The sequence below is a fragment of the Brevibacillus agri genome, from assembly GCF_004117055.1.
Classification (GTDB): Bacteria; Bacillota; Bacilli; order Brevibacillales; family Brevibacillaceae; genus Brevibacillus; species Brevibacillus agri.
Genome location: NZ_CP026363.1, coordinates 4,378,390 through 4,609,075, shown reverse-complemented (window position 1 = coordinate 4,609,075; position 230,686 = coordinate 4,378,390). Strand labels below are relative to the sequence as shown.

Genomic DNA, 230,686 nt, shown 5'->3' with positions numbered 1-230,686 from the left:
GAAGCGGGCTTCGTCTATCCTGTCCACCATCCGCGCTTTGACCTCGATGAGCGTAGCCTGGTGATCGGCACAGCGATGCAGACGTACAACGCGATCACCTTTTTGCAGGAGCGGGCGGCCAGCTTGCAGGAAAAATAACGCAGGCTTCTCACACGCCGTTTTTCAAGGCAGGGTCCGGGTATAGGATGAGGCGAGCGGCGGAACACTACAGACGCTGTATCTTTTTCATCAGAGAAAGGAGCGTCTTTTTCATGAGCATGACGATAAGTCGGCCCGTCACCGATGTCTTAAATAAACAGGTTGCCAACTGGTCTGTGATGTATGTGAAACTGCACCATTTCCACTGGTATGTAAAAGGTCCGCACTTCTTTACGCTCCACGCCAAGTTCGAGGAACTGTACAACGAGGCGGCGACATATGTGGACGATCTGGCGGAGCGGCTGCTTGCCGTCGGCGGCCAGCCTGTCTCGACCATGAAGGCCTGTATCGAGCAGGCTTCGATCAAGGAAGCGGCTTCTGGCGAGACAGCCGAGCAGATGGTGCAGGCGGTCGTGAACGACTTTACGACGTTGATCGGCGAGCTGAAGGAAGGGATCGTCGCCGCAGAGGCAGCCGATGACGAAGCGACGGGCGACATGTTTTTGGGAATGAGCGAAAGCCTGCAAAAGCATGTGTGGATGCTGCAGGCGTATTTGGGAAAATAAGCGCAAGCAGGAGAGCAAGCTGATGCCGTCGGTGTCAGCTTGCTTTTTTATCCAGATAAGAATTTGTGGATTCGCCAAAAAACGTGTAAGAAAATGCGGGCTGCGGTATCTAAATGCTGAAAGGGAGGGGAGGACGCTGAGAGACAAAGAACTGCTGCCGTCGCTCTCGATTCTTCGCACGACAGTCGACGTCTCGCTGGAAGCGATCATGGACGCTCATCTGTACCGGATTTACCGTCTCTGCTGCTGGCTTGTCCAGGACAGGCAGGTCGCAGAAGATATTGCCCAGGAAGTGTTTTTGCGCGCGTACCAGCACCTGCCGCGCTTTCGCGGAGAGAGCAAAATCGAGACGTGGCTGTATCGGATTGCGGTAAATGAGTGCAAACGCTACATGCGCTCGTGGTCGTTTCGGCATTTGCTGTATCAGGCGGAACCGGCTGTGCCTGGCTTTTCCGGGCTGGAAGAGGAAGTGCTGCAAAAAGAAGAGTGGCGCCAACTGGCAGGCTGTATGGCGAAGCTTTCGTATCGTCATCGGCAAATGCTGGTTCTCCACTACTACGAAGAACTAAGCGCGGAAGAGATCGCGGCGGTTCTCGGCATATCGCCCGGCGCTGTCTACACCCGTTTGCACCGCGCGCGCGAAAAGCTGAAAAAGCTGTTGCTAAAGGAGGGAGAACCGTGGACGTAGAAAAAGGATTGCGCCAATTGGCAACAGTCGAACGGCAAGCGTGGAAGCTCGACGACGAGCGGAAGGCACGCATGGAGCAGAACATTCTCGCACAGGCAAAAAGACGGAAAAGCGCGCTCCCGCGAATCGGAGGGGCGGTTGCTACCGGAATCGTGCTGGCGGTCACGGTCGGCGTCGGCCTTCAGGTTGGTGTGAGCAATCAAGGGGGCAAACATCCATTGGAAGCGCCCTATGGCGAAGCGGTACTCAGTCAGCGCGCGGCTCAGCTAATCGAGATCATGGCCTTGTACGGCGGAGTACACGCAGCGAAAATTTCCGCTTCTCCGTTGGCGGGAGTTTTTGCCGAGGCGCAGGAAGGCGTTCTGTTGGAGGAACCGTACAGGAAGGTGCACATCCTCTTTTTTCCGGAAGGGTACAGGGCCGATCAAATCAAGATCGTGGAGGACTTCACTCGCCCGAAGGAGGTCACTTATACGTTTCAGGGGGCGAAGCTGCGGGAGGATCTCCTGCCGCTTTCGGCGAGCGGCCCGACGTATTTGTATGCGGTCAAAAACGTCCTGTTTCTGACCAACAGCTTGTCGCTGCATGCGGACGTGAAATTTGCGCTGGACCGCGAGCAGCGGCATGAACAGTTTTTGCAAAGCTTCGGGCTGTCGCTGTCGGCGTATGCGTACCTCCACGATTACAAGCAAAACGCGATCTATACAGACATGGGTTGGAAGCAAGACGCGCTGAAACAGATCGGGCTGCTTTCCCGCCAGCCGATGGTGGAGCGCGGAACGGCCTACAAGGGCAGTATTCCTGCCGTCTTTTTGAAAAAAGACGAGCCAGTGGCTGTCGTCATATACAATGACGGGCTGGGAAGCAACCACCTTGCCAAATATCGCTGGGACGAGCAGGCGCAAAAGTGGGAGCTGGAAGAAAAAAAGCGCATGCCCGCAACAGGTCCGGCAGCGACGGCGACGTAACAGCGAGGCGGGATTTTCCGTGGGTGCGCATCTGTTTTCCATAAACAAAGAAGGTGCTGTGGCTCTATTTGGGACATCCCTCTTGTTCCCAAGAGAGGCATGCTAGTGTAAACTTACCTTGTGATGAAACAAAGAAAGCACTTTCATGATGGAAAGGATGTACATTCCCATGGCATCACCCTACGTTACGTTTAATCGCGAGCAGTGGAGAGCGCTGCGGGCCTCCACACCGCTTACCATATCAGACGAAGAGCTCGCCTGTTTGCAGGGGTTGAACGAAAATATATCCATGACTGAAGTGACCGATATTTACTTGCCGCTGTCCCGGCTGCTGAATTTGTACGTCGGCGGCATGCAGGAGCTGTATCAGGCGACGCATACGTTTTTGGGCAACCAGGACGGCAAGGTGCCGTTTATCATCGGGATCGCCGGAAGCGTGGCGGTCGGAAAAAGCACGACAGCGCGTATTTTGCAGACGCTTTTGTCGCGCTGGCCGAATCATCCCAAGGTCGATCTGGTGACGACGGACGGCTTTTTGTATCCGAACCGCGTCTTGGAAGAACGGGGGATCATGAAGCGCAAAGGCTTCCCGGAAAGCTACGACCTGCGCCGCTTTATCAACTTTTTGGCCGATGTGAAGTCCGGTCTTCCCGAGGTCAAGGCCCCGGTCTACTCCCACCTCGTCTATGACATCGTGCCAGGGGAATGGCAGACTGTCCGCCAGCCCGACATCCTGATCGTGGAAGGCTTGAACGTGCTCCAGCCGCCAAAAGGCGACGAGCCGCATATTTCCGAGGTGATCGTCTCCGACTTTTTCGATTTTTCGATTTACGTGCACGCCGAGGAAAAAGATATTTTGCAATGGTACGTGGAGCGGTTCAAGCTGCTGCGCCAGACGGCATTTTCCGATCCGAACTCGTATTTCCGGCGCTACGCGAGCCTGTCTGACGAGGAAGCGACAGAGGTGGCGACAGGCATCTGGACGGAGATCAACGGAGCCAACTTGGTGCAAAACATTTTGCCGACGCGCGTCCGTGCCCAGTTGATTTTGAACAAGGGACAGGACCACATGGTGCAAAGCGTCAAGCTGCGCAAGCTGTAAACACATGGGAGGGGGATCGCTTGTGAAAATGATTAGCGCTTGCCTGATCGGCTGCGAATGCCGCTACGACCAAAAATCGTGTCTGGACAAGGAACTGGAGCAGTTGCTACGGGACGGCAAAGTAATCCCTGTCTGTCCGGAGCAGTTGGGCGGCTTGCCTACTCCGCGTCCGCCAGCGGAGATTGTCGGGGGAGACGGAAACGACGTGCTGGATGGGCGGGCAAAAATTATCGACCAGACAGGCTGTGACGTGACGGCTGAATTTGTGGCGGGCGCTTATCAGGCGCTGAGGCTGGCGCAAACGGTCGGGGCGACGTCTGCCATCCTGAAAGAAAACAGCCCGTCCTGTGGCAGCTCGTTCGTGTACGACGGCCAGTTTTCCGGGAAAAAGGTGCCGGGAGCTGGCGTGACGGCGGCGCTGTTTCGCAGACACGGCATAGAGGTGAAGTCGGAGCGGAACTAGCTTTAGCGCATTGGAAAACTTGGCTGCGCCAAGCCATCGGCGCAGCCTTGGTTGCCCTTGTACTCACCCACGCATCCCCAGCCGAAAAGCAGAGGAAAAGAAAGAACCCGCCGCAAAGCAATAGCGCCGTTTTTCGGAAGCGAAGCTGCGAATAGTAGGGGCGGAAAATAAGGGCAGAGAGCAGGAAATAGACGATATTGGCGAGGAAAAAGACTAGCTCTTGTTCCCCGTGAAGCAAGCGGTGCACTTCGTTTTGCAGCTTTATCCATGTGGACTCGGTGCTCTCGGCAGGAATCAGCCGCTCCCGAACGTAGTCAGGGCCGGAAACCGTATGGTACGCGACGGCATTTCCTGTCAGATCCCGTTCGTATTCGATTTTGTACATGACGTCGGAAAAAATCGACTTCGTGTAAACCAGCTCATCGGTGGCAAAGTGGTGGCGCTCCTTTGCGTTTTCCCAGACGATGAACCAACTGAAAAAGAGCGCGATCACTACCGCCAATTGCCAGTATGATTTTGGTTGTACGCGTACTTTTGGTGTGCTTTGCAAATTCGATCATGCCTTTTTTGTGTTTTTTACAAATTATACCACAAAAACCCGGACGCGTAGCAGATGGCTGTGCGCACGGGTTTTTGTTTCGGTTTCTACTCGTTTACGAAAACGTTTCGATAAACCGCTTGGCAGCCTTGGACAAGTGTCGGCCCGACTGCCAGACGACAGCGGCAGACGAGTAAATGGACGTCCCGGCAAGCCTGATTCCGCGGATTTGTTCGCTCTTGTGCGTCTCCCAGGCGGAAATCGGGACGATGGACGAGCCGACGGAAGCGGCGACCATGCTGACGATCAGCGAGATGTCCGGGCATTCGCAGATGACGTGCGGCGCAACGCCAAGGCGCGAAAACTCTTTGACGATCAGGTCGTAAATGCCAAGGCCGGGCAGGCTGGGCATGATGAGCGGAAGCTTGGCGATTTCCCGCATGTGAATCTCGGTGCGGTCCGCATACGGCGAGCTTGCGGGGACGATCAGGACGAACGCCTCTTCCTCCAGCGGAATCATCGTGCAGTTGTTGAGCGAGTGGGGCAGGCGCACGATCGCGACCTCGATGGTGCGTCGCTCCAGCCACTGGTTGAGCAGTTGGGTATCGCCCTTCCAGACTTTGTAGGTAATGAGCGGATATTTTTGCTGAAACAGGCGAATCTGCTCCGGCAGACGGTAGGCGGACAAGGCGCTCACCCCGATGGACAGCGTCCCGCGAATGCCTTCGCCCGTTTCTTTTACTTCGGAGAGCGCTTCCTCCATCTGGTGGACGATGTTGAGCGCCTGGCGGTACAAGGTAAGCCCGGCTTCGGTCAGCTCCATCCGCTTCCCGGAGCGCTCCACGAGCGTGACGCCCAGCTCGTCCTCCATTTGCTTGAGCTGCTGGCTCAAAGGAGGCTGGGCCATGTTCAGCCGTTTCGCCGCCCCTGTAATTTGGCCTTCCTCCGCGATGGCGATAAAGTAGCGCAATTGCCGTATATCCACGTGTCATCCTTCTTTCGTTTTGCTCAACTATATGATTTCGATATGAAAATCAGATTTACTCGATATTTTTCATATTGTTGTTGCTATGATAGCATATGTTTCAGCAAAACATCGAGAGACGACGAAAGAAGGAAGGGAAATAGACGTGCGTACGTGGCTGGATAAGCTGTTTCACTTGCGCGCTTGCGACACGACGTTTCAACGGGAGCTGATCGCCGGATTTATCGGCTTTGTCACCATTGTCTACATTGTTGCCGTAAACGCTTCGATTTTGCAGGATGCCGGAATCCCGATGGAGGCAGGGATTTTGGCAACTGTTCTGACCGCTTTTATCGGATCGCTGTTAATGGCCTTCTGGGCGAATGCCCCGATCATCCTCGTCCCCGGCATGGGGATTAATGCGCTGTTCACCTATACGCTCTGCCAGTCGATGGGCCTCTCCTGGCAGGAAGCGCTGGCGGCTGTATTCGTTTCCGGCCTGATCTTTACCGTCATCGCCTTTACCCGCGCGGCGGCGATTTTGTCCAATGCGATTCCCGCTTCGCTGAAGGAAGCGATTACGGTAGGCATCGGCTTGTTTTTGACCTTTATCGGGCTGCAAAAAGGCGGCCTGATCGTCACCAATCCGTCCACATTCGTCGCGCTGGGCGATTTGTCCAGCCCGCATGTGCTCGTGACGTTGGTAACGCTCCTCCTCACGCTGATCCTGTTTGTGCGCAATGTCCCCGGCAACTTCCTGATCGGGATTGCGGCTGGTACGGGACTTGGCTTTTTGTTCGGGATCGTCGAGCCGGGGACAGGAGAGACGTTTTCGTTTGCGCAGTACGGACAAGTATTGGGCGGCATGTCGTTTTCCGCCATCTGGACCTTGCCGTTCTGGATCGCGACCTTTTCGCTTGCGATGGTGATCGTGTTTGAAAACATCGGCTTGCTGCACGGGCATACGGCGATGATCGGCCAGCCGCAAAAGTTCCGCCGCTCGCTGCAAGCAAATGCTTTGTCGGCGGCTATCTCTGGCATCCTGGGAACGAGTCCGACCGTCGCAACGGTAGAGACGGCAGCCGGAATCGCGGCAGGTGGGCGGACCGGGCTGACCACGCTCGTCACCGGGACGCTTCTGTTGTTCTCGCTCGGCCTGATTCCGGTGGTGAAAATGATTCCGGACGGCGCGGTTGCGCCTGTGCTCATCATCATCGGGGCACTGATGCTGCAAAATGTGCAAAACATCAATCTGAAAGACTTTTCGGAGGGCTTCCCCGCCTTTTTGATTATCGCGATCATTCCGCTGTCCTACAGCATCGTGGACGGCATCGCTTTCGGCTTCGTGGCGTACCCGCTGATGAAGCTCGCGCTGGGCAAGCGCCGGGAAGTGCCTGCCTTGCTGTACGTCATCGCCGGGTTGTTTTTGCTCAATCTGATGCTGCCTGTATTCACGTAAGGAAGAGATACCCCGACTTTCCGTTGGGGTATTTTTTTGTCCTTCTGCCTTCTGGTACGGTATGGCCGAGGGGGAATGGACAGTGAGACAGTGTGTGCACGGAGAGGGCTTTTCGGTTGATCCGCAGACGCATTCGCCGGAGTTGCTGCGGACATGGTCCGGCAAGCAGTTGTTTTGTCAACAGTGTGGGGCGAAAGTGATCTTTCGGCACGGACAGCTCGTGACCCCGCACTTTGCCCATGTAGCGAGCAGTTGCTGTGACGCTGGCGAGCCGGAGACAGCCGAGCACAAGGCGGGAAAACAACTGCTGGTGGAGTGGGTCCGGGAGCTGTATCCCGCGAATCACACGCGTCAGGAAGCGTATTTGGAAGAGATCGGGCAGCGCGCAGATGTTTTGACGATTTTCCCGAACGGACAGCGGCTTTGTATCGAATACCAATGCTCACGGATCGAGGACAAGGCATTGCGCAAACGAATCGAGGGATATGACCAGGCGCAGATCGCGCAAATCTGGATCATCGGGAAAAGCGTCTTTGCGAGCAGGTCTGTCAATCGCTTTCGGCTGCAAGCCTGGGAGAAAACGATTTGGGAGCGGCAGCGCCTGCTGTGCCTGCTCGATCCGCTCGGGAGGAAGCGCCTGGACGTGCTCCTGGATTTGGCAGCAGTGGCGGGAGCGAAGACGCTGTTTTCCTGCAAGCGCAGGGCGGAGTGGGAGCTTTCGCGGTTGAAGCTCACGCCGGAAGCGCAGCTTTTGCAGGCAGACGATGCCCCGCTGGCGGCGGAAAAGAAGCGACAAAGCCCGCAGGCCCAAAAAACATCCCGGCGCAGGGCAACAAGGGAAAAGGCGGCGCTGGCACATAAAAAAACGGAACGCGAGCGAGAGCGCGAGTTTTTGGCCCACCCGTTGCGAAAGTTCGCGCTGGCGAGAGTGGGCGACTATCTTTCGCATCCGCTGTTCAACCAGAAGCTGGAGGGCGACCAACTGTTTGTCATCGACCATCGCCTGTGGCAAAGCTATCTGTTTTTGACGGAAATTCACAAGGTCTATCAAAGGAAGGCTGTATTTGCCACCGGAACGGAAATTCCCCGGCTCTTTATCAAGCACATTTTGACGAAGGATGACCGCTTTTTCGAGCGGCCGTTTCGCAGCGTAGTGACCAGGTACGTCGACCAGCGGCTGGCGCAAACGATCCGTCGCCCGAACGAGCGAGAGTCGCCTGGCAAAGCGGTTCACGAGCTGGTGTACGAGTACTTTTGCCGCCTGGAGGCGCTTGGCTTTTTGCGAAATACAACGCCAAACAAAGAGCGCATTTCGGCGAGCGGTATGCTGTACGGAAGGTTTGACGTGCTGTTTGACCGTTTTTGTCCCGACTTGTTCGGCCATACGGAGCGGGAGCTGGTCGCCTTTTTTCGGCAGCACGACCTTTGCTATCTGAAGGGCAGGTGGTTTGACAAAAAGCAAACGCGGAAAACGCCGCTGGATGTATAGGGAGAAAGAATGGAAAATCAATTAGATTGAAAATAAAGAAAATTTTAAAAATTTAAGAAGGGCTTTGCGGTACAAGCAACGAATGTAATGTTTACATCCAGCATATACATTGCGAAAAAGAAGGGGGGATTTCAGATGGCGTTGCTTGAGGTAGACCGGCTGTCGCTGCAGTTTGGCGGGGTAGCAGCGTTGTCGGAGGTGAGTTTTCACGTGGAAAAGGGCGAGATTTTTGCCCTCATCGGGCCGAACGGAGCAGGCAAGACGAGCATGCTCAACTGCATCAGCGGCCTGTACAAACCGACCTCTGGCACCATCCGCTTCCAGGGCGAGCCGATTCTTGCGCTTCCTCCCTACAAGCGGGCGGAAAAAGGCATTGCGCGCGCCTTTCAAAACATCGAGTTGTTCAAACATATGACTGTTTTGGACAACATCATGCTGGGCAGGCACGTGCGGATGCGGGCCGGGCTTTTGTCGTGCGGATTTTACTGGGGGAAGGCACAGCAGGAAGAGATCGAACATCGGCGGGCTGTGGAGGAGATCATCTCGTTTCTCGAGATTGAGTCCATTCGGCACAAGCCAGTGGGCACTTTGTCGTACGGCCTGCAAAAACGCGTGGAAGTCGGGCGAGCGCTCGCTCTGTCTCCGGAGATGCTGTTGCTCGACGAGCCGATGGCGGGGATGAACAGCGAAGAAAAAGAAGATATGGCGCGGTTTATTCTCGATATTCACGAGGAGCGGGGCACGACGATGATCTTGATCGAGCACGACATGGGCGTAGTCATGGAGCTGTCCCAGCACATTGCCGTACTGGACTTCGGCAAATGCATCGCTTTTGGCACGCCGGAACAGATTCAGACCGACCCGCAAGTGATCGAGGCGTATTTGGGACAGGAAGGGACAAAAGAGGGGAGGAGCGCATGAAGCTGAAGACCATTCCGCAATATTTGCTGGCAAGGGGAGTGCAGTGGCCGAACAAGACAGCCATGCGCCAAAAAAAGCTGGGCATCTGGCAGGAGCTGACCTGGAGGCAACTGTCGGAAGAAGTGAAAGCGCTGTCAAGTGGGCTTAGAGAGCTGGGCTTTTCGCGCGGCGACAAGCTGGCGATCATCGGGGACAACCGTCCGGAGTGGGTGATGGCCGAGGCAGCCGCGCAAGCGCTCGGGGGCGTATCCGTCGGCTTGTACCAGGATTCGCTGCCAAAAGAGATCGCCTACATTTTGAACCACTCCGATGCAAAAATCGTCGTAGTCGAGGATCAGGAGCAGGTCGACAAGCTGCTGGAAATTGCCGACGAGCTGCCGTTTGTGCAAAAAATCGTGTTTTACAAGGACAAAGGGATGCGCGGCTACGATCACCCGCTGCTCTCCCCGTTTCGCGACGTCCAGCAGCTTGGGAGGCAATGCGCTTATTACGCATCAGGCGAGTGGGAGCGGGAGGTTGAGCAGGGAAGCGTGGAGGACATCGCGATATTGTGCTATACCGCCGGAACGACCGGACCGCCAAAAGGGGCGATGCTGTCGCACCGCAATCTGCTGCACATGACGGAGAGCCTGTTTTCCATCGACCCTGTGGACGTGTCCGACGAGTACGTCTCGTTTTTGCCGCTGGCCTGGATCGGGGAGCAGATGATGAGCGTCTCCGGCGCGTTTCTCGCAGGCTACACGGTCAACTTCCCGGAGGATACGTCTACGGTACAGGCGGATTTGCGCGAGATTGGCCCGCACCTGATTTTTTCCCCGCCGAGAATATGGGAGGACATGGTGTCGCGCGTGCAGGTCAAGCTGCAGGACGCTGGCTGGCTGAAGCGCTCGTTGTACGAATGGTTCCGTCCGTACGGCGAAGCGAAGGCGCAGACTGCGATTGCGGGAGGGCGGCTGACGGTCTGGCAGCGCTTGATGTACACGCTCGGAGACTATCTCGTCTTTTCCGCGATCAAGGATCATCTGGGGCTTTTGCGCATCAAGCGCGCCTATACGGGAGGCGCCGCGCTGGGAGCAGACGTCTCCCGGTTTTTTCAGAGCCTTGGGGTCAATCTGAAGCAAATATACGGGCAGACGGAAGTGTCCGGGATCGCCGCCGTTCACCGCGACGGTAAAATCAAGCCGGATACGGTCGGCGAACCGCTCCCGGGGACGGAAATCAACGTCTCGGACAAAAGGGAAATCTGGATCAAAAGCCCGAGCGTCTTTTCCGGCTACTACAAAAACGAGCGGGCGACGGAAGACGCTTTGGTGGATGGCTGGCTGCGGACGGGAGACGTCGGCTATATGGACGAGAGCGGACAGTTGGTCGTGCTCGACCGTTTGCAGGATGTGATCCGCTTGGACAACGACGAGCTGGTGTCTCCGCAGTTGATCGAAAACAAGCTGAAATTCAGCCCCTATATCAAGGAGGTGATGGCGATTGGCACGGATCGCCCGTATGTGACGGCGATTCTCAATATCGACATGGCGAATGTCGGCCGCTATGCCGAGCTGAATCAGGTCGCCTACACGACGTACAGCGACCTGGCGCAAAAGCAGGAGGTGCTGCTGCTCATTCGCCGCGAAGTCGAGCGGATGAACAGCGAGCTTGCGGAAAAGGAAAAAGTGAAGCGGTTTGTGCTGCTCCACAAGGAACTGGATGCGGATGACGAAGAGCTGACGCGGACGAAAAAAGTGCGGCGGAGCTACGTCGCAGACAAGTACGAAGCGGTAATTGACGGCATGTACAGCGATTTGAACGCGGTCTGGGTAGAGGGCGCGGTCCGCTACCGAGATGGTCGGGAAACAGCCGTCCGCACGCAACTGAAAATCGTCGATGTGGACGCGCCGCTGGCGTCGGATGGGGAGGTGGCGTAATGGATATGTTTTGGCAACTGCTGGTCATGGGGCTGGCGGTAGGTAGCATTTACGGCTTGATCGCGCTCGGATTTGTCCTCATTTACAAATCGAGTGACGCGATCAACTTCGCGCAGGGCGAGTTCGTGCTGGTCGGCTCGTACGTCTGCCTGACGCTGATTACTTCCTACCAAATACCGTTTTTGCCCGCCTTGCTGCTGACGCTCGTCTTCAGCGCGGTGCTCGGCTGGGCGGTGGAGCGCGTCGTCTTGCGGCCGTTCATCGGCGTGCCCGTCATCTCCATGATTATGGCGACGATCGGTCTGTCCAGTGTCATGGCGGGGATCGTCCACCTGTTCTGGGGGACGGATACACGGGTGTTTCCGGCGATTTTTCCTGTGCAGCCGCTTGCGCTCGGTGGCGTAGTCGTCCCACAAGTGTACGTCTGGTCGCTGGTTACCGTACTCATTTTGCTCGGGTTGTTTACGTTGTTTTTCAAGTTTTCCAAGCTCGGAATCGCCATGCGCGCAACGGCGGACGATCAGCAGGCAGCTCTCTCCATGGGGATCAGCGTAAAAGTGATTTTTGCCGTCACCTGGGCGATTTCCGCGATTGTCTCGTCAGTCGGCGGCGTACTGCTCGGCAATATTAATGGGGTCAACTCCTCGCTGGCGCTGATCGGGCTGAAGGTGCTGCCAGTAGCTTTGCTCGGCGGACTGGACAGCATTCCCGGCGCGATTGTCGGCGGCTTTATCATCGGCGTGCTGGAGACGCTGGCGGGCGGGTACCTCGATCCGATTTTGGGCGGCGGGGTCAAGGAAGTGTTGCCGTTTGTCGTACTCGTGCTGATTCTCATGTTCAAGCCGTACGGGTTGTTTGGCAAACGTGAGATTGAAAGGGTGTGAGCGGATGAGAAGTCCATTTGTCAGTGAATGCGGAGAGTTTCGCACGACGTATCGGGAAGACATGGCGCTGTACAAAATTCCGCGCATCCGCTACCGGGTGTACGCGCTGCTCGGTTGTTTTCTCCTGCTGCCCTGGGTGGTCAGCGAGTATGTGACCAGTCTGGCTGTCTTGTGTGCCATCGCCTCGATCGGCGCTATCGGTCTGAATATTTTGACAGGTTTTACCGGGCAAATTTCCATCGGGGTCGGCGCTTTTCTCGGAGTGGGCGGGTACGCATCGGCGCTGCTCACGACGTCGCTTGGCCTGAGCTTCTGGATTTCGCTGCCGCTGGCCGGAATTGCGACAGCATTGGTCGGGGCGCTGTTCGGAATCCCTTCCTTGCGGCTAAAAGGGCTGTACCTCGCGATGGCGACTTTGGCCGCGCAAGTGATTATTTTGTATGCGATGAATCATTGGGATGGGCTTACGGGCGGTACAGCCGGGATGATTTTGTCCCGCCCGACGCTGGGCAGCTTTTCGTTCGATTCGGAGATGAGCTATTACTATTTGACGCTGGCTGTGCTCGTGGTTACGTTCGTCTTTTCGGCAAACCTGTTTCGCTCCCGCACCGGACGCGCGTTTGTCGCCGTGCGCGACCGCGATCTCGCCGCAGAGGTCATGGGGATCAACCTGTTTCGCTACAAAGTGCTGGCTTTTGCCACCAGCTCGTTTTTCATCGGGATCGCAGGCGCGCTGATGGGCCATTACACGCTGGTGATTTCCCCGGAGCACTTCGACATCGGGGTGTCGATCGAGTATTTGGCGATGATTTTGATCGGCGGGCTGGGGAGTGTCGTCGGCTCGATTTTCGGCGCGGTGTTTCTCACCTTGCTGCCCGTGCTGTTGCGCGAGCTGATGGATTTGCTCGCTGTGCTGTTGCCGCAGGTGACCGAGCATTACGGCGCCATTCGCCAAATCATTTTTGGCGGCATCGTCATCGGCTTTCTCATCTACGAGCCGGAGGGACTGGCGAAGATGTGGCGCAATTTCAAGGAGAAGTGCAAGCTGTGGCCGTTTTCCTACTAACGCTCTTTGGGCAGCGCCTGTAAAAAATAAAAAGGGGGATTTTCAGGATGAAAAAACGGATGCAAGCGATTTCGGTTGCGATTCTCTCTGCGGTATTGATCGCAGGCTGCGGGGGAGGCGGACAGTCAAGCGCTCCGGCCGCGACAGGCGGCTCGTCGGGCAATTCGTCGGGCGGCACAAGCGCTCCGGCTGCAACTGCGCCTGCGGCCACGATCAAAATCGGCGGGCTGTTTGACGAAACGGGCGGAACCGGAGACGTCGGCAAGCCGTACGCAGAGGGCGAAAAGGCGTACATTGACTACCTCAACTCCAAAGGCGGCATCGAGGGGGCGAAGGTCGAGCTGATCGGCGTGGACTACGCCTACAAAGTCCCGGAGGCGGTGAAAATTTATCAAAAGTTCATCAAGCAGGATAAAGTCTCGGCGATTTTGGGCTGGGGAACCGGAGACACGGAAGCGATGAAGGAGCTGATCGCCAAAGACAAAGTGCCGTTCATCTCCGCCTCCTACTCCGAAGCGCTGACGCAGGTCAACCAGCATCCGTACAACTTCATGACGGCTGCCACCTACTCCGATCAGGCCAAAGTCGCGATCAAATGGTTCCGCGACAACTGGAAAGGCAGCGGCAATCCGAAGCTGGCCTTGCTCTACAACGACACCCCGTTCGGCAAGTCGCCGATTGAGGACGCCAAAGCGTACGCCGCTTCCGTAGGCGTGGACGTCGTGGATGAGCAGATTGTCGATCTCAAGGCGCTCGACGCGACACCGCAGCTTCTTAACATGCAAAAGAAAAATCCCGACTTCGCCATCATCCAGCAGACGTGGGGAGCGACGGCTACCATTTTGAAGGATGCGAAAAAGCTCGGGCTGACGACCAAATTCATCGGCTTGAACTGGGCGGCGGGCGAAGGCGTCATCACGCTGGCGGGCGACGCGGCGGAAGGCTACATCGGCGTCATCACGCACGCCTTCCCGTACGAAAATTTGCCGGGACTGAAAGAAATCGAAGACTACCTCGCCACCAAAGGAGAGAAGCTGGCGGACAAAAACCAGAAGTTCGTCCAAGGCTGGGTCGCAGCGAAAATCATGGTGGAAGGAATTAAAAATGCGGGCGACAATTTGACAGGCGAAGGAATCAAGGCGGGCATCGAAAAAATTTCCAACCTGGAGTTTGGCGGCCTGGCTGCTCCTGTCTCCTTCTCGGCTGATAATCACCGCGGAACGACGCAGGTGCGGCTCGGCGAAGTGAAAAACGGCAAGTTCGAGATCATTACGGACTACATCGGCTACTAAAGGCTGGATCGGGGGAAGCCATGCTAACACTGAACAACGTGGAAGTGATGTACGGCAAGGTGATTCTCGTCCTGAAGGGGATGTCGATGCACGTGCCGGAGGGGAAAATTGTCGCGCTGCTCGGCAGCAACGGCGCGGGCAAGACGACGACGCTGCGGGCGATATCCGGCCTGCTGAAAAGCGAGAACGGCGAAGTGACGGACGGCAGCCTGGAGTACGCGGGAAGCGTCATCACCGGGAGAGAGCCGGAGGAAATCGTCAAAAGCGGAATTTTTCAGGTGATGGAAGGCAGGCGCGTGTTCGAGCATCTCAGCGTGGAGGAAAATCTCATCGCCGGAGCCCATACGCGGCGGGAGCGCGGCTCGCTCAAGGACGAGATGGAGCAGGTCTACCATTACTTTCCCAAGCTGAAAATGCTGCGCACAAGAACGGCTGGCTACTTGAGCGGCGGCGAACAGCAGATGCTGGCGATCGGCCGGGCGCTGATGGCCCGTCCACGGTTGCTCTTGCTCGATGAGCCATCGCTCGGTTTGGCCCCGCTGCTCGTGAAGGAAATTTTTTCGATCATCAAAAAGATCAACGAGGAGCAAGGCACAACGATACTCGTCGTCGAGCAAAACGCGAATGTCGCCCTGTCCATTGCCGATTACGGCTACATCATGGAAAACGGCAGGATCGTGCTGGAAGGGGACGTGGAGTCGTTGCAGTCCAACGAGGACGTTCGCGAGTTTTACTTGGGTATGAGTGACGGGAAGCGAAAAAGCTTTCGCCAGGTGAAGCACTACAAACGGCGGAAGCGCTGGTTGTGACGGCAGAAAGCGGCAAAGGCAGCCATCCTCTTTGGGGGGTGGCTGTTTGCTTATTGATCTTTTCATCCAGCCAGTGGTAAATTTAGGGGTGCTGTAGCGGGTGCGCACCATGGCGTGCCTCGCTGCCACACGTCCATTCACGGGCTTTAACGCAAGGCTGGCCGCTTTGCGAAAAGACTGCACGGCCCGATCAAGGAGGGAAAGCATGCTTCCGTTAACGTTACAACAGGTCGATGAGCTGACCGCCGATGTCGCGGCCGTAATCGCGCCGTGCCTGTACAACCCGACACCGGAAAAGCTGAACGTGCTCATGAGATTGTACAAGACCGATCCGAATCGGAGCTTGTACGCCTGCGTCGATGGCGACAGCGTCTTCGCGATTATCGGGCTGAAAAGGAATCCGACTGAGAATACGGCGGTCATTTTGCATATTGCGGTCACAGAAGAGCGGCGGGGACAAGGCGTCGGACGCCAATTGATCGACGACGTCTTGGCCCTGCACTCGTTGGCTGCCATTCAGGCGGAAACCGATCGGGAGGCGGTTGCTTTTTATCGGTCGTGCGGGTTTGCGGTGGAGAGTCTGGGGGAAGTCTACCCCGGCGTTGAGCGTTTTTTATGTATGAAAAAGAATGAGGCTGGACTTGCGGGGAAGAGGGAAAGCGCCAGGTAAGCCAGTTTTTGCAAAAAAGGACACCTTTTGCTTCGTCATGAGCAGAAGGTGTCCTTGCTTGTTGAGCGAGTTGCTTGTTGAGCGAGTTGCTTGTTGAGCGAGTTGCTTGTTGAGCGAGTTGCTTGTTGAGCGAGTTGCTTGTTGAGCGAGTTGCTTGTTGAGCGAGTTGCTTTGTTGAGTGAGCTGCTCTGCTTGGTGAGTTACTTGTTTGCTGAGCTACTTGTCTGCTAAGCTGCTTGTTTGGTCCGTCGCCCATCTCCCTCAGTTGCCCGAAGCGCCTGTTGCCAAGCTTAGCGCTTCACCAGCACGAACGCCTTTTTCACTTCATCCAGCGTCATGACGAGCGATTGAAACTTTTTGCCTTTGTCAGTCGCCGGGTCAAACACGCTGTCTTGTGGCAGAGCCGCGACGTAGACGGTGTTGGTTGCGGGATTTTGCGCGATTTCGTAGCCGACTGGCGGTTCATTTGGCGTGTTCAGCTTTTTCCAGTCGCTTTTGTCAAAAGCGTAAATCACGACGACCGCTGCCTGGTCTTCCGCCTTGCTGCTGTTGAACAGGAAGGAGGTCACGCTCTTGGCCTCTGGCAAGTATGGATCGGCATGCGGGCCTGTTTTCTCGTCGATCAGGATGTTCCCGTTCCACGATTGTGGCGCGAGAAAATCATAAGCGGAGTCGTAGCTGCGAAAAGAGCCTTGATACACTGTTTTCTCCGCTTTGGTCGGCTCAAAATGGGCGCTCATCAGTTCCCACTTGCTTTGGCTCCATTTCCATTTCGATTTGAGGTAGCCGCGCACGTCTGCGTTGTAGTCTCCGGTCAGGCGCTCTGTGCCTTCCAGCACGTAAAGACCGTTTTTGTTGTTGTCGATTGGCTTCAACTCGACAAATCCGTCTCCAACGATGCCTTGTTTGTCTTTATCAAGGCCAGGCAGGCTGAGCTTTTCGGCTTTGCCGTTTTGGACGGTGTAGATGTGCTGGATGGTGTAGCCGCCGCTGCCGCCCGTATTTGCGGTAACCATGATCTCGCCTTTTTTGTCGTAGGTGAAGTCTTGCACGGACAGCTTGGGCTCATAGCCGCCGTCTTTGACGTCAATCGGAAACGACTTCTTGGTCTGGCCATCTGTTACTTTGACAGTGAGGGCGGAAATGTACGGGCTGTTTTTGTCCTTTTTCCCGTAGAGCGTGATCGTGTCGGCCTTTTTGTCGCCTGTCACGTCAGCCGTTTTTTCCGCGAGCGCCTGCAGGTCTTTTGTGGCAGAGCCTGTGCTTGCGGCGTCGGCGGTCAGGGCTTGTCCGGTGAAAAGCACCGAGGTGAGCAATGTCCCTGTGACGATTTTGTTCCAGTTGTTCATGTTGAATGTTCTCTCCCATCTTGGTGTTTGTTCATGGTGTCAGGTGAGTGTGTGGTGAGTGAGTTCATGTGTCTTGCTACACGTTCATTATGTACGATAGAGTGGATCCGATGGTTACAGACAAGTGACAGCCCGCCTACAAAACAGTAACAGGGAAAAAGCGGGCGGGGCAGCTTCCTGCGAGCATTGCGCAAACAGCCGATTCCAAGTAGAATGATGAAATGCCCAAAAGGGCCGCGGTTCGAAAAACTCCCGCGTTATCAAAACTAGGAGGCTATCATATGTTTAATCTTGCACTCGGAGTATGTTTTGCTCTGGTGAATTTCGGGCTGTTTCTGCTCTGCTACCGCCTGTTCGGCAGAATGGGGCTGTACGCCTGGATCGGAATGGCTACGGTGCTGGCGAACATTCAGGTGGTCAAAACCATCGAGATGTTCGGGCTGGTCATGACGCTCGGCAATACGATTTATGCATCCATCTACCTGGTGTCAGACCTGCTGAATGAAAAGTACGGCGAGCGGGCGGCGAAAAAGGCGGTCTGGTTCGGCTTTTTCACCTTGATCGCGACGACGATCATCATGCAGCTCGTGCTGTTGTTTGATCCGCAGCCGGAAGACATTGCCCAGGAATCGCTGGAAAAGCTGTTCGGCCTGATGCCAAGGCTCGCTTTGGGCAGCCTGTGCGCGTACTTGCTGAGCCAGTTCGTGGACGTGAAAATTTACTCCTGGCTGAAGATAAAGTGCCCGGGACGCAACCAGTTGTGGATTCGCAACAACGGGAGTACGCTGTTCAGCCAGTTGCTCGATTCCTTGACGTTTTGCACGATCGCTTTTTGGGGCGTCTACCCGCTGGAAGTGTGGTGGCAAATTTTATTGACCACGTATTTAATCAAGTTCGTCGTCTCGGCTGCTTCGACGCCGTTTCTCTATATCGCACGCAATATGAAGGTGCCGGAAGAGTAAGCGACAAAAAGACAGAAAAACCGCCAAAGCGTCAGACCTTTGGCGGTTTTTGTTTATTTAAATCTGGAAGGAATATACATTCTTTACATCCAATTTACATAAAATTCGGATTGTATGTTTACGATGTGTATAGTTTATGGTTTCGCATGTTTGAGAGGAGGAAGAAAAAGAGAATGCAAAGCAAAAAGGGAAGATTGCGCTGTCTCTCGAAGCTGGCGCTGATCGCGGCGGTTGTCGCGAGCGCGGTTTTGCCGAGCGGATGGGAGCCGCAGGCAAAAGCGCAGCAAGCCGGACATGTCGTCATCAGCGAGGTGTACGGAGGCGGAGGAAACAGCGGGGCCGATTACAAAAACGACTTTATTGAGCTGTACAATCCGACGGGCACGACCGTCTCGCTTGCAGGCTGGTCTGTGCAGTACGCTTCAGCAAGCGGGACGACATGGAACAAGACAGACTTGACGGGCAGTATCGCTCCATACGGATATTACTTGATTAAGCAGGCGGCAGGAACAGGGGGAACGACCGGGCTGCCCGCCGCAGATGACGAGGGCGCGATTGCCATGGGAAGCACGGCTGGAAAAGTGGCCCTCGTCAGCAGCGGAACTATCTTGACGGGAGCCGATGTGTCCGCCCGGCCCGATGTAGTCGATCTGGTCGGCTTCGGAGCGGCCAATGGCTATGAGGGGGCTGGTCCTGCTCCCGCTACGTCGAACTCCGCCAGCGCTTCCCGCAAAAGCCGAGCGGATGGCATCGTACCAAACGGCGGAAACGGCTGGGACACGGACAACAACAGCGCCGACTTCGTGGTGGGAGAGCCTACTCCGAAAAATACGCAGAGTCCGGCAGAGCCGCCGCCGACAGAGAGCGATGTCAGCGAGAAGCCGAGCGGCCGGGAGCTGCTGTTTGACAATACGAATCCGGCGGAAGCCGTCATTCGCGGCCAAGTCCGTCCGCACGTCACCATCAAGGTGTACGCAAGCCCGCCTGCTGGCAGCGAAACGCCTTTGGCTGAGCAGGTGTCGAACGATTCCGGCCAGGTCGAACTGACTTTTGCCCATCCGACTTCGGCAGCGGTCTATCTCACAGCGACGGAGAGCGGCAAACAGGAGAGCGAGAGCATCGAGCTGCTGCCAGCCGAGGCAAGCCCGGCCTTGACGGCTGAAAAAATCAGCCTGCAGCAAGCCGGAAGTGCAGCGGAGCTAAAAGGCCAAACGGGGGCAGCCGCAGGCAAGGCGATTTTGCGCGCCTATGATGCGCCAGATGGCAACAGCCTGCTGCTCAGCGGCAATTCGACAGGCAACGCAGGGGAGAACGGCGCGTTTTCTTATTTGCTGCAAGGCATAGAGCAGTTGGAAACCGTCTACGTGACGCAGCAGCTCGCAAGCGAGCACGGCAAGATGTTCGAGAGCGAGCCTGTGCCGATTCCCAAGTCTGTGCTTTCGACCAGCACGATTGCCGAGGCGAGGGCGCTGGCAAAAGGAACAACCGCGAGCGTTGCCGGAACCGTGACGGCCATCTTTGAGGCGGGGGGCCAAAATAACGTCTACATGCAGGACGAAACGGCCGGGCTGGTCGTGCGCGGTCCAGGGCTTGCCGCCAAAATCGCGGTCGGAGACAAAATCCGGGCGACCGGAAAAATGAATGACTACTACGGGCTGGCCCAGCTCGAAGCCGCAACCGACGACGTGACGGTCGTAGAGAAGCAGGCAGGTGTGCCAACGCCGCAGTCGGTTACATCGGTGAATTTTGCGTCCCATGCGGGGGAAGCGATCGAAGGCCAACTGGTGACGGTCCGCAATGTGACGGTCCAGTCTGTACAAAACGGCAATTATACGTTGCAAGACGATCAGGGCAACTTCCTCTCCCGCCCGCCCGTCACTCTCCTGCTGGAACCGGGCACGACTTACGCCAGCATCACCGGAGTGGTCAACTACGATTTTAACGAATACAAACTGGTGCCGCGGACGCAGGCAGATTTGGTCGAGGATGAGACGCGGGTGCCGACGGTGACGGCGTATCCGCAAGGCCCGCTGGTCGCGGCAGGCACCAAAGTGAGCTTGTCCACGTCCATGGCAGACGCGAAAATTTACTACACGACAGACGGCACGGAGCCGACCAGAGACAGTGCCGTCTATACGGAGCCGATCCAGCTCGACGCGGATACGACGATTCAGGCGTTTGCCGTCAAGGAAGGTTTCACGGACAGCAAAGTCGCCAGCTTCCGCTACACGATCCAAAAAGAGAGCGTGCGCATTCGCGATATTCAGGGAGCCTCCCACCAGTCCCCGCTGGAAAACGGCACGGTAAAAGCCGTCACGGGAATCGTCACGGCAGTCGTGAAAAGCGGCGGAACAATACAAGGCTTCTACATGCAAGACCTGCTTCCGGACGACGATCCGCGCACGTCCGAAGGCATCTACGTGTACGAGCCGAAAGCGGCGGTCAACGCGGGTGATGAAGTGAAGGTAGACGGCACGGTGAAGGAGTACGTGTCGCAAAACCGAGCGGCGACCGATCTCACCCAGACGCAGATTGACGCGGCGAAAGTCACCGTTGTCAAAAAGGCGCAGCCGCTCCCGGACCCGGTTGTTTTAGGGAAAGGAAGCTACCGCTATCCGAAGGGGATCATTGACAACGACAGCCTGGGCACATTCGATCCGGAGGAGGACGGCATTGACTTCTGGGAGAGCCTCGAAGGGATGCTGGTGCAGGTCGACAATCCGGTCGTGGTCGGGGAAACAAAAGTTTTCACGAACCCGGCAAGCGTAGAGTTCGTCGTCATTGACGACGAGGCGCATCGCGGACAACCGCGTACGCCGGCAGGCGGCGTGGTGCTTGCAGCCGACGATTTTCACCCTGAGCGCATCACTGTAGCAGACAAACTCGTGCCGATTTTGGAGCGTCCAATGGTTGGCGACAAAATCTCCGAGCCGCTGGTAGGGATCATTGATTACAGCTTTGCCAATTACAAGCTGTATCCCACCGAAACGGTTTCCGTCCAGTCGGGCGGCAACAAACCGACTGTGACGACACTCGCCCCGAAAGACGATGAGCTGACGATTGCTTCCTACAACATTGAAAATTTTTCGGCCAAAACCGAGTCCCAAAAAATAACGCGAATCGCGGAAACGATCGTCGAGAACATGAAAGCGCCGGATATTATCGGCGTAGTGGAAATGCAGGACAACAACGGACCGACGGACGACGGCGAAACAAATGCCGCGAAATCCGCAGATGCCTTGCGCAAGGCAATCCAGCAAAAGAACGGCCCTGCCTATCGCTACATCGACATCGCGCCAGAGAACAACCAGGACGGGGGCCAGCCAGGCGGCAACATCCGCGTCGGGTTTTTCTACAACCCGGCTCGCGTGCAACTGGCAGAGGGCGTAGCGGGAACGGCAACAGGGGCAGTACAGGTCGAGACACGCGACGGAGCGGCGTACCTCTCGCGCAATCCAGGCCGGGTCGACCCGAACAACGAGGCATTCGCGTCCAGCCGCAAGCCGTTGGCGGCGCAGTTCGTCTTCCAGGGCAAGCCTGTGTTTGTCATCGCCAACCATTTCAATTCCAAGGGCGGGGATGGGGCGCTGTTCGGCAAACAGCAGCCGCCGGAGCTGGTTAGCGAGAAGCAGCGAATGAAAATCGCCCGCGTGCTGAACGGCTTTGTGAAACAAATCCACGCAGCAGATCCCAAGGCCAATGTGGTCGTGTTGGGCGACCTGAACGACTTTCCGTTCTCCAATCCAGTGAAAGCGCTGGCGGATGGCGCTCTGACCAATATGGTCGAGAAGCTGCCGCCGGGCAGACAGTACACCTACGTGTACCAGGGCAATTCCCAGGTGCTCGATCAAATTTTGGTCAGCCCCCATCTGGAAAAAAGCACAAAGGTGGACATCGTGCATATCAATGCCGGATTCACCGAGGGCGAGGGCCGGGTGAGCGACCACGATCCGGTGCTTGTGCAAATCCATTTGCAAGATCAGGGCGAGCACGAGACGACGGCGCAGGAAGTGGCGGACGGCATCACGGGTCTTGCGCAGCCGGCAGCGGGGGCGACAAGGCTGCGTTTGCCTGAAGTGCCCGCAGGATTTACGGTCGCAATCAAGCAATCGAGCGACACAGGCGTCATCGCGCTGGATGGCACGATCACGCCGCCGAGTCGCCAGACGGACATCGAGCTGATTTTGCTAGTAACCCGGGGGTCGGACGGTACGAGCGCCAGCACCGAAAAGCTGACCGTCCAGGTGCCAGCCAAACCGACAACCCCGCCGCCTCCTGTCACTCCGCCAGATCCGACACCGACGCCAGACAGGCAAAAAGAAACAAACAAGCAGGCAGAACAGGCCATTTTGTCTGCAAAAGATGAACAGAGCATCGAGGAACAGGTGCAGCGGGTGCTTGCCAGTCTGGAAAAGCTGCTCGCCGCCAAACAGGTCAACCAGGCCGAGAAGTGGGACGCGGTCACGCATTCCGTTTCGACCGTGCTGGCCGCTGTAGCGGAGCAGGCGGAGCGCGGAGTCGTTCGGGAAAAGACGCTGCTTGCGCTTGGCGAAAGCTTTTTGGACGAAGCATTTGCGCCCCTCGCAAGCGACGAGGAAGCGGATGCGGAGCTGGCAAGGTTGGGGCTCGCCGCCTTGGCGAATTTTGCAAACACAGTGCTGGAACCGCTCGCGCCAAAGGCGGTTCCTAAGGACGTAGCCAAGCGTGTTCGCCTGCTGGCAGAAACGCTGCTGAAACAGGCAAGCACATTGGCCGTCGAGCCTGGGGCCGAGATCAAAGCCCAAGACGAGCAAGTGGGCGACGCGCTCGACACGCTGGACGATTTTTTGGAAGCCATCGAAGACGTGCAGGAAAAAATCGGCTTTTCCCCGGTGCTGTTCATTCGCATGGAAGGCGAGGGGGCAGAGGAAGACGGTGCGGATGCCGATACGGCCGACCGTCCCCGCAGCAAAAAAGCAGGGCAGGCAGATCAGCGGATTACATTGGAGCAGAAGCTGGTCGAGCTGCTGAAGAAAAAAGAGGTCGGCATCAGGCTGACCGTTCCGGCAGGAGCATGGGTAGAAGTACCGGGAGCTTATTTTGCCAAGGAAAGCGGAAGAAAATTTGCCCTCTCCCTGACAGCGGCAGAAGCAAGCGGCTGGAAGGGCGTTTCCCATCCGGGTGAAGCCTATTTGCTCGAAGCGTGGAGCAACGGAAAAGCGCTGGGCAGCCTTGGCGAGCCAGGGTTTACGCTCGCGCTGCCGCTGGCGTCCGATGCAGGTGAAAAGCTGCAAGCTTACACGTACCGCAACAAGCAGTGGCGGGCAGTAACAGGGGCGAAGGGCAAGCCGCTCCAGGTGGCGCAAGAAGCTGACCTGGCCGTCTTCACAGTCAAGTCGGCGGCGACCTACGTCGCGGGGAACGCTGCCTTGGAGGCGCTCGAAGCCAAACTGAAGTCGTTGAAGCTCGCTCCCGGAGAGGAAGCGCAGCTTGAGGTGCTGGCGATATTCGGCGACGGCACTTCGGAAGACGTGACAAAGGCAGAAGGAATCGAGTTCGAGTCCAGCCGTCCCGCGCAGATCGAGGTGGACGAGGAAGGCCGGGTGTCAGTTCTGGCCGATGCGGAAGCGGGCACGCGCGCGACGATTTCGATTCGCTATGCCGGAAAAACGGCGAAGGTACATCTTTTTGTCAGAAGCGCAGAAAAGTAAGGGCCGCGGGGGAGAGCTTCACGCAGGAGCGGGCGGCACAACTGCTTGCCGTCGCGAGCCGCGCGTCTCGTCTGCCTCGCAAATGAAAAAACGGGTCGGGAGAAGCTTCCCGGCCCGTTTTGCGTCTCGATTTTCCTAGCGCGCCATTCCCATTGCTCTTTCTACTTTGTGCAGCATTTCATTCGCCACGGCATTTGCCTTTTCTGCGCCCGCCGAGAGGATGTCGTCCAGCTCGGAGGAATGGAACAGTTGCTCGTAGCGCTCCTGGATCGGACGCAGCGTCTCCACCACGACTTCCGCCAGGTCGGTTTTGAATGCGCCATAGCCTTTGCCCTCGTACATCGCTTCGATCTCTTCCAGCGACTTGCCGGAGCAGAGCGAGTAGATCGTCATGAGGTTCGATACGGCAGGCTTTTCTGCCTTGTCATAGCGCACGCTGCTGTCCGAGTCGGTCTGCGCGCGCTTGATTTTTTTCGTAATCGTCGCCGGGTCGTCGAGCATGGAGATGAAAGCGCCCTGGTTCGGATCGGACTTGCTCATTTTTTTCGTGCCGTCGGCAAGCGACATGATGCGTGCGCCCGTTTCCGGCAGGCGTACTTCCGGAATGGTGAAAATGTCGCCGTAACGGTTGTTGAAGCGGGTCGCCAGGTCGCGGGTCAGCTCCAGGTGCTGTTTCTGGTCCTCGCCGACCGGAACGTAGTCTGTGCCGTACAGCAAAATGTCTGCGGCCATCAGTGGCGGATACGCCAGCAAGCCGGCCGGAATTGATTCGCCCCGTCCGTCGGATTTGTCCTTGAACTGGGTCATGCGCTCAAGCTCGCCGAGGTACGAGGTGCACAGCATGATCCAGCCGAGTTTGGCATGGGCTGGCACTTCCGATTGGACGAACAAAGTCATTTTGTTCGGGTCGAGGCCGACTGCCAGGTAGAGCGCTGCCAGACGGCGGATGTTTTCGCGCAAGACGGCTGGCTCCTGCGGAACTGTGATCGCGTGCTGATCGACGATGCAGTAAAAGCAGTTGAACTGGTCCTGCAGCGGAACGAAATGCTTCATCGCGCCGAGGTAGTTGCCAAGGGTCAAAATACCGCTCGGCTGAATACCGGAAAAAATGGTTTTCATGAGAGTGCTGCTCCTTTCCATAGAGGGAAATCTGTTTGGGAGAAAAACAAAAAGGTCCATCCGCCCTGGACAGGGACGAATGAACCGTGGTGCCACCCTTGTTATTTTGCACACGGGAAAAGCCATGCGCAAAATCGCTTTGTTCCGTACCGTTTTGATACGGTGTCCTTTGTAACGTACGGACGTCACGCCAAAGCCTACTGCCGCTTTTGAAAAACGGGTTCGGTTTGGAGCTCGGGAGCCCATTCACCATTTCCTTGACACTGATTCGCACCAACCATCAGCTCTCTGCCGTCTCGAAAAATGACTACTCTTCTCCCTCATTGCCATCGAAAGATACCCTTTGAGCAATCATTTTACGCAGTCCAAACCAAAAAAGCAAGAGGGGATTGACAATATCATCCAAAAGTTGTAAAAGTAACTCAAGAGTTATATAACTGAAAAGTTACTTTTTAGGAGTGAACAACACGGATGGACAGCAAATTTTCCAAAGGGGAGCAAAGCCGCGGACGGTTGCTGGCAGCAGCGGCTTCCGAATTTGCGGCCAAAGGCTTTCACCGTGCCAGGGTGAGTGACATCGTGAAGGCGGCCGGGCTGACGCAAGCGTCTTTTTACCAGTATTTCGAGAGCAAGGAAGGGCTGTACCAGCAGCTCATGGACGAGTTTTTCGCGAAGCTGTGGGAGCTGGCCGACGGAGGGAGCAAGGTGACGGCGCTGGACGAAGCGGATGTGTACGGGCAGGTGCGGGAAAATCTCTTGGCGCTGTTCCGCTTCTTTCAGGGGCGGCCGGAGCTGACGCAGATGGTGCTCTATCAGGCGGAGGCGGGAGAGGAGCTGCACCGCAAGCTGGCAGCCACGGTCAGCGCCAATCTGCGGCAAAACCAGGCGGCGGGCCATGTCCGCGCCGACCTGTCGCCGGAGGTGGCGGCAGAAGCAATGGTCGCCGTCTGCTACCGCCTGACGTCCCGCTTTTTGCTGGCGGGGGAAAAGACGGCCGAGCAGCTCGCCGACGAGGCGGTGTCGTTTTTGGCGCACGGAATCTTGCAGGAAAAGACGAGGGAGGGGGCACGGCATGAGTGAGCTTGTGAATCTGATCTGGCTGTTGCTGGTCGTGTTTGTGTTTCACGATCTGGAGGAAATCATCACGGTCGAGGGCTGGCTTGCGCAGAAGCGGGAGCAGGTTTTGCGCGCGCTGCCGAGTTGGCTGCAAAAGTTCGTGGAGCCGTCGCTTGCGATGAACACCGCGCAGTTTGCCGTAGCCGTCACGTGCGTCTTCGCCGTCCTCGCCGCTGCCGTCGTGCTTGCGGCTGCCACGCTGCCGCTCGGGACGTACTTGCCGTTTTTTCTCGTCTGCCTGCACGTTATGTTTTTGCACGTTTTCACGCACATCGGACACACGATTGCGCTGCGCACGTACACACCGGGCGTCGTGACGGCAGTCGTGCTCGTTTTGCCGTACAGCGTCTACACCTATGTCCGCCTGTTTGAAGCAGGGGTGCTTACGTGGCCGCTCGTCTGGAGTACGCTGCCGTTCTGCTTGCTGGCCGTGCCGATTTTGTACGCTGCGCACTGGCTCGGGCAGGCGGCAGGAGGGCTGGTCAGCCGCGGATGAGGCGGGGGTGGCTGTAAGTGCGGGCATATTTTTGCTATTCTAGGAAAAAACGCTGTGAAAGAGGGACGTGTATTGAAGCTGCGACTAGGCGTGATCGGCGCGGATGATTCGCTTGTGATTATCCAATCGGTCATGCAGGAGTTTCCCGAGATCGAATGCTTGCCGATTGTGTATTGGAGAGAAGAGGAAATCGTCGAGCTGCTCATGGCGCATCTGGATGAGGTGGACATGTGGCTTTTCTCGGGTCAGGTTCCTTATGCGATGGCGAGCCAGACCGGAAAAATCCAGGTGCCGATGGCGTATGTGCCGCATATTGGCGCGAGCCTGTACCGGACCTTGCTGCATCTGTCCCATCAGCTCGGGATTCGCGTGGATGAGGTGAGCTTCGATACGTTTTCGGGCGAGGAGCTGGGGCATTTTCTCATGGAAGCGGGAATCGCGGAAGGCTACAAATGGCTGAAGCATTACGAAGGTGCGATCTCTGCCAATGAGCTGGCGGATTTTCATGAGGCATTGTGGAAGGAAGGCAAGACGAAGGCGGCGGTGACCTGCCTGCGGACGGCAGAGCTGGAGCTTGTGCGCAGAGGCGTTCCCGTGCATCGCGTCGTGCCGACGCGAGCGGGCGTGCTGTCGGTCGTCCACATGCTTTTGCGCACGCATGAGATGCTGCATTTCAAAGACACGCAAATCGCTGTGCAGATGATGGAGATTGATCCGTTTCGGGAGCTGGCAGGCGGGAGTTTTTCCACGGACGAATGGCAAAACGCCGAGATCAAGACGATGGAAAAGCTGTTGCGCTACGCCAGGTATTTGCAAGGCTCGCTGAAGACGGCGGGGCCGGGGCGCTACGTCATTTTCACGACGCGCGGAAAAGTGCAGGAAGTCACCGGCGACTATGCGACGATCCCCGACCTGGAGGAGCTGTTCGGGATTCGCGCCGATCTGGTGACGTGCGGAATCGGGATCGGCAAGACGGCGTACGAAGCGGAAATCCACGGCGGCACTGCGCTTTTGCACGCCAAGGAGCGGGGCGCGGGCAACTGGATGGTTTTCCTGGACGACAAAAGCGTCGTGGGGCCGCTCGGACGCGACGAGCAGATCGCCTATCGGTACGACTCGAAGAAGCTGCAGGAGTTGAGCCAGCTTACTTCGCTGAGCGTCATGACGCTGTCGAAGCTGGAGTCGATCTTGAAAAAGCGGGGCAAGCAGGAGATCAACGCGCACGAGCTGGCTTCGCACATGCAGATTCAGCCGCGCAGCGCCCGCCGCATTTTGATCGAGCTGGAATCGAAGGGCATCGCGCAGGTGGTCGGGGAGGAAAACCCGCATCCGCGGGGGCGTCCGCGCAAGGTGTACCGGATCCATTTTTGAGAAGCTAGGGGGCCTGCCTCTCTACTCAACCAATTGCAATCGTGAACATAGAAAAGGCGTGCAACGAGCAAGCGCATTTGCACGCCTTTTTCCGTGAAAACCAACTGGAAAAATCAGCATGACGCAGGCTTTTCTCCTTTTCAAAATAGACAGACTATTATACAATTAGGGACATAGCCGTAAATCAACCGTTAATAGACGGTTTTACGAAGGAGGAGTCTCTTGTCATGATTAATGCGGACCGATTGTGGGACCGACTAGGGCAGGTAGGCAAGATTGGCGCCCAGGAGGCCGGAGGGGTAACGAGGCTGTCATTTACACCTGAGGAACGGGCAGCAAAAGACATCGTCGCCGGCTTCATGAAGGAAGCGGGACTGGCAGTTCGCGAAGATGCGGTAGGCAATCTGATTGGGCGAAAAGAGGGGAAAAACCCTGCGGCACCTGTTGTTCTCGTAGGCTCGCACATCGACTCCGTACCGAATGGCGGAGATTTCGACGGGCCGCTTGGCGTTTTGGCAGGCGTAGAAATTTTGCAGACGATGCAGGAACAAGGCATAGAGACCGAGCATCCGATTGAAGTGATCGCTTTCACGGATGAAGAGGGCACGCGCTTCGGCTACGGCATGATCGGCAGCCGCGGGATCGCCGGGCTGATTAAGCGCAGCGAGCTGGAGCAGGCGGACAAGGACGGCATCACGATTGCCGAAGCCATGCGCCAGGTCGGATTGGACCCGGATCAGACAGGTCAGGCGGCGCGCACGCCCGGCAGCGTCAAAGCGTACGTGGAGCTGCACATCGAGCAGGGCAAGGTGCTGGAAAGCCGCGATTTGTCCGTCGGGATCGTGACGGGTGTCGCAGGACCGCTCTGGATGAAATTCGTGCTGGAGGGCGAAGCGGGCCACGCTGGAGCTACGCCGATGAACTTGCGCCGCGATCCGCTGGCTGCGGCAGCGCTCGTGATGCTTGCTATCGAGGAAGAGGCGGCGCGGACGGGCACAAGCGTAGGGACGGTTGGACAGGTGCAGGCGTTCCCTGGCGGAGTCAACGTCATTCCGGGCCGGGTAGAGTTTTCGCTCGACTTGCGCGATGTGGACGAAGCGGTTCGCGATCAGGTCGAGCAGCGCATAATCGAGCGGGCGAAAACGATCTGTGCCGAGCGGAACGTGACGCTGAAAGTGGAATTGTTGCAGCGGATCGCTCCTGCCGTATGCTCCGAGAGCATCCAGCAGGCGGCGGCAGAGGCGTGTGCCCAGGAAGGTTTGGAGGTGTTCCGGTTGCCGAGCGGCGCAGGCCACGACTGCATGCAACTGGTTGACCTGTGTCCGGTCGGCATGATTTTCATTCGCTCCAAAGACGGTATCAGCCACAATCCGGCCGAGTATTCGACAATTGAGGATTGCGCGGACGGAGCCAACGTGCTGTACCGCACCGTGCTGGCTTTGGCGAAGCAAATATAGAGAGACTGACGGAAAAGCAACAGGCGTACAAACAAAAGAGACGAGGGTTCGGCAGCTTGGCGACGACGGGCAAAAAGCGCACCGAACGAGGAGGAGAACCGGATGACAGCGACAGCAACAACATTGAATCAGGCGGCAGAGGCGGTCAAAGAGCAAGTAATCGCGTGGAGACGCTATTTGCACGAGCATCCCGAACTGTCTTTTCACGAAGAGAAAACAGCGCAGTTCGTGTACGAGACGCTTCTGTCTTTTGGCAATCTGGAAGTGAGTCGGCCGACGAAAAACAGCGTAATGGCCCGCCTGATCGGTTCGCAGCCGGGAAAAGTGCTGGCGATGCGCGCCGACATGGACGCTTTGCCGATTACGGAAGAAAACACGTTTGAGTTCGTCTCGAAAAATCCGGGCGTGATGCATGCGTGCGGACATGACGGCCATACGTCGATGCTGCTCGGAACCGCGAAAATTTTGTCCGGGATGAAGGACCAGATCAAAGGCGAGGTGCGCTTTTTGTTCCAGCACGCGGAAGAAGTATTTCCGGGCGGCGCGGAGGAAATGGTGCAGGCGGGAGTCATGGATGGCGTGGACATCGTGATCGGTACGCATCTGTGGGCGACGATGGAGTACGGCACCGTAGGCATTTGCCCTGGGCCGATGATGGCAGCTCCTGATACGTTCTGGATTACCGTGCTCGGAAAAGGCGGGCACGCGGCTCTTCCGCACGAGACGATCGACAGCATCGCGGTTGCGGCGCAAGTGGTGACCAACCTGCAGCACATCGTCTCGCGCAACGCCGACCCGCTCGACAACCTCGTCTTGTCCGTGACGCAATTTGTGGGCGGCACGACACACAACGTCATTCCGGGCACAGTGGAAATTTGCGGGACAGTGCGCAGCTTTGACCAGACGCTGCGCGAATCCGTTCCCGGCCTGATGGAGCGCGTCATCAAAGGGATTACGGAAGCGCACGGCGCAAGCTACAAGTTCAAGTACGAGTTCGGCTACCGTCCGGTCATCAACGACGAGGAAGTGACCCGCTTGATGGAAGAAGTAGTCGTGGAATCGCTGGGAGCGGAGTGGGTGGAGCATATGCGCCCGACCATGGGCGGCGAGGATTTCTCGGCGTTCCAGCAAAAAGCGCCAGGCTGCTTTTTCTACGTCGCTGCCGGCAACAAGGAAAAAGGCATTACGTATCCGCACCATCACCCGCGCTTTACCATCGACGAGGATGCGCTGGAAGTCGGCGTGAAAATGTTCGTCAACGCGGCGAGAAAAATCGTCATGTAAAAATGTTAAACCCAAGCATGAAAAAAGCGCCTCCTTTCCAGGTCGGATGGGGGCGCTTTTTGCGTGAATAGGGCGCTTTAGTGCGTGCGCTCTTTTTCTCTTGTATGAAACGCTTTTTGGATTTGCGAAATCTGTCCGGCGTGGATGCCTGTATGGTACATCAGACGCCCCAGCGCTTCGAGCGGAGTCGAGCTGCCGAGCGGCGTATTGACAGGCGTATGCCACGCTTCCTCGGACAAGCTTTTCATGCCTTCGAGCAAATGCTCGTTGGAAGCCGTCATAAAATCGGCAAGCTCCTGCAAGTTCGTAAACTGCCGCCCCTCGACAGGGCCGTTTTTCGTCAGTAGCTCCACGTCCGCCGGGATGCTGCGGCCGAAAAACCACTCGGCAAACATGTATTCCACTTCGGCGTTATGTCTGAGCATATACCCGATGGAGGCAGGGCCGAGCCCGAGCGTCAAGTCTTGTTCCGGCATACTTTTGGCTGTCTTGTGGAATCTTTCCTGGATCGTGAGCCAGAGTGTCAGTGCAGTTGAATACGTTGAATTGGTCATGAATTTGCCCTCCTGTTGGCGCGAATGATTATTTGGCGGTTTGGGTGTGGCCGTCGCGATTGACGTGTTCGAACTTGTCGGCGGAAAGATCAATGTCGTACGCCTGGCCAAATCCGGCGACGTAGCGGCCTTCGGATGGCGTCAGCTCAAACAGGGAGAAGTCGAGGCCGCGCAGCATATCCATCATGCTTTTGCCAAAGCGCTGTTCGAACAGCGCGAAAATCTCGTCGCAGTCCGCGTTGCCGATATTTCTCGCTGTGCAGACGAAGCGGACGCGCTGGCGGGCGAACAGATTGGCCGTCTTCGCTTCATCTTCAATCAGCATGGCATCGACTGCCGGCGTTTCTTCCAGATAGCGATAATGGTTGGCGATTTTGCTGATGTAGATATAAAACTTTCCGTTGGTTTTGACAAAAGGGGCATAGGAGGTAAACGGCTTTCCATGCTCGTCGACCGTGCTGAGCATGAGCGTCTTCATTCCGGCAGCAAACGTTTGGTACTGGACCTTCATCGCTTCCTTCGCCATTGCTTTCATACGAGCATCCCTCGCTTTTCCTGTAGTTTTATTGCGCTTTTTTCAGGACGTGAATACGCGGGCTGGTGCTGTCTGGCGCGTACCGGATTTCTGTGTCGACCCCGTAGACGCTGCGGATCAGCTCCAGCGTAAACACATCCTGAGGCTTGCCGAAAACACGAATGTCCCCGTCTTTGATGACGCAAATTTTATCGCTGTAGGTGCTGGCGTGATTCAAGTCATGCAGCACCATGACAACCGTGAGCTTCAATTCCCGATTCAGCTTGGCGATCAGCTCAAGCACATCGAGCTGGTGGGCAATATCCAGATACGTCGTCGGCTCATCGAGCAGCAGCAGCTTCGGCTTCTGGGCCAAGGCCATGGCGATCCAGGCGCGCTGGGCTTCCCCGCCCGACAGAGAAGCGAGATAGCGGCCCCGGTAGCTTTCCAGTCCTGTTTGCTGCAACGCCCAGTCGACGATTTCGTAGTCGGCTGCATCCAGCCGTTCATACCATTTTTTGTGGGGGACGCGACCGTAGCCGACCAGCTCCTCGACAGTCACATCCGAAGGACAGGAGTTGGACTGGCACAGCATGCACATGATGCGGGAAAGCTGCTTCATGCTCATGTTGTCGGCTGGCTCCCCTGCGATGCGCACCGAGCCGCTCTCGCAAGGAATCAGCCGGGAGATGGCTTTGAGGACCGTCGATTTGCCGGAGCCGTTTGGCCCGATGAGCGAGACAATCTCTCCTTCATGTATATCCAGCGAAAAGTCATTTACGATTCGTTTTTTGCCGTAACAGACGTTCATTGACTGCACGTTCAGCACATCACGTTCCTCCTTTGCGCATCAGATAAAGGAAGTAAGGCCCGCCGACGATGGCCATGACGATCCCCGCCGGAATTTCGAGTGGAGCAAAAAGCGTCCGGCCCAGCGTGTCTGCCACAAGCAGGACGAGCGAGCCGAGCACGAGTCCAAACGGCAAGTTCATCCGGTAATCGGAGCCCATCAGCATGCGCGACATGTGCGGGACGATCAGCCCGACGAAACCGACCAGGCCCACGGTCGAAACGGAGATGGCCGCGAGGTAGACCGCGATCAGGGACAGGGTGAAGCGAAGCCGGTTCAGGTTTTGCCCGAGATTGTGCGCGACCTGCTCGCCGAGACGCAAGATGTTGGCCTGGCGGATACACATCAGCGCAGCGATCCACCCGACGACCGAGTAGGGGAGAATCGTCAGCACGTCGCTTGTGCTTTTCCCGGACAGGCTTCCGTTCATCCATTGCAGAGCCGCTGGCAGCTTGTCGCTGTAGAGGATGGACAACAGGCCGATGACGCCGCCAAATACAGCATTGACGGCGACACCGGACAAAATAATGCGGATCGGGGTGAAGCCCCCTTGCTTTTTCCAGGCCCACAAGTAGACCATCACGGCTGCGATGCCCCCGCCGACAATGGCAAAGAGCGGAATCAGCGCGGAATAACCGGGGACGACCAGCATGATGAACAACACCGTGACCGCTGCCCCGCTGGATACCCCGGTCAGCCCCGGATCAGCCAGCGGATTTTGCATGACAGCTTGCAGCAGCGCCCCGGACGCAGCGAGGTTGGCCCCGATCAGCAGCGCGAGAAACACGCGGGGAATCCGAATGTCCCAGAGAATCGTATGGTTGGCTTCATTGCCTTGGCCGAGTACGGTCGTCATCGTTTCCCACAGCGAGAGCTGCACGCTCCCAAGCCCGACAGACAGGACGATTGCCGCTACGAGCAGCAGGCAAGCGACGCTGAGAAGGACTGGTTTCCTGGTTGAATGGTTCTGGCTCACTGCAAAAACTCCTTATCACTTGTACAGAATTTCCGCGAGCTGCTGGTAGGCGGCAGGGGCGTTGACGATCGAGGCAGTGCCGAACGTGCTGAAATCAAGCGACTGCATTTTGCCGTTTTTGAAGGCGTTCATTTTTTCCCAGGCGCCGTTCTTTTTCACGTCTTCTTCGAATTTTTTCGCTACGGCATTCGGATCGCCGTGCGCCACGAGCAAAATCACGTCCGGGTTGGCCGCGACGATGCTCTCCATGTTCAGCGGCGCGTACGTTTGCGTTTGCTTCAACGTGTCGGTAGCGACGTTGACGGCTCCTAGGTTGTGCGCGATGCTTCCGGCGAAAGTCTGGTCGCTCATGACCATGAGCGCTTCCGCCGAGCCGAACAGGAACAGCACCTTTGGCGTCGGTTTGCCCTTCGTCGTTTCGATGATGCTTTTTTCCTGCTCCGCAATTTTGCTCAGGAGCTGCTCTGCTTTTGCCTCTTGCTTGAACAGCCGTCCGAGTACGACAGTGGACAATTTCAGCTCATCCAAGGAATCGACAGGCAAGTAAGCGGTAGGTGTGCCGGCAGGCTTTAATTTTTTGTCGACGCTGTCCTTGATCGAGGACGGACCGAGCACGAACTCCGGCTGCAGCTTCGCGATTTGCTCCAGGTCCGGCTGGTGCGACGTCCCGATGCGCGGAACGCTGTCCAGAGCCGCTGGCAGCTTGCTGCTCGTCGTCGGTACGCCTACGGGGGCGATCCCGAGTTCATGCAAAATTTCCGTAATTGCGACAGAGATGGTCACGACTTTTGTGGGAGTTTGGTTTTGAAACTGGGCGAGCAGTTCTTCCGCCTTTTTCTCATCAATGCTGACAGAGGGAGCAGCCTGCTCGCTGGATGCCGCTTGCGTGGAGGTGTTTTGGCTCGGTTGTTCGCTGGTTTGGTTCTGCTGAGTGGTTGCCTGTTCGGGAGACTGTGCACTGCTGCACCCGACAGCGCTTGTCAAAAGTAGGGCAATCATGCCCATTTTCCATCCTGATTGCTTCACTATGTATAGCCTCCTGATTTTGATAATGAGAATCAATACCGTTTGGCTTGATTATATAGAGAATGATTACTATTATCAATAAGGATTTTGTAATGAAAAAGGGCCACGAGTGCAGGGGAACCGCCGGAAACCGCAGATTTGTCGAAGGGTGGAGATGGTAGTGAGTTAGAGGAGGTTGTTATTTTGTATATTAATTTGTTCCATTTTTATACAGCAGGACTAGGGGGCGTTATTGTTATGCATACTCGTTTTGTTTGGAGATATTACAAGGGGAGTTTTGAGGGGGGATTGTCAAGATAAGCGGTGTTGAATGGGCGCGGTTTAGTGAGGGCGTGGCGACTTGCGGATACGGAAGCGAGCGGGGGAGTGATGCGGAGGCAATCGTGACGGGGTATTTTGGATCATCGACAAATTCGTTTGTCTATGAATCATCTTGCACGCAGAGTATTTAAGAGTATAACCAAGTCTGCATATCAATTAATTGGAAATAGAGGAAGGGATGTGTAAGATTTGATTCACTTAAAACGACTTTTGTGCTGCTTTGTTATGTTTTGCCTATTGCTGGAACCCATCCATTTTTTTAGCCAGCCACTCATGTTTAACAACACGGCATTAGCTCAGGAAGCTGTTTCATCCGTCGACGAAAGCAATACGAATCCGGGTCCCGAGCTAGTATCTATTGATTCATCTATAAAAGAAATGACGCTAAAAATCGGAGACTCTCAAAAAGTCGAAATCAACGCCATTTACAGCGATGGCAGTAAGACGGATGTTTCCAAACAAACAGAATGGCAAGTAGAAGATCCCAAAGTTGTTTCCGTTTCAAGGGGAACGATTTATGCCAAAAGCGTGGGAAACACAACTCTGGTGGCAAACTACGAGAAGGAAGTTCTTCCCATCAATGTAACCGTAACTGCCCCTTCGGAAGAACCTGTCCAGACTGATACAGAAGAAAAGATTGCTGATGGCACGTCATCAGCAAAAACAAACGAAGCAGAGCCTGCCAATTTCGAAGAAGAGGCCCCGGCAAAAGGCAAGTTTGCGTTAACAGCAGCTTACGATGGATCTATCACCTTATCAAAGGGCGAATCTTATAAATTCACGAACATCCATAGGGAATGTAAATTTTTTTGTGTAAATGGGTTTTTAACAGGCGGATGGTTACGTGGGCGGCTTTACATGGAGGGGCGGGCATGATAGGCTCGTTTGCCATGCGATGCATGGTTGACTGGCATCGCCCCATCGCAAGAAATCATGCCCGCAGAGGCTCCATGTCAAGCCGACTCAACAGTTGGGTTATGCGGACAGTTCGCCTTGCAATCGATCTCCAAAATGGATGGCCAGTTGTGAGATACATTCTTTCCAACTTCGAAGCGGCATCGTCCACTTCTTCGATGCATTTACGGTAGCGAGGTAGATGATTTTCCGCAGAGCATCGTCGGATGGATAGGCCGTTTTGGTCTTTGTGACCTTACGGAGTTGCCGATGATACCCCTCGATTATGTTCGTTGTATAAATGCCCAAAATGTCCTTATGACCCGACATCGAAATGCCAAGAACGCTGTAGGCCGCTTTGTTGATGATCCGATTTTCTTGCCGAACTTTAAAGTGAATGGCATCCAGGAACACGATGGGATAGACACGATCAAGCGGTCTGCATTGCCATTCCGCTACCAAAGGCATAATCTTGTCGGTCACCTTACTAACCATGGCAGGAGATACGTCAATCCCATACAACTCCTTCATGTGTTCCTCAATGTCTCGTGTGGACATTCCTTTGGCGTAGAGTGCGATGATTTGCTCCTCTAAGCCATTTACCGTAGTCTCATGCTTCTTCACAACGTGAGGTTCAAATTCTCCATTACGGTCACGAGGTACCCGAATTTCTGTATGGCCAAACTTTGTTTTCAACGTCTTTTTGCTATACCCATTCCGACTATTTCCCGTGTGATCGCCGTCAGAACTATGTTTGGCATAGCCCAAATGAGCATCCATTTCTGCTTCAAACAACTGCTGAATGGTGTCGCGGAACAAATCTTTAACATGGCGTGCACGTCCTCGATGGTACGGCAATCCTTCGCTAACTCCTTGATCGTCATGTCTCTTTTGTCTTGCATAAATGATCATCTCCTTACTGGGAAGTTTAACCATTTACACAAAACTTTTTACGCTCTCTCTTGACCACTTCACCGATAGATTGTTTTTTTCTCAAAGAGAAGGCTTTTAATTATAGGGAATGCTTTTCAGTTGTTTTTAGGTGCTACTGATTACTGTTCGTAAATAATCTTTCCGTTCTGATCTAGAGCAACGAATTTTGCTTTGACCTCCTCACGAGGAGACGCATAAAGAAACTGTTTTTGATTATCACCTATCTTGATTACATACATACGATCATCTGTGGTAGTAATTCTAATTTCTTTAACCTGCTTCTCATTTATATAGCCTGAGTAAATTCTATACGACTGTTTTATAGTTTCATTTTCTTCTACCAGTTCTTTCCCAACACTCATTTGTAATACTACAGCTAAATCTGGAATTTCAGGGGTTTCATTGATAGATTGAATGACCCACCTTTTATCTTTAGGATAAGCCTGAACAAGCCCATAATGTAGTTTGTTATCAACTTTGAAGTTAATCGTACAAAAAATGGTCTTGCTAATTTTTGCATAGTTAGTAACCTCAAATTCACTTATAGAATTACTATTGTAGTACTTAATCAATCTCTGATAGATAGGCTCTTCTATGCTTTTTTCATTCCCAGCCTCACCAACTACAGGCGGATTATCGGCTGGATAGGTGACATTGTTTATCGATTGAGTCGGTTGTTCTTTGTTAAGCACCTCTGAATTACTACAACCACTAATAAGAATAAGTGTGATTATAAAAATCAGTCTTCGTTTCATATTATCACTCCACGAAATTAATTGCCTTCAATAATGATCCATTAATATCTGCCATTTGAATATTTACTCTACTTTGCTTCCAATTTACTAAGTGGCGGCGAGCTGTTTCTTGAATTATGCTTTCAATATTCTTTGGTGTCAAATTGGGGTTTGTTGCTAATAACATGGCTACCCAAGTCGTTACCAATGGGGCAGCCAGCGATGTTCCATTAAAAATTTCAACGCTATCCCCACTTAATTTATGATTTATTGAGTAAATTTTTGTTCCAGGCACGAAAATATCAACAGTATCATTAAAGTTACTTAGCGACCAAACATCCAAGTTTTCATCTAAAGCACCAACGGAGATTACACCAGGTATTTTATAAGATGCTGGGTAGCTGTATTGTTTAGAAGAATCGTTTCCTACGGATGCAACGATCGTGATTCCGCTATTTACGGCTTTTTCAACACTGTTTTTTAAGGAAGGGGTGTCTTTATAAGTAGATAAGCTAATATTAATCACATCAACTCCTATGTGTGAAACCTCATCTATAGCTTTAGACAATGTCTCAGTATTTAAAGTATCTGAATGAATATCATAGGTATACAGCGTTATTCCTGGGAGTATTCCATTAAAATTCAGATTTTCGCATTCCCTAGCCCCAATCACGCTAGCAATAATTGTACCGTGTGATTTATCACCGAATCTTTGTGAGGAAGCAATCTCATTTAGTGTTAGATTCTTTTGATTCCCGTCTATACCACTATCAATTATCGCTATTTTCACACCATACAATTTTTCTTGTGAAATTCTAACTTTTAAAGGATACCCATTCATATTTTGAATTGCTTCGAGATTTGGTGTATTGGGGTATCTGAAATCAGTTTCAATTTTAATATTTAAAGCAATAAGAATTAATGTAATTCCTATCGCAAAGATATAAATTATTTTTTTTCTCGACATAATCACACAAATTAAAAGGAGGGGATAAAAAACTATCCCCTTCTAGCGCCCCTTTACAGTTTATATCCACCATAATAAATTGGGAGTCCATGATACATGACTTCAATGATGCTGAACTCATGCCAAATCGTCGAGTGCGTTAAGGTAACACTAATACCTCCTGCGACAAAATTATAAGAACCGCTTACTTGGGCAGAAAGCTTCATAGTAGCATCCGAAAAAGTTTGTGTGTACAGATTTGAAGATTTGGAAGCTTTATCATAGGGACGCCCGACATTTGGATTGGGAGTAACTACCTCCATGATACCTGAAGAAGAGGCAGTGGAGTAGGTATAGTAGACCGAAACAGTGTCATCATCAGCAGTGCTTGTGTTTTTTTTATCTAGTGTATATTTGATTTGAAGATAGTTTGATGCGTATCCCGCTGCATTATAGAACTTTATATCGGTGCTTGTTCCCCAATTTCCACTTGAGCTTGGTAAAGTTCCTTGACCTATAGTTGTCACATTTGACCCCCATGGACCAGCATAAGGCTGGGATGATGCGTTCGTTTCTACTTGATCGCTGTCAGAATCTACTTCTTTTACGCTTTCAAAAGTTGCTTGCATGCGATCTCCGCTAGGAAAAGTTATCTCGTAGAAGCTTTTGGGTTTTCCATTTTTCTCAATATCTTCTTTAACTAATTTGGCTAATAAATCGTTTCCTTCAAAGTGAGACTGTAGTGCATTTTCAGTAGCCTTTTTAATTGCAACGGGATCCTGCTGCAAAATCTTCTCCCTAAACTCTTTTTTATTTTTCCGAATATAATCATCTGTATACTCAACTGCCGACAAGCTACGTACAGAATCAACATCAATCGTCTTATTTTCCTTTTTTAGTTGATCAAGCGAGGCTTGTAATTCGGAATAGTATAAAGCATCTTCAACTGATAATCCTTCATTAATTAACTTTTTGTAATTACTTTGTTTTTCAGTGGCATATATTGGTGAAGATACATCCATTTGTTTTAAATGTCAATTTTTATAAAAAACCTCATAAGATAATTTAGCTATCTACTAAATAGTTTTTCTTAACTAATGCGGATAGCATTCACTCACTACTGAATCGCTTTTCCTAGGTAGTCACCATCGCACGAATATGCGAATTTCGACAGTGATCGTATCAAATTACACACCCAAAACAAAAAACACTCTACCGCCCTCGCGCACCGAGGCGAGTCAGAGTGTTTTTGCATCGGCCTCACGAACGAACATACGAAACCGCAGAAACCGCCTCCGCCAGCTTGCCAAACCACTTCCTGCCATTACACTTAGCTCAGCCGAAACAGCTTATGCCAAATAGACGTTTTCCGCTCTTCGTCCTTGAGCTTGGCCAACTGGACTTTGGCGTCCATGATGTCGCTCATCGCTTTGGTCAGGCGGCGGTCGCGCTCCTTGAGGCTGCTGCGGATATACGCCTCCTGCTTTTCCAGGCGCGCGAGCAGCGCCTGCTGGTTCTCATCCTGCTGCTTCACGTGCAGCGCCAGGGCGTGCAGCTTTTCGTCGATGGCGTCCAATGCTTCGAGAGTGTCTTCTGTTGCGACGGGATGAGCAACAGGGGCGAGAGCAACAGCCGTCTCTCTGTGAGCCGCTCCCGCTCCCGTGTAGTTTTGGCTGACGATCATTTGCGCGGCTTCTTCCTGGGGAATGAGCTGGTCCTTGGTCAGCTCGTAAAAGCGGGTCAGGCAGGACACATCCATCTGGCGGTATTCGCGCCGGTTTTGATTGTCCCGCAGGAACCAATAGCCGTGCTGCTCGAGCAGCATGCTCCACTTGCGCAATGTGCTCGCCCCGATCCCGAGCATTTCGGCGACTTCCCTGCCGCTGTAGGTCCGTTCCCTGGCGACAAGCTCAATGACGTCTCCCATGCTTATCCCTCCTGCCGTACGTGCTTTTCATCCGTTTTTTACCCATTCTGTGCGGCAAAAGAATTTCCTTTTGCAATCGTGCGACAATTTCCTGCACCGTTCGAATTTTGCGCCGGTGATTGTCCGCGCTCTGTCATCTGCCGACAAAACTCGCCGTTGTGGCGCTGCACGCCGCAAACTAGACGAATGACGGACGGGTACAAGTACATTTTCTGTTTGTCTGTGCATTTGCTCAGTAGGGCTATGCCAAACGTACATAGGATGCTTACAGAAGGAGGGATTGACCATGGCATTCAGAGACCAGGTGAGACGATTCGAAGGGAAAAACGTAAAGGTTGAGACTGTGAATTGCAACTTTTTCGGCAAGCTGATCGAGGTAAAATCCAGCACTATCATCCTGCGCGAACACGACAACCATCGCCGCACCATCATTCGTGATTCTAAAATTATTGCCGTTACGGAACACGACCACGACTGCTAAGCTGCCATACCGTCTTGTTAACAGAAATGAGTTGTTCCTCAGGCTGTCGAGCGATCGGCAGCCTCTTCCTTTCTTTTTGCCGGAGTGTGCAGATGGATTTTATTCCCGCCCCTGCGCATGGTAACATGGTAGAGGAACAAACCAATGATGAGAGAGGGCAGGGGATACCATGTTGGAAATCCGGTTTCACGGACATTCTTCCGTGCAGTTGACCAGTGAAGGGCATTCGATCATGATTGACCCGTTTATTTCGGGAAATCCGCTGGCAAAAACGACGCTTGCGGACATCCAAGTCCAGTACATCCTGCTGACGCACGGACACCAGGACCATATTCTCGACGCAGTCGAGCTGGCAAAGGCAAATGACGCGACCATCGTCGCGACGCATGAGCTGGCTACATACCTTGACTGGCAAGGCGTCAAAACCGTTTCGATGAACCTGGGCGGCTCTGTGACACTGCCTTTTGGAAAAGTGAAAATGACACAGGCGTTCCACAGCTCCGGCGTCGTGCTGGATGACAAGCAGCAGATCGTCTACATGGGGATGCCAGGCGGCTTTGTGATCGAGCTGGGCGGCAAAACGATCTACCACGCGGGAGATACAGGGCTGTTCGGCGACATGAAGCTGATTGGAGATCGCCATGATATCGACTTGGCGTTTTTGCCGATTGGGGATGTATTCACGATGGGGCCGGAGGATGCGGTGATCGCCGCCGAGTGGATCGCCGCCGACTACGTCGTGCCGATTCACTACGATACGTTCCCGCCGATCAAACAGGACGGAGACGCGTTTGTCGCGACTTTGGCCGAAAAAGATATCAGAGGCAAGGCACTGAAACCAGGCGAGGTTTTGCGCCTGCCGTAGTCTGCAAGACTGCGAGCCTGTAAGACTGCAAGCTACAAGCCCGCAAGTCTACCAGCCCGCAGCCGAGAGCAAACCGCCTTTTGCCAAAAAACCGCTTGTCCGAAAAAACGGGACAGGCGGTTTTTCTTTTCCTGTCTTCTATAAAAAGAGACAGGCCAATCTCTGAAAAAGCGGCATGAAAATGGTAGCGACGCTCATAGATATAGAAACATAGGGAAGAGAGCCTGGCAAAAAGGAGAGGAAAGTCTCGATGAGCACTTTGCACCATACGCTGCTGTTTTTCTCGGTGATCGTCCTTTATTCATTGGCGAGCCTCGCCTTTCCGGGGGGCGGGGCCTGGTACGAGTCGCTGACCAAGCCTGAAGGCACGCCGCCCGACCATGTGCTCAAGATCGTCTGGTTTATTTTGCATGTGCTCATTGCCGCATCTGTCGTCATTGCTGTTCGCCGCAAGCAAATGAATCGGGAGCTTTTGCTTCTGTACGGAATAAACTGGTTTTTTCATCAGTTGTTCACGCTGTTGTTTTACAGGCTGCAATTGCCGTTTTTGGCCGCCGTCGACACGATCCTCATCCTGTACTCGACCTGGGTGCTGATCCGGGCGATTCGGCCGCTGGACAAGATCGCCTCCTCCTTGTTGATCCCGTATTTGCAATGGAGCGTGTTCGCCATCTATCTTGCGGTTTCGTTCTGTGTGCTGAACCTGTGAGCGTTGGGATCGTGCCGGACTACAGCCCTGCGACGAGCCGCTTTGCCCGCTCTGTGGCTTGGCGATACACGTCCTCCCAGGAGATGGTTTGCAGCTTGCGGTCGCGCATCAAAACTTCGCCGTTGACGATCGTGGTATCGACATCCGCGCCGGTCGCGCTGTAGGCGACGAGCGAATGCAGGTCGTGCAGCGGGGCGAGGTGCGGCTTTTTCAGATCGAGCAGGATGAGATCGGCGCGTTTGCCTGTCGCAAGTGTGCCCACCTCGTGGTCGATCCCGAGCAGTCTGGCGCTCTCGATCGTCGCCATGCGCAAAACTTGCTCGGCTGGCAGCACGGTCGGATCGCCATAGTGCAGCTTTTGCATCCAGGACGCCGCCTTGATTTCCGCAAACATGTCGAGCGTCGTGGCGCTGCCTGCTCCGTCGGTGCCCAGGCCGACCGTGACGCCTTGGGCGAGCAGCTCCGCGACAGGAGCGATTCCGCAGCCGAGCTTCAGATTGCTCACAGGGTTGTGCGCGACGCCGCCTCGCATGCCGCGCAAACGGCCGATGTCCTCTAGGCTCAAGTGGACAGCGTGGGCGAGCAGGACGTGATTTTCGTGAAAAGTCCCCAGCTCCTGCAAATACTCGGTCGGCGTCTGGTCGTATTTCTCGCGGATTTTTTCCACTTCCTCGCGGGTTTCGGCCAGGTGGATGTGCAGCGGAATCCGGCGGCTTCTGGCGAGATCGACGACCTCTTTCAGCGGCTGCGGCGGGCACGTATAAGGCGCGTGCGGCCCGAGCATGGTGGTGATTCTGCCGTCTGCCGCACCGGACCATTTGTCGATCAGATCGAGCGCTTCGGTCATGCGCCGTCCGCCGTCATCCTGTAAAAAGATCAGGCCGCGCGTCAGCGAAGCTCTGATTCCGCTGTCCCGCACGGCTTCGGCTACAGCGTCCATGTGCACGTACATGTCGGCAAAAGCCGTCGTGCCAGAGGCGATCATTTCCGCAATCCCGAGCATCGTTCCCCAGTAAACGTCCTCTGGCGTCATCCGCGCTTCCGCTGGCAGCATCTTTTTGTCCAGCCAATCCATCAGCTTCAGGTCGTCGGAAAAAGCTCGCAGCAGCGACATGCTCGCATGATTGTGGGCGTTGACAAGGCCAGGCATGGCGACCATGTCTTTGGCCGGAAGCACGGTGCTGGCAGACGCTTCAATCACGGGTGCGAGCTTCGCAATCCGCCCGTCCGCAATCAAAATGTCCCCGACCCACGGCCGTTCTTTTTCCACCATCGTCAAGATATGGCACCCTTTAATCAGTAACGTGTTCATGCAACCATCCTCCTTGGATTTCTGTTCGGTTGCAAGCGTAAAGCTTCACGCGGCGGCAGAGTCAAGAGGGAAATTTGTCTCGAAAAAGAGAAGCAAAGCAGTGCTGATTCGCCGGATTCTGTAATATTGTTTATTAGATAACAATTGACTCAAGAAATAATACTACATAAAATGGTGATAAGATACGAAGGAAGAGAGCGGTGGCGTATATGTTAAACGGAGGACTTGTCAGCCTGCAGGCGATTTTGGACGAATTGAAGCCATCCGAACGCAAGGTGGCCGAGTATATACTGGCTCACCCGGAAGATGTGGTGAAGCTGTCGGTGCAAAAGCTGTCCGAGCTGAGCGGAGTATCGGAGGCGACGATTATTCGCCTGGCTCGTTCGCTGAATATGAAGGGCTATCAGGAGCTGAAGCTGCGGATTGCGGGCGACTTGAACAAACAGACGGCGCCCACGAGCTATCAGGAAATCATGATGGAGGGCACGACCGAGTCGATCATGCAGGCGGTGAGCTGGAACAACATTCAGTCGATTCAGGACACACTCTCGGTCCTGTCCAGCGAAGAAGTGAACAGAGCCGTCGATGCGCTGTCCACAGCGAGAAAAATAGATGTGTACGGAGTAGGAGCCTCCGCGGTCATTGCCGACGACATCAGGCAAAAGTTTTCCCGCATCAACCTGTGGTGCGAGGCTTACTCCGATTTTCACGCGCAACTGACCTCGGCTGTCAACCTGTCGGAAAAAGACGTCGTCATCGGCATTTCCTATTCGGGGCAAACCGAGGATATCATCCAGTCGCTGACAGAGGCGAGACAGCAGGGCGCCACGGTCATTTCGCTGACCAAATTCGGGCCTTCGCCTGTCGCGGATTTGGCTCATATCCGGCTGTTTACCAGCTCCGTGGAAAAAAGCATCCGCAGCGGGGCGATGGCTTCCCGGATTGCGCAGCTCAATGTGATTGATATTTTGTTCATCACGATGGTCAGCAGAAAGCAGGATGATGTGATTCCGTTGCTGGAAAAAACGCGGCTGGCTGTCAGCCGGACAAAACGCTCATCCAATTGACGAAAAGGCGGAGGGGGAAATATGGAGGCGCTCGAAAAACTGTTGCAAGGCTGGATCGGCGAGCGACTGCTGCCGGGAGCTGCCCTGCGCGTCGTCCGCGAGGGGCGTGTCTGCTACTCGCTCGATGCGGGAGCTACGAGTATCGCCGACGGCCAGCCGATCACGAAAGACACTTTGTTTGACTTGGCCTCGCTGACAAAGGTGACAGCGACATTGCCCGCGCTCCTGCTCTTGATGCAGGAGGGGCTGCTCGCCCCCGATGACCGGATCGGCGCATTTTTTCCGGATTGTCCGCCCGATAAAGCCGCGATCACGATCGGGCAGTTGCTCGCGCACACGTCCGGACTGCCGGCAGATTTAGAGACGCGCAGGCGGGATAGCGAGATCGTGCTGCCTGAGCTGTTGTATCGGCAGCAGTTGCTGCAAAAGCCGGGCGAGCGAGTCGTCTACAGCGATCTGGGCATGATCTGGCTCGGCCTGCTCATCGAGCGAGTGGCAGGACAGCCGCTGGATGCGTTTGTCGCACAGCGGGTTTTTGCCCCATTGGGGATGGCGCACACTTGCTACTGTCCTGACGGGAAATGTTTTCTGAATATTGCAAAAACAGAATATTGCTCGCTCACAAGCGCGTACATCTGTGGGGAAGTCCATGACGAAAAAGCGTTTGCCATGGGCGGAGTCGCGGGGCACGCCGGGCTGTTTGCGACTGCGGACGACTTGTGCCTGTACGCGCAAAGCTGGCTGTACAACGAACCGCCCTTGCTTGCGGAGCATTGGCGCGAGCTGGCGGTGCGCAACCACGCCGGGCAAGCGGGCGAAAGCCGCGGTTTCGGCTGGGAGCTGAACCAGGCAGGAACTACGCTCAGTTGCGGCGATCATTTTCATCCCGCGAGCTACGGACATACGGGGTTCACCGGGACCAGCATCTGGATCGACCCGGTCCGGGAGCTTGCCGTCATTTTTCTCACCAATGCCGTTCACCTCGGGCGCAATCATCAGCTTCGGCAATTGCGGCCCATCCTGCACAACGCTGTCACGACCGCGCTGCAAACGGTCTGACTGATAAAGCGAGAGCACGTGTATGATCGCTTCGAAGAAAAAGGGGGAGGGTTCTGGATGAAGCATTTCCGTTTTCGAAGGGCGGCGTCTGTCTTTTTGGTAACAGCCATGGCACTGGTCGGCTGCAGTTCAGGTGGAGGGGAGCAAACCGCGCCGGGCACCCAGCCTGGTGGCAATGAGGGTGGCGGACAGCAGGTGACGCTGTCCATGCACAGTTGGCGGGTCGAGGACACAGAGGGCTACAAGGCGATTATCCAAGCGTTTGAGGCCGAGAACCCGAACATCAAGATCGAGTTCAAGCCGTTCAAGGCAACCGAGTACAATACCATCCTCAACACCGCGCTGCAAAGCGACAGCGGACCGGACATCCTGCAACTGCGTCCGTATGCCCCGGGTATTTCCCTGGCGGAAGCAGGCTATCTGGAGTCGCTGGACAATGTGCCAGGCATCTCCTCCTTCCCCAAAGACGTCCTCGCAGCGGCGACAGGCAAAGACGGCAAAGTCTACGGCGTTCCGCTCTCCTTAAATTCCACGCAGTTTTACTACAACAAGAAAATTTTCGAGCAAAACGGCCTGACAGAGCCAAAGAGCTGGGACGAATTGATAGCGACAGCCAAGGCGTTGAAGGAAAAAGGCATCACGCCGATTTCGTTTGGCGCGAAGGAAGGCTGGCTGCTTTCGTTGAGCCACGGCGTGATCGCTCCGGCGAGCTACAGCGGCGGCGACTATCTCGACAAGCTGCTCAAAGGCGAAAGCAATCTGCAAAGTTCCGAGTTTCTCCAATCGGTTACACGCATGCAGGAACTGATTCCTTATTTCCCGGAAAATTATGTGGGGCTCGAATTGAACGACATGCGCACCTTGTTCGCGACGGAAAAGGCGGCGATGTTCATCAACGGCAGCTTTGAGCTGGAAGGGCTGAAAAAGCTGAACCCCGATTTGCAGCTAGATTTTTTCCCGATGCCGACCAACAACGGGCAGTCTGTCCTGACGACATGGGTGGATGGTTCGTATGCCGTCAACGCCAAGTCGAAACATAAGCAGGAAGCGTTGAAATTCATGGAGTTTATGGCGACCAAAAAGTTCGGCGAGCTGTTCGCCAACCAGTTCAAGCGTATCAGCGCAGTGCCGGGAGTGTCGACAGACGATCCGCTCGTAAACAAAATGGCGGAGCTGTCGCAAACAAGCTCGACGCCTTACCTGATGGTCGTGCACTTCGCCGAAGGACAGCCGACAACGAAGCAAACGCTGGAAAACGCCCTGCAAGGCATGTACTTGGGCAAGCTCACGCCCGAACAGGTCGCGGGGGAAGTACAGAAGTCCGCCGCCACCTGGTTCCCTCCGTTTAAAAAGTAGGCAGTGATGATCGTTGGCGGGAGCGGATGAACCGTAGCCCTCCCGTCCGCGAAAGCCAAAAGGGGGTGGAGATCATCGGCACGAGGAACAGGCATACGATTCGACCGAAGGGGCGGGCGCGCTGGCTGATCCACCTGTTTCCCTTGCCCGCCTTGATTGTGTACACGCTGTTTGTCCTGTACCCGATTCTTAGCGCTTTTTTGTACAGCTTGTACGACTGGCAGGGCATCAAGCGGGGAGTGTTTGTCGGGCTGAAAAATTTTGTCACGCTGTTTACGGTGGAGCCGTTCAACGAGATGTTCTGGAACGCCTTCGGGCACAACGTCTCCTACTTTGTCATCGAAATGATCGTGCAAAACGGGATTGCGTTCGGCCTCGCTTTTCTCATCTACCGCAAAATTCGCGGCTCGGCCTTTTTGAAAATCGCTTACTTCATGCCGCGGCTGCTGTCTGTGATTGTGATTGGTTTTTTATGGAAATTAATCCTCAATCCGAATTACGGAGCGCTGAACACGCTGTTGGCCGAGGTAGGACTGCAGGAGTGGGCCAGACCGTGGCTGGGCGATCCGGATACGGCGCTGATTGCGATTATTTTGATTAACTGCTGGTTTGGCATCGGCTTTGCCATGCTGATCTTTTTGGCCGGATTGCAGGCGATTCCGGAAGAGCTGATCGAGGCAGCCAGGCTGGACGGGGCGCGGGGCTTGCGGTTGTTGTGGAAAATCATCCTGCCGCTGTGCATGCCGGCGATTACGATCATGACGATCTTCACCTTTATCCAGGCGTTCGAAGCGTTTGAGCTGGTGTACGCGATGCAAGGCTCGATGGGCGAGCCGTTTCGCTCGACGGATACGCTCGCGGTCTACTTTTATCGCATGGCGTTTTCCAGTGCGGGCGGCGCGGGAGACTTGGCTGTCGGGCTCGGCTCCGCATTGGCTGTCGTGCTGTTTTTCATCGTCGCATCCGTGTCGGCTGTCTCGCTGTACTTGATGCGCAAGCGCGAAGTCCAGCATTGAGCGATGAAGCGGACCCGCGAGCAGGCTGGGGCTGAACCGGAACGGGAAGGGGGGATGCAGGTGAAAACGAGCGTAGCGGGCAGGGCGGTTTCGTATGTGGCCGCGTATATGTTTGCATTGGTGTCGCTCTATCCAATCGTGTTAATGATTCTTTCCTCGTTTAAAACGAACAGGGAGATTTTCGCCAGTCCGTTGTCGCTGCCGCAGTCGTTTGGCTTTGCGACGTACCGGAAGCTGTGGGAAGCGGTGCCGTTTGCCGACTTTTTGCTGAACAGCGTATTGGTCAGCGGGATGTCGGTGTTGATGATTACGGTCTTTTCCGCGATGGCTGCCTTTTACTTGTCGCGCTTTTCGTATCGCTGGACAGGGGCGCTGTACTTCTTTTTCATCATCGGGCTGATGATTCCGATCAAGCTGGGGATTGTGCCTTTGTTTTTGCTGATGAAAAATTTCGGGCTGCTCAATTCGCTCTGGTCGCTGATCCTGATCTACACGGCGAGCGGGATTCCGATCTCGGTGTTTATTTTGACGGGGTTTTTCCGCACGCTTCCTGTAGAGCTGGAGGAGGCGGCGCGGATTGATGGCTGCAGCCACTTTCAGGTGTTTTGGCGCGTGCTCTTGCCGCTGATCCGGCCCGCGCTCGCGACGGTTGTCATCATCAACTTCATTCACGCCTGGAACGACTTCTTTTTCCCGCTGATCTTCATTCAGGAAGACGCGCTGAAGACGATTCCGGTGGGGATGATGGTGTTGTTCGGGGAGTACGAAACAGATTGGAGCCTGCTTTTTGCCGGGCTGACGTTGTCTGCGCTGCCAATGATCGTCGTGTTTTTGCTGGCGTCCAGACAGTTCATGGAGGGGTTGACCGCAGGTGCAGTTAAATGACGGGAAAAAATGGTTTATCGGGATAGATGGAGGGGGGACGAAGACAAAAGCCGCCATCTGCGACGAGCAAGGGCAAGTGTGGGCGATCGTGGCAGGGGAGTCATCCAATCCGCTGTCGCGGCCGTGGACACAGGTGGAGGCGACGCTGCAACAGCTCGTTGCGACTGCGTGCGAGCAGGCGGGAGCGAGAGCGGAAGAGGTGGCGGGGCTGTTCATCGGTCTGGGCGGCGCTGATCGCCCGGCGATTCGGGAAAAGCTGCACGCTTCGTTTGCAGAGGTGTGGCAGGAGCGGCTGCGCGTGGACAACGATGCGGTTCCTGCGCTCTACTCCGGGACGTGGGGGCAGCCGGGGATTGTGCTCATCTCCGGTACAGGCTCGATTGCGTGTGCGCTGACAAGCGGAGGGGCGAGGCACCGCGTAGGCGGTTGGGGCTATTTGCTTGGCGATGAAGGCAGCGGCTACGATCTCGGAAAAAAGGCGGCCATGGCGGTTTTGCGCGCATATGACGGTCGCGGCGAGCCGACTGCCTTGACCGGGCTGTTTCTTGCCCATTACCAGGTGGCAAGCCCGGAAGAGCTGATCGGCGTGATCTACGGGGCCAGCAATCCGCGCATGCGCCTGGCCGGGGCGAGTGAGCTGGTGGAGCAGGCGGCACGGCAGCAAGACAGCCTCGCGTGCAGACTGATTGCAGAAGCGGCGGACGATCTGCTCGAGTTGGCGCAGGCATGCCTGGAAAAGACGCAGGAAGCACTGCCTGTCGTGCTCGCGGGAGGGCTGTTTGCCACCGACACGCTGGTCAGACAGCGAGTGATGGATAAAGCTTCGTTTTCGACGGTCATCCCGGACGTGCCGCCTGTGATCGGTTCTCTGGCAGCGGCGATCACGGGCACAGGCCACCGCCTGGACGAAAAAGCGGCAGAGAAGTTGCGAAAAAGCGGTACAGCCTTGGAAAAGAGGTGAAGCCCAGCATGGACGAAAACCTGCACCAGCTTCAGACGGAAATGCGCAATCCGGCCAGCGAGCGGCTGGATCAGATGACGGCGCTGGAAATCGTCACGCTGATGAACGAGGAAGATCACAAGGTAGCGGTCGCCATCAAGCGGGTGCTGCCGCAAGTCGCCGAAGCTGTCGAGCAGATCGTGCAGGCGCTGTCGGGCGGCGGACGGCTGTTTTACTTCGGAGCCGGTACGAGCGGGCGGCTTGGGGTGCTGGACGCCGCTGAATGCCCGCCGACTTTTGGCACGGATGCTTCCGTCGTGCGCGGAATCATTGCCGGCGGAGCGCAAGCGATGACAGAAGCCATCGAAGGGGCCGAAGACTCGCACGAGCTGGGGCGGCAGGATGTGCGTGAGGCGGGAGTCGGGCAGGGCGATGTCGTCGTGGGGATCGCGGCCAGCGGGCGGACGCCTTATGTGCTGGGAGCGCTGGAAGAGGCGAGGGCGCGGCAGGCTGCAACGATAGCGCTTTCCTGCAATCCCGACCCGGACAGCAGCAAAAGCGCCGACATCGCGATCAACATCGAAGTCGGTCCGGAGGTCGTCACCGGCTCTACCCGGCTCAAGGCAGGCAGCGCGACGAAGATGGTGCTGAACATGCTGACGACTGCGAGCATGGTGCAGCTTGGCAAAGTGTACGGGAATTTGATGGTGAACGTGCAGGCGACGAACCAGAAGTTGCGGGAGCGCGCGAAGCATATTGTCATGCAAGTGACGGGAGCGTCGTACGAGGAAGCGGCCCGATTGCTCGGGGAAGCGGCAGGCGATGTGCGAGTGGCGATCGTCATGCAAAAGACAGGCTTGGCGGCAAAGGAGGCGGCAGAGCGGCTGGCGCGTGCAGGCAATAAGGTCAGGGCCGCGATTGAGCACGGGTAAGAATGCTCCCCTCTATCCTATAAAAGAAGATTTATATACATTTCACAAACCCAGGGGATGGAAACGGCAAAAAGAATAGGGTAAAATTGGGTATGAATAGCATTTGAGAACGGTTAAGGCTATTTCCGCTAGGCGGATTAGCCGTTTTCTCGTCCCAGGAGGGGAAGGGCACAATGAAAGGCCTGTTGGATAATGAGTGCAGGAGCAGTCTTCTCTATCGCTCCTTCTTCGAGCAAATGGTGCAAGCGGCTTTTTGGCTGGATCAATCAGGAGGCGTTTGCAGAGGCAATCCCGCCTGCGAAGCGCTGACAGGCTACGCAGCAGAAGAGTGGGAGGGCTACCCGTTTTGGAAGCTTGCCATCGCGGAGGAGCAGGAGACAGTGCGCCGTCAGACGCAATGCGCAGTAAACGGGGAGCCGATGCCATTTTGCACGGTTTTCGCTCACAAGGCTGGTCCGCCGGTACCTGTCCATATTACGTATGGCGCATTTTTGGCAGAAGGTGCCACGATTGGCTATTACGCGATGGTGCAAAAGCTGTCGCAAGCCGTGGCCGACAGCAGGGAGGCCCAATCGTGCAAGGTGCTGGATCTCTCGCTGGAGGCGGCCTTTATCTACGAAAAAGGAGAGCTGAAGTACGTCAACCAATCCGGAATCAGGCTCATGGGAGCACGAGGGTACGAGGAGCTTTTGCCCTATCCGTTCACTTCCTTTTTCCACCCGCGCGACATGCCTTTGATTCACGAGCTGCAAAAGCGGCTGGAGCGGGGAGAGACGACCTCGCCGATTGAGGTGGAGCTGATTCGCCTGGACGGCACGCGAACGGATGTGGAGGTTTGCGGCACATCTGTGGTCATTCAGGACAAGCTACGCCATTACATATTGATACGCGATATGACAGAGCGCAAAAGGGTGCATGAATTTTTGCAAAACTCGGAAAAACTGGCGCTGGTGGGACAGTTGGCGGCGGGGATTGCCCATGAGATACGCAATCCGCTGACTTCGTTGAAAGGCTTTATCCAACTGATGCAAAAGGACGGCATGCGCAAGCCGGAGTACTTTTCCATCATGAGCTCGGAGCTGGCGCGGATCGAGATGATCGTCAGCGAGCTGTTGGTGCTGGCGAAGCCGCACGCGTCTGCCTTTGAGGTGCACGACTTGACCAATCTCATCACCCATGTGGTAACGTTATTGGAAACAGAGGCGATTTTGCAAAAAGTGACGATCCAGGTCGCGTTTGAATCGCCGTTGCCTATGGTTCACTGCGATGAAAACCAGTTGAAGCAAGCGTTCATCAACTTTTTGAAAAACGGTATCGAGGCTACATCAGGCAGTGGGGAAATCGTCATCCGGCTATGGTGCGAGGGCGACAAGGTGGTCATCCGCTTTGAGGACAATGGGGTAGGCATCCCGGCGGAGCAGCTTGCCCGGCTGGGAGAGGCTTTCTTCACCACGAAGGAGACGGGAACCGGCCTCGGCCTGATGGTCAGCCGCAGAATCATCGAAAACCATCGAGGAACATTACGGCTGATGAGCACTCCAGGAATCGGAACGACAGTGGAGGTATGTTTGCCCGTCATCAGCTAGAGCGGGGCGAATGGCGAAGGGGAGGACATGCAGATGGCTGAGTGGAAAAACAAAAACACAGTGCTGACAGCGGGATTTGCCCAAATCCCCAAAGGGACGACGCTGTACGAGGTGTCGACGATGGTGGGCTGTGTGCTCATCATTGATGCCGATGACGGCGTCATATGCGATGCCAGTTTTACCTTTGTGATGGACAAGACGAGCGAGTTTCTGGTCAGTCTGCTCGTGGGCAAGTCAGTGGCAGGGGGGATGCAGGAGATTGCGCAGACGATCCAGGAGCGTTTTCTCGCCCCCGGACAGGGAGCTGTTTTGCAGGCCATTCGTGCGGCTGTCGATCGTTATCACGAGAAAAAAGCGTAAGCCTACCCAATAGCCGGAGGGTTGTACATGCATGAAAACAACGCCGTAAGAGAAGCGTACGCAAGACATCTGCTGGAGCGTTATAGCGGCTGGCTCAGCCGTGTTGACGCCGTGGATCAGGAAGAGATCGAGGCGGTAGCCCGCGAGATTGACGAGGTGTTGGCAACAGAAGACGGGATGCGGCACAAGGAGCTGCTGAAAAAAATCAGCGAGTTGCGGGACAAGGTATCCGAAATGATGTGGATGTCGGAGCACATGAAAATTTTGCACGACTTGAGCCATATTTTTGCGAAGACGTTTGAGGAAGACAAGATTTTGTGGAAGGCTTTTGAGCTGGTCTCCCGCGTGATGCGCGCCGACGCCTTTTTCATCGCGTTTTTTGACGAGGGCGACAGCGAGATCAGAATCCCGATCAGCATCGACAACGGCATCAACTACGGGCCGATTACGGTTCCGTACGGCCAGGCGATGATCTCCAAGGTGATTGAGACCCGGCAAACGATCCACATTCGGACGATGAAGGACGAGCCGAGCGAGCCGGAAATGATTCGCTGGGGCAGCCCGGAGATCGACACGAACACCTGTATTTTTGTGCCGCTGATGCTGGGGAATCAGATCAAAGGCGTCATTTCGGCACAGTCCTATCGCGAGTTTGCCTACAAAAAGGAGCACGAGGAGCTTTTGAAGATCATCGGCTTCCAGGTGGCGAGCGCGATCGAGACGGCGCGTCTGTACGAGCGGATGTACCAGATGTCTTTTCAGGATGAACTGACGGGACTTGCCAACTACCGGGCGTTCCACCGCGATCTGGAAAAGCTGCTGGGAGAAGAAAGCTCCCCGGTGGCGTTGATTATGCTCGATTCGGACAGTTTGAAACTGGTGAACGACCATTTCGGACATCACGCGGGAGATGAGCTGATTAGAAGAATCGCCGAGGCGATGAAAGCCGTGGCAGGGCGAGAAAATACGGCCTACCGCTATGCGGGGGACGAGTTCATGCTGCTCTGCCCGAAGGCGACGATGAAGGAAGCGGAGGAAAAGGTGCGGGCGATCCGCGACTTTTTGCGCATGCACCCATTATTGCAGGACAATTGCTGCATCCCGATCGCGGTCAGCGTCGGCATCGCGCGTTTTCCCGACGACAGCGACACGGCAGACGGCTTGAAGCGGGCAGCAGACGAGGCGCTGTACCGCTCCAAGCGCAGAGGGAAAAATTGTACGACCGTGTATGCGACAGGCTAGTGTCTAGTTTCGACTGTGACTTTTGGCTGCCGCAGAGCAAACAGGAAAGTCAACAGCGGCGAAATCCACAGGTAGATTACATACGGCAAGTAGTCGATTGTCGCCACGTGCAACGTTGAGGTGAAAAAGGCCCCGCTGACGCCCCAAGGAATGAGCGGGTTGACGAGCGTCCCGCAGTCTTCGAGCGTACGGGAAAGCCGTCTGCCTTCGATCCCTTGTTTGACAAAGGCGTCGTGGAACATTTGCCCCGGAAGCAGGATCGACAAGTACTGTTCGCCTGTCAAAAGGTTGACGAGGATGGACGACGAGCCGGCCAGTCCGACCATGCCTGCCGCTTTTTGGATGCGCTGGATCAAGCCTGCAAACAAGGCTTCGAACACACCGCTGTACTGCAAAATACCACCGAGAGACAGGGCGATGAGAATGAGGGCAAGTGACCAGGTCATGGACAACAGCCCGCCCCTGTTCACGATAGAAGCAACGGCTTCGTTGGCGATTTCGCTGGCGAAGCCGTTTTGCATGACGTTCATCCATTCGACCGGGGAGTGAACGCCTTGCACGAGAGCAGCAGTCGCGACTCCGCTCAAGATCCCGAAGACGAGGGTCGGCAAAATCGGCTTGCGCAAGGCAGAACAGACGAGCACGACGGCAGCAGGCAAAAGCGTCGTGATTCCCAGGGAAAAATGCTGCGCAAGCACCGTCTGGATTTCCTGGATCGCCTCCAGGCTTACGTCAGCGGACTGTCCCTGAACGGCGAAGAAAATCGCCGTAATCAGCAGGCCGGGAATCGCGGTGTGCGACATGAATTTGATGTGATTCATCAAAGAGACGTTGGCAATCGCAGCCGCAAAGTTGGTCGTGTCTGACAGCGGGGACATTTTATCCCCGAAGCAGGCGCCGCAAATAATCGCCCCGGCTGTCATTAGCGGGTCGAGCCCGAGTGCGGTCGAGACGCCCATCATCGCTACGCCGATCGTGCTGATCGTCGTAAACGTGCTGCCGGTGACGCTCGAGACGATCACGGTCAAAAAGAGGGCGCTGATCGTAAAGTACTCCGGCGAGATCAGCGAGATGCCAAGGTGCAAGATCATCGGAACCGTTCCGCTCATCATCCAGACCCCGATCAACACCCCGATCAGACAGAGGATCAGCATCGGGGCGATGGCGGTCTGGATGCCTTTGACCAGCCCTTCTTCCATCCGCTTCCACGGCACCCCGAACAGCCGCAGGAGCGGGGCCGCCGCAATCGTGGCGGCAAAAAGCGGCATGTGTGGCTCTACTTTGCCCCAGAACAAGGCAGGAAACAGGATGCCGAAGATCGCCAAAAGCACCCAAATACTTTGCGAAAATGAAATAGATTTGTTCATGATGGCAACTCCTTGCAAAATCAGGCTAACGCGAGCGAGCAGCAAGCAAAGAGACGTGGGCTTTCATGCTTTCGCGCTTTTTGGCTTTGTTGCTTTTTCGCTTTTGTGCGTTCCAGTGATAGGCGTACTTTATCCTGAATGGTTTGATTCGTCAACGTGTTCGCTTGTATTCGGAATCGCAAAATAATACGGAGTAGTAGCACATTTTCGTCCGCTATACGTTTGACTGGCATATCAGCCGATAAAAATTACTTATTTAAAATTATTATAAAAAGATATTGACTTTTACTTGATATCTAGTAAAATGAGAACTGTTCCTAGTTAATAATAATTATAAATTGAGAGAAAGAAAGGGGGAGCCATTCATGTACGATGTAATCATAATCGGCGGCGGCCCGGCTGGTACATCCGCTGCGATATATACAGCCAGGGGGAATCTGAAAACGCTGGTGATCGATAAGGCGCCAGGCTCAGGTGCGCTTGCCCTGACACATAAAATCGCCAACTACCCTGGCGTGGAAGGCGAACTGACGGGAAAAGAACTGCTCGACAAAATGCGCAGGCAGGCGGAGAGCTTCGGTGCCGAGTTTATCCAGACGACGATTTCAGCCGTCGATGTCGAGGACGAAGTCAAAAGCATTTTTACCGCGCACGGCACGTTTGAAGCAAAAGCGGTCATCGTGGCGACTGGCTCAAAAGGGCGCAACCGCATGCTGCCAGGAGAGGAAGCTCTGCTCGGACGCGGCGTCAGCACATGTGCGACGTGCGACGGAGCGTTTTATGAAGGCAAGCATGTCGCCGTGATTGGCGATACGGAGGAAGCGCTGGAGGAAGCCCATGCGCTGACCAAGTTTGCGGGCAAAATTACGTTTTTGGTGCCGCGCGCCGATCTGCAAGGCGTGGAGGAGGTGCCGGAGCTGCCGAAAACAGACATCCTGTACCGCACCCGCCCACTGGAGATCGTCGGCACGAATACAGTAGAAGGTTTGCGCATCCGCAATGCGGCAGGCGACGAGGAAGTGCTTTCCGTAGACGGCGTGTTCGTCTTCCTGTCCGGCAGCAAGCCGGGGACGGATTTTCTCGACGGCCAGGTTCCGCTCGATGACGAGGGCTTCATGATCCTCGACGAATACATGCAGTCTTCTGTTCCAGGCGTGTTCGGAGCCGGAGAGGTGCGCAAAACCCCGGTCAAGCAAGCCGTCGTGGCAGCGGCAGACGGTGCGATTGCGGCGATGGCCGTGGACAAGTACATTCACAAACGTTCCAAAGTGGTTCCCCAATACAAATAATTCCCCCAACATAAAAGGAGAGATGGATACATGGTACAAGCAATCGTTTATTCCAGCACAAACTGCGGCTTCTGCAAGCAACTGAAAACGTATTTGACGGAACAAAACATTTCTTTTGAAGAGCGCAACATCGACGAAAAGGAAGAATTTGCGCAAGAGCTGAGCCGCCTCGGCGTGATGTCGGTACCATTGACCGTCATCGGCGAAAAGAAAATTTTGGGCTTCAACCCGAACCGCATCAAAAAAGTACTGGCTTCCCTGGAAGAAACGGCACAGTAACCTGTCGCCTCGGCAGCAGCCCGTTTTGTCACTGACCAAATCCAAGACACCGCAAAAGGAGCGATTACGTATGACCACCCAACAACAAACTGTACAGCTTCAAGTAGGAAAACCGGCACCGGACTTCAACATGCTCACAACCAAAAACATGGAGACGTTGAACGAGCGCGTGACGCTCGCTGACTACAAAGGCAAATGGCTGATCCTGTTCTTCTGGCCGTTCGACTTCACCTTCGTGTGCCCGACGGAAGTGACTTCCTTCAGCGACAACATGGACGAATTTGAAGATCTCGATTGCGAAGTGCTGGGCGTGTCCACCGACAGCGTGCACACACACCGCGCCTGGATCAAAACGCCGCGCGACCAGAACGGCATTGGCGAAGTCAACTTCCCGCTGGCAAGCGACTTCACAAAAGAAACCGCCCGCGCTTACGGCGTCCTCGACGAAGTAACCGGCGCAGCCCATCGCGGCCTGTTCATCATCGACCCGGACGGCATCCTGCGCTACCAGGTCGTAACAGACATGAACGTGGGCCGCAGCGTAGACGAAACACTCCGCGTCCTGCAAGCTCTCCAGGCAGGCGGCCTGTGCCCTGCAAACTGGAAGCCAGGAATGAAAACTTTGTAATCTCATTGAACACAATTTCATCAACGAGCAAGAGGGGAAAAGGCAATCCCGCCGTCTCATGGAGGCGGGGGATTGTCTTTTTTGTTTATGGTAAAAAAATCGGAGCCCCGCGCCTTGAGTCCGACCGAGGCGCTTTTCCTTTTAAAAAACCCGGACACTCGTGATAGAGCCACAGTCCCGCTTCACGCAGCATCCGGGCCATTCTCCGTCCCGAAACCGCTTTTCCATCCAATTTCCTGTATTTTTTGTGTAAAGAAAAAACGATATTGGCAAATTTGTGCGATTTCCAAATAGTAGCAACCTACCATTTTTCAGGGCATTCGCAAAATGAAAGCTTCAAGCACATGTACCTAATTGTCAAAAAATGATGGGCCGGGTGGAGGGGCGGGTTGCAGGACTTCGCACCAAAATATGTAGGACGATGGGGGCGAATCTGCCTCTCCATTACAGTTTCATGACAAAACCGTAAAACAGACATTAGTGAATTTCGTCTATGGGAACGGTTTGCCCCCTATGTTTACAATGACAGTGACGTTTGGGCGAGAGAAAGCCGGTAACCGCCCGCTGACGTAGAAGCCGCGCGTCGGCATCGTTTTTCTGAATCTGTGAGAAACGTCTCGACGTGCGAAAACACCTCGGCGCTTTTCATAAAAGGAGCATAAAAGGAGATGTGACCGCCTGCGGTCGACAAAACGGCCTTGGCCGTTTCCGTTGAAAAGAAAGCTCGCGGTAACATATCGGAGGTTGACGGGAATTGGAACCAAAAAAGAATAGACACTGGCGTTGGGCGAGCCTCACTGCCTTGATGCTGGCAGGGGCAAGCGCCATCTGGTGGTTTTGGGACGCGGACCGGGTCGAGAGCATGGAGACGACGGCTGGCGTTCAGATGAAATTTCGGACGTCAGGCGAGCAGATCGAAGTGTTCCGCGATGAGAAATGGCAGCCGTTCTTTGTCAAAGGCGTCAATCTGGGCGCGTCGCTGCCGGGTCATTTTCCTGGCGAGCTGCCTATTACCAAAGACGATTACTTGCGCTGGTTCGCCATGATCGACGAGATGGGAGCGAACGTCATCCGCGTATATACCATTCATCCTCCTGTCTTTTACGAGGCGCTTGTGGAATACAACCGCCATAAAGAAGGAGATCCGCTCTACTTGATGCAAGGCATCTGGAGCCCGGAGGAACTTTTGATCGAAAAGAAAGATGCGTACTTGCCCGAGATTCGCGAACAGTTTCGGGCAGAGATCAAAGACGCAGTCGGCGCTGTGTACGGGGAAGTCACTTTGCCTGAAAAATCAGGAAAAGCGAGCGGTACATACCGCGCCAATGCGGGCAAGTACTTGATCGGCTGGCATACAGGCACCGAGTGGGACCCTGTGATGGTGCAAAACACCAACCGCCTGCACCAAAAGCTGCCGCCGTATCAGGGCAAGCATTTCCAGGCGACGGCAGAGGCGACCGCCTTTGAGACGTGGCTCGCGGAAATGGTCGACACCGTCGCAACGGAAGAGAGCAAGTACGGCTGGCAGCACCCGATGACGTTTACCAATTGGGTGACTACCGATCCGCTGTCCCATCCGGGCGAACCGCTGTATCACGAGGATCTCGTCAGTGTCGATCCGACCCATATCCAGCCGAAAAACTGGGAGGCAGGCTACTTCGCTTCCTATCACGTGTATCCGTACTACCCGGATTTGTTCCGCTACGATCCGGCCTTGCAGCAGGTGAAAAATGACGACGGGCAGGTCGATTCGTACAAAGCGTACTTGCGGCTTTTGAAGGAGCATCACAAAAACATGCCGATCATGGTGACGGAGTTTGGCGTTCCGGCATCCATCGGAGTCGCCCACTTCGGCAATCTCGGACGCAATCAGGGCGGGCATTCCGAGCGGCAGCAGGGAGAGATCGACGCAGCGCTGTTGCGCGAGATTCACCAGGAGGGCTACGCGGGCGGCATCCTGTTCGTCTGGCAGGACGAATGGTTCAAAAAAACGTGGAACACGATGCGCTTCGAGCTTCCCGAAGACCGCCGCTCCTTCTGGATCAACGTGCTGACGAACGAGTCGCTGTTTGGCGTACTGGGGATGTACCCGAACAAAGAAGGCGTGCTCGCGATCGACGGCGACCGCGCCGACTGGGATCAGCTCAAGCCGGAGGAAAAACAGCGCCTCGACATCCGCGTCCCCGGCATCGACGAAATCTGGATGACGCACGACGAAGGTTACGTGTACGTGCTCGCCAAGCTTGCGCATGCGTTTGACCCGGAAAAAGAAAAGCTCTACCTGGGCGTGGACACGACTCCGGGCGGCAACAAACACGCGGCACAGTTGCCCGGCCTTACGCTCGACGAAGGGCTGGAGACGCTGATCGAGCTGGGAAAACCGGAGGAAAGCCAAATCCAGATTGCGGCCAACTACGATTTTCACACGCGCCTCTACGGCAAACGGTACGGGATGCTTGAAGTGAAAGCAGAGGAGCAGCAGGACGACTCCGGCATTTTCAAGCCGTGGAAGCTTGCGGTTGGATTGGAAATGGAGCCGCCGGACAGCAAAAAATACTACCCGCTGGAAGAGGTCGTGGTTGGCAGGCTGCCAAGAGGAACGACGGATGCTGCAGACCCGCAGTACGACTCGCGCACAGCCTGGCAGGCAAAAGGCGATGTGGTCGAGCTGAGAGTGCCGTGGATGCTGCTTGGCTTTACCGACCCGAGCTCGCTTACGGTGATGAGCTACCAGGATGAAGGCAAGAACTTTGCGACGAACACGACAAAAGGGATTCGCCTGCTGCCGGTTCTCGCAGACCGCGCGACGAAAAGCATCGTCGGCAAAACTGAATGGCCTTCTCCTTATCCGGTGACACAGCTTCCGCTCTATTCGTGGCCAGCCTGGGAGCAGGTCGGCTATCACGAGCGGAAGAAACAGAGCTATGCCATCATCCAGCAAGCATTCAAAGAGATAGTTGCCCCTGTGGCAGACAAAGACAAAGCGCAACCGTAAAAGGTTGGATAGGAGAGTGGCAAACGTGCAAACACCATTGGCGATGGCAATTGTCTTCGTGTACGCACTATGCGGGTTGACCGTACTGGGCTTGCTTGCGTTGTTCGCACTGAAGCTGCGGAACATATCGGCAGAAAAACAGGCGCGGCGCTGCCAGGAAAAATACCGCGACTACTTCGTCTACTTGCAGGCCTATAGCGAAGAGGAAGAACGCCTGAAAGTGCCTTATGGCGACCCGACGCAAAAAGAAAAGCAACTGATCCAGAAAAAGCTGTTTGAGCTGTTGGAGCGCTTTACTGGCGTCCACCGGGAAAAGCTGATCCGGCTGTGCGAAGATATGGGGCTGGTCGCCCTCGATCTCGAACGGCTGAAAAGCGGCTGGAAATGGACGCGAGTCGACGCCGCCTACAACCTGGGAGTCATGCGCTCCCGGCAGGCCGCACCGGATTTGCTCGCTCTTTTGCAAAAGAGTAGCGCCAATGATCCGAGCCTGTTCATCGTTGCCCGGGCGATTGCCAAATGCGCCCGAGACAACGGTGATCTGCGGCAGATGGCAGAGTTCGTCGTCCGGGCGAAGAAAAACGTCCACCAGCTCATCGTCGACATGATTAGCGACTCCCAACTGGATACCGATTCGCTGTTTACCGAGTTTATCCGCGACAAAGACCCGGAGCTGGTCAAAATCGGACTGATCGGCTTCTCAGTGCACGCGCAGACTGGCCTGGAGCCGGCTTTGCCCAAGCTGGTCATGTCGCCGGACAAAGAAGTGCGCATCAAGGCCGTGAAGCTCATGTGCCGCGACGTCAGGTATTTAAGCGAACAGACGGTCAAAGATTTCCTGAACCACAAAGACTGGGAAATACGCGCACTGATCGCCAAAGCAATCGGGGCCTTGCAACTGGCCGCCTACATTCCCGCGCTGAAAAAAGCGGTCGGGGACAGCAACTGGTGGGTGCGCCATCACAGTGCGCGCAGTCTGGCACAGATGCACACAGAAGGCTTTGCGGCGCTGTGCGAGATTTTGCGGGAAGAGCGCTTCGGCCACAAAGTCGACATGGCGCACCAAATTATTTTGGAGGAGCTGGAAAAAGAAAAGCTTCGTCTGGAGCAAGAAAGCAGCACAGAACAGCAACTGGCGTACAACGAAAAGCTGCATCTGTACCGCAAGTCGTACAAAAAAACGATCTCTACGGTTCAGGTGATGGAAGGCTAGAAGAAAGGAGGCCAGCATGAGAGAGTTTCTGCTCTATTACGGAATGTTTGCGATGTACTACGTCATCGCGATCAATTCCTTGTACTTCATCATCATGATGTTTTCGTTCAAGAGCATCATGGGGATTCTGAAAAACTCCATTTACTCGCGGTTCCAGGCATTGTCCGGCTCGGAGCATGTACCGCCGATCTCGATTCTGGTCCCGGCGTACAACGAAGAGCTGACGATCATCGAAAACGTCCGGTCACTGCTCGCCTTAAACTACCCGCGCTACGAAGTGATCGTCGTCAATGACGGATCGAAGGACGATACGTTGCAGGTGCTCATCGAGGAGTTTTCGCTGAAAATCTCCCAGCACATGCCTGTCCAGCCGCTGCTGCAAACCTCGCGTGTACGGGGAATCTATCACAATCCGGCGTTCCCCAATCTGTATTTGATCGACAAAGAAAACGGAGGAAAAGCCGATTCGCTGAACGCGGGCATCAACCTGTCGCACTACCCGCTGATCGCTTCCATTGACGCCGATTCCTTGCTGGAAAAAGACGCACTCATCCGCATCGCCAAGGTGTACATGGAAAATCCCGAGGAAACCGTGGCGATCGGGGGCGACATCCGGATCGCCAATGGCTGCAAGATCGAAAACGGCGTCGTCAAAGACATTCGTTTGCCAGACAAGTTTTTGCCGATGATGCAATCGGTCGAATACTTGAAGGCGTTTCTCGGAGGGCGGATCGGCTGGAGCGCGATCAACGGCTTGATTATCGTCTCGGGTGCGTTCGGCGTGTTCCGCAAAGACTACGTCGTCAAGGTCGGCGGCTATCGCGAGGGGTATCCCGGCGAGGACATGAACATCATTATCAAACTGCACAAATACATGCTGGAAAACAACTTGCCGTACCGGGTGGCGTTTTGCCCGGATGCCGTTTGCTGGACGCAAGCGCCGGACTCGCTGAAGATTCTCGGCAGCCAGCGCCGCAGATGGGGACGCGGCAACCTGAAAAACATGATCGAATACGGCAAGCACATGGTCTTTCGCCCGAAATACAAGCTGTTCGGGATGCTGACTTTGCCCTTCAACATTTTGTTTGAAACGTTGAATCCGTATTTCCGCATCACGGGTCTGCTCGCGCTCATCGGTTATACGATGCTGGACATGACGAACAGCCACGTTCTTTTGATCTACGGTCTGCTCAACGTGCTGTATGGCGTACTGTTGGGGATCGGCTCGATCTTGCTGGAGGAAATCGCGTTTCGGCGATACCCGCGCTTCCGGGACATCGTCAAAATGCTTTTCTATACAATCCTGATGTTTTTTGGCTATCGGCAAATCGGCGTCATCTGGAGATTCCTCGGACATATTGAATATTTGCGCAACAACAACTCGTGGGGAACGATGACCCGGACGAGCTGGCAGTCCAAAAACAACAAAAATATTTCCAGTTTGGAGGCTTGATGATGAGTAATCTCGTACCTGCTTTCTATGAATTGTTAAGCAAGATGGAAGAGAACCGCATGGCGTGCGGGGTTATCCTGGCATCTTGCAAAAACTTTTCCGCAGAGTCGCTGGAATTGGTCAAAAGGGATATGGAAGCGCAACTGGCAGACACCATGACCATGCATTTTGCGCATGACAAAAGCAAAAATATACTCGGCATTTTGCTGGAACAAAAAAAGCTCGCAGACACCCATTTTTACGCGCTGCAAGTCAAAGACTATTTGCTCGGCCGCAAGCTTTTGACAGGCGGGTTGTTGATCGCCAGCTTTCCGGAAAGCTCTCGTTCCTCGGCGCAAATGCTGATGCGAATGATTCAGGAGATGAAGGACGCAAGCGAGCTGGGAAGCATCAAGGTTTACGAACAGCACGCGGCGAACCGCGAGCAGGAGCCGGCAAGCATTTTGCTCGTCAATCAGGATGAGACGGTCAACGAGTTTTTGCGCATCTATCTACAGCGCAAAGGCTACCAGGTAACCGTCGCTCACGATGGGATGGACGGTATGGAAAAATTCCGCGAAGCCGCCTACGACCTGGTGATTACAGACCTGAACCTGCCTGTCGTCAGCGGCTATCAACTGATGGAGAAAATCAGGCATCTCGGCCAGGAAGCGATGAGCAAAATCATGGTGCTGACAGACAAACGCCTGGAGGAAGATGTGCAAAAATCGTTTGCCCTGGGCGCCTCCGATTACATCACGAAGCCATTTTCGCCAGTCGAGCTGGAAGCCAGAGTCAAACGCTTGATTTCATAGAAATTCATAAAGAGAAAGGGAGAGAAACGAGGATGACAAGATACGAGGAACTCCAGCAACTGCTTGGGCAAAAGACAGCGAAAATCGGGGTGATTGGGCTTGGGTATGTCGGGCTGCCGCTCGCGGTAGAGACGGTGAAGAGCGGGTACACCGTCGTCGGGATCGACCTGCACGCGGGAAAGATTGAGAGCTTGAAAAAAGGAGAGTCGTACGTGCAGGACGTCTCCAACGAAACCTTGCAGGAATGCCTGGCGACGGGGCGCTTTTTCCCGACGACGGACTATCGCGCGATCGAGGAACTGGATGCGATCAGCATTTGCGTTCCGACACCGCTCAGCCCGAACCAGGACCCGGACACGTCCTACATCACGAATGTGGTAGAGCAAATCAAGCAATATATGCGCAAAGGACTGCTCATCACACTGGAGAGCACGACCTATCCGGGAACGACCGAAGAGCTGATCGGGCGCGAGCTGGAAAAGCTCGGCTACGTCACAGGCGTCGACTTTTTCCTCTGCTACTCGCCTGAGCGGGTCGATCCGGGCAACCGCAAGTTCAACACGTACAATACGCCGAAAATCATCGGCGGCACGACGGAGCGTTGCATCGAGCTTGGGACACTTCTCTATGGCAACCTGGTCAAAACAGTCGTTCCGGTTTCCTCGCCAAAAGTGGCGGAGATGTCCAAGCTTTTGGAAAATACGTTCCGCAGCGTCAACATCGCGTTCATGAACGAAATGGCGATGATGTGCGACAGAATGGGCATCAACGTTTGGGAGGTAATCAAGGCCGCATCGACCAAGCCGTTCGGGTTCATGCCGTTTTATCCGGGACCCGGGATCGGTGGGCATTGCATACCGCTCGATCCGATGTATTTGTCGTGGAAAGCGAAAGGCTACCGTTTCCATAGCCAGTTCATCGAGATTGCCCAATCTATCAATGACAACATGCCAGATTACGTGCTGAACAAGACAGCACAGGTGCTCAATATTTACGCGAAAGCGATCAACAGCTCGCGCATTCTCATTTTGGGCATGGCCTACAAGCCGGACGTCGACGACTTGCGCGAATCTCCCGGACTGGAAATTTACGAGCTGTTCAAAAAGAGCGGGGCGCAGGTCGACTACTACGACCCGTATGCGCAAAGCTTCGTGAATAAAAAGGGACAGGTCGTGTCCTCGATTGAAAACGACTACGAGTTGTTCAAGACGTACGATTGCATGGTGCTCATCACCAACCACAAGTGCTTCCACTACCAGGAGCTGGCTGACTTGGGCGTCGCGATTATTGATACGCGCAACGCTTTCGACGGCATCACCAACCCGAACGTCTACCGCATCGGCACATCCGTTGCGATCCAGGAAGAAAAGGAAGTCGTGAGCTTGCTCGCCTAACAGGCGGGCGAGCGCCACACACAAACAAGCACGACCGAAGGAGGAAGGACAAACATGTGCGGAATTATGGGATACATCGGGTACAGACAAGCACAACCCATTTTGATTAACGGACTTCGCAAGCTGGAATACAGAGGCTACGACTCGGCTGGCATCGCGGTCTGCGACGGCAAGTCGATCGCCGTACGCAAGGCAAAAGGCAGAATCGACGCCCTCGTGGAGAAGACGGAAAAGTCCGGGCTTTCCGGCTCCATCGGCATCGGCCACACGCGCTGGGCGACGCACGGGCGGCCATCGGATGAGAACTCTCACCCTCACGTGGACCAGACGCAAAAATTTTCCATCGTGCACAACGGCATTATCGAAAACTACCTGGAAATCAAGCAGGAGCTGATCGAGCAAGGCGTCGCGTTTAGCTCGGAGACCGATACGGAGGTGATCGTCCACCTTTTGTCCCGCGAATACGACGGCGACCTGCTCGCTGCGGTGCGCAAGGTGGCAGGCAAAATCCGCGGGGCGTTTGCCCTTGGCGTCATGTCGGAGTATGAGCCGGACAAGCTGATCGCAGTCCGTATGGCAAGTCCGCTGATTATCGGGGTAGGCGAAAACGAGAACTTCATCGGCTCCGATATTCCCGCCATCCTGGAGCATACGCGCGACGTGTACGTTTTGGAAGACGGCGATCTGGCCGTCTTGACCAGAGATTCGGTGCAGGTCATGAGCCTGGCGACAGACGAGCCGATAGAGCGCGATCTCGTCCGGATTGACTGGAACAAGGAGCAAGCGGAAAAAGACGGCTACGCGCATTATATGGAAAAAGAAATCTACGAGCAGCCGCGCGCATTGCGCAACACGATGACAGGCCGTATCGACGAAGCCGGACAGAAGGTTGTTTTCCCTGATCTGCAACTGCCAGCCGAAACGATTCGCAGCATCGAGAAAATTTACATTGTCGCATGCGGCACAGCTTACCATGCAGGTCTGATCGGCAAGCATGTGATCGAGAGTCTTGCGCGCATCCCGGTCGAGGTCGACGTGGCCTCCGAGTTTCGTTACCGCCGCCCGCTGTTCGGGCCAAACACGTTGACGATTGCTGTCAGCCAGTCCGGTGAGACAGCAGATACGCTGGCGGCGATGCGGGAAGCGAAGCGCAACGGCTCTGTCGTGCTCGCTATTACCAACGTAGTCGGCAGCTCGATTGCCCGCGAGGCAGATGAAGTCATCACGACCAATGCCGGACCGGAGATCGCCGTCGCTTCTACGAAAGCGTACACCTCCCAGCTCATCGCCTTCTATTTGTGGGGAATGTACTTGGCGCAGGAAAAAGCGGCGCTTGCGCCAGCCGAGATCGCTTCGCTGATTCAGAGCTTGCAACAATTGCCTGGACAGGTAGAGGACATTCTCGCGCATGCCCAGCAGCTTCGCCAGTTTGCTGAAGCGATCAAGGACGAGCGCCATCTGTTTTTCATCGGCCGGGGGATTGACCATGCCGTATCCATGGAAGGCTCGCTCAAGCTCAAGGAAATCTCCTATATCCATTCGGAGGCGTATGCCGCAGGGGAGCTGAAGCACGGCACGCTGGCGTTGATCGAGGAAGGCACGCGGGTCGTTGCCCTGTCCACGCAGGACGCTTTGCACGAGAAAATGATTAGCAATATTACCGAAGTGAAGGCGCGCGGTGCCAACGTACTCGGCATCACGCACGAGGATCATGTCGATCTGCATCGCTCGGTGGATGACGTCTGCCTGATTCCGAAGACAGATGCGCTGTTTACCCCGGTGCTCGCCGTCATTCCGCTGCAGCTCATCGCCTACTACACTTCTGTCGTGCTGGGCAACGACGTAGATCGTCCACGCAATTTGGCAAAAAGTGTAACAGTTGAGTAAGCGAATCCGTCTATCGTTATGAACCACCATATGGACTTGCGAGGAGGAACGGGTAAATGAGCACCTCGAAGCGGGAGTTGAACCAGGAGATTTTGCTGGAGATCATGCTCCAGGCCTATCAGCTAGGCGTGCAGAGGAAAGACGTAGATTTGAACATGATGATCCACACGTTGACTGATGAATTGAAGCCGTACTTCGAACAGCAAATCCAGCAAGGCCAGCATGCATCTAACCGGCTGGCCAGAGTGGAGGCGACAGGATGAACATACACGCAGTAGTGCTCGCAGCAGGAAAAGGAACCAGAATGAACTCTGCCTTGTACAAAGTCATGCATCCGCTGTGCGGAAAGCCGATGATCGAGCATGTCGTCGGGGCACTGGAGCCTTTGTCACTACATACCTTGGTTGTCGTTGTCGGTCACGGGGCCGAAGCCGTGAAAAAGCAGCTCGGAAGCCGCGTGCAATACGCGCAGCAGAAGGAGCAGCTCGGCACGGCGCACGCCGTATGGATGAGCAAAGACATCCTCGCAGAGCAAAACGGCGTGACGATCGTGCTCAATGGCGATACGCCGCTCGTGCAAAGCGAAACGCTGCGGCGTCTGCTCGACTACCATCAGTCGAAGCAGGCGGCAGCGACGGTTTTGACTTCCATCGTGGAAGACCCGACCGGCTACGGAAGAATCATTCGCGACGAGAACGGCGATGTCCGCAAAATCGTCGAGGAAAAGGACGCGACCCTCGGGCAAAAAAAGGTGAACGAAATCAGCACGGGCATCTTTTGCTTCGATAATCGAAAGCTTTTTGCGACCCTCCCGAACGTCTCCAATCAGAACGCGCAGGGCGAGTATTACTTGCCAGACGTCCTGGCGCTTTTGCAGGAGCAGGGAGAACTGGTGGCCGCACACGTTACCGAAGATCCGGAGGAAGGCTCAGGCGTAAACGACCGCGTGCAGCTCGCCCACCTGGAGCGGCTCATGCGCAAGCGGATCAACGAGCGCCACATGAAGAGCGGCGTGACCATGATCGACCCGGCCGCTACGTACATCGACTCGGCGGTGACGATCGGGCGCGATACGGTGCTGTATCCCGGGACGTTTTTGCTTGGCGCGACGCAGATCGGGGAAGGCTGCCAGGTTGGGCCGCACGCCCACGTCAAGGATATGGTCGTCGAAGATTACACGCGAGTTCCGCCGTTTTCCTCATTTGACGGGAGCGCGTACACAGACAGGGCGGCAGTTGAGGTGGCAGCGACGACAAACGGGCAGGATCACGGCCTGAATTGATGCGGGCGCTGCGAAAATACGGGCCGCTATGGGCCGGGATGGCGATTTTTGCGGCCGCTTCCATCCTCATGCTCGTGCTCTCCAACCACTCTCGCGCTGCCCTGACGACAGCCACCTGGATTTGGGACGCCAAACAAATCGAGACGCAGACGGACGAAATGATCGCGTTTGCCGAGGAAAACGACATCAACCTGATCTATCTCCATGTAGAGCCGACCGCCGTTTCGCCTGAGGCATACCGGACGTTCATCCGCAAAGCGGGGCAGGCCAGCATTCAGGTGGAGGCGCTGGGCGGCGATCCCAACTGGGCGCTGACCAAAAACCGCCAAAGCATCGACGAACTGATCTCCTGGGTGAAAGCGTACAACAGGAGCGCCAGGGCGGACGAGCGCTTTAGTGGCATCCACGTCGATATCGAGCCGTACTTGCTGCCCGCCTGGAAGGAGTCGCAGCAGGATGTCGTGCGCCAATGGCTGAAAAATGTCGCGTACCTCGTGGCCGAGACGAAGAAGGACACCGATCTGGCGGTGGGCGCAGACCTGCCGTTCTGGATCGACTCCGTTTCCGTCCCGGGAAGCTCGGAAAAAGTCAGCAACTGGATGGTGCAGCGCCTCGACAGCATCACGCTGATGGCGTACCGCAACCGCGCCCAGGGAGACAACGGCATTGTCGAGATTGTGAAAAAGATCGTAGCCGACGCCAACTCGCGGAAAAAAGGCTCGGTGATCGTCGGGGTCAACATTATGGAATCGGCGGAAGGCTCGCATGTGAGCTTCTACGACGACGGTCCGGCGGAGATGAAAAGCCAACTGGCGATTTTGCAGCAGGAGCTGTCCGGCAACCCGGCGTTCGCAGGCAGCGCCATTCACGACTACGAAAGCTGGAAACGAAGCATAGAAGCCAATGAGAGGAGTAGCTAGCACAGATGAAAGCCGCGCCTATCTACCTTAGTGTTCTCTGCCTGACGCTCGGCTTTCTGTTCGGCTTTTCCCCGGCGGAAAAAAAGAGTAAAGCCACGTGGATTTGGCAATCCGAAATCATCGGAGACGAAAAACAGGAAATTCTGGAATTTTGCAAAAGCAACGAGATCAACCTGATTTACTTGCGGATCGAAATGAACAAGCCGTTTGACTACTACCGCGCCTTTATCCGCGAAGCGAATGCGATGGGCGTGGAGGTGCACGCCGTGGCCGGACACCCTGCCTGGGCGCTTAAAAGCAACGAAAAGCGGATGATGAATATCGTCAAATGGGTGAAAAACTACAACCTCGAAGCGGCGGAAGACGAGCGCATCCGCGGCATTCAACTGGACATCGAGCCGTACTTGCTGCCGTTCTGGGAGACGGATCGCGAGCGGATCATCCGGGAGTGGCAAGCCAATGTGCAGGCGTTTACGAGCGAAGTGAAAAAACAGCCCGAGCTTGTGGCAAGCGTGGCGCTCGCCTTTTGGCTCGACGATATTCCCGTTCCGGGCGAGCAGTCTGTATCGGTGTCGCAATGGATGATCGAGCAGTTTGACACGGTGTGCATCATGGCCTACCGCGATACGCTGTCCGGGAAAAACGGCATTCTGGCACTGGTGGAGGATGAACTGAAAGAAGCGGACAAGCTGGGCACGCGGGTGATGATTGCCGTCAACATGAAAAAGCTCGGCGACGACCACGCTTCTTTTGCCGAGGAAGGCGTAGAGGAGATGAATCGACAGCTCGCGCTTTTGCCCGAAAAATTGGGCGACCATCCGTCCTACTCCGGTATCGCGATCCACGACTACCGCTATTGGAAGGAGGCTCTCCCGGTGGCTCCGGTCACAAAAGAGCGCTACAAAGGCACCTATATTTGGCGCGCTGAGCTGATCGGCACTGAAAAAGAGGAAATCCTCGCCTTTGCCGAACAAAACGGCGTCAATCTGCTCTACGTTCGCCTGGATTTGGAGCAACCCCACTCCTACTACCGCGATTTCGTGCGGGAGGCCCGAGCGGCGGGCATCGAGGTGCACGCCATGGGCGGCCATCCGGTCTGGGCACTGGCAGAGAGCAGAGGGAAAATCATGAAGCTCGTCAACTGGGTGAAAGCGTACAACCAGTCGGTACAGTCAGGCGAGCAATTTCAAGGCATCCATCTCGATATCGAGCCGTATGTGATGCCTGTCTGGCGAGAGGATAAAGACAACGTATTGCGCCAGTGGATGGCAAACATTCAGGCGTTTGTCGCGGAGACGAAGCAGGACGGCCAACTGGAAGCGAGCGTCGATCTTGCCGCCTGGCTGGACAATACGTCTGTGCCGGGACAGCCGGACACGCCGTTTTCCCATTGGATGATCGAGCAGTTGGACCATACGACTTTAATGGCTTTTCGCGATCGGGCGGATCGCATCGTCGGCTTGGTAGAAAATCAGGTGAAATACGCGCAGAGCATCGGAAAAAAGATCGTCGTCGCAGTCGAGACAAAGGAGAGTCACGAAGGGAACGGCATTTCGTTCTACGAGGAAGGAATGAGCGAGATGCATCGGCAGTTGGAACAGGTGACAAAAGCGCTGGATCCGTACTCTTCGTTCATGGGGCATGCCATTCACGCCTACGATTACTGGAAAAACGGCAAGGAATAAGGGACGGCAGCCTGAAAGCAAGGAAGCACACCGCCGGAACGCGAATGTTGTACAATAGGAAGACGAAGGTCGTTTGAAAAGAGGGAACGATACATGCGTGATGTGCCCAACAGACACAGAGGTCTTCCGTCTCGGACACCCGAGATGCTGTACAATGTGGTCCGCAAGTTTTACCGCGGTGCTGTCAGTCACTACGACTTAATCCAGGAAAAAAAGCGGGAGGCGCACGCCTGCTGGGAGCAGATGCAGACGAGCGGGGATGACCGTCCGCTGCGAGCGGCGCTGACTACGTTGTTTTTGGAGTTTCATTTTTACGTGACGTGCTGGCTGCAGATCGAGCTGGCTCTCTATCGGCTGGCCCGGCAGGATGAGCGGCTGGCGCTCGTGATGGACACGTTTCGGGCCGCGCTGGAACGGCATGTAGCCGTGCGCGAACAGTTAGAGCAGACCGAGGCGTGTGTAGCTGCCCAGTTCACCGCTCTTGGCTCCGGCTGGTCTTGCCCGGGGATCGAACAGGATGCCTACCTATTCGACGGTTTCACGTTTACCGTGGACGAGTCGAGCTTGGTCGAGTTGCATGCCTTGTACGCCGCGATAGAGGAACAGCGCAGGCTGTCCCCAAATGAAAAAGCGTGACCGTCCGCAGATGGTCACGCTTTTTTTGGTGCTGAAGCCAAGCCAGAAGGCATGGCAAAGCCTTTGCCCGGCGACTTTTTAGAAGCTGCCTGGGAAGATGGAGCCAGTGTGTGGAGCTGCCTGGCCTGGCGTGTTCAGTTGGCGTACTTCCTGAACGTTAGTGCCAGCAAAGCCGGGAGAAAAGATCGAGTGCGCTCCCGAGCCGAGCGGTTGCTGGTATTGCTGAGCTTGCTGTTGTTGCTGCTGGCCGTACTGAGCTTGCATGCCGAAGCCGCCTTGCGGAAGCGAAGCAGCATAGCCGCCGCCATGGTTTTGCTGGCGCACTTCCTGGACGTTTGTATGGGCAAAGCCAGGGGAGAAGATGCTGCCAGTCAGCGCTGGAGGATAAGCGACTTGAGCGGTGTACGGCTGCTGTTGGCCTGCAAACCCTTGATAGCCTGTGTAGCCTTGTTGGTTTTGCTGACGCACTTCCTGAGCGTTCGTGCCAGCGAAGCCAGGCGAGAAGATCGAGCCTGCTCCGGATCCGTAGCCTTGGTTGTAGGAAGGCTGCGTCTGCGCGTAGTTGCCGGATTGATGCATGATGGCGTTGAATGCCTGGTTTGGCACATACGCTTGCTGTTGTTGCTGTTGGCCATACGCTTGTTGCTGGCCATAGCCTTGCTGCTGCGGAGCCTGGTAGCTGTGGTTTTGCTGACGTACTTCCTGAGCGTTCGTACCCGCAAATCCTGGCGAGAAGATCGATTGAGCACCGCTCGCTCCGCCACCAGAAGCCATGCCGTATGTAGGAGTCCCGATAGATTGGGCATGTCCGCCATGGTTCCAGTGTTGAACTTCCTGGACGTTTGTTCCGGCGAAGCCTGGCTGGAACATAGCTCCGGCTGGGCTCATCGCTCCGAGGAACTGTTGTTGCTGTTGAGATTGCATTTGGTTGTTATTGTTGTTGTTTGTGTAGGTCATGGGAAAGACCACCTCCTGCAGAGTATTTTTACCAAGGAAGGTTTCCTCATGCACGAACGGATGAAGCAAAAGAATTCGCATTAGTGAAGAAATCGACGAGCGCATGGCAAAAAACATGCCGGACATCATCCGGCATGTTCCTGCAAATCGGTGGGATTCCAGTGGCCAAAAGCGAACCAGAGCGTAGGCTTTCCCGTTGGCCCGATGCTCGCTTTGACAGGCTCGAAGCCCATGGTGCGAAAAAGGGTAAGACTTGCCTCATTATCGAGAGCTACGCGCACGTACAGTTTGGGCAAGCGCTGACAGATGAGCGTCGTCAGCGCTTTGCCGATTCCCCGATTGCGGTAGCGCTTATCTACAACCAGGAAGGATTGACCCAGTCCACAGCGGGAAACGGCGAACAAGCCAACGACGCGTTTCCCGTTCATGGCAAGAGCGACACTGGAATCCTTTTTGGAAAGCAGCTTGGGGGTCAGGCGCGAGAGCCAGTCGATTGCGTGCTTGGTGATGCGCCGATCCCCTTCCTGACGGGCAAATCTCACCAGAGTCGCCTGAGATTCAGCCAGTGCTTGCGGAGGTAAGATCACGTATTTCAACGATTTTTTCATGGCGATTACCCTGCTGCGGCTTCACGCCCGCTTTGCAGTCTGGATACGTACTGGGCGTAGTGGATGAGATTGGACAGCGACAAGCGCCTGATCGAAGGCTCATCGAACTTCTCCGGCTTGGCGTTCGCTTCAAAAAACCAGAGGCTGCCGTCTTCTGTCAGGCCGAGGTCCATCGACATTTCAGCCAGGTCTTTGATCTCCTCGTTCAGCGTGCTTGCGATCGTAAGCGCTGTCTGGTGAATCTTTTCTTCCATCTTTTCCGGATCAGCCTTGAACAAAGTCTGGAGGACGGAAGACAAGGAGTGGATGGAGCCGCCGCGCGGGACGTGCGTAGTGATGCTTTGCGAGCCGGAGCGTCTGATTCCGACGCCGGTTACGCCCCATTCGCCATGGCCGTTTTTTTGCACGAGTACCCGCACGTCAAAAGGCTTGCCGTTGAAGCGTGCCCTGCGGATGCCTTGCTGCATGATGTACCGCTGCTGCCGGACGTGGCTATTTACGTGCTTCCACAAATCTTCCAGATTGGAAAAGCGGCGCGTGACGGCCCGTTGTTCCTTGAGCCGCTGAAGCCGCCAGCCGTCGTTTTTGTATTCGACCCGCATGATCCCTTCCCCGGCCTTGCCGCGCACCGGCTTGAGGTAGACGAAGCGATGCTCGGTGCAAAAGCCTTTGAAGCGGGCGAGCGTATCGAGCTTTTTCGTCTCCGGGAGAAACGCATGCACCTCGGGGTACTTTTTTAGCATGGAGAAAAGCTCTTGCTTGTCGAAAAAACAGCGATTGAACAAGGTGACGTTCGGCATCTCGTGGATGCGGGCCAAAGCTTTTTTGACTTCGGGACGCTGCTCTGCCTTTCGGGTAGGGATGCGGTTATAGACGACGTGCGGGAAGGGGAGAACGACTTCCTGCCACAGATTTTGCTTGTGATTGTACAAATAGCCGCGTACCTTCTTTTTCTCCCAGTTGATGCCTTGCGGAGTGAAGACGTACACGAGCGCCCCCCAACGCTTGCCAGATTGCGAGATGTCCTTGAAGTTTTCGCGATTACCCAAAAACGCTGCGCCCTCGCCAACAGTCAGAATGCCAATCAGAGGGCCAAGCTTTAGCGAGTCGTTCATCATTTTCCAGTTGATCCGCGTTCGAAACCGCCCTGGCTGCATCGCGGGCAAGCCCGTGTACACCCTTTTGTTGTGCGAAAACGGACCGAGGCTTGCGAACAGTTTCTTTTGCGACCGCTTGCCTAGAGCTTGCCGTGGTAGCTGGATGAACCATTTGCCGCTGGGGAGGATGGTCAGCCACCCGGAGCGCTGCTGAAGCATGGGTGTTCCTCCTTCCTGAAAAACGGTGCTGTTTGTCTATCGCCTAGAAATTGGCCAAATAACAACTGTAGTCGACGAGCAGCTTGCGGGACTCCTGATCGGCTTGCTTGAGCCGGGCGTGCTTGAAGATGGAGCGGCCGGGCTTGGAGTTTGCCTCGAACATCCAGACATGGCCGTGGATGTCGATGCCCATATCCAGTCCCAATTCGCCAAGGTCGATGCCTTTTGCCTGCTCGATCGCCGTGGCAAGGCGGATGGAAGCCTCGCTGATTCGCTCGGACATCAGCGCTTTTTGCTTTCCGTACAGATGGTGGAGCAGTTCGTCTCCGGGAATGACGGTACCGCCCGTGCGCACGTGCGTCGTCACGCTGCCGGAGCCGGCTACCTTGGCAGCCGTGCAGGAAACTACCCATTCGTTTTGCTGGTTTTTGTGCAGATGAACGCGGAAGTCAAACGGGCGTCCGTGGAAGGTTTTGAGCGGGATGCCTTGCTGCGCCAGGTAGCTGCCGACTCTCCGGCTGCGGAACACGTGCTGGTACAGGCTGGACAGCTTGGAAAACTGCCGCTTTACATTGCCGCTGCCGTTGTGATACGAGGCTGTGTAGCCGCCGCCCGACTGTCTGACGACTTTCACGATGCCGTAGCCGAGGCTGCCGTTTTTCGGCTTCAAATACACGATCGTGTATTTTTTCAGCAAATTCCGCACAGTCGCAAGCGAGGGGGACGTGTACGTTTCCGGGATGTGCTCGTTGACTTCCGGATTCGGGTAGAGAATCTGGTGGACTCCCCACTTGTTGAAAAAGCCTTGGTTGAACATCGGCATGTTCGGATAGCTGGCGAGCTTGTATTTGAACTCCCGCACAGCTTCGTGCTTTTCCGCCGAGCGGGAAGGAATCCGGTCGTAGACGACGTCCGGCATGGCGGTGACGATTTTTTTCCAGTAGTACCCGCCGGTCTTGCCCTTGCGCAAAAACCAGGCGTTGACCGTATTGGTACTCCAGTCCACGTCGTGCGGGGAGAAAATATAGTAAAAGACGCCTTTGCCTTCCTGGGCCTGCAGCAGCTTGTAGAAAAAAGAAGTGCGCTGGCCAATCGGCTGCCGCGGGTCCCTGCGAATGCCTGTCGTGACGATGCCGATCGCCGGACCGATTCGAAGCGTCGAATCCTCCAGCTTGAGCTGGATCAAACCGCCGTGCGGGATGCCCAGCTCGGACTGGAGCAGCGTGGTCACTTTGATGACATTGGAATCAGGATTTCGCTTGTCTTGCAGTACGGTTGCGACGACTTCCTTTTTGCCCAGCATGACCGTAATTTTTTGGCGATGGCGTAGCTGTAGCTTGGAGAAGAGATTAGTCGGCAGGATGATCCCGCTGACACGGGGATTGGAAAGGAAGCGAAGCCGCATTCTGAACGTTTCCATGCTTAGTAACCTCCTACGCGCTCTTTCATGAGATAGTGGGCGTATCGAACGGGCTGGGTAATGGAGTGGCGTTTGGCGACCGGGTCGTCAATCAAGCGAAACACAGTCCGTCCTGGCCTGCTGTTGACCTCGATGACCCAGACATTTCCGGCCGTGTCGATGCCGACATCAATCCCCAACTCGACAAGCCTGCCGTGGCAATCCTCCAAAAAGCGCGGCAATTCCTGTGCGAGCTGGTTGATCGTCTGATCGATCCGCGAGTGGACGGCAGGCTTGAAATGCCGGGCTAGAAACGCGGAGAGCGGCTCTGCCTTGCCTCCTCCATGCAGGTTGGAGGTAATGCTTCGCTTGTCGCCAAGGCGAACAGCTTTTCCTGTCGTCTCCCATTCACCCTGCCCGTTTTTTTGTACGAGCACCCTGACGTCAAAAGGGGTGCCATCCGGGGTATGCAGCTTGAGATAGGGCTGTACAAGGAATTTGCGCCCGGAGGTAAACGAGGCGACAAAAGTCTTCAGCCCGGCGGTGTCCCGGATCTGCCTGCGAAACGGCCGATTTTCCCGGTTCCGTCCGGTCGCCTCGTAGCCGCTCTTTGTCTCCTTGATGCGCACGACCCCGATTCCATGCGTTCCCGCCATGGGCTTGATGACGACAGCTCCGTGCTTTTGCAGCATGTCTTGCACGGTAGCAAACGACAAAATTTCGGTCGGCGGCAAATACGAAGACAGCAGCGGCGACTTGGACAGCATTTGGTGAACCTGCCACTTCCCGGACAGACCACGCCCCAAAAATGTAATGTTGCGATCGTTTTGCAACTTTTCCACAAATGGTTTATAGTGGCGGTAAGCTGGGCCTACGAAACACCGATCGTAGATCAAGGCCGGGAGCGGGAAAACATTTGCTTGCCACGATCCGTTGCGGTATTCGAAGCCTTTTACCGTTCGCGAGGAAAAGTTAACCTGACGCGGCGAGAACACAAAGACGCGAATGCCGTGCTTGCGTCCGTACAGCGTCAGCTTTTTGTAATACCCTTTGTCTACAAAGTGGGAGCCTTGGCAGCGGGTCATGATGCCAAGACTTCTCGCGTCTGCTCTCATGTGGGTCACCTTCGCCTGTTTTTCTTGCCTTTGGATTTGCCTGTTGTCGCCCTTGGTTTCGGTTTGGCTGTCCGGGGAAAACCACTGATGTAGGATGAGTATTCCAGCATGCGTACGACGGAAGGACGGGCGCGTCGGGGCGGCTCCTCCACGCCTTCAGGCAAAGGAATGGTATTGGCGGTTTTGGAAGGCTTGCTGTTCACCTCCAAAAGCCACACCTGTCCACGGACATCCACGCCGAGATCGACGCCGAATTCTGCGTAATGGCCGGGCAGTGCTTCTTCAAGCAGGACGGACAGCTTCAAGGCCACTTCTTTTAGCGTGGCTGGAGACGGGCGAACGGAGCTGGCCCATGGTCCACATACACGCAGTGCCTGAAGGGGCGTCATCATCTGGCCGCCTCTGGATATATTGGAAACGATGCGATTCAATCCCAAACGGGCAACCATAGATGTGACGGCCCATTCGCCTGCGCGATTTTTTTGCACCAGCACGCGAAAATCAGTCGGCCGACCGTGCATGCCGATCAACGGTAAACCTTGCTGCAGCAAATAAGGTTTGCCTTTTGTCTGTTTGTGCAAGTACTGGTGCAAGCCGGTTATGCTGGAGAACGTTTTGCCAAACCCGCCTGGGCGGGCGAGCTGATACCCCTCCTGCGTTCGGCGCAGCCGGATAATCCCTCGTCCCATGCTTCCATTTGCCGGTTTTGCATAAACAGTGCGATACGTAGACAGCATCATCCGCAAATCTCCCAGGCTCTGAAAGCGAACCATGGCAGGAAGATGCTCGGCGGCGCTTTCCTGATTTTGCAGAGCGGAGTGCACGTGCCACTTGTTCAAGAAACGCTCGTTGAAGAAGGGGATGTTGGCTTCCTTGCAGCGCTGCAGCCAATTCGCCATCTGCTCGCTGCGCTCCCTTTGGCGGGAGACGAGGCGGTTATAGATACATTGGGGCAGCGGCAGCACTTTTTGGCGCCATACTCCTCCTCTCCGAACAAGGCCGCGCACGATGCCGGCATCCCAATTGACATCCTGAAGTCGGAATGCGCAGATGATTCCTCCACGCTTGCGGCAAATATCGGCTAGCTCGTTGAAAAAAGTTGACAACGGTCCAAACGGGGATTGCGTAAATTGGGCATTGTAAGAGGATACGAGAATCCCTACATACGGCCCGAAAACAAGCGTTTGTTGGTCCGCGTCGTAGCGCAGCAGCAGAGGAACGCCTGTAGGGAGGCGAAGCGACCCAGCCACGGCGGGCCGGATGAGTGTTTGGCCGCTGCGATCTATGCCGCTGATGCGGGCGCGAACCGTTTTGCTTCCGAATTGGACAGTAGCGGTGGGCGAAGAAAGATTCCATTTGCGCATTTGCGCCTGGGGTAGGTAAAGGTCTACTTCCGTCTTTGGCTCGTATCCGACGACGATGGTTGGAACGTAAGACATGGCTATCCCCTTCCCATCAGGCATAAAGTTAGTCTATGGTATGAGTAGCTAAATCGTTTGGTGCCATGCAGAGAAGAAAGGTTGTTAGGATTTATGAACTTATGGATAGTATTAGTGAATATTGGCGTCGGTTCTGTCATTGGCGGCGTCACGAACGAACTGGCCATCCGCATGCTTTTCCGGCCGCTCAAGCCTTGGTATATCGGCAATTGGAAGGTGCCGTTTACCCCGGGACTGATCCCGAGAAGGCGGGATGACATCGCAATACAAATGGGCAGGTTGGTGGAAGAGCATTTGCTCACGACAGAAGGCGTCAGGCGGGCGCTTGCCCAGGGCGGTCTGGAAAACACGCTGGCAAGCTGGATGAACAATCTGGCGATGCACTGGATGGCGGACGAGCGTACGTTGCGTCAGGCTTTGCTTGCCGCTGTTCCCGATTTGTTCACAGAGGATGGAGGCTGGAAGGAAGGCGTGCGCGCTCCTGTGCAGGAGAAGTGGGACGCTTTTGTCCAACATCTGCTCAGTCAATATGAAGAAACAAAGCTGCGCGAGCTGATCCCGCACGCGGGGCAAGAGCGCCTGGACGCCACGTTCGCGACGGTCAGCCAACTGCTGATGGACCGTTTGCGCGGCTATCTGCACTCACCGGAAGGACAGCAAACGTTGCAGAGCATGGTCAAAAGCATGCTCGGTGGCGGCGGAGGGATGTTTGGCGGGCTGGTCGGCATGTTTCTTACCGACGACAAAATCATCGGCAAAATTCTCCCGGCTCTCGACGACCTTTTGCAAAGCCCGGAGCTGGCCGGACGCCTGCAGCAGTTTTTGCGCAAGGAAGCGGACAAGCTGCTGGACAAAAATGTCGGCGAGCTGGTGGAGTGGCTTGGTCGCGAGCAGATCGACGACTGGTCGCGGGCGCTTTTCGCCAAAATCGAGGAACAGAGCCTGCGGCTGGTCGATGAGCCGCTGTCGCGCCTGACCGCGCCCATTCAGGAGACAGTCCAGACGAACCTCGTCCCGCGGCTGGCAAAATGGATGGTAGAGTCGCTGCAGCAAAACGTGGAACGCATTTTTTCGCGGCTGGCGATTCGCGATATTGTGACAAGGCAGGTAGAGGGCTTCCCGACTGAAAGAATCGAAGAGATGGTCGTCGGCATCTCGGGAAAAGAGTTTCGCATGATTACGGTGCTCGGCTTTATTCTCGGCGGGATCATTGGTCTGGTCCAGGGGCTTTTGGCAAGCTGGTTAGGGTAGGAAAACTGAAAAGAAACTGTAACCGCCTTGTAATAATCCTGTAATATTCCTTGGGTAAGATAAAAGCACGATGAAAACCCCCTTAATGATATACTTTCTGATCGGTAGCTTGAAAAAGCTACCCTTTTTTTTTGCCGCGCCTTCGGGTATATTGTTCGAAGGAGCGCGCGTACATTGGAACGGGTGGGAGACCAGGAAGGGGGAGTAGCAATATGGCAACGAAGCATGAACAAATCTTGCAGCATATTGATCGCCTTCCGATCGGTTCGAAGATTTCCGTGCGGCAGATCGCCAAAGACCTGGATGTGAGTGAGGGTACGGCCTACCGCGCTATCAAGGAAGCGGAAACACAAGGATACGTAAGCACCATTGAACGTGTCGGCACAGTGAGAATCGAGAAGAAGCAAAAGGAAAACATAGAGCGATTGACTTTTGCCGAGGTGGTCAATATCGTCGACGGCCATGTGCTGGGCGGACGGGAAGGGCTGCATAAGACATTGAACAAATTCGTGATCGGCGCGATGCAGTTGGAAGCGATGATGCGCTACATCGACGCGGGCAGCCTGCTGATTGTCGGGAACCGCTATCAGGCGCACAAGATCGCTTTGCAGCAAGGCGCAGCCGTACTGATAACAGGCGGCTTCGATACGAGCGAGGAAATCAAGCAACTGGCGGATCGGCTGGCTCTGCCGATCATTTCGTCCAGCTATGATTCGTTTACGGTCGCGTCGATGATTAACCGGGCGATTTACGACCGTTTGATTAAAAAGGAAATCGTGATGGTGGAGGACGTGCTGAAGCCGCTTGCGGAGACGCCGGTACTGCTGCCGAGCGATACGGTCGCCAAATGGCATCAGTATACGGAGTTGTATCAGGATACGCGCTTTCCGGTTGTCGACGAGCAGATGCGTCTGATCGGGATCGTGACTTCGAAGGATATTATCGGCCACGAAGAGACGGCGACGATCGACAAGGTGATGACGAAAAATCCGATCACGACTTCGCCGCGCGTGTCTGTGGCGTCTTCGGCGCACATGATGGTGTGGGAAGGGATCGAGCTGTTGCCGGTCGTGGACAATTATCGCAAGCTGGTGGGCGTGCTGAGCCGCAACGATGTGTTGAAAGCGCTCCAGTTCACGGCGAAGCAGCCACAGATGAGCGAAACGTTTCCGAACCTGATTATGTCTCATTTCCGCGAGGAGCGTCAGGCTGACGAGCTGGTCTATCTGGGCGACGTCACTCCGCAGATGACGAATCATCTGGGGACGATTGCGAGCGGAATCATGACGACGGTGATGGTGGAAGCGGCTTGTAATCTCTTGCGTCAGCATCGCCGGGGCGACATGGTGCCGGAAAACATCACGGTGTACTTTTTGAAGCCCGTACAGATGGAGAGCCACATCCAGGTGCAGCCGCGGCTTTTGGATATCAGTCGGCGCTTCGGGAAGGTGGAGGTTTCGGTCTACCACGGCGAGCAGCTCGTCGGGCAGGCGATGATTACGGCGCAGATTATTGATCGGTGAGGTGTGTAGTGTTTTTGGGCAGTCTCTTTTTAGAGGGGCTGTCCTTTTTTGATGTTTTTTAAGCGGGGCTGTTGCGGAGAGAAGAATATTTCCGGACTAAGCTCCGGTCTTCACCCACTGAACACAAGTTATCGCTCGCGTTCAGCGGGGCCCGGTCTACGTCCTGCAGGGAAGCGGGGACTGTCCGCTCCGCAGGGATTCGCGGGGAAACGCAAAAGTGGTAGCCGCTTCGTAGTCTAGTCAGGGTTGCGTTTCTGTTGCCCGCGAATCCCAGACTTCATCTGAAACAGAGCCTCTAACGTGATTAGCAATCTCGTAAGGATACGTTACAAGTAAAAATTAGACTTTCCAGCAGATACATTTAGTTTTAGATACTACTTTACATTTTCCATCAGCCATACGGCCAGGTAGAGAGCTTTTGGCCGTTAAAAGCCCTGTCCCAGCCAACAGCTTCTTTTTTCCCCGACCATTGCTGCCGAACTGAACCGACGCTTTTCCCCTTAAAAAAGCTCCGCCCAATCAAACAGCCCCTGGGAGGAAAACGAAGAAAAAGCGAAGCTCTTTGAAACCCCAACCGATCCTGAGGATAACCCAAAGAAACCACCACACATTGACAAAAACCACCAAGTTACACTATCATCTAATTAGAATTTCATCTAATCTCATGCACAACACACGCCGCCCCAAAAAGAAAGGAGCATCCCTGTGCAACTGGATAAACTCGTCACCTTTTACAAAGCCTTGGGCGATCCGACGCGGGTGCGTATCCTCGCGATTTTGGCAAACGGCCCCTTGCACGGGCAGGCGCTGGCTGGGAAGCTCGGCGTGACGCCGCCGACGATTACGCACCATATGGCGAAGCTGCGGGAGGCGGGGATCGTCTACGAGCGGCGAGATAAAAATACGATCTACTTTTACTTGCACGAAGCCAACATGAAGCGGCAGACCCAAGCTATATTGAACGTGCTCGAACGGGCGAAGGACTTTAGCGAAGAAGGGCTGTTTGCGCAAGCGGAGGAAAACCACGATCAGAGGAGGGCCCAGATGGCAGCGGAACACATGCACGTAATCAAAAGCTTCCTGACTCCAGACGGCAAGCTGAAGCAAATCCCGTCCCAGCGCAAGAAAAAGCTGATCGTGTTCGAACACATGGTCCGGGGGCTGGAGCACGGCCGGAAATACAAGGAGCAGGAGATCAACGACTACATCCGCCAGTTCCACGAAGATTACGCGACGATTCGCCGGGAATTTGTCATGAACCACTACATGTATCGGGAAGACGGCATCTACGAGCTGAACCCCGAGGAAATGTGGGCCAAAGCAGAGGATTTGCGTTAACTGGAAACAATCGCCATGCAAAAAGGGCATAAAAAAGGACAACCGTCGGCACTTCGCTCAGGTTGTCTGAAACAATAGAATGTCACACAAACTGATTATAACGAGAACAGATTGTGCTTAGCCATGGCAAACCATTGGCAATTCAGGAAAACTATTTCCAGCAGGCTAAAAGAGAAGCATCGCAATAACCGCTACGCCTCTCTTTTAGCCTGTTTTTTCTTTTCCCGCAAAAGAAAAAACTCCCGGGCAAAAGCCCCGAGCGCCATCGACAACGCGACGACGACTACGAGATGCAGGGCGCGGACAAACGTGTGTGGCGTGAGCAGCAGCACGACGATGCTGGAAATAAGCATCAGCCCGAGCAATGTAGAGCAGATGGCGAGCTGCTTGCCCGTTGTCCATGTCTTCACAAATCCACCTCCTGTCAAAGAAAAAAGCATGCCGAACAATCTGTTTGTTCCCATGCTTTTTAGCTCTCAGATGCCTTTTTTCAATTCTGCCCGCCAGGCGCTGCGATAGTGCAAAAAGTTGCGGGTTCCCAAATACAGGTTCATCACGCCGACGAGCAGCATGACGATCGCGACCACGATGCGGATCGTATCGAGCGTATCAAACGTAAACTGGTTGAGGCCGAACAAAGAGACGAGAATGCCAAGTGCAATATTCATTTTGCCAAGCGTCATCCGGGACTCCAGCGGATGGATGCCGCGTCTGCGCGCGTGGATGCTGAAATAGACGCTGGCTACGAGCGAAGCGAGAACGCCGGTCAAATAAAAGGCCGACCACATAGATGGCTTCATCCTTTCGAACAAATCTGGTATTATCCTACCAAATCAAAGCAAGAAAGGTCAAATTCAAACAGGAACATTCGTTCTTATTCCCCCACATTCCTCTTACTTTCGGTATAATGATAGAGAAAGCTACGAAAACGAATCGACTCGTAAAACAGGAGAGGAAGGAAGCAGATGACCTCCTTTGTCCATTTGCACGTTCATACAGAGTACAGCTTGCTAGACGGAGCGGCGAGGATCGAGGCGCTGGTAGCGCGTGCACAGGAGTTGGGCATGAGCGCGCTGGCGATTACCGACCACGCCAACCTGTACGGGGCTGTCCCTTTTTATAAAGCTTGCCAGGCAGCGCAGATCAAGCCGATCATCGGGATGGAGCTGTACGTGATCGAAGGAAACTTGCAGGATCGCGTGCGCAATGCGCCTGCCCCGCACCATTTGGTCGTACTGGCGGAAAACGAAACGGGCTACCGCAACCTGCTCAAGCTGGCGACAGTCGCCAATACGGAAGGAAACTACATCATCCCGCGCGTGAACAAGGAAGCGCTCGTCCGGCATGCCGAAGGGCTGATTGCGCTCAGCGGCTGCCAGCACGGCGAAGTCGCGCAGCTTTTGCTCGCAGGCGAAGCGCAGGCGGCGCTGGAAGCGGCCTTGTGGCATCGGCGCGTGTTCGGCGAAGCGAATTACTTTTTGGAGCTGGCGGACCACGGCCTGGAGAGCGAGCGCAGGCTCAATGCTCGCCTGGTCAAGCTGAGTCAGGAGACGGGCATTCCGCTGGTCGCCACGAACAACGTACACTACGTCATGCAAAACGAGCATCGCCTGCACGATATCCTGCTCGCGATCAAGGAAGGCAAAACGATCGAGGAGGAAAACCGTTTTCGCTACGAAACGGACCAATACTACTTGAAAAGCGGAGAGGAGATGGCAGCGGCCTTTTCCTACGCGCCCGAGGCGCTGGCGAATACGGCCATGATCGCAGACAGATGCAGCGTAGAGCTGTCGTTTGGCGCGCACATTTTGCCGGAATTTCCCTTGCCTGCGGGACAAGATTCGGCACAATATTTGCGTTCGCTCTGCGAGCAAGGCTGCCGGGAACGCTACGGGGAAATGACGCCGCAAATCCGGGAGCGGCTCGATCACGAACTGTCGATTATTACCGGAACGGGCTTTACCGACTACTTCCTGATCGTGTGGGACTTCATGCGCTACGCCCACCAGCACGGCATTCCGACCGGGCCGGGCCGGGGCTCTGCTGCGGGCAGCCTTGTCGCCTATGCGCTGAAAATTACAAACGTCGATCCGCTCCGCTTCAACCTGCTCTTTGAGCGGTTTCTCAATCCCGAGCGGGTGACGATGCCGGATATTGATATCGACTTTTCCGTGGAGCGGCGCGACGAAGTGATCCACTACGTGGCGAAAAAGTACGGTCACGACCGCGTCGCCCAGATCATTACGTTCGGGACGATGGCGGCTCGCGCTGCGGTGCGCGACGTCGGCCGGGCGCTCGGGCTGTCGCTTGGGCTTATCGACCGCGTGGCCAAAATGATTCCGCAATCGCCGGGGATGACGATTGACCGCGCGATAGAGCTCAACCCGGATATCGGCAAGCTGTGTGCCGAAAACAAGCAGGCCGCCTTGCTGATCGCGACAGCAAAAGGCGTGGAAGGGCTGCCGCGCCACGCTTCCACCCATGCGGCGGGCGTCGTCATTTCGCGCGAGCCGCTGACCAGCTACGTGCCGCTGCAAACAGGCAACGAAGGGCTGGCGCTCACCCAGTATCCGATGGAGATTTTGGAGGAAGTGGGCCTGTTGAAAATGGATTTTCTCGGGCTGCGCAACCTGACGATCATTCAGGAGACACTCCGCCACCTCGCCGAGCAAGGGATTGAGCTTGACCTGGAAAAAATTCCGACAGACGATCCGAAAACGTTCCGCATGCTGTCGCGCGGCGAGACGACAGGCGTGTTTCAGTTGGAGTCGGGCGGGATGCGCCATGTGCTTCGCGACCTGAAGCCGACCAGCTTGGGTGACATCATCGCTGTACTCGCCCTGTACCGTCCGGGACCGATGGAGATTATTCCCCAGTACATTGCCGCCAAGCACGGCCAGAGCAAAGTCCAGTACGCCCATCCGATTCTCGAGCCGATTTTGCGCGAAACGCACGGCTTTATGATCTACCAGGAGCAGATCATGCAGATTTCGTCTACGCTCGCTGGCTTCAGCTTGGGCGAGGCCGATATTTTGCGCCGGGCAGTCGGCAAGAAAAAACGCGAGCTGCTGGCCGAGCAGCGGGAAAAATTCGTGGAAGGCTGCGTCCGCCATGGCTACGGGGAAGAGTTGGGCAACCAGGTGTACGACCTGATTGTGCGCTTCGCCGATTACGGCTTCAACAAGGCCCACTCCGTCGCCTACGCGATCATCGCCTACCAGATGGCGTATTTGAAAGCGACCTATCCGCTCGCTTTCATGGCGGCGCTTTTGTCGCTGTCCATCGGCTCGCAGACGCGGATCGCCGAGTACACGGAAGAGGCGCGCCGTCTTGGCCTGCGCGTGCTTGGCCCGGACGTCAACAAGAGCGCCGCGTACTTTACGGTAGAGGAGGAGGCGATCCGCTTCGGGCTTGCTGCCGTAAAAAACGTCGGCTACGGCGCGATTGAGTCCATCGTGAAGGAGCGCGCTGGCCGGCCGTATCGGGACGTGTTCGATTTTTGCGCCAGAGTGGATGCGCGGCTCGTGAACAGGCGGGTGGTCGAGTCGTTGACACTGTGCGGCGCGCTCGATTCGCTGCCTGGTCACCGCAGCCAACTGCTGCTGTTGCTCGATGAAGCGGTAGGCAAGGCAAACGCCAAACGTGTGGAGCGGGACGCAAACCAGCTCGACCTGTTTGCCGGAGAGGAGCAGTCTGCTCCGCCGCGGGACCCTGCCGAATACCCGGACGTGCCGCCGCTTTCGCGCACGCAGCAGTTGAAAGAAGAAAGAGAGCTGATCGGCGTCTACCTCTCCGGCCATCCGCTCGACCAGTATGCCCATGTGGCTGCCCGCCCGGAAGTGACCGCCATCTCCGCTCTCAGTGAAGTCGCTCGCGACAAGACGGTCAAGGTGTTCGGAATGATTACGGAAGAAAAGCGCATCCAGACGAAAAAAGGCGACCCGATGGCGTTCCTTACGCTGGAAGACAAGACGATGCCCGTCGAGCTGGTCGTTTTTCCGCAAGTGTTTGCCAAGTACGGGCAGCTTCTGGGCAAGGAGCGCATCGTCGTGGCCGAAGCGCGGGTAGACCATCAGGATGATACGGTGAAGCTGCTCGCTTCGCGCTTCTGGGATGCCGAGGCGCTGCCTGCGCCGACGACGGAAACGGTTCTGTTTGTCAAAATATCGGCCCAGCAGGAGCACGATTCGACACTGCAACGTCTGCAACGGCTGTTTGTCGAAAAAAAAGGAACGATTCCTGTGATTTTGTTTTACGAAGGAAAAAGACAGACAATTCGCCTTCCGGAAGACATTCGGGTAGAGGTGGACGAGTCATTTTTGGAGCAAGCGCGAGATATTGTGGGACGTGACAGCGTAATTCAGAAAGAATTGCCCATAAATTGGGGAGGATGAGGAATGTCCTCCCTTTTTCGCCGTTTTCGGCAGGTTTACAGGAGAACAGGTTTTGCTATATAGTGAATTCATAACTCATAAAGTGGTCAGACCACTTAGGGCTTTCAAGCATTAAAGAGGCTGTTCAAGCAATCATAGAAAGATTATCGCGAAATGGAGTGGTAAAAGATGTCTAATCTGAGAGAGGAAGCGCTGGAACTTCATCGAAAAAATAAAGGGAAGCTGGAGGCGGTGACAAAGGTTCCTGTTCGCAATGCGCACGACCTGAGCTTGGCTTATTCTCCTGGCGTAGCTGAACCTTGCAAAGACATTTTCGACGACAAGTCCAAAGTTTACGAATACACCATGAAAGGCAACCTCGTTGCTGTCGTGAGCGACGGTACAGCCGTTCTCGGCCTCGGCAACATCGGTCCGGAAGCAGCGATGCCCGTGATGGAAGGAAAAGCGGTACTGTTCAAATCCTTCGCAGGCGTGGATGCTTTCCCGATCTGCCTCAACACAACCGACGTGGACAAAATCGTCGAGACGGTGAAGCTGCTTGAGCCGACCTTTGGCGGCGTGAACCTCGAAGATATCGCAGCTCCTGCGTGCTTCGAAGTGGAAGAGCGCCTGAAGCGCGAGACGAACATCCCGATCTTCCACGACGACCAGCACGGTACGGCGATCGTGACGGCAGCCGGTCTGATTAACGCCCTGCGCGTAGTGGACAAAAAGCTGGAGGACATCCGCGTAGTGGCGAACGGTGCGGGCGCCGCTGGTATCGCGATCATGAAACTTTTGATTTCCATGGGCGTAAAAGAAGTCATCATGGTCGATACAAAAGGAATCGTGTACGAAGGCCGCGACTACGGAATGAACCCGGTAAAAGAAGAAATGGCGAAAATCACGAACCGCAGCAAGCTGCAAGGCGATCTGGCAGAAGCGATGAAAGGGGCAGACGTATTTATCGGCGTATCCGTAGCAGGTGCTGTCACTCCTGAAATGGTGCGCTCCATGAACCGCGATCCGATCATCTTCGCCATGGCGAACCCGACTCCGGAAATCATGCCGAACGAGGCAAAAGCAGCGGGCGCAGCGGTTGTCGGTACAGGCCGTTCCGACTTCCCGAACCAGGTGAACAACGTCCTCGCTTTCCCGGGCATTTTCCGCGGGGCGCTGGATACGCGCGCGACCGAGATCAACGAAGAGATGAAGCTGGCAGCCGTCTATGCCATTGCCGACCTGATCTCGCCAGAAGAGCTCTCTGCTGAAAAAGTAATTCCTGCTCCATTCGATCCGCGTGTTGCTCCAAACGTTGCAGCAGCCGTAGCCAAAGCGGCGATGGAAAGCGGCGTAGCCCGCATCACCGTCGATCCGGAAGCAGTAAAAGAGAAAACAGCCAGTCTGGCAGCCATTTCCTACCAGCAAGTGTAAGGGAAGTGCAGTCAAACACCCTCCACGAGCACCTGTATCGGACGTGAATATGTGGAGGGTGCTTCACTTCACCAGTAGTAGCAATAAGGAGGGTCATTGTGCTCGACTCCACTCAAGATCGAAAGGTTTACGAAGGCATTCTCCTGCAACTTCACGAAATCATTCAGGAGCAAAACTTAAGGCCTGGCGACAAGCTTCCGTCGGAGCGAGAGTTGTCTGAGCAGTTGGGAGCAGGGCGATCCTCTGTACGCGAAGCTCTCCGTGCTCTGGAACTGCTCGGGCTCATCGAGACTCGCCGCGGAGAAGGCACCTTCCTCAAGCATTATCGGCACAACCGTCTGATCGATATTCTTGGCTTTTTTATCCTACGGGATACGAAAACCAAGAAGGACTTGATCGAAATGCGCAAAATGCTGGAGATCGACGCTGTTCGTCTCGCCTGTAGGCGGGCGACCGCGAAGCATTTTGAAGAAATGGAACGGATTCTCGCCATTGCGCACGAACGGGTAGAGAGAGGCGAGGTTCCTACGGAAGAAGACTATCAGTTTCATCGCGTGATTTGCCGATCCAGCCGCAATTCCATTTTGCACCGCATCTGGACGCCGTTGGTAGAGTATAGCAACAGCGTGCGGACGGAATCGCTGTCGCGGGAAGGCAGGGCGCGCATGGCGCTGGAAGAGCATCGCGAGATCATGGAGGCAATCCGCGCAGGCGATGTCAATGTCGCGGTTGAGAGAATGAGGCACCATCTGGAGAACAGCAAGCTCTAGATTTTTCTCCTATTTGCGAGGGGCGCTGGCGCTGTGATATGATGATGCAGACCTGTATTGGACGATGAAGGAGGAAGCCAGCATGTGGACGGTCATCTACATCGCTCCTAGCGCTAAAATAGCTGAACGGATACAGCAACGTTTGACAGATGAAGGGTTTTTGGTCAAGGTTCGCGAGGCGAAGGTCTCGAAGCAATACGAGATTCTCGTGCCCGAGGGCGAACTGAATGAAGTCCGGGATGTACTCGGCTCGATCCTTCACTGATGAGAAAGGTGGGGTGTACCTGTGCTAAAAGATCTTTTCGGGAAAAAGCGCAAATTTGCCACTGTCCCTTCTGAGACACTGGCACGTGTCCCTGCTTCCACCGACGCTAGCAAGGAAGCGGGTACGAAGGAGAAGGAAGTCCCTGAGGGATTGATGAATAAATGCCCACATTGTGGGACGATCCACTACTCGAAGGATTTGGAAAAAAATCTGCGCGTATGCAAAGGCTGCCAGTTCCACTATTCCATGTCCGCGCCGGAGCGGTTGCAATCCATTTTGGATGATGGGGTTCTGACAGAGGAGTTTGACGCGAATTTGATTACCGCCAATCCGCTCGGGTTTCCAGGCTATCTGGAAAAGCTGGAGCAGGACATGGCCAACACCAATCTGAACGAAGCGATCATCACCGGCGAGGGGCTGCTCGGTGGTAACCGCATCGTGATTGGCGTCATGGATTCCCGCTTCCGCATGGCCAGCATGGGCTCGGTTGTCGGGGAAAAAATTACGCGTGCGATTGAGCAAGCGATCGAACGGCGACTGCCTTTCATCCTGTTCTCCGCATCCGGCGGGGCGCGCATGCAGGAAGGCGTTCTCAGCCTGATGCAAATGGCGAAAACAAGCGCGGCTTTGTCCAGACTTGACCGCGAGCGCTTGCTGTTTATTTCGGTCATGACGAATCCTACATACGGCGGCGTGTCGGCGAGCTTTTCTTCGCTCGGTGACTACAACATCGCGGAACCGGGCGCCATGATCGGCTTTGCGGGACGTCGCGTCATCGAGCAAACCATTCGCCAGGAGCTGCCAAAAGACTTCCAGACAGCAGAATTTTTGCTGAAAAACGGTCAGCTCGACATGGTCGTGCACCGTAAAGACATGCGCCAAACGCTGTCCAATCTGGTAGAGATGCACACGTCACGGGAAGGAGTGGAAATATGGCAGGCGAACTCCCCTTTGAAAAGCCATTAGTAGAGTTGCAAGACAAAATCAAGGAATTGCGTCGCTTTACCGAAGAAAAAGGCATTGATTTTTCCGACGAAGTAAAGCGTCTGGAACAAAAGGCAAAAGAGCTTGCCGAACAAATTTACGGCAACCTGACGCCGTGGCAGCGCGTCCAACTGGCCCGTCACCCGGAAAGACCAACGACTTTGGACTACATTCAACTTCTTTTTACTGATTTTCTGGAAGTACATGGGGACAGGCTGTACGGGGACGACCATTCGATCGTGGGCGGGATTGCCAAGTTTGACGGGCGCCCGGTGACGGTTATCGGCCATCAAAAAGGCAAAGACACGAAAGATAACATCAAGCGCAACTTCGGGATGGCTCATCCGGAAGGCTACCGCAAAGCTTTGCGCATCATGCAGCAGGCCGACAAATTCGGACGGCCGATCATCTGCTTTATCAATACATCAGGAGCTTATCCAGGCAAAGCGGCAGAGGAACGCGGCCAAAGCGAAGCGATTGCCCGCAACTTGCGGGAGATGGCTACCTTTCGCGTGCCGATTATTTGCATTGTCATCGGCGAAGGCGGTAGTGGCGGCGCGCTGGCGATCAGCGTAGGCAACCGCATCTATATGCTGGAGAACTCCTATTACTCCGTGATTGCGCCGGAGAGTGCGGCTGCGATTCTATGGAGAGATTCCAGCCTGGGCATGCGCGCAGCGGAGACGATGAAAATTACCGCTCCCGATCTGCTCGCTCTCGGCGTGATTGACGGCATCATCGACGAGCCGTTTGGAGGAGCGCACCGCGACCTGATTGCACAGGCGACCTCGGTCAAGGCGGTCATCTCCGAGCAACTGGAACAGTTGGGCCGTTTAAGCCCGGATGAACTGGTACAGGACAGATACGAGAAGTTCAAACGAATCGGCGAGTACGCCTCCCTGTAAGCTGCAGGGGGCGTTTTTTGTCTTTTTTCTGCACGGAAAATCTGCTACAATCGAGTTCGAATAAGCGAGTTATCAGAGCTTTCAAAAAGTATGGCACATTTCTGTTGTGTGTATAACAGATATACGAAACGGAGTAATACAGCATGTTTCATACACGTTATGGTACATACTGTTTCTGTTTCATGACATGCTAAAGACGATATGGATTGGAGAGGTGGATTCCATGCAAAAGCTTGCGGTTCTGACCAGCGGCGGAGATTCGCCAGGCATGAATGCGGCGGTACGTGCGGCCGTTCGCCGTGCCGCTTACCACGGAGTGCAAATGTACGGGGTATATCACGGATACGAAGGTCTGATGAAAGGCGATATCCAGGAAATGACACTGGGCTCCGTTGGGGACATTATCCAGCGAGGAGGAACCATCCTCTATTCTGCCCGGAGCGAGGCTTTCAAGACTGACGCCGGACAGCAAAAAGCGGTCGAGCAGTTGCGCAAATTCGGGATCGAAGGGCTGATCGTCATTGGCGGGGACGGCTCTTTCCGCGGAGCGCAAAAGCTGACGGAAAAAGGCTTCCCGACGATTGGCGTTCCGGGCACGATCGACAACGACATCCCGTGCACCGACTTTACGATCGGGTTCGATACCGCGCTCAATACGATTGTAGAAGCGATCGATAAAATTCGCGATACGGCAACCTCCCATGAGCGCACCTACATCATTGAGGTAATGGGACGCGACGCAGGCGACCTGGCTTTGTGGGCAGGGCTTGCCGCAGGGGCCGAGTCGATTATCATTCCGGAAGAATCCCAGGACATGAATGATATTATCGAGCGTCTGCACGCCGGACAGCGCCGCGGCAAAAAGCATTCCATCATCATCGTGGCAGAAGGCGTGGGCAGCGCGGCTTCTTACGCCGAAGCGATCACCAAGGAAACAGGCTGGGAGACGCGCGTGACCGTGCTCGGACACATTCAGCGCGGAGGCTCGCCGACCGCGATGGACCGGATGCTGGCGAGCCGGATGGGTGCAGCCGCAGTCGACTTGCTGTTGGAAGGCAAAAAAGATCGGATGGTCGGCATTCAAAACAACCAGATCGTCGACGTTGATTTCAACGAAGCATTGTCACAGAAGCATCAATTGGATTTATCCGTATATCAACTGGCGCGAACACTGTCTATCTAGTCAAGCAAGCGCTTGAGAGCAGCAGTGTATAGAGGAGGCATAATTCCTATGTTAAGGAAAGCAAAAATCGTGTGTACAATCGGACCGGCGAGCGAGTCTGTCGAGACGCTGAAAAAGCTGATACACGCGGGAATGAACGTAGCTCGTCTGAATTTCTCCCACGGAAGCCACGAAGAGCACGCGGCGCGCATCGCAAACATTCGCCGCGCATCCGAGGAGACTGGCAAGCCGGTGGCGATCCTGCTGGATACGAAAGGGCCGGAAATCCGCACGGGCACGCTTGCCGTTGAGGCAGTCGAGCTGGAGGAAGGAAAAACACTGATCCTGACGACAGAGGAAATCGCTGGCACAGCCGAGCGCGTCTCCATTACGTACTCGGAGTTGCCGCAAGACGTCAAACCGGGCGATACGATTTTGATCGACGACGGCTTGATCGGGCTGACGGTTCAGGAGGTCCGGGGGAACGAGATCGTCTGCCTCATCAAAAACGGCGGTACGCTGAAAAGCAAAAAAGGCGTCAACGTACCGGGCGTCAAAATCAACCTGCCCGGGATTACGGAAAAGGATGCGCAGGACATCGAGTTCGGCATCCAGCAGCAGGTTGATTTCATCGCGGCTTCTTTCGTCCGCAAAGCCTCCGACATTTTGGAAATCCGCCAGATTTTGGAGCGCCACAACGTGCGCATCGACATCATCGCCAAAATCGAAAACCAGGAAGGCGTCGACAACGTCGATGAAATTCTCGTCGTAACAGACGGCCTGATGGTGGCGCGCGGCGACCTGGGTGTGGAAATTCCAGCCGAGGAAGTGCCGCTCGTCCAGAAAAAGCTGATTAAAAAATGTAACGAGCTGGCCAAGCCTGTCATTACGGCTACGCAAATGCTCGATTCGATGCAGCGCAATCCGCGTCCGACCCGCGCCGAGGCAAGCGACGTCGCCAACGCGATTTTTGACGGCACGGATGCGATCATGCTGTCCGGCGAGACGGCTGCGGGCAAATACCCGGTGGAATCTGTGGAAACGATGGACCGCATTGCCGTAAGAGCGGAGCAAGAGCTGAACTACCGCGAGATTTTGTACGCACAAGCCCAGCTTAAGCAAGTGACGATTACCGATGCGATCAGCCAGGCTGTCTCCAATGCAGCGCTGGATTTGGACGCGGCAGCGATCATTACCGCAACCGAGAGCGGACATACGGCGCGCATGGTGTCCAAATTCCGTCCTAAGGCGCCAATCGTCGCAGTCACTCCGCATGCGGCTGTCATTCGCCGTCTGGCGCTCGTAAACGGCGTCTATCCGGTGAAAGGCGAGCTGGCGAATACAACCGATGAAATGCTGGAGATGTCGGTGCAGGAAGCGCTCGACGCCGGCTTTGTGCGCCATGGCGATCTCGTGGTGATTACCGCGGGCGTGCCTGTGCGCGAAGTAGGGACAACCAACCTGATGAAAATCCACGTAATTGGCGATGTGGTGGCAAAAGGACAAGGCATCGGCCGCAAAGTCGTGACGAGCCGGGTCGTGATTGCCCGTTCCGCAGAGGAAGCGTTGCAAAAAGTCGAGGAAGGCGTCATTCTGGTGACGATCGGAACGGATTCCGACATGATCGAAGCCTTCAGCAAGGCTGGCGCCGTCATTTGCGAAGAGGGCGGGCTGACGTCTCACGCTGCCATCGTAGGCTTGAACCTGGGCGTGCCTGTGATCGTAGGCGTGCCGTTTGCTACAGACTTGTTGAAGGAAGGACAGGTCGTGACAGTCGATTCGGAGCGCGGGCATATTTATTCAGGTCATGCGCGCGTTTTGTAAATATCATAGTCTTGTATGATATGGCTTTTCAGCCGAACCCCGTGATGAAAATCAACGGGGTTTTCTTTGTGTGCCACGCATGGCGACTAACTAAGCGGTGAAAGTCCGCTTGTGGGGGCTGGTAGTGGACAACCCCTAGCCAAGAGCAAGGGTGTTCATCGTGAGGTGGAATCTTAAGGAAGCTGGAGGCAAAATCCCGGCCCGAGGACAAACGAACATCATCAGGTAGAGGGGATGGGACGACCTTGCTGAACAAAGCAAAGCTACACGGACATCCCAGTGTAAATGATGCGGGGAGATGGGAGGAAAGGGAGTCGTCAGGAGCGAAGGGCAGCCAACTTCCAGCGGAAGGCTCACCGCAGAAGAACAGGGCGGAACACGAAGGAGATGGACGAATGAACTTCTACCCTCTCTCAAAGAAAGCGGGGAAACCATCAAGGAGCAAATCCGGGCAGGTAAATACCGCCCCAATCCCGTTCGTAGGGTAGAAATCCCAAAAGAGAACAGCGGCAGCCGGTTAATTAGGCGCTAGTTGCCGAAAACAGCGAGAAACGCCCGAAAATGAGGATTCGGGCGTTCCCCCCACTGGTTGGTAGTTTTGGTTTCGAGCTTCATCGGACGTTTTTCGATGTTTGTATAATTGCAAAGATATAGGCAGCTATTAAAACAAGAAGACTAAGCCACCAGAGTTGGTCTGTAATTGTATAAAGGAAAAATGCTAAAACGGCTCCATTCATGTCTCTTAATACGCTTACTTTTTTGAGCCTTTTGCAAAATTAGGTTTTCGTTTAAAAAATGAAGTTTAATGGTACGTAAAGTGGGAAATGCCACTTTTATAAGGTAAAGCCTAAAAGCAAGATGGGCATTCGGACAGAATTTTGCGATGCTGCTTTTTTCAAAAGAGTGCTTAGGCCGTTTTTTTGGATGGCTTGGCTTTCTTTCCTGCCAGAGCAGACACCAATAATACGATAGCATTCAAATACACATACGTTTTCACTTTTTGAATGCCACCGACATGTAGATCATTCGCTGTCAGGTTTTCCTTTAAACGGGCATTGCATCGCTCTACACTCGTCCGTTTGTGATACATCTTCTTCCAATTCTTTGTGTCCCGATGTGGCAAAGAAAATCTGCGGAGATCATCGTGGACGTTCACTTTTACGACCATTCCGTAGTTGGAGGAAGAGCACCAAGCTGAGCCGTGTGGGCACTCTACTTTTCCCATCACATGCGGGCAACGAAATTTGAGATGGGTTCCGTCAGCACCTGCGTACACCATTTCAAATCCCATGCTGCATCGAGGCGTTCCGTTTGACGTATAACCAGCAGGTGGCTCTTTCTCGTTTCGGAGGTTTAGAGGAATGATAGCCTGTGCCTTGTATTGATGAGCGATTTCGTAGTTCTTGAGATGATCGTATCCACCATCCATCACGTAATTCTTACACACTTCCTTGGCTTGGTTGTTCACTTGTGCCAGGAGAGGAGGAGCCATGTCTCCATCGTTGACGTGAGCAGGAGTGACTTCTAAAGCAACAGGCAATTCGCTGTCCGCGTCTACTGCCAGATGAATTTTGTAACCGAACCACGTGATTTTATTGCCAAAGGAGTCGAACTTGGCTCCCCAGGTGGCGTTTCCTGTTCCTTGGCAGCGAGATTTCGGTTGCTTTTTTTCATACGCATCAATCGCCGTGCTGTCGATGGCAATGGTCGTTCCTGTAATGATTCCCTCTTCACGGCATTGCATGACGAGGTCGTAAAACAGCTTCTCGGCAACGCTTTTCTGGACAATTTGAGCAAATACGCGACTAAACGTTGCAATGGATGGAACGGGTCGATCAATGGGAAACCCACACTGGTAACGAAAGCGTAAATCACTTGTGAGTCTCAGATGAAGAGCAGTAAATTGCGAAATTCCTTCGAAAGGAGCCGCCAACAAAGACCGTAAAATCGCTTCGCGGCTGTGTCCCGTTGCCCCTTGGGGCGTAATGCTTCTCAATTCTTTGGCGTACGGGCGTAAGTCCAGAACCGAAAAAAATAAGGGCAGACGTTCTTTCGATTCAAGTTTTTGCAGTTCCTCAAAGGAAAAAAGTGATGGCTGGAGAATATACAAGTGACTTCACCTTCCTCGAAAAGTTTTCGTGTGTGGTTGCTTGAAAACTTCTCCTTCTTGGGGTGAAGTCCTTTTTTATGCTTTTCAAGTGCTTGATACGAAAGGGCTCAGAAATCTGCAAAAGGCTCAAGATCACGAAGGATCGCGATTTCCAAGTCCTTTTCTCCCAGTAATTTCTTCAGTTTATCATTCTCCGTTTCCAGTTCCCGAAACTCTCCTGGACTTGGTGTATAGCTTGTTACAGCTTTAGCTTCGGAAGACGTATTCTGCCAATCTGCGTGTTTGGAGTCACGTATCCATCGATACAGCATTTTAGGGTCTATCCCATGCCGTCTGGCTACTTGGCTAGCGTTTCCTACTTCGTGGGCTTCCTGGATCAGTTGTTGTTTGAACTCGATTGAATAGCGTCTCCGTTGCATAAAAATATCCCCCTCTGTTCTTCTGATATCAGCTTAACAAGATAAGGGGGTATGACTCAAATCCAATTTCGGGGCTTAAAAGAAATGATGACGTGTGTTCAAACTGTCAGGTGGGTAACTTTATGATGAGCAAAGTGGTCAACATTTTGGTGAGCGTTCACAGTCATTTTCTTTCCGGCGAACCTGGGTCAATTAGGGCTTGCTGAACAATGCATAAACGCGAGGAATCGTGAAATAATCAAAGAAAACTGCGGAAAATCTGGATTTATAATTTGACCAAGTGCAAGGTTTTTGCAGGAATTCTTTGAATGCCATTCAGACTCTGACTTTGCTGTTTTGGAACCAAATCTGCATATTATTCATGATTTCTTGTATATTTCTCATTCGTTCAGCAAGCCCCAATTATATCCCGGCGGTGCATAAGTGGATTTTCACAGAAAAAACCCCCTCTGTTTGCTGGCACCAGCTAAACAAGTAAGGGGGTTCGCGACGATGGATGTCCTTCCGTGTACATAAAAATCTTGACAGACAGACTCTCTTTTGGGGCTATTCCATTTTGTACTTAATGGAAACTTCTTCATTCAACTTGTCAAACTGAGGAAAGTTATAATGTTTAAATTCGTCCTTGTACGCGTAATTCAGACTTTTACTTGCTTCATCGAGAGGAAACTTGCCCTGGATCACGCCCAAGGGGGCCAGGTTGTTAAAATAGGTGTTTTTCTTCAGGAATAAAACATACTTCTTTTCATTTTGCATCAGGCGATAACCTTCAATCGTCCGCTGCTGTTTTCCGATGACACCGTCTTTTATGATGATACTAGGCTCCCAGACCTCGACTTCATCGCCGACAGCGAGCTTTTCATCCAAATTATTTTTAAATATTTTTTGAACCTTCACCATTCTTTTTGTGGAATAATCATCAATTTCGCCATTTTCATGATACCTGATATAGTTTTCAGTCTTATTCGTTGCTTCTCCAATAATAATCAGGTCGGCATCTTTCTCCAAATCCTTTACGCTCTCATACACAGTAACGGAAGCGTGAGAGTTTCTCACTTCTACCTGATTGTCCAGGTAAACGTATCCAGCTACAAGCGAAGTTGTTAAAGCCATTACAATTTTTCCAAGCATGTTTGTTTCCCTCCAAGTTATTTCCATCTATTTTTCAAGTGGGTTTTGTCTGCCTTTTGAGGCTCATTAAAAGAAAGTTCTCCTGGTTTCATGACTGATACATCATCCATGTTATGCGCCAAACTTAAAGAATGACCAAATTCATGCACAGCCACTTTCTTTTTAAAGCTGGAGGAACGATTTTTTATTTGCTGCAGATTAAGTCTAATGTTCCCTAAACTCCAATCCTCGAAATTGTTGCCATCAAAATTTAAATTTCCTTTTGAATCAGTATAATAAGGCTCCCATTGTCCGTCCCAAAACTGAGAGTAGTAAGAAACATAAACTCTGACCTGTGAATCATTTTTTTTTGAAACTTGAGAAAGTGAAACACTGGTTGATATATTATTCCAGGACGAGGCTCCAAAATTTATGATAGAAGTATAGCCAGCATCGGAAACGGAGGAATCCAACCAATATTTCAAATCACTGACCTTGTCCCCAGTATTAAATCCACCTCTCCACACATGGCAACTGGAATCGTTGCAACGATCATCATGGGCAGCAGCACTTGTAGATAAAAAAGAGATACTTGCCAGAAGTGATAATGATAGCAGTTTCATTTTTTTCACTGATTTTCTACCTCCAAAACTAAGCTTACCAATTTGAAATCCTAAATTCTCCAATAATCATTGTAATGGGGGCTCTGTTAGCTGGACCACGCATCACATCGCTTGGCTTGGGGCAACAAAACGCCTAGATGTGCGGAAAAGCTTTAGCAAACCAAACAACATATTGAACGTATTAAGTAAGAATCTCACCTTCTTTTGATTGTGTACAATTTATTATCAAAACTAAGCTTTTTTTCTTTAAATGTCAATTATTTGAAACAAAGTGATTAAAAATAAAAATATTTGAAATATTAGCTCTCCACCATAAAACGTGCTTGATCTCCCTCTATCGCAGTTTTTCGTAGTTATGTAGCCGGTTTATACTCCAGTCTAATGCGAATCTTGAATCTCTCTAGATTGCGGTAGCCGTAGGCTCTTCGTTTGATCACCTTCACTTTGTTGTGTGTCCCTTCAATCTTGGCATTCGTTACCCGAAAGGAGAAATCATTCTAAATGGGCTCTCGCCACTGGACAATCGTTTTGGCAATGGAACGAACCGCAGGAGTCGGAGAATAGAGATGGTCGTCAATCCATTTCTGAAGTGCTTCCTCGCCTGTCTCTTGGGTTTTGAACGGCATACACGGTTCTTATGTCTTGAAGCGCAAAGTAGAGTCGTTCCAGATGTGGATCTTCTGCTAACCAAATCTTCAGTTCCTGAAGCTCTTCGGGCTTCAGCTTGTCAGGGATCGTATGGAGCAGGCGTTGCTCATGTCTGCCCCGACGATGTGTTCCACGAGCATGAGTGCGTTTTCGGGTAGCTTCCAACGCTTTCTAGAAAAGCTGGATCACGTGAAATTTATCTGCTACCACAAGGGTATGCTTCCAGACCTGGCGTACGGTTTCAGCCATTCCTGGAGCCAAATCCGTGACAACTACATGGGGAGCCTTACGAAAGGGCCATTGCTGCAGGGCGTTTCGTACCTGTTCACGTGAACGTCCTTCTGTGACTTGCCAGATATGACCGGGTTGAGCATCCATGAGGTTCACGCCATACTTATGTCCTTTTTGCAGAGCAAACTCATCCAGACAGACCACTTCAGGAGCTTCATGTTCTTTTGGTTGAGCAAGGCGTTGGGGGGCCAGTTGGTAGTACCAGCGTTCGAGTGTCGAGTAGGCCACACTCAATTGCTTGGCAACCGAGAGCAAATCCCGACTGCGGCACATATCCACCGCCATCTCTTGAAAAGCAGAGGTGACGGATCCTCGAGGCGGGATACCGTTCCATTCCACTGTCCATGTAAGCACACAACTAGCACAGCGCTGGCGATACACGGGAACGGATACCCAGACGGTCCCCCAAGAAGGAACGAAACGATGACGAAGAATACGCCGTCCAGGACGTGCATGGTTGGTACTGGCTCCGAGGCAGATCGGACAAAGATGACAGGCAGAATGCGGTTCCAGAACAGCGATCCAATCCGTTTCCTTTGTTTTTTCCCAATGTGTGAGATGGAATGATGGAAGTCTGATAAAGTCTGTGCTAAAATCAAGGCACAACGCAGATTTCCTCCTTTTCAGTGGTTGTCTCGACAACTCCCACGATAAAGGAACATCTGCGTTTTTTCAATGTCTAGCACGGGTTATGGTGATGAATCTATATTGAGCCTTTTGCAAAATTAGGTTTTCGTTTAAAAAATGAAGTTTAATGGTACGTAAAGTGGGAAATGCCACTTTTATAAGGTAAAGCCTAAAAGCAAGATGGGCATTCGGACAGAATTTTGCGATGCTGCTTTTTTCAAAAGAGTGCTTAGGCCGTTTTTTTGGATGGCTTGGCTTTCTTTCCTGCCAGAGCAGACACCAATAATACGATAGCATTCAAATACACATACGTTTTCACTTTTTGAATGCCACCGACATGTAGATCATTCGCTGTCAGGTTTTCCTTTAAACGGGCATTGCATCGCTCTACACTCGTCCGTTTGTGATACATCTTCTTCCAATTCTTTGTGTCCCGATGTGGCAAAGAAAATCTGCGGAGATCATCGTGGACGTTCACTTTTACGACCATTCCGTAGTTGGAGGAAGAGCACCAAGCTGAGCCGTGTGGGCACTCTACTTTTCCCATCACATGCGGGCAACGAAATTTGAGATGGGTTCCGTCAGCACCTGCGTACACCATTTCAAATCCCATGCTGCATCGAGGCGTTCCGTTTGACGTATAACCAGCAGGTGGCTCTTTCTCGTTTCGGAGGTTTAGAGGAATGATAGCCTGTGCCTTGTATTGATGAGCGATTTCGTAGTTCTTGAGATGATCGTATCCACCATCCATCACGTAATTCTTACACACTTCCTTGGCTTGGTTGTTCACTTGTGCCAGGAGAGGAGGAGCCATGTCTCCATCGTTGACGTGAGCAGGAGTGACTTCTAAAGCAACAGGCAATTCGCTGTCCGCGTCTACTGCCAGATGAATTTTGTAACCGAACCACGTGATTTTATTGCCAAAGGAGTCGAACTTGGCTCCCCAGGTGGCGTTTCCTGTTCCTTGGCAGCGAGATTTCGGTTGCTTTTTTTCATACGCATCAATCGCCGTGCTGTCGATGGCAATGGTCGTTCCTGTAATGATTCCCTCTTCACGGCATTGCATGACGAGGTCGTAAAACAGCTTCTCGGCAACGCTTTTCTGGACAATTTGAGCAAATACGCGACTAAACGTTGCAATGGATGGAACGGGTCGATCAATGGGAAACCCACACTGGTAACGAAAGCGTAAATCACTTGTGAGTCTCAGATGAAGAGCAGTAAATTGCGAAATTCCTTCGAAAGGAGCCGCCAACAAAGACCGTAAAATCGCTTCGCGGCTGTGTCCCGTTGCCCCTTGGGGCGTAATGCTTCTCAATTCTTTGGCGTACGGGCGTAAGTCCAGAACCGAAAAAAATAAGGGCAGACGTTCTTTCGATTCAAGTTTTTGCAGTTCCTCAAAGGAAAAAAGTGATGGCTGGAGAATATACAAGTGACTTCACCTTCCTCGAAAAGTTTTCGTGTGTGGTTGCTTGAAAACCTCTCCTTCTTGGGGTGAAGTCCTTTTTTATGCTTTTCAAGTGCTTGATACGAAAGGGCTCAGAAATCTGCAAAAGGCTCATATTATAAATATGATGGTATCAATTACCGAATCATAGTAAAATTGGGACAAGTACATAGGCACGGCTTTCAAGGGGGGGCGGCTCATCCTCACGTCTAACAGCGAGGGGGTGAGAGCATGACAGTATTCGAGGCGCTAATGGGGAATGTAACTTTTTTTGTGTAAATGGGTTTTTAACGGGTGGACAGTTAGATATGACGTGGGCATATGTGTTTTATATTGAGCCACAGTAAACCATACATTCTTTTTCAAAAGTTTCCCCTGCTAAACAAAGGGGAAACTTTTGAAATTTTTTGTACCAAGGAGGCTAATATATGCAACAGTTGGCAAATATCATTTTGATCTTTTCTTCTGTTATCACGCTTATATTTGCTGGGAGGGCGATCATTCAATATAAGGGTGCAGATGATAATCGGAAAAAAAATTAATAAATACTTTTCTGATTTCCCTTGTGATTACAGGGATTTTGATAGCGTTGGTAACAATGTTTATTATTGGATCAGCTTAGCTCTGAAAATCAGCTTTTGACATGATCGGGCAGCAGTAAAACACAATGGTAACTCAACGCAAATGATCCAGCAGAAAGGTCTTTGCACAAATACTTTTTTGGGGTGGCATAGCGTCACCCTTTTTTGTGTTGTCCCAACTGTCTGCCAAGTTTTTTTGCTAACGCTTTCCAAATAACGGCGCTTTTTAGGTGATGCAAACCAAGGGAGAATCTGATAAAATCGATCAGGTGTTCGTCTTGGTGGCTCTCGGCTTTTTACAGTTTGCGCGTGTTTTTTCCAGGAGAAAACGATGTCATCCGGCTCGCGAAAAGGGGAAAAACGGCTCCCTTCGCGGGTTGTCGATGTCAAGCACTTTTTTCAGTGAAACACAACATATAGTGTTGTCGAATTTTATTTCGCACAATATATAGGTGAAACTATTGAGTTTTTTTGACAAAGATAGTTAACTAGAGAGGAAAGAATCGAAGGAGGAACGTTCATGTTGGCAACCGAAACCGTATCCCGAACCGTTTTTTTGAGGGATGAATTTTTAGCACAATATCCAGATTTTCCTGTTCATATGAATCCTCTGGGACAATTTGTTTACTACCGGACTTATTCTCGCTTCCTCCCGGAGAAAGGCAGACGGGAAACGTGGAAAGAAACATGCCGCCGCTCGGTGGATTACAATATGAAGCTTGCGTACCAACATATGAAAAAGATCGGCTTGCAGCCGGATGAGCGGGCGATGGAGGCAGAAGCGGAAGGGCTGTTTGACAACATGTTCAACCTTCGCCAGTTTTTGTCCGGACGGACGCTGTGGGTAGGCGGCGCGGAGAACGGCGTTGCCGATTTGTACCCACTGGCTAACTTCAACTGCTCGTTTTTGAACATCAGGTCATGGGACGACCTGGGCGATTTGTTCTACCTGTTGCTCGTAGGAACGGGCGTAGGCTTTAAATGCACGAAGGAAATGGCAGCCGGACTTGGGCCGATCCGCACCAACGTCACCCTGCTTTCCTCCGAGTACAGACCGCTTCCGAAGCACCAGCGTCTGGAACGCTCCGAGCTGAATGTGCTGGACAACGGCTTTGCGAAAATTTACGTAGGGGACAGCAAGGAAGGCTGGGTCGAGTCGCTGCGCCTGTACTTGCAAATTCTCACGGATTCCGCCTACGAGCATATCCATACGGTCAAAATCTCCTACAACAGCGTGCGGCCAAAAGGGGAGCGGCTGAAGCGCTTTGGCGGAACAGCAAGCGGACACGAGCCGCTGCGCGAAATGTTTGAAGGAATCGACAAAGTGCTGAAAAACCAGATCGACCAGCATCTGGCCCCGATCGAAAGCGACGAAAAAGGGTACGGCAAAATTCGCCCCGTACATATTCTCGACATCGGCAACCTCATCGGAGCAAACGTTGTGGTCGGGGGCGTGCGCCGCACCGCGGAAATTTTCCTGTTTGACCACGATGACTACGAGTGCATGCTGGCGAAATACGGCATCAACGGCTTCTGGACAGAGGAGCAGCTCGCCCACCATCGTCGTGTCGGAGAGCTTTTGGGAGAGCACAAGCCTGTCTGGTTTGACAGCATTCAAAAAGTGGGAGACGGGCGCTTCGGCCTGGATCACCGCCGCATGTCCAACAACTCGATTGCGTTCACCAAGCAGCCGACCAAAGAGTTTTTGCATCTTGTGTTCACGCTGATGCAACTGGAGGGCGAGCCAGGCTTTATCAACCTGGAAGAAGCGAATCGCCGCCGCCCGAATGCGGAAGGACTCAATCCTTGTGCGGAAATTTTGCTCGATTCGTACGGGGTCTGCAACTTGACGACAGTGAACCTGGTTCAGTTTGTCCGCGAGCGTGAGGACGGCTCGAAATATTTGGACCTGGACGGACTGTTGGACGCGCAGCGCAAATCTGCCCGCGCAGGATTGCGGATGACGCTCGTAACACTGGAGCTGCCGCACTGGGATACGGTCCAGCAGCGCGACCGCCTGCTCGGAACGTCGTTGACAGGCGTGAAGGATGCGCTCGCTTCTCTCGGCTATACCGAAGAGCAGGAGTTGGAGTTGCTGCGTCAACTGGGCGATGCTGCCCGCAGTGAAGCAGACCGCTACGCGTATGAGCTGCGCGTGAACTCGCCGCTGCTCGTGACGACCGTCAAGCCGGAAGGGACGTTGTCGCAGGTGGCCGGGGGCGTTTCCAGCGGCTTGCACTGGTCGCACTCGCCGTACTACATCCGCCGTATTCGCATCAACGCCCAGGACCCGCTGGCAAAGGCTGTACAAGCTCTCGGCTGGACCGTCCATCCCGAGGTGGGGACCCCTGGCGAAACGCACGAAGAGCGCATGGCAAATGCGCGTACGCTCGTGATCGACTTCCCGGTAGCATCCGGTGCGCAAGAGACGAAAAACGAAGTGAGCGCGAAACGCCAGTTCGACACGTACTTCCGTTTTCAAAAGGAATACACCGAGCACAACTCTTCCAATACGATTACCGTTCGCAAGGAAGAGTGGAGCGAAGTGGAAGAAATCGTCTACGCCAACTGGGACAATTTTGTCGGCGTGTCCTTCCTGCAACTGGATGGCGGAAACTATCAGCTTGCGCCGTATGAAGAGTGCACGAAAGAGCAATACGAGGCGCTGAAGCAATCGATGAAGCCGTTTGACCCGGCGATTTTGCAGCAATTCGAAACAGGCGGCGAGGCTGATCTGTCTACCGCAGAAGCGTGCGAAGGCGGCGCTTGCCCGATTCGTTAACACGCTGCTTTACATGAGGAACCAACATAGAGAAGAGGGAGAGACGGTCACGACGAGTCTCTCCCTCTTTTTTTGCGGATCAGGCCGACGATCAGGAGCAGCAGCGGGTAAAACAGCCCGAAAATCAGGCTGTAAGGCAACCAGGCGTCGACATCCCACTGGTTCATATACGCTGTATTCGGATAGACGATCAGGGAAAAGACGACGACGAGAAAAGCTTGGGGAAGGATGAGCGGCTTGTAGGTGCGGAGCCGAAATACTTGCACCATGCTGACAAACGACATGGTGCCTCTCATGATGCCGTTCCCGCTCGCTTCGAGAATCGGCTGTACGTTTTCAAACTCCATGTTCGAACAAAGAAAAAAGATCAGGGAGCAAAACAGCAACAGCAGCAACGGGGTAAACAGCTCGATGCATCGGGCGAAAGCCTCCAGTCCAAGCCGCATGGCGAGCATGACGACGAGCAAAAACAAAATGTGCAGCGCGATGATCGGAGTCTCTGGGAACATGTGCGTGATTAAAAAGTTTCCGATGTAAAACAGCACCTGCGAAGAGGCGAGCAGCATGGTGAAGAGGAAAAGCAGCGAGACTGCCCAGCCGAGCCATTTGCCGAGAACGCGTTCGTTGATTTCCAGCAAGTTTTGATTGGGATAGAGCAACCCGACAGCGATGTAGAGCCAGGCCAACCCATAGCCGACTACATTTCCCAGGATGGCGCAAATCCACGCGTCCTGCTTTGCATCCGCAGCCAATGTAGAAGGGGCGACCAAAATCGTGGTCCCGATGCAGAACAGGGCTGTAATTATCATCATTTGCCGATTCGAGATAGTGACGTTGGACAGCACCTGATGTCCTCCTAGTGGAACAATCTCTGCAAAAATTCCCCAAAGGGGCCAAGGACGGCGAGCACCCAATCGCCCGGATTGGGCATGGCGACCCCCAACACTTTGAGCACGCCTGCTGCTGCGGCAAGCAAAAGCAAAAGGGAAAACACAACAAGCTCCCGATAATAGCCCAGGTGAACCAGATGAGGGATTTCCCACCAGGCAATGATGATCGCTGTGACCAAGACAACGGTTGCTCCCCACATTCCTTTTCCTACTTTCCTGTTTGCGCCAGTTTATTTTTTTCGAGTATTGACGTAATGAAAAATTGACATACCAGCCAGACCGCAAGACCAGTTTGTCTATGGTACAATATACGTATAGAGAAAGGGGCGATGATGAGTGAGTCCGATTATTCATGCCCATCGGCTGCGAGTGCGCTACGGCGAGACCGATCAGATGGGCGTGGTCTACCATACGAATTACTTGAACTGGTTTGAGGTAGGACGAACCGAATTGATCCGCAATGCGGGGCTTACCTACCGCGAGCTGGAGGAAAGAGGCGTGCTGCTGCCGGTCACGGACGCGTCGCTCTCCTACAAAAAGCCGGCCCGCTACGACGATGTGGTGGAAATCCAGACGCGGGTCAAGGAGCTGAGTGCCGTTCGACTAGCGTTTGCTTACGATATTATCCGCGTGTCGGACCAGGAGCTGCTCGCGTCGGGCGAGACGATGCACGTTTTTACGAACGCAGAGCTGAAGCCGATTCGCTTGTCCAGAACAGAGCCGGAGGTTTACGCCTGGCTGGATGCCCAGTATAAAGGAGGGGAGTAGCATGCTGCGCTTTCTCATCATCCTGTTTGTCGTCGGATTCGGTTTGGAGCTGTGGGGGCTGATTACGGTCGGCTCGCTCATCGGCGGCTGGAACACGGTTTTGCTGGTGATCCTGACCGGGCTGCTCGGGGCTTGGCTGGCGAAGCAGCAAGGCGTCCAGGTGTTTCGCACGCTGCAGTTCCAGTTGGCACGGGGGCAGATGCCGACAGAGACGATTATTGACGGCGCGCTGATTCTGATCGGCGGCATTTTGCTGCTGTTGCCAGGCTTTGTCTCCGACGTGATCGGCCTGATTTTTCTCATTCCGTACACCCGCATGATTTTGCGCCACCTGCTGAAACAATGGCTGTGGTATTTGATCTCGTCGGGGCGCATCCAATTCTTTTTCCGCAGATAAAAGAGCAGTTGTCAAAAAGAACCGCTTCGAGCGACGGCCTCACGGCTAGCCCGAAAGCGGTTCTTTTGTTAGGTGCGTTTTCCCCGAATGTAGGTCCAGATGTCCACGAACACGTTGGCTTTGACCAGCGCGTTAATCAATACGAGTGAGACAGGGCCGATAATCAGCCCCAAAAAGCCGAACAGTTGCAGGCCGACGAACAGGGCGACCAGCGTGAGCAGCGGATCGAGACCGACGCTTTCCGCGACGACCTTTGGCTCGATGATCTGGCGGAAGATGAGAACGACCGCGTACAGGATGGACAGTCCGATGACCATCGTGTAGTTGCCTTTGAAAAACAGGTAGATGATCCACGGAACGAAGACGGTTCCCGTTCCGAGATACGGCAGCAGATCGACCAGGCCGGTAATCAGCCCGATCGTAATCGCGTATTCGACGCGCATGATGAGAAGGCCGACGATCACGATGGCGGCCGTCAGCGAGATGAGCGTCAACTGCGCCTTGAGAAAGCCGAGCAAAGCGCCGCGAAGGTCGCGGAAAATCTGGTCCAGCCGGTTGTTGACGCCGCTTGGCAACAGGCGGCGGAAGCGCGCTTCCCAGAGGAAGAAGTCTTTGGAAATAAAGAACGCGCCCATGATGGAAATAACCGATACGGTAGCCATGTTCGGCAGGGAGACGAGCACGTTTTTCAGGCCGTCCAGGAAGCTGACAATCAGGTTTTGCCCGGCGTGGGTGATGGAAGTAATGCCGCTTCCGACCGTATTGCTAATTTTGTCCTTGTAGTTCGGGTCAAGCTGGTCGTAAATCCATTGCACCTGGTTGTAGATGCCGAGCAAAAAGTCTTGCGAGATCGTCCGCTGCAAATACTCGGACAGCTCCTGGGCGAATCCCGGCAGGCGCTTGGCCAGCTCGCCGATCTCCACGACGGTTTCCGAGACGACCAATGTCGCCAGCCCGATGGCGAGCAGCATCAAGACGAGCAGGGCGAGAGTGACCGACAGCCAGCGCGGAATCTTGAACTTTTGCGTGACGAACGTGACCGGCTTGTGGATCAAAAGCGCGATGACTAAAGCAATTATAAATGGGTAAAGTAAGGGTGTTGCAAACTGAAACAGCCAAATTCCTACATAAACAAGCAGGCAAACCCAGAAAAAGCGAATGATCTGAAAGAGGCGCTCCACCCAGTTTTCCTGATTCAACAAAGGTCTCCTTTCTGCCATCGAACAGCACACAAATCCTTATGGAACTATTATGCAGCAAGCCGGACAAATGGAGCAAGTTCGCGCAAAAAACAAAACCGGGTTTCATCCTTTGAAACATTTTTTCGCCAATCTTATTCACAAAATCGCAATAATCTTTTATAATTGGGTCGACTTATAGTGGATTCTTTTCACTCGCCTCTCCCCCTTGGCATGTTCTAAGGATTTGCGTGGATCTATTCCCTGACAAGAGTGGTGGATGAAAGAAACCGCTGCCATCAACTTCATATTTGCTGTGGATAAAGTCGTTTATCAGTCACAAGGACAAGCGAGGACTGGATAAGCGCTACTACTTGAGTGGAAAAGGAGAGGGAGTTCTATGACAACAACACGTGGACTAGAAGGCGTCGTTGCCGCTCAATCATCGATCTGTTCGATCGTCGATGGGGTTCTTTGCTATGGCGGGATCAACATCGATGAGTTAGCAGAACATGCAACTTTTGAAGAGGTTGTATATTTGCTCTGGCATGGAGCGTTACCGAAGCGTGATCAGCTAGACGCTTTGAAAAAACAATTGGGTGAAAATGCAACAGTGGCAAAAGAAGTGCTGGAGAGCATCCGCCACTACCCAAAAGGCGTACACCCAATGGCGGCGTTGCGCACAGCTGTCTCTTCGTTAGCGCTCTACGACCCAGAAGCGCAAGACATGTCTCCTGAAGCCAACTATCGCAAATCCATCCGTCTGATGGCTCAAACTCCTACCTTGATTGCCGCTTACGAGCGCATGCGCAAAGGTCTGGAGCCAGTTGCTCCTCGTGCAGATTTCACCATCGCCCAAAACTTCCTCTACATGCTGACTGGCGAAGAGCCGACAGAAACAGCAGTGAAAGCGTTTGACGTTGCGCTGGTTCTGCATGCTGACCATGAGTTCAATGCATCTACCTTCGCTGCTCGCGTAACCGTTGCGACCTTGACTGATATCTACTCCGGTATCGTCTCTGCCATCGGCACGCTCAAAGGCCCTCTGCACGGCGGCGCCAATGAAGCGGTTGCGAAAATGCTGGTGGAAATCGGCAGCCTCGACAACGTAGAATCGTACATCCGCGCCAAGCTGGACAACAAAGAGAAAATCATGGGCTTCGGACATCGCGTCTACAAAGATGGTGACCCGCGCGCGAAATGGCTGAAGCAAATGTCCCAAAAGCTGACCGCGCAAATCGGTCGTCCAGAGCTGTATGAAATGTCCGTGAAAATCGACGACATGATTTCCAAGGAAAAAGGACTGAAGCCAAACGTTGACTTCTACTCCGCTTCCGTGTACATCTCTCTCGGCCTGGAAACTGACCTGTTCACACCGATCTTCGCTATCAGCCGCATGTCCGGCTGGACGGCTCACATCATGGAACAGTATGAAAACAATCGCCTGATCCGTCCGCGCGCGGATTACACCGGTCCGGTCAACCAACACTACGTTCCGATTGACCGCCGCTAAACACTCGCTATTTTCGAGCGTGGAGGGCACCTGTTCCCTAAGCGCAAGCTTGAGAACTACCACAAGCAGTGGTAGTTCTCCTACGTCTGGAAATATTCATAATCACCTATTATCTTCACCACTGGAGGGATTCTTGTGTTCAAAAACCTTGCACAACCAACTGCCGGCGAAAAAATTACGGTTGATAACGGCAAACTGGTAGTTCCAAACAACCCGATCATTCCTTTCATCGAGGGCGACGGTACTGGCCCTGACATCTGGAAAGCTTCCGTTCGCGTACTGGATGCAGCGGTAGAAAAAGCATACAACGGCGAGAAAAAAATCGCTTGGTTCGAAGTATTCGCAGGAGAAAAATCGTTCAATCAATACAACGAGTGGCTGCCAGAAGATACATTGACAGCGATCCGCGAATACTTGATCGCCATCAAAGGTCCTCTGACTACACCAGTAGGCGGCGGTATCCGTTCCATCAACGTGGCGCTGCGCCAAGAGCTGGATCTGTACGCTTGCGTGCGTCCTGTTCAATACTTCGATGGCGTTCCATCCCCTGTGAAACATCCTGAATTGACAGATATGGTTATTTTCCGCGAGAACACAGAAGATATCTACGCTGGTGTTGAGTGGGCAGAAGGCACTCCGGAAGTGAAAAAAGTAATCGAATTCCTGCAAAAAGAAATGGGCGTGAAGAAAATCCGCTTCCCGGAAACTTCCGGTATCGGGATCAAGCCTGTTTCCAAAGACGGTACAGAGCGTCTGGTTCGCGCAGCGATCAACTACGCGATCGACAACAACCGCAAATCCGTTACCCTCGTACACAAAGGCAACATCATGAAGTTCACCGAAGGCGCGTTCAAAAGCTGGGGTTATGCAGTGGCTGAAGCGGAATTCGGCGACAAAGTGTTCACTTGGGCACAATACGACCGCATCAAGGCTGAAGGCGGCGACGCTGACAAAGCGCAAAAAGAAGCAGAAGCGGCTGGCAAAATCATCGTAAAAGACGTGATTGCGGACGCGTTCCTGCAACAAATCCTGACTCGTCCTGCCGAGTACGATGTAGTAGCAACCCTCAACCTGAACGGTGACTACATCTCCGACGCGCTGGCTGCACAAGTTGGCGGTATCGGTATCGCTCCAGGCGCAAACATCAACTACCTGACTGGCCATGCGATCTTCGAGGCAACTCACGGTACAGCGCCTAAATACGCTGGTCTGGACAAAGTGAACCCATCCTCCGTGATCCTGTCCGGAGAAATGATGCTGCGTCACCTGGGCTGGAACGAAGCGGCTGACCTGATTATCAACTCCATGGAAAAAACCATCTCCGCGAAAACCGTAACGTACGATTTCGCTCGCCTGATGGAAGGTGCAACCGAGCTGAAATGCTCCGAGTTTGCTGACGCGCTGATTCAAAACATGTAAGATAAAGATAGTTTGGCAACGATTACCTTACATTTTGGAGGGGAGTTAAGTCATGGCATTCAACCGTAAAAAAATCGCTGTTATCGGTAGTGGCTTCACTGGTGCAACCACAGCATTTATTTTGGGGCAAAAAGAACTGGGCGACGTCGTATTGGTTGATATTCCGCAACTGGAAAACCCAACAAAAGGGAAAGCGTTGGATATGATGGAGTCTTCTCCTGTACTGGGGTTTGACGCCAACATTACAGGCACAGCCAGCTACGAGGACATCAAAGGTGCCGATCTGGTCATCATCACCGCAGGGATTGCCCGCAAGCCTGGCATGTCCCGCGACGACCTGGTGAACACAAACGCAGCCATCATGAAGTCGGTGGCGGAGCAAGTGAAAACGTATGCGCCAAACTCGATCGTGCTCGTTCTTTCCAACCCTGTTGATGCGATGACTTATACCTTCTACAAAACGTCCGGCTTCCCGAAAGAGCGCGTAATCGGGCAATCCGGCGTGCTGGATACGGCGCGTTTCCGTACCTTCGTGGCAATGGAGCTGAACGTCTCTGTTGAAGACGTGACAGGCTTCGTGCTCGGCGGACACGGCGACGACATGGTTCCATTGGTGCGCTACTCGTACGCGGGCGGCATTCCGCTGGAAACATTGATCCCGAAAGATCGCCTCGATGCGATCGTCGAACGCACCCGCAAAGGCGGCGGCGAAATCGTCAACCTGCTCGGTAACGGTTCCGCCTATTACGCCCCGGCTGCCTCGCTGGTGCAGATGGCTGAAGCGATCATCAAGGACAAAAAACGTATCCTGCCATCCATTGCGCTTCTGCAAGGCGAGTACGGCTACCACGATCTCTACCTCGGTGTTCCGACCCTCCTGGGGGCAAACGGGATCGAGAAAGTGATCGAGCTGGAACTCACCGCAGAGGAAAAAGCAGCCCTCGACAAATCGGCTGATTCCGTGCGCAATGTCCTGGCTGTTTTGAAATAGCCGGGTCGAGATGAATAACCAAGACGCCTTTCTTCGCGAAAGGCGTCTTTTTTTGCGGGAACGTCCAGTGGAGGTGAAGCAAATGACGTCTTTGTCCGGTGGCGGGCGGGGCGAACTGCTCGGCCGAAGTAGTTGCGAGACGAATGAAGTGCAAGGCGCCTTTGGCTTGGGGGAGTTTTTTGCGTGTTTTCCTTTTGCTCCTCTGGCTCGGTAGGAATTCTTCTAAAACCTTGTGTTTTTTTTCGCTTCCTCTACGAGCTGTGAGGTTCGGTCAGGCGTTCTTTGGGAAAAGCCGAGTAGGTCGAAGCTGCAGTGGAGGGAGGAAACAGGAGAAAGCGCAGCAGGTGCTTGGGGGCCTCTAGCGAGGGAGCGCAGACTGCCCGCCTGCGGGGAAAAAGGAAAACCGCGTCCAAAGTGGAGGATTCAGGGAAGCGGGTTCAAGGTGGACGCTTAAAAGCGTGTTTTCCCTTTTCCCCTCCGTCTCGGAAGGAGTCCCAAAGACCTTTGCGACTTTCTCCTGTTTTCTCTACGATCTGAGGGGGGCGGTCAGGCGTTCATTCGGAAATGACAAGGTGCTCATAGCGTAGTGAGGAGGGGAGCTGGAGTTTATATTGAATTATATTGCTTATTATCAGGCCCAAAAGGAGTTGCACCTATACGACTCTTTTGAGGGGGGTATTTTCAAAGAGGTAACAAACTTATATAGGGAAAATGTTGAATTTTTTTTGAACAAGTCGATTTAATGATAATTTTATTACAAAAATGGAAGGATTTTATAATAATGAGCACTTTGCATAATTCCATTTTCGAGAAAAAGACAACAGATTTATATGGCCTGTGGTTGGTTTCAATGTCGTGATGTGATGGCTTTGGAAAAATGGGCAGACCTGCAGAATTTTCGTCTATGCTGAAAAATTTAAGCTGCGGCTTTGCTTGAATGCTTAACCATGGCTAGTGCAGAAGCCAGCAATACAATGGCGTTAAGGTACTGGTGCGTTGTGACTTTCTGAATTCCCCAAACGTGCATCGCATCGGCAGTTAGATAGGTTTTCAAGCGGGAATTGCATCGTTCCACGCTAGTTCTTTCGTTGTACAGTTCTTTCCAACGCTTGCTCTCCCGATGCGGTGTGGAGTAGCGGCGCAGATCACTGGTTGTATCCACCTTAACGACCATCCCATAATTGGAAGACGAACAAGCGGCCATTCCGAGCGGGCAGTCTACCTTGCCTGTAGCATGGGGACAGCGGAATTTCAGAACATCGCCATCCGCTCCCCAATAGGTCATCGGAAAACCCATGGAGCAGCAAGGCGTTCCGTTTGATGTCATGCCGGCAGGCGGCTCTTTCTCATTGCGAAGATTCATCGGGATGATCGCCTGTGCTTTCAAATTCCGGGCAGCCTCATAGTTTTTTAGTTGGTCGTACCCAGCATCGAGGACAAAGAAGCTGACTTTGGTTTTTGCCGCGACTTGTTCCATCAGATCTGGCGCCATATCGCCGTCATGGACATGAGCCGGTGTCACGGCGAGCGCCATCGGCAGTTCGCTTTTGGTATCGACGGCGAGATGAAGCTTGTAGCCAAACCACTTCACCTTATTGCCGAAGGAGTCGAACTTGGCACCCCAGTTTGCATTGCCTGTGAGCTCGCTTTTACGTTTCGGCTGTTTCTTCTCGTAGGCATGGATCGCGGCACTATCGATGGCCACATGACTTCCATCGACGATGCCTTCTTGCTTGCAGCGTGTGACCAGATCCTCAAAAAGTCGCTTGACCAGGTCTTTGCTCGTAAGCTCGGCAAAGACGCGGCTCAACGTTGCCACGGAAGGAGCTTTCCGATCAAGCCGAAGTCCGCATCGATAGCGAAAACGAAGATCCATATCCAGCCGGCGATGTAGGCCAGTGAACGTACTGATATTCTCAAGCGGAGCTGCAAGCAAAGCCCGAAGGATTCCTTGTCTGCAGTGACCGTCAGCGCCTCGGGGGGAACGGCTTCTCAGTTCTTTGGCGTAAGGACGTAGGTCAAGAGCGCTGAAAAAGATAGGCAATCGTTCTTTGGATTCAAGTTTTTGCAGTTCCTCGAAGGAAAACAGACTTTCTTGAAGAATATACAAGGTGACTTCCTCCTTTTGGGCGTTTTTGGTTTGGTCACCGAAAAACTTCTCCAAATTGGGGTGAAGTCCCTTTTTTATCCCTAGAAATCCTTGTGTCTCAAGGGCTCAGATTTCTGCAAAATGCTCAATTTGTAGAATAATGTACTTGATGAAATTAAATAAATTAAGGAGGAAACATGAAAAAGCCATTTCTTGTTGTATTAACGATGTTTTTAGTCGTATTGAGCCTTGGTAATCTTGTTGCTTCTGCCAAAGGCAACAATGCAACAGTAGAAACAGGGGAGGTTGTTGTTGAAGACCTTACCTACGAGGAAGCAATGCAACGTATTGCAAAATATAGCGGTAGGTCGTTAGAGGAAGTAAAAAAAGAACAACCTAAAACACAAAAGAGCTTAAAAGCTTTAAGTGCAACATGCTCATACAGTGAAGTGTCTCAGCGATTATCAGTTTCAGGAACATATAAACCAAGATTTATTGCTATTGTAAATAAGTGCAGAGACGGTAGTTTCGGTTGGGTTTCTGACATTAGATATGCCGGATTAGATAGGTATCACGGGGTGAGCAAGCAATTTTCAGGTGATGTACAAGCGTGGGTAAAAAATAATCAACAAGGTATTGAGTATCTTGTAAACGGTGATTTTTATGATAATGGATCAACTACTCTAAATTTTCAAACCGGCATAGACACCCCGGTATTTAAAGCTACTTTTAGTGTTGCAAATGCATCAAATCATTACCGATACTTCTATAGCGGATATCAGTATCTCTCTGTTACTGGGAATTAAATAACTGCATACATTCAAAGGGGCAATCTTCAAGTCAAGAGAATGACCAGAGAGCCCCTTTTTGCTGTTCGGAGAAATTGTTTAGTTCGTTTTCTTTGAGATGAATTCGTTTGAAATTGTCTTAAAAATATTGGTGTACATTAGTTTGAGATTTTTTTCTGTCTTTTCATCATTTTCCAGGCCATATTCAAATATTTTATATTGCCCGTCTTCATTGATAAATCCAGTTGCAAACATACCGGAGCTCGTTGAGGGAGCAGTAGAATATGTTAGACTTTCTTCTATGAACGGGTAATATGATTTGGTTGATCCGATAAAGAAAACAGGGTATTTCAGACTTTTATAAAGCCTGGCAAATTGAGGTTTGGAAGCTTCCTCTAGGCACTCTGGCATGATAAATAATGCGTGAAACTCTGTATCCGATGCATTAATTAGTGATTCAAGGGTTGTTTCGATGAAATCAATATTTTCGTTGACCACAGGAGGCTGCCCGATCACTCCAATTTTTAGATTCTGCTCGTTATTGCCTGCAAAGGAGTTATCATTTACACATCCGGCAGTAAGCAACAGGCAGGCTAAAATGATATGTAAAAATATACTTCTCAATTAATCAACTCCCCGGCCTTTGAATTTTACATATAATACCATAATTTTCTTATATGGTCAAATCTTCATTATTAGGGGTGTACAAACATTTGGCTGTTATAATCTTTTAAGCCCGGGCTCTGCAACTACCTCTATGGGTTGCCCCGAAAGGCTTGTAAGATTTTTAAAACTCCCATCAACATCATTAGCCCCTGACGAGGAAAGAGGAGGTATACGCGAAAGCTCTTTGGGATCCCGACCGAGGTGGAAGGGAAAAAACGAAACACGCTTTTAAGCGTCCACTCTGAGACACATCCTGAATAAACCACTTTGGACGCGGTTTCATTTTTCCCTGGAACCGGGCAGTAGTGCTTCCAGCGGGGATCCCAAGAAGCTCCAGCGATTTCTCCTCTTTCCTCGCCGCCACGAAAGCTACGATCAAGGGGCTTTCAAAAAACACACCGGGACGAACCGAAGCTAAAGCTGCGATCAAGGGCTTTCAAAATTACCGGGACGAGCCGAAGCCAAAGCTACGAGCAAAAGGCCCTACGACCAAGGGACCTTTCAAAACACCCCCCGAAGCCTAACATCCCCTCCCTGATGCCCACCCCTCATTCGAGGCATACTACTCCAAAGAACCAACGGAACGCCCAAGCCACACCCACCACAGCCAGCCTCCAAACACTTTTACAAAAAAATTACTTGTCTTCCGGTTTCAGCATTGGCAGACTGAGAGGTGTAGAGAGAAGAAACAAACCAGAGGACGAAGGTCTGAAAACAATTAATCTGCAGCATCGCATTGGTAGGGGGAAACGGATAAAATGATTAAGGTTTTGGTAGTGGATGACGAAGCTTCCATCGTGAAGCTGCTGCAATTCAATCTGGAAAAATCGGGTTTCCAGGTAGTGACCGCCTTTGACGGCAGACAGGCGCTCGACATGGTGAAAAGCGAGCAGCCCGATTTCATCATTCTCGACTTGATGCTGCCCAAAATGGACGGCATGGACGTCTGTAAAACATTGCGCCAGGAGCGCATTAACACGCCAATCCTCATGTTGACCGCAAAAGACGATGAGCTGGATAAAATATTAGGTCTGGAGCTGGGCGCTGACGACTATTTGACCAAGCCGTTCAGCCCGCGCGAAGTAATCGCCCGCGTAAAAGCCATTCTCCGCCGCATTCAGGCAACCCCGGAAGCGGCGGTTGCGCCGGAAGATGTCGTGCTCCAGTTTGGCGACATCCGCATCTACCCGGAAAAATACGAAGTCTTTTGCAAAGATACAAAGGTAGAGCTGACTCCAAAAGAATTCGAACTGCTCAACTACCTCGCCAGCCACCAGGGGCGCGTGCTCACCCGCGACCAACTGCTGAACGCCGTCTGGAACTACGACTTTATCGGGGACTCCCGGATCGTGGACGTGCATGTCAGCCACCTGCGGGAAAAGCTGGAGGAAGACACGAAAAACCCGCGCTACATCAAAACTGTTCGCGGCTTGGGATACAAACTGGAAGGATAACAAACGGGAGGCACGACCTTGACTCGCTTTCGTATCAAACTCACCTTCACCATTCTGGGATTAATCTCATTGGTCCTCCTGTTGATGGGGATGTACTTTGCGAAGGTATTGGAAAATTCCTACCTGCAATCGCTGCATGAGCTTTTGTCCCGCGAGTCCAAGCTGGTTGCCCAGGCTGTCCGCTTCCCGACCGTTTTTGACAATCAGGAGATGCTCGCGGATCGCGTCCTCCAGGTGGCGCCATCCGACGAAGTCCGCCTGACCATCATCAACCTGGAAGGCGAGGTGCTGTACGACAACTCCTCCCATGCCGATGAGATGGAGAACCACCACGACAGGCCGGAAATGCTCGCGGCGCTCAATGGAGAGACCGGCATTTCCCGCCGCTTTAGCGAGACGCTGGGCTATGACATGATGTACGTAGCCGTGCCCGTCGAGCAGGGGACGAACATCGTCGGTGCCGTCCGCTCGGCCATGTCGATGAAAGACATTACGGACACGATCCACAACATGTGGTACAGCCTGCTGACAGGCTTGCTGGTGACGCTTGTCGTCGGCTCGATTGTGGTGTCGCGCATCTCCTTTTCGATTATTCGTCCCATCGAGGAAATTACGCGAGTCGCCCGCAACATTACCCAGCGCCAGTACGAGAGCCGGGTACGGATCAAGGCCAAGGACGAGATCGGCCAGCTCGCCGGCGCCATCAATTTCATGGCGTCCAGCCTGGAACAGCAAATGTACGAAATCTCCGAGAACCAGCAGCGGCTCGCCGGGGTGCTGACCAACATGACGAGCGGGGTCATTTTCATCTCGGAGCAGCGCAGAATCATGCTCGTCAACCCCGCCGTGGAAAAGCTGCTCGGAACAGCCGGACACGAGCTGGTAGGCAAGCTGCACATCGAGGCAGGCAAAAGCTTTGGCCTGTCCCAATACATTGACAGATGCCTGGACAAAAGCGAGAAGTTCCGGCAGGAGATCCACATTTACTATCCGCAGGAGCGCGTGCTCGACGTCAATTTTGCCCCGTACATCAATTTTAAAGGGGAATCGCGAGGCGTCGTCGTCGTGCTGCACGACATCACCGACATTCGCCGCCTGGAAAAGATGCGCAGCGACTTTGTCGCCAACGTCTCGCACGAGCTGCGGACGCCGATTACTTCCATCAAAGGGTTTACAGAGACGCTTTTGGAAGGGGCGATGCAGGACGAGGAAACGTGCCGCAATTTCCTGCAAATTATTTCGGATGAGAGCGAACGGCTGTACCGGATGATCCGCGACATTTTGGACTTGTCCAAAATCGAACAGAAGCGGATTCCCCTGCACCTCAGCCGCGTGCATGTGCAGGAGCTGATCCGCTCGGCAGCGGCGATCATGCACGACCAGGCGCAGAGAAAGCAGTTGAAGGTGACGCTGCCGGACAGCCAGCCGGACATTTGGTTGATGACAGACAAAGATTGTCTCCAGCAAATCGTCCTGAACCTTTTGACCAACGCGATCGCCTACACTCCGGAAGGCGGAGAGATCACGATCAGGACAGAAGCAGACGACGAACACGTGACGATTCAGGTTTCCGATACGGGCATAGGTATCCCGGAAAAAGACCTCACGCGCATTTTCGAGCGCTTTTACCGTGTCGACAAGGCGCGCAGCCGCGACTCCGGCGGAACGGGGCTGGGCCTTGCGATTGTCAAACACCTCGTCGACAACTTGCACGGCCAGATCGGGGTAGAGAGTGTGGAAGGAAAAGGCACCACCTTTACCGTCACTTTGCCGCTCGGCTGAAATATTTACACAAACAAAATAGTAGCTTTACCCGTGCAATACAATCCCCTTGTACTATTTGTCGTGTCAGACAAATGAAGGGGGACGAGGAACATGTCGCGGCACGCTTTCGAAGAGCAGTTGGACGTATTGCATCGCAAGCTCATGTCCATGGGCACATTGGTGGAAGAAGCCATTCATAAATCGATTAAAAGTTTGGTGGAGCGGGATGTTCAGCTTGCAGAGCAGGTCATTGCCGCCGATCCGGTCATCAACGAGCTGGAGCAGGAGATACAGAGCGAATGCTTCCGCCTGATCGCTTTGCAGCAGCCGGTAGGGAGTGACCTGCGCCGTCTGGGAACGATGCTGAAGCTGGTGACGGACCTGGAGCGGATGGGCGATCATGCGGTCTCCATCGCCAAAACGACACGCCGCCTGATGGCTGAACCGTATATCAAGCCGCTGATTGACATCCCGTTGATGGCCGATCATGTAAAAGCGATGGTGCGAGATTGCCTGAATGCCTATATCGCCCGCAACAAGGAAGCGGCAGAAGAGATCGCCGCTCGCGACGATATCGTCGACAAGCTGTTTGCAACGATTTTCCGTGACTTGATCGAAGTCATGACCAAAAACGGCAGCGCGATTTCCCAAGGGACGCATCTTTTGCTGGTGGCGCAATATTTGGAGCGGATTGCCGATCACGTCACGAATATTTGCGAATGGATCATCTACATGTCCACAGGCAAAATGACCGACCTGAACAAATAAGCCCGGGCGAGAACGTCTTGCCGGAGCAAAAAGCCACAAACGCCAAAAAGCCGCTGCGAGCCGTCTCAAGCTTGCAGCGGCTTTTTCCGCTCATGACAGACGCCTATTTCCTTCTGGCTGCATACAATACAACGATTCAACCCCATTATCAGCAAAAGAAGTACGGGAGGGAATGGCATGGCAAAACAAGTACGCCACATATACGCCGCAGGCAACACGGCGCGAGGATACAAAACGTTTTACGATTCGGTCCTGCAAGGGCTGGAGCGCGTCTACATCCTGTCAGGAGTCGTGGAGGGAGTCACGTCCCCGCTCATCGAAGCCATCGGCAAGGAGATGTCGCGCAAGACGAATCAGGTGGAGTGGATTCACTCTCCGTTTGTGAACGGGCAATACGACGGCGTTGTTTTTCACGAGTGGAGGGTCGCCATTATGGACGGCAGCTATCCTCGCATCTGGCGACCTGCTGCGCCCGGTGTGACGGAAATCCAGGTCAATTTGCAAACGGCGGTCGGCATCGAACAACTGGCCCCTTACAAAAAACAAATCGCGGCGTGGTACGAGGAGATTTTTGCCAAGAGCGAAGCCGCTTATCAGTCGTTCGGGGAAGCGCTGCGCATTCACGATGAATGGGAAGCGCCGTACATTGAAAACTTGAACCGCGAGGAAGCCAACCGCGTTACGGAAGAAGTAATCGCGCTGTTTTTTGGCGAGGAAAAGCTTGGCAAAAAGGCACGGGTGCGCAGAATGTACCTGGGGGCCGCCACGCCGCATGGGCCTGTCGATCACATCATGAAGCTGACAGACTCGTTGCAGAAGCGCTACTTCATCAAAGGAAGACCGGGATCAGGCAAGTCGACCATGCTGAAAAAGCTGGTAGTCGAAGCGGAAAACCGCGGCTACGACGTGGAGGTGTACCATTGCGGGCTGGACCCGCACAGCCTGGATATGGTGATCGTGCCGGAAAAAGGGCTGGCTATTTTCGACAGCACCGCCCCGCACGAATACTTCCCCAGCAAGGAGACAGACGAAGTCATCGACATGTACACGCGGGCCATCGCTCCTGGCACCGACGAGAAGTACCAGGAGGAGCTTGCCGACATCAAGGCTCGCTACACGCAAAAAATCAAGGAAGCTACGGCGTCCTTGCTCGCTGCCAAAGAACTGCGCGATCAATTGAACAATCTGTACAGCGAGGCTGCGGACCAGTCCAGGCTCAAAGCGGTCGCCCAGGCGATCATGAGCAGACTGGCGCGGATGGGATAAAGACACAGCGCATGACCGCATGAAACCCGTTCGGCTGCTCATACTACAGGAAGGAGGTGAGTGGCCGGATGGGTTTTGCTTTGACTCTGGCTTTGCTTTTGCTAGCCAATCCCCTCGATCCGACCAACTTTTTGCACGTCGAGGTGGGAGACAAAACGGTAGCCATCCTGGACCGAGCGGATTATACCTTGCCTGTTGACGGTGTCCCTGTCGCGGATGACTACCGTTTGCAAAAATTGATAGACGCAGTAGCCAAAGAAGCGTATGTAGCGCCGATCAATGCGACGATTAATGCGCACGGCGCCATCGTTCCCGAGAAAAAAGGCCGCAAGCTGGACGAGGCTGCTTTTTTGGAGCGGTTTTACCAGTATTACTACGGGCAGGGCGCTGCGACCATGCAAGTCTCCTACCAGGAAGTGTATCCAAAGGTGGACAAGGCTCTCCTCAGCCAAGTTCGGAAAAAAGTGATCGGGCAGTATGCCACCTATTTCAATTCGCGGAACAAAAACCGCTCTCACAACATCAGGCTCGCTTCACAGGCGCTCAACAACTACGTCGTGTTGCCGGGAGAAATTTTTTCCTTCAATAAATTAGTTGGCCAAAGGACGAAGGAAAAAGGCTACCTGCAAGCGCCCATCATCGTCAGGGGAGAGCTTTCCGAAGGGATCGGAGGCGGGATTTGCCAAGTGTCCTCGACCTTGTTCAATGCGGTCGACAAGGCGGGCTTGCATATTATGCAGCGCTATTCCCACAGCAGGAACGTCGCCTATGTGCCCCCTGGCCGGGATGCGACCGTGAGCTGGCACGGCCCGGATTTTGTCTTTCAGAACAAGTATGCATACCCGGTCATGATCCGCGCCATCGCTGGAAACGGGACGATGTACGTGACTGTGAACTCTTTTCCCGAGATCGAATACGAGCCGCGCCACGTGCCGAGCGTGCGCCAAAATACGCCGGAGGAAGGGCCTGCAAGCCCCGAGACCATCACAGAACCAACATTGCCTTGAGCTGCATGGGCATGTTGGTTTTTTTGTATGGAGAGCGAAAAACGGAAGGTTTCGCCAGCGCGGTTGGCAAGGTAGCGTTTACAATTACCTAGTTAAAATTTAACCTAAAGAAATAGTTGCCACGGAATCAAAAAAGTCGTATAGTGTTTCCTGTGATAAAAATTTCGTGTCCGAAATATTAGGTAGGAAAGGAGTGCATCATGAACAAGCCTTTGCATATACGGGAATTGCTGAAGCGTCTGAACAAGACGTTTGCGACGATGGCTACGAAGGAGCTGAGCAAGTACGGCTTGACCGTTCCTCAGTTGATGGTCATCCGGCAAATTCATTGCGATCCCAAGACGATCGGCCAGCTAAGCAAAGCTGTCGATCTGTCGTACAGTACCGTTTCCGGCATCATTGACCGGCTGGAGAGAGAGCAGTTGGTCGAGCGTGTCCGCGACGACAAAGACCGCCGTGTCGTCTGGATTCGGAAAACGGAGAAGATTACAGAACTGTTTGCCAAGGTGGACCTTTTTTCAGAGGAATTTTACAAGCGGATTTTCCACGGTTTTTCGGATGAAGACCTGGACGGCATTATTTACTCGATGGAAACGTTGATTGCGAAACTAGAAGAGAGAGAAAGCTGAGGAGAAACCATGAAGCGAAAACTGGTATTGTATGTCATTTTGCTCCTGTTCGTTGTTGGGGGCGGGGGCATCGGTTACTACTACTGGTATCAGGGTGAACATTACGTAACGACGCAGGATGCCAGAGTGGCAGGGGACATTTATCGGGTCATGCCCAAAATGACAGGCAAGCTGACTGCCCTCACTGTCAAAGAAGGCGACACAGTCGTAGCCGACCAGATCGTCGGGCAGCAAGACACGACCAACATCGCGACAAACCTTTTGGAAAACAGCGTGCTGCGTTCCCCGATCACTGGCACGGTCATCAAAACGCAGGCGAAGGAAGGCGAGATTGTTTCCACAGGACAATCCGTTGCGCTGGTGATTGACGAGAGCAAGCTGTACATCTCCGCCAACCTGGAAGAAACCGAGATCGAGCGACTGAAACTGGGACAAAAGGTAGAATTTACGCTGGATGCCTACCCGGGCAAAAAGCTGACTGGCCATCTGATGGAGATCGGCAAAGCAACCAACTCCACGTTTTCCTTGATGCCAGCCGTAAACACTAGCGGGAACTTCACAAAGGTCACCCAGCGGATTCCGATTAAAATTGCCATTGACGACACAGCAGGTCTACATTTGGCTGCCGGTTTGAACGCCGAGATCAAAGTGCAAGTGAAGGAGATGTAATCTGGCATGAAAAAGACAGCTCAATGGAAATCGATCGCGGCTGTGCTGATGGCAATTTCGCTCATTACCGCAGGCTGTAGTGATACGTCTTCTGCTTCGACAGGAGAGGAAAGCATCCCGGTTGTAAAGACGTGGAAGGTGACGTCCTCGCAATCCGGCCTGATTGCGAGCGGGAAAATTGCCGCTTCGGACGAGATTCAGGTCGTCTCCAAAGTATCGGGCAAAGTGGCGAGCGTCAACGCGAAGGAAGGCTCTGTCGTCAAGGCAGGAGATGTCCTGGTGACGCTGGAAGCAGCCGATTACCAGCAGCAAATCAACCAGGCACAGGCCGCGATTGCCGGAGCAAACGCAAAGCTGCGCGACACAAAAGCAGGCGCGCGCAACGAGCAGCTCACACAGTTGGCAAGCGTCGTGACGCAAGCGCAGGCAGGTTTGAAAGTAGCAGAGAGCAACTACAACCGGATGAAAGCTTTGTTTGACGCAGGAGCGCTGTCCCAGGCGGAATTGGAAAAAGTTTCGCTCGATTTGGAAAAGGCGCGTACTGGTCTGGAGCAGGCACAGGCGCAGTACGATCTGGCGAAAGCGGGTCCGACTGCGGATACGGTCGCAGCCCTGCAAGCGGAAGTAAGCCGTCTCAATTCCGGCCTGGAGCTGGCGAAAAGCAGCTATGACAACACGATCATTCGCGCGCCAATCAGCGGAATCGTCGCGAAGCGCTCGATTGATCCGGGCGAGATGGCGGCAGCAGGCTCGCCGCTTCTGGTGCTGGTGAACATGTCTGACGTGAAGGTGGAGGCGAGCGTCTCCCAGGATCAGATCAACAATGTCAAAGTAGGCTCTACGGTTGACGTCAAAGTAGGCAGTCTGGGCGGCAAGGTTCTGAAAGGAACTGTCGAGTTCGTCTCCCCGGTTTCTGACGCCAACAGCAGCTCGTTCCCGATCAAGGTCAAAGTGAGCAACCAGGAAGGACTGCTGCGCGCAGGGATGGTAGCGGAGGTCGTGCTGCAAGGTCAGGCGAGCCAGGGAATGAAAGTGCCAAGCTCGGCTGTTCTGGAAAAAGATAACAAGCATTACATTTACACCGTGGACAACGACGTCGTCCATCAGGTGGAAGTGTCTGTAGACAGCGCCAGCGGTGAGTGGACAACAGTAACCCAAGGTGTGAAAGACAACGATCAGATCGTGCTGAATCCGACAGACAAATTGTCCGAGGGCACCAAGGTAATCGCAAACTAACGGGGGTGATGGCATGGCGGAAGCGGTGGCACAGCGGGAGGACAAAAGCGGCAGTGGCGGCATGTGGCTGTCACTGGTCGCGATCCTCTCGGGAACCTTCGTTGCGATTTTGAATAACAGTTTGATTAACGTTGCCCTGCCCACCATGGTCAGTATTTTCGGCTCCACGACGGAGACCATGCAATGGGTTTTGACGGGCTACATGCTGGCAAACGCCGTCATGATTCCGATGAGCGGTTCGCTGTCGGCCAAGTTCGGGGCGAAAAAAATATTCGTCCTGTCGCTTGCGGCCTTTACGATCTCCTCCGTCCTCTGCGCGCTCGCCTGGAGCGATTCTTCGCTGATCGCCTTTCGCGTCGTGCAGGGCGTGAGTGGCGGGATGATTATGCCGATCGGAATGTCGATGATTTACATGATCGTCCCGCGCGAAAAGATCGGGATGGCGCTGGGGATTTTCGGGATTGCCTCGATGACGGCGCCCGCGCTCGGTCCGACATTGGGCGGGTACCTCATCGAATTTTTAAGCTGGCAGTTTTTGTTTTTGATCGGTGTTCCGTTCGGGATTTTCGCCGTTATCATGAGTATGGTGCTGCTCAAGGAAACGCCGAAAAAGCCGGAGCTGAAGTTCGACTACCTCGGGGCTTTCCTGGCGATTGTCGGCTTTGGCGCACTTCTGCTCGCCTTCAGCAAAGGGCAGGCAGAGGGATGGACGTCCTTTTTCATCGTCAGCCTGTTCTTCGTGGCGATCATGAGCCTGGCGCTGTTCGTCTGGGTGGAGCTGGGAAAAGAACAGCCGCTCTTGGATCTGCGGCTGCTGAAAATCCCGGTATTTTCGATCAGTATCTTGACTTCGGGCTTCGTCATGATGGGGATGATGGGCGGGATCTTCCTGATGCCGATCTTCCTGCAAAACATCCAGGGGATGACGGCCATGGAGTCGGGAATTTTGCTGATGCCGCAATCTATCGCGATGGCGGTCATGATGCCGATCAGCGGCAAGCTGATGGACAAATACGGCATCGGCCCGATCGGGCTGGTCGGGCTGACGATCATGACGGTTACGACTTATGAGCTGCACAATCTCGCGGCAGACAGCATGCACTCCTGGATGGACATGATTTTGACCATCCGTGGCGTCGGCATCGGGCTGTGCATGATGACGCTGTCCACAGTCGGGATGAACGCCGTGCCGCGCACGAGCGTAGGGGACGCTTCGCCGCTCTCCAACGTGCTGCGTCAGGTGATGAGCTCGTTTGCAATTGCGATTTTGACGGTTATCATGCAGGCGCGCCAAAATTTCCACATGGCGTCGATCGCAGACAATCTCAATACGGATATGGCGACGCAGTTTATCAGCGGCATCTCCGGCTTGTACGCGCAGGCAGGGGTAGATGCAGCGAGCGCCGCAGGCGGGGCCAGCACGATCCTGTACGGGATGATGGCGAAGGAAGCGCTGGTGCAAGGAATCGGGGACACCTTCCTCGTCTCCGTAATCCCGATTGCGCTGTCGATTCCACTCTTGTACTTTTTGCATAAAAAACCTAAGAAAAATCCACAGGCGCCCGAGCAGCAAAAGGCGGCTGCCTAAACGAAAAAGCGAAAGGGTCACTTCTGCAAGCCTCATGTCAGGATGCGGGAGTGACCCTACTTTTATATTGTTGCGTGCTTGTTCCGGCTTTTGTGCTGGGGCTTACTGCTTGGAAGAATGGCGTGGATCGTGGCTGTAGCGGAGGGAGGAAACAGGAGAAACCGCTGCAGGTGCTTGGGGCCTCTGGCGGGGAAGCTGGGCAGGAGTCCCAAAGACCTTCGCTTGTTTCTCCTGTTTCCTCTGCGAGCTGTTTCTGTTGTTCGATCTTCCTTGAATGGACCACTTTGGACGCGGTTTCGCTTTTTCCACGGAGCCATGCAGTGAAGCTTCCCAGCAGGGATTCCAAGAAGCTACAGCGATTTCGCCTCTTTCCTCGCCTCACCAAAAGTACCGATCAAGGCAATCCCCTAAGACGAAACTTTCCACAACCAGTACACAATCCTCCCCACAATATAACCAAGCAAAACCGTCCAGCCAATCTTGGCCCAGACATTCAGGCCTTTCACAAATTCACGCAAGCTTTTTCGGGGTTGGGGGTGCTTGTTCACCTTGAGACACTCCTTTTGCTGGTTGGTTATAGCGAATAAACAAATAAATACCGGCGATGATAATCAGTCCGCCGACCCATTGCGGCACGGTGACGACTTCACCCAGAATGAAGTAAGCCAGGATGGCGGTTCCGATCGGTTCCCCCAAAATGCCCATGGAAATCGTGGTCGTGTTCAACCATTTGATGACCCAGTTGAAAATCGAGTGGCCGAGCAAGGTCGGGAACAGCGCGAGGCAGAAAAACCAGCCCCAGTCCTGTGCAGGGTAGCCGACCAGCGGATAGCCGAGAACGAGATCGTAGGCGACCAGAATCACGCTCGTCGCCGTGTAGACGACCAGTGTGTAGGTAAACGAAGACATGTGCTGGCGGACGTACTGGCCGACCAGCCAGTAGCCGGTGACGGTCACCGCGCCGAGCAAGGCGAGCGCGTCGCCGAAAAGAGCCATGCCGCCGACCTGAAAATCTCCCCAGCCAATGACGAAGCTGCCTGCGATGGCGAGCAATCCGCCCGAGAGTGCGAGCAGCCGCACGCGCTCCCCGAAAAAGAAGTAACCGCCGATAAAGGCGAATAAGGGCTGCAACGTTACCAGCACGGTTGAGCTGGCTACAGACGTGTAGTTCAACGATTCGAACCACAACAGAAAATGGCTGGCCAAAAATGCGCCGGACAATAGACAGAGTAGCCACACTTTTCTGCTCATGTTTCCGATCTCCGCGAGAGCGCCGCGATTCCAGAGCAAAAACGGAAGCGTCAGGACGACGGAAAAAATCAGCCGATACGTGGCGATAATCGGCGCAGGCGCGCTGGACAGCTTGACGAAAATCGCGGACGAGGAGATGGCGATCACCCCGATGAGCAGTGCCAAGTACGGGGGAAACAGCGGCTTTTCCAATGGTTGATTCATGTGTACACCTTCTTATGTCAGCTACAAGTCACGATGTTTTCTATTGTACCGTTCGCCTGAAAAATTCACAATGTTATGCTTACCCAGTTACCTGAAAGGTTTTTTTTCAATCAGGCAATCCTACAGGCATGAGATACCTACATTCCTTTTTCCGCATCGTTGTGTTGTTGCTTTTGCTCGTGTGCATGCCTGCGCGAACAGAAGCGATCCCGCTGACCCCCATCCACATCCTGATCGACGTCGGCCACGGAGGGGTGGACTCCGGCACCTCTTACGGCAATCTGCATGAAAAAGACATCAATCTGCAAATTGCCAAGCGCCTGTACGAGCAACTGACCAAGGCAGGGTACAGCGTAGCGCTGAATCGCTATGAGGATATCGCGCTGAGCGACGACAACCGCTGGCTGGGCAATCGCTCCCGGCATATTCGCGACCTCGCCCAGCGCAAAAATTTGGCGAAGGAAATCGTGCCGCAAATGATGCTGAGCCTGCACGTGAACTGGTCGAGCGATTCGCGCCGCCGCGGGCCAGTCGTGCTCTACCAGAGCAATGAACAGAGCTTTATGCTGGCCGATCTGCTGCAAAGCTCGCTGAACCGGCTGGCGAACACAAACGACAAGCCGGTCAAGGGCAAGACGTACTACATGCTGCGTCACAGCTACTGTCCGTCGGTCATCGTGGAGATGGGGTTTATCAGCAACGCTTCTGACCGTGAAATGCTGACCACTCCTGCGTCACAAGAAAAAATCGCCCAGGCCATCAGAGAAGCCGTGAGCGAATACGTGACCTTGACAGGAAATCTGAAAATGGAGACGTTCGCAGAAGAAAGCTGGTGGCAAGAGCCATTGATCCAGCAGATCAATGGCCGACTTGATGAATAAGCTGTGAAATCGTGACAAATTCGGCCTCCTTCTGAATCCGCGGGATGTACTGGCGCAGAACGGAGGCTGTTTTTTTGCCCGGAGGCCCGACGTGCCCGATCGCGATGCAGAGCGGGTGGTTGCCGATCAGCTTGCATATTTTCTCCATCTGCTTGGTGATGTGCGGAACAGAGTAGACGTCGTCGAGAAAAATCCGGTTTTCCGCGTGCGGTACGCCCATCTCCTCGGCGATTTTGCCGGCCACGCTCTTGTCTGTCGTTTTGCTGTCCAGGTATATGAGGCCGCGCTTTTTGACGACACTCATGATAATTCGCATGATGCGCTCGTCAGCCGTCACCTTGGAGCCCATATGGTTGTTCATCCCGATGGCGTGCGGCACGTCGTCAATCGCTTTTTCGACCCGCTGGCGAATTTCTTCATCGGACAGATCGGTCGTAATGGCACCTGGCCCGAGCCACGAGCGTTTGCCCTTGACAGGCTCCATCGGCATGTGGACGAACACGTCGTGCCCTTTTTTGTGGGCAAGCTCCGCGTCCTGCTTCGTGCTTGGCATAAACGGCATGACCGCGACAGTCAGCGGCACGGGCAAATTCAGCATTTCCTCTGTTCCTGCCATGTTGTTGCCGAAGTCGTCGATGACAAACGCTACCAAGTGCTTCGGTTTTGGCTGTGCGGGGGGAGCGGTGTCGCCTGCGGCCGCAGTCCACGAAAAAGTGAAGCAGGAAATCAGGGCGGCAAGCACGAGCGGAAATCTTTTCAGCAAATACATATGATCGCCTTCCTTGTCCATTTTTTTCATAGTCTGTTCAACCGCGCCGGTGTTTACCCGCAGTATCTGCGGCTTGGCTTAGGCGATCGCCCTATGTTACGATAAAAGATAGTAGTTTTGCCACGAGAGGGGTCGGATTCCTTGAGTCATTTTGTGTTGATTGACGGAAACAGCGTAGCCAACCGGGCGTTTTATGCGCTCCCTTTGTTGTCCACGTCAGCCGGACTGCACACGAACGCAGTCCTCGGTTTTACCACGATGTTGCTTCGCGTGCTGGAGGAAATGAAGCCAACGCATATTATGGTTGCGTTTGACGCGGGAAAAGTCGTCTTCCGCCACAGCGAGTACGCCGAATACAAAGGCGGGCGCAGCAAAACGCCGCCGGAGCTGTCCGAACAGTTTCCGCTCATCCGGGAGCTGCTCGACGCCTTTTCGATCAAGCATTTTGAGTTGGAAGGCTACGAGGCGGACGACATCATCGGCACGTTGACCAGGCATGCGGATGCCCAGGCTTGGAAAACAACCGTCATTACCGGGGACAAGGATATGCTCCAACTCGTGTCCGATCACGTATCGGTCGCGCTGACCCGCAAAGGCGTCAGTGAAATCGAGTTGTACACCCCGCAGGAAATTCAGGAAAAATACGGCCTTGCGCCGCTGCAAATCATTGATTTGAAAGGCTTGATGGGCGATTCGTCCGACAATATTCCGGGCGTGCCCGGCGTCGGCGAGAAGACGGCCCTGAAGCTATTGCACGAATACGGCTCTGTCGAGAAGGTGCTGGAAAACATCGACCGCATCTCCGGCAAGAAGCTGCAGGAAAACTTGCGCGAAAATGTGGACAAGGCCAACATGAGCAAGGCGTTGGCGACGATTTTGCGCGAAGCTCCGGTCGAGCTGGACGTGCACGAGACGGCCTACGGCGGCTACGACGGAGCGCTCGTCAGCGACTTTTTCAAAAAGATGGAGTTCAAGTCGCTGCTCTCCAAAATCAAGGTGGCACAGCCCGCAGAAGGAAGCGGACAGGAGACTTCTGCAAAGCCTTTTGAATTTGAAGTAGTCACAGAGGAAAACGCGGACAAGTACGCAGACAAGCTGACCTCCCCGATGGCCTTGTACATCGAAATGGACGGCGAGAACTACCACCATGCTCCGATTCTTGGCTTCGGACTGGCAGCGGAAGGAACGGTGCTTTTCGTACCGTGGGATGTAGCGCGGGAGTGGAAGGCGTTCTGTGCGTGGCTGGCCGACCCTGCCAAGGAAAAGTGGGCGTTTGACGGAAAACGCGACACGGTAGGGCTGGCATGGCATGGGCTGGAGGCAAACGGGATCAGCTTTGACGTCTACCTCGCTTCCTACCTGCTCAACGCCTCGGAGAGCAATCCGACGCTCGACAGCATCGCTTCCCAGTACGCCCAGGTGCGGGTGCTGTCTGACGAAGAGGTGTACGGAAAAGGGGCCAAGCGCCTCGTGCCGGAAATGGACGTGCTCTGCGAACATGTGGCGCACAAGGCTGCGGCGATTTGGCAGAGCGTGCCGGTACTTCGCGAGCAGTTGGCGGAAAACGAAATGGTGGAGCTGCTCCGCGATCTGGAAGCGCCGCTCAGCATGGTGCTGGCGCGCATGGAAAAACAAGGGGTCAAGGTCAACAGCGAGCGTCTCGTGCAAATGGGCGAGGAGCTGGACAAAAAGCTGGCCGATTTAACCACACAGATTTACGACCTGGCTGGCGGGCCGTTCAACATCAACTCGCCTAAACAACTGGGCGAAATTTTGTTCGACAAGCTGGCCTTGCCTGTCATCAAAAAGACGAAGACTGGCCCTTCGACCAGTGCAGACGTGCTGGAGAAGCTGGCTCCGTACCATCCGATCATCGACGCGATCCTGAACTTCCGTCAGCTCGGCAAGTTGCGCTCGACGTACATTGAAGGGCTGACAAAAGAAATTCATACGAAGACGAGCAAGGTGCACACCTTGTACAACCAGGCGACCACGGCTACAGGACGTCTGTCCAGCACGGAACCAAACTTGCAGAACATCCCGATTCGCATGGAGGAAGGCCGCAAAATTCGCGAGGCGTTCATCCCGTCCGAGGACGGCTGGTACATGCTGGCAGCGGACTACTCGCAGATCGAGCTGCGGATTTTGGCCCACATTTCCGGCGACGAAAATTTGATCGACGCGTTCCGGAAAGGGATGGACATTCATACGCGCACTGCGATGGACGTATTCGGTGTGAGCGAGGGCGAAGTGACTTCCTTGATGCGCCGCCAGGCCAAAGCGGTCAACTTCGGCATCGTCTACGGCATCAGCGACTACGGCTTGTCGCAAAACTTGAACATCACCCGCAAGGAAGCCGCCGAGTTCATCGAGCGCTACTTCGCCGTCTTCTCCGGTGTGAAGCGCTGGATGGACGAGATTGTCCAGCAGGCCAAGCAGGACGGCTACGTGACGACGTTGTTGCACCGTCGCCGCTACTTGCCCGACATTCGCAGCAGCAACTTCAACCTGCGTTCCTTCGCGGAGCGCACAGCGATGAACACGCCGATTCAAGGGACGGCTGCCGACGTCATCAAGCTGGCGATGATTCGCATGCAGGAGAGCCTAGAGCAAAAAGGGCTGTCCAGCCGGATGCTTTTGCAGGTGCACGATGAGCTCGTGTTTGAAGTGCCGGAAAACGAACTTGCGATCATGCGCAAGCTCGTGCCGGAAGTCATGGAAGGGGCGCTTGCGCTCGACGTTCCGCTCAAAGTGGACGTGAGCGACGGGCGAAGCTGGTACGACGCCAAGTAGGCAGGCCGCCAAACCAAAAAAGAGAGAATGCAGTCAGCGAGAGGAGGAGGCATATGCCGGAGTTGCCAGAGGTAGAAACCGTCGTCCGCACATTGCGCAGTCTGGTGCTGGGAAAAACGATTGAACGGGTCAGTGTCCATCTGCCCCGGATCGTTCGCCAGCCGGATGACGTGGAAGCGTTCAAGGCCCAGCTTGCGGGCCAGACGATCCAGGAGATCGCGCGGCGGGCCAAGTTCATTCAATTTTTCATGGATCAGGACGTGCTCATTTCCCATCTGCGGATGGAAGGAAGATACGGGCTGTACCAGGCAGACGAGCCTGTGGAGAAGCATACGCACGTCGTGTTTCACTTCACGGACCAGACCGAGCTGCGCTACCGGGACGTGCGCCAGTTCGGGACGATGGACCTTTTTCCAAAAGGCCAGGAGACGGCTACAGGACCGCTGGCCAAGCTGGGGGTAGAGCCGCTGGAGGAAAGCTTTACTCCCGACGTCCTGCGCAAGCTGCTCGCAGGCAGGCCAACAAAAATTAAACCGCTCCTGTTGAACCAGGAATGTATTGTAGGACTGGGGAATATTTATGTGGACGAGTCACTGTTTAAGGCAGGGATTCACCCCGAGAAGCCGGCAGGCAAATTGACTCGCAAAGAGGTCGACCGACTGCATGAAAGCATCGTCGCTACCTTGTCCGAAGCAGTCGAGCAAGGGGGCAGCTCCATCAAGTCCTACGTGAACGGGCAGGGCGAAATGGGGATGTTCCAGCAATCGCTCATGGTCTACGGGCGAAAAAATGAGCCTTGTGTCCGCTGCGGAGCCGAGATTGTCCGCTTTGTGGTGGGGGGCAGAGGAACCCACATTTGCCCAGTGTGCCAGAAAAAGTAAACTTTTTGCCGAGGGAGGAGGATGGGCATGATCTTAGGATTGACGGGCGGGATTGCCACTGGCAAGAGCACAGTGACCGGCATGCTGAGAGAGCGCGGGATTCCGGTCATTGACGCGGACCAGATCGCCAGAGAGGTCGTGGAGCCGGGCAAGCCGGCGTATGAAGCGATTGTGCGTCATTTCGGAAGAGACATCCTGTTGGAAGACGGTCAAATTGACCGAAAAGGGCTTGGGGAGATCGTGTTTTCAGACGAGTCCGAGCGTCAAAAGCTGAACGCCATCGTCCATCCCGAGGTACGGCGAGTGATGCGGGAAGAGGCGGAAGCAGCCGAGGCAAACGGGGCTGACATCGTGTTCATGGACATTCCGCTGTTGTTTGAAAGCAAGCTGCAGCATATGGTCGAGAAAATTGTCGTGGTTTACGCGCCGTACGACATGCAGCTTGCGCGGATGATCGAGCGGGACGAACTGGAAGAAGAGCAGGCGAAAAAGCGGTTGCGCGCCCAGTTTCCGATTGAGCAGAAGAAGCTGGAAGCCGACTTTTTGATCGACAACTCCTTTTCCCGCGAAGAGACTGAGCGACAGGTGGAAGCGCTTCTCGCCGCAATCAGGTCGGAGCAGCGCTCATGAGACCAGGCAAACGCGCAGCATTCATTCTGCTCGTTCTGATGAGCGTTTTTTTGCTGCAAGGTACGCCTTTGGTTTGGAAATGGATGTACCCCATCAAGTATCAGCAGGAAATCGTGACAGCAGCGATCAAATACAATGTAGACCCTTATCTGATTTTGGCCGTCATCCGTTCCGAGAGCGGCTTCAAAACAGACCGCGTCTCGAAAAAAGGAGCGGTCGGCCTGATGCAGATCATGCCGGATACGGCGGAGTGGATCGTCAGCCAGGCCAAATTCCGTCCGCAAGACGAGCAGTACTTGTACGATCCCGTCATGAACATCGAGATCGGGACGTGGTACCTGAACTTTTTGCTGAACCGCTACGAGGGCGATCTCATCAAGGTCATCGCGGCCTACAATGCCGGACCGGGAAAAGTGAACGGCTGGCTGGAAAGCCAACAGTGGAGCGGGCACCGCGAAACGATTGAAGACATTCCGTTCGGAGAGACGCGCCAATATGTGCAGCGAGTCCTCTATTATCATGACCGTTACAAGCGCATATATGACTTCCAGTTGAGGTAAAAGCCGTTTCTCTTGCAGGAGAGCGGCTTTTATCTTTGCGTGGGTACAAAAAATAGGAGGGGAAAATCGTCCAAATATTTATTTTTCAGTAAAACACATTGATAATTGTGTTATACTTATTATAATGAAAGTAACGGATCAGTGTAACTTAATTGCGAAAGGGGTTTCTATTTATGACAATCAAAATTGGTATTAATGGTTTCGGCCGTATTGGGCGCATGGTATTCCGCCGCGCTATCCAGGACCCCAACATTGAAATCGTAGCGATCAACGCCAGCTATCCTGCGGAGACGCTTGCACACTTGCTGAAATACGACACGATTCATGGACGCCTGCAAAATAAAGTGGAAGTACAAGACAACAAAATCATTGTAGATGGCAAAGCGACAGTTGTCCTTTCCGACCGCGACCCGCTCAAGCTGCCTTGGGGCGAACTGGGTGTGGAAATCGTCGTGGAAGCGACTGGAAAATTCAAGGATCGCGAAGGCGCTGGCAAGCACCTGCAAAGCGGAGCGAAAAAAGTGGTCATCACGGCTCCAGCCAAGGAAGAAGACGCAACGATCGTCATGGGCGTAAACGATTCCATCTACGACCATGCGAATCACCATATCGTGTCCAACGCTTCCTGCACCACCAACTGCCTGGCTCCGGTGGCAAAAGTGCTCAACGATGCGTTCGGCATCGAGCAAGGCTTGATGACAACCATTCACTCGATCACAAACGATCAGGTGAACATCGACAACCCGCACAAAGACCTGCGCCGTGCGCGCGCGGCTGGCGAGTCCATCATCCCGACTACTACGGGCGCTGCTCGCGCGGTAGGCAAAGTATTGCCTGAGCTGAATGGCAAGCTGAACGGCTTTGCGCTGCGTGTCCCTACCCCGAATGTATCGGTTGTGGACCTGGTAATCAACACGAAAAAGCCTGTAACCGTAGAAGAAGTGAACCGCGTGCTGCGCGAAGCAAGCGAAGGCAGCATGAAAGGCTACCTCGAGTTTTGCGACGAGCCGCTCGTATCCAGCGACTTCAACGGCAACGACAACTCCTCGATCGTCGACGGTCTGTCCACGATGGTCATGGGAACCAACCAGGTAAAAGTAATCGCTTGGTACGACAACGAGTGGGGCTACTCCTGCCGCGTCGTAGACCTCGTGCGCCACGTATCGGAAATGCACAACCAGGCAACTGCCAAAGAAGCAGCGGCGGCTGGTGTCAACTAAGCTCGACTGAGCAAGCCCTTTGCCCGTTTCAAACGAAGCGGCAAAGGGCTTTTTGTCATGCTTGCCCCTCCCCGCAAAAAAAAGGCTACGCCGTCAAAAGGGCGAAGCCAAATTGTTTTCGCTATCATTTCCATTCACGAAGAAGAAGATTCAGACAAGCCGCTGATGTTAAACAATTGATCGTCTTCGAAGCCGACGATAAACAGCTTGATGTTTTCTTTCAGGTCGAGATCATAGGGAGCGATGACATCGTTGCCGCGCCCGTCTTTCAAGACGCGGATCGTCGGCCGATGGGAATAGTCCGGGTCAACGCGACTGACTACCCCTGTCTCGCCCGTATTGAGGACGACGCTGCTTCCGATCGGGAAAATCGCGATGTGCTTGATAAAGGCGTTCACCAGATGATGCTCGAAAAGATGACCGCCAGAGCCGAGCAAGTATTCGACAGCATCCTGGGGCATGTAGCGCTTGCGCCAGGGACGCGGAGAGGTCAATGAGTCATAAATATCGCAAAGACCGACGATCTGGGCGAATTCATGAATCTGCTTCCCGACCAGGCCCTGGGGATAGCCGCTCCCGTTCAGCCGTTCGTGGTGCTGCAAACAGACGTGGGCAGACAACAAGGAAATGTCGTGCTGCTTGCGAAGCAGGTCAAAGCCGAGCGTCGCATGCTGCTTCGCCAGCTCCTGTTCTTCTGCATTCCAGCGCTCTTTTTTCTGCAAAAGCTCCTCCGGCAAACTGACCTTGCCGATATCGTGCAGCATGGCTCCGATGCCCAGGTTCATCAGTTGGGTCCGGTTGTAGCCGAGCGACATGCCGACTGCCGTCGCGAGCACTGCCACGTTGACCGAATGATGGTACAGGGATGGAGAATGGGAAGAGATCGTGGTCAGGTGACCGACCATCTGCTTGTTTTGCATCAGGTCGTCCAGAATGGAGCTGAAAGCCCGTTGAAAATGCAGGCCCATTTCTTTCAGGGAGATTTTGCGGGCCAGCTTGTTCGAGTTGGTGATCTGCTTGATCGTTTTTTCAATGACTTCCACGGCAACTTGTCTGGTCTGCGGACGAATGACGTCCTCCACTACGATGTCTTCCGTGCGTGGATCATCAATGTAAACGGAGTCGACACCGGATCGTTGAAGTCCGGATATCAAGCGCTCTGTCAACTGCATACCGACGCCAAGCAGCACTTTTCCATCTTCGGTGAAAACGGTACGGCCGAGCTTCATTCCCGGCTGGGCTTGTCTTAAAGAAACTAAACGCATTCCAATCCCTCCAACAGTACCCATATTGTACTCCATTCGACTTATGCTTTAAATAGGTACAAGGATTGACTTGACTTCTGACTGGAATATGAGGGACACTGTAGACATGTATTGTCAGTATTGGAGTTGATTCTGATATGCGTTGTCCATTTTGTGAATACAATGGCACTAAAGTCCTGGATTCGCGCCCCTTTAATCATAATAAATCAATCCGTCGCCGCCGGGAATGCGAATCGTGCGAACGTCGTTTTACTACATTTGAAATGGTCGAGGAAACGCCGCTCTTGATCGTGAAAAAGGATGGCACCCGCGAGGAGTTCAGCCGCGAAAAGGTGTTGCGCGGTCTGGTGCGCGCCTGCGAGAAGCGACCTGTTCCGTTGGAAGTGCTGGAAAATGTGGTGAACGACATTGAAAAAGAGCTGCGTAGCTGCGGCCAGGCGGAAATCCCGAGCAACGATGTCGGGGAAAAGGTCATGGAGCGTTTGTACCACGTCGATGAAGTCGCTTACGTCCGTTTTGCCTCTGTTTATCGCCAATTCAAAGATATCAATGTATTCATGAAAGAGCTGGAGGAGCTTCTGGCGCAGGCGAGAGGCAGCCAGTCTTCGTTGCCGAATGATTAAGAGATAGATAACCGATAGGACTCTCCTCACGCTCTTGCGAATTTCGCCGGGGCTATTTTGCTTTCCAGTTATTTTTCTACGCACATCCGTTTGCCATGCTATAATAATAGAATCGAATTTTGTCAGGAAGGAAAGATCTGATGCGCCGTTTAGTCTGGAACGAATTGTTGCCAAAAGATCGTTACCTGGTGCGGCTGGCAAGACCTCTCAGCTTTTCGGAAATGGGGTTTGTCACGCAGTTGTACTTGCCGATCATTGGCGTCGAATCGTACGCCCTCTACCAAATGCTTGTCCACAGTGTGCAGGAAGCGAGCGGGGCCTCTGCGGAGGGAACCCATCGCAGTCTCATGCTCGCCTCTTCGCTGTCCCTGGATCGTTTGCTGGATGCGCGTGAACGCCTGGAGGCCATCGGACTTGTCGAAGTGCGCCGCCGGGAAAACCAGCAGCGCGATTATTACTACGAATATTTGCTGAAACCGCCGCTTGCGCCCGGAGAGTTTTTCGCGGACTACGTGCTTTCATTGATGCTGCTCAACAAAATCGAAAACGTCCGCTACTCCCAGTTGCGGCAGCAGTATGCCGATGCCTTGGGCAGCAAGCTGGCAGAGGAATATTCGCAGGTAGAAAATATCACCAAAGATTTTCACGAAGTTTTCCAATCGTTGAAACCGTCGGAGCTGGAAGTGAAAAAAGGCTCGGAGCGCGAGCGCTTTTTGACCGAGATGGAGACAAACTTCCCGCAGGCCGAGATGAAGTCCGGCTTCGAAGCACAGGTGAACCATTCGCTGAGCGTGTCGTCTTTGCGGCTGTACTTGCCGGACAACGCCGATGCCGCCAAAGTGCTGGAAGGCAAAAGCATGGAGCTGTTGTTTTCGCTCTGCCATTTTTATCAGTTGGATAGCTGGGGCATGGGGCAGGAGCTGCGCGACTGGACGCTGTACAAGGCGGACCGGAGCCTGGACGGAGAGGTGCTTCGCAAGCGGCTCATGCAGCGCTACACGGAAGGCAAGCTGTATCGCAGCGATGCGGCTTTGGCTACGCCAGATGACGACTGGGGGCCGGGCAAGTTGCCTGAACCGGGCAGCGAAGCGTTTGTGCGCGCCTGCCGGCTGCTTTCCCCGCTGGCGCTGTTGGAAAAGGTCGTGGGCGGCCGCGTGAGCAAGGTGTATCTGGAACGCGCCGAGACGTTGGTGTTCGCAGATGGCATGTCGCCGGAAGTCGTGAACGCGCTGCTTTTGCACACGCTCGCCAGCATGCAGATGGAGCTGCCGAAAGCGTACATGGAGACGATTCGCGACAGTTGGAAGGCGAAGCGGATTGCCACTGTCGATGAAGCGGTGAAGCAAATCGTGGAGCGCTCCGAGCAACGGGCGCAGTCCGGCGAAAAAGCAAAAACAGCGAAGAAGGAACAAACTCCGGTCAGACGAAACGGCCGGGCGATTTTGCAAGACAAGCTGCCAGCTTCGGTGGAATGGCAGTTGTCGCAGGAAAAGGCAGCGCCGGACGCTTCCAAAGGGCAGTCCATTCAGGATTTTCCGGAATTGCAAAAGAGGCTGGAAACGCTGCGAAAACGGAAGTAAGGGGAGTGAGGGAATATGGAATCTATCAGCGAGTTCATGCAGGAGCTTGCCAAGCGAACGCCGCGTCAACTGCTGACACCCGATCAGCAATTGGATAAAATGTTCCGTTCGTCTGCGTATTTGAAAGCTTTTCAGGCGGAGCACCCGGCATTGACCCGAGACGATTACCTTCGCTCGCTCTCCAGCATTTATACAGCAGTCAAGGAGCAGTATTGGTGCGAGCGTTGTCCGGGGCTTGGCGAGTGCCCGAATCTGGTCAGGGGTCACAGCACCCAGCTTGAGGTGGCCCACGGCAACATCGTCAGCTCGATCAGGCCCTGTTCCAAGCAGCTTGCGCACGAGGAAGAGGTGCGCCGCCGTCGCCTCATGCGCAGCTACTACGTGTCCGAAGAGACGATGAACGCGAGCTTCGAGTCAATGGTCATCGACGCCGACAATTTGGCCTCGGTGGAAGCGGCGATCCAGTTTTGTGAAAAGGTAGGTACGGGCGAGCGGGTCAAGGGCCTGTATTTTCACGGCCCGTTTGGCGTTGGAAAAAGCTACATCATGGGCGCGATCGGCCGCGAGCTGTCCGAGCGCAATGTCGCTTCCCTGCTCGTGTACGTGCCCGACTTTATCCGCGAGATGAAAGATTCGATCTCGGACCAGTCGTACGCTGGGAAGCTGGAGCTGCTCAAGGAAGTGCCTGTGCTCATCCTCGACGACATCGGGGCGGAAAACTTGACGCCGTGGGTGCGGGACGAGATTTTGGGCGTCATTTTGAACCAGCGGGCGAACAACCATTTGCCGACGCTGTTTACCTCGAACTACTCGCTGGAGGAGCTGCAGGAGCATTTGTCTATCTCAAATGGCAACCGGATTGAGCAGACAAAGGCGGCGCGGATCATGGAGCGGATTCGTCACTTCGTGGACGTTTACGAAATCCGCCGCCAAAACCATCGAGCGGGCAGCTAACGCGAAGAGGCGGGAGGCTTCCCAGTACGAGATGGCAAGCACCTCTCTGCCCCGATGGTACGGCCCGAACAAGACATGCGAGTGCACGGCGACCGGAGAGGCGTTCCACCCAAGCGATTCGGCCATGGTCATTGCGCGGGCCAAATGGTAGTCGTGGCTAATTATCAACACATGGTGCATACGATAGTCGTCGAAAGCCTGCTGGCCGTACAGCAGGTTTTCGTATGTACTGGTGGACTGGTTCTCCATGAGAATGTGCTCTGCCGGGATGCCGTGGGCGACCAGATAGTCCCGGCTGACCTCTGCTTCTGTTTTCGTTTTTCCCTCGCCCAGTCCGCCTGTGACGAGCAAGGCAGACACGTAGCCATCCCGGTACAACTGGACGGCTTGCTCCAACCGCTCGCGCAGTCCGGGACTTGGGCCTTCTCCCCACACAGCAGCCCCCAGCACGATGCCGACATCGGCGTGTCGGGGGACAGCCTGCTCGGCCGTTTCTTCAATCCGTTGCCAATGATAGCCGACCCACATTCCGCCGAGCAGAACGACGACGGTGAGCGCCCGCAGCGCTCTGCGCGGAAAAAAATCTCGTATTCGTTTTCGCAGTTTTTTCATGCTATCGTTGCTCCCTCGCATCTCTCTTTTTCGTGCAAATGCTCGATCATTCTCTTTATTTAGACGTTGCAACTACTATCTAGTTACACGCTTCGACACATAGCCGACATAAATAACTGGTAAATTATTTCTCGCAAATGCCGATATAGTAATGGTGAGATGGTTTCGAAAAACAGCAAATTTCTTACTTGCGAGGGAGGTTGGCAATGTTCTGGAAAAAAACGATGCTCTTGTTTCTGGCCGTCCTGCTATTTGTGGGAACCGGAAGTGCAGGGATCGGATTGGCTGCGGAAGTCATCAACCGCCTTGTACTGACCAAAAACGAGGTAACGCTAGAGTTGGGTGACACCGTTTCCGTAGGGGCGACGGCCATCTATGAGAGCGGGAAAACGGAAGAGGTTACAGTGAAGACGAATTGGCAAAGCCCGGACCAGGGCAAGGTGATTAACGTCTACTCGGGACAAATCACAGCCAAGGCTGTCGGAAACGCCGTAGTCACTGCGGAATATATGGGCAAGACAGCTATCGTCAATGTAAACGTCACGAAAAAAGTAAAGGCGCTGTCGCTGAATCAGCAGTCCGTCAACACCCGGATCGGGGAAGAGAAAACGGTTGAATTGACGGCTTACTACAGCGAAGGCGAACCTGAAAACGTAACGGAAAAAGCCGACTGGTCAATCGACAAGCCGGCAGTTGCGACCGTCATTAACGGCAAGATCAGAGGCTTGAGCTCCGGTACGGCAACCGTTACGGCCAAGTACGGCAGCCAGACGACGAGCGTACAGGTCAGCGTGGAAATCGCTCACCGCCTCATTCCGAGCAAAACACAAGTGTCCCTGCTTTTGGGCAACCCTGGCACAAGCTCGGAAACAATCAAACTGCTCGCGATCTTCCCTGACGACACTCCGGAAGATAACGATGTAGCAGCGAAAGCCGAATGGTCTTCGGACAACCCGGCAGTAGCCGACGCGCTGAAAGGGACGATCACGGCATACGGTCCGGGCTCGGCTACCATCACAGCCAAATACGGCACCAAGACCGCAACGATCAAGGTTGACGTCGACAATACGCAACGGCTGGTGGCGACTCCCCAGAACGTATTTTTGAAGGTGGGAGAAAACAAGCCGGTGAAGCTGGAAGCCACCTATGCCAACTCGTCTACGCCTGTAGACGTCAATGACAAGGCAGAGTGGTCTTCGGACCGTGAAGATGTTGCGTACTACAGCAACGGAAAAATTTATGCTGTCGCTTCAGGCGAAGCCATCATCACCGCCAAATACAGCAACAAAACGGTACAAATCTTGGTGGATGTAGAAGTGCCGCGCTCGCTGGACATCATCCCGTCCTACCTGACGATGGCAAGCGGCAAAACCGTGGAAATCGGAAGTGCGCCAAATGGCAACAACGTCATTGTGAAAGCCTTTTTTGCCGACGGACAGAGCGAGAACATTACCGACAAGCTCGAATGGTCCTCGGATCACCCGGATATCGTGTTTGCCAGCGGGAAAACCATTTCCGCCTACAAAGCAGGGACGGCGACCTTGACCGCCAAATACGGCGGGAAGACAGCTACGCTGGTCGTGGACGTGGATGTGCCGCAAAGCTTGACCGCCAACCCGGCCAAAGTCGCGATCCAGGTCGGAGATGTCAAGCAGGTAACAGTAACTGCTGCTTTCCCTGACGGAACAAGCACAGATGTGACCCAAAAAGTGACCTGGACATCCAGCGCGCCAGCAGTAGCCACTGTGCGCCAGGGACTGGTAACAGGTGTATCCACCGGGGCTGCGACGATCACGGCGACTTATGGGACACGCTCGATCAACATTCCGGTATCCATCGGCGTGCTGCAATCGCTGACCGTGGACAAAAAGTCGCTGGTCCTGAGCAAAGGCGACAGCCAGGAAGTCAAGCTGACCGCCACCTACGCGGACGGCACAGTCAAGGACAACATCAATGACCAGGCGACATGGACTACCTCCTCCGGTGCGGTAGCCGAAGTGAACGCGGGCAAAATTACCGCCGTTGCTTCCGGAAAAGCAACGATCACAGGTACGTTTGAAGGCAAGAGCGTGACGGTTGCCGTAGAGGTCGATCAAGCGCAAACTTTGACGATCAACCCTCGCCTGGTGATTATGAACGTCAATGACTCCACGGCAGTTGAATTGAAGGCGACAGACAGCTCGGGCGCAACCGTTGACGTCTCCAAAACCGCGGAATGGACCTCGTCCAACCTGAAGGTAGCCGACGTGGAAAACGGCAAAGTACGCGGCCTTGCCAATGGCCGCGCCACGATCACCTTCAAGTACGGCGGCAAGTCTGTAACCCTTCCGGTGGAAGTGGGAATCGTCACCAAGCTGGAGGCGGACAAGCGCTTTGTCAGCCTGAAATCGAATGGCAGCAGCGTCCAAATCAAGCTGACCGCCACCTTGTCAGACGGACGCACCATGGACGTCACCAGCCTTGCTGACTGGAAGACGAGCAACTACAAGGTAGCAGACGTCTCCAAAGGCTTGGTCAAAGGGCTCGCCTACGGGAAGTCCACGATTACAGCCAAATACAACGACAAGAGCGTCTCCGTCCCTGTCGATGTAGACACGCTGAAATATTTGAAAACAGACGTCGTCCAGGTCATCATGAACAAGGGCGAAACGAAGCAAGTCAACGCCATCGCCACCTACACGGACGGCTCTGAGGCAAACGTCACGAAGCCAGCCTTGTGGACTACTTCGCGTCTGCTGGTCGCAGACGTGAAAGACGGTGTCATCAAGGCGACAGGCTCGGGCAAAGCGACGATCTACGTCAGCTACGGCGGCAAGAAAACGCCGATTGTGGTGACGGTGCGGTAGGTAAGAGCAGGAACAGATTTAAATTCATCTAATTCTAATTCCAGAAGGGGTGTCTCCATGGTCGATTGTTCGATCAAGGGGCGCCTCTTTTTTCATGGAATGGTAGCGTCTCCAAAGGGTGTCTCATGGCTAACACGGCCAGCCGGGAGAAGGGAGATTTGCGTAAGCGCTTGGCTGGACCGGACTTTCGGATTGTTGTTTTTTTCCAACAGCTTGTCTATACTTTACGTAGCTTTTGCATCTACATAGATTTTGACTATAAATTAGGCAGGTTTTGAGGCGGGGGAGGAGTCAGGGCAGATGGTCAAACTGAAAGATATCGGGAGTTTTGAGGTGCTGCCGGAAATCGCAGCACACATTTACGAGGGAAACGTCGCGGCTTTGCAGGCGGCGATTGCGGCAGGCTGGGATGTAGAAGAAAAGATCGTCCTGAGCCAATATACGACCGTAAGCCCGTTGGAGCTGGCGCTAGTAGCGGAGAAGCTGGAGGTGGTCAAGCTCCTGGTTGAGCACGGCGTCAACCTGAATGCGAAGGACGAACCTGCTTTTCTCATCGCTGTCCGCTATTGCAAGGAAGACATCGTCCGCTACCTCGCCGCCCAAGGCGCGCGGCTGGACATGAAAAACCGGGTCGGCTCCGGCGCGTATGCCCAAGCGTACTACGGCAACAAAAAGAATATTCCGCTCATCCACGAACTGGGACTCGATATCAGGCTGCATGGAGGCGACGTGTTGCGCATGGCCGTATCCGACCACGACCGGAAAACCGTCGATTACTTGCTCGATCACGGAGTCGACATCAACTACAACCAGCCGGACATGGTCTATCCGTATCGGGCGACTCCACTAACCGTCGCAACGCGCATGGGCAATCTCGCCATGGCCAAGCATCTGGTCGAACGCGGCGCCGACGTCACCCTGGCGGAAAAAGGCGGCGAGCGCCCCTACACCATCGCTGTCAGCAGCAAGCACGAGGAACTGGCCGCCTATTTGAAATCGTTGGAGCCTGCAAAGTTTCATGATGTGGAGAACAGGAAGTATGAGCTGCAAACGTACAAGCTGTCTGCCGAGCTGGTTCGTTTTCTCACTGGTGACAATCTGCGCGTGGAGCTTGCGGAAAACGAGTACGGGATGGGGTATATTGATTTCTTTTCGTTGGCAGATACGATCGAGCTGAAAGTCGGGCGGCAAAAGCTGCTGCGTCTGTCTGCGGATATCGAGAACTATTCGCATCTGCATCTGGTGTGGAATCCGAAGAAGAAAGGCATGATTGGTTGCTACGACGAAGAGCATGGGGAGTATGCCGATCTGGGCAGCTTTGCGGAGTTTTTGGCGCAGCCGGAGGTGGATTTGGTCCGGTTTATGGAGGGAGAGGTTGAGGAGAAGAAGGCTTAGGAGGGGAAGGGGCGGTGATGGGCTGTTGGCTTCGGCAGCCCTTGTTTCAGACAGCTCTTATTTCAGACAGCCCTTATTTCATAGAGGAAGTGCTGGAAGGGAAGCTGGCAGATGGAGGTGTTGGGTGGCGGTGGAGTACATAGGAAGGATGATAGACAGGGGCGTTTTTGGGTTTGGTTTTGTTTTCGGAGTTTGAACTGGGTGTTGAGTGGGGGGAGTGATTGAAATGTGAGTGAGCTATTCGGGAGATTTTTTTCATGACGAGCCTGACTTTTTCCGTTTTTTTCGCTTGCACTGTAATAGAGAGGTGTGCTATACTGAGATCACTGAGGCGGTAATCCGCTACAGCATACATAATGGTCATAATGATAATATCGCGGGCCCTTAGCTCAGCTGGGAGAGCGCTACACTGGCAGTGTAGAGGTCGTCGGTTCGATCCCGATAGGGTCCACCAATACATTTAATAAAAACGGCAGAGATGTCGTTTTTTTATTTTGAATTTACCCCCCTTGTTTGCTCTGTGTTTATTACGAGATAACAGGGTTCTTAGATAGCAATTTTACAGAAAATTAGATAGCTCTATTGAAAAAACTCAAGCTGAAATGATGCTTGAGTTATTATTTGCCTATATACAATCATACTTCATTTTAGTCGAAAAATGTTGAATCGTGTGAAATATCTCGTTAAAATTAAGAAGAAATAGATTCCAATCATATCTTTGCACATAAGGATTTTCCGAATACCAAACCGGAAACGGAGGATAAAAATGAATAAGCTCGGATCATTCTGGCTAGCGATCATACTAGCCATTAGTGGAATATCGACCTTGTTTAGTTCAACGTCAGTAAAGGCAGAATCATCAGATTACATATACACAAAGGAACAGCTAGATGCTCTCAATCACCTTAATGAAATTCGTAGTAAAATCGGCGTTCACCCAGTCAAATTGAATCCGTTTCTAACAAAAGCAGCAGAAAATCACGCAAAATACCTAAATATAAACCCAGAGAATAATTGGTCATTATTAGCTCATAATGAGGAAAGCAACAAGAAGGGCTACACAGGCGATGATCCTAGCATGCGGATAAAGGCAGTGGGTGGATATTCAACAGGGGTTTTAGGTGAGGGAATAGCTTTTCGATCGTCATTAATAGAGGGGATCGATAATTTAATATATGGACCTTATCATAGGGATTCTTTGATTTCTGCAGATTTAGAAGAGGTGGGCTTTGCTTTCGTTAATGGTGTTATTGTAGGCAACTATTATCTTGGAGATGGTGACTCAGTTGCTCATAATGACGTTGTATATCCTTATAATGGCCAAACAAATGTGGATATAGGTTTTTATGGAGATGAACTTCCAAACCCGCTTAATCAATTTGGTGTCAGTAAAACAGGTTATGCAATTACGTATCAAACTGGAAAACTTCTCTCATTGGATACTGTGTACAATGTAAAAATAACAAATAGTAAGGGTGAAGATGTTCCAGTCTTTGTACAAAACGGTTTTGCTGAAGTTTATATTTTCCCCAAGGACGAACTTGCTTACAACGAGAAGTACACAGTAACGGTAACATACAATGGTTATGACACCACTGATGGTTGGGGGAATTGGAAGCCAACAAGTGGTTCGAAAACATGGTCTTTCACAACCAAGCCTGATCCAAGATTTGCTAAGCCTGACTATTTACCAGATCCTACACCAATCATCTTACCATCAGGTTATTATGACAGTAGTGGTAAATACGTACCAAGAAAACCTTTCACGAAAGACAATGTTGGTATTGGGATTAATGGAGACCTAATCACTGTTAATCCACCAGCATTTATCCGTGATGGGAATACTTTCATTCCCCTTCGAGGGGTTTTTGACGCAATTGAAGCAAAGGTAACTTGGTTTAAGGAGACTCACTCCATAGAAATTGAGAAATGGTACACTACAATAAGATTGACGATTGGCGATCGGACAGCTTATGTAAATGGTAAACCTATCACGTTATCTGTAGCACCGTTTATTTCATCTGAAGGTTCGACGTATGTTCCACTCCGTTTTATTAGTGAGACCATTGGAGCAAAGGTAGGATGGGATGCTCAGAACTTTGTAGCCCTGATTATTACAAAGTGATAAAACTCTCTCACCTACCAGCTCTTAAGTCAAAACAGCCTAATTTTGGCGGTTTCAGCGTGTAGACCTTGTATCTGTCGATACTTTGTCTACACGCTGAAGCCATCAGTGGGAGACTGATGGATTATCATAAAATTCTACGAAAACAGATTATTCTTACTTGCTCTCGTTTTTCTTTAGATTTTCATACTCAGCTTCCAGCAATCGGAAGAAATCAGAAGGTTTGATTTTCAATCCTTCGCAGAGTTCAAAAATTTTGCTGGCCGATGGTTCATTCCTGCCGACTTCAATCATAGATATGTACGAACGATCCACTTGACATAGTCCTGCTAAATCTTCCTGACTTAATCCCTGCTTGATTCGTAAGGCTTTCACGGTTTTACCGATAATTTTTTAATGGTAAGGTTATGGTTGTTCAAAGAGAAATACTCCTTTTACAACCATTATCAAATTGGTATAATTCCAACAACAGATAAAGTATTCAACATAATGTAATATATTTACAAAAGAACGTATGTTTTGTGGTGTGAGATCCTCTATATTGGTATCTATAGCCGGTGAAAACCATAGAAAACCAGTGAAAGCCTACATATCCGGTCAATGCTTGCGAGTATGCCTTTCTATTATCTTAGTATGTTGGGAATGTTTTTTCTAAAACATTAGCAACAATAAGCAATATTTAAGAGAAGCTGAAGGATATTAAATATTAAGCATTGACGGAGTGTGAGGAAAATCAGTCATAGTTCAACAAAAGAGAATGATGAACAAAAAGAACTGGTATTATCCCCTCAAGGTAGACAGTAAAAAAAGAGTTCATGATATCATGGACTCATTACTGTTGACCGGAGGGGATTTTTCATGCCACCAAAGAAGGGACAGGTCTTTACTCGTTATAGCGAGGATACGAAGAAAGAGGCTGTTCGCTTGCGTTTGGAAGAGCAGTGGAGCTATCAGGAGATAAGAGAAAAGCTGGGAATTAAAAGTGATGCACAGATCATCAGTTGGGTACGTAAGCACCAGAGCGGAGAATCGTTTGAGGATTATCGTGGGCTGTTTTTCGCAAGTCAAAAATACAGAGAATCGCTGCGGATTTGTGCATAGGCACGGCCAACGCTGAAGATTATGACGATCTCACTCCGGATAGCGCATTTCGTAGCCGGTAGCTCTCGCCGGTGAAAGCCAGGACGTGTGCGTGGTGAACGAGTCGGTCCACGAGCGCTGCTGTCAGTCTGGCATCTCCAAACACCGTGTTCCACTGGCCAAACTCAAGGTTAGAGGTGACAATCACACTCCTTTGCTCATAGCATTCGGAGATGACGTTAAACAGTAGTTCAGCTCCGTCTTTGTGAAAGGGCACAAACTGGATTGTCAACACTAAACTAGACAACTTTTTTAAGGTGTTCAAGTTTGTACTCGACAGGAGTTAGATAACCGAGTGAGCCATGGATTCTGATATGATTGTACCAATGCACGTAGTCGGATAACTCCAGCACTAGTTTTTCTAAACTTTCAAAATGCCGACCTTTAACAAACTCAGTTTTAAAGATTTTGAATGTTGCTTCGGCTACTGCATTATCATACGGACAGCCTTTCATACTAAGGGAACGCTTGATACGGAAAGCTGTCAGTGCTTCATCTATGAGCTTATTTTTAAACTCATTTCCACGATCGGTATGAAACATTTGAATCCTGTTTAAATCGGTCTGAATGGATGCAATCGCCTGGTAAACCAGCTTTGCATCTTTGCGTGGTCCCGCACTATACCCAATAATTTCTCGGTTAAAGAGATCGACTAATAGACATACGTATTGCCATTTTTGCGCGACTCTCACGTATGTCAGATCACTCACTACAACTGCCAGTTGTTCTCTCTGATCAAATTGTCGATCAAGCTCGTTTGTCACGTTTGATTCATTGCAAGACGCTACGTGAAGCTTGAACTGAGCCACGGTATACGATGACACAAGTCCGTTTTCTTTCATGATTCTGCCAATTCTCCGCCGGGATACGATCAAGCCCTTCTTTTTTAACTCCGTCTTAATTTTACGCGTGCCGTAGTTATGGCGGCTGATGCGGAAGATTCCCGTAATCGTTTCGACCAGTTCATCTTCGGAGTGTTTTTCCTGTGCCTCGTAGTAGTATGTACTTCTTGGTAATTGGAGGACTCTGCACATTGCTGATATCGAGTATTTGTGCTGGTTGTTCCGAATCACATTTACTTTCGTCCTAGTATCAGCGCAGCTTGCTTTAAAATATCGTTCTCCATTTGCAATTGTTTATTTTCTTTCCGCAATTTGATAAGTTCCTGTTGCTCGGGGGTAAGGTTATCCTTCTCTTTGAAAGAACCAGATGTTTGACTCTGTTTGACCCATTTGTCAAGCGCAGACGGTGTTAATTCATATTCACGAATGATATCCTTTCTTGGCTTTCCATTCTTATAAAGCTGAACCATCTGTTCTTTAAATTCAGACGTAAATGTCCTTCTTTCTTTTTTCGTCATAGTAGATTCTCCTCAGATATGTTAGTAGTAGTCTACTTGACCTTAATTTTCCTGTCTAGCTAAGTGTAACCTGTCCATATCAATAAATATAGCGCTCGTGGTCCAGAACAAACATTAATGCCTACTGAAGTGATGGAATTAAAAGGAAACCAGTTTGAAGTAACCCAAAGTTTAACCAGATCTAAATCTTAAATGATCCTTTGCTCGTTCTTGTGGTATTCTCCACTCCTCAATTGTCGCAGGTTCATTCCCCCTCCCCCGGGTACAAACGTAATGTTTTGTATTACAAGGGACTTACACAATTGAATTGGGCTTACTCCCTGAGGTAATGCTAGGCAATCGCCCATTCGTAATAATGGGCAACAGCATAGGTATAGATTGTGTTCAGGTAACGAATTGAACTCCTTGCTGTATCAATCCTTGCATGGGATTTTTAATTACTACCTCAGGAGGTGCCACATGGCAGATGAGTTTGTGGATCGGTCATTAGAAGAAATTCGCTTTTGGTCTCGCATAATGAAGGAACATTCCCTCTTTTTGAAATTGGGTTTCAACTGTGATGACACCAAGTTAATTAGCGATGCAGACCGCTTTTACGGGATCTTTGAAGATATTGAAAACCGCGCTCACTCCTTTTCCCGGGATGTAGATCCGCAAAGAATCTACGATTTTAACCAAATCGTGCACAATGCCGTTTCTCATATTTGGACTTTTAAACGACACGTTCTCGGGTTAATCATTCGTTGCAAGATCGGCGGAAACAATTTCCCTTTGTTGGTTGACCATGTTAGTAGAGAAGCTGCATATTTCAAAAATCGTTTAGAACAACTGAATACCGGAAACCTTGATCCACTGCCTGATGCTGTTATTAATGAGAATGTCTTTTTCCTGAAAATCATGGCCGATCATGCAAAATTTATAAACCACCTGCTTGATCCATCCGAAAGAAAGTTGGTGGAACAAGCGAGAGATTTCAGTCATGACTTCGACCAACTTTTATTTCAGGCACAAGATCTTGACTCCATGCGCCCCCAATCCCAAACTCGGCCTCTTCTCGATCAGTTCGTTGACCAAAACCGTGTTTCAGTCCGGCAATTACGCGACTTTAAGAAAACGGCGTATGAACTTATTGAAGCTTGTCGCATCAAAAGTATTATCCCTCCATTGCTTGCCGATCACGTCTTTCGGGAAGCCTCTCACTTCCTTGAAATACTCGATGCCTTTGATGTTGCTTTATCGCATTCAAAGTAGCTCATGGTAACTCCCCTTTTGGGGAATTTGTAATTCTTTTGATATACAATCGTGTGGTTTGTGCCCGGGAGCTGCAGCCCGGGCCTCCATCTTTACGCCACTGCTTGCTGCGCCGCCTCCGCCAGAAGTGAGTCGATACCGCCCCCGCCTTTCGGGATTTACCTGAGGAACCAAAGCTTTGAGCGGACGACTTACGTAGGACGAGCGGTACACTTCTGCCCCTCCCCTGTTTGACATAATGGAGCGTAAGTTAAGCCTTGCGCTTTGCTTGGCTTTTCTTTTTACGATACAGCAATTGGCGCTGACGCCTTCGATCACCGGAGCGGCCGTCTTACAAGTAAACGTATGACAGTCTGGATGGTCGTAAAAACTCTTGTTGTTATGACAAATGACCTCCCGACCGAATGAAGCAACTGTTCATCTGTCAGATGATCTGGTTGGCAGCTTTGATTGCCCAAATATTGACGAAACCCAGCTATTGCCTTCACTCGCTCCTCGCTCATCTTGTCACCTCATCATCATTTACCTTTCCTCGATGAAATGAACAAACGGACAGCAGTGGCTTTTAGCGGGGTGAAAAAGGGAGTAAAATAATCCGTCCCCAACAGCCCAGCATAGGGCCCAATGCTCTACAACTCCTGAAAATGACGAAAACCCCTGGTTTCCCAAGGGTTTCAACGACCTTATGTTTGGTGGAGCATAGCGGGATCGAACCGCTGACCTCTACTCTGCCAGTGTGGGGGAGGGGAGAGGAGAGATACGAAAAAAACGGAAGAAAGCCTTGCGGGGCAAGGCTTTCAAACAGTTAGTTTCATTTTCGTTCGAGGTTTCCGAGAAGCTAAAAAACGGAAAGGTGTGACCAAAATATGCTCTACATGCGGGAACATTGGCCTTTTGGTTCCCATCTGACGTGTTGAGCTAAGGCCTTGATTTATAAGAGTTTTCTCCAGTCTCACTTAGTTCTATTTGAATGCCTTCTTGATTGAAATGACAGCTTTCGTCCCCAATTCGTCCCCCCAAACCCTTAACCTTACTTCCCTCCTGTCAAGATCCATCAAGCCATATCTGCATGTTTCCACGGGTAAATGAAAATTCGCTCGTGTCAAGGTTATTCTAACCTGCATTCACCACAGCATATATCGGATATTTTTTTCGTCTTGACTTTGATCAAACATTTTATTTACTAGGTTCCACTGGTAACCGAAAATGGAGATAAGTCATCAATTTATAGCTTATTAGTGCAAATTACTACAATAAAACTTGTCAACAGAACTGTTATATTCTAATATATAGAAAGAAAATTACGTACGTAATAGAGGTGTTTTCCATGGATGCTACCTTTAGCTATAATTTTCCTGCTATACGCGGAATCCAAGCTGGTAATGAATATTACGTCGTTATGTGCCCTCTACGACTAATTCCAAGAATTTTCTTATTCGATGAAGAAGAAATTCCTCCTGAGCATCGTGCTCAACGTTCTTTGAATAAAGCGAGAGTGCCAGATATCTACAACTACATACTTAATAATCCCAATGATTATGTTTTTTCTTCCCTAACAGCTTCTGTAGACGGTAAAATGTTGTTTTCACCTTATTCTAATGATCCTCAATTTAAGGATATCGGTAGACTTTCAATTTCACTAGATGCCCGCTTTCTCATTAACGATGGACAGCATAGAAGAGCAGCAATTGAGGAAGCTCTAAAAGTTATGCCCGAAATAGGTCAAGAAACGATTTCAGTAGTGTTTTACCGAGACGAAGGCTTAATGAAAAGCCAACAAATTTTTGCTGATTTAAATCGTCACGCGGTGAACACGACTTCTTCACTAGGAATCCTATACGAACATCGTGATCAGTTAGCCAACTTAACAAAGGAGATCATTGCAAAAATTCCTCTGTTAGAGCGTTACACCGACAAAGAGAAGCAGTCGCTCTCCAAGCTTTCTCCCAAAATATTTGCACTGAGTAACATTTTTCAGACCAACAGCCGCATTCTTAATAAAAAGAAAGGCGAATTTATCTCAAATGCGGAGAAACAGTTTTTAGAGGAATTCTGGTCTGAACTGTGTAACTCCATGGTCGAATGGCAGCAAGTATTAAAAAAACAGCTTTCTCCTGCTGAACTTCGGTCGAATTATATAAACGCTCACGGTGTCTTTTTAGAAGCAATCGGAATTGTCGCCAATTATCTCTATAATAATCACCCAACTGACTGGACTGCCTATATTGCTAAGCTATCCTCCATCGATTGGAACAGAAGCAATATTGCCTGGTTGGGACGCGCCTTTGGACCAACAGGAAGAATTAATAAAAACAACGATACTATTCAATTGACAGCAAATTTAATCAAAAAATACGTAGGCATCCCCCTTGGAGAGCACGAACTAGCCATCGAAGACAAATTAAAAGTAGGGTGAATCATATATGTTATTTGATCTAATCAATAGTAAAGACAGAATTTCAGATAAGATTGCACAAATCCAAGAAATATATCTGCAGGATGACCGCCCATGGGTTGTTGGTTTTAGTGGTGGAAAAGACTCTTCCGTTGTGGTTCAGCTCGTGTTTCATGCGCTAGCGACTCTTCCACTGGAAAAACGAATTAAAAAAGTCTTTATCATCTCCTCTGATACGCTTGTGGAGACTCCTCTAATAATCTCGTCAATTAACGCTACCCTTTTAAAAATTCAGCAAAAGGCTGTCGAGATGAATCTTCCTATTGAAACGCATAAGGTAAAACCACTCATGGAGAAAACATTCTGGGCTTCTCTCATAGGAAAAGGGTATCCTTCTCCCCGCCAAAAATTCCGTTGGTGCACTGACCGGATGAAAATTGATCCAGCGAACAGCTTCATCCTGGATAAAGTTTCTCAATTTGGTGAAGTGATTATGGTTTTGGGCGTTCGCGACTCTGAAAGTGCTACACGCGCACAAGTGATGGAATCCCATACGGTGGATGGGAAAATTTTGATGCGACATTCCAGTCTATCCAATGCCTATGTGTATGCACCCATTCGTGACTTCACGTTGGATGATGTATGGAACTTTCTGTTGAGTAATGATGGGAAAACACCCTGGGATACCGACAACTATGAGCTGCATGCGCTTTATCAAAACTCTTCTGGTGGGGAATGCCCCCTCATTGTTGATAAAGAGATCAAAGAAAGTGCAGGTTCTTGCGGAAACAGTCGGTTCGGATGCTGGGTTTGCACCGTTGTGAAAGAAGATAAGGCACTAAAAGGGTTTATCGAGAGTGGTGAGAGTTGGCTAACTCCCCTTTTAGAGTATAGAAATTGGCTTTCTGAAATACGTGATAATCGAGAATATCGGGAAAAACACCGGATGAATGGTAGCATTTATTTCGTTGGTGAAGGAGAAGAAAAAGAGTTAGGCCTTGGCCCGTTTACGTTAGAAGCAAGAAAAGAGATATTGAAAGAACTATTAAAAACCCAAAAAAGACTCAACAATCCATACGATGCTGACTACAAACTGATTCAAGAAGAGGAATTAAAAGTGATTCAAAAATATTGGTTTGAAGACGGCGATTGGGATAATAGTGTTCAACAGATCTATCAAGAGGTTATGGGTGAGGGCCTAGACTGGGAATCGGATGAACGGCCATTGTTCGAAAGGGAACAACTCACAGATTTAGAGTTACTATGTGAAGCTAACAATGTACCTTTCGATCTCCTCAAAAAACTAATTGGTATCGAAAAAAGCTATGTTGGATATAAAGTTCGACGTGGTTTACTGCAAGATTTCGATAAAACGCTTAATCAAGATAAACTACACTATGGGAAAGTAGAAGGGTTTAAAGATGAAGTTTAACCGTTTGCGTATAACGAATATCGGAGCATTTTATGGCAACTTTGATTTTGATTTGCGCACCTTTAATGCAAATCAAAATGTCGTATTATTTGGTGGAAAAAACGGTGCTGGAAAAACAACCATTCTTGAAAGTATTCGTCTCGCATTGTTTGGCCCCTTGGCCTATGGATATAAGACAGAAAGTGTTCCCTATTTCGATAAAATTTCATCGAAATTAAATTCATATGCAGTTAAAAATCGCGAGAATAAATTTCAAGTGATTCTTGATCTCGAACTCGTTGAAAATCTCCAAAGAAATGTCTACGTTCTTCGTAGAAGCTGGCAACTAGAGCGTGACACCATCAAAGAAGATCTGGAAATTATATGCAACCAAAGGATCCTCTCCAGTCAAGAAAAAGACATTTTCCAAACCAAATTACGCGAGGAAACTCCCCCTCAATTATTAGAACTTTGTTTGTTTGATGGAGAAAAAGTTGCACAAGCCATTTCCGATGAAATTTTGTCCAGTTATCTACAAGAAACAGCGAAAGTGATGTTTAATCTTGATCTCTTTGAAAACTTGGAGACCGATTTAAAAACCTATTTAAAACAAGACGCGATCCAAGAAACCTTATCTAGCGATCAGCAAAAAATCTTAGAGTTAGAAAACACCCTGCAAATGCTAAATAAACAACGTGCGCTCATCATGCAGGAACAAGTAGAAATTGAGACAAAAATCGAGGAAAATCAATCTTCACTCGAAAACAGTGAAAAACAATTTGAAATCCATGGCGGATTACTAAAAGAGCAGCGAGATTCTTTAATTAATCAGATGAATGATATTGAGCAAGAAAGAAGAGCAATGATGGATAAAAATAGAGACTTAATCTCAACCCTTCTCCCCTTTGCTCTTGTGAAAGATATACTCCACGATGTCAATCGCCAAATGGAAAATGAAACAAAGCTTGAGATTATCGAAGGTCTTAAACAAATGACTCAACAAAGCGATTTCGATCACATCCTCCAGAATTTAACTCGGAAAGGGGTCATTCTGGCACAGAAGGAAACGGCTGCAGCATCCGAAGCACTTTACACAGAGTTCCTCGGACTACTTTCTATTGAGTCATCTGAACCCATTCATCGAGCTTCTTATCAACAAAAAGCCGAAATTGTATCCATTAGCAATCAGGTCAATCAGTTTGATCCGAAGGAAATTTCCGACAATATCAAAAGAAATGCAAAAATGATCAAAACGATACAAGAGATTCGGCAGAAAATTAATGAGAATGATATGACGAGCGAACTTCGGGACCTTCTGGAAAATATTAATGAAGCAAAGAATCGAAACATCGCATTGCTTCACAGAAAAGAACAATTAAACATAAGCCGCTCCGATCTGGAAGAACAGATTCAAAAGGTAACGAACACTTATCTTAAGTTAAAGGAGAAATTGATTCATTCCAGAAAAGCAGAAAATATCTTTGCCATCACCAAACGTGTTCTGGATGTGAGTAAAGAATTTCGTCGCCTTCAGATGCAGAAAAAGTTGCAGGATGTGGAGATTGAGGCAGCACGTATGTTGCAACTCTTGTTCCGCAAAGAACTATTTGTTGTCCGGGTATTTATTCATCCAGAAACGTTTCAGCTAAAGCTATTTAACTCAACCAATGAAGAAATTAACAAAGAAAGTCTCTCTGCGGGTGAGAAACAATTACTTCTCTTATCGACGATTTGGGCAATGGCCCATTGTTCTAGAAGACGTCTTCCATTCGTCTTTGATACGTTACTCGGTCGACTTGACCAAACACATAAGAAAAGTATCATCGAGCATTTGATTCCTCGTTGCGGCGACCAGGTCATTATTCTTTCAACTGACTCTGAAATTGATGAAGAGCATTACAAACTCATTCAACCTGCAGTTGTTTCAACCTATACGATTGAATATAACACACAAAAGTCAACCATTGAGGTTGGTAAGCATTTCTTTACCTTCTCGAATCCTTTGGAGGACAATAGCCATGCAATTTCGTCTTAAAACATCAAAAGCAACAGCGGACCGATTAAAAGATCTACAGAACGCTACAGGTTTAACGCCGAATATCTTGGCTAGGATTGCCGTCGCATTATCGCTGAAAGAGCCCCAACCCGTTAGTCCCATCGTGAAAGATGTAAGTGGACTGGAATTCAATCGAAATACATTGACTGGTAGTTATGATTTTGTTTTTAAAGCTTTGATTAGCCAACGCGAAAAAAGGGAACTATCAGATGAAGACTACTTTCCCGTTCTTTTTAATGCACATCTTGAGCGTGGATGTAAACTCCTAGAAAACGAATATAATTATGCTGGCAATAGTCAGAAACTGATTACAAACCTTCTTGATAAAATACCAGGGGGCAGCGATTAAATGATCTATTTTGACAATAGTGCAACCACCCCTGTTCATCCGGAAGTATTCGATGCAATGCTTCCATTTTTTAAAGAAGAATACGGAAATCCCTCTAGTAAATATTACACTTTGGCAGAAAATGCAAAAAAAGCGGTAGAAGAAGCACGGTTTCATATTGCCGAGTTACTTAAATGCGATCCGGATGAGGTTGTTTTCACTAGCGGAGCAACGGAAAGTAACAATATGGTACTAAAAGGGTATCTGGATACGCGTAGTGGGGTACGTATAATAACTACGAAAACGGAACACCCTTCCGTTCTCGATACTGCTCAATATCTCGAATCTCATGGTGTCAAAGTCCATTACCTTGATGTAGATACCTATGGTTTTTGTGATGTAGACCAGTTAGATACGTTATTAGAATCTGATCACCACCTGAAAACATTGGTTAGTGTTGTATGGGGAAATAACGAGATTGGAACGTTAAACGATCTCTCGACCATTAGCAGTATATGTGCAAAGCATGGCGTATCTCTACATACAGATGCTACCCAAGTAGCTGGTAAAGTAGAAATAGACCTATCATCCCAAGTCATTACGTTTTTATCGCTCTCTTCTCATAAAATACATGGTCCAAAAGGCATAGGAGCATGTATTATTAAGAAAGACGCACTAGGTATTCGAACAAAACTTACACCACTATTGCACGGTGGTGGACAAGAATTTGGGTATCGAAGTGGTACATTAAATGTTCATAACATCGTTGGGTTTGGAAAAGCCGCTGAAATAGCGAAACGCGATCTCCGCAGCACGATGAAACACCTTGCCGAGCTCGAACAATATCTCTTGCAAAAATTACATGAAAAATTAAGTGGAATCCTTCATTTGAATTCTCGGGCAGCTACGAAAATACCTGGAATCGTAAATATTCGCTTCGAAGGTGTAAACAACGAACTCCTTGTGAAGAAACTAGCTGACCACTTTGCCATATCGACAGGATCTGCTTGCAGCTCAAGTAAACCATCTCATGTTCTTCAAAGCATTGGTTTAACCCTGGATCAAGTGCGTTCTTCTGTTCGGATCTCGCTATCTCGTTTTAATACGCGAGATGAAATCGATCTCTTTATTGACACATTGACCCGGTAATACATTCAGGGGGGACTCCCTTCCCTCCCTTTCTATAACTGACTACTTACGATTTGGGGTGATCACAACTTTTAAGCCCCAAAATTGGATTTGAGACATACCCCCTTATCTTGTTAAGCTGATATCAGAAGAACAGAGGGGGATATTTTTATGCAACGGAGACGCTATTCAATCGAGTTCAAACAACAATTGATCCAGGAAGCCCACGAAGTAGGAAACGCTAGCCAAGTAGCCAGACGGCATGGGATAGACCCTAAAATGCTGTATCGATGGATACGTGACTCCAAACACGCAGATTGGCAGAATACGTCTTCCGAAGCTAAAGCTGTAACAAGCTATACACCAAGTCCAGGAGAGTTTCGGGAACTGGAAACGGAGAATGATAAACTGAAGAAATTACTGGGAGAAAAGGACTTGGAAATCGCGATCCTTCGTGATCTTGTAAAAAAGGTGAACCCAGCTTATCGGACAAAATGGAGATAGCCGACAAGTGGATACAGCTGGGGTACACAGCCAAACTAGTGCTACGTATTGTCGGCATCCTGGAAGCAACCTACTATTACCGAAAAAACAAAGCCTCCCAAAAACCTCGCGTTTATCACAGAGGAAGACCTATACCCGGTTATTCGTTGTCAAAAGACGGACAACCTGTCAGTGACGAACAAATCAAAGAATGGCTATCCGAGCTGATTGCCGATGAAGAATCTGCTTATGGATATCGAAAGCTTACCGTCTGCCTACGGCGAGACCACCAACTGGTCATCAACAAGAAAAAGGTTTACCGCTTGCTGAAAGAAGAAGAACTCCTGCAACCACAACGACAAAAGAAAAGGAAACATCCTCGAAAGTTGGCAAACAACCGAGAGATTACCGCTCCGAATCAATTGTGGGAGATAGACGTAAAATACGGATTTATCGTAGGAGAACAGCGTTTCTTTTTCCTGATGAGTCTCATTGATGTCTATGATCGAGCGATCGTGGACTACCATTTCGGACTGACCTGCGAAGGAAAACATGCTGCTCAGATTCTCCAACGTGCTTTGTGGAAACGGCAGCAATTCAATTGTGATGATCGCCCTGTTATCCGTACGGATAACGGTCCACAGTTTATTAGCCATGCCTTTGAAGAAGCCTGTCAGCATTTCCAAACGGTGCATGAGCGAATTCCTCCAAAGACACCCAATAAAAACGCTCACATTGAGTCATTTCACAGTGTTTTGGAGAAAGAATGTTTGCAGCGGAATGAATTTCAGAGCTATCAAGAAGCCTATGAAATCGTGACAAACTATCTGCTCTTTTATAATCAGCGACGGATTCATGGAAGCTTGTACGATTTATCACCTGTAGAATTTGGTAAAGCCTTTGCCTTGCAACTCATTACACCATTTGTTGTGAAAGTGTAGTATGGCAAAGGATTGCAGAATGATCCCTACTTCAACCTAGCTGACAAGCAGGAAGGAAAACGTCTGGGGTCAAGTGATCTCCTTGACGCTAGGCGTTTTCCTTCCTAGACTCCTAGGTGGTTGAAGGAGGGAAGAAGCATATGAAAATGCGAGAATAAGGGAGAAAGACTCAAATTTTAAGGGGTTAAACCGACAATGAATAAGTTTAAAGAGAAAGAGTTACAACTTCTTTCTACGCTTTGTAGTGAGAATAAGATACCAACAAAGTTAGCCTATGAAATCATTAAATCGGCCGTAAAATTTTCATATGAAAACCTTTCTCCAAATGCACGAAAAAAAGAGTACTTTGATTTAATCGATTTCTATTCCAAGAAAAACTAGGGTGATAAATATTGTTATTAAAAAAGTTGCTCTTTGATAACTATAAAACCTATTATGGCCGCCAAGAAATTGACTTTTATATCCCAAAACAAATACGAGAAGAACAAGGAAAAAACATTATTCTGCTTGGTGGATTAAACGGGGCAGGAAAAACAACTATTCTCAAAGCCATCCATTATTCGTTATTTGGCAAAAGAGGGATCTCCGACGCAGAACATAAAAAGCTATTCTCCAACGTGATTAACAATGTATTCTTCGATGAGGGCGGTAGAAGTTGTTCCGTTACACTCATTTTAGAAACTGATAGTGGTGAAGATTGGGAACTAAAAACGCAATGGAACTTTGATCACAATAAACGATGCATTAATGAAAATCGGGAAATAGCGATTCGAAAACCTGGTGTAAAAATTCCTAAACAGGCTCATATTGAAAACATAGAGGCATTCAATCGATTCATTGATAAAATGATACCTTTCCACGCAGCTCCTTTTTTTATCTTTGATGGTGAAGAGATCAAAGATATTATTATTCGACAGGATAGCAGCGAAATGAAAGAAGCGATTCATAAAATTACTGGGCTAGAAGCCTACAAGCAACTACTTAGCGATTTAAGCTCTATGAAAAGTTCCTTGGAACAAAATCTAGCCAAAGCAGTCAATCAAGAAAAGTTGAAGAACGTTCAAGAAGAACTGGCTAATACGGAACAAGAAATGGAGACACTTGAAAAGAGAAAATCAGAGTCCATCGCAGAGAAGAATAAGCTAGAAGCTCTCATTCGCGAAGCGAAAACAAGCCGTAATGAGAAAATTGCAAATAACTCTAAGTCGAGAGAAGTCATCATAAAGAAACAGGCTCAGCTCTCTACTCAATATCAGATCGAAACTGAAGAGTTCGCCACATTATTTAAAGAAAATGCCTTATCGATTATCTTATCAGAGAAAATTGTTGCCCTGAAAAAACGCCTGAAAACGGAACATGATTCAAAACAAAGACGCATTATCCAAGACTCTGCCTTAGTTCCTTATCGAAACTTTATTAACCAATTGTTTGACACCCCTATTTCTCCTCCACTGTCAGATGTTCAATTATCGCAAATTAAAAGTATGGGAGAAGAAATTTGGGCGAAGGAAAACAATATTACATTGGAAGTTAGTAACATTGAGGAAATTCATGATATTACACATTCCGAGTATACTTATCTGATGAATCTCCCCGTCCACGATCGGCACAGAATCGTATCTTCCATCAATAAAATCGAAAAGCTTTCTACACAATTATCGGACATCGAACAAGAACTGCGTACCGCGCCAGAGTCTGTCGATATCTCGGAAGAAAACCAAAAAATTGATACGTTAACGAAGAAATTAGGAGAAATCGATTTAAAACTCCGAAACATTCAAGCAAAATTAAATCGATCTAAAGAAACAAAAACGAACCTTTTAAACCAGTTGACACGAGTCTCTGACCAAAATAATGATTACGCAGATCTTACGAACCGATTAGAGTATGTCAATCGATTAATTAAAACGATCAATCAATACGTAAGCGAGATGACACATTTAAAGGCCGTCTTTATTAAAGAAGAGTTTGCATCTATGCTGAATAAATTATTTCGAAAACAAGATGAGTTTGGCGTCATCGAATTTGACATACAAACCTATAGCATCAAGCTCTATAATGATAAGTTGCAAGAAATCAGTATCCAGGAACGTTCTGCTGGTGAAATGCAGATGATTGCCTCTTCGCTTATTTGGGCATTAACCAAAGCGTCTGACCTTTCTTTACCCATGGTAATTGACACACCTCTTGGACGACTGGATAGCTATCACCGGAATCACTTAATTAACTATTACTATAAAGAACTAAGTGAGCAAGTCATCATTCTCTCAACTGACACAGAAATTAGCCAAGATTACGTTGATTTGATGAAAAACACCTCACATCGTCAGTATCTACTTGATTATGATCAAAATCGAAAATATACGATTATTCGTGACGGTTACTTTGATTTCGTAAAGGTGTGAAATAACGATGGCGACTAGAAGAATGTCTCTCTCTGGAACCGGCAAAGAAATTCTAGATACACTGACAGAAGCATTGGAAATTGATCGTCCAACGGCCATAAAAATCGCGCTTGCGAAAGGCATTTCAAAAGCTTCCGGCCGCGTTAACGAAGACTTTAAGGATCATTTACCGAAGTGGACGATCCCCGATCATCTCATCAAAGAACGTGAGTTTTTATTATTTCGTCAGCTCATAGTAAACGAAGCGCAAAGTGGTCTCGATGAAGATCTCTTACACCAATATATGCTTGAGTATATTGAATTTGGATTGCGTATGATTAAGAAGCAATTAGAAGAACAGACTTCGATGGAAGATTTTCGGCTCCTCATCCTCCAATAAAAAAGGTGTCCCCATGGGACACCTTTTTTAGATTCGTTCAGATAGGGATGTAATATCAACCACGGTGACAACAGGTTTGCTCAGGTCGCCATCGTCTTTTCGAATCGGACCATGTACAATGCACTGACCTTTTTTCAAGGAAGAAAGTTTATTTTCCCATAGTTTGCGATCTGCCGGAGTAGTGGATAAACCAGCCGCAACATACGAGACTTCCTGTTCTGGCTGAGCAAAATACACTTTCTGGGATGCATTTTGTAAACGAGCGAGTTCGTCTGCTGATAATTGCGATTTAAGGAATTGCGTTGCATACCAAGCAGACAATCCAAATTTTCGCCCTTCGGTAAGAATCCTGGCGGAAGGCGATTTCTCCGAATGATCGAGGTTCTGAGCCTCATCCATAATGATTGGAATCGGTTTGTTTTTGTTTCCGAACCTTACCGCGTAATTCCATAGATCCCATAAGACGAATTCTGTAATAATCAGTTGCACATCTCTAGGATATCCTGTTAACTGAATGACAAACACTGTCCCCTTACCCTCAACAATGTCTTGCCAATTAAGGGGATCCTTGTTACTAAACGGATTTCGATCGATCAAGGGTCGAATTTGCGATAGTGCCGTTTTTGCGTATGTGGATGCGTCTTCTTCGAGAATTTCACGAAGCAGAGGGAGACTCATTTCATCTTGATAACGATCAAGACCAGTGAGAATCGCATCATAAATGGCATTAAGCTGTTGAATTCCCAGCGTCTTGTAAACAGCTGAAAAGACACTTTTAATTCTCTCTGCAACGTCTGTATTGGATTCAGGAAGCGTGATTCCTCCAATGTCCCGAACATTTTTCAAAAATGGATTAATCGGTAACTGTTCGGTAAACACAATCTGTTGCTGTAATTGGGGACCTAGCGCTTGTACGAATTCTGCTTCTAACTGATTCGGTAAAAAGCCTTCCGTGTAGTCGATCACAATGCTAGATATGCCCTGTTTCGCTTTTTCCAGGAGCAAGCATTGCATAAAGTATGTTTTCCCCTGTCCAGAGCTACCCGAAATCAATAAATGGCGATTCGCAATCCCTTTGTTTCCATACTCCCAGTAGATATTCTTATTGGAATTCTCAGCTCTTCCAATCAATATTCTGGTATCCTTGAGAATACCCGCCCCCTCTTCTGCTGGGGGCGTAACAGGGTGGGGCGTTAAAGGCTGACTTCCCACCTCATCCTCTTTCTCCTCCATTACATCCGTTTCACCATCATTACCGAGTTCCGTCACCTCAGGTATATGCTGCTCCCTGTCTTCATCAGTGTCCCCTGCTCGCTGATCAAGTTCCATTTGAGTAGCCGAATCTTCAAGTGAAATGGTTTCCTCTTTTTCTACAGATGTGTCGATAAGGTTTTCTGCGACCATTTCTTCCTCGGATCCTTGCTCATGATTATCCAGCAGTACCAGCATCGGCTCCTGATGAATAACATTCTTAGCATCGTATATGTTGGAGAGTAGTTGTTCTTTTACTAGATCGCCTTCTTTTTCCTGAATCCACTCCCTCATGTCCTCCATGGACTGGATCAAGCCACTATAACCGTCATATTCAGTCAGATTCATATAAGTAACCCCATCCTCAAGATGAGAACTGCGGTGAAAAGCATCTCTTTGGAAAGAGAGAACCGCACCATCACCGATAAATGGATGGAGATGGGTAGCAAGAGTAAACTGATCTTTTAATAACTTTTCGAAGACGGCTTCTGTGAGCTCATAATTTTTCGATTCCCAAAATTGACTTTGCTTAAGTTTATTCGCATTCGAAATAAACAACTGGGCAAAGAAATTCCGATAGAATCTTCTCGTGAAGGCCTTTTCATTGGGATCTCCCAATGCATTCATGATTAACTTTTTGGTACTACTCACTTGTTTCTTTGCTTTATCCAATATTTCGTTTCGATTAAAACCGATTTTCACTTCGACGGGGTAAAAATGCATAAATAATTGTTGATCGCGTTGCTCTAAACCAATAAGTAATAAGTCATCACTGTGACTTCCTTTTACACCAAGATTCTTGGCCGTAAACACACCCTCTGATTTATTTAAGCTAACAGCCCCCGCTACGCGTAAAATCTCTTCTAACGAAATCGGTACCCACAAAATTTCTGGATGATCAAAATAAGCCAAACTGAATTTAATGGCTGAAATGATACTTAATTTCTCACGCGAATAATGTCCCTTGCTGCCAATAATGCGAAGCAACCATTCCCCATTAAAGGTGTTAAAAGCTTTGATTGTATTTTTGACTTTTCCCTCGTCACAACTGACCTCTTTATCTTTGAGGAACTCTTTAATGACAGAGAAGTATTGTTGCGATTTATCGGTGACCGTAATCGCATCGTATCGACTCGAGGAAGAATATTGATCACTATAATGAATTACAACCAAATTCTTTCCGTATTCATGAAAGAATTCAAGGTCGATACTAGGATCCACGAAAGTAACCCAGTATGAAGAGGAGAAAATGGACTCCAGTACTTTTTCATCCGCCGTTGTTGTTCGAGAGAAGATCGCTTCTCCTTTTCGGTACGTATCATTCCCTTCATTCCGGAGGTTTGCACTCAACTCGTTAAAGTAATACGCCATCTGGACCAACAAATTTTTTTCATCCAGGGAATATGCTTTGATTCCAAAACCACTCCGGTAATTCTCTTTTCCCTTCATAGAAGGGACATTTGAGAATAGTCCATCAAGGGAAATCCCCGTAACCATGTCTGCCATCGGTTGTACAGCAAATTGTTCCTGAGCATGCATCTTATAAAACGAAATGTGGGCGTACTTATAATTATCTTGTGTCTGTTGTTTATAGTAAGAAAGACGGGCCCGAATCGTTCTCAGCAGATCTTGCGGTTCATAGTATTTGGATGACAATTTGATATTAAACTTCGATTGGAATTCATCGATTGAATCGGTTCTGGAAAACAAATCAAAAGCACTATCATAATTGTGTTCGCGATACAGCGTGATTTCCACAGTCTTTACAGCATCAATGCCTTTGCTCTCGATTTTATTTAGAATCCAGTTCACGATTCCTCGTAATACTTCATAATCATTTTCAATGTTAATTAAATTGATTTGTAATGGAGCTTTGGATTGCTCACTGAACAAATAACCAAAATGCTCTTCAAACTGGGCAATTTTATCCTCAATGAGTTTGGCCAAATATCGATTAGCATCCGAAACGGTTACTTGATTGACGGGCTTGAAAATCAACCATTCTGTTACTGCACTTTGATTGTCGGGTTTATAGAGTTGTTCCTTGCCTAGATTAATTAACGGAACTAAACTATCCGGTTTTAAGCGATTCAGGATATTATTATCGATCTCCTCATTTGACAAAAGCGAATATAACTGAATCTGAAATGCCACAAGAAGCGGATGGAAGGGACTAAAGTAAATGGTCTGATTGGCAGAGACAACGCCCAACTTAAAGAGATCGCGGCCGCGTTTTCCCGCTGCTTCATTTTCATCAAATGATTTGATCTCGTTCATGTAGGTTATAACGTAATCCTTCGCTCTTTGCATCAAATCTTCATTGTAATGACAGAGACTTGGAATATTTCGCTTTATACGAAAGTAATTCATAAAGCGACTGTAAGCATCCCTCAGCTCACTACTTAAATCAAGATCCACCTGGACTAACATCTCCGACTCGACTTCAGCGCACTTCATACCTTTCTCAATCCAGACATGCTCCCAATCAAAAAACTGTTTGTCTTCGGCGTTCATATAAAACTCTCGATTACCGAAAATCAGTCGATTGTGTACACGTTCAAAATCTAAGCCATTCTCTCTCTTTAATTTCCAGATCCTCTGACTTGTAATAGGAATAGACTCCGGAATTTCGTTTTTTAGTAAAACGGGGATGATGGCTTCCGTCTCTTCAACTTGAAAATTAATTAATAACTCTTCCTCGTCGTTAAAGGCATCTGGTTGAGGTTTGGCAATGATTTTTTCATGCATACTAAATCGAACAAACTGACCGTACTCACTTACATCCATGCTTTTCTCGTTCAAGGCGGATCCGATTGTGATTTCATTTTGGTCAGTTTGGAACCCGATATAGCGATCACTCGCTTCAACTACATACTTTGTCTTATAGGAATCTAAAACATGCTCCTCAATAGGCACAACCGCAATATGAAATTCCGCACCGAGACTCGATTTCTTTTCATGTCTGTAAAAAAACTTCACAAAGGTCGTTTCATTTGCTTTGGCTGTAATTTTCGCCGTGAGATTAATACGTCCGACGTCAACGGTCACGTCTTTTTTGCATGCATTGGGTACTGTCACGTATTGGTCCGATAAACTTTTTATCCCACCTTGAAACATGAATGCAATCGTCAATTCAATTTCACTCTTGTGGTCTGGATTAAAAATAATTAGATGTCGTTTTCGGTGCCCCGCCGCTGTTTCTTTATGCGGTTTATCCCAATATTTCAACCCACCCTTGATAACAAGTTCTTTGACATCTACGGACGTTTTTTTATTGATTTCCTGTCTTTCTTCGTAATACTTATTGACTTCAGAGAAGCTTAGATCCGACCAATCTTCGCCTTTTAATTTTGACGTTCCCGTGGAAGAAAACTTTCTGTCCAGCTCGTCATCTTCATAGCCAAAATCATGGACTTTCCGAACATAGTCAAACAACTCCCGATTTAACTCCATCCGCTTCTTCAGGCTACTCCCGGAAAATGTCGCTAAATCAGGATCTTTAAACAAACCAAATTTCTTAAAGTCTTTATCCTCAATATATCCTCGCGATAGCGTCGTAAATATTTCCTCAAAATCAAAAAAGGTAATCTGTTGAAACATTTGTTCTTGCAGAATCATTTGCATGTTGTCGAGAAGGATAATCTGATCGACTTTATCCAACGCACTGTCTTCAATTTCTTGTTTTAATTTCTTAACGATGGAATGAGGATGGAGAGGCATCCCATCTTTTTGCAAGTCGCTACTTCCACCTTGGATCGAATCCAGTTGTTCAGAAACTACAGTAAACAATGCCGTATTTCGCCAAACATTCTGTTGTTCCCCCACTTGGTTTCGAAGCGTCACCAGAAAGTCTGGTTTTACGGTTTCAGAGGTATTCGCAATAATGAGCTGCACATCGTTGATCTCAATAGTAAACGTGATATAGGGATCGCCAAACTCATGTTTGTAAACAAACTGTTTGACATTTTCTTGGTTTTGCAAGGACTCAACGAGGCTTTGAACATCTTCTGGTTTATCCAATTGCAGATAATATCGATCTCCCGGCTTAATTTGCGTTTCTTTGAAAAAAGACAGTAACGATTCCGTAATATAATCATAGAATTGGTTTGACATACTGTGCATCACCACTATCACTTTTTTTATCCAAGATGTTTAACGTGTCAAATAGTTCAATAATCGCTTTTTTAGAATGGCGGTCGAAAGCAACACCCCGTGCAGCCATTTCATCAAATAGCTTATTTAATGGGATTCTTTTATCTTTTACACAGACTGCTGTAAGCAAGAGAAGTAGATCGTGATTCATATTGAAAACCGTTCCCAAATTCCCACGTACTTTCAGAAAAGTATGTCCGCCCAAATCCTCAATGTTTTTCCCATACTTTTCGCATGTATCTGAGTTCATCCCCTCTTTTAGGCTATTAAATAACGTTTTAATGGCTTCAGACAAAGTAGCGGGTTCCTCTTTTGGAGTAACTTTTTTCGAAAATAGATCTCGATATTTCTCAATCCACTGCTTTAATTCACTCAGATACTGTTGTTCGCTTTCTTCGCCCTGCTTTTTTAATAACACCAATAAATCGTGGTAGGTATGAAATCTAAGGTTTTTGTTTTGTCCATCAGCAATATGGCTTAATTGCGACATGGTATGGACATGGACAAATAGGTCACTTGCATTTTCTTTGATCCATCGAAACGAATTAAAGTCTTCCGCTGCTTTTCTTCTTTTGCTCATCGATTCCCATTCAAGAGCAAAGTAAAATGGAGACGCTGTTTGATAATTTGCTTTTTCAAACGCATCGAATTTCGCTAGTAACTGGCAAACATACATAAAAATGATTCATCACCATAACCCGTGCTAGACATTGAAAAAACGTAGATGTTCCTCTATCGTGAAAGTTGTCCTGACCATCACAAGATAGGAGGAAATCTACGTTGTCTAACCAGTTTACCACAGACTTAATCGGCCTTCCATCGTTTCAACTTTCCCATTGGGACAAAACGACTGAAACCGATTGGGTAGTGACTCTCACTCCCAATCCAGCCTCTCATCTGTGTCCTCTCTGCCTGAAAGAGAGCACCAATCATGCTCGCCCAGGGTACCGTCTTCTTCGTCACCGCTTTATTCCTTCATGGGGTACTGTCTGGGTACGTGTTCCTGTATATCGACAACGTTGCCACGATTGCCAGATCACCTGGACTCTCGAATGGGATGGAATTCCCTATCGAGGAACGGCTACTTTTGCGTTTCGTCAAATGGCCGTTGAGTTGTGTCAGAAGAGGGATTTGCTTAGCGTTTCCAAACAACTCGGAATCTGCTATACGACATTGGAACGGTGGTATTACCAACTGGCTCCTCAGCTTCTCGCTAAGCCCCAAGATCATCTTACGCCTACTATGGTCTGTCTGGACGAGTTTGCTCTCCAAAAAGGACACAAGTACGGTGTCAACCTCATGGATGCACAAAGCGGGCATATCTGGCAGGTTACAGAAGGGCGTTCACGTGAGCAGGTTCGTCAGGCTCTCATGAACTGGCCCTTTGCTACGCCTCCACAGGTTGTTGTGACAGACTTGGCTCCTGGAATGGCTGAGACGGTTCGCGGTGTTTGGAAGGATGCCACGGTAGTAGCGGACAAGTTCCACGTCATTCAGCTCTTCTCCAAATCGTTAGAAGCTGCTCGTAAACGTACCCGTTCGCGGGGAACTCATCGCCGGGGTAGACATGAACAACGTCTGCTCCACACACCTCCTGATAAACTGAAACCTGAGGAACAGGAGGAATTGAAAGCCTGGTTCGCTCAAGATCCCCATTTGGAACGCCTTTACAACGCTCTTCAGCACATGAGAACGGTATATGCAGCTCAGACAGAAGAGTCGGGAAAAGAAGCACTCCAACAATGGATAACCGAGCACCTCACATCTCCCACCTCTGCCGTCCGTTCGATTGCAAAAACAATCGTTCAATGGCGACAGTCGGTTCAGAATTATTTTTCGTTTCGAGTTACAAATGCTCCGATTGAAGGGACACACAACAAAGTGAAAGTCATCAAGCGACGAGCCTATGGGTATCGCAACATCGAGCGGTTCAAGATTCGAATTCGGCTGGAGTGTAAACCAGCCATATAAAAAAGTGAAAAACTACGCTAGAGGAAGATCAAGCACGTTTAATGGTGAAGAGCTATAAAAATATAAAAATGGGTGAGTAACGGAAAATTCGATATGAAATACTCTTTATGTTTACTTATATACAAAAGGTCTTCTTGGTACAGTTTCGTGAACCCATCTAACAACGGTTGATATTCCTTTTTTTGAATCCCTTCTCTTTTGGGTAGCTCTAATTTATTCAGAATGAGTTCCGTTAAGATATCGTTTGTTTCTTTAGCTTTAAACAAAGCTATAATCTCTTCATTTTCTTGAATTAAGACATTGTGAATAAAGTGACCAAACTTCTTAAAAACATCCTTCTCCGGAACGGGAATTAAATTATACAAATATGGATGCGTTATTTTGATACGATTATCCTGCCCGAACAAATGTTGATTTAAAAATCTCTCTAAATCATATTCATCATCCGCTGAATATTCAATTTCTCGGAGTATTTGTTCGATAACCGGATTCGAAGTGTAAGAAAGTTCATCCTCGGGCTTTCTTTTCTTCCGTTTTAACTCGAGTTCACAAATATTCCTAACTAACTCGCCCAATACTTCAAAAAAATGGTCTCGAACTTCTTTTGCGGATTTCGATGAAAATGGCAAAATTGCTATTACTTCTCCTGTATCATGTTTTCCCTTGCCTAAGGTAGTGATTAGTTTGTCGATCTGCAAAATTGTACGCATTATGAATTCTCCCTTTCAAAAACAAAAGAAGCAAAATCATCTCGTCGTAAGTGATAAAAACGAGCATCGGACGGGAAATGGATCAACAATTCATTGTTTTTGTCACCAAAATGCATCATTTTGTCAATAAATTCAACAAACTTGGTCGCATCTTCTTCGTCCTTTTTATTTGGACAGTACCCTTGTCGCACCCGTTCCAATAGTTGATACAATGGATAGTCAATATCTAAATAGGCTTTGCTCTCCCCATCACCCTTGGTATAGCAGACCAGAAGCGTTGATTTAAATGATTGGAGAATATCCTTCTGGATTGGTTTCAGGTGATCGATAACAGGCCTTATATTTAGCTTTTGGGCCAATCGGTACGTCTCATTTGGTTTATTGAGGTAAACATAGTCACGTTTTGGGCTGCCTCTCCATTTAAAAACAGCTTCCTTTACATTGTCATAGACCTCTCGAATGGAACTTTTGTTTCCTGTATTGAAGCCATACAAATGTTTCATAAATGTCGTATAGGAATCATCTTCTAGATAGCTAGCGAAGACGGGATTTGTTAAAAATGCGAGCCGAATGATGCTCATCGATAATTGGGTAACCGTATAATCAGATAATCTATCCTCTTGAAGAAATGGCGCGATCCATTCTTTTCCTTTTGGAGAGGATACATATTCATCAATGTTTCTAAATCCTTCATTCGTCGTGTTTAAATAAATAATAATATTGTCGATGTATTGGGACCGAATGTGAATGGGATCCAAATCGAATATCGATTTTAGAATCGGAGACCGTTCCTTCTTTGTAAAAAGGAGACTAGGCACCGAACATTGGATCCGTTCCATGTCTGTAAGTTCAGCACTTTTACTATTCTGATCGGGCATTACAATATCTGCGATAAAATTCAGGAACGCTCTTGTGGAAATTACATTTTTCGCCTTGACAATGGCTTGGATGATCAGATTGACGATTTGTTCTTGTACAAACTCCGCTTGCATAAATTCGTAATTATCGTGCGCCATGGTACGGTTGTTGCGTGCAAGATCCTTTGTGTAGGAAAGATAGAACGGATTATCTTCCGTTTTCCCAAAAATTTTTTTCAATAGGGATAAGTAAAATTGGGACGTAGCCCCTTCATTCGTAAGTTCGTATTCATGGTAGTCCCCAAAACTGATGAGATCAAAATACTCGGAACTAAATGAGATAGTTACGTTTTGGCTAAAGAGCTCGCTGTCATCAATAAACTTACGAAACGCTTCAAAAGTGACATTCTGATGCTCGGTTGTAATGAAATTATGTAAGACACCCATGTTAATCGCGAGAATGACTTTTTTGGGGGTTTGTCCGATTCCCTGATCTGAGAAGTCATGGAGGACTTCTGCCAATGTCTCCATTGCATTTTTACTTGGAGAAAAACTCTCCGTTGCATCATTAAAAATTTGATAACCCTCTAACAATTCAGGTTTGTGCTCTTTTAAATATGCAAGTAAATGCGATTTTCCGTCCCCTACACTTCCGCAGAGTAAGATTAAATTCGGTTTTGAAAGCCCTTTGTTTTTTTGTAATATCCACTCAAAATCCAGCTGAATTTTTCTTTCTACGTGCAAATACTTTTTAAAATCACTAAATGTATTCGCATTTTCGATCGCTTCTTTCGAAGAATCTTGCAGTCTCCTGAGCTGTCTTGCTAAATAACTTTCGCCAGGAGCGAGGTCCTGTGGAAGCTCTAATAGGTTGTTTGTAACAGCTTGACCTTCATTCGATTTCCCTTTTGCTAACTCTTCTCTATTTACTAAATCATTCATGATCTGTTTTTTAATTTCATCGATGTCAATGAGGGCACTTTTAGCGGGTTTCGGGTGTTCGTACAAAGGAATACGTAGTTGTTCCTTCGAGTAAACTTCATAAAACCAAACAGCGATGTTGTACATCGTTTTATGCAGTTTAAATGTTTCTGTTATATCATTGAAGGCTCCATTGTGAGCTGCTTTATTACCAGTGATTCGTATGGTATCAAACGCCGATTGAATCTCCCGTCTAATAAAACCCTCCTTTGACAGAAAGGAAATTTTGTCATAAAAGGTGGAAGCATATGGTACATCTAAGTTTTCTTGTTTGAAAACCTCATTTACGATCTCTTCTGCAAAAAGCCTTGCTTTTATGATTGCACTACTCGGGTCTTCATAGATCAGCTCTTCCATTTTCTTTGCAGTATGCGCTGCCACATCACTGATATGCTCAATAAAGCTTAAAAAATATTGGTCAGGCATTTTATCATCTCCGACTTTCGTACTATTATTCCTGATTTTATCATAATTTGCATTCATTTGGACCTTATTAATCCAGTGTCTAAATATCTAAAAATATGCAGCGTTAGACATGTCGATTTCTAAAGTACCCTGTGATGTGTGATTTTTTGCGGCGAATCTTCATCAAGTAACTGCAGTCTTTTGATTCAAGAACTTTTTTATCCCTTGCAGGTGTTCCTGAATGAACATGTCGTTTCAAGTCACCATTAAGGTATTCGTCTGGATTCATTTCTGGCGAGTAAGAAGGCAGATAAGAAACTTCAATCCACTCAGCATTTGGATTCTAACCAAGCTTTGACCGCCTTACTGTGATGCGCTCGAATACGTGTATATCGCATAATAAAAGTACAGAAAATCGCAGCGTAAAAATGCAGAGCTAGCCTGCGTTTTACAAGGCGGAAAAATAAATAGGCACTTGCCAACATCACTCTATTAAGTCTACCTTGGTCTTTGTCCAGAAGAACCAGGGAGATGTGAGAGGAATGTTGAAAGTGCCACAGCAACAGTATATCAAATTTTTGTACGAGAATGAGGATTATTCAATCTCGGAGATTGCGAGAGCCATGGGAGTCAATTGGAGGACAGCCAAGAAATACGCCACAAAGGACGATTGGAATGAACCCGTTTGTCGGCGCAAGAGACGATATCCCGTTCTCGGTCCGTATCTTGACATCATTGATACTTGGTTAACGGAGGAGCAGGCGTTGCCCCGCAAACAGCGTTATACCGCGAAGCGAATCTTTGATCGTCTGCGTGATGAATACAGGTTTGAGGGCGGACGACGCACTGTTGAAGAATATGTAGCCAAACGCCGAAAAGAACTCAAGCTGGAACGTGCCGAAAGCTATGAACGACTCGAACACCCCGGCGGCGAGGCACAGGTTGATTTTGGTACAGCCTATGTTGGGTGGATCGGCTACACTGAATTGGACAATTCTCTTAAGGTCTAGTAGATTGAAATCAAATCGACAAGGAACGGAGAGAATGTCATGCAGAAACGTGAGCGTCGGTCATTTACAGACGAGTTCAAGCAGCAGATGGTTCAACTTTACGAGAATGGGAAACCGCGGGCAGATATTTTGAGAGAATATGATCTGAGTGCATCTGCGTTTGACCGTTGGGTCAAACAGAGTAGAACAACAGGTTCTTTCAAAGAAAAGGACAACCGGACAGAGGAACAGAATGAACTCCTTGCGCTACGTAAGGAAATTCAACGATTGAAAATGAACCACTGTCAATAGATTGGACACATAAAATCGAGAGAATTACACCACACATCGGTACATATGTTCGTATTGATTGGGCGTGAAGTACCCAATGGATGAATGGATGCGTTTTCCATTATAAAAGCAAGTGATATACTCAAATATCGCTCTTTTCGCTTGTTCTCTCGTTTTGAATTTTTCTAGATAAACGAGTTCTTTCTTCAGTACGCTGTGGAAAGACTCGATGCAGGCGTTATCGTAACAGTTTCCTTTGCGGCTCATGCTTCCGATCATCTGGTATTTCTCCAGACGCTTCTGGTACTCAGTCGAGGCATACTGGCTGCCGCGATCAGAGTGGTGTAACAGCCCCGGAGCTGGTCGCTGGCGGTTGTAGGCTTGATCTAGCGCGGCGATCACGAGTTCTTTTGTCATCCGCTCCCCCATGTGAAAGCCTACGATCTTACGCGTATACAAGTCCATCACACTGGCTAAATACAACCAGCCTTCGTCTGTCGGGATATAAGTGATATCCGTCATCCAGGCCTTCCCCGGCGCGTTTGCGGTGAACGTTTGGTTTAGCACGTTTTCGGCCACAGGCAAATGGTGCTTCGAATTCGTTGTCGCCTTGTATTTCTTCACCGTACGGGATTTCAGCCCGAGCCTTTTCATCGTACGAGCGACGGTTTTCTCGGAAACCTGAACCCCTTCCTTATTTCAGTGCTTCCAAGACCTTCTTACTGCCGTACAAACGTCTCGAATCCAGGAAGACCCGCCGGATTTGTTGCTCCAGCTTTTCTCGACGCTTCGCCCGATCGTTCTTCTTACGCCGGGTCCAATCGTAATAACCGCTTCGAGAAACTTGAAACACCTCGCACATCTTCGCGACTCGGAGCTTGGAGCGGTGATCGTGGATGAAAGGGTAGATCAGCGCCGGTCTTTTGCGAAGTAGTGCATCGCCTTTTTTAAGATTTCGTTCTCCTCTTCCAGATCACGAATTCGCTTTTGAAGGTCGCGTAGGGCTTTGTCTTCCGGCTTCAGTTGTCCACTGCCTGGAAAGGCTTGATTGCCGTCTTGCTTGAATTCAGCGACCCACCGATAGATGGTATTTTCATGAAGCCCCATTTCCCGGGCTACCTGCGCCACCGATTTCCCTTCTTCTTGGATGAGTCGTACGGTTTGAAGTTTGAATTCCCTGTCGTACTTTTTCGTCATGTTGGACACCTCGATTATGAACGCTTTTATTGTCGCACTCTCGATTCTCCGTGTCCAATGTAAAGTCTAGCATCAAAATGGAGAACGATATTTTAAAGCAAGCAGCGCTGATCTTCGGACGAAAATAACAGTGATCCGGCAAAATGCACATAAGTACTCTGTGTCTGCCATGTGTACCATCCTCCAGGTGAATCGGAGTACCTACTACTACGAAAGTAACCAGCAGTCATCTAGCGATGATGAGGTGGAACAGGCGATCATCCGTATTTTTAAAGAGAATCAGCGCGTTTATGGAGCAAGAAAGATCAAGGCAACCCTGCAAAAAGAAGGAAGGACTGTTTCCAGACGGCGCATTGGACGTTTGATGAAGAAAAACGGTCTTGTATCGGTGTATACGGTTGCTCAGTATAAACCGCATAAGTCATCCTGTAATGATTCACCTATACAGAATGAATTGAATCGGGAGTTTACGAAAAACGAACCGTTGGAGGCCGTTGTGAGTGACTTGACTTATGTTCGAGTGACAAACAAATGGCACTATATTTGCTTGCTCGTAGACTTGTTTAACCGGCGAGATCATTGGCTATAGCTGTGGAAAATACAAAGATGCTGCTCTCGTCTACCAGGCTTTTGCAAGCGTAAAGGGAGACTTGCGTCAGATCCAGCTCTTTCATACGGATCGTGGTAGTGAATTTAAAAATCAGACGATTGATGAAGTCATCCACACGTTCGAAATCAAACGTTCCCTGAGCATGAAAGGCTGTCCCTATGACAATGCAGTTGCTGAAGCTACCTTTAAGCTAATCAAAGCAGAGTTCGTAAAGAATCGGCAGTTTGAGTCGTTGACACAGTTGAAGCTAGAATTAGAAAAATACGTCAAGTGGTTTAACGAAACAAGAATTCACTCGACATTGGGGTATCTGAGTCCACTCGTTTACAAACAGAAGGCACTTAAGAAATCCGTCTAGTTTGGTGTTGACAGTCCAATATAGATAATTGACTACATGAAAAGAATCGATTCAAACGAAACACCAACAGCCTTGGGCATTTCTTTCCTGGATATAAAACGCCCGTTACATGACAAAAAGGAAGAGGTATGGATTTATAGCCATTTTTTATTGGATGGTCATCACAAAATGTTTGCGGCAGCGGAAGCGAAAAAAGCTATCGGGCTACTAGCTTTTTTATCGCTGGATGAGTCGTTTGCCAGCAAGGAACAAATAGATACGCTTTTCCGAGCTTTCATCTAATGAAACATGCCGCACAAGGGAAAGAAGCTTGGAATTAACCTACAGCTTGCCCGTTAAGAAAGGAGTAGTCACTCCGCCCCACAATGCCCCCTCCACCATAAGCAGCCAACCAAAACGGCCCGTAAGCCGTTTTTTTGTATAACGAAAACCCCCAGTTCGACTGGGGGTTCAGGAAAGCTTATAGCTATGAGTAGCCATCCTTTGAACTCGGTGATAAGATGAGAGCCGGTCTGCCAACCGCTCACACGAATCACAGGAGGACAAAGGATGGACAAAAGCAGTCTAGCACATACCAAATGGAACTGCAAATACCATATTGTATTTGCGCCGAAATATCGCAGACAAGTGATATACGGAAAATTAAGAAGAGAAATTGGAAAGATATTGCGGGAGTTATGCGAACGAAAAGGGGTGGAGATTATCGAAGCAGAAGCCTGCGTGGATCATATTCATATGCTGGTGAGCATCCCACCGAAATTAAGCGTATCCGAGTTCATGGGCGACTTAAAAGGGAAAAGCTCCCTGATGATTTTTGATAAGTTTGCGAACATGAAATACCGATATGGGAACCGACAATTCTGGTGTAGAGGGTACTATGTGGATACAGTGGGGAGAAACAGAAAGGCAATTGAAGAGTACATTCGCAATCAGTTAGTGGAGGACAAAAATTACGAGCAATTAACGATGAAAGAGCTGGTCGACCCGTTTACGGGTGAGTCGGTCAAAAAGGGCAGATAAAAAGCCCCTTTTTAGGGGCAGCCCGAGGCAACACGCGGTTGGCAGACTTTCAGTGCGCCTTTAAGGCGCTTGCTTGTAACATGCCCTTATAGGGCTAATGGAAGCCACCGGCTAAGCCGGTGGTTATGACTATTTCCGGAAATATCCATCCCGACCCCGACCCCGACCTCCTCCCCATGCAGGTGTAACAAGCCCCTTTAACCTCCTACAATATAAACTTACCGACCAATTTACATTCAGTTTAAATCCGCACGTTATTGTGTACCTATCACAACACATAAACAAGAGGAGAAGGAGATGCCAAAATGAACGATCAGCACAACACGGAATGGGCAGTCGAAGCGCGGGGGCTTGTCAAAACGTTCGGGGACAATCGCGCTGTAGATGGCGTGGATTTGAAGGTGCGCGCCGGGTCGATTTACGGCGTGCTTGGGCCGAATGGGGCGGGCAAGACGACGACGATTCGCATGTTGGCGACTTTGCTTAGGCCGGATGCCGGGGAGGCGCGAATTTTTGGGTATGATGTGGCAAAAGAATCGCATATCGTCCGGCAGTTGATTGGCGTGACGGGGCAGTACGCCTCGGTGGATGAGTCGCTTAGCGCCACGGAGAACCTTATTATTTTCTCCCGGCTGCTTGGGCTGGGGCGTGCCGAGGCACGGCGCAAGGCTGCGGAGCTGCTGGAGGAGTTTGGGCTGACGGAAGCGGCGAAGCGTCCGCTGAAGCATTTTTCTGGCGGGATGCGCCGCAGGCTGGATTTGGCTGCGAGTTTGATTGCCCAGCCTCCGCTCATTTTTCTCGACGAACCGACGACAGGGCTTGACCCGCGCACGCGGTCGCAGATGTGGGATACGATTCGGCGGCTGGTTGATACAGGATCGACCGTGTTGCTCACTACGCAATATTTGGATGAAGCAGACCAGCTCGCCGACCGGATCGCGGTGATTGACCGCGGGCGGGTCGTGGCAGAAGGGACGGTGGATGAGCTGAAAGCATCGGTCGGGACTTCGGCGCTGCACCTGCGCGTCCAGCATGTGCGGGATATTGCAGATGCCCGGGAAATGGTGGAGCAGGTGCTCAAAGTTCGTTCCAGCGTAACGGCAGAAGCGGGCAAGGTTACGGCGCCAATAGCGGACGCCGATCAAGTGACGGATTTGCTTATTGCGCTGCGGACGCGCGGCATTCCGCTTGCCGAGATTAGCGTGCAGAAGCCGACCTTGGACGAAGTATTTTTGACGATCACGGGGAACGGGGCGAGCGAAAACGCGCCGCAAGCTTCCGTGCAGTCGAACAGAATGGAGGGAGCCAGAGTATGACTAGCGCATCCTGGGGGAAGGACATGGAGCGTCCGTTAAGAAAACGGGCAAGTTTTGGTCAATCGTTGCGCCACTCGCTGACGATGGCCTATCGCGGGCTGTTGAAAATTCGGCGCACGCCGGAGCAACTGTTTGACGTGACGCTGCAGCCTATTCTTTTTACGCTGATGTTTACGTATATTTTTGGCGGTGCGATTTCAGGAAACGTCCAGAACTACTTGCCGATCATTATTCCCGGTATTTTGGTGCAGACCGTCATTGCCACTTCAATCGTCACGGGGGTCCAGCTTCGCGAGGACATGGACAAAGGCGTGTTCGACCGATTCAAGTCATTGCCGATTGCGCGCATCGCGCCGTTGGCCGGAGCGTTGCTAGCCGACACCGTGCGTTATACGATTGCGACAGTGCTCACGTTTGTCATGGGGTATCTCATGGGCTACCAGCCTGGCGGCGGCGTGGGATTCGTCGCGATTGCGGGGCTGCTTGTCATCGCCTGCTCGTGGGCGGTCAGTTGGATTTTTGCCTTCTTTGGCGTCATTGCGCGTACAGCATCAAGCGTGCAGGGGATTTCGATGATCGTGCTGTTTCCGCTCACCTTTCTCTCCAACGCATTTGTTCCGGTTGATACGATGCCGAATTGGCTCCAGTGGTTCGTCAACATCAACCCGATCTCGCATTTGGTCAGCGCCGTCCGCGAGCTGGCCAATAGCGGCACGATTGGCACAGAGTTCGTGCTTTCGCTCGTGAGCGCTGCCGTCATTGTCGCCATCTTCGCGCCGCTGACGGTCCGTGCCTATATGCGCCGCACATAAATTTTCACTGGTGTTGAAAAAGTAGCTGGAGCAGGGCATCACCCCTCAGGGGAGGGAGCTAGGCTGGCCCAATCGTGGTCAGCTTGCGCTCCAGCACTACTCCATCCGAAAAAGTTGGAAAAACGCTTGGGTCACTAAGCGTTTTTGTTTTTTGTACAGATAAGAATGGATAAGCTTCTTATCCAGTATAAGGGCAACTAAGACTGCGCCAATGGCTTGGCGCAGTCAAGTTTTCTAATGGGGGTTCGAGCCGGGCGTTTTTATGGAACAGAAGAAAGCCTCCCGCTGTGTGCAAACCTATTTACGCACACGAAAAGTAACTTTTGTCCCTTTGTCCGGCCTACTTTCAATCTCCAGTCCAGTCCCGAAGTGCCGGATTAACCGCCGATCGGTATTTATCAGCCCGACTCCCGACTTGCCTTCTGCTGTTCGTTCCAATATTCGTTGCAATTGCTTGTCGTCCATGCCGATTCCGTCGTCTTCTACGGTGATTTCTGCGTGCGTTTCATGGACGGCAATCCGGATGAAAATCGTTCCGCCACGCGTGCGCTTCATGATCCCGTGTCTGATCGCATTTTCCACCAAAGGCTGGATGGTGAGAAAAGGCACCTTTACTCCGTGGCAGTCAGCGATCTCCCACATGACTTGCAGCCTGTCCGTAAAGCGGACTTGTTCAATGTAGAGATAGGAGCGGACCAGACTCAGCTCATCTTCAATCGAAACAAGATCGTCCATATTTTGAAACTTGAATTTGCTCCGCAAAAAATGGCTGAACTGTTCCAGCAAGTGCCGCATTTCATCCAGATCATGCAGTTCATTCAGGAAAATTACGCAGAGGCGATCACGCTGGAGTCTTTGGCTGAAATGTTCAGCTACAGCGCCTACCATTTGTCAGCGACGTTCAAGCAGAGTACAGGCTACAGCCCGATTGACTACTTGATCCGCATCCGCCTGGAAAAAGCGGCGAGCCTTTTGACAGAAACCGTTGCTTCGCTGCGGGAAATCTCCGCCAGTGTCGGGTACAAGGATGTGTACTATTTCAGTCGGCTGTTCAAGAAAAAGCTGGGGGTGTCGCCAGCCGAATATCGGAGAAGAGGCGCGCAGAGGAGTGAAGTTGCAGATAGTCCTGTAAATGTCCCTACATATTCTATTGTGGAACGGATGCTGAATCGGTGTATTGATAGTGATAATTATTATCAATAAGCAAAAAAAGGGGATTTTCCGATGAGCAGAAGTTCACGAGCGTCACTGGCGGCGACGGCCTTGTTGTGCATCATGCTGCTGCTGAGTGCTTGCTCCGGTACGACGAGCACGAATCAGGGGACAGCAGTCCAGCCGCAGGGCGACGCAAATACAGTAGCAAAAGCAGAGACGATTACGTCCAGACGACAAGCGGAGAAGTGGAGATTCCGAAAAACCCGAAACGGGTCATTGTGCTGGCAGACAGCTACGTAGGCTATTTTCTTGCTTTGGGAATCAAGCCGGTAGGACTGTCGGAGTTTGCCTTGAACCATCCGTTTTATGCGGGAAAAGTGGACGGGGTTGAAAATATCGGGGGCTACGGCGACGACAGCAACTCGCTGGAAAAGCTGTTGGAGCTGAAACCCGATGTCATTGTCATGCTCGACAACGCGAAAAACATCGAGAACATCAAAAAAATCGCGCCGACCATCGCGATCAAATACGGCGAAAAGGATTTGCGCGAGCAGCTTCGGGCGTTTGGCAAAGTGTTTGGAAAGGAAAAGGAAGCAGAGGCGTGGATTGCAAACTGGGAGGGCAAAATTGCCAAATACAAGCCGGCTGTGCAAGAAATCGTGGGTGACAAGAAGGTAACGATTTTAGGGGGAGACATGAAATCGCTCGGCGCCTTTGGCGATTATTACGGGCGCGGGGGATGGCAGCAAGCCGTGGCTGGTGCCAGCTTGTGAGATTGGTATGGCTAGGATCGCAGGCTCGTTTTGCGGGCGAGAGCAATTCCACGCTTTTCGGATCGGACGAATGACGAAGAAGGCGGCATGGTCGACAGTGCCGCCTTTCTGGTCTAGTGCGAACAGAGGGCTGGTTTGAAAATTATGAGCCTGGTTCGTCTTCAGCAGGGATAAATCGTTGTAAGCAGCGAATCAGCGAGGCAAAGTTTGCGATATAGCTCTCGCAATATGTGGACCAGACGATAGATTTCCCCTCAAGCAGTGTCAAGAAATCCAAAATGGGGATAGGGCGGTTGATCCCGACTTCAGCGCCTAACAGACTCAAGCGGGACAACAATTCGATCTCCGTCCAGTCCCATTTGAGTTCTCCCAGCAAAATAGTAGCTGTGGACAGATCGACATCGGGAGGATGGGAGCATGCGTCCTCGGGAAATGCGTTTGTATCCAAATAGTGTTGGTGGTAATGTTGAAAAAACTTGGAGGATTGTTCGTCAATGTCTTTGTAAAGCTTTTCGAGATGGATGGGATTTTGGCGCGAATGAAGGCCACCCTGGTTCATGGAAAGATCACCTGGCTATGTCAGGAATAAACGATTTGCGAATTGCGTCGTCTGCTTCTCCAGCGCATCCTCATCTGGCCGCACAGTTACGCGCACGAGCACGACTCTATCGCCGTAGTCTGCCCGAATCGTGCTCGCGCCCGCTTGGATTGCCGTTAGTTCCCCTGTGTCAGTTACCTCCACAACCGACTTGTTTCTCGACGTCCATACCGCCTGTTTTCCGACATCCCGCTCTGTTTCATCTGACCATGTGGCGATCAGCTCAAGCTGCATCGTCTCACCCGGCTTCAAGACCAGCTCTTTTGCCGACGCCTTGAGGCTAGTCAGTCTTGCTTTTGTAATCACGACCTGGATGTCGCGTTCCTCGCCCAAATGGTGGACGGTGAAGGTAGCTTCGCCTGCGTCCTTGCCAGCCTTCACGCTGCCCCGTTTTACATGGAGGAGCGGGGAGTGGCTGCTGTAGGCGGTATCGGGGGAGAGCGTGACGGATTTGCGCTTGCCCTCCGAATCCACGGCAAAAACGCGGAAGCTGGCAGAGCCGTTCGGGCGCAAGAGAATTTTCTTGACGGACGTTTCCAGTTGGAAAGCCGCTTTTTTCTTTTTGACGATGACAGCGGCCGAAGCGGTCTTGTTGCCGTCTGCTGTCGTCACGGTAATGACGGCTGTGCCCGGAGACTTCGGTGTAACCGTGCCGTCCTCATCAACCGTTGCCACGTCGGGGGCGCTGGAGCTCCACGACACCGCTTGATTGGTTGCATGCGCCGGACAGGGAGAGCAGCTTCAAGCCCGTTACCCAGCCTGCGGGAATCGTCAACTGCCGGACCCAATCGCTGACAAGCGTCGTCTTGCCGTATCCGGCTGGTGCTGTAACCAGCGTTGCTTTTCGGGACAAGCCTTCGTTCAGCCAGCCAATCAAGCCGGGACGAGGCACAGTGGCTGACAGCGGCAACGGAATTTGCAGCTTGGACAGCAACAGGGAATCACGCGTTTCGTTCATTTTTCTCATCGCTTTCGTTCCGTTTTTTTATTGTAGCATGCGAAAATACGGAAAAGAGAGCAAAACAAAATCGCCCAGGAGTCAGCATCTCCTGAGCGATTTTTTATACAGAGAAAAATGGATAAGATTCTTATCCGGTATAAGCGCAACTAAGGCTGCGCCAATGGCTTGGCGTAGCCAAGTTTTCTACTCGTTACGGCTCGCCTGAGGGCGTCGCGTGCAACGTTTCCTTTGCAAGCTGCGCGTTAGCCTTGTCCGACAATTTTTTTCAGGCGTCCTACCAGCGGCAGCACGATGATTCCGGCCACGATAACCTGGAGGAAGTTCCCCGGAATCGAGCCAAACGGCTGAATCCAGTTGCCGTACAGGATCACTTCCACGAAGTAGTAGCCGACGATTTTAATAAGCAGGGCGACAGCGATCGCTACAGAGTAGGCGAGGACGCGTTTGCCAGGCATTTTTTCCGCGATCAGGCCGGCGACATAGCCCATGGCACCGACGATGACAAACGTAAACGGTGCCCAGGCGGTCCAGCCGGAGATCAGGTCGAACAGGCCCATCCCGAAGGCACCTGCAATCGCCCCTGTTTTTCTGCCGTACACGAAAGCGGCAATGAAAAGAGGCACGTTACCGAGGTGGATCAGGCCGCCGTTGCCCATGATCGGGAGGCGGATGTTGATGAACATGGTGGCTGCAAGGGTAAAAGCGATAAAAAGAGCATGAATCACGAGCATTTTCGTTTTGGATGTAGATCTGGATGAATAGGTTGAATCCATATAACAGCCTCTTTCTTTTTTTTTCTATTATCATACCCGCAAACAGAGACGAAATAAATATGCTTCCCGCGATTTATTTGGGCAGAGTTATCAGCGGGCACGGAAGTTGCTTGCGGCGTCCTGGCGAAGCTTGCAACAGAGCGATTTTTGTCCGAGGTTGTTATGATAAAATAAAGCATGAAAACGGCCTTGTGGCGTAACGGTGCATCCTGCGGATAGCCTGGCGGCGTGTGCGGGAAACGGTCGGTCGCTTCGCACGAAGGAGAGCGGCCCAAGGGGAAACGAGATGGATAGAAAGCAGGTACAATTTTCATGATCGATGCGGACAAACTAGCAGAACGATTCGCCAAAAGCTCCTACGAGATCGCGAGTGTGCAGCGCCTAGTCATCCAGCCGAAAAGTGTGTTGCGTGATTTCAAGACCGTGGCCTACGGGTTTCTGTTTACCGTTCGCGGCGAAGCGAACATGCATGTAAATGGTACCGCTTACGATTTGCAGCCGGGAACGGTCTTGCATGCGGCTCCCGGCATGATGATGAACTCGCGCGTCATAGGCGAGTCCGAGCTGGAGTACTACCGGGTATTTTACCGCTGGGACGAGTCAGGGGGCAAAAGCGACGCGGAGGCATGCAACGTCCATTTCATGCTTGAGCCCGGAGTGAATCCGCGTTTGCTGGAGCTGCTTATCATGCTGCAACAGAATGCGCAGGCACAGGGGGGCATCGGGAAGCTGCGCCTGAAAGAGCTTTTTTTAAGCATCATGTATCAGGTGCTGGTGAGCTGCAAGCATCGCGAGAGAGGCAGCTCACCGAGCCAGAGGGTGATCGACGAAGCGGTTGCCTACATTCATGGGCATTACATGAACCCGCTGACACTCGACGAGCTGGCCGAGCTGCATGCCATGAGCCCGAAGCGCTTTTCCTACTTTTTCCATAAATATACGGGGCTCCGCCCCATCGACTATGTGATCCATTATCGGATGGAGAGAGCGAGCGAATTGCTGAAAGCAGGGGACTACCCGATCAGCGACATTGCCGTCAGCGTCGGATATGCCAATCCGTTCTACTTCAGCCGCGTGTTTAAAAAGAAATTCGGCATGTCGCCTACCGCCTATAAAGACATGGCAACAAAACAGGCAGCGTCGGATTAGGAAATGATGCATGCCGCTTTTATGATTTGTGCATTTGCTTTTCGCCTGGTCCTTGCTACACTAATTGTCGATAATGATTATCATTGCTAGTTTTAGAGGCCGATTTGCGCATGTCTCTGCTCGGAACGTTTTCGACTCGCAAAACGGCTTTTAAAGCAGGGAAAGGTTGGTACGCATGACTGAAAATAGACAATTGTGTATAGGATTGGCGATCAATGCGACCTGGATGAAAGGCGACGGCTGGCGGCGTCCAGACAGTGGCGTGGAGAAGATGGGCACGATTGACTACTATATTGACTTGGCCAAAATGGCGGAGCGGGCCAAGCTCGACTTTTTGTTCCGGGCAGATTACTTGTTCATCAACCCGCAGATGATGGGGGATTCCGCGAACTTCGGCAGCCCGGACCCGACGATGATGTTCGCCGTCATCGCCCGCGAAACCGAGCGGATCGGGCTGGTTACGACGATCTCGACGACGTTTAACCCGCCGTTTGTGGTGGCGAGACAGCTTCAGTCGCTGCACTGGCTGAGCAATGGACGCGCTGGCTGGAATATTGTCACGTCCATCGAAGGGGCGGAAAACTTCGGGGATGCTCCGATGCCTTCGCCGGAAGAACGATACCGGAAAGCGCGCGAGTTTACGGAAGTCGTCCGCAAGCTGTGGGACAGCTTCCCGCGCGATGCGATCGTCATGGACAAGGAGTCCGGCATTTTTACGGACAGGGACAAGATTACGCCGATTAACCATTCGGGTGAGTTTTTCAGCGTCAAAGGACCGCTTATCCTCCCTGCCCATCCGTCCGGCTCGATTCCGTTCTTTCAGGCGGGAGCGTCGGACATCGGGCGGGATTTTGCCTCGTCATTGGCCGATGCCATTTTTGCGGCCATGCCGGATATCGAATCAGGGGTAGAGCTGCGCAACGACTTGCGCAGACGGGCAGAGGAGCACGGGCGCAATCCCGATGCGGTGAAGGTTTTGCCCGGCTTGTATTTCTTCCTGGCCGAGACGCGCGAGGAAGCGCAGGAGCTGCATAAGGCCGCACACGCCAATTTGAGCACAGAGCGCAGACTGACTTCGCTCAAGTCCGTGCTTGGGATGGACGCAAGCCATCTGGCGCTGGATCAGCGGATCACGGCTGACATGCTGCCTGATCCGGACATGCCCGTGCGCAGCCGGACACATGCGGAGCTGCTGCGCCGCTATATTACGAAGTACGAGCCGACATTGGAAGAGGTGCTGGTGCGCCCGGAAGTGGTCGGATCGGCTCATTGGGTGTCCGTCGGGACCGTCGACGACGTGCTGGCCGATATTATCGCGCGCTACGAAGCGGGAGCGATCGACGGGTTTATCGCCTTGCCTGGCGGTTCGCACAAGTCGATGGAAATCTTTTTTGAACAGTTGATGCCGAAGCTGGTGGAAAAAGGCTTGTTCAAGCGCGAATATACCGGAACCACTTTGCGCGAACATTTGGGAATCCACTCATAGCGTGCGGTGCCGGGGATGAACCTGGCGGGGCCGTTGTCATGCGAGCATGCTCCTTCGCGTGGCAACGGCTGGTTTTGTTTTTCGCGGCAAACGAGGGAAAGAGGCATGGTTTGCGGTTGTCATGCTGTTTTTTTGTGGGCCAAAAAATCGGTGCAGGTAACACCCGGACAATGCGGGCAGGCTCGAGTGTGGCGCATGGCGAGGCAACGCAATGCAGCGAAGTGGGCTACTGCGGGGATACCGGCTACGGCTGCTTGACGATGGTTTCGGATTTTCTTGCCCGGCTGTTTGCCTTGTGCGGGGTGCCGAGCGCTACTTGCCGCCCTGTCAGGAAGACGGGGAACAAAAAATCAACGTTTCGCAGGTGGCTGGAACAGGGCCGATGCATATTCCGTACAGCGATCAGGGCAGGCTGTTCGTGCAGTTTTTTTCCAGGGCAGCGCTCGATCCAAAGCTGCAAGAGGTCGCAGCGAAAAGCTATCAGGCCGACCTCCAGGGCATTGCCAAAATTTTTGCCTATGGAAGCAAGACAGGGCAGACGATGGAGGAAGACGCTCAAAGCGCAGCCTACGGACTGATGGCGATGGTCGTGGGACTGAGCTTTTTCCGGGTGGCAGGCATTGCGCCGCCCCGGGGCGAAGACAATCGGTACATTGGCGAGCAGTATGTGCAAAGGCTTTTTCACTCACAAAAAGCGAATGCTCCCACAGGAGGATAGACGATGAAAATTGCAAAGCAGACCGTTAACGGAGTCGATCTAGCTGTCGTCACAAGCGAGGAAGTGGTGGTTGCCGATGTTCAAGCTGCGCTCGACCTGATGGCGACTGTGCGCTATGAAGTCGATTGCGACCGCATCATTTTGCGCAAGTCCATGTTTGCGGAAAGCTTTTTCGATCTGAAAACGCGGCTGGCAGGCGAGATTTTGCAAAAGTTTAGCAACTACAGGATGAAAATGGCGATCGTCGGCGATTTTTCGGCGTACACCAGCAAAAGCTTGCGGGACTTCATCTACGAGTCGAACAACGGCAGCGATTTCTTTTTTGTGCCGACGGAGCAGGAAGCGATAGAAAAGTTGAGCAGAGCCAAATAGCCGAATGCCTGGGGGCTTTACGACATGCTGGGCAATGTGTGGGAATGGTGCTCGGATGTGTACGATGCCGACGTGTACGGCTCCTACCGGATTTTTCGCGGCGGGAGCTGGGCGGAGGAAGCCCGGGGCTGCGGAGCGACGTGCCGCCGCCGCAGTCATCCGACGTTTCGCATTGATGATTTCGGGTTTCGGGTGGCGAGGTCGTTAACCAGTTGACACCGCCCTTCCAATTCACTATACTGTCTGTAATCTTATATGCGACATACGTTGAAAGAGCCCAGTAGCAGCTTGGTCCCTGTCCTAGAAAGCCGGGGGTGGATGGAACCCGGTACACACTAAGCCCGCGAATTACAACTCTGGAGTATCTCGGGTAATGCTGAGCGGAATGGCGAACGATATCTCGCCGAGAGTGGCATGAATGGCATCCGGAAGATGGGGTGACCATTGGTGCAATCTGGGTGGTAACACGGTTATACAATCGTCCCTGTGTCTACAATAGACAAGGGGCGATTTTTTGTTGTCACGCACAACGGTGATTCGGTATAGGAGATCTACGAACCTAAGGGAGTGAATTGGCTGTGAACATTATTGATGAACTCGAATGGCGCGGCGCCATTAACCAACAAACAGACGCCGAAGGGCTTCGTGAATTGACTGAGCAAAAATCGATCTCGTTGTACTGTGGCGTGGACCCGACGGGAGACAGCATGCACATCGGGCACCTGATTCCTTTTATCATGCTGAAACGTTTCCAGCTTGCGGGCCATCGTCCGGTTATTTTGATCGGGGGCGCGACAGGGACGATTGGCGATCCGAGCGGCCGCCAGTCCGAGCGCTCGCTGCAAACGCTGGAGCAGGTGCAGGCGAATGTGGATGCCCTCACCGCACAAATGAAAAAGCTGTTCATCACAGAAGGCGACAACCAGATTCGCCTGGTTAACAACTACGACTGGACGCATAAAATCAACGTGATCGAATTTTTGCGCGATTACGGGAAAAACTTCAGCATCAACGCGATGCTCGCCAAGGATGTCGTGGCAAGCAGACTGGAGAGCGGCATTTCCTTTACCGAGTTTTCCTACCAAATCCTCCAGTCGCTCGACTTCCTGCACCTGTACAGACACGAGGACGTCCAGTTGCAAATCGGCGGCTCCGACCAATGGGGCAACATTACGAGCGGTCTCGATCTGATCCGCAAAAAAGAAGGGCCTGAGGCGAAAGCGTTTGGCCTGACAATCCCGCTCATGCTGAAAGCGGACGGGACGAAGTTCGGGAAAACAGCGGGCGGTGCCGTCTGGCTCGATCCGAACAAAACGACGCCGTTCGAATTTTACCAGTTCTGGGCGAACACCGACGATCGCGACGTCGTGAAATACTTGAAATACTTTACGTTCCTCTCCAAAGAGCAAATCGACGAGCTGGCGGTAAAAGTCGAGACGGAGCCGCATAAACGCGAAGCGCAAAAAATGCTCGCAGAGGAAATGACGCGATTCGTGCACGGCGAAGAGTTGCTGGAGCAGGCCAAACGCATCACAGCCGCCCTGTTCACGGGTGATATCAAATCGCTTACCGCCGATGAGATCGAGCAAGGCTTCAAGGAAATGCCGACCTACGAGGCGACGAAGGAAGCGAAAAACATCGTGGACTGGCTCGTCGAGCTGGGCATCGAGCCATCCAAGCGCCAGGCGCGCGAGGACATTACGAAAGGCGCGATTTCCATGAACGGCGAGCGGGTGAGCGAGCTGGATCTGGAAGTAACGGCTGACCTGGCGATTGGCGGGCGTTTCATCATTATCCGTAAAGGCAAGAAAAACTACAGCCTCGTAAAGCTGTCGTAAAAAATAATCGTATGGCGAAGAAGCTTCCCTCCTAGTTGCGAGGGAAGCTTTTTTGCTGCAGCCGTGTTGCGATCAGCGCTTGGCAAAAGGATTGGCGTGGCCCAAGATTCTTGCGGATCGTTCTACTTTCTCAAGCAAAGATAGTGTACGATAAACGTGTGTGGATTATTTTTCCAAGGAAATCAGGGTGAAACAGACAAAGCGCTTCAGGCGTGCCAAAAGAAAAAGAGGTGTCGATCGTGATTGAAGAGTTGGTCCAATATTTGGAAGGGTGCGAAACCGAAGTGTGGCTGCGGAGGATGTAGCGCTGCCAGCGGGACAGCACAGCATTCTCGTTTTGCCCTGCTACAACTTGCTGGAAATGATGGAGGAGGCATGTGACCAAGCAGAATCGCTGCCTGCCTTCGTAGAGCAGCAGCTTGCGGACGTGCACAGTCTGAGCGCGGATACGAGGCGCCTTTGTGGGTGCCGATGGGCGGCTACAACGAATGTCCGCTGCCTGTTTACCAGTCCGTGATCTTCCGGCATTTTCAGCAGCAGTACGGCGCAAACATTCTCGCGGTGACAGGCGATACGTGGGTACTGCAGGCAAGCAGACGGCCGCAAACGGCAGAAGAAGCGCTGCAACTGGCAAAAGAGCACTTCATTTTTTGCCAGTACGTCCTGGAGGACCAGCCGACACTCGGCCATTACGCCGATTCTTTGCTGAAACAGGATGTGTGGTATTTTTGGTGGGATCAGGAACAGACGGTCCTGCTTGCGAAACTGCACGTCCCTAAGCCTCGGCCAAAACAGTCCATCGTCTGTGCCTGATTGCGCGGCTGGACGAAGGGCTGCGCCGCAGGCTGACGTTTGTTTCTGCTTCGGCGGGCTGATGCTTGTTTCTGTTTCCGCAGGCTACGGGAAAACAACGCTTGTCAGCGAGTGGCTCGCGGGCAGTTCCGAGCCTGCGGCCTGGCTGTCGCTCGATGAAGGAGAGTAGCTGTTTTGCGCCGACTCACGGCAAATGAAAATACAGGAGGAAGCCCATGAGAGCTATTGTCTGCCCCAAATACGGATCGCCGGATGCCATCGTGTTGCAGGAAGTAGCGAAGCCTGTTCCAAAAGACAAGGAAGTGCTGGTCAAAATTCATGCGACGACAGTTACGTCTGGAGATTGCAGGGGGCGGGCTTTTCGCAGTCCGCTGTTGTACTGGTTGCCGATGCGCCTGTTTTTGGGCTGGACGAAGCCGCGACAACCGATTTTGGGTGTCGAGCTGGCCGGAGAAGTGGAAGCGGTCGGCGATCAGGTCAAGCGCTTCAAGCCGGGGGAGCGGGTGTACGCGCTGAGCGGGATGCGCTTTGGCGCACATGCCGAGTACGTCTGTCTGCGAGAAGACGCCGTGATCGCGCACATGCCCGGGAATGTAGCCTTCGAAGAGGCCGCCGCTGTGCCTTTTGGGGGGACGACAGCCCTGCATTTTTTTCGCAAAGGAAAGCTGCAGCGCGGGCAACGCGTCCTCGTTTACGGAGCGTCCGGGGCGGTAGGGACGGCGGCCGTGCAGCTTGCCAAATACTTCGGGGCGAACGTGACCGCGGTGTGCAGCGGCGTCAATTTTGCGCTGGTCAAGTCGCTCGGGGCCGATGAAGCGATTGATTATACAAAAGAAGATGTCGCGCGTACAGGCAAGCAGTACGATCTCATTTTCGACGCCGTCGGAAAAAGCTCGAAAGCCCGTTGCCAGCAGGCGCTCGCGCCAAACGGCAAGTTCATCACCGTAGATGGGCAAGGGGTGGCAAAAGAGCGGGCGGAAGACTTGCAATTTCTCGCGGAGCTGATGGCGTCAGGGCAGTTCCAAACGGTGATCGACAGGCGCTATCCGTTGGCACAGGTTCCGGAAGCCCATTGGTACGTAGAACAAGGGCATAAAAAAGGCAACGTCGTCAGTACAGTGGAGCACGGTCAGGAAGGCGGATAAAACGGCTGAATGGCCGTTTTTTTGTGGGAAAATGATTCGGACGCGATGGCCGCGTGCAGGCAAGGAAAGCAATGCAATGCAATGCTTCGTCAGACAGACGGGCAGCGCTCGCGGATTGGCTGCTGCCGCAATCTGCAAACGCTGACAAAATCAAGCTTGCCGAGTTGTCAGATCGAGTCTTGCTCCATATTGACAGGGAATAGAGAACTGTTTATAGTATGTAATGGTTCGGAAATGATTATCATTATCAATTGTTGGTTTTCATCTGTTAAAAAGGAGAATGCAACATGAAAAAGTGGCTCACCTCTATCATGATGTCGCTCGTACTGCTGCTGAGCGCCTGCGGCAATGCATCGGTGCCAACGGAGAACGCTGCTGGTGGCAACGCAGCAAAGCAGGAAGCGACAACAGAAGCAAAACCGGAAGCCGAAGCGAAGCCGGAGACGATTACGTACCAGTCGGAGAACGGACCGATCGAGGTTCCTGCGAGTCCTAAGCGAATTGTCGGTTTGACCAATGCGCCGAACGTTCTTGCTTTGGGCGGAACACTGGTCGGGGTCGACGAATGGACGAAAAAGAACCCGTTGTTCGCGGATAAGGTAAAAGATGTCGAAACGGTATCCGATGAAACGATGGAAAAAATTCTCGCCCTCCAGCCTGACCTGATTATTGCCGGGTCGTGGATGAAAAACTTGGATAAATTGAAGGAGATCGCGCCAACGGTCGTCTATACGTGGGGCAAGCTGGACTATTTGGCGCAGCAGCGCGAGATCGGCAAGTTGCTGAACAAGGAACAGGAAGCGCAAGCGTGGATTGACGATTTCACGAAGCGCGCGCAAGCGGCCGGCGAAGAAATCAAGGCGAAAATCGGCAAGGACAAAACCGTGTCCGTCTTTGAGCACGACGCAAAAGACTTTTATGTCTTCGGAAACAACTGGGCTCGCGGAACCGAGATTCTGTACCAGGCAATGGGCCTCGCCATGCCGGAAAGAGTGAAGAAGGACGCCCTCGGCCCGGGCTACTACATGCTTTCCCTGGAAGTGATTCCGGAGTATGCCGGAGACTACATCGTACTCAGCCAGCGCAAAGGCGGCGAAAATGCGTTCCTGAACTCTGAGACGTGGAAAAAGATCCCGGCCGTGAAAAACAACCACGTGATCGTCATCGACACGGAGGCATCTACCTACAGTGACCCGATTACGTTGGAGTACTTGCTGAACATTTTTAAGGAAGGTTTTTTGGGCAAGCAATAACCGCTTATAAAAAATACAGACAGGCCAGGAGAGACGCGCTAAAAATACGAAAACGCTTAGGGAACCGTTCAATCCCAAGCGTTTTTCTTTTTGTTTGGCGACCTGTGCGGGATGGAAGTATGTAAACCGTTTTTCCGCCAAGTTGACAGTAAAAACCCCACGGGCTCACGGGCAAACTGCCACGTGACACAGCATGGGGCTTGTAGTTATTCCAACTATCAACCTTCCAGTTTACTCAACAATCGTCCTGATTTTCGGAAACACCTTCAACGCCGTCTTATAAAACACATCCTCATGATACTCCGCCGGGATCAGCTCCTGCACGAACTGGATGTACGACTTCACGGGCGCGAGCGGCCAGTCGGTGCCGAACAGGAACTTTTCGTAATGGTCGCAGTAGGTGATCGCGTGGCGCAGGTGGGCGAAGAACAGCGGCGACTCGGCCAGTCTGCGGCAGTTGGCGGCGTCACCGACCATCAGGCCGGAGAGGTCGGCAAACATGTTGCGGTTTTTGTACACGACTTCTGCGCCATCCAGCACCCAAGGATCGCCGAAATGCGCCATCAAGAAGTTCACGTCCCGATGCTTCACGGCTACTTCGTCGAGCGTGAGCGGGTGGGAGTATTTGAGCAGGCCGCGCTCCGAGTACGTATCGCCCGTATGAAAAACAACCGGTACCCCGTATTTGGCCGCAAGCGCGTAGACCGGATCGTAGACGCTGTCGTAAGCGTAGAATGGATAGTAGCCCAAATAGATTTTCAAGCCGACGGCCTGCGGCTTTTGCAGTTCGGCTTCCAGGCGGGCGACTGCCGCCTCGTCCAGATGGTACGGATTGATCCCGAGGCAGTAGACGAGCTGTGGCGGCAGCTCGTCTGTCAGGTCGAGGCCCATTGGTGTTGCCGCCTCCGGGTCGGGAAAGCCGTTCTTTTGCGTCTCGGTCAGGCCCATGCCGATGCCGAGCACGACGCCGTTTTCCGCGTATTCCTGCAAAATGCCCTGGACGGAGTAGTCGACGAACGACTTTTCGGCCGCTGTGCGCTTGAATTCTTCGATGTGGGACAGATGCATGTGGGCATCAATAATTTTCATCGTGAAATCCTCCCTTCGGTTTCGCTGGCAAACCGGATGGCGCGCAAGGCCGACAGCGAATCGGCTGGCAGCGGCTCGTCCGCAAACAGGAAAAAGACAGGGGCGGTAAAGGCTATGCGGTCGTGCGGCAGGTTCAGCTCGCGCGAGAGCGAGGTCAGGGCGATTTCTTTGTTGGCGTAGACATCCATGTCTGCCGCCTCCAGGTCTGTGATGATCTGCAGCTTTTGCTTGCACGCGGCGCTGCCAAACGTATAGTCTGACGCTTCGTAGGCGAACAGTTCCCCTTGGCCCAGCTTGTAGTCCAGCTCCTCGCCATGTTTTCCTGCCGTTTTCAGCCACACCGCGTCTGCCGCCGTTTCCGTTTGCAAAAAGATTTCCGTCCTCCAGCCTTTGCCTGCGAAGTACGTTCCGGTCTTTTGCACGATTTCAACCGTATGGCAGAGCAGCGGGACGCCAGGCATGAGCAGGAAATATTGATGGCAGGTGAGGCCTCGATATTTTTCCTGCTTTTTTACGTGGTAGCTCAGTTTGATCCCTTGCCAGACGTTTTGCTTGTTGTCGGTCAGTTGGGCGAAGCAAGCGGACCGCTCTTCCTTGACCAGCGAAAACGCACTCAGCTCCTCGACGTGGTTGCTGATGCCGCCTGTCCACGGATTCCACCACGACTTCGGCTGGCGCTCGGGGAAGGAGCTGGCCAGCCACTCCTGCCCTCCGGCGGTGAGCGAATAGAGCGCCGGAGCGAAGTCCGGGGCGGCTTTGATGCGGATAAAGCCGTTGTCCGCGACGTACACCTGTTGTCCCGCTTCCTCGGTCGTCTCCTGGGCAATCTCGCCTTGTCCGATGGGGAAGATCGCGCTCTGCAAGCGAGCGTCGTGGGTGGCGAAGCGTCCGTCTACGCGCACGAGGTCAGGCGAGCCTGTCGGCGCAGCGAGCGAAAAGCGCGATTCTGTCGCTTCCGCCTCTTCCGTGTAGCGGTGGGCCTGTTTTCCGGCAGGCGCGCTTTGCAGCGAGGCAGTCAGCTCGCCCTCCAAATATTGCTGTTTGTATTCTTTGACCTGTACCTGCACTTCTTTTCCTGCGACAAACGGGTTGTGATCGTTGGCGACAAGCTCCAGATGTGGCGTCAGGGACAAGTTTGCTGATGGCAAAGCTTCTTTTTGCGCAAAGGCGCGGAAGTCTTTCCAGTCCGCATACGCACCGTGCGTCATGTGGATCGGGCCGAACTTCTTTTTGTCGTGCGGCTCCAGGCTGCCAAGGCACGTCTCCAGCGTGAGCTGCCGGACCTGGAAGTCAATCCGGTACTCCTTCGGCCAGCACATGCCCCACGGAACTGCTTCCTCCCGCGAAAACAGCCAGTTTTCGCTGACGAGCTTGCCGTCCCAGTAGTCCAAATCGCTGCCGTAGGAGGAAGGCACTTCGACATAGCGGCCTTGATACGGCAAAACGGGGCGGTGCAGCGTATGGGAAAAGCCTTGGATCAGCCACAGCTCCGCCGCCATTTTTTCGGCAGAGCGGTTTTCCAGTTCCAGCAAGTGTTCGACGGAGCCGTCTCCGAACAGCAGCGTCTTTTCCACCAGGACAAGTCCGGGGTAACTGCCGGAGTGATACGTGGCGTGAATCCCGATCGCTCCTTTTTCCGCGACAAACTCGACCTGCTCGGCGCGCTTTTTGGAAAACTCGCTGGAATACGGCTTGCCAAGCTTCGGATAGGCGATGTAGCTCGGTTCGCCGCCATTTGCGCCGACGATGGTCAGCTCGTTGTCGTCCTTGGTCAAAAACAGCGAGTGGCGGCCGTGGTGCACTTGCCAGGTTTGTTCCGTCTCGCCCGCGAGCATGGCGCCAAGGCCAGTGAAGGCAGCCCCGAGCTTTTTCACAAACGAGACTGTACTGCCGTCTGCAAGCTGCGCCTGTACACGAACGTCCGCTTCGTAAAAGCCGTGTTGCAGCAAATCGGCCGCAAGCGGCAGCGAGGTGCGCTCCTTGCCTGCCAGCGTCAGCGTGAATTGCTGTTCATGGAAGCGTAAAAACGGCGCTTCCGGAAGCGTGAACGAAAACTGCGCTTCTTCGGCAAAGTTGTTTTCCACATCGAGATAAAACGGTGCGGTCTGTCCAGGATAGGACAAGCCGGGGACGTGAAGGGAGAGGGAAGCGGGAAACTTGGGCAAGATTCCGACCTGGAACAAGGCGCGCCTGCCGTTAATCAGGACGTGTGTGCAGACTCGCGGATGCGTGCGCCAGACGCTTTGCTCCTCTGTAATCTCTCCGACAAAAAAGCTGGCGGACAGCGTCGTCTCGCCCGTCACTTCCAGTTCTTGGCGATAGTCAAAGCGAATGTTTTCGTCAGACTCTCCTGTCAAAGATAGCTGCAACGGCTTGCCTGATTTGTTGACGATCCGATAGTGAATCTGGTACGTGCGACCGAAGACCAGCTCCAGTTGCTCCACCTCGGCAGCGAGCAAGTAATCTTCCGTTTCGATCAGCCGCATGCCGCGCCCGCGCCGTTCAAACTCTACGCGCAGGCTTTTTTCGCCTTTCGTCCAGGAGTAGGTGAAGTAGTCGAAGCCGTTTTCTTTCCGACCGTCCGGCTCGACCACAATCTCCCGGGCAGAGTCCCGATACCAGTCGAGTTCCTCGAAGTAGTGCGCGATGGCTTCCGTCCGCAGCACAGTGGGCATCATGTTCATCAAATGCGTGCTATCGTCGCGGTCTTCCCAGAAAAAACCGAACTTTTTATACAGGGGGACAGCCTTCGTGTTGCCCGCCCATGTGTAGAGATCAAGCCGCGGCCAGCCGAGTTCGACGGTCTTGTCCAGTGCGCGGGCAAGCAGCATGCGTCCTACCTTTTTGCCATGGTATTCCGGCCGGACGTTGAGCAGGGGGATGTAGAGGGCGCCGGTATCTTCGCGGTACTCGGCGAGGCTGCAATAGCCCACGACGGTTTCGCCGTCCATCGCCAGGTAGACAGCGAGCGCATCGGAGTGAGCTTCCTCCTGTCTGATCTGTTCCGCTGTCGTGATTGAATTTCCGCCTCCCCAACTGTCCCGACTGGCGTTCCACATGTCCGCGACGGCCGCGGCCAGCTCGGGACGGTAAAGGACGATAGAGATAGATTCCATGATTGCCTGCACCTCGATCTCATTGTCAGATTTTGTATAGTAATAGAGAGACGATTGAGGGAGAGGTTCGGTTTCTTGTTTTCGCGCCTTTTTCGCAGGCGGGGAGAGTGGGCAAGGAGAAAAAGCGAGAGGGAATGTACGATGGAAAGCCGGTATCGCAGAAACACGAGACCGGCTTCGTCCAGGCGTGGCTTGGCGGCGGGTGGAACTTACACGGGTTGCGGCAAGCTCCGCCGCTGGCATGGCGCTTTTATGACTAGCGTTCAATCCGGATGACTACCATCTCTACATCTTCGTCCAGAGCGCGCACGCTATGCTTTTCCAGAGGGAGCATGTGCAAAAGCGTCTGCGGAGTCAGCTCCACCTGTTTGCCGGAAAAGTCGAACACGGCTGTGCCCTTTTGCACGATAATGAGCACGTCTGCATCCGTATCGTGTTCCGGGACGAACGCTCCGGCGCGCAACTGCAACTGCAAGACTTTTGTCCGCTCAAATCCCATCAGCGCCCCGATGTGCTTAGGTGCCGACTCCAAATGGTTGTTCAGGTCATAGGTTTGCATGTTCTTGTTTCCCGGGGCAGAGTCGAGGAAAATAAGGAGAAATCTACTACTTGCCAAAAAAGGGTCATGCCGATGCATACGTACAGTCTTTTGGAAAAACTGCTGTTTTGGCCAGCCGTCCTGGACGAAAAAAGGCTGGCACGCTCGCTTGCAGGCAAGACGATCCTCATTACAGGGGCAAGCTCCGGGATTGGCGAGCAGCTCGCATATTTGTTGGGGCGTTGCGAGGTGCAGTTGCTGCTGGTGGCGAGAAGAGAGGAAAAGCTTCGCCAGCTCAAGCGGGAAATCGAGCAGCACGGAACGGCTGCAGTCAGCGTTTTCGGGGCGGATTTGCGCGAGCCGCTTGAACTGGAGTCGTTTCTCGCCTGGGTGTGCGAGCAGGCTGACACGATAAATATCGTGGTCAGCAACGCGGGCTTGTCCATCAGGCGTTCGATCATGGACTCGCTCGACCGCCACCACGATTTTACGCGGACGATGGCGATCAATTACTTCGCCCCGGTCAGGCTGCTGCTGTCTCTTCTGCCGCAGCTTGCCCGAAGCAACGGACAAATCATCCATATCTCGACGATCAACACGTCGCTAGTTCCGCTGCCGTACTGGGCGGCGTACCAAGCTTCGAAGGCAGCTTTTGACACTTGGTTTCGCTCGGCGGCACCGGAGTGGAACGCGCGAGGAATCGCCACGACTGCGATTTATTTTCCGCTGGTAAAAACGCCGATGATCGCGCCGACTGCCGCCTACCGCAGCATGCCCGCCATGAGCGCGGAGCACGCCGCCCGGGTCATCGCCAAATCCATGTGCACGAGACGAAAAAGCTGGCGGCCGTGGTGGCTTTTGTTCGGGGAGCTGGCCTCGGTGTTGGGCAGAGGACTGTTGGAGCGCCTCACTCCGCGCTGGCTGCGAAAAAAGGGGGGATGACGGTGCGGATCGTGTTTTTGCTTGCGACGCTGTACAAAATGAAGCTGTTGACGCCAGCAGGAATCGGCAGGCTGCTCGCCGCCATCTGCCGATACGGAACCAACCTGATGACGCTGTTGCAGGTCGCGCAGCGCACGTACGGCCAAAAGATCGCCCTGGCCGACGAACGGGAAGCCGTCAGCTTTCGGCAGTTGTGGTGCGACTCCGAACGCCTCGCCTGGGCGTTCAGGGAGAAATACGGGCTTGCCCGCGGCAAAAAGGTCGGCTTTCTATGCCAAACCACATGGCGCTGGTGAAAGCGATTTTCGCCGCTTCCGGCACGGGGTGCGACATTTATTTGCTCAATCCGGAGATGAGCGCAAGGCAGCTCGCGCAACTGCTGGACGAGACGAAGCTCGACCTGCTCGTCCACGACGCCAACGGGACGGCCCGCATTGAGCAGGCGGCGCACAGGACCGTGCGGCTGCACAGCTACTACGACCAGTTGCCCGCCATCAATCGGCTGCTGCACGAGTGGCATGAAACGGCTGCCGCCACCCCAAAATCGCCAAAGCGGGCATCTGCCGGGCACATCATGCTGTTGACAGGAGGGACGACGGGGCAGCCGAAAAAAGTCGCGCACAAGCCGTCGCTGTTCCACTATTTGCCGCCGTTTTTGGCGCTGCTGACGCGGCTTCGGCTGCTGCGCTGCCATACTGCCTATGTGGCTACGCCCATCTGCCACGGATACGGGCTGGCGATCTTGCTCTTGTTCCTTGCGCTGGGCAAAAAAGTCGTGATAACGCCCGGCTTCGACGCCGCCAACGCCTGTGCGCTGATCGAAAAGCACAAGGTCGACGCCGTGACGGTCGTTCCGCTCATGCTGAGAAAAATGCTGCGGCACAACGCGAGCGCCTTGCAGTCTCTCGCTTGCATCGCTTCTGGCGGCGCGCCGCTAACGCCCGCACTTGCCGCCGAAGTGTCCGGCCAATTGGGAGCGGTCTTGTTCAACCTGTACGGCACTTCCGAAGCGGGCCTTTGTGCCGTCGCAACTCCGCAAGACCTGGCGGCTGCACCGCACACGATTGGCAAAAAAATTGGCGGTGTCGGCTTGCACGTACGGGGAAGGGACAGGCAAAAGCTCGCGGCAGGCGAGATCGGGCAGCTTTGCGTGCGAAGGCGGAGAGCGCTTTTTTCCACCCGGACCGGATGGGTCGAGACAGGGGATCTGGGCTATCGGGATGAGCGCGGGTATTATTTTTTATGCGGAAGGACAGACGACATGGTCGTATCCGGCGGAGAAAATGTGTATCCGATCGAGCTGGAGCGCATTTTGGCCGAGCATCCGGGCGTAGAGGACGCGGCTGTGGTGGGCATTCCCGACGAAGCGTTTGGGCAAAGGCTGAAAGCGTTCGTGCAGCCTGCGAGCTATGCCGGGCTGACCGAGGAAGCTGTGCTGGACTGGCTGCGCCCGCGAGTCGCCAGGTATCAGTTGCCAAAAGAGATTGTGTTCGTTGACAGCATCGCCTACACCGACCTGGGCAAGCCCGACCGGAAGCAGCTTTTATAAAGACAACGACACATCCGCATGCAGAGAGAAATACGGGCTTGCCCGCGGCAAAAAGGTCGGCTTTCTATGCCAAAACCACATGGCGCTGGTGAAAGCGATTTTCGCCGCTTCCGGCCATTCACCCCTATCAAAAGACGGCAAGAACAAGCCGTAAAAACGAAAAGAATCTGCATACTTGGTCATTTTATCGCCTGTCTCAGTTCATTGAATATAAAGCTTAGTTGGTATTAGAGTTGAGCATGTGAATCCTGCATACACAAGTCAGACATGCCCTAAATGCTCTGAGAAGAATAAGGCACAAGACCGTAAGTATAAATGCAAATGTGGATTCGAAAAACATCGTGATTTAGTCGGTGCTATGAACATTCGATATGCACCTGTGATTGATGGTAACAGTCAATCAGCCTAAGATGCTATATGCACTGTCTTAGGAGGGGCAATGAGATGTCCTCATCTTGAAGGCTGTTCAAAACAGAAATGGACTGCGAACGCTTAGTCATTCAAGAATCCCACCCGTACACCGTAAAGTGGAAGGCTTGCGTCTTTAGCCGTGGGAGTCTCAAGAGTCAGATTCTATTTTTTTCCGAAGCAACCCTAAATATTTCCGTTTGTATTTATTTACGCCTTGTTGGGATATACCTAAATGCTTTGCTACTATTTCTTCTGGAACCCCATTGATAACTACTTGCTCGATAATGAATCTTGCTTTAGATGGAAGGGAATTCAACATTTCTTCTACATACAACTTAGAATCTACAGAAAATATTTGATTCTGCCCACATATATTTTCTATGATCGGAAGCTCTCGGGCGGAAATCTTCTTTGCTTGATACTGTAACCGCCAAGCAATCCTTTTTATAACTCTCCTACACTCTTCTTTTAGTAGTTCATCATTCATGCTTCTCACCATCCCATCTTATAGGTAAATGAACAAGGTAAAAAGCAACTTATTTTAACAAATCAATACATTTTTTGTTAGATGGTAAAAAGAGGATTTTTCTCTTCGTTTGGGGTATAAATTACAGAGTTGGGAAATCTGTGCAAGGAATAAAACCCCGCTAATGCGAGGTTTTATTTGACCTTCTTCTTAACGTTTGATAGTTCCTACTGATGCAAAGTCCTCTGAATCTCGAACATCGCTTGGATAAATATGGGTTGCTCTACTGCGATCAGTAAGACCTCTGCCAGTAATGTCGAGATTAGAACCATAGTAAAATGCGTGCCAGATGAACTTAGAACAATAACTAAGCTCGATATTATCCAAGTCCATATTAAAATAGTATTTCTTTACGTCATCAATATGGTTGATTGCCCATTTAGCAGCTTTGGAAGCTCCACTCCTGGGACGGAGAACCTGGATCTTATCGCCGGGCTTAAATAGAGAAACATAGCCATCAATATCGTCAACTAATCCAGGTCCGTCCGGATGAACGTGAATGATATCGTAGTCCGGTCCTACAATTGCCACGTGCCCAACAAAAAAAGTCGAAAAGCTTTTTTTCGAGTACAATACGTCTCCTGGCTTCATATCCGTGTTAGTGCCAGGATATTGTGGTCTGTCAGTTGCCATATAAAATTCCTCCTATATAGTTGATTAACGATAATAAGGCGCCCATTATCGCTTTCACTATTCAAGGAAAAAAAAGCATCATTTTACAACCACTTTTTTGGGGGGAAACAAAAATGAATAAAAAAATGATGATAATAGCTTTCCTAGTTTTAATCCTTATCGCTGTTCCAGTTATATATGTTCAAGGAACTTTGTTAAGCTTAGAAAATCAGGTACGCCAATATCTCATTACCGAGAAAAATATTGATGAGAAAACAATAGTTAGTCTAGATGGCCGTTTTGGGAAGCTTCCGTTCTTTGGTGTAGAAGTTATTTTTGCTGATGAACCCGATGTAAGATACTTTTATACTGAAATAGACGGAAAAATAGTACCTGTACATGTAACGCTTAAACCTAAAGGATACAACTACAAACATAAATGAGTCCCCAGAGGCTTCGCCGAAACCCAGAATACTCGAAACCCATCAAGGAAGTTCTTTCCCGGGGCATTTCGTGCATCCTGCGAGCCATGCCGGGCTGACCGAGGAAGCTTTGCTGGGCTGGCTGGCTGCGCCCGCGAGTCGCCAGGTATCAGTTGCCAAAAGAGATTGTGTTCGTTGACAGCATCGCCTACACCGGCCTGGGCAAGCCCGACCGGAAGCAGCTTGTGTAAAGACAACGACACATTTTCCCGAAATATCCTGCCCCCTAAAGCCATACATATTACGAGACATCCGAAACAACCAGGGGAAAGGAATGAGCAACCATGCCTCAAGGCATCCACGATATCGAGCTGCCGCTGCCGATCGGGACGATCTGGGAATTTGTCAGCGTGCTGGAGAACTGGGTTCCGCTCGTGCCAGGCTACATCAGCCACGAAGTGATCCATGAGCGGCGCGTGACCTGGACGTTTACCGGCGACATCGGGATTATGAAAAAGCAAATCAGCCTGCAGGTGGACATTACCGAGTGGAACGAGCCGACGGAAGTGAAGTTTACACTGACCGGAATCAACGAGAATTTTACGGGAGAAGGCTACTTTCGGGCAGAGGCGTTGGGGGAGGAGCGCACGAAAATGACCGGGTTTCTCGACATTACGGCAAAAGGCTTGAAGGCCCCCATGGTGAACTCGATCCTGAAGTCACACGTCCCGCAATTGACGACAGATTTGGCGGAAGCCGTCGCCAGCCGGATGAGGGAATAACAAGAGCAGCGTTGCTGAAAAACCTTTGCGATACAGCAAAGGTTTTTTTCTTGTCCCGTCGACACTTGCAGCGTTGACGGCTTCGCTATTTTGCTTTGAGCTACCATAATTAATCGGGTAACCGTCGCGCAGAACGGTTGCCTTTTAATAGGAAGAAACAGGAAAATCAGCGAGGTGATGCGTGTGAAAATCCCGAAAAAATACGAAGCGATTGTCTTTACGTTTTTAATGGCGCTGGGCATGTCCTGTATTTTGTCGTTCTTCATGATGCTGGTGAATTTCGGCTTCAACTCCATGCTGCTCGAGCGCTGGCTCAAGGCATGGCCGATGGCTTTTTCGCTGGCGTTTCCCGCCGCTTACTTTTGGCCAAAAGCAATCCGGCGGCTGATGAAAAAAATTACGTTTGTCGAGAGCAAATAACGCTTGGTCACCGCACAGCTATCGCAAAGGCTGTGTTTTTTTATACAGACAAGAATGGATAAGATTCTTATCCAGTAGAAAGACAACGAAGGCTGCGCCAAGCCAGTGGCGCAGCCAAATTTTCTAATGCGCATCGCCAGGCGCATACGCCAACTGTCCCTAGGGGCGATTCTTTATTGATGATGAGAATCATTATCTTTATAATAGACCCACATCCAATTCCACGACGCCACAGCACAGAACAGGAGGGAAAGGGAGTTGTCATTTCAGGACGATTTGTTGTTATGGAATCACGCAGCTCTCAAAGTAGTGGACGTCCGCCGTGCGGTGATCCAGCCAGGCGACAGCCTGCGCGCGCACCAGCTTACGGCAGGCTCATTTTTGTGTACCGTACAGGGAAAGGCTCGCGTGCTGCTTGACGAAGCGCAGTATCAGGCGGGCCCTTATCATGTTTGCCACGCCGGAAAAGGCACGGTACTCGCGATTGATTACGTGCAGGAAGCACTCGAATACTATTTGCTGCAATACAAGGCGACCCTGGCTCTGCCGTGCCGCGAGGAGCTGTTGCGGCTGCAGCAGAAGCGAGACCCTTTTCAACTCGCGCACAGCTTTACGCCGCGCTATCCGCTGCCGCTGTTTGGCACAGTCCGCCAGATGCACGAGAAATGGCAGAAGGCGAGCATGCTGGACAGGTTCCACGCGAAGGCGCTCTTGCATCAGTTTGTGTACGAATGGCTGCAGCAGCGCCAGGAGCAGGCAGAAGAGCCGACTGCCCAGAGTCTGGTGGACAAGGCAATCCGCTTGATCGAGGAGCAGTTCTCCGAGAAAATGACGCTGCATGCGCTGGCGAGCCAGGTAGGCTGCCAGGAGCGGCAGTTGCAACGGCTGTTCAAGGCAGCGCTTGCGGTGGGGCCGATGGAATACCTGCTCCGCGTCCGGCTGGAAAAGGCCAAGGACCTGCTGCTGAAACTGAATGTGCCGCTGATGGACATTGCCGAGGCTGTCGGTTTTACAGACAGCTATTACTTCAGCCGCCTGTTCAAAAAATACGTCGGCATCTCCCCCAGCCAATTCAGAAAAATGGCCGGGCAACCCGAACTTTGTCGTCAAAATCCATCCGGCTTGTCGCCATCGTTCATTGGCGGCAAAAGCGTGCCCTTGTATAGTATTAACAACGAGAATGGGAGTCATTCTCAACAAAAAACAGCACCTGCTTCGGCTGCTCTGGCAGCGCACAGGAGCAAGCGTGCAAAACAGGCAGACCCTGAGGGGGGAGTGGCAAAAACGACAAGCAAGTACATCAGGCATCTGCGAGGCGAACTGGAGCTGGACCGACTGCCCGAAAAAATTGCGGTGCTCGATTACCAGTACATCGATCAAATGTACGCACTCGGCCACTTGCCAGCAGGCAGCGTATTTGCCACGACCAGCCCGTCCGGATTGCCGGAATATTTGGGCGAGAAAATGAGCGCGATCAAAAGGCTGGGGACAAAGGATCATCCGGATATGACCGCGATTGCCGAGCTGTCGCCGGAGCTGATTGTCTGCACGGATACACATGCGCATTTGTACGACGAGCTGGTCGCGATTGCCCCGACGGTGATGCTCGGCAGAAACGACGACTGGCGGACGACGCTTCCTGTGCTGGGAAAAATGCTCGGCAAAGAGCAGGAGGCGCAACACGTGATTGACGCGTACAACCAAAAGATCGTCCATCTGAAAGATGCGATTGCGGCCAAGCTGGGGGGCAAGACGGTTTCCTTGATCCGGCCGCGCGACAACATGATCCGGCTGCACACGACGGCGCACCGGACGGCACGTATTTTGTACCGCGATCTCGGCATCGCGCCGCCGCCGATGGCGATGGACAGCAAGCGGACCAGCTCGTACATCCAGTTGGACGCCATGACCGAACTGAATGCCGACCACCTCTTTGTGTTGCAGGACGCGACGAACGCCGCGCTGACCAGCGCCTACCAGGAGTCCGCCCTCTGGAGAAACCTGAGCGTGGTCAAAGCCAACCATGTGCGCACGTTCGACACGACGATGTGGATCGGCTTTTACGGGCCTGTCGCGATTAACCGGGTAGTGGATGAAATTGCAGACGCGCTGTTGTCCTGACCGCCTCATCTCTGCCCGCAAAGGGAGAGCATTTGATGAACAAAAACTGGCTAGAAGCGGACGAATCGGCGTATTTGGCGGAGCATTTTCGCCTGACCCATGGCGTACCCGTGCGCTCGGGAGAGTTGATTCCGGTCACAGAGTTGTTGGATGAAAAGACGTGCGCGGACTGTCTCGCGCGGATGAGCGGCTATTTGCACGCCCCTTCGCTGAAAGTGACCGCCTCCCTGTTTGCCAAAAGGTACGCGTTTTTGACCGTTGCCCCCATCTTGTACGCCATGACGGTGTACAACAAAGCAGTCACGCTGGACATCGGGCAATGCCAGCTCGTTTTGGCAAAGGAGCCGGGCGAGCCATGGTTGTCGCGGCTCCATGTACGCGCGTCGGACGTTCGCGCGTTCGCTGCCGGGGACAGGAGCGAGTGGCGGGAGCAGATCATCCGCAGCTTGTTCGCCGGACATATCGCGCCGCTGTGGCACACGATTTCCCGCGTGGCGAACATTCCGCGCATGGTGCTGTGGGAAAACACGGCGGTCCGTTTGTTTTCGCTGTACGAAAAGCGGATCAAAGCGGAGGCGGGAAGCGAACTGCGGGAGCGCGTCCAGGCTGACTTTGCCTGCCTGCTCAAGCACGCGCCTGCCCCATGGTTCGGGGAAGAACAAAATCCGTTCGCGCAGTTTTGCGAGTTTGGCGACAGCGAGCCTGGAGCAGCGACAGCGCGACCGGGCCGGATTCGCAAGACGTGCTGCTATCATTACAAGGTTTCTTCGCGCGAAGGCTTCTGCTCGGCTTGCCCGAGAGCGAAAAGCCGATGACAGCGAGAGAGGATCGTGTCAGCACGGTGGAAAAGTGGAGACGGAATCTGTTTATTTTGTGCGCCGGGCAATTTTTGACGATGGCCTCGCTCAGTTGCGTCACTCCGTTTTTGCCGCTCTATTTGCAGGAGATGGGCGTGTCTGATCCCGGCGAAGTTCTCTGGTGGGCAGGAGCGATTTACGTCGCCAATCTGCTGACGGCGTTTTTGTTTTCGCCGCTGTGGGGCAAGCTGGCGGATCGGCACGGCCGGAAGCTGATGATCGTTCGCTCCGGCTTCGGTCTCGCGGTCACGATTACGCTGATGGGATTTGTCACCAGTCCTGTGCAGTTGCTCGTTTTGCGGCTGGCAAACGGGATGATGGCAGGTTTCAGCCCGGCTGCTGTCGCTTTTACCGCAACGAATACGCCGCAGGAGCGCAGCGGCTATGCGCTCGGCATCCTGCACGCCAGCGCGGTCGGGGGAACGATCTGCGGCCCGCTTTTGGGCAGTCTGCTCGCTGTCCGCTTCGGCTTTAGCGCCGTCTTTTGCTACACAGGTCTGTGCATTTTGCTTGCCGCCATTATGATCGTTTTTTGGGTGCAGGAGCGTGTGGCAAACGAGCAGCGGCTTGTGGAGAAAACGAACTTTCTCGCCGATTTGCGGCACATCGCGGGCAAAAAGCCGCTCGGCGCGCTGTTCGTCTCTGCCGCAATCGCCAGAGCAGCGATGGTCGGTACGTTGCCGCTCATCCCGCTGTACGTCCAACAGTTGCTTCCCGATCAGGACAACGTAGTTATCATGGCGGGCGTGACGACGGCGGTCATGGGCCTTGCCAATATGCTCGCGGCTCCCCAACTCGGAAAGTGGGGCGACAAGTTCGGCTCCCACCGGATTTTCAACCTCGCCGTGTTCGGTTCGATCGTTTTTTTGGTGCCGCAAGCCTTTGTCCAGCAATTATGGCAATTCATCGCCCTGCGCTTTTGCACGGGAGCATGCCTGGGCGGGATGATGCCCTCTCTGCACGTTCTCCTGCGGCAGTACGCGCCAAAAGGAATGGAGAGCAGGACGTACAGCTACCACAATTGTGCCGTCTTTTTGGGCGGCATGGCGGGGACGTTTGCCATGGGAGCGATTGCGAGCGGTTTCGGCTTGCCGCTGATTTTTGTCGGCTCGGCCGTTTTGCTGCTCCTAAACCAGCTATGGATGAAATTCATGGTGCTTCCGCATATCGGCCCGCTGCACGAAAGCGCAGAAAAGCGCCAGTGAGCTTTCTATTGACAAGGAAATCGTCGGAAAAACAAAAGGGGGAAACAGCAGTGTTGATCGATAAAAAATGGTCGTTCATTTTCAGCGCCGTGCTTCTCGTTGCCTTCGTGCTCGCAGGCTGCGGAGCGAGCGGGCAAGGAACGGCAACAGCGGGGACGACGGAGACACAACCGGCGCAAAGCCAGCCGCAAGCAGCGGCCGAACCAGCTAAAGACGCGGGACAACAGGACGTCCGGGTCGTTTCCCACGCGATGGGGAAAGCAGAAGTAAAAGGCACGCCGACCAAAGTCGTGACGCTGTTCCAGGGCGCTACCGATGCCGCCCTGCTGCTTGGCGTCAAGCCGGTAGGCGCAGTAGAGTCGTGGATTGAGCAGCCGTGGTACAACTACATTCGAGACAAGATGGACGGCGTGACCAACCTGGGCTCGGAAAACCAGCCGAACCTGGAAGAGATTGTAGCTCTCCACCCGGATCTCATCATTGCCTCCAAGACCCGTCACGAAAAAATTTACGAGCAACTGTCCGCGATTGCGCCGACGGTGATGACCGAAGAGGTGCATATTTGGAAAGACACCTTGAGCCTGAGTGCAGAAGCGCTGAACAAAAAAGCGGAAGAGGCCAAGTTTTTAGAGGAATGGGCGCAAAAGGTAGCGGCGTTCAAGGAAAAAATGGGCGACAAGCTCAATCTGCAGGTCGGGATTGTCGACTTCCGCCCGGACCACGCCCGCATCGTGTACACAGGCTTTTCCGCTCTCGTTCTGGACGAGCTGGGCGTAGCGCGGCCGACGAACCAGAAAGGCGAAGAGTGGGGAGTGAAGCTGACCTCCAAGGAAAACATTGCGCAAATGGACGCGGATATCATTTTCGACCAGACGAGCACGACCCGGGATGACGGACGACTGGATTTGCGCAAAGAGTGGACGGAGCACCCGCTCTGGAAAAATCTGCGGGCGGTGAAAAACAATCGCGTATTCGAGGTGGATTCGGCGATCTGGAACAACGGCTCCGGCCCGTTGGCGGCATTGGGCATGCTCGAAGACTTGTACGAATTTTACGAGTTGAAATAAGGACGCGGGAGGAAACTGTTGACCGCAAGCAGCGTCAGCAGTTTTCTTGTCGATCGCTTTCGCGAAAAAAGCGAGGGAGGATTGTTGTGCGCTCATACTTGCATCAGCCTGTTTACAAGGCGCTTGGCTTGATCGGCTGCGCCATTGTCCTCGGGGGATTGTTTGTGGCAAGCATCGCCCTTGGCAGCACGCCGATTCGCTTTCTGACCGTCATCGAATCGTTTCGCGATTATGACGCCTCGCTCAAGCAGCATGTCATCGTGATGACGACCAGGCTTCCGCGCGCCGTTTTTGCTGCGGTGATCGGAGCAAACCTGGCTGTGGCAGGCGCTCTCATGCAGGCGTTGACCCGAAACCCGATGGCGTCGCCCAGCATTTTCGGCATCAATTCCGGGGCTGTCTTTTTTGTGGTGGCGGCATTGGCTGTCCTGCCGATTTCCTCGCTGAACCAACTGGTCTGGATCGCTTTTGCGGGAGCGGGCGTAGCTGCTTTCACCGTGTACTTCCTCGGCTCGATGGGCCGAGGGGGCATGACGCCGCTGAAAATCGTGCTGGCAGGCTCGGCCATGTCCGCGCTGTTTGCTTCGTTTACACAAGGAATGCTCGTCCTGGACGAGTCCGGGCTGCAAAATGTGCTGTTTTGGCTGGCAGGCTCTGTGTCCGGCAAAGAGCTGGACAGCTTGCTTCCGGTGTTGCCCTACATGCTGTTCGCCGGAGTAGCGGCACTATTGTTGGCCCGGTCTGTCAACATTTTGGCGACAGGCGAAGAGGTTGCCAAAGGCTTGGGACAAAAAACGGGCCTCGTCAAGCTGCTGATTGCGCTCACCGTGATCCTGCTTGCGGGCAGCTCGGTCGCGGTCGCAGGCTCGATCGGCTTTGTCGGGCTGGTGATTCCGCACATCGCCCGCTTTCTGGTCGGCATCGACTATCGCTGGGTCATTCCGTACAGCGCGGTTTTGGGCGCCATCCTGCTGGTGAGTGCAGATATTGCAGCCCGCTTTTTGATTATGCCCGCCGAGATGCCGCTCGGGGTAATGACGGCGCTGGTCGGTGCGCCTTTCTTTGTCTATACGGCCCGTAAAGAGTACCGCGCGAAAGGAGCATCGCAATGAATCGGCTATTTTCGATCCGAAGCTGGGCCGGACGCTTTGCGCAGCTACTGCCGCAGAAGACGATGCTGCTACTCGCGGTATTGCTGCTGTGCACCGTCGGCGGGATGGTCGTCAGCGTGCAGTTGGGCAGCAAACTGATCCCGCTGTCAGACGTCGTGCGCACGCTGTTCGGCTACGGCACACCGGAGCAGATGCTGGTCGTCGGCACGCTCCGGCTTCCGCGCGTTCTGCTCGCCGTGCTCGTCGGCGCGGCGCTGAGCGTCTCGGGGGCGATTTTGCAAGGCGTGGCCCGCAATCCGCTCGCTTCGCCCGATGTGATCGGGGTGACAGGGGGAGCTGCTTTTGCCGCTGTCGCGTTCATCACCTATACGGCAGGAGCGGTCAGTGTGCGGTGGCTTCCGCTGGCGGCTTTTTGCGGGGCGGCGCTCGTTTCGCTGTTGATTTACTTTTTGGCCTGGAAAAAAGGGGTGACGTCCACGAGGCTGATTTTGGTCGGAATCGGGGTAGCTGCCGTCACCAGCGCGTTGACCATGCTGATGATCGTCCTCAGTCCGATTACGGCGGCCAGCAAGGCGTACATCTGGATGACGGGCAGCATATACGGCGCGTCGTGGGAAAACGTGTACGCCATGCTGCCCTGGGCGATCGTGTTCATTCCTTTGGCGCTTTTGTACGCCCGCATCCTCGACGTCCAGGAGCTGGGGGACGAGCTGGCGACAGGGCTTGGCGCGCGCGTGCAGCTTCACCGCTGCATTCTGCTGTTTATCAGCGTCGCCTTGGCAGGGGCGGCAGTTGCAGTCGCGGGCGCCGTCGGCTTTATCGGGCTGATCGGCCCGCATATCGCCCGAAAGCTTGTCGGCCCGTCCTACGGCCGCGCCATTCCCGTGGCGGCCCTGATCGGCAGCCTGCTCTTGCTGACTGCGGATACGGTTGCCCGGCTCGCCTTTCAACCGCTCGACGTTCCGGCAGGCGTCTTTACAGCGGGCGTAGGCGCCCCTTTTTTCCTCTATTTGCTCTACCGAAGCCGCAATCGCTAGGCAAAAGCGGGATTGCAGGCGGAAAAAGGCAAAAACCAGGCGCTCCATTCGGGGCCGCCTGGTTTTTTGTTGAGTAAATGACGGAAAAGCAGGCTACCTGGCGCAAAATGGAGGTTCGCGGACAGTTGGGAAAATTGCAGCCAGCAAACACGAGCGTGTCGATACCGCGCTCCCGCAGAAACAGCTCCAGCCCCGTCTGATAAAAAGCGCCCCAGCGCGGCTTGTACATGACCCATTCCTGCTCGCCCACCGCCTGGAATCGTCCGGCAAGCAGCGCAGCGGAGTCGAGGGCGGTGTAGGCAGAAGGACGAAGCTCGCGGACCAGCTCTGCGCCTTCGCTATTTGGCGCGGCTATTTTCGCGCCGTTTTCAATCGCTTCCCGGCGACACAGGTCGACGTTGGAGCCGTCTTCTTTGCATGGGTGAATTACGTGAATAATCGGAAAACGACTCGCGCGGTAAGCCTCCAGCGCCTTGTGTATATGCGGCAGCACCTGTGCAGTGCCCGGAATTTCCGCCGGGGCGTTTTGGCAGAGTAAAATCGTTTTGCGTGTCAATCGTAACCAGTGCGGACGTGTGCCAATTCGGACTTGTGTAGCTCAAGGCTTTTCCCCTCCAGCAAGTGAAGTAGTTTCCCTCTATTGTACCGCTTGTCCAGGCCAGAAACAGATAAAAAAAGAGCCGTGCCCGGAAAGCGCACGGCTACAGGAAATGACTCGCTTCGATAAATTGCCTTTCCAGCGGCGAGAGCTGATAGCCTTGCCGCGTGACCAAATATTTATCCACATACCGATGCTCTGTGGGCAGCTCCACAAAGTCTGTCAGCCCAAACTGCCTGACGATCCGTTTGGATAAAAGGGCGATCCCCATGCCCAAAGCGGCAAACTGAAACAGTGTCTCCAGCACGGCTACTTCCGTCAAGGGGGCTGCTGGCAAACCAAGGTCGGAGTAAAGCTGCAGCAAAATCGCCGTACACAGACATTCCTTGGAGGAAACGAGCATTGTTTCGCCTTGCAGAAAATGCTGGAGCGAAACGCCCGACTTTGCTTTTTTGCCGATCAATACAAGCTCTTCTGTCCCGATTTTTTTGAAGTGGAGCTGCTCCGTCTTGCTGGATGTGCCGATCGTATAGGCGAGGTCGATGCTGCCAGACATCAGCGCTTTTTCCATTTCCTCGGTGGTGCCGGTCTTCAAGGTGACGGACAGCCGCGGATATTTATCGTACAGGTCCGTGAACGCCGCCGTCAGCTCCGAGCCGATGACCGATTGCATCGTGCCAAGCCGCAGCTTGGGGTCTTGCTGCTGCATCTCCTGTTCGGCTTCTTCCCAGAGGGTCAGCAACTTTTTATAGTGCGCATACAGCCTCTCTCCCTCATGGGTCAGCTCCATTCCTTTGGAGCTGCGGATGAACAACTGCTTTTCGTAATGCGTTTCGATCTTTTTGATTTTCGCTGTCATGTTGGATTGCAGATGGTTCATGCGAAAGGCGGCGGCAGACAGACTCTTCAGCTCGGCGACCGTGACAAAAGCCCGGATGGTATCTATATCCATGTGTTTTGGCTCCTTTTATCGAAAAAAAGTGATGGCTCTATCGAAAGCTGACATGATTCGAGATGCCTTTTGCTTAGCATACTCGTGGCAAAACGATTTTGCCGAGTCATAACGAGGGGGAATGGGCATGAAAACGGACAAACCAGAGCGCGCTGGCTTTCTTTTTAAAGTGTGGTCAGACGATTCGGAAAAATAGGGCTGTTCAAGGCCAGCTACCGGCTACACCGACATAAACCGGATCAGCCCCAAAATGGCAAAGGCAAACAATGCCGTCCCCACGCCAATGCCGGTAATCGCGCTGCTCGCCACTTGCAGCTTGCGCGCGATCGGACGGGAAACAAGGGCGACGACAATCAGCAGCACGGCCAAAACGGATAAACCCGCATCCGCAAACACATTTTTCAGCCCGAAAAAATGGAGGCCGACGATCAAGGCAATCCACGGGGCAATCTCGTCCTTGCGCCGCTTTTTCAAGAGCACAAGCGCTCCCGCCAGAGCAAGGGCAAATTCGACAGACACGAGGAGCAAGTAACGTTGAAAAGCAGTCCGGTCAGACAGCGCGGAGGGGGCATGCCAATTGGTTACACTCAGGTAGACGCCCACGAGGCAGACGAGCAGCGCGGCGCCTGCAGCCATGCCGAGATAGTTGCGCCAGCCCGGTCGGGGCTTTTCCTGCGCCCAGCCGAACCAGGAGAAGCTGAACAGCCCAAAGACTGCGGCGTACATGGCGTAGTCACGGACGTACTCCATCGTATCCCTCCTTAAATGATGTTGTTATTTTTTTACTATAACAGATAAGCGCCGGGAGGAAAGCGGCAAAAAGCCGGACGAGTCGAGCGGATGAACGCAAAATGAGCCAATCAAATCTAGCATTTGGGTTACTTGCATTTTTTTGCTGTGGTATAATCTACCATTGATAGAAAATAACGAGCGAGTCTGCTTGACAGCATGAGAGGAGTTCTTTTTATGAACAAAAACAAGCGATGGAGCAAGTTTTTCCGGTGGGCGGGAGCAGGGGTATTCAGCCTGTCCATTTTATTGGGGCAAGTCTACCCGGTTCATGCTAAGACGCCAGCGTCAGTTCCCAGCGTCAGCCCATGGGCTGTGACGACCTTGAACGAAGGCGAGAAATACGGAATTTTCCCGTTGCAATGGTACCAGGACGAAGCATTTCTGCAGCCGATCTCTGCTGATCGGTTTGCCGAACTGATGAAGGCTACGGAGAAAAAGCTCGATGCGCTTGGCTTGCAGAAAAAAGCAGCGGCTGTGTCGGTTCCTCAAGAGAAAGTCATCACGCGCGAAACGGTCATGACCTCTCTGTACAAGCTTTTGGCGAATTACGAGCTGCCGGCCGCATTCGAAATGACGGGGCAAGACTCTTTGGCGTACTTGCAGAAAAAAGGGCTGGTGAAAGGAACGGGTAATGCGGGTCTGGCCCTGCAGCAGCCTGCGACGGTTGAACAGGCAGTGGTGCTCGCAAGCCGGGTCGTCGAGTTCGCCTACGATACAGCGGGCAGCGGTGCCGCAGGTCTGATGTGGAAGGTGACGAACGGCAAAAACACGCTGTACTTGCTCGGCTCCGTCCACCTCGGGATTACGGACATGTACCCGATGAAAAAAAGCATCCGCGACGCCTTCGAAGCTTCTGACGACCTGTGGGTCGAGGCAGACATCGTCGGCGGCGACATGGACTACATGACCGAAAAAATGATGTACAGCGACGGTACGACATTAAAGGACCACGTATCCGCCGAGACGTACAGCAAGCTGCAAAAGGTGCTGGCAAGCCTGGGGCTGCCGGAAAACGCCTTTGATACGCTGAAGCCGTTTGCCGTTACGCTGTCGCTGCCGACATTCGGCTACTTCTCCGATCCGGCGGAAGGCGAGGTTGGCCTGATTACGGGCATTGACCGCTACTTCCTGACGAAAGCGCTGCTTGCCGACAAGCCGATCCACGAGTTGGAAGGCATCAAGCTGCAGGCGGACTTGCTCTCTGGCGTGCCTGCCGAGCAGCAGGAAAAAGAATTGAACACTATGCTGGACAGCATCCTCTCTGGCGAGCAACTGGCCGACCAGGGAAAAATTTTGCAAGACATGCAGCGCGACTGGGTGGAAGGCGATCTGGAAGGGCTGACCAACACCTTGACAACCTACGGGCAGTTCGGGGCTGGCGAAGTGAACCAGCGCCTGCTCGGGGAACGGGACCGCAACATGGCGAGCAAGCTGGTACAGCTCCTGGAGCAGGAAGGAGAACACACCTCTTTTGTCGTGATCGGCTCTGCCCATTACGCGATGAAAGGAATGGTTCTCGACCAGTTGAAACAAAAAGGCTACGACATTCAGCGCATGAAATAATGGTGGAAAAGCAAGCCGCTTCTGCAGTCCGCAGTCCGCGCAATGGACATCTGTCTATTTGCGCGGGCTGTTTCTTTTTGCCTGGAGAAACCCGGCTGCCAACAGAGCAATTCATGAGAAATGTCGCGAATCGGTTTGTGTTACCCTTTTCTTAGTTGATGATAGCAACAGGGGACATAGGCTTCGTAAAAAGGCAGCAAAGCGCAATCGTAATTTTTTCAGGAAGAAAGGTGGAACGGATGGTGGCGCAAAACATTTCCAAAACCCGCCTCTGGGTAGCCCGGATCATGAGCGGGCTTGTCATTCTCTTCATGCTGTTTGACGGTATCTTCAAACTCATCCAGCCCGAGCCGGTAATAACAGGCACGCTGGAGCTTGGCTATGCCGAGCACCATATCGCCCTGCTGGGCATTCTCGCGCTCGTCTCTACGGTGCTGTATGCGCTGCCGCGAACGGCTTTTTGAGGCGCTGTGCTGTTGACAGGGTATTTTGGCGGCGTGATCGCGACACAGATTCGCATGGATGCGCCCCTGTTCACGCACACGCTGTTTGCCCTCTACCTGGCGATTCTCGCCTGGGGCGGGCTTTGGCTGCGGGACGAACGGGTGCGGAAGCTGTTTTCGCTGCGGCAGTAGGCAGTAGTGGAGAAGCATCTTTGCATTGTTAGACAAAAGCCCAGGATTGGTCAGCCAGGGTTTTTGCCGTATCGCTATTGACATTTCCAAAAAAAGAAATAAGCTATGGTTACGTATGTTAGTGAGTACTAACTAAACAAAAGCGAAATTCCACGATGACGGGAGGACGAAGTGAAGGGACAAATGGCTACGGACACCAAAGAAAAGCTGATGACAGCAGCCATCGAGTTAATGGCGGCAAAAGGCTACAAAGGCGTATCGACAAAAGAAATCGCCGCCGCTGCCCAGGTTAGCGAAATGACGCTGTTTCGCCATTTTGGCAGCAAGCAAAATCTGCTCGACCAGGCAGTGGAGCGCTACCATTACTCCGTGGAGATGGAGCGGATTTTCGCGGAACAGATCGTCTGGGAGCTGCGGGCTGACCTCTTGATGATGAGCCGGATGTACCACGAGATCATGGAGCGCAATCGCAAGCTGTTTCTCATCGTGCTCAAAGATGACGACCTCTTGGCCATCCGCGAAAAGGCGCAAAAGCATCTGCGCAAGCTGCTGGAGCTTTTGACGCAATATTTTCAGATCATGCAGGAGAAAAACAAGCTGGTCGCCACAGATGTCGAAGCGCAGGCGATCACCTTCATGTGGATGAACTACGGGGCGTTCATGACGCATTTGTACGGGGCAGAGACGATCACAAACGTCACGAGGCAGCGGTTCATGGAATCGAGCATCGACTTGTTCGTCAAGGCGTTGACTCCGTAATTTTTTTGCAAGCATGCTGGCAGTTAGCGCTAACAAATGTACGCAAATGGTGAGGTGGGAAAGTGAACAGCAAACCGTCTTTGGCATTACCGAAAATGGTTGGACAAACCGCCGCGACCGGGTTCCAGATCGGCGTGCGCAGAACGCTGCCGATATCGAGCGAAGGGGCCTGGACTTTTTTGACGTCACAAGAGGGCTTGAAGCTGTGGCTGGGCGAATTGCCGCCGCCTGCCTTTCAGGTGGGAGAAGCTTTTGCTTGTGCAGAAGGGATTTCCGGGGAGTTCAAGGTCGTCAAGCCGTTTCAGCAGCTTCGCCTGAGGTGGAACAAGCCGGAGTGGGAAAAGCCGTCGACTTTGCAAATCCGCTTGTTAGCCGCCAAAAACGGGAAAACGACGATCAGCTTTCACCAGGAAAACCTCCCGGACGCAGCGGCGCGCGAACAGATGAAGCAGCAGTGGGAGGAAGCGCTGGAAAAACTGAAGGAAAAAGCTTGCCTGAGCGCGGAGGAAAACGAGGGGAGCAGTGTCCAATGAACAAGTTCAGCCATATGGATTTGCGAGTGAAAAGTTAGGAAAAATCGTTGCCCTTTTACGAAAAGCTGCTGCCTGCGCTCGGGTTTACGCGCACGTTTCACAGTGCGAACTGGCGCGTGTTTGCAGCGGAAGGCGAGCTGCCGAGTGTGCCGTACTTTGCGATCACCGAAGACCCGGAGCACGTCCCGAACGGCAATCTGACCGGGACGAGGTAGACCGGATGGCCGCGCTCGTGGAGCAGTCCGGGGGACCATTCACAGCGGGCCGCAGTTTTTTCCCATCAGCCCCACCTACTACGCAGTCTATTTCCAGGACCCGTGCGGCAACCGGTACGAGATCGTGCATCGCCTGAATTAAACGAAGAAGCTGTAGCCGTACGTGTGAGCGGCTACAGCTTTTTTTGTACCTAGCGGATCGGCATGCGGCAGGGAAAGCCCGGCTTTATGGACGTCAGCGGAGCGCAAACGCTTCGACTTGCGCCATGCAGCAGCACCGCGCAAAAAAGACCAGGCACAGCGTTCAGGCGGGACCGCAAACGCCGTCAACACGCTTGACCAGCTTCCCCCGACCGTCTGACCTACAAGAGCGTAGCGCAGTATCTCCGGTACTCGTTCGGCAGCATCCCGGTAATTTTGCGAAACAGCTCGGAGAAACGGCTGGAGTTGTGGTAGCCCACGAGCTGCGCAATCTGGTTGATCGGCATGTCCGTGCTGCTGAGCAACTGCTCCGCCCGGCTCATCCGCTTGTTCTGGATATATTCCGTGATCGTGCATTTGTAAACGAGCTTGAACGTGCTCTTGAGCTTGGTCGTCCCCATGCAGGCGATCCGGGCGAGCGACTCCAGGTGGATGTCCTCGGCAAAGTGGTCGTCGATATAGGCGGTCACAGCCTGCAGACTGTCCAAATCCGCCTTGGACACGTATTTGCTCGGATACGTCTTTTTTTGCTGCTGGGCTTTTTCGACGATCAGCGAGACTGCCTCCGCCACCTTGCCCTCGTAGTACAGCTTGGCCGCGATGCCGGTGCCGCGAAACTGTCTGATCTGTCGGAACAGAAAGACGAGCTCGGGAAAATTCGTCAGTCCGTCCACGCTGAGAAAAGACGAGCGCGGGTCCGTGTACTCATCCGGGTATTTTGTTTTCAAATAATCTTCGTAATACTCCGGCGTAATCTCGATCCCCGTCGAACGGATCGGGATATTTTTATGGTAGCGCGCCCGATACACGTTGTTGCAGCCAAAATGCACGCGGATGCAGCCGGAGGACAGGCGCTTGTACGGGTGCAGCTCTTCGCCCGAGACAGAGTCGTAGTAGTTCAGGCTCAAATACTTCGGCTGCTGAAATTCCAGGAACAAATCCTCATAAAAAACGAAGTCGAGAATCGAGATGGCAAACAGGTTCTCCCGGGAGTACGTCCAGTAGTGACCGGAGCCTTTTTCGGGCGAGACGGAAAAGCACGTCCCTGCCTGACTGTAGGGCACCTGGCTGTCATCCTGGTAAAAACCGCATTGCATCAAGCAAGGCACATGCATTTCGGTCACGATGTCCTTCATTTGCTTTCACCTCCAAATACCGTGATCGGACGAAAACATACCACGAAAAGACGCACCTGCGCCCAGCTCATTGACCCTCCAAGTTGGATAAAAATAAAATGGAACCAAGTCACTGCAAATGAAAATTGATCTCATTTACAGTTCTCTACATTTTTGCAATAGGACATAAGGAGGAACGATCATGGAAGCTCAAGTCTCACCCCTGCAAAACAGATGGACGTTGCGGGACTTCATCACACTCGCCATCTTCAATGTGGTCATGCTCATCATCATTACGTTCTGCCCGATTTTTACCTTCGCCTCTTACCTGATTGTCGGCGGGATTACCGCTCTGCTCAACGGACCGCTCTATGTGGTCATGGCGAACAAAATCAACAAAAGAGGCGTACTGTTCTTATCCGCTATCATTACGGGCCTGTATTTTGTCGCTTATGGCTATGCGTATTTCCTGCTGGTGCTCGGCGTCATGGGGATCATTTGCGAACTGGTTCTGTGGGGCCAGGAAGGCTATAAAAACCCTGTGCGCAACGCCATCGCCTACGCCTTGTTCTATGTAGGCTACTCGCTGTGCGGGATGGTTCCGCTCATTTTCTTCCGCGACGAGTACATTGCGACTCTGTCCAAAAGCTACTCCAAAGTGGCGCTGGATGAAATGCTCTACTACTACGGGACTCCGAGCATGGCGATCACCATGTGCCTGATTTCGGCAGCGGGCGGCCTTGTCGGTGTCATGATCGGGAACATGCTGTTCAGAAAACATGTGAAAAAGGCCAAGCTGGCATGAGGCAGCCAGGTCCAAAGACACACCTGCTGGTGCTTCTTCTGGCGAGCATCCTGACGATCCTCATCAAGGACGACCTGCAGGTACATATGATGGTGGCTTTAAGTGTAGTGTACTTGGTCTTAAATCGGCTGTCCAGAAAGGTACTTCCCTTTATTCTCGTTTATGTCCTGTCTCTGGCTGTTTCTTTTGCCATGCCGGAGACGCTCGGGACGATGAAGCTTGTTTTTTATTCGTTTGCCAGAATGATGCCGCTGGTCATGATCGGGGCGACGCTGATGTACTCGCCCCCCGGCAGCATCATGTGCGTCCTGGAGCGGATGTCAGTGCCGCGGCCGATTACCGTGATGATTTGCATTCTGATCCGCTTTTTCCCGGTGGTGCTGTTGGAGATGAAGGCGATTCGCGACGGCATTCGCGCGAGGGGGATTTTTCCGCACTGGTACAGCGCGCTGCTCCATCCGGCCATGGCTTACGAATGCTATTTCATGCCGCTGGTCGTGCGCTGCCTGAAGCTCTCCGCCGAGCTGGCTTCGTCGGCCGAGCTGCGCGGGATCGAGAGCGACTGCGCGAGGACGTCGATCCATGCGTTTCATTTCCGGACAGCGGACGCAGTGGCGCTGGTCATCTACATTATAGCGGCGACAGCTATTTACGGAGCGGGAGGGATGATGGCATGATCGAGCTGACAGATGTCACCTTCCATTATGAGAGCGAAGACGGGACGCCCGGCAGTGAGACGGGGGTCAACCAGATCAACCTGTCGGTAAAAGCCGGACAGTGTGTCGTGCTGTGCGGGCGTTCGGGCAGCGGCAAAAGCACGATGATGCGGCTGGTCAACGGCCTCGCCCCCGGCTTTTACGCAGGCAAGCTCAGCGGCACGGTCCGCGTGGGCGGGAAAAGTCCCGCGGAGCTTTTGCCGCAGGAGAGAACGCGGCTGATGGGCGTCGTGTTCCAGGACCCTCGAAGCCAGTTTTTTATGGAAAACGTCCGCGACGAGTTGGCGTTTTCCGCGGAAAACATCGGGATGGACCCGCAAGAAATCAGGGAGCGGATCGACAAAGTAGCGAAGCAGCTCGGTGTGTACCATCTGCTCGACCGTTCGCTGCACAGGCTGTCCAGCGGCCAAAAGCAGCGCGTAGCGATTGCGGCTGCATCGGTCCTGGCCCCGCCGCTGCTGTTGCTAGACGAGCCTACGGCCAATCTGGACCAGTCCTCGACGCGAAATCTGATCGAAATTTTGGGAAGGCTCAAGCAAAACGGCACGACTCTGCTCATTTGCGAGCATAGACTGACGCCGTTTTTGCCTGTAGCGGATCGGTATGTGTGCATGGAAAACGGCAAAATCGCGCAGACGTGGACGAGGGATGAGTTTGCCGAACTGCCGATGGAAGCGGTGCGGCCGTACGGGCTGCGCCACCCGGACATGGCTTGTGCCAGCAAGGCGGAGGATCAGGCGAAGAAGGCCACACCGTCCGAAATCGCGCTGGAAGGGCGAGGGCTTTCGTATTTTTACCGCAGAAAAGGCGACGGAGTCTCGGAGGTCGACATTACGCTGCCAAAAGGAACTGTCACGGCGCTAACGGGAGAAAACGGGGCCGGAAAGACGACGTTGAGCAAAATTTTGTGCGGGCTGCTGCGCGAGCAAAAGGGCACGGTCCACTACGGCTCCGCCCGCTATTTTGCGAGCAAAAGGCGCGCAGCGAGCTACCTGGTCATGCAGGACGCAGACTATCAGCTCTACGCCGACAGCGTGGGCAACGAGATCGTGATGGGCAGACGGCTGGACGAGGAGCTGCGCCAGCGCGCCTATGCGGCGATGGAGGCGTTTGGCATCGAAAATTTGCGCGACAGGCATCCGGCGTCCTTGTCGGGCGGAGAAAAGCAGCGGGTCACGATGGCGGCCGCCTACTGCTCGGACGCAGAGTGGATCATTCTCGACGAACCGACGAGCGGACTCGATGGGGATGGCGTCCTCAAGGTGGCAGCGTGGGTGAAAAAGCTCGCCCAGGCTGGCAAAACGGTAGTCATCATCACGCACGACCAGATTTTGTCCGGGCTGGCCAGCGATCAGATTGTGGAATTGAAAGCAACGCACGATGTGGAGACGATTTTCACGGAACAAGGAGTGAGAACCGTTGAAACGTAAGCCAAAAACAGGAATGGCTCGACTGCTGGAGCTGGCAGGTGAAAAAAAGACGCTGATGGTCTGCTCGGCAGTTTTGTCTACCGTAAGCGTCTTTTTGCTGCTCGTCCCGTACTTGTCGATTTACTACGTCCTGGCTGAGCTTTTGCGGCATGCCGCAGACATTTCGGCCGTCGATGCGAGCTATGTCATTGCCTGGGCCGTCCGGGGCGTGGCAGGGCTTTTGCTCGGCTATTTGTTTATGTACGTCGGCGGGATGTGCTCGCACATTGCCGCCTTTCGCATTTTGTACGGCATCCGGGTGCGGTTGGCCGACCATATCGGTGCGCTACCGCTCGGCTACTTCAACAAAAATGCCACAGGCAAAATCAAAAAAGTCGTGGAGCTGGACGTGGAGCGAATCGAGCTGTTCATCGCCCACCAGTTGCCTGACCTGATTAATACGGCGGTGATGCTCGTCGTCATCGTGGTCGCGATGTTTTCGCTCGATGTATGGCTGGCGCTGGCCTGCATCATCCCGATGGTGCTCGGCTTCGCCGCCCAATATTCGATGATGGCTGGGAAAAAGGCGAAGGCGGGGCTGAAGGAATACTTTGACGCGCTGGAGGCGATCAGCACGTCCTCGGTGCAATACGTGCGCGGGATGCCGGCGATCAAAATTTTCGGCCAGACGGTGCATTCGTTCCGCAAGTTTTACCAGGACATGCTGCATTACCGCGATTTCAGCCTGCGCTACACGGACAATTTCGAGCTGGGCTACGTGTCCTTCAAGGTAGTCATGCTCTCGCTGGCGACGTTTTTCTTTCCGGTCGGCCTGTTTTTCATCAGCCAGGACCCGGATCACGTCGCTTTTGCTGCTACGCTGATGCTGTTTCTCGTGCTCGCTCCGGGGATATCCACGCCGATTTTCAAGCTGAACAACTTCGCCTCGGCGATGACGACGATTGCCGAGGGCGTAAAACGCATTGACGAGATGCTGCAAGAAAAAGCGATCCCGGAGCCGGAGCACGGTGCGAAGCCGACGGGCTATGACATCGAGTTTCGCGACGTCTCCTTTTCGTACGAGGGCGAGGGCGGCAACGAGGTGCTGCAGGGAATCAGCTTTGTCGCGGCACAGGGAAAAATTACGGCGCTCGTCGGTCCGTCAGGCTCGGGCAAATCGACCGTTGCGCAGTTGATTCCACGCTTCTGGGACGTGCAAAAAGGGACGATTTTCATCGGCGGCGTAGACATCCGCGAGATGAAGACGGCGGAGCTGATGGACGCCATGTCCTTTGTTTTTCAGGACAGCTTCCTGTTTACGGACACGCTTTACAACAACATTTTGTCCGGTCGGCCGAGTGCGACGAGAGAGGAAGTGTACGCTGCGGCGAAGGCGGCGCAATGTCACGGGTTCATTGAGCGGTTGCCGCATGGCTACGATACGCTGATCGGCGAGGGCGGCGTGCACCTGTCGGGCGGGGAGCAGCAGCGGGTGTCGGTTGCTCGCGCGATTTTGAAAAACGCGCCGATTTTGATTCTCGACGAGGCGACAGCGTACGCCGACCCGGAAAACGAATACGAGATGCAGCTTGCCTTGGGAGAGCTGATCCGCGGCAAGACGGTGTTGATTATCGCCCATCGGCTGACGACGATTTGCGAAGCCGATCAGATCATCGTGCTGAAAAACGGCAAAATCGAGGACAGCGGCACGCATCGCGAGCTGCTCGCCCGCGGCGGATTGTACAAAAACATGTGGGCTGCCTATACGAGCTCGGCTGACTGGACGATTGATCTCAGGCAGGAGAAGGAGGTGTACGGCTGATGCGCAAGCTGCTGTACGACATTACGGCCGGCAACCCCGGGAAAATGTGGAAGCCGATCCTTTGGGCCGTGCTGGCGAATCTCGCCAACATGCTGCCGTTTGGCTGTCTGGCCTGGGCCGTGAGCCTCGTTTACGCCTACTATGCCAAAGAGCAGGCTGCGCTCGATACGCAAAGCTTATGGCTGGCGTGGGGAGGCATGGCCGTATTTCTGATCGTCGTGTTCTACTGTGAGCGAAAAGCGTATCGCGCGATCTATCGCGGCGCGTACGAAGCGTCTGTCGAGGGCCGGACGAATCTGGCCGAGCACTTGCGCAAGCTGCCGCTTGGTTTTCTCATGCGCAAGGACGCAGGCGAGCTGGGTCATGCGATCATGAATGATTTTACCCAGATTGAAAATGCCGGAACGTCGATTTTGCCGCAGTTGATTAGCGGTGTGCTGATCCCGTTTCTCGCGTTTTTCGGCCTGCTGTTCTGGGACTGGCGCATGGCCGTGGCGATGCTGGCCGGATTCCCGGTCACGATCCTCATTTTGTGGGGCGTCTCCCGACTGGAACGCAGGCTCGGCACGAGCCATTCCCGGGCCAAAGTCGCCCTCGCGAACTGCCTGCAAGAATATTTGTACGGCATGAAGGTCATCAAGGCGTACAATTTGCGCATCGACAACTTCCAAAGGCTGAAGCAGTCGTTTTACCGCTACATGCAAGAGAGCATCAGGCTGGAGGGAGTGCTCGGCCCGTTTTTCCTCGTTGCCATGGCATTCATGCAGATGGGCGTATCGCTGTTGACGATTGTCGGCGTCTATCTCGTGCTCGGCGGCGAGTTGACGGTTCCGCTGTTCGCAATGTTCCTGTTGGTCGGGGCGCGCATTTTCGACCCGCTGTCTGTCGCGATCATGCGCCTGCCTGCGTTCAAGTACGATGCGATGGCGGGAGAGCGCATCGTCAATCTGCTGGCCGAGCCGATCATGCAAGGCGAGCAGGCAGCGCCTGAGGAGCACGACATCCGCTTGGAAGAGGTGAGCTTTGGCTATGACGACGGCACGCTCGTACTGGACGGCGTGTCTGTCGAGATGAAAAAAGGCACGCTGACGGCTATCGTCGGGCCGTCCGGCAGCGGAAAAAGCACGCTGCTGCGGCTGATCGCGCGCTTTTACGATCCGGTCGGGGGACGGGTGCTGTTCGGCGGAAAAGATGAACGCGAGATCGACCCGGAGAAGCTCATGCAAAAAATTTCGATGGTATTCCAGGATGTGTACTTGTTCCAGGACACGATCCGCAACAATATTCGCTACGGGCGGGAAGATGCGACGCAGGAAGAGATTGAGGCCGCAGCCAAGGAAGCGTGCTGCCACGACTTCATCATGAAGTTGCCGAACGGCTACGACACGATGGTCGGCGAGGGCGGCTCCACTTTGTCCGGCGGCGAAAAGCAGCGCATTTCCATCGCCCGGGCGATTTTGAAAAACGCTCCGGTGCTGCTCCTGGACGAAGCGACTTCCTCGCTCGACCCGGAAAACGAAGCCGACATGCAGCAGGCGATCGGGCGGCTGGTCAAAGGCCGGACGGTCATCCTGATCGCCCATCGGCTGAAAACGGTCGTGAACGCCGACAACATCATCGTGCTGGAAAAAGGCAAGGTCGTGGAACAGGGGCGGCACCAGGAGCTGTTGGAAAAAGGCGGGCTGTACGCCCGGCTGTGGGAGTTGCAGCGAAGAACGAGCGGGTGGAAAATTACGGCGTAGCATCTGCATGAAGGCCATGAGGGACAACGGGCGCGCGTGTTGGACGATTATCCAGTCATTGACAGTTCACAGCGGCTCATGGTAGGATGGACGCAATTGAGAGGAACGGAGGGTTACGTGTGGCAAACTAATTTTTCGGTTTCATTCCTGGCACAATGATTGGAAATAGCACGAAAAAGGCTAAGTCGTGTGCGTACGGTAATCGAAAAATGGTTTGCTTGCATGGTAACCGGTTTGCAGGACAGGTAGGGGAAGTTTTTCAAGCGACGGCCCCGCTTGCCCTGAAAAACAAAAGAAGAGAAGGAAGCGAATGGAACGGTCATTTTCACGGTTTCGCCCGCTGCCGTTTGCCATTGCGCGCTGCAAAAGCGGCTCTGCTTTTTGCGCGGCGTGCTTGCTTTTAACGCAGTAAGTCTGCGGCGTTTGGCGCGGTTCTTTTTCTCTGCTTTTTCGATTACACCAGCACAGGCAGCCAGCCTGTGTTTTTTTTGTACTGTAAGATTTATAAGTGCAACTAAGGCTGCGCCAACGGCCTGGCAAAAGTCCAGTCGTTTCATGAAAAGACCGCATGTTGAAGGAGGAGAAACGAATGACCGAACAAATGGTGAATCGAAATGGCGTGGAGCTTTGCACGGAAAGCTTCGGCAATCCGGCCGATCCGGCTATTTTGCTGATTATGGGGGCGCAGGCGTCGCTCGTCTGGTGGGAGGAACCATTTTGCCAGCGGCTGGCGGACGCGGGCCGCTTTGTCATTCGCTACGACAATCGCGATGTCGGCCGCTCTACCACTTTTGAGCTGGGCAATCCGGGCTATACGTTCGAGGACATGGCAGACGACGCGATTCACATACTCGATGCCTACAAGATCGAGCGGGCGCACATCGTCGGCATGTCGATGGGCGGGATCATCACGCAGATCATCGCTTTGCGGCATCCGGAAAGAGTGCGGACGATCGGCTTGCTGGCAACGTCCAATTTCGCCCCGGATTTGCCGCCAATGGAGGAGAAGATCGTGCAATTTTTCAGCAATGTAGAAGAGCTAGACTGGGAAAAGGAGCAGGACGTGATCGACTTTTCCGTCGCGAAGTGGAAAGTGCTCGTCGGCTCCCGGCACCCGCTTGACGAGCAGCGGACGTATGAGCTGGTGACAGCGGAAGTAAAACGCAGCCGCAAGATGGCAAACATCAACAATCACGCGCTGATTCCCGGCAGCGAACCGTATTTGGCCCGGACGGCAGAAATCGCGGTCCCTGCCCTGGTCATTCACGGCACAGAAGACCCGATCATTCCGTATCCGCACGGTGTCGCGCTGGCGCGGACGATTCCCGGCGCCTCGCTGGTGACGCTGGAAGGAACCGGGCATGAGCTTCCGCAAGGCGACTGGGACGTTATTATCGGCGCAATCTTGCAGCATACGCAGGAGGGCGGCGGCACAGCGAAGCAAGCGGCCTCGATCCGAAAACGGTAGCAGAGACGATCTGCTTTTTCGTTCAGCCAGCCGCAGAGTGTCCATATTCGCGAGATTGTGCTGGCGCCGACGCGACAACAAGGATAACGAACACTACCCCCGGGCGGATGACCGGGGGTTTTTTATTTTAAGCTGAAAGTCCTGGGTATATGGTACAATATTTGGTAATTTGTGTTTTTGCCGAGTGTTCAATGAATGACAACAGGGAGGGAAGTATGGGAGGGAACCGATTTTGGGAGTTTTATCTGGTGCGCTATTTGCTAGGCACGATTTTTGGGATCGTGATTTTGTTTTATTTGATTATCAACTACGATGCAGCTATCACAAAAGCTTTTTATCCGGACCCCAAATGCCAGAGTGTGAAAAGTGATGTGTATAACCTGTTGTTCAGTACGACTTACGGTCTGGAGGGCAGGGGTGCGAATGAAATATTGAAAATCATCGGGAGTGACGATTTGATTGATCGGCAAAACGAAAGCATAGAGATAAAAGTGACGGGCTTTCCGATTTTAGCTGCGATTATATTAGCGGTTTCCGGGTTTTTGTATATGTATTTTTCCAGTATGCTCATTTTGATTCTGCACGGCATCCGCTCATTAGTATTTTTTTATCCCATTAAACCGACCTGGAAATACTTTGCGCATTGTTTGCTGGCCATCTTTTTCATGTTGGTCATTTGGATATTTTCACCTATGATTATTGACAATCAATATGAAAAACATTGGGGTACTGGCAAGCATCTCATCTCGCTTACTGTCCTTAGTGGCTTTTTTGTTTTGCTCATGTTTACTTTTTCCTTTATTCAGCAGTTCTACGAACAATTAAGCGCGTCGAGAACGAAGGATAATCAGGAGGCGCCGAGGAAGTACCATTCTTTCCGCATGCGAGTGAACCGTGGGGAAATGTACGTGCAGAAAAGGAATTTTTCTAAGGAAAACAAGCAAAGCCAAAGCGAAGATTACGTGGAATCGTACAAGCATTTGCGAGAACACGGCAATGCATTTGGGATCATTGTTTGCGAAATACTGTTTGCGTTTTGGCTTATTAGCTGGGACTTCGAATTTTGGGCGATTTTATATTGGTGCTTATTCGGCTTTATGGCATGGTTTCTGGGCAGTTATTTAGAGATAAAGAAAGTGGACAACGATCGTTTCACTTAAAAAAAGAAAGTTCCCAGGTCAGTTGGCTTGGGAACTTTCTTTTTCAACGGATAAGAAAGTATAAATTTTGAGGAAGGGGAGTACCCATCCTTGTTAAGTTATTTGTAAAATAGAGTCATGGAGACAAACATTCTTAGAGAAATTTTCTTTGATGAGAATCAACATTGGGATCGGTTTGAAAAGAAGCATGGTAGAAAAATACGACCCATTGTCCGAAAAGAAGTGGAGAAATTTCGTAACTGTGGCAATCCAAAGAATGGGTTTAAGCTATTTGTATGTGAAGGGTGTCATGATGTTAGACGGGTACCGTATCGATGTAAGGGGAGGTTCTGCACAACTTGCTCTGTTGGGGAAACCGAGGAATGGAGTCGGTTGCTCGAACACGAAGTATTTCAAGTCAATCATCGCCATATTATCCTAACGATCGATGAAGGCTTACGGGACGTGTTCCTCAAACATCGCAAGCTGTTAAAGGAGTTTATGGACGAAGGCGCGCGATTTATCCGAGAATACTTTGAAAAGAAACATAAAGTAAATCCAGGCATTATCGTAGGCTTGCATACATTTGGATCACGTATTAACTTTAATCCGCATCTACATTTGTTGGTCACAATGGGAGGGATGAAGCAGAACGGTGAATGGAAAACCTACGACTTCCTTCCGTTCGAGATGCTTCGAAAGCAGTGGCAAACCATTGTATTAAAGCTCATTAGACGTCTTCTGACAGAAGAGGAAAAAAAGGAAGTACAGCGCCTTCTACAAAAGGCCTACTCCGCTAACGGGGAAGGCTTCTATGTGCATGCTCCGAAACAAAAAGGGAACATAAAAGCGCAGTTGGCTTATATTGGCCGATATATTCGTCGACCCGCCATCGCTCTTGGCCGGATTGAGGAATATGACGGCCAATTTGTGACGTTTCGGTATAAGGATAAAACGGATGGGCAGGAAAAAACAGAAACCGTAACAGTAGAAGAATTTATTGCTCGCCTCATCAGACATATTCCGGACGAACAATTTAAAACGATTCGTTATTATGGTGTGTATGCCCGAAGAGTGAAAAACCTTTGTAAAAAGGTTCTTTCAGCGTGGCAAAAAACTGTGAAAAGGTGGATCGTAAAAGCAAAGCATGTACTTCGTCGAAGAACATGGCGAGAGAAGATGATAAATTATGCAGGGAAAGACCCTATGGTTTGCCCAAAGTGTGAGTGCTACTATGAATACAAGGGAGAAGCCTGCCTAAAAGATGGACAACTTACGGTCGCCTTTGCTGTTTGCGATCTATCTCGGCGTTGTCTGGAAAGGATGATTGAAGATCTCACAGGTGTCAAAAAAGAAAAAGGCAAAGAAAAATCACAAAGCATTACTCGACAGTTTCCGAAGGAAACAAGAGAGGAACGAAGTCGTCAAATATGTTTGTTTGACGTGTCATGAAACAGAGGATGTACCTCTAAGTGTTGTTCGTGATTTTGATGCAATGGATGATGGTGACCCAACCGTGCCACCGCAATTTGGTTGTGAGTACTGTGGAAACCCCATGTATCCTGAGTATTATAAAGGTTTACATGGCTATGAATACAAACTTTCGGATATCCTCTAGCGCAAAAAAGGACAGTCAGGGCGTTTTTCCCTGACTGTTTTTCTTATGGAAAAAAAGCTTCCAACGGTCGGAAGAATTTGGAAAAAACAAGGCCGATATATTGACAGAAAAATCTAGGACTGCTATAAAAAATAGTGGATAGCACTCACCATGCTAGAGTGCTAACAAGTGTGTCGTGCAAAAGAAGAAGGGAGAATGTCCGATGGAAAAGAAGCAGTTTCAGGCGGAATCGACGCGACTGTTGGAAATGATGATCCATTCCATTTACACGCAAAAAGAGATTTTTCTGCGTGAGCTGATTTCCAATGCGAGCGATGCGATTGATAAAATTTATTACAAATCGCTGACCGATCCGCAGCTAGTTTTTGATAAAGACAATTACTTCATTAAAATCACCATCGACAAAGACGCCCGCGAGCTGACGATTACCGATACGGGGATCGGCATGACCGCTGAAGAGCTGGAAACCAACCTGGGCGTGATCGCGAAAAGCGGCTCGCTCGCCTTCAAAAAAGAAATCGAAGCGAAGGATGGCTACAACATTATCGGGCAATTCGGGGTGGGCTTCTACTCCGCTTTCATGGTCGCCGATGTCGTGACCGTTATCAGCAAGGCGCTCGGGGCAGAGACAGGCTACAAATGGCAATCCAGCGGCGCAGATGGCTATACGATCGAGCCGTATGAAAAAGAGACGGTCGGTACCACGATCATCCTCAAAATCAAGGAGAACACCGAAGAAGAGCGCTACGACGAGTTTCTGGAAGAGTATCGCTTAAGAGCGATCATCAAAAAATACTCCGACTTCATCCGCTACCCGATCAAAATGGACGTCACTACCCACAAGCCAAAAGAGGGCAGCGACAACGAGTTTGAGGAAGCGCGCGAAGAACAGGTCATCAACAGCATGGTGCCGATCTGGCGCAAAAACAAAAGCGAGCTGAAGGATGAAGATTACGAGCAGTTTTACGCAAGCAAGCACTACGGCTTTGACAAGCCGCTGGCGCACATCCACGTCAGCGCGGACGGAGCCGTCGTCTATCAGGCGATTTTGTACATCCCGGAAAGCATTCCGTTCGACTATTACTCCAAAGAGTACGAAAAAGGTCTGGAGCTGTATGCCAATGGCGTACTCATCATGAACAAGTGCGCAGACCTGCTGCCAGACTACTTCAGCTTCGTCAAAGGGATGGTTGATTCGGAAAGCCTGTCCCTCAACATTTCCCGCGAGATGCTGCAGCACGATCGCCAGTTGAAGCTGATCGCGAAAAACATCGCCAGCAAAATCAAGGGCCAACTGCAAAGCATGCAAAAAAACGAGCGGGAGAAGTACGAGAAGTTTTATCAGGCGTTTGGCCGCCAGCTCAAATACGGCGTGTACAGCGACTTCGGCACGCATAAGGACACGCTGCAAGACCTCCTGATGTTCTACTCCTCGAAGGAGAAAAAGCTGGTGACGCTCGCCGAGTACGTGGAGAGAATGCCGGAAGACCAAAAATACATTTACTACGCAACCGGAGAATCCAACGAGCGCATCGAAAAGCTGCCGCAGACCGAGCTGGTTGCCGACAAAGGCTATGAAATCTTGTACTTCACGGAAGACATCGACGAGTTTGCGATCAAAATGATGCGCACCTACAAGGAGAAAGAGTTCCGCTCCGTATCCAGCGCAGATTTGGGCATCGAAGCGGACGACCAGGACAAGGCGGCAGACGCAGAAAACGCAGACAACCAGGAGCTGTTCTCGTACATGAAGAGCCTGCTCGAAGGAAAAGTCACCAGCGTAAAAGCGTCCAAGCGGCTGAAATCCCATCCGGTTTGCCTGTCCACCGAGGGCGATGTCACCATTGAGATGGAAAAAGTGTTGAACGCTATGCCGAACAGCCAGGGCGTCAAAGCGCAAAAGGTGCTGGAAATCAACGTCAACCACAACGTGTTCCAGTCGCTCAAGACAGCTTTTGCCGAGGACAAGGAAAAGGTGAACTTGTACACCGCCCTGCTCTACAATCAGGCATTGCTGATCGAAGGATTGCCGATCGAAGACCCGGTCGAGTTTACGAACGACATTTGCAAAATTATGGTGTAACCGCGCAAAGGCAACGGACAAAGAGCGGGAAACACGCACGAAGAGGGATGCACAGGCGGCATCCCTTTTGGCGTGCGACGGGCAGTCGCATCTTTGCGCGATAGCGCGTGAGCTATCCTCTATTGTGCGCGGGGAAAAAAGGCGAGCAGACGGTACGTCGTTCGCTCAGCAGTCTTGCAATCCGCCTGCGCAGCCGATAAGATGGGAAAAATGGATGAGAACGGTTCCCGATCGCTCTTGGCGTTTGTCATCCAAAATACAGGGCCTGGAGGAGAGACAAAGATGTGGGAAGAAAAGTGGCAAAAGGACCGTGTTGCCAGCGCGGATGAACTGAGAAGTCTGGTAGGGGTTCCGCACGAGACGGTTGCGAACAAAAGCATTGCGCAGGTAGAGTCGCATGTCATTCATTACTTGTCCATGTCGCCGC

The 230,686-nt window shown here is 52.3% G+C and carries 200 protein-coding genes, 1 tRNA gene, 12 pseudogenes and 1 other annotated feature (2 of these 214 running past the window's edge); of the genes and pseudogenes, 150 read left to right on the top strand and 63 right to left on the bottom strand.

The annotated features are described in order from the left end of the window. The 6 genes from BA6348_RS22530 to BA6348_RS22505 form a co-directional block, all read left to right on the top strand. Positions 1 to 138 carry the 3' end of a M20 metallopeptidase family protein gene (locus BA6348_RS22530; RefSeq protein ID WP_025847457.1) on the top strand. It extends 1,077 nt beyond the left edge of the window, so only the last 138 of its 1,215 coding nucleotides appear in the window; its start codon lies off the left edge, out of view; its stop codon occupies positions 136 to 138. 113 nt (positions 139 to 251) lie between these two features. Beyond that, positions 252 to 704 carry a Dps family protein gene (locus BA6348_RS22525; RefSeq protein WP_007785779.1) on the top strand — a complete coding sequence of 151 codons (453 nt, stop codon included), beginning with the start codon at positions 252 to 254 and terminating at the stop codon, positions 702 to 704. Positions 705 to 726: 22 nt separating this feature from the next. Beyond that, positions 727 to 1,392, top strand: a complete 666-nt coding sequence (locus tag BA6348_RS22520) for an RNA polymerase sigma factor (RefSeq protein WP_005832038.1) — start codon at positions 727 to 729, stop codon at positions 1,390 to 1,392. Then, on the top strand, positions 1,383 to 2,360 hold the full coding sequence (locus tag BA6348_RS22515) for a hypothetical protein (RefSeq protein ID WP_122952896.1): 978 nt from the start codon (positions 1,383 to 1,385) through the stop codon (positions 2,358 to 2,360). The genes BA6348_RS22520 and BA6348_RS22515 overlap by 10 nt, the downstream gene beginning before the upstream one ends. 169 nt (positions 2,361 to 2,529) lie before the next feature. After that, a complete protein-coding gene (coaA, locus tag BA6348_RS22510; protein WP_005832040.1) occupies positions 2,530 to 3,462 on the top strand; it encodes a type I pantothenate kinase in 933 nt (310 codons plus the stop codon). A gap of 22 nt (positions 3,463 to 3,484) precedes the next feature. Next, positions 3,485 to 3,925, top strand: a complete 441-nt coding sequence (locus tag BA6348_RS22505; RefSeq protein WP_005832041.1) for a 2-thiouracil desulfurase family protein — start codon at positions 3,485 to 3,487, stop codon at positions 3,923 to 3,925. Positions 3,926 to 4,578: 653 nt separating this feature from the next. Here the strand turns inward: BA6348_RS22505 and BA6348_RS22495 are convergent. Then, positions 4,579 to 5,448, bottom strand: a complete 870-nt coding sequence (locus BA6348_RS22495) for a LysR family transcriptional regulator (RefSeq protein ID WP_007782867.1) — start codon at positions 5,446 to 5,448, stop codon at positions 4,579 to 4,581. A 145-nt stretch (positions 5,449 to 5,593) separates the two neighbouring features. Here BA6348_RS22495 and BA6348_RS22490 point away from each other — a divergent pair, with 145 nt between their 5' ends. The 9 genes from BA6348_RS22490 (at position 5,594) to BA6348_RS22450 (ending at position 15,936) form a co-directional block, all read left to right on the top strand. Further along, positions 5,594 to 6,886 (top strand): NCS2 family permease, encoded by a 1,293-nt coding sequence (locus tag BA6348_RS22490; protein ID WP_122952895.1) that lies wholly within the window; start codon positions 5,594 to 5,596, stop codon positions 6,884 to 6,886. A gap of 82 nt (positions 6,887 to 6,968) precedes the next feature. Next, positions 6,969 to 8,375 carry a competence protein CoiA gene (locus BA6348_RS22485; protein ID WP_122952894.1) on the top strand — a complete coding sequence of 469 codons (1,407 nt, stop codon included), beginning with the start codon at positions 6,969 to 6,971 and terminating at the stop codon, positions 8,373 to 8,375. 135 nt (positions 8,376 to 8,510) lie between these two features. Then, a complete protein-coding gene (locus BA6348_RS22480) occupies positions 8,511 to 9,296 on the top strand; it encodes an ABC transporter ATP-binding protein (RefSeq protein ID WP_005832046.1) in 786 nt (261 codons plus the stop codon). Next, a complete protein-coding gene (locus BA6348_RS22475; RefSeq protein WP_122952893.1) occupies positions 9,293 to 11,215 on the top strand; it encodes an AMP-binding protein in 1,923 nt (640 codons plus the stop codon). Before BA6348_RS22480 ends, BA6348_RS22475 begins: the two co-directional genes overlap by 4 nt. Continuing rightward, positions 11,215 to 12,099 (top strand): branched-chain amino acid ABC transporter permease, encoded by an 885-nt coding sequence (locus BA6348_RS22470; RefSeq protein WP_005832048.1) that lies wholly within the window; start codon positions 11,215 to 11,217, stop codon positions 12,097 to 12,099. Before BA6348_RS22475 ends, BA6348_RS22470 begins: the two co-directional genes overlap by 1 nt. Before the next feature lie 4 nt (positions 12,100 to 12,103). Beyond that, positions 12,104 to 13,165, top strand: a complete 1,062-nt coding sequence (locus BA6348_RS22465; RefSeq protein WP_005832049.1) for a branched-chain amino acid ABC transporter permease — start codon at positions 12,104 to 12,106, stop codon at positions 13,163 to 13,165. 47 nt (positions 13,166 to 13,212) lie between these two features. Next, positions 13,213 to 14,457, top strand: coding sequence for an ABC transporter substrate-binding protein (locus BA6348_RS22460; RefSeq protein WP_007782849.1), 1,245 nt, complete (start codon positions 13,213 to 13,215; stop codon positions 14,455 to 14,457). A 20-nt stretch (positions 14,458 to 14,477) separates the two neighbouring features. After that, the gene (locus BA6348_RS22455) at positions 14,478 to 15,266 is read left to right on the top strand and encodes an ABC transporter ATP-binding protein (protein WP_005832051.1); all 789 of its coding nucleotides are present in this window, start codon (positions 14,478 to 14,480) and stop codon (positions 15,264 to 15,266) included. Positions 15,267 to 15,471: 205 nt separating this feature from the next. Then, positions 15,472 to 15,936: a GNAT family N-acetyltransferase gene (locus tag BA6348_RS22450; protein ID WP_007782845.1), complete on the top strand. Its 465-nt coding sequence runs from the start codon at positions 15,472 to 15,474 to the stop codon at positions 15,934 to 15,936. 290 nt (positions 15,937 to 16,226) lie between these two features. On the opposite strand, the gene BA6348_RS22445 is transcribed toward BA6348_RS22450, so the two are convergent. Continuing rightward, positions 16,227 to 17,285 carry a hypothetical protein gene (locus tag BA6348_RS22445; protein ID WP_007782842.1) on the bottom strand — a complete coding sequence of 353 codons (1,059 nt, stop codon included), beginning with the start codon at positions 17,283 to 17,285 and terminating at the stop codon, positions 16,227 to 16,229. Positions 17,286 to 17,566: 281 nt separating this feature from the next. On the opposite strand from BA6348_RS22445, the gene BA6348_RS22440 reads away from it, so the two are divergent. Together BA6348_RS22440 and BA6348_RS22435 are read left to right on the top strand one after the other, a co-directional pair. Next, positions 17,567 to 18,247 carry a queuosine precursor transporter gene (locus tag BA6348_RS22440; protein WP_005836664.1) on the top strand — a complete coding sequence of 227 codons (681 nt, stop codon included), beginning with the start codon at positions 17,567 to 17,569 and terminating at the stop codon, positions 18,245 to 18,247. 173 nt (positions 18,248 to 18,420) lie between these two features. After that, a complete protein-coding gene (locus BA6348_RS22435; RefSeq protein ID WP_122952892.1) occupies positions 18,421 to 23,937 on the top strand; it encodes a chitobiase/beta-hexosaminidase C-terminal domain-containing protein in 5,517 nt (1,838 codons plus the stop codon). 135 nt (positions 23,938 to 24,072) lie between these two features. Here the strand turns inward: BA6348_RS22435 and trpS are convergent, their stop codons facing one another. Further along, a complete protein-coding gene (trpS, locus tag BA6348_RS22430; protein ID WP_005836084.1) occupies positions 24,073 to 25,056 on the bottom strand; it encodes a tryptophan--tRNA ligase in 984 nt (327 codons plus the stop codon). Between the two features lie 68 nt (positions 25,057 to 25,124). After that, positions 25,125 to 25,389: a binding site (T-box leader), on the bottom strand. Between the two features lie 138 nt (positions 25,390 to 25,527). Here trpS and BA6348_RS22425 point away from each other — a divergent pair. From BA6348_RS22425 to BA6348_RS22405, 5 genes are all read left to right on the top strand, one after another. Beyond that, on the top strand, positions 25,528 to 26,136 hold the full coding sequence (locus tag BA6348_RS22425; RefSeq protein ID WP_122952891.1) for a TetR/AcrR family transcriptional regulator: 609 nt from the start codon (positions 25,528 to 25,530) through the stop codon (positions 26,134 to 26,136). Beyond that, a complete protein-coding gene (locus tag BA6348_RS22420) occupies positions 26,129 to 26,668 on the top strand; it encodes an HXXEE domain-containing protein (protein ID WP_005836087.1) in 540 nt (179 codons plus the stop codon). The genes BA6348_RS22425 and BA6348_RS22420 overlap by 8 nt, the downstream gene beginning before the upstream one ends. Positions 26,669 to 26,740: 72 nt before the next feature. Continuing rightward, positions 26,741 to 28,039 carry a helix-turn-helix domain-containing protein gene (locus tag BA6348_RS22415; protein ID WP_026557929.1) on the top strand — a complete coding sequence of 433 codons (1,299 nt, stop codon included), beginning with the start codon at positions 26,741 to 26,743 and terminating at the stop codon, positions 28,037 to 28,039. A gap of 227 nt (positions 28,040 to 28,266) precedes the next feature. Then, positions 28,267 to 29,496, top strand: a complete 1,230-nt coding sequence (locus BA6348_RS22410; protein ID WP_122952890.1) for a Zn-dependent hydrolase — start codon at positions 28,267 to 28,269, stop codon at positions 29,494 to 29,496. A gap of 102 nt (positions 29,497 to 29,598) precedes the next feature. After that, entirely contained in the window at positions 29,599 to 30,780 is a 1,182-nt protein-coding gene (locus BA6348_RS22405) for a M20 family metallopeptidase (protein WP_007782819.1), read from the top strand. Positions 30,781 to 30,857: 77 nt separating this feature from the next. Here the strand turns inward: BA6348_RS22405 and BA6348_RS22400 are convergent, their stop codons facing one another. The 5 genes from BA6348_RS22400 to BA6348_RS22380 are packed head-to-tail and all read right to left on the bottom strand — an operon-like array spanning position 30,858 to position 34,700. Beyond that, positions 30,858 to 31,334, bottom strand: coding sequence for a DinB family protein (locus BA6348_RS22400; RefSeq protein ID WP_005836091.1), 477 nt, complete (start codon positions 31,332 to 31,334; stop codon positions 30,858 to 30,860). 28 nt (positions 31,335 to 31,362) lie between these two features. After that, positions 31,363 to 31,869 (bottom strand): HugZ family pyridoxamine 5'-phosphate oxidase, encoded by a 507-nt coding sequence (locus BA6348_RS22395; RefSeq protein WP_122952889.1) that lies wholly within the window; start codon positions 31,867 to 31,869, stop codon positions 31,363 to 31,365. Positions 31,870 to 31,897: 28 nt separating this feature from the next. Continuing rightward, positions 31,898 to 32,677, bottom strand: a complete 780-nt coding sequence (locus tag BA6348_RS22390; protein ID WP_005836095.1) for an ABC transporter ATP-binding protein — start codon at positions 32,675 to 32,677, stop codon at positions 31,898 to 31,900. A 1-nt stretch (position 32,678) separates the two neighbouring features. Further along, a complete protein-coding gene (locus BA6348_RS22385; RefSeq protein WP_007782812.1) occupies positions 32,679 to 33,674 on the bottom strand; it encodes a FecCD family ABC transporter permease in 996 nt (331 codons plus the stop codon). Between the two features lie 15 nt (positions 33,675 to 33,689). Then, positions 33,690 to 34,700 carry a helical backbone metal receptor gene (locus BA6348_RS22380; protein ID WP_122952888.1) on the bottom strand — a complete coding sequence of 337 codons (1,011 nt, stop codon included), beginning with the start codon at positions 34,698 to 34,700 and terminating at the stop codon, positions 33,690 to 33,692. A gap of 510 nt (positions 34,701 to 35,210) precedes the next feature. Between BA6348_RS22380 and BA6348_RS22375 the strand changes: the two genes are divergently transcribed. Next, the gene (locus tag BA6348_RS22375) at positions 35,211 to 35,897 is read left to right on the top strand and encodes an Ig-like domain-containing protein (protein WP_026557924.1); all 687 of its coding nucleotides are present in this window, start codon (positions 35,211 to 35,213) and stop codon (positions 35,895 to 35,897) included. Between the two features lie 99 nt (positions 35,898 to 35,996). Here BA6348_RS22375 and BA6348_RS22370 read toward each other — a convergent pair. The 5 genes and pseudogenes from BA6348_RS22370 to BA6348_RS22350 form a co-directional block, all read right to left on the bottom strand. Beyond that, a pseudogene (locus BA6348_RS22370) lies at positions 35,997 to 36,817 on the bottom strand (IS256 family transposase). Positions 36,818 to 36,967: 150 nt separating this feature from the next. Then, entirely contained in the window at positions 36,968 to 37,603 is a 636-nt protein-coding gene (locus BA6348_RS22365) for a hypothetical protein (RefSeq protein WP_122952887.1), read from the bottom strand. A 4-nt stretch (positions 37,604 to 37,607) separates the two neighbouring features. After that, complete coding sequence (locus tag BA6348_RS22360) at positions 37,608 to 38,549, bottom strand: S8 family peptidase (protein WP_141333635.1); 942 nt, start codon at positions 38,547 to 38,549, stop codon at positions 37,608 to 37,610. Positions 38,550 to 38,602: 53 nt separating this feature from the next. Continuing rightward, complete coding sequence (locus BA6348_RS22355) at positions 38,603 to 39,550, bottom strand: hypothetical protein (protein WP_005828097.1); 948 nt, start codon at positions 39,548 to 39,550, stop codon at positions 38,603 to 38,605. Positions 39,551 to 39,858: 308 nt separating this feature from the next. After that, on the bottom strand, positions 39,859 to 40,455 hold the full coding sequence (locus BA6348_RS22350) for a MerR family transcriptional regulator (RefSeq protein WP_122952886.1): 597 nt from the start codon (positions 40,453 to 40,455) through the stop codon (positions 39,859 to 39,861). A gap of 286 nt (positions 40,456 to 40,741) precedes the next feature. On the opposite strand from BA6348_RS22350, the gene BA6348_RS22345 reads away from it, so the two are divergent. The 3 genes from BA6348_RS22345 (at position 40,742) to BA6348_RS22335 (ending at position 42,510) form a co-directional block, all read left to right on the top strand. Further along, the gene (locus tag BA6348_RS22345) at positions 40,742 to 40,936 is read left to right on the top strand and encodes a hypothetical protein (RefSeq protein ID WP_005828092.1); all 195 of its coding nucleotides are present in this window, start codon (positions 40,742 to 40,744) and stop codon (positions 40,934 to 40,936) included. Between the two features lie 169 nt (positions 40,937 to 41,105). Beyond that, positions 41,106 to 41,801: a metal-dependent hydrolase gene (locus tag BA6348_RS22340; protein WP_005828090.1), complete on the top strand. Its 696-nt coding sequence runs from the start codon at positions 41,106 to 41,108 to the stop codon at positions 41,799 to 41,801. Between the two features lie 250 nt (positions 41,802 to 42,051). Next, positions 42,052 to 42,510, top strand: a complete 459-nt coding sequence (locus BA6348_RS22335; RefSeq protein ID WP_025846780.1) for a TspO/MBR family protein — start codon at positions 42,052 to 42,054, stop codon at positions 42,508 to 42,510. A gap of 19 nt (positions 42,511 to 42,529) precedes the next feature. Here the strand turns inward: BA6348_RS22335 and BA6348_RS22330 are convergent, their stop codons facing one another. Beyond that, positions 42,530 to 43,822 (bottom strand): amidohydrolase, encoded by a 1,293-nt coding sequence (locus tag BA6348_RS22330; RefSeq protein WP_007782791.1) that lies wholly within the window; start codon positions 43,820 to 43,822, stop codon positions 42,530 to 42,532. A gap of 209 nt (positions 43,823 to 44,031) precedes the next feature. On the opposite strand from BA6348_RS22330, the gene BA6348_RS22325 reads away from it, so the two are divergent. The 10 genes from BA6348_RS22325 to BA6348_RS22280 all read left to right on the top strand — a co-directional run bounded on the left by BA6348_RS22325 (position 44,032) and on the right by BA6348_RS22280 (position 54,265). Beyond that, positions 44,032 to 44,889, top strand: a complete 858-nt coding sequence (locus BA6348_RS22325; protein WP_035423134.1) for a MurR/RpiR family transcriptional regulator — start codon at positions 44,032 to 44,034, stop codon at positions 44,887 to 44,889. Positions 44,890 to 44,910: 21 nt separating this feature from the next. Further along, entirely contained in the window at positions 44,911 to 45,948 is a 1,038-nt protein-coding gene (locus BA6348_RS22320; RefSeq protein WP_025846784.1) for a serine hydrolase domain-containing protein, read from the top strand. A 57-nt stretch (positions 45,949 to 46,005) separates the two neighbouring features. Next, a complete protein-coding gene (locus BA6348_RS22315) occupies positions 46,006 to 47,304 on the top strand; it encodes an ABC transporter substrate-binding protein (protein ID WP_122952885.1) in 1,299 nt (432 codons plus the stop codon). 26 nt (positions 47,305 to 47,330) lie between these two features. Next, positions 47,331 to 48,320, top strand: a complete 990-nt coding sequence (locus BA6348_RS22310; RefSeq protein ID WP_025846786.1) for a carbohydrate ABC transporter permease — start codon at positions 47,331 to 47,333, stop codon at positions 48,318 to 48,320. 60 nt (positions 48,321 to 48,380) lie between these two features. Beyond that, positions 48,381 to 49,205, top strand: a complete 825-nt coding sequence (locus tag BA6348_RS22305; RefSeq protein WP_025846788.1) for a carbohydrate ABC transporter permease — start codon at positions 48,381 to 48,383, stop codon at positions 49,203 to 49,205. Then, complete coding sequence (locus BA6348_RS22300; protein WP_122952884.1) at positions 49,192 to 50,166, top strand: N-acetylglucosamine kinase; 975 nt, start codon at positions 49,192 to 49,194, stop codon at positions 50,164 to 50,166. Before BA6348_RS22305 ends, BA6348_RS22300 begins: the two co-directional genes overlap by 14 nt. A gap of 8 nt (positions 50,167 to 50,174) precedes the next feature. Beyond that, positions 50,175 to 51,077 (top strand): N-acetylmuramic acid 6-phosphate etherase, encoded by a 903-nt coding sequence (gene murQ, locus BA6348_RS22295; protein WP_122952883.1) that lies wholly within the window; start codon positions 50,175 to 50,177, stop codon positions 51,075 to 51,077. A gap of 173 nt (positions 51,078 to 51,250) precedes the next feature. After that, positions 51,251 to 52,663 carry a PAS domain-containing sensor histidine kinase gene (locus BA6348_RS22290; RefSeq protein ID WP_122952882.1) on the top strand — a complete coding sequence of 471 codons (1,413 nt, stop codon included), beginning with the start codon at positions 51,251 to 51,253 and terminating at the stop codon, positions 52,661 to 52,663. A gap of 33 nt (positions 52,664 to 52,696) precedes the next feature. Continuing rightward, positions 52,697 to 53,023 (top strand): DUF3870 domain-containing protein, encoded by a 327-nt coding sequence (locus tag BA6348_RS22285; RefSeq protein WP_005831450.1) that lies wholly within the window; start codon positions 52,697 to 52,699, stop codon positions 53,021 to 53,023. A 27-nt stretch (positions 53,024 to 53,050) separates the two neighbouring features. Beyond that, complete coding sequence (locus tag BA6348_RS22280; protein WP_005831448.1) at positions 53,051 to 54,265, top strand: sensor domain-containing diguanylate cyclase; 1,215 nt, start codon at positions 53,051 to 53,053, stop codon at positions 54,263 to 54,265. On the opposite strand, the gene nhaC is transcribed toward BA6348_RS22280, so the two are convergent. Continuing rightward, the gene (nhaC, locus tag BA6348_RS22275) at positions 54,262 to 55,632 is read right to left on the bottom strand and encodes a Na+/H+ antiporter NhaC (protein ID WP_122952881.1); all 1,371 of its coding nucleotides are present in this window, start codon (positions 55,630 to 55,632) and stop codon (positions 54,262 to 54,264) included. The genes BA6348_RS22280 and nhaC overlap by 4 nt on opposite strands. A gap of 365 nt (positions 55,633 to 55,997) precedes the next feature. On the opposite strand from nhaC, the gene BA6348_RS22270 reads away from it, so the two are divergent. From BA6348_RS22270 to BA6348_RS22205, 14 genes are all read left to right on the top strand, one after another. After that, positions 55,998 to 56,921, top strand: a complete 924-nt coding sequence (locus BA6348_RS22270) for an NAD(P)/FAD-dependent oxidoreductase (protein WP_007782751.1) — start codon at positions 55,998 to 56,000, stop codon at positions 56,919 to 56,921. 30 nt (positions 56,922 to 56,951) lie between these two features. Next, a complete protein-coding gene (locus BA6348_RS22265) occupies positions 56,952 to 57,200 on the top strand; it encodes a glutaredoxin family protein (protein ID WP_005831442.1) in 249 nt (82 codons plus the stop codon). Between the two features lie 70 nt (positions 57,201 to 57,270). Continuing rightward, complete coding sequence (locus BA6348_RS22260; RefSeq protein ID WP_005831441.1) at positions 57,271 to 57,828, top strand: peroxiredoxin; 558 nt, start codon at positions 57,271 to 57,273, stop codon at positions 57,826 to 57,828. 754 nt (positions 57,829 to 58,582) lie between these two features. Continuing rightward, on the top strand, positions 58,583 to 60,823 hold the full coding sequence (locus BA6348_RS22255) for a hypothetical protein (protein WP_122952880.1): 2,241 nt from the start codon (positions 58,583 to 58,585) through the stop codon (positions 60,821 to 60,823). A gap of 25 nt (positions 60,824 to 60,848) precedes the next feature. After that, positions 60,849 to 62,036, top strand: coding sequence for a HEAT repeat domain-containing protein (locus tag BA6348_RS22250; RefSeq protein ID WP_005831439.1), 1,188 nt, complete (start codon positions 60,849 to 60,851; stop codon positions 62,034 to 62,036). Between the two features lie 16 nt (positions 62,037 to 62,052). Further along, positions 62,053 to 63,489 carry a glycosyltransferase family 2 protein gene (locus BA6348_RS22245; protein WP_026557914.1) on the top strand — a complete coding sequence of 479 codons (1,437 nt, stop codon included), beginning with the start codon at positions 62,053 to 62,055 and terminating at the stop codon, positions 63,487 to 63,489. A gap of 2 nt (positions 63,490 to 63,491) precedes the next feature. Then, the gene (locus tag BA6348_RS22240; RefSeq protein WP_025846796.1) at positions 63,492 to 64,283 is read left to right on the top strand and encodes a response regulator transcription factor; all 792 of its coding nucleotides are present in this window, start codon (positions 63,492 to 63,494) and stop codon (positions 64,281 to 64,283) included. A gap of 32 nt (positions 64,284 to 64,315) precedes the next feature. Beyond that, positions 64,316 to 65,677 (top strand): nucleotide sugar dehydrogenase, encoded by a 1,362-nt coding sequence (locus tag BA6348_RS22235; protein ID WP_005831430.1) that lies wholly within the window; start codon positions 64,316 to 64,318, stop codon positions 65,675 to 65,677. Between the two features lie 54 nt (positions 65,678 to 65,731). Next, positions 65,732 to 67,564 (top strand): glutamine--fructose-6-phosphate transaminase (isomerizing), encoded by a 1,833-nt coding sequence (gene glmS / locus BA6348_RS22230; RefSeq protein WP_122952879.1) that lies wholly within the window; start codon positions 65,732 to 65,734, stop codon positions 67,562 to 67,564. Between the two features lie 56 nt (positions 67,565 to 67,620). After that, a complete protein-coding gene (locus tag BA6348_RS22225) occupies positions 67,621 to 67,827 on the top strand; it encodes a hypothetical protein (protein ID WP_005831426.1) in 207 nt (68 codons plus the stop codon). Further along, entirely contained in the window at positions 67,824 to 68,846 is a 1,023-nt protein-coding gene (gene glmU, locus BA6348_RS22220; protein WP_122952878.1) for a bifunctional UDP-N-acetylglucosamine diphosphorylase/glucosamine-1-phosphate N-acetyltransferase GlmU, read from the top strand. Before BA6348_RS22225 ends, glmU begins: the two co-directional genes overlap by 4 nt. Next, positions 68,846 to 69,766, top strand: a complete 921-nt coding sequence (locus BA6348_RS22215) for a hypothetical protein (protein ID WP_122952877.1) — start codon at positions 68,846 to 68,848, stop codon at positions 69,764 to 69,766. The genes glmU and BA6348_RS22215 overlap by 1 nt, the downstream gene beginning before the upstream one ends. 5 nt (positions 69,767 to 69,771) lie before the next feature. Next, the gene (locus BA6348_RS22210) at positions 69,772 to 71,451 is read left to right on the top strand and encodes a hypothetical protein (RefSeq protein ID WP_122952876.1); all 1,680 of its coding nucleotides are present in this window, start codon (positions 69,772 to 69,774) and stop codon (positions 71,449 to 71,451) included. 93 nt (positions 71,452 to 71,544) lie between these two features. Beyond that, complete coding sequence (locus BA6348_RS22205) at positions 71,545 to 72,087, top strand: hypothetical protein (RefSeq protein ID WP_026557909.1); 543 nt, start codon at positions 71,545 to 71,547, stop codon at positions 72,085 to 72,087. A 78-nt stretch (positions 72,088 to 72,165) separates the two neighbouring features. Here BA6348_RS22205 and BA6348_RS22200 read toward each other — a convergent pair whose 3' ends face one another. The 6 genes from BA6348_RS22200 to BA6348_RS22175 form a co-directional block, all read right to left on the bottom strand. Next, positions 72,166 to 73,044 (bottom strand): hypothetical protein, encoded by an 879-nt coding sequence (locus tag BA6348_RS22200; RefSeq protein ID WP_122952914.1) that lies wholly within the window; start codon positions 73,042 to 73,044, stop codon positions 72,166 to 72,168. 125 nt (positions 73,045 to 73,169) lie between these two features. Further along, a complete protein-coding gene (locus BA6348_RS22195) occupies positions 73,170 to 73,652 on the bottom strand; it encodes a GNAT family N-acetyltransferase (protein ID WP_005831415.1) in 483 nt (160 codons plus the stop codon). 5 nt (positions 73,653 to 73,657) lie between these two features. Further along, the gene (locus tag BA6348_RS22190) at positions 73,658 to 74,968 is read right to left on the bottom strand and encodes a YheC/YheD family endospore coat-associated protein (protein ID WP_007782718.1); all 1,311 of its coding nucleotides are present in this window, start codon (positions 74,966 to 74,968) and stop codon (positions 73,658 to 73,660) included. 43 nt (positions 74,969 to 75,011) lie between these two features. After that, positions 75,012 to 76,388 (bottom strand): YheC/YheD family endospore coat-associated protein, encoded by a 1,377-nt coding sequence (locus tag BA6348_RS22185; protein WP_005831411.1) that lies wholly within the window; start codon positions 76,386 to 76,388, stop codon positions 75,012 to 75,014. Positions 76,389 to 76,390: 2 nt separating this feature from the next. Beyond that, positions 76,391 to 77,482 (bottom strand): YheC/YheD family endospore coat-associated protein, encoded by a 1,092-nt coding sequence (locus tag BA6348_RS22180; protein ID WP_007782712.1) that lies wholly within the window; start codon positions 77,480 to 77,482, stop codon positions 76,391 to 76,393. A 5-nt stretch (positions 77,483 to 77,487) separates the two neighbouring features. Continuing rightward, entirely contained in the window at positions 77,488 to 78,921 is a 1,434-nt protein-coding gene (locus BA6348_RS22175; RefSeq protein WP_005831408.1) for a YheC/YheD family endospore coat-associated protein, read from the bottom strand. Between the two features lie 93 nt (positions 78,922 to 79,014). On the opposite strand from BA6348_RS22175, the gene BA6348_RS22170 reads away from it, so the two are divergent. The 3 genes from BA6348_RS22170 (at position 79,015) to BA6348_RS22160 (ending at position 83,033) form a co-directional block, all read left to right on the top strand. Then, positions 79,015 to 80,172 (top strand): DUF445 domain-containing protein, encoded by a 1,158-nt coding sequence (locus BA6348_RS22170; protein ID WP_122952875.1) that lies wholly within the window; start codon positions 79,015 to 79,017, stop codon positions 80,170 to 80,172. Between the two features lie 212 nt (positions 80,173 to 80,384). Beyond that, positions 80,385 to 81,695 carry a DRTGG domain-containing protein gene (locus tag BA6348_RS22165; RefSeq protein WP_005831405.1) on the top strand — a complete coding sequence of 437 codons (1,311 nt, stop codon included), beginning with the start codon at positions 80,385 to 80,387 and terminating at the stop codon, positions 81,693 to 81,695. A gap of 705 nt (positions 81,696 to 82,400) precedes the next feature. Further along, positions 82,401 to 83,033 (top strand): DUF2087 domain-containing protein, encoded by a 633-nt coding sequence (locus tag BA6348_RS22160; protein WP_005831403.1) that lies wholly within the window; start codon positions 82,401 to 82,403, stop codon positions 83,031 to 83,033. Positions 83,034 to 83,224: 191 nt separating this feature from the next. Here BA6348_RS22160 and BA6348_RS22155 read toward each other — a convergent pair whose 3' ends face one another. Further along, positions 83,225 to 83,443 carry a hypothetical protein gene (locus tag BA6348_RS22155; RefSeq protein WP_025846811.1) on the bottom strand — a complete coding sequence of 73 codons (219 nt, stop codon included), beginning with the start codon at positions 83,441 to 83,443 and terminating at the stop codon, positions 83,225 to 83,227. A gap of 66 nt (positions 83,444 to 83,509) precedes the next feature. Continuing rightward, positions 83,510 to 83,821 (bottom strand): YtpI family protein, encoded by a 312-nt coding sequence (locus BA6348_RS22150; protein ID WP_005831401.1) that lies wholly within the window; start codon positions 83,819 to 83,821, stop codon positions 83,510 to 83,512. A gap of 177 nt (positions 83,822 to 83,998) precedes the next feature. Here BA6348_RS22150 and BA6348_RS22145 point away from each other — a divergent pair, with 177 nt between their 5' ends. From BA6348_RS22145 to pyk, 8 genes are all read left to right on the top strand, one after another. Continuing rightward, the gene (locus BA6348_RS22145; RefSeq protein ID WP_122952874.1) at positions 83,999 to 87,427 is read left to right on the top strand and encodes a DNA polymerase III subunit alpha; all 3,429 of its coding nucleotides are present in this window, start codon (positions 83,999 to 84,001) and stop codon (positions 87,425 to 87,427) included. Between the two features lie 168 nt (positions 87,428 to 87,595). Continuing rightward, on the top strand, positions 87,596 to 88,840 hold the full coding sequence (ystJ, locus tag BA6348_RS22140; protein ID WP_122952873.1) for an NADP-dependent malic enzyme: 1,245 nt from the start codon (positions 87,596 to 87,598) through the stop codon (positions 88,838 to 88,840). 98 nt (positions 88,841 to 88,938) lie between these two features. Next, the gene (locus BA6348_RS22135; protein ID WP_005831396.1) at positions 88,939 to 89,610 is read left to right on the top strand and encodes a FadR/GntR family transcriptional regulator; all 672 of its coding nucleotides are present in this window, start codon (positions 88,939 to 88,941) and stop codon (positions 89,608 to 89,610) included. 82 nt (positions 89,611 to 89,692) lie between these two features. After that, a complete protein-coding gene (locus BA6348_RS22130; RefSeq protein WP_005831394.1) occupies positions 89,693 to 89,875 on the top strand; it encodes a hypothetical protein in 183 nt (60 codons plus the stop codon). Between the two features lie 21 nt (positions 89,876 to 89,896). Continuing rightward, positions 89,897 to 90,841: an acetyl-CoA carboxylase, carboxyltransferase subunit beta gene (gene accD / locus BA6348_RS22125; protein ID WP_007782689.1), complete on the top strand. Its 945-nt coding sequence runs from the start codon at positions 89,897 to 89,899 to the stop codon at positions 90,839 to 90,841. Continuing rightward, complete coding sequence (accA, locus tag BA6348_RS22120; protein ID WP_005831390.1) at positions 90,808 to 91,764, top strand: acetyl-CoA carboxylase carboxyl transferase subunit alpha; 957 nt, start codon at positions 90,808 to 90,810, stop codon at positions 91,762 to 91,764. Before accD ends, accA begins: the two co-directional genes overlap by 34 nt. A 223-nt stretch (positions 91,765 to 91,987) precedes the next feature. Continuing rightward, positions 91,988 to 92,947 carry a 6-phosphofructokinase gene (gene pfkA / locus BA6348_RS22115; RefSeq protein WP_005831388.1) on the top strand — a complete coding sequence of 320 codons (960 nt, stop codon included), beginning with the start codon at positions 91,988 to 91,990 and terminating at the stop codon, positions 92,945 to 92,947. 48 nt (positions 92,948 to 92,995) lie between these two features. Next, positions 92,996 to 94,750: a pyruvate kinase gene (gene pyk / locus BA6348_RS22110; RefSeq protein WP_005831386.1), complete on the top strand. Its 1,755-nt coding sequence runs from the start codon at positions 92,996 to 92,998 to the stop codon at positions 94,748 to 94,750. A gap of 907 nt (positions 94,751 to 95,657) precedes the next feature. On the opposite strand, the gene BA6348_RS22100 is transcribed toward pyk, so the two are convergent. The 6 genes and pseudogenes from BA6348_RS22100 to BA6348_RS22065 all read right to left on the bottom strand — a co-directional run bounded on the left by BA6348_RS22100 (position 95,658) and on the right by BA6348_RS22065 (position 102,010). Next, entirely contained in the window at positions 95,658 to 96,860 is a 1,203-nt protein-coding gene (locus tag BA6348_RS22100) for a transposase (protein ID WP_129552163.1), read from the bottom strand. A 107-nt stretch (positions 96,861 to 96,967) separates the two neighbouring features. Further along, complete coding sequence (locus tag BA6348_RS22095; protein WP_129552239.1) at positions 96,968 to 97,279, bottom strand: transposase; 312 nt, start codon at positions 97,277 to 97,279, stop codon at positions 96,968 to 96,970. Between the two features lie 546 nt (positions 97,280 to 97,825). Further along, positions 97,826 to 98,410: a hypothetical protein gene (locus BA6348_RS22090; RefSeq protein ID WP_026557906.1), complete on the bottom strand. Its 585-nt coding sequence runs from the start codon at positions 98,408 to 98,410 to the stop codon at positions 97,826 to 97,828. Positions 98,411 to 98,427: 17 nt separating this feature from the next. Beyond that, positions 98,428 to 99,012: a matrixin family metalloprotease gene (locus BA6348_RS22085; RefSeq protein ID WP_238504450.1), complete on the bottom strand. Its 585-nt coding sequence runs from the start codon at positions 99,010 to 99,012 to the stop codon at positions 98,428 to 98,430. Between the two features lie 353 nt (positions 99,013 to 99,365). After that, positions 99,366 to 100,557, bottom strand: a pseudogene (locus BA6348_RS28095) (ISL3 family transposase). A gap of 250 nt (positions 100,558 to 100,807) precedes the next feature. Continuing rightward, a complete protein-coding gene (locus BA6348_RS22065) occupies positions 100,808 to 102,010 on the bottom strand; it encodes a transposase (protein ID WP_129552163.1) in 1,203 nt (400 codons plus the stop codon). Positions 102,011 to 103,126: 1,116 nt separating this feature from the next. Between BA6348_RS22065 and nrdJ the strand changes: the two genes are divergently transcribed. Next, entirely contained in the window at positions 103,127 to 105,388 is a 2,262-nt protein-coding gene (gene nrdJ, locus BA6348_RS22055; protein WP_005834774.1) for a ribonucleoside-triphosphate reductase, adenosylcobalamin-dependent, read from the top strand. A 47-nt stretch (positions 105,389 to 105,435) separates the two neighbouring features. On the opposite strand, the gene BA6348_RS22050 is transcribed toward nrdJ, so the two are convergent. Both BA6348_RS22050 and BA6348_RS22045 read right to left on the bottom strand, forming a co-directional pair. Next, positions 105,436 to 106,233, bottom strand: a complete 798-nt coding sequence (locus BA6348_RS22050; protein WP_122953370.1) for a GerAB/ArcD/ProY family transporter — start codon at positions 106,231 to 106,233, stop codon at positions 105,436 to 105,438. 11 nt (positions 106,234 to 106,244) lie between these two features. Further along, positions 106,245 to 106,478 (bottom strand): hypothetical protein, encoded by a 234-nt coding sequence (locus tag BA6348_RS22045; RefSeq protein ID WP_005834770.1) that lies wholly within the window; start codon positions 106,476 to 106,478, stop codon positions 106,245 to 106,247. A 136-nt stretch (positions 106,479 to 106,614) separates the two neighbouring features. Between BA6348_RS22045 and BA6348_RS22040 the strand changes: the two genes are divergently transcribed. Both BA6348_RS22040 and BA6348_RS22035 read left to right on the top strand, forming a co-directional pair. Further along, positions 106,615 to 107,046 carry an acyl-CoA thioesterase gene (locus BA6348_RS22040; RefSeq protein ID WP_122953371.1) on the top strand — a complete coding sequence of 144 codons (432 nt, stop codon included), beginning with the start codon at positions 106,615 to 106,617 and terminating at the stop codon, positions 107,044 to 107,046. Between the two features lies 1 nt (position 107,047). Further along, positions 107,048 to 107,443, top strand: a complete 396-nt coding sequence (locus BA6348_RS22035; protein ID WP_005834767.1) for an FxsA family protein — start codon at positions 107,048 to 107,050, stop codon at positions 107,441 to 107,443. A gap of 68 nt (positions 107,444 to 107,511) precedes the next feature. Here the strand turns inward: BA6348_RS22035 and ytvI are convergent, their stop codons facing one another. Beyond that, the gene (gene ytvI / locus BA6348_RS22030) at positions 107,512 to 108,642 is read right to left on the bottom strand and encodes a sporulation integral membrane protein YtvI (RefSeq protein ID WP_122953372.1); all 1,131 of its coding nucleotides are present in this window, start codon (positions 108,640 to 108,642) and stop codon (positions 107,512 to 107,514) included. Positions 108,643 to 109,021: 379 nt separating this feature from the next. Here ytvI and citZ point away from each other — a divergent pair, with 379 nt between their 5' ends. The 3 genes from citZ (at position 109,022) to mdh (ending at position 112,544) form a co-directional block, all read left to right on the top strand. Further along, positions 109,022 to 110,134, top strand: a complete 1,113-nt coding sequence (gene citZ, locus BA6348_RS22025) for a citrate synthase (RefSeq protein ID WP_005834764.1) — start codon at positions 109,022 to 109,024, stop codon at positions 110,132 to 110,134. 135 nt (positions 110,135 to 110,269) lie between these two features. After that, positions 110,270 to 111,553 (top strand): NADP-dependent isocitrate dehydrogenase, encoded by a 1,284-nt coding sequence (icd, locus tag BA6348_RS22020; RefSeq protein ID WP_005834761.1) that lies wholly within the window; start codon positions 110,270 to 110,272, stop codon positions 111,551 to 111,553. 52 nt (positions 111,554 to 111,605) lie between these two features. After that, positions 111,606 to 112,544, top strand: coding sequence for a malate dehydrogenase (gene mdh, locus BA6348_RS22015; RefSeq protein WP_005834759.1), 939 nt, complete (start codon positions 111,606 to 111,608; stop codon positions 112,542 to 112,544). Between the two features lie 916 nt (positions 112,545 to 113,460). Here mdh and BA6348_RS22010 read toward each other — a convergent pair. After that, positions 113,461 to 114,654, bottom strand: a complete 1,194-nt coding sequence (locus BA6348_RS22010) for a transposase (protein ID WP_007787630.1) — start codon at positions 114,652 to 114,654, stop codon at positions 113,461 to 113,463. A 176-nt stretch (positions 114,655 to 114,830) separates the two neighbouring features. On the opposite strand from BA6348_RS22010, the gene BA6348_RS22005 reads away from it, so the two are divergent. After that, on the top strand, positions 114,831 to 115,439 hold the full coding sequence (locus BA6348_RS22005) for a hypothetical protein (RefSeq protein WP_005834756.1): 609 nt from the start codon (positions 114,831 to 114,833) through the stop codon (positions 115,437 to 115,439). 81 nt (positions 115,440 to 115,520) lie between these two features. Here BA6348_RS22005 and BA6348_RS22000 read toward each other — a convergent pair whose 3' ends face one another. Next, positions 115,521 to 116,045, bottom strand: a complete 525-nt coding sequence (locus BA6348_RS22000; RefSeq protein WP_005834754.1) for a hypothetical protein — start codon at positions 116,043 to 116,045, stop codon at positions 115,521 to 115,523. A gap of 800 nt (positions 116,046 to 116,845) precedes the next feature. Between BA6348_RS22000 and BA6348_RS21995 the strand changes: the two genes are divergently transcribed. From BA6348_RS21995 to BA6348_RS21955, 9 genes are all read left to right on the top strand, one after another. Continuing rightward, positions 116,846 to 117,541, top strand: a complete 696-nt coding sequence (locus BA6348_RS21995) for a response regulator transcription factor (protein WP_005833838.1) — start codon at positions 116,846 to 116,848, stop codon at positions 117,539 to 117,541. 18 nt (positions 117,542 to 117,559) lie between these two features. Further along, on the top strand, positions 117,560 to 119,323 hold the full coding sequence (gene pnpS, locus BA6348_RS21990) for a two-component system histidine kinase PnpS (RefSeq protein WP_007784790.1): 1,764 nt from the start codon (positions 117,560 to 117,562) through the stop codon (positions 119,321 to 119,323). Positions 119,324 to 119,416: 93 nt separating this feature from the next. Then, positions 119,417 to 120,073 (top strand): phosphate signaling complex protein PhoU, encoded by a 657-nt coding sequence (gene phoU / locus BA6348_RS21985; RefSeq protein ID WP_005833842.1) that lies wholly within the window; start codon positions 119,417 to 119,419, stop codon positions 120,071 to 120,073. Positions 120,074 to 120,250: 177 nt separating this feature from the next. Beyond that, positions 120,251 to 121,339 (top strand): PRK06851 family protein, encoded by a 1,089-nt coding sequence (locus BA6348_RS21980; RefSeq protein WP_005833844.1) that lies wholly within the window; start codon positions 120,251 to 120,253, stop codon positions 121,337 to 121,339. A 68-nt stretch (positions 121,340 to 121,407) separates the two neighbouring features. Beyond that, positions 121,408 to 122,346, top strand: coding sequence for a VanW family protein (locus tag BA6348_RS21975; RefSeq protein WP_122953233.1), 939 nt, complete (start codon positions 121,408 to 121,410; stop codon positions 122,344 to 122,346). Between the two features lie 200 nt (positions 122,347 to 122,546). Then, positions 122,547 to 122,975, top strand: coding sequence for a MarR family winged helix-turn-helix transcriptional regulator (locus BA6348_RS21970; protein WP_005833849.1), 429 nt, complete (start codon positions 122,547 to 122,549; stop codon positions 122,973 to 122,975). A 9-nt stretch (positions 122,976 to 122,984) separates the two neighbouring features. Beyond that, entirely contained in the window at positions 122,985 to 123,644 is a 660-nt protein-coding gene (locus BA6348_RS21965; RefSeq protein WP_005833851.1) for an efflux RND transporter periplasmic adaptor subunit, read from the top strand. Between the two features lie 6 nt (positions 123,645 to 123,650). Next, positions 123,651 to 124,880 (top strand): efflux RND transporter periplasmic adaptor subunit, encoded by a 1,230-nt coding sequence (locus tag BA6348_RS21960; protein ID WP_005833853.1) that lies wholly within the window; start codon positions 123,651 to 123,653, stop codon positions 124,878 to 124,880. A gap of 13 nt (positions 124,881 to 124,893) precedes the next feature. Continuing rightward, positions 124,894 to 126,468, top strand: a complete 1,575-nt coding sequence (locus tag BA6348_RS21955; RefSeq protein ID WP_122953234.1) for a DHA2 family efflux MFS transporter permease subunit — start codon at positions 124,894 to 124,896, stop codon at positions 126,466 to 126,468. Between the two features lie 510 nt (positions 126,469 to 126,978). Here BA6348_RS21955 and BA6348_RS21950 read toward each other — a convergent pair. Continuing rightward, positions 126,979 to 127,923: a DMT family transporter gene (locus BA6348_RS21950; protein ID WP_025846842.1), complete on the bottom strand. Its 945-nt coding sequence runs from the start codon at positions 127,921 to 127,923 to the stop codon at positions 126,979 to 126,981. A 128-nt stretch (positions 127,924 to 128,051) separates the two neighbouring features. Here BA6348_RS21950 and BA6348_RS21945 point away from each other — a divergent pair, with 128 nt between their 5' ends. After that, complete coding sequence (locus tag BA6348_RS21945; RefSeq protein WP_005833860.1) at positions 128,052 to 128,804, top strand: N-acetylmuramoyl-L-alanine amidase family protein; 753 nt, start codon at positions 128,052 to 128,054, stop codon at positions 128,802 to 128,804. On the opposite strand, the gene BA6348_RS21940 is transcribed toward BA6348_RS21945, so the two are convergent. Then, the gene (locus BA6348_RS21940; protein WP_026557902.1) at positions 128,782 to 129,603 is read right to left on the bottom strand and encodes a divergent polysaccharide deacetylase family protein; all 822 of its coding nucleotides are present in this window, start codon (positions 129,601 to 129,603) and stop codon (positions 128,782 to 128,784) included. The genes BA6348_RS21945 and BA6348_RS21940 overlap by 23 nt on opposite strands. A gap of 111 nt (positions 129,604 to 129,714) precedes the next feature. Between BA6348_RS21940 and polA the strand changes: the two genes are divergently transcribed. The 5 genes from polA to BA6348_RS21915 all read left to right on the top strand — a co-directional run bounded on the left by polA (position 129,715) and on the right by BA6348_RS21915 (position 135,657). Then, entirely contained in the window at positions 129,715 to 132,366 is a 2,652-nt protein-coding gene (polA, locus tag BA6348_RS21935; protein ID WP_005833864.1) for a DNA polymerase I, read from the top strand. Positions 132,367 to 132,419: 53 nt separating this feature from the next. Beyond that, a complete protein-coding gene (mutM, locus tag BA6348_RS21930; protein ID WP_005833866.1) occupies positions 132,420 to 133,247 on the top strand; it encodes a DNA-formamidopyrimidine glycosylase in 828 nt (275 codons plus the stop codon). A 27-nt stretch (positions 133,248 to 133,274) separates the two neighbouring features. Beyond that, on the top strand, positions 133,275 to 133,877 hold the full coding sequence (coaE, locus tag BA6348_RS21925) for a dephospho-CoA kinase (protein ID WP_005833868.1): 603 nt from the start codon (positions 133,275 to 133,277) through the stop codon (positions 133,875 to 133,877). Further along, complete coding sequence (locus tag BA6348_RS21920) at positions 133,874 to 134,437, top strand: lytic transglycosylase domain-containing protein (protein ID WP_005833870.1); 564 nt, start codon at positions 133,874 to 133,876, stop codon at positions 134,435 to 134,437. Before coaE ends, BA6348_RS21920 begins: the two co-directional genes overlap by 4 nt. A gap of 173 nt (positions 134,438 to 134,610) precedes the next feature. Continuing rightward, positions 134,611 to 135,657 (top strand): glyceraldehyde-3-phosphate dehydrogenase, encoded by a 1,047-nt coding sequence (locus BA6348_RS21915; RefSeq protein ID WP_005833872.1) that lies wholly within the window; start codon positions 134,611 to 134,613, stop codon positions 135,655 to 135,657. 134 nt (positions 135,658 to 135,791) lie between these two features. Here BA6348_RS21915 and BA6348_RS21910 read toward each other — a convergent pair whose 3' ends face one another. Continuing rightward, the gene (locus BA6348_RS21910) at positions 135,792 to 136,922 is read right to left on the bottom strand and encodes an HD-GYP domain-containing protein (RefSeq protein ID WP_007784773.1); all 1,131 of its coding nucleotides are present in this window, start codon (positions 136,920 to 136,922) and stop codon (positions 135,792 to 135,794) included. A gap of 137 nt (positions 136,923 to 137,059) precedes the next feature. On the opposite strand from BA6348_RS21910, the gene nrdR reads away from it, so the two are divergent. The 3 genes from nrdR to dnaI all read left to right on the top strand — a co-directional run bounded on the left by nrdR (position 137,060) and on the right by dnaI (position 140,079). After that, positions 137,060 to 137,545, top strand: coding sequence for a transcriptional regulator NrdR (gene nrdR / locus BA6348_RS21905; RefSeq protein ID WP_007784772.1), 486 nt, complete (start codon positions 137,060 to 137,062; stop codon positions 137,543 to 137,545). A 140-nt stretch (positions 137,546 to 137,685) separates the two neighbouring features. Beyond that, the gene (locus BA6348_RS21900) at positions 137,686 to 139,125 is read left to right on the top strand and encodes a replication initiation and membrane attachment family protein (RefSeq protein WP_026557901.1); all 1,440 of its coding nucleotides are present in this window, start codon (positions 137,686 to 137,688) and stop codon (positions 139,123 to 139,125) included. Between the two features lie 15 nt (positions 139,126 to 139,140). Next, positions 139,141 to 140,079 carry a primosomal protein DnaI gene (gene dnaI / locus BA6348_RS21895; RefSeq protein WP_005833880.1) on the top strand — a complete coding sequence of 313 codons (939 nt, stop codon included), beginning with the start codon at positions 139,141 to 139,143 and terminating at the stop codon, positions 140,077 to 140,079. On the opposite strand, the gene BA6348_RS21890 is transcribed toward dnaI, so the two are convergent. Beyond that, a complete protein-coding gene (locus tag BA6348_RS21890; RefSeq protein ID WP_007784768.1) occupies positions 139,969 to 140,691 on the bottom strand; it encodes a YdcF family protein in 723 nt (240 codons plus the stop codon). The two genes, dnaI and BA6348_RS21890, sit on opposite strands and share 111 nt — an antisense overlap. A 206-nt stretch (positions 140,692 to 140,897) precedes the next feature. Here BA6348_RS21890 and BA6348_RS21885 point away from each other — a divergent pair, with 206 nt between their 5' ends. From BA6348_RS21885 to BA6348_RS21870, 4 genes are all read left to right on the top strand, one after another. Next, positions 140,898 to 143,537 (top strand): Ig-like domain-containing protein, encoded by a 2,640-nt coding sequence (locus BA6348_RS21885; protein ID WP_007784766.1) that lies wholly within the window; start codon positions 140,898 to 140,900, stop codon positions 143,535 to 143,537. Positions 143,538 to 143,837: 300 nt separating this feature from the next. After that, positions 143,838 to 144,932, top strand: coding sequence for an ankyrin repeat domain-containing protein (locus BA6348_RS21880; protein ID WP_122953235.1), 1,095 nt, complete (start codon positions 143,838 to 143,840; stop codon positions 144,930 to 144,932). Positions 144,933 to 145,310: 378 nt separating this feature from the next. Beyond that, positions 145,311 to 145,386, top strand: a tRNA-Ala gene (locus BA6348_RS21875). A 312-nt stretch (positions 145,387 to 145,698) separates the two neighbouring features. Beyond that, on the top strand, positions 145,699 to 147,057 hold the full coding sequence (locus BA6348_RS21870) for a stalk domain-containing protein (protein WP_122953236.1): 1,359 nt from the start codon (positions 145,699 to 145,701) through the stop codon (positions 147,055 to 147,057). 156 nt (positions 147,058 to 147,213) lie between these two features. Here BA6348_RS21870 and BA6348_RS21865 read toward each other — a convergent pair whose 3' ends face one another. Continuing rightward, positions 147,214 to 147,432, bottom strand: coding sequence for a helix-turn-helix domain-containing protein (locus BA6348_RS21865; RefSeq protein WP_207212831.1), 219 nt, complete (start codon positions 147,430 to 147,432; stop codon positions 147,214 to 147,216). Positions 147,433 to 147,915: 483 nt separating this feature from the next. Here BA6348_RS21865 and BA6348_RS21860 point away from each other — a divergent pair. Continuing rightward, positions 147,916 to 148,113, top strand: a pseudogene (locus BA6348_RS21860) (transposase); the annotation flags it as partial. A 64-nt stretch (positions 148,114 to 148,177) separates the two neighbouring features. Here BA6348_RS21860 and BA6348_RS21855 read toward each other — a convergent pair. After that, positions 148,178 to 148,417 (bottom strand): annotated as a pseudogene (locus tag BA6348_RS21855) (ATP-binding protein); the annotation flags it as partial. A gap of 19 nt (positions 148,418 to 148,436) precedes the next feature. Next, a protein-coding gene (locus BA6348_RS21850) for an IS3 family transposase (RefSeq protein ID WP_100225778.1) occupies positions 148,437 to 149,557 on the bottom strand; the annotation gives its coding sequence in 2 pieces (ribosomal slippage) (positions 148,437 to 149,308 and positions 149,308 to 149,557; 1,122 coding nt in all). 459 nt (positions 149,558 to 150,016) lie between these two features. On the opposite strand from BA6348_RS21850, the gene BA6348_RS21845 reads away from it, so the two are divergent. From BA6348_RS21845 to BA6348_RS21795, 10 genes are all read left to right on the top strand, one after another. Continuing rightward, positions 150,017 to 150,808, top strand: coding sequence for a DUF2935 domain-containing protein (locus tag BA6348_RS21845; RefSeq protein ID WP_122953199.1), 792 nt, complete (start codon positions 150,017 to 150,019; stop codon positions 150,806 to 150,808). A gap of 1,327 nt (positions 150,809 to 152,135) precedes the next feature. Beyond that, a complete protein-coding gene (gene dndB, locus BA6348_RS21840) occupies positions 152,136 to 153,224 on the top strand; it encodes a DNA sulfur modification protein DndB (protein WP_122953198.1) in 1,089 nt (362 codons plus the stop codon). A gap of 7 nt (positions 153,225 to 153,231) precedes the next feature. Beyond that, on the top strand, positions 153,232 to 154,635 hold the full coding sequence (gene dndC, locus BA6348_RS21835) for a DNA phosphorothioation system sulfurtransferase DndC (protein ID WP_122953197.1): 1,404 nt from the start codon (positions 153,232 to 153,234) through the stop codon (positions 154,633 to 154,635). After that, a complete protein-coding gene (dndD, locus tag BA6348_RS21830) occupies positions 154,625 to 156,649 on the top strand; it encodes a DNA sulfur modification protein DndD (RefSeq protein ID WP_122953196.1) in 2,025 nt (674 codons plus the stop codon). Before dndC ends, dndD (BA6348_RS21830) begins: the two co-directional genes overlap by 11 nt. After that, complete coding sequence (dndE, locus tag BA6348_RS21825; RefSeq protein ID WP_122953195.1) at positions 156,633 to 157,019, top strand: DNA sulfur modification protein DndE; 387 nt, start codon at positions 156,633 to 156,635, stop codon at positions 157,017 to 157,019. The genes dndD (BA6348_RS21830) and dndE overlap by 17 nt, the downstream gene beginning before the upstream one ends. Next, entirely contained in the window at positions 157,020 to 158,147 is a 1,128-nt protein-coding gene (locus BA6348_RS21820; RefSeq protein WP_122953194.1) for a cysteine desulfurase family protein, read from the top strand. A 150-nt stretch (positions 158,148 to 158,297) separates the two neighbouring features. Beyond that, on the top strand, positions 158,298 to 158,630 hold the full coding sequence (locus BA6348_RS21815) for a transposase (RefSeq protein ID WP_005837502.1): 333 nt from the start codon (positions 158,298 to 158,300) through the stop codon (positions 158,628 to 158,630). Next, positions 158,621 to 159,550, top strand: coding sequence for an IS3 family transposase (locus tag BA6348_RS21810; RefSeq protein ID WP_129552238.1), 930 nt, complete (start codon positions 158,621 to 158,623; stop codon positions 159,548 to 159,550). The genes BA6348_RS21815 and BA6348_RS21810 overlap by 10 nt, the downstream gene beginning before the upstream one ends. 392 nt (positions 159,551 to 159,942) lie before the next feature. Next, on the top strand, positions 159,943 to 161,955 hold the full coding sequence (dndD, locus tag BA6348_RS21800; RefSeq protein ID WP_122953479.1) for a DNA sulfur modification protein DndD: 2,013 nt from the start codon (positions 159,943 to 159,945) through the stop codon (positions 161,953 to 161,955). Between the two features lie 7 nt (positions 161,956 to 161,962). Next, complete coding sequence (locus tag BA6348_RS21795) at positions 161,963 to 162,334, top strand: hypothetical protein (RefSeq protein WP_122953480.1); 372 nt, start codon at positions 161,963 to 161,965, stop codon at positions 162,332 to 162,334. A 27-nt stretch (positions 162,335 to 162,361) separates the two neighbouring features. Here BA6348_RS21795 and dptH read toward each other — a convergent pair whose 3' ends face one another. Together dptH and dptG (BA6348_RS21785) are read right to left on the bottom strand one after the other, a co-directional pair. After that, positions 162,362 to 167,698, bottom strand: coding sequence for a DNA phosphorothioation-dependent restriction protein DptH (gene dptH, locus BA6348_RS21790; protein WP_242507401.1), 5,337 nt, complete (start codon positions 167,696 to 167,698; stop codon positions 162,362 to 162,364). Continuing rightward, complete coding sequence (gene dptG, locus BA6348_RS21785; protein ID WP_129552237.1) at positions 167,679 to 168,413, bottom strand: DNA phosphorothioation-dependent restriction protein DptG; 735 nt, start codon at positions 168,411 to 168,413, stop codon at positions 167,679 to 167,681. Before dptG (BA6348_RS21785) ends, dptH begins: the two co-directional genes overlap by 20 nt. 104 nt (positions 168,414 to 168,517) lie before the next feature. On the opposite strand from dptG (BA6348_RS21785), the gene BA6348_RS21780 reads away from it, so the two are divergent. Next, on the top strand, positions 168,518 to 169,708 hold the full coding sequence (locus BA6348_RS21780) for an ISL3 family transposase (protein ID WP_081592107.1): 1,191 nt from the start codon (positions 168,518 to 168,520) through the stop codon (positions 169,706 to 169,708). 38 nt (positions 169,709 to 169,746) lie between these two features. On the opposite strand, the gene dptG (BA6348_RS21775) is transcribed toward BA6348_RS21780, so the two are convergent. From dptG (BA6348_RS21775) to BA6348_RS27500, 3 genes and pseudogenes are all read right to left on the bottom strand, one after another. Continuing rightward, positions 169,747 to 170,418 (bottom strand): DNA phosphorothioation-dependent restriction protein DptG, encoded by a 672-nt coding sequence (gene dptG / locus BA6348_RS21775; RefSeq protein ID WP_122953526.1) that lies wholly within the window; start codon positions 170,416 to 170,418, stop codon positions 169,747 to 169,749. After that, positions 170,418 to 172,682, bottom strand: coding sequence for a DNA phosphorothioation-dependent restriction protein DptF (gene dptF, locus BA6348_RS21770; protein ID WP_122953527.1), 2,265 nt, complete (start codon positions 172,680 to 172,682; stop codon positions 170,418 to 170,420). Before dptF ends, dptG (BA6348_RS21775) begins: the two co-directional genes overlap by 1 nt. Positions 172,683 to 172,910: 228 nt before the next feature. Continuing rightward, positions 172,911 to 173,035: pseudogene (locus BA6348_RS27500) on the bottom strand (transposase); the annotation flags it as partial. Positions 173,036 to 173,203: 168 nt separating this feature from the next. Here BA6348_RS27500 and BA6348_RS28090 point away from each other — a divergent pair. Continuing rightward, positions 173,204 to 173,501, top strand: a pseudogene (locus BA6348_RS28090) (terminase gpP N-terminus-related DNA-binding protein); the annotation flags it as partial. A gap of 209 nt (positions 173,502 to 173,710) precedes the next feature. Then, positions 173,711 to 173,953 (top strand): annotated as a pseudogene (locus BA6348_RS21755) (transposase); the annotation flags it as partial. Positions 173,954 to 173,986: 33 nt separating this feature from the next. Here BA6348_RS21755 and BA6348_RS21750 read toward each other — a convergent pair. Further along, positions 173,987 to 175,138, bottom strand: a pseudogene (locus BA6348_RS21750) (IS3 family transposase). A gap of 169 nt (positions 175,139 to 175,307) precedes the next feature. On the opposite strand from BA6348_RS21750, the pseudogene BA6348_RS27495 reads away from it, so the two are divergent. The 5 genes and pseudogenes from BA6348_RS27495 to BA6348_RS21720 all read left to right on the top strand — a co-directional run bounded on the left by BA6348_RS27495 (position 175,308) and on the right by BA6348_RS21720 (position 179,254). Further along, positions 175,308 to 176,106: pseudogene (locus BA6348_RS27495) on the top strand (IS3 family transposase). Positions 176,107 to 176,142: 36 nt separating this feature from the next. Next, positions 176,143 to 176,388, top strand: a complete 246-nt coding sequence (locus tag BA6348_RS21735) for a hypothetical protein (RefSeq protein WP_207212830.1) — start codon at positions 176,143 to 176,145, stop codon at positions 176,386 to 176,388. Between the two features lie 267 nt (positions 176,389 to 176,655). Beyond that, positions 176,656 to 177,126, top strand: coding sequence for an IS200/IS605 family transposase (gene tnpA / locus BA6348_RS21730; protein WP_129552233.1), 471 nt, complete (start codon positions 176,656 to 176,658; stop codon positions 177,124 to 177,126). A 305-nt stretch (positions 177,127 to 177,431) separates the two neighbouring features. After that, positions 177,432 to 178,442: an ATP-binding cassette domain-containing protein gene (locus BA6348_RS21725; RefSeq protein WP_122952613.1), complete on the top strand. Its 1,011-nt coding sequence runs from the start codon at positions 177,432 to 177,434 to the stop codon at positions 178,440 to 178,442. Further along, complete coding sequence (locus tag BA6348_RS21720; protein WP_026557687.1) at positions 178,439 to 179,254, top strand: ABC transporter permease; 816 nt, start codon at positions 178,439 to 178,441, stop codon at positions 179,252 to 179,254. Before BA6348_RS21725 ends, BA6348_RS21720 begins: the two co-directional genes overlap by 4 nt. Positions 179,255 to 179,551: 297 nt before the next feature. Here BA6348_RS21720 and BA6348_RS21715 read toward each other — a convergent pair. Next, positions 179,552 to 180,061 (bottom strand): annotated as a pseudogene (locus BA6348_RS21715) (sensor histidine kinase); the annotation flags it as partial. On the opposite strand from BA6348_RS21715, the gene BA6348_RS21710 reads away from it, so the two are divergent. Together BA6348_RS21710 and BA6348_RS21705 are read left to right on the top strand one after the other, a co-directional pair. Further along, positions 180,020 to 180,457 carry a helix-turn-helix domain-containing protein gene (locus BA6348_RS21710; RefSeq protein WP_311133331.1) on the top strand — a complete coding sequence of 146 codons (438 nt, stop codon included), beginning with the start codon at positions 180,020 to 180,022 and terminating at the stop codon, positions 180,455 to 180,457. The pseudogene BA6348_RS21715 and the gene BA6348_RS21710 sit on opposite strands and share 42 nt — an antisense overlap. 89 nt (positions 180,458 to 180,546) lie before the next feature. Next, positions 180,547 to 181,182: an ABC transporter substrate-binding protein gene (locus tag BA6348_RS21705; RefSeq protein ID WP_165329008.1), complete on the top strand. Its 636-nt coding sequence runs from the start codon at positions 180,547 to 180,549 to the stop codon at positions 181,180 to 181,182. Positions 181,183 to 181,324: 142 nt separating this feature from the next. Here the strand turns inward: BA6348_RS21705 and BA6348_RS21700 are convergent, their stop codons facing one another. The 4 genes from BA6348_RS21700 to BA6348_RS21685 all read right to left on the bottom strand — a co-directional run bounded on the left by BA6348_RS21700 (position 181,325) and on the right by BA6348_RS21685 (position 183,514). After that, positions 181,325 to 181,741 (bottom strand): hypothetical protein, encoded by a 417-nt coding sequence (locus BA6348_RS21700; RefSeq protein WP_122952610.1) that lies wholly within the window; start codon positions 181,739 to 181,741, stop codon positions 181,325 to 181,327. A 15-nt stretch (positions 181,742 to 181,756) separates the two neighbouring features. After that, positions 181,757 to 182,455: an Ig-like domain-containing protein gene (locus BA6348_RS21695; RefSeq protein ID WP_242507399.1), complete on the bottom strand. Its 699-nt coding sequence runs from the start codon at positions 182,453 to 182,455 to the stop codon at positions 181,757 to 181,759. Further along, complete coding sequence (locus tag BA6348_RS21690) at positions 182,442 to 182,747, bottom strand: hypothetical protein (RefSeq protein ID WP_025844187.1); 306 nt, start codon at positions 182,745 to 182,747, stop codon at positions 182,442 to 182,444. The genes BA6348_RS21695 and BA6348_RS21690 overlap by 14 nt, the downstream gene beginning before the upstream one ends. Before the next feature lie 236 nt (positions 182,748 to 182,983). Then, positions 182,984 to 183,514, bottom strand: coding sequence for an ECF transporter S component (locus tag BA6348_RS21685; RefSeq protein WP_025844188.1), 531 nt, complete (start codon positions 183,512 to 183,514; stop codon positions 182,984 to 182,986). Between the two features lie 312 nt (positions 183,515 to 183,826). Between BA6348_RS21685 and BA6348_RS21680 the strand changes: the two genes are divergently transcribed. The 9 genes and pseudogenes from BA6348_RS21680 to BA6348_RS21645 all read left to right on the top strand — a co-directional run bounded on the left by BA6348_RS21680 (position 183,827) and on the right by BA6348_RS21645 (position 192,288). Beyond that, positions 183,827 to 184,663, top strand: coding sequence for an AraC family transcriptional regulator (locus BA6348_RS21680; RefSeq protein ID WP_122952608.1), 837 nt, complete (start codon positions 183,827 to 183,829; stop codon positions 184,661 to 184,663). Positions 184,664 to 184,838: 175 nt separating this feature from the next. Continuing rightward, positions 184,839 to 186,149: an NtaA/DmoA family FMN-dependent monooxygenase gene (locus BA6348_RS21675; RefSeq protein WP_026557689.1), complete on the top strand. Its 1,311-nt coding sequence runs from the start codon at positions 184,839 to 184,841 to the stop codon at positions 186,147 to 186,149. Positions 186,150 to 186,360: 211 nt separating this feature from the next. Then, complete coding sequence (locus BA6348_RS21670; RefSeq protein WP_081414730.1) at positions 186,361 to 186,867, top strand: TetR family transcriptional regulator C-terminal domain-containing protein; 507 nt, start codon at positions 186,361 to 186,363, stop codon at positions 186,865 to 186,867. A 3-nt stretch (positions 186,868 to 186,870) separates the two neighbouring features. After that, positions 186,871 to 187,239: a DUF4180 domain-containing protein gene (locus BA6348_RS26890; protein ID WP_141333645.1), complete on the top strand. Its 369-nt coding sequence runs from the start codon at positions 186,871 to 186,873 to the stop codon at positions 187,237 to 187,239. Next, positions 187,240 to 187,455, top strand: a pseudogene (locus BA6348_RS26885) (formylglycine-generating enzyme family protein); the annotation flags it as partial. A gap of 362 nt (positions 187,456 to 187,817) precedes the next feature. After that, positions 187,818 to 189,077 carry a tyrosine--tRNA ligase gene (gene tyrS / locus BA6348_RS21660; protein ID WP_005828299.1) on the top strand — a complete coding sequence of 420 codons (1,260 nt, stop codon included), beginning with the start codon at positions 187,818 to 187,820 and terminating at the stop codon, positions 189,075 to 189,077. A gap of 465 nt (positions 189,078 to 189,542) precedes the next feature. Further along, the gene (locus BA6348_RS27490; RefSeq protein ID WP_237716595.1) at positions 189,543 to 189,890 is read left to right on the top strand and encodes a DUF4253 domain-containing protein; all 348 of its coding nucleotides are present in this window, start codon (positions 189,543 to 189,545) and stop codon (positions 189,888 to 189,890) included. Positions 189,891 to 190,105: 215 nt separating this feature from the next. Continuing rightward, entirely contained in the window at positions 190,106 to 191,035 is a 930-nt protein-coding gene (locus tag BA6348_RS21650; protein WP_122952607.1) for an NAD(P)-dependent alcohol dehydrogenase, read from the top strand. A 287-nt stretch (positions 191,036 to 191,322) separates the two neighbouring features. Further along, positions 191,323 to 192,288 (top strand): iron-hydroxamate ABC transporter substrate-binding protein, encoded by a 966-nt coding sequence (locus BA6348_RS21645; RefSeq protein ID WP_005828290.1) that lies wholly within the window; start codon positions 191,323 to 191,325, stop codon positions 192,286 to 192,288. Positions 192,289 to 192,519: 231 nt separating this feature from the next. On the opposite strand, the gene BA6348_RS21640 is transcribed toward BA6348_RS21645, so the two are convergent. From BA6348_RS21640 to BA6348_RS21630, 3 genes are all read right to left on the bottom strand, one after another. Further along, entirely contained in the window at positions 192,520 to 193,377 is an 858-nt protein-coding gene (locus BA6348_RS21640; RefSeq protein ID WP_005828288.1) for an amidohydrolase family protein, read from the bottom strand. Further along, positions 193,374 to 196,493, bottom strand: a complete 3,120-nt coding sequence (locus BA6348_RS21635; protein ID WP_122952606.1) for a GNAT family N-acetyltransferase — start codon at positions 196,491 to 196,493, stop codon at positions 193,374 to 193,376. Before BA6348_RS21635 ends, BA6348_RS21640 begins: the two co-directional genes overlap by 4 nt. 256 nt (positions 196,494 to 196,749) lie before the next feature. Further along, positions 196,750 to 197,052, bottom strand: coding sequence for an AraC family ligand binding domain-containing protein (locus tag BA6348_RS21630; RefSeq protein WP_165329007.1), 303 nt, complete (start codon positions 197,050 to 197,052; stop codon positions 196,750 to 196,752). Positions 197,053 to 197,124: 72 nt separating this feature from the next. Between BA6348_RS21630 and BA6348_RS21625 the strand changes: the two genes are divergently transcribed. The 5 genes and pseudogenes from BA6348_RS21625 to BA6348_RS21610 all read left to right on the top strand — a co-directional run. Then, positions 197,125 to 197,973 carry an SDR family NAD(P)-dependent oxidoreductase gene (locus tag BA6348_RS21625; RefSeq protein WP_122952614.1) on the top strand — a complete coding sequence of 283 codons (849 nt, stop codon included), beginning with the start codon at positions 197,125 to 197,127 and terminating at the stop codon, positions 197,971 to 197,973. Between the two features lie 2 nt (positions 197,974 to 197,975). Further along, positions 197,976 to 198,269 (top strand): AMP-binding protein, encoded by a 294-nt coding sequence (locus BA6348_RS27485; protein ID WP_241764819.1) that lies wholly within the window; start codon positions 197,976 to 197,978, stop codon positions 198,267 to 198,269. Further along, entirely contained in the window at positions 198,245 to 199,522 is a 1,278-nt protein-coding gene (locus BA6348_RS21620; protein WP_242507398.1) for an AMP-binding protein, read from the top strand. Before BA6348_RS27485 ends, BA6348_RS21620 begins: the two co-directional genes overlap by 25 nt. Continuing rightward, the gene (locus tag BA6348_RS28085; RefSeq protein ID WP_129552231.1) at positions 199,467 to 199,676 is read left to right on the top strand and encodes a hypothetical protein; all 210 of its coding nucleotides are present in this window, start codon (positions 199,467 to 199,469) and stop codon (positions 199,674 to 199,676) included. Before BA6348_RS21620 ends, BA6348_RS28085 begins: the two co-directional genes overlap by 56 nt. Then, a pseudogene (locus tag BA6348_RS21610) lies at positions 199,651 to 199,931 on the top strand (zinc ribbon domain-containing protein); the annotation flags it as partial. The gene BA6348_RS28085 and the pseudogene BA6348_RS21610, both read left to right, overlap by 26 nt. 150 nt (positions 199,932 to 200,081) lie before the next feature. Here the strand turns inward: BA6348_RS21610 and BA6348_RS21605 are convergent. Then, on the bottom strand, positions 200,082 to 200,420 hold the full coding sequence (locus BA6348_RS21605) for a hypothetical protein (protein WP_005837207.1): 339 nt from the start codon (positions 200,418 to 200,420) through the stop codon (positions 200,082 to 200,084). A gap of 189 nt (positions 200,421 to 200,609) precedes the next feature. Further along, positions 200,610 to 201,092 (bottom strand): C40 family peptidase, encoded by a 483-nt coding sequence (locus BA6348_RS21600; RefSeq protein ID WP_007778682.1) that lies wholly within the window; start codon positions 201,090 to 201,092, stop codon positions 200,610 to 200,612. 113 nt (positions 201,093 to 201,205) lie between these two features. On the opposite strand from BA6348_RS21600, the gene BA6348_RS21595 reads away from it, so the two are divergent. The 9 genes from BA6348_RS21595 to BA6348_RS21555 all read left to right on the top strand — a co-directional run bounded on the left by BA6348_RS21595 (position 201,206) and on the right by BA6348_RS21555 (position 210,094). Then, entirely contained in the window at positions 201,206 to 201,514 is a 309-nt protein-coding gene (locus tag BA6348_RS21595; RefSeq protein WP_026557697.1) for a DUF3139 domain-containing protein, read from the top strand. A 323-nt stretch (positions 201,515 to 201,837) separates the two neighbouring features. Then, complete coding sequence (locus BA6348_RS21590) at positions 201,838 to 202,275, top strand: SRPBCC family protein (RefSeq protein ID WP_005829702.1); 438 nt, start codon at positions 201,838 to 201,840, stop codon at positions 202,273 to 202,275. A gap of 177 nt (positions 202,276 to 202,452) precedes the next feature. Next, positions 202,453 to 202,695: a DUF2798 domain-containing protein gene (locus tag BA6348_RS21585; RefSeq protein WP_206699328.1), complete on the top strand. Its 243-nt coding sequence runs from the start codon at positions 202,453 to 202,455 to the stop codon at positions 202,693 to 202,695. 258 nt (positions 202,696 to 202,953) lie between these two features. Next, positions 202,954 to 204,816, top strand: a complete 1,863-nt coding sequence (locus tag BA6348_RS21580) for a helix-turn-helix domain-containing protein (RefSeq protein WP_122952604.1) — start codon at positions 202,954 to 202,956, stop codon at positions 204,814 to 204,816. A 35-nt stretch (positions 204,817 to 204,851) separates the two neighbouring features. Beyond that, positions 204,852 to 205,631 (top strand): IucA/IucC family C-terminal-domain containing protein, encoded by a 780-nt coding sequence (locus tag BA6348_RS21575; RefSeq protein WP_122952603.1) that lies wholly within the window; start codon positions 204,852 to 204,854, stop codon positions 205,629 to 205,631. After that, entirely contained in the window at positions 205,628 to 206,878 is a 1,251-nt protein-coding gene (locus BA6348_RS21570) for an MFS transporter (protein ID WP_026557700.1), read from the top strand. Before BA6348_RS21575 ends, BA6348_RS21570 begins: the two co-directional genes overlap by 4 nt. 50 nt (positions 206,879 to 206,928) lie before the next feature. Continuing rightward, on the top strand, positions 206,929 to 207,945 hold the full coding sequence (locus BA6348_RS21565) for an ABC transporter substrate-binding protein (protein WP_005829690.1): 1,017 nt from the start codon (positions 206,929 to 206,931) through the stop codon (positions 207,943 to 207,945). Between the two features lie 86 nt (positions 207,946 to 208,031). After that, positions 208,032 to 209,057, top strand: coding sequence for a FecCD family ABC transporter permease (locus BA6348_RS21560; RefSeq protein WP_122952602.1), 1,026 nt, complete (start codon positions 208,032 to 208,034; stop codon positions 209,055 to 209,057). Further along, the gene (locus tag BA6348_RS21555; RefSeq protein WP_122952601.1) at positions 209,054 to 210,094 is read left to right on the top strand and encodes a FecCD family ABC transporter permease; all 1,041 of its coding nucleotides are present in this window, start codon (positions 209,054 to 209,056) and stop codon (positions 210,092 to 210,094) included. Before BA6348_RS21560 ends, BA6348_RS21555 begins: the two co-directional genes overlap by 4 nt. On the opposite strand, the gene BA6348_RS21550 is transcribed toward BA6348_RS21555, so the two are convergent. From BA6348_RS21550 to BA6348_RS21540, 3 genes are all read right to left on the bottom strand, one after another. Next, positions 210,033 to 210,650 (bottom strand): cysteine hydrolase family protein, encoded by a 618-nt coding sequence (locus BA6348_RS21550; protein ID WP_122952600.1) that lies wholly within the window; start codon positions 210,648 to 210,650, stop codon positions 210,033 to 210,035. The two genes, BA6348_RS21555 and BA6348_RS21550, sit on opposite strands and share 62 nt — an antisense overlap. Before the next feature lie 145 nt (positions 210,651 to 210,795). Next, complete coding sequence (locus BA6348_RS21545) at positions 210,796 to 211,644, bottom strand: LysR family transcriptional regulator (RefSeq protein ID WP_025843951.1); 849 nt, start codon at positions 211,642 to 211,644, stop codon at positions 210,796 to 210,798. Between the two features lie 219 nt (positions 211,645 to 211,863). Next, positions 211,864 to 212,394 carry a hypothetical protein gene (locus tag BA6348_RS21540; RefSeq protein WP_122952599.1) on the bottom strand — a complete coding sequence of 177 codons (531 nt, stop codon included), beginning with the start codon at positions 212,392 to 212,394 and terminating at the stop codon, positions 211,864 to 211,866. A gap of 216 nt (positions 212,395 to 212,610) precedes the next feature. On the opposite strand from BA6348_RS21540, the gene BA6348_RS21535 reads away from it, so the two are divergent. The 6 genes from BA6348_RS21535 to BA6348_RS26875 all read left to right on the top strand — a co-directional run bounded on the left by BA6348_RS21535 (position 212,611) and on the right by BA6348_RS26875 (position 216,141). After that, positions 212,611 to 213,999, top strand: coding sequence for a TraB/GumN family protein (locus BA6348_RS21535; protein WP_122952598.1), 1,389 nt, complete (start codon positions 212,611 to 212,613; stop codon positions 213,997 to 213,999). 239 nt (positions 214,000 to 214,238) lie between these two features. Further along, positions 214,239 to 214,463 (top strand): DoxX family protein, encoded by a 225-nt coding sequence (locus BA6348_RS21530; protein WP_005829677.1) that lies wholly within the window; start codon positions 214,239 to 214,241, stop codon positions 214,461 to 214,463. Positions 214,464 to 214,475: 12 nt separating this feature from the next. Further along, the gene (locus BA6348_RS26880; protein ID WP_005829675.1) at positions 214,476 to 214,634 is read left to right on the top strand and encodes a hypothetical protein; all 159 of its coding nucleotides are present in this window, start codon (positions 214,476 to 214,478) and stop codon (positions 214,632 to 214,634) included. A gap of 171 nt (positions 214,635 to 214,805) precedes the next feature. Further along, positions 214,806 to 215,393, top strand: coding sequence for a TetR/AcrR family transcriptional regulator (locus BA6348_RS21525; protein ID WP_035422996.1), 588 nt, complete (start codon positions 214,806 to 214,808; stop codon positions 215,391 to 215,393). A gap of 62 nt (positions 215,394 to 215,455) precedes the next feature. Further along, positions 215,456 to 215,926, top strand: a complete 471-nt coding sequence (locus tag BA6348_RS21520; RefSeq protein ID WP_005829672.1) for an SRPBCC family protein — start codon at positions 215,456 to 215,458, stop codon at positions 215,924 to 215,926. 47 nt (positions 215,927 to 215,973) lie between these two features. Further along, positions 215,974 to 216,141 carry a hypothetical protein gene (locus BA6348_RS26875; RefSeq protein ID WP_165329006.1) on the top strand — a complete coding sequence of 56 codons (168 nt, stop codon included), beginning with the start codon at positions 215,974 to 215,976 and terminating at the stop codon, positions 216,139 to 216,141. A 138-nt stretch (positions 216,142 to 216,279) separates the two neighbouring features. Here BA6348_RS26875 and BA6348_RS21515 read toward each other — a convergent pair whose 3' ends face one another. After that, positions 216,280 to 216,474 (bottom strand): hypothetical protein, encoded by a 195-nt coding sequence (locus tag BA6348_RS21515; RefSeq protein WP_005829668.1) that lies wholly within the window; start codon positions 216,472 to 216,474, stop codon positions 216,280 to 216,282. Positions 216,475 to 216,503: 29 nt separating this feature from the next. Next, positions 216,504 to 217,478 (bottom strand): helix-turn-helix domain-containing protein, encoded by a 975-nt coding sequence (locus BA6348_RS21510; protein ID WP_005829666.1) that lies wholly within the window; start codon positions 217,476 to 217,478, stop codon positions 216,504 to 216,506. A 181-nt stretch (positions 217,479 to 217,659) separates the two neighbouring features. Between BA6348_RS21510 and BA6348_RS21505 the strand changes: the two genes are divergently transcribed. Genes BA6348_RS21505 through BA6348_RS21485 form a run of 5 tightly spaced genes read left to right on the top strand, consistent with a single transcriptional unit; the run spans position 217,660 to position 223,951 of the window. Beyond that, positions 217,660 to 218,262 (top strand): MptD family putative ECF transporter S component, encoded by a 603-nt coding sequence (locus BA6348_RS21505; RefSeq protein ID WP_007778710.1) that lies wholly within the window; start codon positions 217,660 to 217,662, stop codon positions 218,260 to 218,262. After that, the gene (locus BA6348_RS21500; RefSeq protein WP_007778715.1) at positions 218,259 to 218,939 is read left to right on the top strand and encodes an energy-coupling factor transporter transmembrane component T; all 681 of its coding nucleotides are present in this window, start codon (positions 218,259 to 218,261) and stop codon (positions 218,937 to 218,939) included. The genes BA6348_RS21505 and BA6348_RS21500 overlap by 4 nt, the downstream gene beginning before the upstream one ends. Next, a complete protein-coding gene (locus tag BA6348_RS21495) occupies positions 218,936 to 220,408 on the top strand; it encodes an ABC transporter ATP-binding protein (protein ID WP_005829661.1) in 1,473 nt (490 codons plus the stop codon). The genes BA6348_RS21500 and BA6348_RS21495 overlap by 4 nt, the downstream gene beginning before the upstream one ends. Continuing rightward, positions 220,398 to 222,209, top strand: coding sequence for an ABC transporter ATP-binding protein (locus tag BA6348_RS21490; protein ID WP_005829659.1), 1,812 nt, complete (start codon positions 220,398 to 220,400; stop codon positions 222,207 to 222,209). The genes BA6348_RS21495 and BA6348_RS21490 overlap by 11 nt, the downstream gene beginning before the upstream one ends. Continuing rightward, positions 222,209 to 223,951 carry an ABC transporter ATP-binding protein gene (locus BA6348_RS21485; RefSeq protein WP_005829657.1) on the top strand — a complete coding sequence of 581 codons (1,743 nt, stop codon included), beginning with the start codon at positions 222,209 to 222,211 and terminating at the stop codon, positions 223,949 to 223,951. The genes BA6348_RS21490 and BA6348_RS21485 overlap by 1 nt, the downstream gene beginning before the upstream one ends. A 113-nt stretch (positions 223,952 to 224,064) precedes the next feature. Here the strand turns inward: BA6348_RS21485 and BA6348_RS21480 are convergent, their stop codons facing one another. Further along, complete coding sequence (locus tag BA6348_RS21480) at positions 224,065 to 224,508, bottom strand: hypothetical protein (protein WP_005829654.1); 444 nt, start codon at positions 224,506 to 224,508, stop codon at positions 224,065 to 224,067. 32 nt (positions 224,509 to 224,540) lie between these two features. Between BA6348_RS21480 and mle the strand changes: the two genes are divergently transcribed. The 5 genes from mle to BA6348_RS21445 form a co-directional block, all read left to right on the top strand. Further along, complete coding sequence (gene mle / locus BA6348_RS21475; RefSeq protein WP_122952597.1) at positions 224,541 to 225,419, top strand: alpha/beta fold macrolide esterase; 879 nt, start codon at positions 224,541 to 224,543, stop codon at positions 225,417 to 225,419. A gap of 215 nt (positions 225,420 to 225,634) precedes the next feature. Continuing rightward, positions 225,635 to 226,579 carry a hypothetical protein gene (locus BA6348_RS21465; protein WP_005829650.1) on the top strand — a complete coding sequence of 315 codons (945 nt, stop codon included), beginning with the start codon at positions 225,635 to 225,637 and terminating at the stop codon, positions 226,577 to 226,579. Between the two features lie 117 nt (positions 226,580 to 226,696). Continuing rightward, positions 226,697 to 228,010 carry an IS91 family transposase gene (locus BA6348_RS21460; protein ID WP_081494728.1) on the top strand — a complete coding sequence of 438 codons (1,314 nt, stop codon included), beginning with the start codon at positions 226,697 to 226,699 and terminating at the stop codon, positions 228,008 to 228,010. Positions 228,011 to 228,378: 368 nt separating this feature from the next. Then, positions 228,379 to 230,259, top strand: coding sequence for a molecular chaperone HtpG (htpG, locus tag BA6348_RS21450; RefSeq protein WP_005829638.1), 1,881 nt, complete (start codon positions 228,379 to 228,381; stop codon positions 230,257 to 230,259). Between the two features lie 282 nt (positions 230,260 to 230,541). Further along, a protein-coding gene (locus BA6348_RS21445; protein WP_005829636.1) for an MSMEG_1061 family FMN-dependent PPOX-type flavoprotein crosses the window boundary here: on the top strand, positions 230,542 to 230,686 show its start. The gene runs 458 nt beyond the window's last position; the window shows 145 of its 603 coding nt (coding positions 1–145); the start codon lies at positions 230,542 to 230,544; its stop codon lies beyond the right edge, outside the window.

What these genes read in the sequence shown, in the direction of transcription:
- BA6348_RS21815 (WP_005837502.1), top strand. Translation starts at nt 158,298, where the DNA reads ATGCAACGGAGACGCTATTCAATCGAGTTCAAACAACAATTGATCCAG.
- BA6348_RS22315 (WP_122952885.1), top strand. Translation starts at nt 46,006, where the DNA reads ATGAAGCATTTCCGTTTTCGAAGGGCGGCGTCTGTCTTTTTGGTAACA.
- BA6348_RS22435 (WP_122952892.1), top strand. Translation starts at nt 18,421, where the DNA reads ATGCAAAGCAAAAAGGGAAGATTGCGCTGTCTCTCGAAGCTGGCGCTG.
- BA6348_RS21965 (WP_005833851.1), top strand. Translation starts at nt 122,985, where the DNA reads ATGAAGCGAAAACTGGTATTGTATGTCATTTTGCTCCTGTTCGTTGTT.
- BA6348_RS21530 (WP_005829677.1), top strand. Translation starts at nt 214,239, where the DNA reads ATGGTGGCGCAAAACATTTCCAAAACCCGCCTCTGGGTAGCCCGGATC.
- BA6348_RS22270 (WP_007782751.1), top strand. Translation starts at nt 55,998, where the DNA reads ATGTACGATGTAATCATAATCGGCGGCGGCCCGGCTGGTACATCCGCT.
- glmU (WP_122952878.1), top strand. Translation starts at nt 67,824, where the DNA reads ATGAACATACACGCAGTAGTGCTCGCAGCAGGAAAAGGAACCAGAATG.
- BA6348_RS22260 (WP_005831441.1), top strand. Translation starts at nt 57,271, where the DNA reads ATGACCACCCAACAACAAACTGTACAGCTTCAAGTAGGAAAACCGGCA.
- BA6348_RS21710 (WP_311133331.1), top strand. Translation starts at nt 180,020, where the DNA reads ATGGCTGAACTGTTCCAGCAAGTGCCGCATTTCATCCAGATCATGCAG.
- BA6348_RS21880 (WP_122953235.1), top strand. Translation starts at nt 143,838, where the DNA reads ATGGTCAAACTGAAAGATATCGGGAGTTTTGAGGTGCTGCCGGAAATC.
- BA6348_RS22310 (WP_025846786.1), top strand. Translation starts at nt 47,331, where the DNA reads ATGAACCGTAGCCCTCCCGTCCGCGAAAGCCAAAAGGGGGTGGAGATC.
- BA6348_RS22395 (WP_122952889.1), bottom strand. Translation starts at nt 31,869, where the DNA reads ATGAAAGCAATGGCGAAGGAAGCGATGAAGGTCCAGTACCAAACGTTT.
- BA6348_RS22245 (WP_026557914.1), top strand. Translation starts at nt 62,053, where the DNA reads ATGAGAGAGTTTCTGCTCTATTACGGAATGTTTGCGATGTACTACGTC.
- BA6348_RS22175 (WP_005831408.1), bottom strand. Translation starts at nt 78,921, where the DNA reads ATGTCTTACGTTCCAACCATCGTCGTCGGATACGAGCCAAAGACGGAA.
- BA6348_RS22190 (WP_007782718.1), bottom strand. Translation starts at nt 74,968, where the DNA reads ATGCTTCAGCAGCGCTCCGGGTGGCTGACCATCCTCCCCAGCGGCAAA.
- BA6348_RS22480 (WP_005832046.1), top strand. Translation starts at nt 8,511, where the DNA reads ATGGCGTTGCTTGAGGTAGACCGGCTGTCGCTGCAGTTTGGCGGGGTA.
- BA6348_RS22145 (WP_122952874.1), top strand. Translation starts at nt 83,999, where the DNA reads ATGACCTCCTTTGTCCATTTGCACGTTCATACAGAGTACAGCTTGCTA.
- coaA (WP_005832040.1), top strand. Translation starts at nt 2,530, where the DNA reads ATGGCATCACCCTACGTTACGTTTAATCGCGAGCAGTGGAGAGCGCTG.
- BA6348_RS22400 (WP_005836091.1), bottom strand. Translation starts at nt 31,334, where the DNA reads ATGACCAATTCAACGTATTCAACTGCACTGACACTCTGGCTCACGATC.
- BA6348_RS22165 (WP_005831405.1), top strand. Translation starts at nt 80,385, where the DNA reads ATGGCAACGAAGCATGAACAAATCTTGCAGCATATTGATCGCCTTCCG.
- BA6348_RS22465 (WP_005832049.1), top strand. Translation starts at nt 12,104, where the DNA reads ATGAGAAGTCCATTTGTCAGTGAATGCGGAGAGTTTCGCACGACGTAT.
- BA6348_RS22350 (WP_122952886.1), bottom strand. Translation starts at nt 40,455, where the DNA reads ATGGGAGACGTCATTGAGCTTGTCGCCAGGGAACGGACCTACAGCGGC.
- BA6348_RS22185 (WP_005831411.1), bottom strand. Translation starts at nt 76,388, where the DNA reads ATGGAAACGTTCAGAATGCGGCTTCGCTTCCTTTCCAATCCCCGTGTC.
- BA6348_RS22410 (WP_122952890.1), top strand. Translation starts at nt 28,267, where the DNA reads ATGATTAATGCGGACCGATTGTGGGACCGACTAGGGCAGGTAGGCAAG.
- BA6348_RS22225 (WP_005831426.1), top strand. Translation starts at nt 67,621, where the DNA reads ATGAGCACCTCGAAGCGGGAGTTGAACCAGGAGATTTTGCTGGAGATC.
- BA6348_RS22525 (WP_007785779.1), top strand. Translation starts at nt 252, where the DNA reads ATGAGCATGACGATAAGTCGGCCCGTCACCGATGTCTTAAATAAACAG.
- BA6348_RS21600 (WP_007778682.1), bottom strand. Translation starts at nt 201,092, where the DNA reads ATGGCAACTGACAGACCACAATATCCTGGCACTAACACGGATATGAAG.
- BA6348_RS21485 (WP_005829657.1), top strand. Translation starts at nt 222,209, where the DNA reads ATGCGCAAGCTGCTGTACGACATTACGGCCGGCAACCCCGGGAAAATG.
- BA6348_RS21980 (WP_005833844.1), top strand. Translation starts at nt 120,251, where the DNA reads ATGGCAAAACAAGTACGCCACATATACGCCGCAGGCAACACGGCGCGA.
- BA6348_RS22280 (WP_005831448.1), top strand. Translation starts at nt 53,051, where the DNA reads ATGCATGAAAACAACGCCGTAAGAGAAGCGTACGCAAGACATCTGCTG.
- BA6348_RS21950 (WP_025846842.1), bottom strand. Translation starts at nt 127,923, where the DNA reads ATGAATCAACCATTGGAAAAGCCGCTGTTTCCCCCGTACTTGGCACTG.
- BA6348_RS21635 (WP_122952606.1), bottom strand. Translation starts at nt 196,493, where the DNA reads ATGGAATCTATCTCTATCGTCCTTTACCGTCCCGAGCTGGCCGCGGCC.
- BA6348_RS22290 (WP_122952882.1), top strand. Translation starts at nt 51,251, where the DNA reads ATGAAAGGCCTGTTGGATAATGAGTGCAGGAGCAGTCTTCTCTATCGC.
- BA6348_RS21915 (WP_005833872.1), top strand. Translation starts at nt 134,611, where the DNA reads ATGACAATCAAAATTGGTATTAATGGTTTCGGCCGTATTGGGCGCATG.
- phoU (WP_005833842.1), top strand. Translation starts at nt 119,417, where the DNA reads ATGTCGCGGCACGCTTTCGAAGAGCAGTTGGACGTATTGCATCGCAAG.
- BA6348_RS21720 (WP_026557687.1), top strand. Translation starts at nt 178,439, where the DNA reads ATGACTAGCGCATCCTGGGGGAAGGACATGGAGCGTCCGTTAAGAAAA.
- BA6348_RS21620 (WP_242507398.1), top strand. Translation starts at nt 198,245, where the DNA reads ATGCCAAACCACATGGCGCTGGTGAAAGCGATTTTCGCCGCTTCCGGC.
- dptG (WP_129552237.1), bottom strand. Translation starts at nt 168,413, where the DNA reads ATGTATGTTTGCCAGTTACTAGCGAAATTCGATGCGTTTGAAAAAGCA.
- trpS (WP_005836084.1), bottom strand. Translation starts at nt 25,056, where the DNA reads ATGAAAACCATTTTTTCCGGTATTCAGCCGAGCGGTATTTTGACCCTT.
- BA6348_RS22450 (WP_007782845.1), top strand. Translation starts at nt 15,472, where the DNA reads ATGCTTCCGTTAACGTTACAACAGGTCGATGAGCTGACCGCCGATGTC.
- BA6348_RS21885 (WP_007784766.1), top strand. Translation starts at nt 140,898, where the DNA reads ATGTTCTGGAAAAAAACGATGCTCTTGTTTCTGGCCGTCCTGCTATTT.
- BA6348_RS21510 (WP_005829666.1), bottom strand. Translation starts at nt 217,478, where the DNA reads ATGAAGGACATCGTGACCGAAATGCATGTGCCTTGCTTGATGCAATGC.
- BA6348_RS21845 (WP_122953199.1), top strand. Translation starts at nt 150,017, where the DNA reads ATGGCAGATGAGTTTGTGGATCGGTCATTAGAAGAAATTCGCTTTTGG.
- BA6348_RS22520 (WP_005832038.1), top strand. Translation starts at nt 727, where the DNA reads ATGCCGTCGGTGTCAGCTTGCTTTTTTATCCAGATAAGAATTTGTGGA.
- BA6348_RS21735 (WP_207212830.1), top strand. Translation starts at nt 176,143, where the DNA reads ATGAAAAGAATCGATTCAAACGAAACACCAACAGCCTTGGGCATTTCT.
- BA6348_RS21460 (WP_081494728.1), top strand. Translation starts at nt 226,697, where the DNA reads ATGGAGACAAACATTCTTAGAGAAATTTTCTTTGATGAGAATCAACAT.
- BA6348_RS22205 (WP_026557909.1), top strand. Translation starts at nt 71,545, where the DNA reads ATGCGTGATGTGCCCAACAGACACAGAGGTCTTCCGTCTCGGACACCC.
- BA6348_RS21820 (WP_122953194.1), top strand. Translation starts at nt 157,020, where the DNA reads ATGATCTATTTTGACAATAGTGCAACCACCCCTGTTCATCCGGAAGTA.
- BA6348_RS21685 (WP_025844188.1), bottom strand. Translation starts at nt 183,514, where the DNA reads ATGGATTCAACCTATTCATCCAGATCTACATCCAAAACGAAAATGCTC.
- BA6348_RS21910 (WP_007784773.1), bottom strand. Translation starts at nt 136,922, where the DNA reads ATGCGTTTAGTTTCTTTAAGACAAGCCCAGCCGGGAATGAAGCTCGGC.
- BA6348_RS22265 (WP_005831442.1), top strand. Translation starts at nt 56,952, where the DNA reads ATGGTACAAGCAATCGTTTATTCCAGCACAAACTGCGGCTTCTGCAAG.
- BA6348_RS21970 (WP_005833849.1), top strand. Translation starts at nt 122,547, where the DNA reads ATGAACAAGCCTTTGCATATACGGGAATTGCTGAAGCGTCTGAACAAG.
- BA6348_RS22460 (WP_007782849.1), top strand. Translation starts at nt 13,213, where the DNA reads ATGAAAAAACGGATGCAAGCGATTTCGGTTGCGATTCTCTCTGCGGTA.
- BA6348_RS21675 (WP_026557689.1), top strand. Translation starts at nt 184,839, where the DNA reads ATGACTGAAAATAGACAATTGTGTATAGGATTGGCGATCAATGCGACC.
- BA6348_RS22355 (WP_005828097.1), bottom strand. Translation starts at nt 39,550, where the DNA reads ATGGATGTATCTTCACCAATATATGCCACTGAAAAACAAAGTAATTAC.
- pyk (WP_005831386.1), top strand. Translation starts at nt 92,996, where the DNA reads ATGTTAAGGAAAGCAAAAATCGTGTGTACAATCGGACCGGCGAGCGAG.
- BA6348_RS21535 (WP_122952598.1), top strand. Translation starts at nt 212,611, where the DNA reads ATGAACAAAAACAAGCGATGGAGCAAGTTTTTCCGGTGGGCGGGAGCA.
- BA6348_RS21555 (WP_122952601.1), top strand. Translation starts at nt 209,054, where the DNA reads ATGAATCGGCTATTTTCGATCCGAAGCTGGGCCGGACGCTTTGCGCAG.
- BA6348_RS21570 (WP_026557700.1), top strand. Translation starts at nt 205,628, where the DNA reads ATGACAGCGAGAGAGGATCGTGTCAGCACGGTGGAAAAGTGGAGACGG.
- BA6348_RS21795 (WP_122953480.1), top strand. Translation starts at nt 161,963, where the DNA reads ATGGCGACTAGAAGAATGTCTCTCTCTGGAACCGGCAAAGAAATTCTA.
- BA6348_RS21575 (WP_122952603.1), top strand. Translation starts at nt 204,852, where the DNA reads ATGAACAAAAACTGGCTAGAAGCGGACGAATCGGCGTATTTGGCGGAG.
- BA6348_RS21940 (WP_026557902.1), bottom strand. Translation starts at nt 129,603, where the DNA reads ATGAAAAAAATGGACAAGGAAGGCGATCATATGTATTTGCTGAAAAGA.
- BA6348_RS21630 (WP_165329007.1), bottom strand. Translation starts at nt 197,052, where the DNA reads ATGCAAACCTATGACCTGAACAACCATTTGGAGTCGGCACCTAAGCAC.
- BA6348_RS22210 (WP_122952876.1), top strand. Translation starts at nt 69,772, where the DNA reads ATGAAAGCCGCGCCTATCTACCTTAGTGTTCTCTGCCTGACGCTCGGC.
- BA6348_RS22320 (WP_025846784.1), top strand. Translation starts at nt 44,911, where the DNA reads ATGGAGGCGCTCGAAAAACTGTTGCAAGGCTGGATCGGCGAGCGACTG.
- nrdR (WP_007784772.1), top strand. Translation starts at nt 137,060, where the DNA reads ATGCGTTGTCCATTTTGTGAATACAATGGCACTAAAGTCCTGGATTCG.
- dptF (WP_122953527.1), bottom strand. Translation starts at nt 172,682, where the DNA reads ATGCCTGACCAATATTTTTTAAGCTTTATTGAGCATATCAGTGATGTG.
- coaE (WP_005833868.1), top strand. Translation starts at nt 133,275, where the DNA reads ATGATCTTAGGATTGACGGGCGGGATTGCCACTGGCAAGAGCACAGTG.
- BA6348_RS21605 (WP_005837207.1), bottom strand. Translation starts at nt 200,420, where the DNA reads ATGAATGATGAACTACTAAAAGAAGAGTGTAGGAGAGTTATAAAAAGG.
- BA6348_RS21975 (WP_122953233.1), top strand. Translation starts at nt 121,408, where the DNA reads ATGGGTTTTGCTTTGACTCTGGCTTTGCTTTTGCTAGCCAATCCCCTC.
- BA6348_RS21810 (WP_129552238.1), top strand. Translation starts at nt 158,621, where the DNA reads ATGGAGATAGCCGACAAGTGGATACAGCTGGGGTACACAGCCAAACTA.
- BA6348_RS22240 (WP_025846796.1), top strand. Translation starts at nt 63,492, where the DNA reads ATGAGTAATCTCGTACCTGCTTTCTATGAATTGTTAAGCAAGATGGAA.
- dptH (WP_242507401.1), bottom strand. Translation starts at nt 167,698, where the DNA reads ATGTCAAACCAATTCTATGATTATATTACGGAATCGTTACTGTCTTTT.
- pfkA (WP_005831388.1), top strand. Translation starts at nt 91,988, where the DNA reads ATGCAAAAGCTTGCGGTTCTGACCAGCGGCGGAGATTCGCCAGGCATG.
- mutM (WP_005833866.1), top strand. Translation starts at nt 132,420, where the DNA reads ATGCCGGAGTTGCCAGAGGTAGAAACCGTCGTCCGCACATTGCGCAGT.
- mle (WP_122952597.1), top strand. Translation starts at nt 224,541, where the DNA reads ATGACCGAACAAATGGTGAATCGAAATGGCGTGGAGCTTTGCACGGAA.
- dnaI (WP_005833880.1), top strand. Translation starts at nt 139,141, where the DNA reads ATGGAATCTATCAGCGAGTTCATGCAGGAGCTTGCCAAGCGAACGCCG.
- BA6348_RS22045 (WP_005834770.1), bottom strand. Translation starts at nt 106,478, where the DNA reads ATGTGGGGAGCAACCGTTGTCTTGGTCACAGCGATCATCATTGCCTGG.
- BA6348_RS22005 (WP_005834756.1), top strand. Translation starts at nt 114,831, where the DNA reads ATGAAAAAGCCATTTCTTGTTGTATTAACGATGTTTTTAGTCGTATTG.
- dndB (WP_122953198.1), top strand. Translation starts at nt 152,136, where the DNA reads ATGGATGCTACCTTTAGCTATAATTTTCCTGCTATACGCGGAATCCAA.
- BA6348_RS21590 (WP_005829702.1), top strand. Translation starts at nt 201,838, where the DNA reads ATGCCTCAAGGCATCCACGATATCGAGCTGCCGCTGCCGATCGGGACG.
- BA6348_RS22470 (WP_005832048.1), top strand. Translation starts at nt 11,215, where the DNA reads ATGGATATGTTTTGGCAACTGCTGGTCATGGGGCTGGCGGTAGGTAGC.
- BA6348_RS21870 (WP_122953236.1), top strand. Translation starts at nt 145,699, where the DNA reads ATGAATAAGCTCGGATCATTCTGGCTAGCGATCATACTAGCCATTAGT.
- BA6348_RS21955 (WP_122953234.1), top strand. Translation starts at nt 124,894, where the DNA reads ATGGCGGAAGCGGTGGCACAGCGGGAGGACAAAAGCGGCAGTGGCGGC.
- BA6348_RS21505 (WP_007778710.1), top strand. Translation starts at nt 217,660, where the DNA reads ATGGAAGCTCAAGTCTCACCCCTGCAAAACAGATGGACGTTGCGGGAC.
- nhaC (WP_122952881.1), bottom strand. Translation starts at nt 55,632, where the DNA reads ATGAACAAATCTATTTCATTTTCGCAAAGTATTTGGGTGCTTTTGGCG.
- BA6348_RS21650 (WP_122952607.1), top strand. Translation starts at nt 190,106, where the DNA reads ATGAGAGCTATTGTCTGCCCCAAATACGGATCGCCGGATGCCATCGTG.
- murQ (WP_122952883.1), top strand. Translation starts at nt 50,175, where the DNA reads ATGGACGAAAACCTGCACCAGCTTCAGACGGAAATGCGCAATCCGGCC.
- BA6348_RS22440 (WP_005836664.1), top strand. Translation starts at nt 17,567, where the DNA reads ATGTTTAATCTTGCACTCGGAGTATGTTTTGCTCTGGTGAATTTCGGG.
- BA6348_RS21465 (WP_005829650.1), top strand. Translation starts at nt 225,635, where the DNA reads ATGGGAGGGAACCGATTTTGGGAGTTTTATCTGGTGCGCTATTTGCTA.
- BA6348_RS22095 (WP_129552239.1), bottom strand. Translation starts at nt 97,279, where the DNA reads ATGCAACGGAGACGCTATTCAATCGAGTTCAAACAACAACTGATCCAG.
- BA6348_RS22325 (WP_035423134.1), top strand. Translation starts at nt 44,032, where the DNA reads ATGTTAAACGGAGGACTTGTCAGCCTGCAGGCGATTTTGGACGAATTG.
- BA6348_RS21540 (WP_122952599.1), bottom strand. Translation starts at nt 212,394, where the DNA reads ATGGAGTACGTCCGTGACTACGCCATGTACGCCGCAGTCTTTGGGCTG.
- BA6348_RS21700 (WP_122952610.1), bottom strand. Translation starts at nt 181,741, where the DNA reads ATGAACCAGGGTGGCCTTCATTCGCGCCAAAATCCCATCCATCTCGAA.
- ystJ (WP_122952873.1), top strand. Translation starts at nt 87,596, where the DNA reads ATGTCTAATCTGAGAGAGGAAGCGCTGGAACTTCATCGAAAAAATAAA.
- mdh (WP_005834759.1), top strand. Translation starts at nt 111,606, where the DNA reads ATGGCATTCAACCGTAAAAAAATCGCTGTTATCGGTAGTGGCTTCACT.
- dndE (WP_122953195.1), top strand. Translation starts at nt 156,633, where the DNA reads ATGCAATTTCGTCTTAAAACATCAAAAGCAACAGCGGACCGATTAAAA.
- BA6348_RS21680 (WP_122952608.1), top strand. Translation starts at nt 183,827, where the DNA reads ATGATCGATGCGGACAAACTAGCAGAACGATTCGCCAAAAGCTCCTAC.
- BA6348_RS21690 (WP_025844187.1), bottom strand. Translation starts at nt 182,747, where the DNA reads ATGAGAAAAATGAACGAAACGCGTGATTCCCTGTTGCTGTCCAAGCTG.
- BA6348_RS22455 (WP_005832051.1), top strand. Translation starts at nt 14,478, where the DNA reads ATGCTAACACTGAACAACGTGGAAGTGATGTACGGCAAGGTGATTCTC.
- BA6348_RS22365 (WP_122952887.1), bottom strand. Translation starts at nt 37,603, where the DNA reads ATGAAACGAAGACTGATTTTTATAATCACACTTATTCTTATTAGTGGT.
- BA6348_RS21670 (WP_081414730.1), top strand. Translation starts at nt 186,361, where the DNA reads ATGCAGCGAAGTGGGCTACTGCGGGGATACCGGCTACGGCTGCTTGAC.
- BA6348_RS21495 (WP_005829661.1), top strand. Translation starts at nt 218,936, where the DNA reads ATGATCGAGCTGACAGATGTCACCTTCCATTATGAGAGCGAAGACGGG.
- BA6348_RS21890 (WP_007784768.1), bottom strand. Translation starts at nt 140,691, where the DNA reads ATGAAAAAACTGCGAAAACGAATACGAGATTTTTTTCCGCGCAGAGCG.
- BA6348_RS22405 (WP_007782819.1), top strand. Translation starts at nt 29,599, where the DNA reads ATGACAGCGACAGCAACAACATTGAATCAGGCGGCAGAGGCGGTCAAA.
- BA6348_RS22235 (WP_005831430.1), top strand. Translation starts at nt 64,316, where the DNA reads ATGACAAGATACGAGGAACTCCAGCAACTGCTTGGGCAAAAGACAGCG.
- dptG (WP_122953526.1), bottom strand. Translation starts at nt 170,418, where the DNA reads ATGCGTACAATTTTGCAGATCGACAAACTAATCACTACCTTAGGCAAG.
- BA6348_RS22150 (WP_005831401.1), bottom strand. Translation starts at nt 83,821, where the DNA reads ATGTGGTCGGCCTTTTATTTGACCGGCGTTCTCGCTTCGCTCGTAGCC.
- BA6348_RS22090 (WP_026557906.1), bottom strand. Translation starts at nt 98,410, where the DNA reads ATGCTTGGAAAAATTGTAATGGCTTTAACAACTTCGCTTGTAGCTGGA.
- BA6348_RS22180 (WP_007782712.1), bottom strand. Translation starts at nt 77,482, where the DNA reads ATGAGAGCAGACGCGAGAAGTCTTGGCATCATGACCCGCTGCCAAGGC.
- BA6348_RS22215 (WP_122952877.1), top strand. Translation starts at nt 68,846, where the DNA reads ATGCGGGCGCTGCGAAAATACGGGCCGCTATGGGCCGGGATGGCGATT.
- BA6348_RS21725 (WP_122952613.1), top strand. Translation starts at nt 177,432, where the DNA reads ATGAACGATCAGCACAACACGGAATGGGCAGTCGAAGCGCGGGGGCTT.
- BA6348_RS21645 (WP_005828290.1), top strand. Translation starts at nt 191,323, where the DNA reads ATGAAAAAGTGGCTCACCTCTATCATGATGTCGCTCGTACTGCTGCTG.
- BA6348_RS22130 (WP_005831394.1), top strand. Translation starts at nt 89,693, where the DNA reads ATGTGGACGGTCATCTACATCGCTCCTAGCGCTAAAATAGCTGAACGG.
- glmS (WP_122952879.1), top strand. Translation starts at nt 65,732, where the DNA reads ATGTGCGGAATTATGGGATACATCGGGTACAGACAAGCACAACCCATT.
- citZ (WP_005834764.1), top strand. Translation starts at nt 109,022, where the DNA reads ATGACAACAACACGTGGACTAGAAGGCGTCGTTGCCGCTCAATCATCG.
- htpG (WP_005829638.1), top strand. Translation starts at nt 228,379, where the DNA reads ATGGAAAAGAAGCAGTTTCAGGCGGAATCGACGCGACTGTTGGAAATG.
- nrdJ (WP_005834774.1), top strand. Translation starts at nt 103,127, where the DNA reads ATGTTGGCAACCGAAACCGTATCCCGAACCGTTTTTTTGAGGGATGAA.
- BA6348_RS22085 (WP_238504450.1), bottom strand. Translation starts at nt 99,012, where the DNA reads ATGAAACTGCTATCATTATCACTTCTGGCAAGTATCTCTTTTTTATCT.
- accA (WP_005831390.1), top strand. Translation starts at nt 90,808, where the DNA reads ATGGCAGGCGAACTCCCCTTTGAAAAGCCATTAGTAGAGTTGCAAGAC.
- BA6348_RS21640 (WP_005828288.1), bottom strand. Translation starts at nt 193,377, where the DNA reads ATGAAAATTATTGATGCCCACATGCATCTGTCCCACATCGAAGAATTC.
- BA6348_RS21595 (WP_026557697.1), top strand. Translation starts at nt 201,206, where the DNA reads ATGAATAAAAAAATGATGATAATAGCTTTCCTAGTTTTAATCCTTATC.
- BA6348_RS22475 (WP_122952893.1), top strand. Translation starts at nt 9,293, where the DNA reads ATGAAGCTGAAGACCATTCCGCAATATTTGCTGGCAAGGGGAGTGCAG.
- BA6348_RS22170 (WP_122952875.1), top strand. Translation starts at nt 79,015, where the DNA reads ATGAACTTATGGATAGTATTAGTGAATATTGGCGTCGGTTCTGTCATT.
- BA6348_RS22345 (WP_005828092.1), top strand. Translation starts at nt 40,742, where the DNA reads ATGGCATTCAGAGACCAGGTGAGACGATTCGAAGGGAAAAACGTAAAG.
- dndD (WP_122953196.1), top strand. Translation starts at nt 154,625, where the DNA reads ATGAAGTTTAACCGTTTGCGTATAACGAATATCGGAGCATTTTATGGC.
- BA6348_RS26890 (WP_141333645.1), top strand. Translation starts at nt 186,871, where the DNA reads ATGAAAATTGCAAAGCAGACCGTTAACGGAGTCGATCTAGCTGTCGTC.
- BA6348_RS21920 (WP_005833870.1), top strand. Translation starts at nt 133,874, where the DNA reads ATGAGACCAGGCAAACGCGCAGCATTCATTCTGCTCGTTCTGATGAGC.
- BA6348_RS22035 (WP_005834767.1), top strand. Translation starts at nt 107,048, where the DNA reads ATGCTGCGCTTTCTCATCATCCTGTTTGTCGTCGGATTCGGTTTGGAG.
- BA6348_RS22330 (WP_007782791.1), bottom strand. Translation starts at nt 43,822, where the DNA reads ATGAACACGTTACTGATTAAAGGGTGCCATATCTTGACGATGGTGGAA.
- BA6348_RS22340 (WP_005828090.1), top strand. Translation starts at nt 41,106, where the DNA reads ATGTTGGAAATCCGGTTTCACGGACATTCTTCCGTGCAGTTGACCAGT.
- BA6348_RS21585 (WP_206699328.1), top strand. Translation starts at nt 202,453, where the DNA reads ATGCGTGTGAAAATCCCGAAAAAATACGAAGCGATTGTCTTTACGTTT.
- BA6348_RS21945 (WP_005833860.1), top strand. Translation starts at nt 128,052, where the DNA reads ATGAGATACCTACATTCCTTTTTCCGCATCGTTGTGTTGTTGCTTTTG.
- BA6348_RS21480 (WP_005829654.1), bottom strand. Translation starts at nt 224,508, where the DNA reads ATGAAACGACTGGACTTTTGCCAGGCCGTTGGCGCAGCCTTAGTTGCA.
- BA6348_RS21545 (WP_025843951.1), bottom strand. Translation starts at nt 211,644, where the DNA reads ATGGATATAGATACCATCCGGGCTTTTGTCACGGTCGCCGAGCTGAAG.
- BA6348_RS21500 (WP_007778715.1), top strand. Translation starts at nt 218,259, where the DNA reads ATGAGGCAGCCAGGTCCAAAGACACACCTGCTGGTGCTTCTTCTGGCG.
- BA6348_RS22445 (WP_007782842.1), bottom strand. Translation starts at nt 17,285, where the DNA reads ATGAACAACTGGAACAAAATCGTCACAGGGACATTGCTCACCTCGGTG.
- BA6348_RS22285 (WP_005831450.1), top strand. Translation starts at nt 52,697, where the DNA reads ATGGCTGAGTGGAAAAACAAAAACACAGTGCTGACAGCGGGATTTGCC.
- BA6348_RS21995 (WP_005833838.1), top strand. Translation starts at nt 116,846, where the DNA reads ATGATTAAGGTTTTGGTAGTGGATGACGAAGCTTCCATCGTGAAGCTG.
- tnpA (WP_129552233.1), top strand. Translation starts at nt 176,656, where the DNA reads ATGGACAAAAGCAGTCTAGCACATACCAAATGGAACTGCAAATACCAT.
- BA6348_RS22335 (WP_025846780.1), top strand. Translation starts at nt 42,052, where the DNA reads ATGAGCACTTTGCACCATACGCTGCTGTTTTTCTCGGTGATCGTCCTT.
- BA6348_RS21625 (WP_122952614.1), top strand. Translation starts at nt 197,125, where the DNA reads ATGCATACGTACAGTCTTTTGGAAAAACTGCTGTTTTGGCCAGCCGTC.
- BA6348_RS22200 (WP_122952914.1), bottom strand. Translation starts at nt 73,044, where the DNA reads ATGACCTACACAAACAACAACAATAACAACCAAATGCAATCTCAACAG.
- BA6348_RS21960 (WP_005833853.1), top strand. Translation starts at nt 123,651, where the DNA reads ATGAAAAAGACAGCTCAATGGAAATCGATCGCGGCTGTGCTGATGGCA.
- dndC (WP_122953197.1), top strand. Translation starts at nt 153,232, where the DNA reads ATGTTATTTGATCTAATCAATAGTAAAGACAGAATTTCAGATAAGATT.
- BA6348_RS21900 (WP_026557901.1), top strand. Translation starts at nt 137,686, where the DNA reads ATGCGCCGTTTAGTCTGGAACGAATTGTTGCCAAAAGATCGTTACCTG.
- BA6348_RS22420 (WP_005836087.1), top strand. Translation starts at nt 26,129, where the DNA reads ATGAGTGAGCTTGTGAATCTGATCTGGCTGTTGCTGGTCGTGTTTGTG.
- BA6348_RS22425 (WP_122952891.1), top strand. Translation starts at nt 25,528, where the DNA reads ATGGACAGCAAATTTTCCAAAGGGGAGCAAAGCCGCGGACGGTTGCTG.
- BA6348_RS22195 (WP_005831415.1), bottom strand. Translation starts at nt 73,652, where the DNA reads ATGAAAAAATCGTTGAAATACGTGATCTTACCTCCGCAAGCACTGGCT.
- BA6348_RS22360 (WP_141333635.1), bottom strand. Translation starts at nt 38,549, where the DNA reads ATGTCGAGAAAAAAAATAATTTATATCTTTGCGATAGGAATTACATTA.